The following is a 230686-nucleotide window of genomic DNA, read 5'->3' on the forward strand; positions in this document are numbered from 1 at the left end:
CACCTGCGTCAACTACTTCCAGACCTGCCAGGAGTCGTGGCACCCGAACGCCACCGGGCACCAGGTGCTCGGCCAGTGCCTGGCCGGCGCCGCCGTCACCGCCGCCCGCGCGGTCTCGTGTGTCCGCGCCGGCAATGGGACGATCTCCGTCTCCTGACCGGCCGCGCCACCGGAGGCCCCGCCAGCCGGCGGGGCCTCCGTCGTGTCCAGCCGGATGACTACCCGTCGGTAACGTCGGGCCGTACGCTGAGCCGGTGAACGGGGAACCGGAGTACGCGCAGGAGTTCGTCGACGTCGACGGCGCCCGACTCGGTGTGCAGGTGTACCCCGAGCCGGCCGGACCGCCCGGCGCGCCGGTGGTGCTCATCTGGCCGGCGATGGGGGTACGCGCCCGCTACTACCGTCCGTTCGCCGCCGCGCTGCGCGCCGCGGGGCTGGCCGTGATCGTCGCCGACCTGCGCGGCACCGGGACGAGCACCCCCGCGCCGAGTCGCGCCGACCGGCACGGCTACACCGAGCTGGCCGGCGACATCGGTGCCGTCCTGGCCGCCCTCAAGCCACGGTTGGACGGCCGCACCCGACTGCTGCTCGGCCACTCACTGGGCGGGCAGGCCGCCCTGCTGCACCTCGCCGTGCACGGCGGTGACGACGTGGACGGGCTGGTCCTGGTCGCGGTCGGCATCCCCTACTGGCGCGCGTATCCGGGCCTGCGCGGCGTCGGCGTCCTGCCGTACACCCAGGGAATCGCCGCCACCGCGGCGCTGCTCGGCGTCTGGCCGGGCTGGGGCTTCGGCGGCCGGCAGGCGCGCGGGGTCATCCGGGACTGGGCGCACACCGCCCGAACCGGCCGATTCCCCCAGCTCGACGGCACGGACACCGAAGCGGCGGTGCGGGCGGTACGGACGCCGATGCTGGCGGTCAGCGTCGACGACGACCAGTACACACCGCACGAGACCATGGATCACCTCTGCGCGAAGCTCACCGGGGCGGCGGTGGCCCGGGAGCGGTACACGGTGGCGCAGGCCGGTGGGGCACTTGACCACTTCACGTGGGTCCGGGCCAGTGCGCCCCTGGCGGGGCGGATCGCCCGTTTCGCCGCCAGCCTGCCACCCCGCTGATCCGGACCGGCCGGGCCGCACGCCCGGCCGGTCCGCTCACTCGTCCTGCTCCAACGGCACCAGTTCGTCGTCGCGCTCCACCTGAATCTCCGCGTGGTCCTTACGCGGCGCGACCTCCGCGGTGTTCCGGTGCGGATCGTTGCCCGGGTGCATGAGCACCGCGTCGGTCTTGGGGGTCTTCTCGCGTACCTCATCCGGCTGCGACATTCCGTTCCCCTCTCCGTCAGCGTCCGACGGATCTACCCGCCACCGGGCGGACGACTCCTCCCGGCGGCGATCCGGGACCGCGATGCCCGGATGTCCCCGTCGTGCCGGTGCGACGCGGATCGGCAGACGGGCGACGGGGTTAGCCACCCGGGCGGCGGGTAAGCCGCATCGCCCGACACGGCGGAAGGGGATCACATGTCCGAACGACACACCGCACTGCGCTCGATGCACGATCTGGGTCTGGCGGCCTGGTTCGGCGGCTCCCTCATGGGTGCCTTCGGCGTCAACGGCGCAGCGGCGAAAATCAACGACTCGACCCAGCGACTCCCGATCGCGTCGGCCGGATGGTCGAAGTGGACCCCGGTCAACGCGGCCGCGATCGGCGCGCACCTGGCCGGTGCGGTCGGCGAACTGGTGACGGAGAGCCCTCGGATGGCGGCCCAACGTGGGGTCGGTAAGGCCAGTGCCCTCAAGACGGCGTTGACGATCGGCGCGCTCGCCGTCACCGGTTACAGCCGGTTGGTCGGCATGCGCCTGGAGAAGGCGGGCAGCCCGCCGGTGAACGGAGCCACCGAGCCCAATCACCAGACCCCCGCCAGCGTCGCCTCCTCGCAACGACAGATGAAGTTGCTCCAGTGGGCGATTCCGGCGCTGACCGGGTCGCTGGTCGTGGTCACCGCATACATGGGTGAGCAGCAGAAGCCCGGGCAGGTGCTGCGGGGGATCCTCAGCCGCACCGGCGGGATGCGCAGCGCGCCGATGGGCATGGCCAAGATGGGCATGAGCGTCGGCAAGCGGCAGATGGCGATGGCCGGGCGCTGAGCGTCGGGCCGGCCGGAGTCCCGCCGGACCGTCGACGGCGGGGCACCGGCCGGCCCTGCGCGCCACGGCGTACCGCGTACCGAGCGGGCGGGACCGGCCCGGGACGGGCAATCCGTCCGCCGGCAGCGGCGGACCGACGAGCGAGGTGGCCATGACGGCACACGAGGGACGCAGCAGTGGCGGCGGTGACCGGCCGGAACCGGAGGCGGTCAACCCGTGGGGCACCGGCGACGATTTCGACGCCGACGCACCCTGGGGCGCCGGCGACGACTCACCGATGGACGAGGGCAGCGAAGAGACGGCGGTACCCGAGGGACGGCGCGGTGAGCGGCGCGCGGGCGCCCCGGCCAGGGACTACGGTTCAGCCGGTCGGCACGGCTTCGGTTCGGTCGAGCCGACCCGGACCACGATGGCCGGACCGGGCGCGCCACCGGATCCGGCGCCCAGCGGCCGGACCTTTCCCGACGAGGCGGACGTCGACGATCGGACCCAGGACGCGCTGCGCAGCCGGGGCCGACGCTCCTGAACACCGCGCTGCCCGCGTGCCCCGGCTCGACGGATGGCACGTGGGGCAGCACGCCGTCAGCTCCTCGACGTGGCCCGCGCCGGTACGGCCTGGCCGTCGACCGGTCCACGCGGCCCGGCGGGCACCCGCGAATCGGCGAGCATGGTCTCGGCGAGCAGCTGCGCCAGCCGGGTGGCGTCGCGCTGAGCCTGCCCGGCGCAGCAGTTGTTGAACAGCACGTGCAGGTCGTCGACCCGGTCGGCCATCTCGGCCAACCGCCCGGCCCAGTCCCGCAGCTCCGAATCGGCGTACGCGTAGCGGAACTTGTCCTGCTTGTCGCCGTCGCGCCACGCGTCGCTGTGACCGTGGAACCGGACGATCGCCGGCTCCGCGGTCATCGTCAGGATCGGCGGCACCGACGACGGATGCCCCTGCGGCATGTCGACGCAGACCAGTGAGAGGTCGTGCGCGCGCAGCAGGTCCAGGGTCTCGGCTGCGGAGGCACCGTCGAACCAGGACCCGTGCCGCAACTCCACCGCCACCCGCCACGGCCGGCAGCGCTGCGCCAACTCCACGATGCGGCGCTCGGCGGCGGCACCGCGGACCAGCCATGGCGGGAACTGCAACAGCACCGCGCCCAGCTTGCCGGCGGCCGCGATCGGGTCCAGCGCCGCCCGGAAACGGGCCCACAACCCGTCGTACGCCTGCTCTGCCAGATCGCGGCGGCGGATCCGGCTGGGGCCGGCGGCCGGCCGCAGGTCCCGGGGCAGCGCGGCGACCGGCGTCGGGTGACCGGTGAAGAGGCTGAACGCCTTGACGTCGAAGGTGAAATCGTCGGGCGTCGCGTCGACCCAGCCCTGGGTGGTCTCCGGCACCGGGACGGCGTAGTAGGAGGTGTCCACCTCCACCAGTGGGAACCGGCCAGCGTAGAAGGCCAGCCGGCCGGCCGGCGTGTTGGCCGAGCGCGGGTACCAGCCGGAGCGCAGCAACGACTGGTCGGCCCAGGACGACGTGCCCACCTTGATCACACCCATGTCATTCAGTGGACAGTCCCGCGCGCCGATCGGCAACCGCTGGCGGCCCGCGCCGCCGTCGTGTCGGACCGGGAAGTGTCGGTGCCCGGTCCTAGGCTGGCGCCGACCGGTCTTCGACGGAGGGGCGACACCATGACCAGCACCGAGCAGCTCACCGGGGAGCGGGCCGACCTGCTGCAGACGCTGCGCCGGCACCGGGGCTTCCTCCTGCAGACCGTCGACGGGCTCACCGACGAGCAGGCCGCCACCCGCAGCACCGTCAGCGAGCTCTGCCTCGGCGGCCTCATCAAGCACGTCGCCGGCACCGAGCAGCGGTGGATGCTCTTCGCCGTCGGCGGCGCCGAGGCGATGCAACGCGACGAGATCGACTGGGTCGGCCAGTTCCGGATGGCGCCGGGCGAGACCCTGGCCGGCCTGGTCGAGCGTTTCCAGGAGGTGGCGGCGCACACCGACGAGCTGATCGGCACCCTCGATCTGGACGCGGCGCACCCGCTGCCGGTGGCGCCCTGGTTCGAGCCGGGGGCGAGCTGGACGGTCCGCCGGGTGCTGCTGCACCTCATCGCCGAGACGTCCCAGCACGCCGGCCACGCCGACATCCTGCGTGAGGCGGTCGACGGCGCCAAGACCATGGGCTGAGCCGGCCCGCGTTCGCCGGGTGCCCCGGCCCCTCGCCCGCCTCCCGCCCTCGCCAGGGCGGATGTGACATCGCGCAGGTGGGTGGCGCTGAGGGACACGAGATGAACGCAGACCGGATGGATCAGGAGACCGCCGAGCGGCTGCTCGGCGGCGGCATCGTCGACCCGTCGACCGGCCCGCGCCCGGTCGTGCTGCTGCTGAGCGCGGTGCGTGCCGCGCCGCGCCCCGACGAGTTGGCTGGCGAGGGCCTCGCCGTGCAGGGCTTCCGCCGCGCCCAGGTCACGCCGGCAGCGCCTCGGCGGGCCGTGCGCCGGTCCCACACGCTCGCCCGGTTCGGTGGCCGGACCACCGTGGCCGCCCTGGCGCTCACCGCCGTCGGCGGGGTGGCGTTGGCCGCCGCGACCGGCACGGCACCCCGGCCGCCGCATCGGCCCGCGCCCACCGCACCGGCGTCCACCGACGCGTCCGCCGCGAACCCACCGGTCACCGACAACCGGCCCACCCCCGGCACGGCCGCGCCGTCGAGGCCGCTGCCGCCGGCCCCGGAGTCCCAAGCTCTGCCGGGCCTGTGCCGCGCGTACCAGGCCACCAGCAGGGAAAACCCCGGCCGCGCCCTGGACAGCCCGGGCTTGTCCGCCCTGATCACCGCGGCCGGCGGTCGTCAGCACGTGACCGCCTTCTGCACCAAACTCCTGACCGACAATCCCCCACCCCACCCAACCCCCCAACCCACCCGACCCCACCCTCCAAGCCCGCCCCGCCCTCCCGCGCCGGCTTACCCGCCCCACCCTCCCCGGCCGCCCGCACCGCCCCCACCTCCCCGGCCGCCCGCACCGCCCCGCCCTCCCGCGCCGGTGATCATGACGTTAGCGAGGCGACACGCCGACACCAGTAACGCCAACCTCATGATCACCGCCCATTCCCGTCGATCATGGAGTTGTGGTGCCTCACGAAACGGGTTTGCGGGGCTAAAGCGCCCACCACAACTCCATGATCGACGGGGCGGGGCGAGGGCGGGGCAAGGCGACGGCGGGGGGCGACGGCAGGGCGGGGGCGGGGTGGGGTGGGCGGGGTGGGGTGGGCGGGGTGGGTTAGTGGAGGCGGGGGCGGGGGCGGGGGTTGGTGGAGCGGTCGCCGGCGTAGGCGTCGGAACGACCCCAGCGGCCCGGGATGTCGAGCAGCTCCAGACGGCCGAAGCCCCGGGGTAGGGCCGGGTTCACCAGCAGGTTGTCTCCGGTGGGTCGCAACCCGAGCATGGTGCCCAGCAGCATCAGCAGCGCGCCCGAGGACCACGACTGGGGGCGGCCGGCCGACGGCAGTTGGACGGGGTACTTCGTGATGCTGCGGTCGTAACCGGCGATCAGCTCCGGCACCGCCCCGCCGAGGGTCTGGGCCATGTCGAAGATGCCGGCAGCGATCCGCGCCGCGTGGGTGTCGAATCGGTAGTGCCGCAGCCCCGCCGCGATAAGCGCGTTGTCCGACGGCCACACCGCCCCCAGGTGTGAGCCCACCGGGTTGTACGGACGCTGTCCGGTCGCGTAGGTGCGCACACCCCAGCCGCTGAACAGCCGCGGCCCGAGCAGGTGCTCGGCGATCGCCTCCGCGCGGTCGTCCGGCACGATCCCGCTCCACAGCAGGTGCCCGATGTTGGAGGACAGGGCGTCGACGGGTTCGCCGTACGGGTCGAGGGCCAACGCGTAGTACTCGTGCTGCGGCAGCCAGAAGTCCCGGTTGAACCGCTCCTTGAGCGCCGCCGCCTCCCGTTCCAGCCGGTCGGCGTACCCGGGATCGTCCCAGAACTGGCGGGCCAGGCGGGCGCCGCGTCGTTTCGCGTCGTACGCGTAGCCCTGCAATTCGCAGGTGGCCCGCGGGAATGCCGGTTGCTGCCCGTTCGCGGCGGCGATCGCGTCGCTGGAGTCCTTCCAGGACTGGTTGATCGTGCCGTGCCGCTCGTTGCGCCGCTGGTAGCGCAGGTACCCGTCACCGGTCAGGTCGCCGTACTCGTCGATCCAGTCCAGCGCCATCCGGGCCGGGTGGCGTAACTCGCGGACCAGGTCGGCGTCGCCGGACCAGCGTTCGTACTCGTCGAGCAGGACGACGAAGAGCGGGGTGGTGTCGGCCGCGCCGAAGTAGATGGCGCTCGGCCGTTCGGCGAAGGCCGCCGACTCGCCGTAGCGGAGCTGGGCCAGGATCTTGCCCGGCTCCTCCTCGCGGTCGTCGTCGAGCTGGCCGCCCTGCAACAGCGCCAGCATCCGCAGCGTGGCGGGGGTCAGCTCGGGGGTGAACGCCACCGACTGCAGGCAGGTGATGATGCTGTCGCGCCCGCAGAACGCCATGGCCCACGGCAGGCCACCGACCGGCACCCGCTCGCTGTAGGACAGAGGCCGGTACCGCAGCGCGGCCAGGGTGGCGAGGCTGCCCTGGTACGTCTCCTCCAGACCGGCCCGTTCGGACACCAACTGCGGTGCCCGGTCCAGCCAGGCCGCGAGGTCCTCACGCATCCCACCGCGGACGGCCTTCTGGTGCGATTCCAGGCTGGCGCGCATGTCCTGCCCGCCCTCGCCCCGGATGATCATCGCCAGGTGCAGGTCGGTCTCCCACTGCCCTTCGGGTGGGATGCGGATCCGGAACGTCATCCCCTTCTCGTCCACCTCGACCGGAGCGGTGCTGCTCACGGTGGTCTCGCGGACGAACCGCTGCCGCTCGTAGCGCAGGACGAGTTGGTGGCGTGCGGAGTCGGCCTCGATCTGCACGTCCCGACGTCGGGGGTCCCCGACCTCGACGATGTCGGCGAAGTCGCTGCCCATCTCCACTCGTACGCTGAACTCGGCGTGCTCCGACGAGTGGTTGAGCACGGTGATCTTCTCGTGGAAGCAGTCGTGGACCGAGCGGTGCCGGATGATCGACACGTCCGCGTCGACGTAGTGGCTCGCGGCGCCCGGCACCAGGAAGAACCGGGTCTCGAAGTACGTCATGTCGTCGCGGGAGAGCGCGTTGAGCCGTTCACCGTCGATGCTCAGCACCCAGTGCGACAGGAAGCGCGTGTCGAACGAGAAGAGACCGACGGGAGCGTGCGGGTCGACCTCGATGTCACCCTGGGCGTCGCTGATGGCGAACGCGTTGCCGGCGATGACGTGCACGAGTTCCTGCCTCATGGCCGCCGCCCCTCCCGTGCGGCCAGGGCGGCCCGCCCCAACTCGCGCGGATGACGGGCGCCGCGCGGCCCCGGGAAGATCCGCCTCAGCAGCATCAGCAGCCGGATGTCGCCCTGCACGGTCAGGTCGTTGCGCAGCATCGCGGTACCGGGAGGCAGCTCACCGTTGGCCAACTGGTCGAAGACCGCCCGGTCGGCGCGGACCACCAGGTCGGCGTCGTCGGCCGATCGGGTCACCCGGACGTGCTGGTCGGCGATCGTCAGGTACCAGTGATCGGTGCATCCGTTCCCGCGGATGTCCAGCCGCATCGTCCCGGTGGTCGTCTCCGGCAGGTCGGGACGCCGACCGGTGTCCAGCTCCTGCAGGTACCGCGCCGTCGACGTGCCCATCGCGTCGCCCCTCCCCCCGGTTCTCCGCAGGATCCCCCGGGCCGGGGTGAGCCCGGTTCACCCGGATGAGGTGACCCGGCGGAGGCGGGCCGCGCGGTCGTGCCCGTTTGCCGGCCGGCGAGATGGGCAGCCACGGGCAGGGGCAGCCACGGGCAGGTGGAGACGGACGGAGGAACCGGATGCGGGCGCTGCGGTTGCGGGAGTGGATGTCGAAGCCGGAACTGGTCGAGGTCGACGAACCGACGGCCGGGCCGGGACAGGTCGTGGTCCGCATCGGCGGCGCCGGCGCCTGCCACTCCGACCTGCACCTGATGGACGAGTTCGAGCCGGGAACCCTGCCCTGGAACCCGCCCTTCACGCTGGGGCACGAGAACGCGGGGTGGGTGCACGCGCTCGGTGACGGGGTGACCGGGCTGTCCGTCGGGCAGCCCGTCGCCGTCTTCGGCGCGTGGGGCTGCGGCACCTGCGCCCGCTGCCGGGTCGGCGTCGACCCCTACTGCGAGAACCCGGCCGGCGCCCCGGTGCCGAGCGGGGGTGGCGGGCTCGGCTTGGACGGCGGCATGGCCGAGTACGAGCTCGTCCCGGACGCCCGGCACGTCGTGCCGCTGCCCGACGGGTTGGACCCGGTGCACGCCGCGCCGCTCACCGACGCCGGGCTCACCCCGTACCACGCCATCCGGCGCTCCTGGCCCAAGCTGCCGCCGGGCAGCACCGCCGTGGTGATCGGTGTCGGCGGCCTCGGGCACGTCGGGATCCAGATCCTCAAGGCCACCACGGCGGCCCGGGTGATCGCGGTGGACACCCGGCCCGAGGCGCTGCGGCTGGCCGAGGAGTGCGGCGCCGACCGCGGCGTGACCGCCGGCCCGCACGCCGCCGAGGAGATCCGGCAGGCCACCGGGGGCCGGGGCGCGGACGTGGTGCTCGACTTCGTGGGCGCCGACGCCACCCTCGCGCTCGGTGTGGCGGTGGCCCGCACCGTGGGAGACCTGACCATCGTGGGGATCGGTGGCGGCACCCTGCCGGTGTCGTTCTTCGGCGTGCCGTACGAGGTGAGCATCGCGACGACCTACTGGGGGAGCCGCCCCGAGCTGGTGGAGGTGTTGGACCTCGGCGTCCGGGGCCTGATCCGGCCGGCCATCACCACATTCGCCCTTGAGGACGCGCTCGACGCGTACCGCCAGATGCGCGACGGCACGCTGGAGGGCCGCGCGGTGATCGTGCCCTGAGCCCGGCGGACGCCGCCGTCAGTCGGTCTCGACGAGACCGCGGAGGTAGGCGGCCTGGCCGACGTGCTGCAGGTCGTCCTCGGCGACGCTGACCAGCCGCACGCCGAGGGTGACCGGCGGATCCCACGACTCGTCCACGACGCGGTCCAGGTCCGCCGGGCCCAATCCGGTCACCAACGATCGGGTACGCGCCGACACCGCGCCGTAGTAGTCGATCAGCGCCTGGGCACTCTCCGGGCGTACGGCCGCGACCTGCGCGGGCGAGTGCCCGAAGCCGGTGTCGTCGGGGTCCGGGGTGAGGCCGAAGCGGCCCGCCCAGTCGCCGCTCACCCAGATCTGCTCGGCGTCGAGCAGGTCGGCGACGTGGTGATCCTGCACGCGGGTGAGGTGCCAGACCAGCCAGCCGATCGAGTTGGCACCCGGTCCGGGCCGGTGGAGCAGCTGGTCGGGGCTGAGGCCGTCGACCGCGGCGCGGACGAGGTCGGGCAGCCGGTCGTACATCTCGGTCAGCAGGTCACTCACATCCACGAGCCACGCCTCCAGATCGGTGTTCGATCAACGTACCGCCGACACGGGCGGTCATACCCCTGCCGCTACGGTGATCACGTGGTCGCGGCACTGGAGTTGTATCTGGACCTGGACGCCACCCGTCGGATCCGGGTGCTGTGGGACGCGCTGGAGGCCGAGGGCGTGCAGAGCATGCGCTCGCTGCTGGAGCAGCGCCACCGCCCGCACGTCTCGCTCGCGGTGGCGCCCCGCTTCGACCCGGGGCAGGTCGCCGCGGCGCTGCGGGGGACGGTCGTGGCGGCCCCGCTGCGGCTCGACTTCCAGCACGCCGGGCAGTTCGTCGGCCGGGTGTTGTGGCTCGGCCCGGCGCCCACCCCGGAACTGCTGGCGCATCAGCGGCTGGTGTACGACCGCCTCACCGCCGCCGGCATCCCCCTCGCGGAGCACTACCAGCCGGGCCGCTGGGTGCCGCACTGCACGCTCTCGATGCGGGTGCCGAACGCGCTGATGGCCGCCGCGGTGCGCCGCTGCCTGGAGGTGCTGCCGGTGGCCGCGACGGTGGTCGGTGCAGCGCTCACCGACCATGCGCGCGGCATCGCCCACCCGCTGCCCTGACGGTCTAGGAGACCTTCGGCGTCCTCAGTGCACGAGCACGTCGGCGCGGGCGCCCCGGGCGGCCAGGCGTGCGGAGCGCGTCATCCCACGCGTCGCCGTCGCGCCACCGTCGCCCCCAGCACTCCCGTGAACGTGAGCACTCCACCGGCCACCAGCAGCAGGCGCGGGCCCAGCGGGGCGAGCACCCCGGCCAGGCCGGTGCCGAGCGAGGCGGCGGCCACCTTGAGCGCCGCCGTCGACACGAACACCTGTGCCCGCACGGCGTCCGGCGCGTACGCCGACCGGGCGGCCAGGGTGGCCGTGAAGAACGGCGCGGTCGCCGCTCCGGCCAGCGCGAAGGCGGCGACCGCCACCGGGAAGCCCGGCACGGCGGCACAGAGCGCGACCGCCACCGCGCCGATCGCCGCCCATCGGACGGTGAGCTGCTCCGGCTCGCCGGTCAGCGGGAACACCGTGACCAGGAGCGCGGCGGCCAGGTTTCCGGCACCGTAGGCGGCGGCCAGCAGCGCACCGGAGACCGCCTCCCGGCCGAGGTCCGCCGCCAGCGCGACGGCGAGCACCGACATCGCCCCGCCGGTGACCGCGGCGACCGTGGTGACCCCCGTGACGCGGCGCAGCGGCCCCCGACCCAGCAGCGCCCGGAGTGCCCCGCGCGCGGCGTGCGCGCGGCCCGGCGGCCCCTGCCGTCTCGGCCCCGCCGTCGGGAGCGTGCCCACCAGAGCTGCCGCGACCAGGGTCGCCGCACCCAACCCGACCAGGCACATCCGAGGCCCGGCAACGGCGGCGAGCACCGCCACGGCGGCCGGGCCGGCGCTGCCACCCACCCCGTACGTCACCGCGTCCCAGCCCTGACCCCGGCGTTGCGCCCGCTCGTCCGCGTCGAGCAGCGCCGCCAGCCGGCTGCTCAGTCCCCCCGTCAGCAGCGGCCCGCAGGCTCCGGCCACGATCAGCAGCGCGGCCGGCACACCAACCGGCACCCGTCCGAGCAGCAACGCGGCCGCCGCGACCGCGACGGCGTACGTGGCGAAGGCGGCAGCCAGCAGGCCCCGGCCGTCCGCGGCCCGGTCCAGCCGCCGGGCGAGCACCGGCCCGAGCAGGTGTGGTGCGGTCAGGCAGGTGGCCAGCAACCCGCCGAGCAGCGCCGGACGGCTGGACCCGACCTCCGGGAGGGTGGCCAGCAGGATCACCCCCACCGCGGCACCTGCGTCGGCACCCCGTGCGAGCGTCGCCGCGACGAGGTAGTGGGGTAACGCTCGGCGTCCGCGAACGGCCGGCGCGACCGTGTCGAGAGAGCTGCTCACCCCTGCGCTGCTACCCGGCCCGGCCCGCGAACCAACATCGGGGCGTGATGTCCGGTTTGGCGGGCGACAGTCGGGAAACCGAAAACAAGCGGTGCGGATGCGGCCGCGCGTGGGATGGTTCGACATGGATGCCGTACCGGTGGTGGCCTGCTCGCGCGTGGGGTGACCCGGCCGGTGGCGCGGGCGCACACCGCGCCGCCCGCGGCGGCTTCGACGACGAGAGGCAGTGCCCATGCAGGCTCAGCGCAGGCCACCGCGCACGGAGCGGAGCCAGACCCGGGACGACCGGACCGGGGGCGGCATGACCGGGGCGGCCACGCCACTGACGATCTGGGCCGCTGCCGTGCTGCTCGGCCGGATCGGGGCGGGCGACGACGACAGTGAGGACGAGCGGCACATCCTGCGCGGCATCGAGTGAGCACCGCCTCCCGGGGTCAGAGCCAGCCGCGCCGCTTGAAGACCAGGTAGAGGGTGCCGCAGACCAGCACCATGAGCAGCAGCGCGAACAGGTACCCGAAGCGCCAGTTCAGCTCCGGCATGTGGACGAAGTTCATCCCGTACACGGTGCCGATGAGGGTGGGGGCGAACAGGATCGCGGCCCAGGAGGAGACCTTCTTCAGCTCCTCGTTCTGCGCGTAGCTGGCCGCGGTGAGGCTGCGCATCTCCTCGTTCTGCTGCTGTGAGACGAGGGTGGCGTTGACGGTAAGGATGTTCTGCAACAGGTGCCGGAAACCGTCCACCCGTTCCACCACCTGGGTGAGGTGATCGGTCACGTCCCGCAGGTAGCGGCGCAGTTCCTCGTCGGAACTGCCGGCGCCGTCGGCCAGTGCGCCGAGCACGGTGAGCAGCGGGCGGGCGGCACGCTGGAACTGGATGACCTCCCGGCTGAGCCCGTAGATGCGCCGGCTGGCGTTCGGGTCACCGCCGAACACCTGGGTCTCGATCTCGTCGATGTCGTTCTCCAGACCGGCCACCACCGGCGCGTACCCGTCGACCACCTGGTCGAGGATCGCGTACAGGACGGCCTCCGGTCCGCGGGCGAGCATCGGCGCGTCGGTTTCCATCCGCCGCCGCACGGCGGCCAGGTCCGGGGCCTCGCCGTGCCGGACGGTGACCACCAATCCCGGCCCGATGAACAGGTGCAGCTCGGAGAATTCGACCTCCTCCCGCAGGTCGTCGTAGCGGGCGGCGCGCAGCACCACGAACAGGGTGTCGCCGTACCGTTCCAGCTTGGGCCGCTGATGGGCGTTGATCGCGTCCTCGACCGCCAGGTCGTGCAGCCGGAACTCCCGGGCCAGTGAGGTGATCTGGTCGATGTCCGGCCGGTACAGCCCGATCCACGCCATCGCACCGTCGTGCTCCTGCTCCTGCAGGCAGCGGTACGTCTCGGCGAGGCCGGACGGCGACGCGAACCGGTGCCCTCGGATGTAGACGGCGCTGTCCGCCATGCCACCGGAGGGTGGGGCGGCCGGCTCGGCCGGTGGCGGTACGCCGACGCGGGTCTCGTGGACGTCGAGCTGGCGGCCGAAACCACCACCGGGGCGGAAGCGACGGTTGCCGGCCATGACCCGCCCCTCCCCGGTGACGTCCCGCCCGGCGGCCTGCCGACCCGACCGGACAGGTCGGTGCGGGGCACCGGAGGCGCTGCATCCCCCCTGCCCCCGAGGCGAAACCCGACCTGGCGGTCCGCCCGTCGCGGACGGTGAGCGTGGTCATAACGACTGGACGATGCACCGGTCTCGGCTGCTAGCCTCGGCGCAGGTCATGAGCGCCAGCGCGAAGCCCCGGCTCGCTGGCCGGCAACCCTCCTCCGCGGTGGGGTGCCCCGGGTGAAGACCAGGCACCGGCAGGACGTCGGTGCAAGCGTGGCCTGGCACCCAGGTCAGCACAGACCCGGGAGACCGTATGCGCATCCTCAGCTCCACCCCAGCGGACGACCGCGTCGACCGGCGCTCGCCGGCACTGACCCGGCGTCGGCACGTGGACATGATGCGAATGTGCAGCGCGGCGTGTCGTCGCCGCACCGCGCACTAGCGCGTCCCTCTTCCCGCACCCATTTTCCAGCGGTACGCCCACCGGGCGCACCGTCAACGGCGCGTGTCCGTGCCCGCCGTTGCGTACCCCTTCGGAGACACCTGTGCGATTCCTTCCTGCCCTGACCCGTGCCGCCGCCCTGGGCGCGGCCACCATCCTGGCCGCCACGGCGCTGACCGCCTGCGGCGACGACGCCTCGACCGACGAGGCCGCCAACCCGTACGGCCTGGCCCAGCCGGGCGTGCTGCGGGCCGGCACGCTGACCGACGCCCCGCCGAACGTGTACCTCAAGGACGGTAAGTTCACCGGCTTCGACAACGACCTGCTGACCGCGGTGGCCAACAAGCTCGGTCTCAAGGTCGAGTTCGTCGGCACCGACTTCTCCGCGCTGCTGTCCCAGGTCAACAACCACAAGTTCGACGTGGGCAGCTCCTCGATCACCATCACCGAGGCACGCAAGAAGACCGTCGACTTCGGCAACGGCTACGACTTCGGCTACTTCGGCCTGGACGTCCCCGCCGGTTCGCCGATCACCGGCTTCGACCAGCTCGCCGGCAAGCGGGTCGTGGTGGTCCAGGGCACCGTCCAGGACGACTACGCCACCGGCAAGCAGCTCAACCCGGTGCGGGTGCCGGACTACAACGGCGCGATCAACCAGCTCAAGGCGGGCACCGCCGACGCGTGGATCGCCCCCGCGGAGATCGGCGAGAAGTCGGCCGCCGACAGCAGCGGCAAGATCACTGTTGCGGCCAAGCAGCTCAGCCCGGCACCGACCGCGTACGCCGTGGCCAAGGGCAGCGACAAGCTGCGCGAGGCGCTCAACAAGGGCCTCGACGAGGTGATCGCGGACGGCACCTGGAGCCGGTTGCAGGCGCAGTACTACCCGGGTCGGCCGATCCCGGCGGACTTCAAGCCGGGCAGCGGCACCGTTGCGGCGCCCACGACGTCGGCGTCCGCGTCGGCCGCGTCCTGAACCGGTGACGAGCGAGCGGGGCGGTAGGAGAGGCGACCGATGGATCCGTTGAGCACCCTGTGGGAGACGTTCTTCGACGTCGACGCCATGCGTGAGGCGCTGCCCGAGATGCTGACCGTCGGGTTGCCGAACACGCTGATCCTGGCGGTCTCCGCCGCCCTGCTCGGCTCGGTGCTGGGCCTGCTGCTGGCCGTCGCCGGCATCTCCCGCAGCCGGTGGCTGCGCTGGCCGGCCCGGGTCTACACCGACGTGTTCCGGGGCCTGCCGGCCGCGGCGACGATCCTGCTGATCGGCGTCGGGCTGGCACCGCTGGGCATGCAGGTCTGGGGGCCGGACCCGTACCCGCTGGGCATCCTGGCGCTGTCGTTGATCGCGGCCGCGTACATCGGGGAGATCTTCCGCTCCGGCATCCAGTCGGTGGAGGCCGCGCAACTGGAGGGTGCCCGCGCCCTCGGTTTCTCCTGGTCCGACGCGATGCGGCTGGTGATCATCCCGCAGGGTGTCCGGCGGGTGCTGCCGGCCTGGGTGAACCAGCTCATCGCATTGATCAAGGACTCCAGCCTGGTCTACTTCCTCGGCCTGGTGGCCAGCCAGCGGGAGCTGTTCCGGATCGGGCAGGACTACGCGGCCACCACCGGCAACGAGTCCGCGCTGCTGCTGGCCGGGCTCTTCTACCTGGCCCTGACCGTGCCGCTGACGCACGTCGTCAACTGGATCGACGGGCGGCTGCGCCACGGCCGGCCGGCCACCGCGCCCGCCGACGAGGACGAGGACGACACCGACCCGGCGCTGGCCGGCGCCCCGGAAGGAGACCGGCGATGACCACCTCCGTCAGCCTGGAGGCTCGGGACGTACACCTCGCCTTCGGGCCGAACCGGGTGCTGCGCGGCGTCGACCTCACCGTGCGGCGCGGTGCGACGGCCTGCGTGATCGGGCCGTCCGGGTCGGGCAAGTCCACTCTGCTGCGTACCCTCAACCGCCTGATCGAGCCCGATCGCGGCGACGTGCTGCTGGACGGGCGCAGCGTGCTGGGCGACGACCCGGACGCGCTGCGGCAGCGGATCGGCATGGTGTTCCAGCAGTTCAACCTGTTTCCGCACATGACCGTGCTGCGCAACGTCACCCTGGCGCTGCGCCGGCTGCGCAAGCTCGGCGAGGACGAGGCGGACGCCCTCGCCCGCGCCCAGTTGGAGCTGGTGGGGCTGGCCGGCAAGGCGAACTCCCGGCCGGCCCAGCTCTCCGGCGGCCAGCAGCAGCGCGTGGCGATCGCCCGTGCGTTGGCGCTGAAGCCCGAGGTGATGCTCTTCGACGAGGCCACCTCGGCGCTCGACCCCGAGCTGGTCAAGGGGGTGCTCGCGGTGATGGCCGACCTGTCCGCCGCCGGGATGACCATGGTGGTGGTGACCCACGAGATGGGGTTCGCCCGGCGGGTCGCCGACACCGTGGCCTTCATGGACCGGGGTGTGGTCCTGGAGGCCGGCCCGCCCGAGGCGATCTTTGAGCGGGCCGAGCATCCCCGGTTGCGTCGGTTCCTCGCGCAGGTGCTCTGAGCGCGGCGGCTCAGCCGGCCTGGCGGCGCAGGTGCGCGGCGAACGCCGTCGGATCGCCGAGCAGCACGAGGATGGCGTTGCGGTAGGCGACCGACGCCCACAGGTGCAGTTCCTCGTCGTCCAGCCCGCCGAACGCCGTCGACAGGGCCTTGCGTCGCCGCCGGTCGAGCACCTTGTGCGGACGCGCCAGCAGGTCACCCTCCCGGCGCAGCGCCTGCACGTAGGCGGCCACCGCGTCCTGGTAGTGCCGACCGGCGACCCGTTCCAGCAGGGTGAACTCGAAGACGTGCAACGCCGCCTCGGACTCCCAGTAGGCGCTGTCGCGCTCCGGTGCGGCCGCGACGTGCCGGCCCATCGCGTGCCGCGCCTCGTACAGCAGCAGCACGCCCCGGCCGGTGGCGCTCAACGGGCGGCGCGGCGCCGGCAGCCGTAGCGTCCGCACCGGCGCCGCGCCGACCAGGTCCACCGCCCCGGCGTACGACGGCATCCGCTGCGAGCCCGCGCCCAGCTCCGGCACCAGGCACGCCCGTTGCGCGTAGGCCAGCGGACCGCCGGTGGGCAGCGACCGCACCGCCGCGGCGTGCAGCTCGGTCAGCGGCCGGTCGTCCGCGGCCCGATCCGGAGCGACGGTGAGGACGAGACCACCGGCGCCGGGCACCGGCACGCCCAAGACGCAGGACGTGCGCAGGAACGCCCACGTCGCCGCCGCCTCACGGACCCCGCTCGCCACGGCCTGCGCGTCGGCCCGCCAGTCCCGGGCGATGCGCAGCCGCTGCCGCAGGTCCGCCGTCGCGGCGGCGTCGTGCGGGTACAACTCGCGCAGCGCCCGGGGCAGTGCTCCGGGGCGCAGATCCAGCAGGTCGCCCGTGGGTGCGGGCACCGCGTGCCGCGCGCAGTCGGCATCGGTGTGCGGGTCACCGTCGACGGCGTGGCAGTCACCGAGCCAGCTCTCCCCCGCCGAGCCCGCCCGTCGGGCGAACGCCAGATGAGGCAGTCGGCCGGTCCGCAGCACCGTCTCGTACTGCGGGCGGGCACGCCCGGCGCGCATGACGTCCAGCGGGAGCACCGGCGCGAGCGCCAGCACCGCCTCGAGGACCACGCAGTGCGGGCAGGAGTCGCGTACGCGGTAGCGGCGCGGATGGTCGACGCCGGGCTGCTCCCACTGGACGCCGATGACGCCGTCGCCCTGCGCCATCAGGTACAGGAACTCCGTCGCGGTACGCGCACGGGTGACCGAGGTCAGCTCGTCGAGGAACTCCCGTTCGGTCACCACCCGCGGGTCGGCCTCGCTCGCCCCGGTGGTCATGGGCACCCCCTCGCGGACCGTACGCATCGACCGGCGCCGAACTGTCCCCCACCGTACCCGCCGGGGCGACGCCTGAGCGTCCCTACCCGCGCCGGCCGCTGTCACCAATCCGTCAGGCACCCGGCCGGGGCCGTACCTCCTGCCAGGTGCTCAGCCAGCTGCCCCGGATCGCGCGGGTGTTGCGCAGCACGTCGGTGGCCAGCACCACACCACCGCGCAGCAGGTGCTCGGTGACGAGCCACCGGGTCCGTCCGGCGGACGGCCCGGACATCGTGAGATCGACCCGGCGGTGCCGCCGGCATCCGGTCAGTCGCTGGGTCCGCGTCCCAGCAGCCGGATCTCCTCGTTGTCCAGAGCGGCCTGCAACTCCAGGAGCACGAGGTCGTCGATCTCGCGGTTGTCGCGAAGGCGGGTGACCTCCCGCCGTTTGTGGGCGAGGACACCGAGGCGCAGTTTGCGTTCCAACCGGCGTTCCTCGGCGGTGCGGCCGCCGGTCTCGTTGACGTCCTCCAGGTGCCGCTGGTATTCGGCCTGCAGCCGGCGTACCGACTCCTCTCCGGCACCGACCTCGGCGGCCACGTGCGGCACCGCGGCCAACCCCACCTGGGTGGCGCGCAGGCGGGCCTGCCGGGCCTCGTCGACGCGTTCGGGGTCGCCGGCCAACCCGGCCCAGCGCACCACCAGCGGCAGGGTGGTGCCCTGAAGGATCATGATCAACACGATCACGAGTGCGGTGACGAAGATGATGAGGTCGCGTTCGACCACCGGTCGACCGGCGACCGTCATCGTCGGCACGGCCAGCGCGGCGGCGAGCGACACCGCGCCTCGGAATCCGGACCAGCCGGCCACGATTCCCACCCGCCAGTTGGGCGGGCCCTGGCTCGGGTCCATGATGCGGTGCCGCCGCAGCCTCGCCACCTGCGACGTCAGGTAGACGAAGGCCAGGCGGGTGCTGAGGACGACCAGCGTGACCACCAGCACGATCAGCAGAGCCCGCCGCGGCGAGGTGCTGGTGATGCCCCGCACCGCGCGCGGTATCTGGGTGCCGAGCAGGACGAACAGCCCGCCGTTGATGAGGAACGTGGACAGGTCCCAGAACGCGTACGCCAGCACCCGGGACCGGGCGCGGATCACCCGCGGGCCGGCGTAGGCCAGCATCAGGCCGGCGACCACGACCGCCAGCACTCCGCTCGCGTGCACCGATTCGGCGAGCAGGAAGGCGCCGAACGGTGTCAGCACACTGAGCGCCCCCTCGCGCAGCGGATCGTCGAGCCGCTTGCGGATGAGCACCACGACGACGCCGACCAGCAGACCGGCGATCACGCCGCCGACACTGGCCCCGACGAACTCCTCGCCGATGCCGAGCGCCCCGGGCCTCGCGCTCTGGGTGAGCAGACCCACGGTCACCGCGAAGACCACGAGGGCGGTGCCGTCGTTGATCAGGCTCTCCGCGTGCAGGGTGGTGAGCAGCTTGCGGGGCAGTCGTTTGGCCAGACCGGTGACCGCGGCGGCGTCGGTCGGCGCGAGGACCGCGCCGAGCACCCAGGCGGCGGCGGGATTCACCCCGAACGCCTGCGCGGTGAACGACACCGTCACCATGGTGAGCACCACCAGCACCACGGCGAGCAGCCCGATCACCGGCAGGTTGGCCCGGATCTCGCGCAGGCTGATGGTGAGGCTCTCCCGGTACAGGATCGCCGGCAGGAAGATCAGCAGCACCAGGTCCGGTTCCAGGGTCAGCGCGGACAGCGGCGGCGCCAACCCGAGCAGCACCCCGAAGGAGATGAGCAGCACCGGCGGCGCGACCCGGTACCGGCCGCCGAGCGTGGTGCCGACCAGGACGGTGCCGCCCAGCACCACGATCAGGACGAGCACCTCCACGGCGTACCCCCTCGATCCCCGGCCGACGGCCGACGCGTCGGTGGTTCCATCTGACCGCAACCGGCGGACCGTTCCGAGGGAAACCGGCAAGTCGCCGGGTGGCCCGAGCGCGGGGGGGCGTGTGTGGAAGGGGCCGTCGCGGGGGCAGGGCGTCGAGATTGCCCGGATGCCTGTTGGGTCCGCAGCCGGGGGGCTACGTCCCGCCCGGTCAGTCCGCCAGGTCGGGGCGGTTCTTGGCGATCCAAGCCCGCACGGGTTTGCCATCCCAGACGCGGCCCATCTTCAACGTGGCGAGAGGGTCGGGGAAGCCCTTGCGGCCAACGATGATCGTGGCGCGCTGCTTGCTGATCCCGCCAAGCAAATCACGGATCTCATCCAACCCCAGCAGCTCCACGAGTCAACGCTATGGCCCATAGTGATTGCACCAGACAGTTTAGGGTGAGGCAACCCATAAGGGGGTTGCACGTGTACAACCCCTGTGATGGCATTGACGAATGACACGTCGGGTTACCTATGCGGAGTATCTACTCGCCGCTGCCCTGACCTTGGCTCGCCGTCATCGGCCGGTGTGGTCGTGGGTTAGGTGGCGCAACGTCTGCACGTTCGGCTGGGTGCCGTGAAGGTCGGAGACGTCGTGTTCATCGGCCCGGACTGCTCGGTGCAGTTCACGGGGCACCGGGCGCTGCTGTTGCGGGTGGGTTCCATAGGCGCGGTGGATCCCTACAACGGGTGGGTGTGGATCACGGGGTACGTCCTCGACGCGCGCGGGATGGCCACGGCCAAGCGGGAGCTGTACGTGATCAACGGCGGGGTGCGCGTCGCCCCGGAACCGACAGCGGTCAGGTTGGGTCGTCGGCGCGGACGCGGGCGGTGAGCGCGCGGGCGGCACGGCGGTGCCCGGCGGCTTCCTCGTCGCGGCCCAGCGCGGCGGCCAGATCGGCGAGGTGCGCCGCCACCGGGCCAACGGTGACCACTCCGCTGCCGGCAGCCAGTTCGCCGGCGGCCGGGCGGAGCGCGGCGGCGACGCGCTCCATCGTGGGCCGGTCGCCGATGGCCAGCGCCGCCCGAGCGGTGAGGCACAACCGCACCTCCCGCAGCAGGTCGTGCGGCCCGTCCGGCAGTGCCCGCAACGCCGCCCGGGCGGCACTGCGATCGTCGCCGGCAGCGAGCAGCAGGGGCCGGATCCAGGGTTCGTGCGGTCCCCAGTCCAGCCGCGCCCAGTCCTCGTCGTCCGGGCCGGGAATCGCCCGCCGCACGGGGACCGGCCGGGCGTCACCTGCCGGCGGGCCCTCGCTCGCGGCGTCGGTCAGGCGCAGGCCGAGCAGGGCGAGCGGGAGCAGCCCCCGGGTCAGGCCCGGCATGCCGTCGCCGGGCAGCCGGTCGGCAGCCGCCCGGTAGGCGTCGGCCGCCGCGGCCGGCTCGCCGTCCAACGCCAGCCGTAGCGCCGCGTACCACCGGGTGAAGACGCCGACCAACGGCAGCTCGTACCGGTCGGCGAGGCGGTCGGCGGCACGGGCGTGCGCGTCGGCGCCGACCCGGTCGGCCAGCGCGCAGGCGGCCTGGACCCCGATGAGGTGGCCCAGCACCTCGAAGGTCACCAGCTGGTGCCGGGCGGCCAGGTCGACCAGCTCGGCGCCGATCCGGGCCCGCTCGGCGGCCAGACCGACGCGGTGGAAGGCGTGCATGAAGCGGCCGTTCAGCGCGAAGGCCAGCAGCCCGGGGTCGCCCACGGTTCGGGCGATCGCCTCGGCCTCGTCCGCCGCACGGCGGCCCCGGTCGGTGGTGGTGCCGCGCAGCTCCAACGCGAGGGTGCTCAGCAGCCGGCTGCGCTGCGCCGAGCCGGTCGAGCCGAGGGCGGTCAGGGCGTGCTCGGCGGCTGCCACGATCCGCCCCGAGAGCACGTCGTCGTCGTTGCGCGTCCAGATCGCCGGCACGTCGAAGCCGGCCAGCACCTCGCCGATCAGGCGGGGATCGCCGACGGACTCCGCGGCGGCGATCGTCTCGGCCCGTCGCCGCCGCGCCTCGGCCAGCCGGCCCGTCACCGCCAACGCGCGTCCCAGACCCAGCAGCGCGGTCAACCGCTCGCGCGGCGCGACCCCACCGGCACGGTCGTACGCGTCGATCGTCTGCTCCCACAGGCGGGCCGCCTGGTGCGGGTTACCACTCCGTTCGGCCTGCTCGGCGGCCGTTCGGGCGTACGCCGCGGCGCGACCGGCGGCGACCGGCCCGCCGGCGAGCAGCAGGTGGTGGGCGAGCGCGGCGGGTTCGACGGGATCCCGCTGTCGCAGCACCTCGGCGACGCCCGCGTGCCAGGCGGCACGGCGCGGCGCGGACAGGTCGGCGTAGAGCGTGTCGCGGACCAGGATGTGGGTGAAGCGCAGTCGCCCGTCGGTTTCCCGCTCGGTGAGGAAGCCGGCGTGCAGGGCCCGGTCCACGGCGTCCAACACGGTCGACGGGTCGTCCGCCAGCGCGCTGAGCACCTGCGGGTCGAGGTCCCGACCGAGCACGGCCGCCTGCCGCAGCACGGTCCGGGTCGACTCGGGCAGCTGCGCCAACCGATGCCGGATCACGTCGCGCACCCCGGGCGGCACCGCCGCCAGCGCGGCCTCGCCCTCGCCCGCGTACAACTGGGCCAGCTCGCGTACGAAAAAGGGGTTGCCGCCGCTGCGGTGGTGGATCAGCTGCGCGGTGGCCATGTCCAGCTCCATCCCGGCGACGGCGGCGGCCAGCGCACCGGTCGCCGGTGCCGGGAGACCGGCGAGATACTCCCGGACCGGTTCCAGCGCGGCGGCCCGGGCCAGGGCGGCGGTCAGCGCGGGGCTGATCTCGGTGGCCCGGTAGGTGCCGAGGATCAGGACCGGCCCGCTGGTCGGTCGCGGGCCGGTGAGCAGGGCGGTCATCAGGTTCAGGGTGTCGCCGTCGGCGCGGTGCAGGTCGTCGAGGACGAGCAGCACCGGCGCTCGCTCGGCGACCGAGGAGATCAGCGAGGCGACCGCCCGGTGCCGGCGGAACCGCGCGCGCGTGGGGTCGTCGGACCCGTCGGCGGCCTCCGGGTCGGCCGAGGCGCCAGCCGGCCCGGTCAGCGCCTCGGTGACCTGCGTCCAGGGCCAGGCCGCCGGGGCGCCCTCGTACTCCGGGCTGCGTCCCCACGCCGTGACCCAGCCCTCGGCGGCCAGCCGCCGCGTCAGCGTCTCGGCCAGCGCGGTCTTGCCGGCGCCCGGGTCGCCGCTGAGCAGGGCGAGCGCGGGCTGCCGGCGATCGGCTGCGGTGTCGGCGGCCCGCCGCAGCCGGTTCAGCTCCGCGTCCCGGCCGACGAACGGCCGCTTTCGCGCCGACGCGGCGGCCCGAGCGTCGGCCGCGACGGGTCGAGGCTCGGCCGCGACGGGCCGAGCGTCGGCCGCAACGGGTCGAGGCTCGGCCACGGCGACGGGCGGGCTGAGGTGGGGCGCCTGGGCCAGGATGTCGGCCTCCAGCCGCCGCAGCTCGGGCCCCGGGTCCACCCCCAACTCGGTCACCAGGGCCTCCCGGGCCTCGCGCAGCGCGGCCAGCGCGTCGCCCTGCCGGCCGGCGCGGTAGCGGGCCACCGCGAGCAGCCGCCAGGCGTCCTCCCGCAGCGGATGGGCGGCGAGGTGGGCCGGCAGGTCGGTGGCGGCCTCGTCCGGGCGACCCAACGCCAACAGTGCCTCCGCCCGCCGCTCGACGGCGAGCATCCGCAGCTCATCGAGTCGGTTGATCTCCGCGAGGGCCCACGTCTCGTTCGCGCAGTCGGCGTACGCCGGACCGCGCCAGAGCCCGAGCGCCGCGTCCAGTGCGGCCAGGGCCGGGGCGGGACGTCCCGCCGCCAGCAGCGGGCCGGTGTCGGCGACGGCCGACGCGAACCGATCGGCGTCCACCGCCCCCGGGGCGGTCCGCAGCACGTAGCCGGGTGCCTCGGTGAGCAGGATCCGGGGCGGCTGCCGGGGCGGCCGGTCCGGCTCCAGTGCCCGCCGCAGGTCCGCGACGAAGGTGCGGATCGCGCCCACCGCGCCGTCCGGCGCGACGTCCCACAGGTCGTCAACGAGACGATCCACCGGCACCACCCGACCGTGGGCGATCAGCAGCCGGGCCAGCACGAGGCGCTGCCGGTGCCCCCGGAGCGGGACCGGCCCACCGTCGGTGTCGGCGGTCACCGGCCCGAGCACGCCGAAGGTCACCGGCAGCGATGCCCCCGGCTGCCTGGTCATGGCACCAATCTAGGCGGGTGGGCCGGCCGGCACTGATTCGACGCTGACCGTCCGCTGATCACCACGGGGCAGGCTCGACGGGTACGACGGCGACGGGTTACCGCCCGGCCGGCCCTGCTCACCAGGAAGGTTCCCCGTGGACCCCAGGATCAACGGATTCGACTACCGGCGCGTCACCGTCGCCGACGGTGTGACGCTCACCGCCGCCGTGGGCGGTTCCGGACCGGCGATCGTGCTGCTGCACGGCTTTCCGCAGACGCACCTGATGTGGCGGCACGTCGCGGCCGACCTGGCCGCCGACCACACGGTCATCTGCCCCGACCTGCGGGGCTACGGCGACAGCGACAAGCCCGTCGACGGCGACGGCACCGCGTACGCGAAGCGGACCATGGCCGCCGACGTGGTGGCGCTGGCCGCGGCGCTCGGCCACGAACGGTTCGCGCTGGCCGGGCACGACCGGGGTGCCCTGGTCGCGTTCCGCGCCGGTCTCGACCATCCGGAGGCGATCAGCCATCTCGCACTGCTCGACGTGCTGCCCACCCTGGACATGTGGGACGTGCTGCACGGCACCAGCGCCGCGGTCGCCTTTCACCTGTACCTGATGGCGCAGCCGCCCGGCCTGCCCGAGGAGATGATCGGTGCCAGTCCGGACGCGTTCTTCGGTCATTTCCTGGACGTCTGGACCCGTGATCCGGAGGCCCTGCCGGCGGATGTGCGGGCCGCGTACCTGCGCGCGTCCCGCGACGCGGTCACCTCGATCGTCGCCGACTACCGGGCGTCCGCCGGGGTCGACGTCGCCCACGACGCCGCCGACCGGGCCGCCGTCCGTCGGCTGACGATGCCGGTCGCGGTGTTGCAGCAGGACTGGGGGGCGGCGCTCGGCTACGACGCGGCCGGGGTCTGGCGGGCCTGGGCTCCGGACCTGGCGCACCAGACGGTCACCTGTGGGCACTTCATGGCCGAGGAGGCACCGGCCGAGGTGGTCCGGGCGCTGCGCGCCCTGCTCGCCCGCTGATCGACCGGTGGCCCGGCCACACCACTGATGACCGTGAGTAATAAAGCTGACACTAGTCGTCAGGGTGATCCGGTATGGCCGGGCCGCCGCGCTCCGTCCGGGCGGCCCGCCCCCGCAACGCCCAACAAAGGCCCTGACCTGCTGGTATGTGACGTTACACCAGGTGGACGACAACCGGTCATCGGTGATACACAGGCAGATAGCGACATGCCAACGGCGGCGAGTCGGTCACCTCCTCGACCATCGACCGATCACCCGCAACGCCGCCGACGGGCTCCGCCGCAGGACCGCACACCCGGTCACGACTCTCCACACGGCACCGGCCCCATCGGCCGCTGGCGGACGACGGTCCTCGACCAGGGAGTTGCCGTGATTAATATCCGAGTCCGGGCCAAGTACCAGCCGTTCGAGGTGGCCGCGCTGGTCACCACGCCCATCTGCGGCATCCTGCTGCTCGTGCTCGACGTCCGGCCGCCGTCGGTGCAGATGTCGATGCCCGAACCCATCCAGGTCGGTTGGGAGGTCGCCCTGATCGTGGTCGGTCTCGGCGGGCTGCTCGGCATCCTGTGGCCGGGCCAGCTCTCCACCGGCCTGGGCGTCGAACTCGCGTCCGTCCTGGTGCTCGGCACCATCACCGGCATGTACGCGGTCGCGTTGGTGGCGGTCGCGGGCCCGCAGGGCGTCGTCGCCGCGTCGCTGATCGCCGCGGTGCCGGCCGGGTCCTTCTGGCGGGCCGCCCAGATCGCCATCGACCTGCGCTGCCTGGCCAAGGGCCACCAGTGCGCGACTCATCGACGGGTCGTGGGAGGGGTGACATGATCACCGCACCGGCGCCCGAGGCCCCGCACTGGGTACAGCTGCTGCTCAGCCTGCTCGGCATCCTCGGAGGCACCACCGGTCTGGCCGCCATCGCCACCGTGCTGTCGCAGCGGGGCAAGTTCAAGGCCGACGCCGCCGACACCCTGACCGAGGCCGCCCTGACCCTGGTCCAACCGCTGCAGACGCGGATCACCGAGTTGGAGGGCGAGGCGCTGCACGCCCGATCGGAGCTGGGGACGCTGCGGGAGCAGGTCAACCAGTTGCAGTTCGTCGTCCGGGTGCTGACCCGGACGCTCGACCGCTGGCGTACCGCGGTGCACGCCCCCGACGCCACCCTGCGCAAGGTCCGCGCGGTGGTCGCGGATTCCGAGCGCCTGTCGGAGGACCGGTGACGGTCGCCCGGATCCGTCGACGGCTCAGACGCCATTCGCCGCACGGAGCCGTTGCACGAGTTCGTGTACCGCCGCCCGGAACTCGGGGTCCGACTCGCCCGGGTGGTGACCGCGTACCGGCGACGACAGATCCCGTGGGTCTCGTAGCCGCCGGTCGACCTGGCCGGCCGGGTCGCCGGCGTCCGGCGGCGGATCGCCGGGCCGGTGGGCGAAGAAGATCCAGCCGCCGACCGGATCGGTGTCGCGCCACAGGTTGAGCCACCGCCACCCGACCCGGTCCCCCACCTGACGCAGCACCTCCTCGGTGATGTACGCCGGGAAGAGTCGGGCGTACAGGCGGTCCACCGGTGACCCGTAGGTGAGCAGGGCGACCCGCGCACGCACCTGCGGCGGCAGCCGCAGCACCGCGAGAGCCAGCAACGCCGAGCCGTGGCTGTGCCCGGACAGCAGCACCCCGTCGTGCCGCTCGGCCAGGTGGGTGATCCGGTCGGCCAGCTCCGGCACCGCGCGGTCGGCGTAGCTCGGGGGTGCGAACGGGTGGGCGGCCCGGGGCCAGAAGGTGCCCAGGTCCCACAGGATGCCGACGTGCCGGCGGAACCACGCCGTCCGGTAGGCGAACACACCGCCCGACAGCAGTGCGAGGAGCACCGCGGCGACGAGGTAGGTGCCGCCGGTGAGCGTCATCTCGAGGGTGCCGGCCGGCAGTCCGAGAAGCTGCCACACCGGCTCATCGGGTCCGCGCCCGGTCAGTCCGAGCAGGCTCGTGGCCAGTCCGATCAGCGCGAGCGCCGCGTACGCGGCGGCCAGCAGGCCCAGCCACTCGGTGAACCGGGCCCGGGTGATGGCCCGCACCGCCCGCCGTAGCCGCCCGGCCGCTTCCGGCGGAGCGGCCGGGAAGTCGCGGGCGATGATCGCCGCCGCCGCACGGCATCGGCGGGGCCGCGACCGGAGGGTCAGCGCGCCGCACAGCAGCACCGCCGCGACCACGTGCAGGAAGAAGGCGAGAAGCGTCCAGCGGTACGGCAGGGGTGGCCCACCGTCACCGCGGTAACCGCCGAGCAGGTCGCCCGTCTGGTAGACCAGGCCGGCGGAGAGCGCGCCGGCCAGGCCGACCGCGATGGCCGCGACGACCGCCGCGGCCAGCCCCTGCGGCAGCACGTACCGGCTGCCGCCACGACCGTGCTGCCACAGCACCAACCCGCTGAGTGCCACCAGCAGGGCCATCTGGCCGAGCAGCGCCCCACCGGCGACCCCGTCGTAGCCGGGCAGCCCGGTCGACGACGGCCAGCCCTCCTGGTCCAGCGCCACGGTGACGAGGGTCGCCACGCTCAGGCCGGCCGCCACCACGCCCGTCGCGCGGGCGGTCCAGGTGGCCGCCCGCGCGGTCGCCGCCCGGTCGATCAGCCCCGGGGCGGCGAGCAGGCCGACGCAGGCCAGCAGCACCGCCGCGCTGAGCGTCAGCAGCAGCGTCGTCCAGAACGTCGCGCCGCCGGCGCGACGGGCCGTGAGCAGCAGGAGATCGAGTACGGCGAGAGCGGCGGCGACGTGGATCGCCCGCAGCCGCACCACCAGCGGCTCCACGGCCCACAGCGGGTTGCCGACCGGACGGGAGCGGCGGGTGCCGAGCAGCCGGAGGAACGCGACGGCGGCGATCGGCACCAGCGCCAGTACGGCCAGCCGCTGCCCGACGTGCCGGCCGTCGAGCCCGACCATCGTGTCGAAGGGCGCCCGGCAGCGGGCCGTGCCGAGACACCGCCGCACGGTGACGCCGGTGGCGCTGCGGCGGCCCGCCGGCCGCATCCACACCGCCACGTTGCTGAGCATGAACGGCGTCAGGAAGACCATGGCGACGGTCCGGGCCACGGTGCCGGCGGGCAGATCCCCCCAGCGGTACGCCTCGAGCGTCACCCCGTCCGCGTCGGTGCTGTCCGATCCCTCCGGGCGGTGGAAGCCACCGCTGTCGTCGCCGGCGACCTGCCGGACCCGTGTCCGGTCGAGGACGACCGCCGGCTGCGCCCCCGACACGCCGTGCACCCGCAACTCCACCACGTCGTGCCGTCGTGGTGGGTCGCCGTGGCGCGGTGTCCGTGACGGCATCCGGGACGGCTACCCCTGCCGCCACCGACCGGGCTCGCCGCTCGCCCCGGTCGGCCGAACGAACCGCCACAGTCCGGGCATCGCGTCGACCAGGACGACCAGCAGCAACACCCCGGCGACGACGGCGCTGTTGGCGAGCTGCGAAAGCCTCTCGGTCGCCAGTCCGGACACGATGATGGCCGGCACACCGACCAGGCGCGCCCAGGGCAGGCTTGCGTCCACCACCGCCGAGAGCAGGACCCGGGCGGTCAGGAACAGCGCCGGGCCGAGGACACCCACGGCCAACTGTGTGACGTCGCGTCCGCCCGGATTCTCGATCGTCATCTCCATGGCGACGGAGGTGGCGAGCACACCGGCAATCATGACGAGGTGCAGGTAGCCGGCCAGGAGCGCCAGCTTGCTGCCGGGCGGTCCAGCCGCCACGATCGCCGCGCCCAGCCGCGAGCCGGCGGGCACCAGGTAGAGCCGGGCGAGGGCCACCGCGGTCACGAACGCCAGGGCGAAGGCCGCCGTGCTCTCCCGGTCCATTCCGGAGTCGCCATAGGCGACGCCGGAGATCAGGATCAGCTCACCCAGCGCGATGATGAAGATCTGCTGGTAGCGCTCGGAGAGGTGTTCGCCGTTCACCTGAAGGTCGGGCCAGGAGCTGCGCCCGAGCCGCGGAAACGGCCAGCGCAGCCGAGCCAGGGAGTACTCCAGCAGCAGAGCGAGGGCCCAGAGCACCCCCCGGACCGGGGCGACGAACGCCCCGACCACCCAGAGCGCGCCGGAGATCGCGAACCAGACCGCCACCCGCAGGCTCCGTAGCTGCAGCGGGTGCCCCCGCAGGGCGGGGATCAGGATCGCTCCCCTACCCAGGTGGATGGCCACGTAGGCGATGCCGAACACCGTGGCGTGCGAGTCGAACGCGGTGGGCACGGCCGCGGCCATCAGCAGGCCGCCGAACATCACCCAGAGCAGGAGTACGACGATCAGCGGGGCGCGCGGGTCGAACCAGTCCGCCGACCAGGCGGTGACGAACCACACCCACCAGAGCGCCGCCAGCATCACCAGCACCTGGAAGCCGCCGTTGAGGCTGGGGTCGTCGAGCAGCGCCCGGGACAGCCGGGTCAGCGCGAAGATGAACGCCAGGTCGAAGAACAGCTCCAGGAACGATGTCCGGCGCGGGTTCTCCCGCCGCTGGAGCAGCCGTGCGGGGAGCCCGTTCGCCATCGCCCCCCTTCCCGGACGTCACCTGCCGCCCCAGTCGTACCATCCGGGCGGCGCGGCCCGGGCGGGTTCCGCCGAGCCCGGCCACGCTCGCGCGGCCCGCTGTCAGCCCGCGATCAGGTCCGCCGCCACGCTCCAGAGCCGTTCGGCGTTGCCGGGATCGACCGCGTACGCCGCCACACCGCTGTAGTCGGCGGGCCGCTCGGTCACCACCGGGGCCTCGGCGCAGTCCTCGAAGTAGCGGCCACCCACGCCCGCAAGCAGTGGGGACGCGGCGAGCAGCACCGAGGTGGCGGCACCCTGCTGCGGGGTCTTCTGCCGCTCCTTCGGGGTACGCAGCCCGCCGGTGTGCTTCTGCAGCCCGGTGGCGATGGCGCCTGGGTTCAACGCGTTGGCGTGGATGCCCTCGCCGGACCAGCGGCGGGTGGCCTCGACGGCGAGCAACGCCTCGGCGCTCTTGGACTGCCCGTACGCCAGCAGCGGGTCGTACGGCCGGAACGCGAAGTGCAGGTCGTCGAAGATCACCGGGGAGAAGAGGTTGCCGCTGGAGCTGACCGACACGACCCGGGCGCCACCGGCGGCGGCGAGCGCGTCGTGCAGGCCGACGGTCAACGCGTAGTGCCCCATGAAGTTGGTGGCGAACTGCATCTCCCAACCCTCGGCGGTCCGCTCCAGCTCGGGCAGCGCCATGATCCCGGCGTTGTTCACCAGGATGTGCAGCGGCTGGTCCCAGGCGGCGACGAATCGGCGTACCGAATCCTGGCTGGCCAGGTCCAGTTCGCGGACGGTGACCCGGTCCGCGCCGATGCCGGCCGCGATGTCGGACGCGGCCTGCTCGCCCGCGCTGATCCGGCGTACCGCGAGCACCACCTCGGCACCGGCGGCGGCCAACGAACGGGCGGTCTCGACGCCGATACCGGCGGCGCCTCCGGTGATGACGGCCCGCTTGCCGCTCAGGTCGACTCCGGCGAGGACCTCGTCGGCGGTCGAGGCGAAACCGAACGGGGTCGCGATTCGCTCAGGCATCTCAGTCCCATCTTCCGATCACGCTTACGCCAATCACTCTCGCCCGAGTGGCGGCCGATATCCGGGTTCCTGGTTTTCCTGGTACTGGCAGGACCAGGATGGGCGGCCGGTGGCCGCTCCTACGATGAGCGGGTGAGCACGGCCGGGCCGCTCGGCGAGTACCTGCGTGCCCGGCGCGAGCTGATCGGGCCGGGCGACGTCGGGCTGCCCCCGCACGGCCGTCGGCGGGTGCCCGGCCTGCGGCGCGAGGAGTTGGCCCTGCTGGCCGGCATCAGCGCCGACTACTACCTGCGGCTGGAGCAGGGGCGGGACCGGCGCCCGTCGACGCAGGTGCTCGACGCGCTGGCCCGGGCGTTGCGGCTCGACGCGGAGGCCACGGCGCACCTGCACCGCCTCGGCCGGCAGCCGTCGTCGCGCCGTCCGACGCGACGGCCGGAACGCGTGCCGGTGGGCATCCGACAGTTGGTCGGCTCCTGGACGCAGCAACCCGCCTTCGTGCACGGCCGGCACCTGGACGTCCTCTTCGCCAACCCGCTGGCGACCGCGCTGGCGCCGATCTACGCGGTCGGGGTGAACCTGCTGCGCGCCGTGTTCCTGGATCCGAGCGTGCCGTCGCTCTACCCGGCCTCGGAGGCGGTCGCGGCCAACGCCGTGGCCGGCCTGCGCGCGCAGGTCGGGGCCGAGGTGGACGACCCCCGGCTCACCGAGCTGGTCGAGGAGTTGTCCGCCGGCAGCGAACGGTTCCGGCGGTTGTGGGCCCGGCACGACGTGGTCGCCCGCGCCGGTGGCGGGACACGGGTGTTCCACCACCCCCGGGTGGGTGAGCTGGAGCTGCGCTACGAGAAGCTCACGATCAACGGCACGACCCAGTCGCTGGTCGTCTACCACGCCGAACCGGGAAGCCCGTCCGCCCGCTCGCTGGCCCGGCTCGGTGCCGGCCGGACAGCCGTCCCGGCACCGGAATCGGGCCGGTGACGCGGACCGGCGTTCGACTATCCGCTGGTCGCCCGCTCCGCGACCACCACCGAGATCCCGTCGAGGACGCGTTGCAGGCCGAACTCGAAGGCGTACTCCGGCCCGTACGCGGCGCCGTGCTGCTGCCCGGCCGCCGTGCCGACCCGGGAGGCGGTCGGGTAGCTGTCGGGCGTCAGGAACGTCTCCAGCCAGGGCGCGTGCGACTGCCACCACTGGCCGTCGGTCATGCCGGTCTCCCGCTCCAGGTCGACCACCTCGGACGCGGCGCGCGCGGAACTCTTCACGTGCCCGAGGACGAGGGTGAGCACCGCGTCCATCTCGACGTCGGTGAGCCCGATGTCGGCGACCGCGCCGAGCTCGTAGTCGTACTTGGCCACCAGGTGCGGCCCGAGCACCGGACGGGTCGTCTCGGCCCGCAGCATCCACCGGTGACGCTGGTAGAGCGCCAGATTGTCGCGGGCGATCCGCTCCAGCCGTACCCGCCAGTCCCCCTCGACGACGGGACGCGGCATCTCGCCGTACACGGTGTCGATCATGACGTCGACGAGTTCGGCCTTGCCCGGCACGTAGGTGTAGACCGACATCGTGCCCACACCCAGCGCCTCACCGACCCGGCGCATGGTCAGCGCGTCGAGGCCCTCGGCGTCAGCGACGTCGATCGCGGCGCGGACGATCCGCTCGACGCTGAGCCCCTGCCCGGCACTGCGGCTGGTCGGCTCCCGGGTGCGCCACAGGATGGCCAGGCTGCGGGCCGGGTCCGCGGTCGCCTTGCGCTCACTCGCCATGGTGCGGCCATCCTACCAACGCGGGCGTACGACGTACGCCGCGCGCCGGCCGGGCCCCCCGGTCACTCGGTCGGCGGGGCGAGCGACCGCAGCCAGCGGTAACCGGCCCCGAGCGTGGCCGCGAAGGCGATCACCACGGCGTACGACCAGGCGTCCGTGCCGGCGGTCAGGTCACCGAAGCGGTGCGCGAGGAAGCCGACGAAGGTGGCCATGCCCAGCCCCGTCACCGCGGCGACCGCCCGCAGATCGGCCACCACCGCCGCGTACGCCCCGGCGGCGACGGACATGACCAGCGTCCGGGCCGGCAACTCCGCCGGGGCGAAGAGCACGCCCGCGAGCAGCGCGGCGCCGATCATCACCGCCCATCCGATCGCCACGCTCACCCCGGTGGGCGTCGGCTCCCCGACCACCGCGGTCCTCTGCTCCCGATCGACCACCACAGCACGCCTCCGGCGAGGGCGACGGCCCGTACCTCGGACCCGCCGACGGCCATACCAACGCGGGGACGCCGGCTCCGGCGAGGGTTTTCACGCGTCCACTACGCCGATCGACGCGATTGTGACGCCACGTTCACGCACCCGGGTGGGGTCAGAGCCCCTCGCGGTCGTCGGACAGCGCCGGGCCGGCGGCAGCGGGCACCAGGTGCCGCACCTCGGGTTCGCCGTCGGTGCACTCCCGGGCCCGTTCCTCGGCGGCGCGGTCCTCGCCGGTGAGCCGGCCGCCGTGCTGGCGCAGGTGCTCGTCCCAGGACGGCACCAGGTACACCTCGACGAACCGGTCCGTGGTCTCGGCCGGGCGGAACAGGCCCCAGCGCATCGCGCCGGTCCGCTGACGGGCGCCGCGGACCAGGTCCATGGCCGCCAGGAACGACTGTGTGCGCTCCGGTCGGACGGTGTACTGCACCGTCACCAGCACCGGCCCCACCCCCGGGTCCGGTTCGTGCGCCAGGTGCAGTTGCGGCCAGTAGGCGGCCGGTTCCCGGTTCACCGACCGCAGGTCCGGCAGCGGCCAGATCCGGCTCGTCACGGTGCCGATCAGCATCACCCCGGCCGCCGCGAGGTACGCGAGGACCAGCCCGGCCATGTCGGCCGCCAGACCCCACAGCAGGGCGCCGACGGCCTGCCCACCGGCGAAGCACACCTGGTAGACGGCCAGACCCCGGGCGCGTACCCAGGTCGGGAGGAAGAGCTGCATCTCGGCGTTGACGTTGGCCAGCACGGTCACCCAGGCCATCCCGGCGGGCAGCAGCGCGAGGAGCACCAGCGGCACCGCCCGCACGGTGCCGACCACGGTCAGCGCGACGGTGAACACCGCGCCGGCGGCCAGCAGGAGCTGGTTGGCCGACAGCCGGGTACGGATCACGGCCAGCAGCACGCCACCCGCGATGGCCCCCACCCCGAGGGCGGCCAGCAGCAGCCCGTACCCGCCGGAACCCAGCCCCAGCCGGCGATTCGCCACCAGTGGCAGCAGTGCCCACAGCGCGCTGGCCGGGATCACGAAGACCAGCGCCCGGCGCAGCAACCGACGCACGGTCGGCGAGTGCCGGACGTAGCGGGAACCGGCGCGCAGCGCGGCGGTGAACCGTTCGGGCACGTCGACCGCGCGGGCGTTGGCGGGCCGCCAACGCCACAGCGCGTACGTGAAGATCCCGAACGCGACGGCGTTGAGCGCGAAGACCGGGGCGACACCGGTACGGGCGATCAGCACACCGGCCACCGCCGGCCCGACGGCACGGGCCACGTTCACGCTGATCGAACCGAGTGCCGAGGCCGACCGGAGCTGCTCCTGGGGCACCAGCTCCGGGATCACCGCCGCCCAGGCCGGCAGGGTGAGCGCCTGACCGACGCCGAACGCGAAGGTGAGGGTGAGCAGCAGCGCCGGCGGCATCCGGTTGGTCAGGGTGAGCAGCGTCAACGCGACCGCCACCGCCACCAGGAACAGCTGCACGGCGATCAGCAGGTGCCGGCGGTCGAAACTGTCGGCGAGCACCCCGGCGGGCAGCGCCAGCAGCAGCACCGGCAGCAGACTGGCGGTCTGGACCAGCGCGACCAGCGTGGAGGCGTTGGAATGGTGGATCAGCAGCCACTGCGCGCCGACCGTCTGCATCCAGGTGCCGATGTTGGCGGCGAGCAGGGCCAGCCACAGGTTGCGGTAGACCGCGGTCCGCAGCGGTGCCCAGGCGGAGGCCGGACGGTCGGCGGGTCCGGCTGCGGCCGTCACCACCGCCCGTCCGCGCGCAGCACGCGCTCGCCGGAGACGTAGAGGTCGTCGGGTTCGAGCAGCAGCAGCCGGACGACCTCGGTGGCGACCTGCTCCGGCAGGGCGTACACCTCGTCGAGGAATTCGGCGCCGACCCGTTCCTGCAGGCGGGTCGGCATCGGCCCGGGATGCAGCTGCATCACCTTGACCTGGTTGCTGTGCTGGGCCTCGGCCACCGAGTCGACGAGGCTGCTGCCGTAGCTCTTGGTGGCCCGGTACAACGGGATGCCCGGCCGGGGCGCGGCCAGCGCCATCGCGCCGATGTACACGACGTTGCCGTGGCCCTGCCGGTGCATCTGCTCCAGCGCTTCCCGCAGCAGGTACGTGACGCCCAGAACGTTGATCTCCACGGCCCGCCGGATGTGCTCCACCGGGAGGTCCATCAGGTCGCCGCCCGCCCACATCGACGCGCAGGCCGCCACCCCGTCGATCGTGCCGTGGCGTCCCACCACCTCGGCGAACCCGTCGCGGACCTGCTCGTACGAGGAAATGTCGCAGACCGCCCCGTCACAGCCCAGCTGGTCGGTCGTCGCGGCGACCTCGGCCGGCACGTTGCCGAAGACCACCACCCGGTGCTCGTCCACCAGCAGCCGGGCCACCGCGAGGCCGAGCCCGCTGGTACCGCCGACCACCACGAAGGTTCTGGCACCCATGTCTCTCCCGCCGCCGCGAGCACACCTCACGCCGGACGCGTGATGGCGCGTCGTTCCCGTTTACGTGCCCTCCACACCTGTTGGGCCGGTAGTGCTGGGCCTACCCCAAGAGTGGATCTGGACGGCTGGGGTGGCCGGTCGTCCGCGATTAGCGTCTGCGGCATGACCCCCGAACACCCTTCTCGGCTGGCCGAGGCGCTGCGTCGCCGCGACTGGCTGCTCTCCGCCTGGCCCTGGCGGGCGCTGGCCTACCTGGTCAGCACCGTCCCGATCGCCGGCGTGCTCAGCATCGGGCTGCTCGTCATCGTCGGACCCCTGCTGGCCGCCGTCAACGCGCTCCGGCTGCACGGCCGGCCGCCGAGCCTCGCGCTGATGCTGTTCCTGGCGACCAGCAGCCTCATCCTGCTGGCGTTGGCTCCGATCGTGAGCTTCCCGGTCGCCGCCGTCGAACGATGGCGGCTCAGACTCGTGGACGGCCGGCCGCTGCCCTCGCCGTCGTGGCCGGGCCTGGCCGCGCGCTACCGCAGCGCGGGGACCTGGCGGGAGGTGGCCTACCTGTTCTGGCTGGGCGGTGTGGCACCCATCGCGTACTGGGTGTTCCTCGTGCTGGTGCTGCTCGACCTCGGGATGATCACCAGCCCCTGGCTCGCCGGCGATCCCACCGAACCGGTCGTGATCCTGGGCCGGGTCGAGAGCACCGGCGAAGCCGTTCCGTACGCGATCGTGGGTGTGCTGCTCCTGCCGGTCTTCTGCTACGCGGGCGGCCTGCTCGCGGCCGTGCAGGCCGCCGTGGCCCGGTGGGCACTGGCCTGGCCGGTCGACACCGCGGCGCTGCGTGAGGTCGCCCGCTCCCGCACCCGCCTGGTCGGCGCATACGAGGCCGAACGGCGCCGCATCGAACGGGACCTGCATGACGGCGCGCAGCCACGGCTGACCAGCCTCACCCTCCAGCTGGGCCTGGCCCGGCTGGACGTACCCGAGGACTCCCCCGCCGCCCGACCCCTCGCGGTGGCGCACGACCAGGCCCGGGGCCTGATGGTGATGCTGCGACAGCTGGTGCACGGCATCCGGCCGCAGAGCCTCACCGACCTCGGTCTCGCCGGCGCGGTACGCGAGCTGGCCGACGCGGCCACCGTCGCGGTGACCGTGCACGCGGACGTCGACGGCGAGCTGCCCGAGATCGTGGAGACCACCGCGTACTTCGTGGTGTCCGAGGCCCTGGGCAACGTGGCCCGGCACGCCGGGGCGACCCGCGCCGACGTGCGCCTCACCCGGGTCGGCGGTGACCTCGTGGTCGAGGTGTCCGACGACGGCGGCGGCGGCGCCGACCCGTCCCGGGGCACCGGCCTGACCGGCCTCGCCGACCGGGTCGCTGCCGTGGACGGCCGGCTGCTGCTCTCCAGCCCTCCCGGCGGGCCTACCCTGGTCCGCGTGGAGCTGCCATGTCGCCGGTGACCCGGGTGGTGCTCGCCGAGGACGAGGTGCTGCTGCGGGAGGGCCTGGTCGCGCTGCTGACCCGCTTCGACTTCACGGTGTGCGCCGCCGTCGGCTCCGCGCCCGCCCTGCTGGACGCGGCCCGCGACCACCAGCCGGACCTGGTGCTGACCGACATCCGGATGCCTCCCGGCCGGCGCGACGACGGGCTGGGCGCGGCCGTCGCGCTGCGCGCCGAACGGCCCGGGCTCCCGGTCGTGGTGCTCAGCCAGTACGTGCAGACCGGGTACGCGGCGGCGCTGCTGGACAGCGGCGACGGCCAGCGGGTGGGCTACCTGCTCAAGGACCGGGTCGCCGAGGTCGCCGAGTTCGTCGACACGCTGCGCCGGGTCACCGCGGGCGGCACCGCCATCGACCCGGACGTGGTCCGGCAACTCCTGCACCGCCCGCGTGATCCGCTCGCCGCGCTGTCCGCCCGGGAACGGGAGGTGCTGGCGCTGCTGGCCGAGGGCCGCTCGAACGCGTCGATCGCCGCCCGGCTGCACGTCACCGAGGCGGCGGTCGGCAAGCACGTCGGCAACATTCTGCTGAAGCTCGACCTGCCACCCAGCGACGACACCAATCGGCGGGTGCTCGCGGTGCTCACCTACCTTCGCAGCGACCCGGCGGGCTGACCAGCGCCGGGCTGAGATCGGGGCGTAGATTCGACCAGCGGTACCGGTGCCACCAGGGGCGCGGGCCGGCGAGACGGGGGTGTGGCATGGCGGAGGCGCTGCGGGTTGGCCTGCTGGGGTACGGGCTGGCGGGCCGGGTGTTCCACGCACCGCTGATCGCCGCGACGCCCGGGTTGCGGCTCGACGCCATCGTGACCCGCGATCCGCAGCGACGCGAGCAGGCCCGGCAACACTTCCCGGACGCCCGCCTGGTCGAGGACGCCGACGAGTTGTGGCGTACCCCGGAGGCTCTGGACCTGGTCGTGGTGGCGACGCCGAACCGGCAGCACGTGCCGATGGCGCGGGCGGCGCTCGCCGCCGGCCTGCCGGTCGTCGTGGACAAGCCCCTCGCGGCGACGGCGGCGGAGGGCCGCGCGCTGGTCGACGAGGCGACCGAGCGTGGGGTGCCGCTGACGGTGTTCCAGAACCGGCGCTGGGACGGCGACTTCCTGACCGTCCGCCGCCTCGTGGAGCAGGGCGAGTTGGGGCGGGTGCTGCGCTTCGAGTCCCGTTTCGAACGGTTCCGTCCGACGATCAAGCCGGGCTGGCGGGAGCTCGCCGGTCCCGAGGAGGCCGGCGGTGCCCTCTTCGACCTCGGCGCGCACCTCATCGACCAGGCGGTGCAGCTGTTCGGCCCGGTCGACCGCGTCTACGCGGAGGTGGACCGTCGCCGCGCGGGTGCGGCCGTCGACGACGACGCGTTCGTGGCGTTGACCCACGCGGGCGGGGTGCACTCGCACCTGTGGATGGGCGCGGTGACCGCTCAGCTCGGGCCGCGCCTGCGGGTGCTCGGCGACCGGGCCGGCTACACGACGTACGGGCTGGACGTGCAGGAGGCGGCGCTGCACGACGGCGGCCGACCGGACCAGCCGGGCTGGGGCGAGGTCCCGTCCGAGCGGTACGGCATGCTCGGTGTCGACGGCGACCTGCGACCGGTGCCGACCGTGCCCGGCGCGTACCAGAGCTTCTACCAGCAGGTGGCGGCGGCGCTGCGGGACGGCACGCCCATGCCGGTGGACCCCCGCGACTCGGTCGCCACCGTCGAGCTGATCGAGCTGGCGCACCGGTCCGCCGCCGAGGGCGTGGTGCTGCCGGTCCCGGCCTCCTGAGGCCACACCTCAACCAGTGGGTGCCGTCGCTGACGCCACTCACCACCCTGCCGCGGGAACACGTCGTCTGGGCAACAGCGTGTGCCGGTCCATCTGCCTGTTGAATCGCTGACAGCGTTTCGTCTGTGCTGAATACTGGTGCTGAACTGCACTGGGGAGGCATCTCAGAGGGCGGCGACGACATCCAGCCGGCAGACGCCCGACCGGATGTCGTCGCCGCCTCCGTCAACCGGCTAGGTGGCGTCCCGTTCGGAGGGGGCGTCGTCCGGCACCCGCGCGTCATCGTCGGTCAGCGCGTCATCGGACGAGTTGGCCAGGTTGGCGAGCTGGCGCTCAGCCTCCCGGATCTCCTCGGCGAGCCTCGGGTTCTCCTCGGCGGATCCCTGCGACATGGCGACCTCCATCACGGATTCCGGACGGATACCCGACCTGACGGCGGAGACACGGGGCAGATCCGGACACCGTGGCGGCGGTGGCCGCCGTGGACAGGAACCCGTGTTGATCCATTGGACGGTAAGTTGCCGTCCAGTCCGCTCGGATGTGATCACAATCGTCATGTCGGAGAAGCGATCCCCGTTGATCCGTGCGGCAACAGAGCCCTTACCTGGAGATGGAGCAAGAGATGAGCAAGAGATTCAACGGCAGTTGCGCCTGCGGCGCCGTGACGTACGGGTTCGACAACGAGCCCACCTTCGTGGCGAACTGTCACTGCACGGACTGCAAGCGCGCCTCTGGTGGAGAGATGGCGACCTTCGCGCTGGTGTCCGACTCGGACTTCACCGTGTTCGGTGGCGAAACCAAAGGCTTCCCGTACCCCGCGAACCCGCAGACCTGCGCAGGCAACGGCCTGACCCGGGTATTCTGCGTCAACTGCGGCTCCCGGGTGTTCACCAACGAACTGGCTGACTTCCCGGGCGGGGTATTCGTTCAGGAGGGCACCCTCGACAACCTCACCGACTGGTTTGCGCCACAGGCGGAGATCTACACGTGGAGCCGCCAACCGTGGATGCCGGCTCTCGACGTCCCGCAGCACGATCACGGCGTCAGCTGACGTTTCCGGTGTGACAAACGAGTGAGAGGTTCGGGAACCGGTCTTCCCGAACTGACACGTTCTCCGGCGCCTGAGACGTCACCGCCACTCAGTCGAGCACCGGGACCGGACCGGCGAGCGCGCCAGGCTGAGCCCGGAAGCGTCGCCGGCCCGGCCCGGTGCCGGATCAGCGCTGCTTTAACTCCTGCCAGGATGGGTGGGTGCCGCGCCAGGCGTCGGCGAGGATGGCCGCCGAGGCCCTGCTGGGGCACTGCTGCACCCGCTCACGACCCGACGCCCCACCGATCTGGGCGCGGACCTCCCAACCCTGCCCGTCAGTACGGATATACACGTCCCTGCGCCCGCGCGGGGTCGTGTCTCCGTTCCACCAGTGCTCCTCCACCTTCATTCGCCGACCGTATAGCAATTCCCGCGCCGAGGGTACGGCGCAGGTGTGCCCAGAGTGGGGCAAGAGCCGCAATTCAGACGTATTTCGGGCCAAGCGTTGGCAGTTCAAAACCATATCGGCGGATCTCCCCCTCCTGAGTTGCAGATCAGGAACGTCTCCGAACCCGCGGGAGAAGACACCGAGGGCCGGCGGTCAGGGCTGGGTCGTCAGCAGGTAGTCGTCGGCCCCGGGGCTCCACCGTAGGTCGAGGACGCCGGCGGTCGCGGCGGCCTTGCAGAACTGGAGGAAGCTGCGGTAGCCGAGCTTCTTCTCGCTGAAGTCGGGCCGGGCCCGGCGTACCTGGTTCTTCAGCCCGGACAGCGCCACCGGGTTGCCGCCGCTACCGAGGTCCGCCACGACGCCTCGGAGCAGGCCGAACGCCACCTCCCGGTCGCCGTGCTCGGGCAGGGAGACCTCGGGGTCACCCTTCGCGGGGCCTTCGGCCAGCTCGATCACGTTGCGTTCGGCGAGGTGGCGCAGCAGTTCACCGAAGGTCCGGAAGCCGTAGTCGGATTCACTGAACGTCGGGTCCTTGCGCAGCAGGGTGCGCTTGAGTCGGGAGGCGGTGACCTCGCCGTTGGCGCTGCCCTGCAAGCCGGCCACCGTCTGGGCGACCTGCACGGCGAGCGAGTCCACGTCCCGGCCGGGCTCCTCCCCCGCCGGCCGGTGGTCGATCTCCGCCTCGCGCTCCGGCTCGGGGGGTCGCTGGTCCGGACCGGCCTGTCGGGTGGCGGCGGGACGAGCGCGACGGCCGCGGGCCGGCGGGATGTCCACGCCCTCCAGCCGGTCGTAGTAGAGGAACTCGTCGCAGGCCGGCGGGAGCAGCGCCGACGTCGACCCCTCGACGCCGACTCCGATGACCCGCTTGTTCAGCTCGCGCAGCTTGTGCACCAGCGGCGTGAAGTCACTGTCGCCGCTACAGATGACGAAGGTGGAGATGTAGTCGCGCTCGAACGCCAATTCGATCGCGTCGACGGCCATCTTGATGTCGGCCGCGTTCTTGCGGGAGGCGCCCATCCGCTGGGGAATCTCGATCAGCTCGACGTGCGAGCGGGTGAGCATCCGGCGGTCCTCGTCGAAGTACGACCAGTCGGCGTACGCCCGGCGCACCACCACCCGGCCCCGCTCGGCCAGCGCGTCGGCGATGGGTCGGAAGTCGAAGTCCGCGCCGCCACGGTGGTCGCGCGCCCCCAGCGCGAGGTTCTCGTAGTCGAGGAACAGGGCGATCCGGTCTTCTTGATCCACGCGGCCCAGCGTACGCCCGCCGTGGGCGCCCCGGGCGCAGGTGAAAGCGCGACACCTCCACTCTCCGACCGTCCATTTCTTGCGGCCTGATAGCCGCATCTTTTCGCTATTTCATTGTCGTCTTGCAGCAGGCTGTTCGGTGCTGCATCATGACGATCAATGTCGGGCGTTGGGGGAGCGCCGGGCGGACCTCCACCACCACCCACCCAGGAGGGTCACCGATGTTTCGCAGCCTCATGCCGGCGCGGGGACGCCCAGGCCGGCCGGCCGCCACCGCCGTCGCGCTCGCGACCGGCCTCGCCGTTCTGGTCGCCGGACCCACCGTGGCCGCCGCCGGTCCGTCCACGTCCGCCGGAGCAGAGCCGGTGGTCACCCGCGCCGCCCTCGACCCGGCGCTGGTCGCCGGACGTGGCGCCGACGTCGACTTCGTCGAACAGGAGGCGGAGAACGCGCGCACCAACGGCGAGGTGATCGGCCCGGACCGGTCCGCCTACACGCTGCCCGCGGAGGCGTCCGGCCGCCGGGCGGTCCGGCTCACCCCCGGTGAGTACGTGGAGTTCGTCCTGCCCAGCGCGGCCAACGGGCTCACCGTGCGGTACAGCATCCCGGACGCCCCGCAGGGTGGCGGGATCACCGCGCCGCTGCGGGTCGCGGTCAACGGCAAGCACGTCCGCACCATGACGTTGACCTCGCAGTACTCCTGGCTCTACAACCAGTACCCGTTCACCAACGACCCCCAGGCCGGGCTGCTGCACCCGGACTGGTGGATCACCGAGTGCCAATGCGTGCCGTCGGCCACCACGCCGTACCCGAGCATCAGCACGCCGTTCAGGCCCACCCACTTCTACGACGAGCAGCGACTCCTGCTGGGTCGCACCTACCGGGCCGGTGACACGATCCGGCTCACCGCGCCGCCCGGCAGCGCCGCCGCCTGGACCATCATCGACCTGCTCGACTCCGAGCTGGTCGCGCCGCCGCGCGTCCGTCTGCTCGCGGCGAACGTGCTCGCGTTCGGCGCCGATCCCACCGGCCGGCGGGACTCCGCCGACGCCCTGGACCGGGCCATCACCTTCGCCCGGCGCACCCACCTGAAGGTCTACGTCCCGCCGGGCACCTACCAGGTCAACCGGCACATCATCGTCGACGACGTGACCATCGAGGGCGCCGGCAACTGGTACACCACCTTCAAGGGCCGCGAGGTCGCCCTGCCGACGCCCGCGCCGGACGGCTCGGTGCACACCGGCGTCGGCTTCTACGGCCGCGACGCCGACGACGGCGGGAGCCGCAACGTCCACCTGTCCGGCTTCGCCATCGAGGGTGACGTGCGGGAGCGCATCGACACCGACCAGGTCAACGCGATCGGTGGGGCGATGAGCGACTCCACCGTCGACGGGCTCCACCTGCGGCACACCAAGGCCGGCCTGTGGTTCGACGGTCCGATGCGCAACGTCCGCGTCACCAACACCATCATCGTCGACCAGATCGCGGACGCGCTCAACTTCCACACCGGCGTGACCGACTCCCTCGTCGCGCACAACTTCGTCCGCAACACCGGCGACGACGGCCTGGCGATGTGGTCGGAGAAGACGGCGAACGCGCGCAACACGTTCGACCACAACACCGTGCAGTCACCGACCCTCGCCAACGGCATCGCCATCTACGGCGGCACGGACACCACCGTCTCGCACAACCTCGTCGCCGACCCGGTACGCGAGGGCAGCGGTCTGCACGCCGGATCCCGCTTCGGAGCGGAACCGTTCACCGGGTACCTGCGGTTCACCGGCAACACCACCGCGCGCGCCGGCACGTACGAGCTGAACTGGAACATCGGGCTGGGCGCGATCTGGATCTTCGCCCTGGACCGCAGCATCGACGCGGCCATCGAGGTGACCGGCGACGCGTACCTCGACAACACGTACAACGCGATCATGCTGGTCAGCGACTGGCCGGTGAAGGATCTCTACTCGATCACCGACGTACGCTTCCGCGACGTCCGGGTCGACGGCACCGGCACCTCGGTGGTCAGCGCCCGCTCGGCCGGGTCGGCCTCGTTCGCCAACGTGGGCGCCCGCAACGTGGGTGCCGTGGGCGTCAACAATTGCGGGTCGTTCCACTTCACCCCGGCCGGCTCGGAGTTCACTCTGCACGACCTCGGCGGCAACGACGGCGGCTGGCTCGCCCCGTGGCTGCTGCCCAACACCATCACCTGCGACGACCGGCCCCCGGTGTCGCCGCCCCCGCCTCCGGCGCAGTGGTGAGACGCGGTGGGGAGGTCCGGCTGACCGGGCCTCCCCACCGCTCACTCAGCGCACTCGGGCGTACGCCAGCGGCACGCTCGTCGGCTGCCCGTCCCAGCTGCCACTGAGGCCAGCACCCACTCCCCCGTCGACCCCGACACCGGGCCGGCGGACGACGACGAGCTCGACGGAGTCGGTGCCGATGACCGTGCGGTCATCGTCGGCCACGCTCCGGACGGCACCGACCGGGGGCACGTCGGTGAGCCCGCCGTCGCTGGCGACGACCGTCACGCTCGGCTCGCGCAGCTCACGCCGACCGTCCACCTCGAAGTACTGCTCCGCCTGGCCGGCGCCGGCCAGGATGGCGTGCGCCAGCGCGGCGGCGTACACCGGGTCGGCGCAGCCGTCGTACACCCAGCGGGTGCCGAGCACCGAATGTTCGGTGGTGCCGACCAGCCAGTCCTCGGCACCGTTGAGCGGTGCGTCACGGTAGGTCAGCGGGACGTGGTGGACCGGACCGTCGGCGGCACCGACCAGGATCGTCTCGATGCCGACCGCGCCGGCCGGGTCGTCGAAGCGGTAGGCGCCCCGGCTCACCAGGTCGGCGTCGGCCGACCCCCGGTACCAGGGTCGGCCGGGCAGCCAGGTCGCCAGCAGGTCGATCTTCGTGGGGCGCAGGGTCGCGCGGTGCAGCAGTGCCATGCCGGCAGCCTAGGTCACACGCCCGCGCAGGGTTTCCCGCCGATCACGCAGCTCTCCGGTTCCCGTGCCTTCGGACGGCTGTCGCGCACGTCGAAGCGGAACGTCTGCGACCCTCCGGCCGGCACGGCCGGCCCGGTGAAGGTGATCGCCCGGCCGTCCTGCCGCCAGGTCGCGTCGTCGACGTCGTCGACGGTGGTGCCCTCAGCGAGGGTGACCACCACGGCCCAGTCCGCCACCGGCGCGCCGCCCGGGTTGTCGACCACGATCTCGCCGGTGTAGCCGAACAGCCGGCTGGAGTCGGTCTCGTAGCGGGCCACCACCGGCGGCGGGGGTAGCGGGGCCGGCGTGGGCGTGGGCGGCGGCTTCGCCGACGGGGAGCGGCTCGGTCGGGTGGTCGGCGACGCGGTGGTCCGCGAGGGCCGCACCGAGGCCGTCGTGGTCGGCGCGGTCGTGGTCGCCTCCGTCGTCGGTGTCGGTGTGGCCGCCGGCGCCGGCGTGGCGACGGGATTCGACTCGGGGGGCAGCGCGATCCACGCCGCCGTCCCCACCACCAGCACGGCCCCGCCGACCAGGCCCAGCACCACGCGACGTCGACGGCGGGGCCGGCCGCGTACGCCGATCAGCGGCAGCTCGGCGGTCATCCCGGCCTCACCGCGGCGTAGGTCGACCTGTTGAAAGGCGAGCCAGTCGAGGATGGCCGGCAGTCGCACGGTCAGCGCCTGCCGGAGCTGCTGCGCACGCGGTTCGTGCTGCTCGGCGGACCAGGCACCGTGCGTGGTGACCTCCCGCACCGCGAGCCGGCAGCCCTGCTTCGTGGCGGTGACGGCGCAGGTCAGCTCGGTGAGCCGGCCGGCCTCGTCGCAGCGCAACGCGAGCAGTTCGGGCATCTTTCGCTCGGTCACCTCGACCTCGACGTCGGCGTCGAAGCCCGGCACGCCGGCCGTGTGCAGCAGCAGCCGGTCCGGCACGCCCTCCACCGTCTCGGCCTCGACGAACCAGCGGCCGAGCAGCTCCAGATCCGTCAGGGCGAGCCAGACCCGGTCGGGCGGGTGGGACAGGTCGACCTGCGCGTCGATCTCGATCACGGCGAGACTCTAACGGGTTTCCCACCCGACGCCGCCCGCCCGCCCCCCGATGGTCACCGCGCTGGTCAGCCCCAGCGGGTCGACCGCTCGGCCACCGCCGCCAGCGCCGCGCGGGCATCGGCGCTCAGCTCGGCGAGCAGTTCGGCCGCCGGCACCTCCCGGGCCAGGGGGTGCGCCTGACCGGCCCACAGGTTGGCGACCGACGCGTCCCCGTCGCGGCGGGCGGCGGCGAGCAGCGGCCGGGTCAGGTGCAGCACCTGCGGGTAGCCGGTGGGAGCCGCCGCGTCGTGCCGGCGCAGGAAGTCGTTGACCACGCCCCGGGCCCGCTTGCCGGTGAACGCCCGGGTCAACGCGGTCGGTCCGGTGCCGGCCACCGCGGCCCGGTGCAGGGGCGAGCTGCCCGCCTCCGGGCACCGCAGGAAAGCCGTACCGAGTTGAACGGCGGCGGCGCCGGCGGCCAACGCGGCGGCGATCCCGGGACCGTCGGCGATGCCGCCCGCGGCCACCAGCGGCCGAGCACACCGGGAGGCGGACAACCGGAGCAGCGGTAACAGCGCGTAGTCATCGTCGTCCGGCATGCCGCCGCGATGCCCGCCGGCCTCGGTGCCCTGCACCACGACCGCGTCCACACCCAGCTCGGCGGCGGCCGTGGCCGCGTCCGGCCGGGTGACGGTGGCCCACACCTCGGTGCCCCGCTCGCGCAGGGTGGCCACCGCCGCCCGGTCCGGCAGCCCGAACGCGAAGGACACCACCGGGACCGGGTCCGCGAGCAGCGCGGCCAGCTTCCCGGGGTACGCGTCGTCGCCGCCCACCGGCTCGCCGAGGCGCACCCCGCGCTGGTCGGCCTGCGGGGCGAGCCGCTGCGCGTACGCCTCGATGGCGGCCTCGTCGACCGGGCCGGAGCCGGGCAGGAAGACGTTGACCCCGAACGGCCGGTCGGTGCGGGCGCGGACCTCGGCGACATCGGCGACCAGCCGGCCGGTGTCGATCATCCCGGCGGCCAGGAAGCCCAGGCCACCGGCGGCGGACACGGCCGCCACGAGCGCCGGTGTGGACGGGCCGCCGGCCATCGGGGCGGCGACGATCGGGTGGCGCAACGTGGACAGCACGGACATCCGCCCATCCTGCCGCACCGGGTCCGGGCCGGTCGGTGACCCGTCGGTCACCGGCGGTCGGTGTGCCGCCGCCACAGCACTCCGGCGACCGCGAGGAGCGCCAACAGCGTCCCGGCGCCGGCCGCGAGCGGCCAGATCGGGCCGCCGACGTCGCCGGTGTGCTCGGCCGCGGGAAGGGCCGCCGTGGTCGCGGGCGGGGCCGCGGCGGTGGACTCCGCCGGATGCGAGCCGGTGGCGGTCGCCGTCGGGGCCGCGTACCGCAGGATCGTCGGGCGGGCGCCCGGCGCCTGGTCGGCGGACTCGGAGACGGTGAGCAGCGACTGGCCGTCCCGGCTGTAGGTGATCGACTCGCCCTGCGGCTCGTCCGGCAGCGGGACGGTCCGCGGGGTGCCGCTGGTCAGCGCGGCGACCACGTCACCGTCGGGTACGTCGTACTCGATCGCGTCGGCGTAGGTGCGCAGCACCACGCGGCGCCCGTCCGGTGCGTTCGCCGCGCCGGTGACCACCCGCCGACCGAGGAACGAGTACGGGTTGGCGGTGGTGCTGGGCGGCAGGACCACCTGGCCGACCGAGGCCAGCGGCGTCTTCGCGCCCGGCCGGAGCGCGGCGGTCGGCGCGTAGAGGACGGCGGTGCCGCTGCCGTCCTTGGTGATGACCAGCGGCCGGCCGTCGGCGTCGAGCAGCAGCGCCTCCGCGTCGTGCGGGCGATCCGGGTACGTCATCCGGTGCAGCACGGGCTCGTCCGCGCCCGGTGCGAGCCGCCACAGGGCCACCGTCTCCCGCGTGCGGTCGTTGTCCCCGATGTCGGCGACCCAGAGGGTGCCGTCCCGGCTCATCGCCAGGTCCTCGGTGTCGCGGGGACGGGAGGGGTAGCTGACCGTCCGCGTCACGGCGCAGCCCCGGTCGAGGAAGAAGATCCGGCTTCGGGCCTCGTCGTCGGCGCCGTCGTTGACCACCACGTACCCGTCGTTCGTGGCGACCATCCCGGAGATCTCGGTGAGCCGGTCGTCCCGTACCTGGCAGACCTGCGCCGGGCTCGCCGCGACGGCCACGCCCGGCGTCAGCAGCGCGGCCGGCACGGCACCCACCGCCAGCGCGGTCAGCGCCGCTGTCGCGCGGGCACGCCGCCCCCGGGTCAGCCACCCGCGTACCCGCATCGCCCGCCTCCTCGTCGCGGCCGTGTCCCGGCCGTCCCGACCATCCTGGCGGATCCCACCCACCGGCGGTGGTCATCTCCGGGGGACGCGTCGGCGCGCGTTGCCGATGTCCTGTCCGCTACCGCGTGGACCAGCGTTGTGCGCCGGTGCCGTTGCACGTCCAGAGCTGCACCCTGGTGCCGTCCGCGCTCGCCCCGCCGTTCACGTCCAGGCACCGGTCGCCGTAGACCCGCAGCTCACCGGCGGCGGTGCGGGTCCAGCGCTGGTTGGTGCCACCGTGGCAGTCCCAGATGATCGTGGGGGCGCCGGCGGTGGTGCTGGCGCCGGAGACGTCCAGGCACCGCCCGGAGGCGGGGTTGACCAGGCCGACCGGGGTGCCCACCGGTGGGCCGCCCGCCGGGACGAGACTGCCGGGCACCGAGCGCAGCGCGTCGTACCAGCGGACCGCCGCGACGGGTGGCACAACTACTACGGCTGGCCCACGGATGCCCGTTCCCCGTTCCTGTTCACCGCCACCGGCACCGACGTGGACGGCCTGGTCTACGGCAACCTCGGCTCGGGCGGCCTGTCGGTGTCCCCGTTCGCCGAGCGGTCCCCCGGGTACGGCCGGCACACGATCGAGTACCGGGGCATCGACGCGGTGGGCAACATCGGGGCGGCCGGCGCGTTCGTAGCCACGCTGATCCCGCCGCCACCGGCCTGCACCAGCGTGGTCACCGGCCGGCACGCCGGCCCGCTGGCGCTCACCGGCACCGCGTCGGCGCCGATCCTCGCCGGCGGTCAGGTGGGCGCGCTGGTCTGCTCGGGCGGCCCGGCCCCGGTCGATCTCGGGGCGCCCACGGCGGTACGAACCGGACGACCGGGCGGAGACTGCGGGGCGTGATGCCTGAGTGTGGCGGTACGGGGTAGGCAGCGGCCCGGCGGCCTGTCGACGACCGCCGCGAGGAGGCTGCGATGAGCACGTACCGGGACGACCAGAGCGCTCCGATCCCTCCCCCGGAGGCGGATGCCGTCGAGCAACGGCAGGACGCGTTCGACGTCGGGCCGCCGGACCGGGTGTCGGGTGACGTCGACCCGGAGGCGTCCGAGGCCGACCTCGCCGAGCAGGGGGCGCTGCCGGCGGGCACGCTGGAAGAGGTGACGTCGTTGCCGGCCGACGCCAACCCGGCGGACGCCCTCGAACAGCGTCAGGAGATCCCGGCCCGCGACGAGGGCCGCCGGACCTGACCGCACCGGGCCGGGTCCGGCCTGCCCAGCGTGTCCTGCCGACCCGGCCCGCTCAGCCGATGGCGACCTGCCAGAGCAGGAAGGCGTTGAGCGCGACCACCAGCACCGCCACCAGCGACGCGGCGGCGGTGGTGAGCGGGTGGTTGACCAGGTTTCCCATCAGGTCGCGGCGGCGGGTGAAGGCGACCACCGGGATCAGCGCGAACGGGATACCGAAGCTGAGGATGACCTGGGACAGCACCAGCGCCCGGGTGGGGTCGAGGCCGATGGCGAGCACGGCGAGCGCGGGCAGCAGGGTGACCAGACGGCGCAGCAGCAACGGCACCCGCCGCCGCAGGAAACCCTCCATGATCACCTCGCCGGCGTAGGTGCCGACGCTGGTGGACGCGAGCCCGGAGACCAGCAGCGCGATGGCGAAGGCGAACGCGGCGGCGGTGCCGATGGTCTGTCCGAGGCCGGCGTGCACTCCCTCCAGGCTGTCCGCCCCGGCGGGACCACCACCGCGGAAGCTGGCCGCGGCGATCAGCAGCATGGCGAGATTGACCGCTCCGGCGGCGGTCAGCGCGAGCAGCACGTCGGTGCGCTGGCCGCGAAAGAGCGTACGGCGTTCGCTGTCGTCGGCGGCGGGGATGCGGTCGCGGGTCAGCGCGGAGTGCACGTAGATGACGTGCGGCATGACGGTGGCGCCGAGGATGCCGGCGGCCAGCAGCACGCTGTCGGTGCCCTGGAGTCGGGGCACCAGGCCGGCGACGGCGGAGCCGGGGTCGGAACCGGAGGCGAGCAGGTTGCCCGCGAAGGCCAGCACGATGACGCCGAGCAGCACGGCGATGCCGATCTCGAACGCGCGGAACCCGCGTGAGCGCAGGGCGAGCACGGCGAACGCCGCGGTGCCGATGATGATCCCGCCGGGCAGCAGGGGGATGCCGAGGAGCAGGTAGAGGGCGACCGCGCCGCCGATCACCTCGGCCAGGTCGGTGGCCATGGCGACCAGTTCGGCCTGCACCCACATCATCCGGTTCACCGGCCGTGGCAGGCGCTCCCGGCACAGCTCGGGCAGGCTGCGCCCGGTGGCGAGGCCCAGCTTGGCGGTGAGCGTCTGCACCAGCATGGCCATCAGGTTGGCCACCACCACGACCCAGACCAGCAGGTAGCCGTAGCGGGTGCCGGCCGCCGAGTTGGTCGCGAAGTTGCCGGGGTCGACGTACGCGACGGCGGCCACGAACGCCGGGCCGAGCAGGATCAGCCGTCCGCGTACCCGACCCCGGGCTCGGGCCGTCTGTAGCGGTGTCGCCGTCGACGCCGTGAGCTGCCTGGTGACCATCGACCACCTCCGTTCGCGCGGATCGCCTGCCGGCCCCTTCCCGATCCGCTGGCCCGTCGGTGCCAACCTCTGGCCCGCCGGTGTCACCCACCGCCGCCGCGCCGTGTTTTCCACGGCACGCCGGGTCGTGCTTGACAGCTGAACAAGCGGTGGGACGCGGGGTTGGCCCGCCAGCGACTGGCGCAGCTCGGCATTCCGCCGGACCGCCCGGTCGGCAAGCTCTCCGGCGGGCAACGGGCCCAGGTGGCGCTCGCCCTGGCGCTGGCCAAGCAGCCCCGGCTGCTGCTGCTCGACGAACCGGTCGCCAGCCTCGATCCGCTCGCCCGCCGGGAGTTCCTCCAGTCGCTGATGGGCAGCGTGGCGGAATCCGGCACCACCGTGCTGCTCTCCTCGCACCTGCTGGCCGACCTGGAACGGGTCTGCGACTTCCTGATCGTGCTCAACGCCTCCCAGGTGCAGCTCACCGGGGCCGTCGACGACCTGGTCGCCGAGCACCGCCAACTGGTCGGTCCCCGGCACGACGGCGGCGTGATCGGGGGCGTCGCCGCCGTGGTCCGGGCCAGCCACACCGACCGGCAGTCCACCCTGCTGGTCCGCACCGACGGCCCGGTCACCGACCCGGCCTGGACGGTCCGTGACGTCAGCCTGGAGGACGTCGTACTGGCCTACCTGGCCGACGGCACCACGCAGACCAGTCACAGCGAGTGGGGAGTGGCGGCATGATCTGGTTGACCTGGCGGCAGCACCGCAAGCTGGCGCTCTACACCCTCCTGGGGTTCGCGGTGCTCGCCGCCGTGCTGGTGCCGATCGGCCTGTCGATGCGGCACACCTTCGCCGACCTCGGGCTGGCCGAGTGCCTACGCCCGTCCGCCCTCAGCGAGGCGGCCGCGCAGACCTGCGACGTGGGCCTCCGCCGGTTCAGCGACCGGTACGACAGTCTGAACCTGGTTGCGGTGCTGCTGATCAGCCTGCCGGTGCTGGTCGGCCTGTTCTGGGGCGCACCGCTGGTCGCTCGCGAGGTGGAGCAGGGTACGCACCGGTTCGTCTGGACCCAGGGCGTCGGCCGCACCCGCTGGGCGCTGGTGAAGTTCGGGCTGGTCGGCGGGGCCGTCGTGCTCCTCTCGGTCGGCTATGGACTGGGCATGTCGTGGTGGGTCGCACCGCTCACCCAGGCCGCACACGAGGGCCGACTCGGCGTGATCGTCTTCGATCTGCAGGGCATCGTGCCGATCGGCTACACCCTCTTCGCCGTGGCGCTGGGCATCTTCGCCGGCACCGTGTGGAAGCGGATGCTGCCCGCCATGGGCATCACCCTGGCCGGGTTCATCGGCGTACGGGCAGCCATCGAGATGCTGGCCCGACCGCACTACCAGCCCGCGCGCACCCGGACCTTCCCGATCGAGGGGAACGGGATTCCGGAGGGAGACCGGGGCAACTGGATCCTCGCCGCGGGCATCCGGAACCCCGACGGGACGATGGTCGCGGAGAACGCCCGGATCCAGTGTCCGCCGGGCGGAAAGGGCCCGGACGGCCGGGCCTGCGGTGCCGAGCTGGGCCTTCAACCGGGCGCGTACAACTGGGAGCTGTACCAGCCGGCGGACCGGTTCTGGCTGTTCCAGGGCATCGAGACGGGCATCTTCGTCGCCCTGGCGGTGCTGCTGCTCTACCTCGCGGTGCGTCGGGTCCGCCGGATCGCGTAGGCCGGTCAACGGGTGCTCGTCGGGGTGCGGGGGCCTCGGCGAGCACCCGTCAGCGCAGGCCCTCGACGGTCAGCGTGAGCCAGGACGCCAGGTCGTGCAGCTCGCCGTGCACGGCCCGGGTCAGCTCCGGAGTGAACGGCACATCCTCGTGGACGGCGTGCACGGTGAACGCGCCGCGCCTGCGGTCGGCGGTGGCGTCGACCTTTCCGACCAGCCGGTCGCCGTGCAGGATCGGCAACGCGAAGTAGCCCCACCGCCGGTTGGCCTTCGGCTTGTACATCTCCAGCACGTACTCGTAGTCGAACAGCTCGGCCAGGCGGACCCGGTCGTGCACCAGCCGGTCGAAGGGCGACAACACCGCGGTACGACCGGTGAAGGGCTGCCCGAGCGCGGCCGGGTCCACCCGCCACACGCCTGCGACGCCCTCGACGACCGCGGGCTCACCGGCGTCACCGACCTCGGCCGGTTCGCCGGGGACGACCACCGTCTTCTCCCGGGCGATGCCCAACGCCCGCAGCCGGCGCTCGTTGCGGAGCCGGTGCGCCTGCTCCACAGGGACGACGGGCGTACCGGCCGGGTAGACCCGCTCCGCCACGTCCCAGAGTCGCTGCCGCCCCCGGCGGCCGGCGATCCCGACCTCGCCACGCAGGACCAGGAACTCCAGCATCTGGGTGACGTTGCGGTTGTTGGTCCACCCCGACGACGGCCACGGCACCGCGCAGGTGTCCGGGATGTCGCGGGAGAGCAGCGGACCGTTGGAGCGGAGCAGGTCGAGCACGTCGCGGCGGAACGAGTCGTTGGCACGCAACCACTCGCGCTGCCGCCCGTGGGCGGGCGCCTGCGCCATCGCGGCGAGATGGAGCCCCAGGTCCTCCATCGGACGCACCATCGCGTGGTGCTCGAAGAGCGTCCGGTCCCGTTCCAGCGCCCGCCGCAGGTGCTCCGGCTGGTACGACGAGCCGAGCCGGCTCCAGCACACCAGGTCGGCGCTCGGCGCGACGGCGGCCGTCGGGTCGATCTGCACCAGGGTCAGCTGGCGTACCACCGTCAGCAGGTCGGGCGGGCGCGGAGCGGCCAGCAGTTGCGCACGGACGGCGATCCGCCGCGCCTGGGCCCGATCGATCTGGTGGACGACCACGTCGCCGACCCTAACGGCGAGCACCGACACCGCACCGGTCGGCGGCTCAGCCGGCGAGCCGCCGGTACCGGGCGACCGAGAGCGGCCCGAAGACGGCGACCAGCACGATCGGCCAGGCCACGGCCAGCACTGCCCGACGTCGCGGGCGGGTTACGCCGGGGTGGCGGTCTCGGTCTGGCCCGCCACACCCACGTTGAGCGGATCGGCCAGGAGCTTGTCGAAGGCCAGCTCGGCGGCACCGATCAGGACGGCGTCGCGGCCGAGCGCGGCCGCGCGCAACCGCAGGTGCTCCCGGGCGCCCGGCAGCGGCATGGTGTCCAGCCGACGGCGGACCGTGTCCGCCCCGGCGGTGAAGATGTCGCGCAGCGAGCCACCGAACACCACCGCGTCCGGGTTGACCACGTTGACCAGGTTGGCCACGCCGAAGCCGAGCCACTCGGCGACCTGCTCGACCGCCGCCCGTGCGGTCGAGTCGCCATCCGCGGCGGCGCGCAGCACCTCGGCCACCGCCGCACGGTCGCCGGGGTCCCGGCCGGCATGCCGCAGCAGCGCGGCCTCCCCGATCTCGGTCTCCCAGCAGCCCCGCGAGCCGCAGCCGCAGGGCAGGCCGTTCGGGTTGACGACCATGTGGCCGACCTTGCCGCTGTGGCCACGGTGGCCGACCATCAGCCGGCCGCCGACGATGATGCCGGCGCTGATCCCGACGTCGCCGTGCAGGTAGATGAGGTCGTCGACGCCGGCGGCCACGCCCCGTACGTGCTCGGCCAGGCCGGCGATGTCGGCCAGGTCGCCGGCCACGAAGCCCGGGCAGGCGGTCAGCTCGGCCTCGAGCGCGGCCCCGAGGGTCGCCTCGACGCTCGCGACCCTGATCCTGCCGTCGGGGGTGCGGGTGGTGTCGGTCACCGCGACCGCGCCGCCCACCAGCAGCGCGTCGGGGGCCACCGAGCGTTCCATGTCGCGGACCAGGTCGGCGAGCGGCCGGACGGCGTCGACGGCCGACATGCCGCCGGGCCGGGCGACCTCGCGCAGATCGAGGATGCGTCCGCCGAGGCCGACCCGGGCGGCCCGCAGCCGGTCCGCGTCGATGCTCAGGGCGTGTGCGTAGACCCGGTCGGAGCGCGGGCTGACCACCAGCGAGGGGCGGCCGGCGCGACGGGCGGTGGTGGGTACGTCCTCGGTGACCAGGCCACCGGCGACCAGGTCGGCGGCGAGGGCGCCGATGGTGCTGCGGTTGAGGCCGAGTCGGCTGGTCAGCTCGGCCCGGGACGTCGGCCCGTGCAGGTGCACGTAGCGCAGCACGGCGCCGAGGTTCTGCCGCCGGATCTCCTCCTGGCTCGCGCCGGGGACCGGTGGCAGTGGGGATTCGGGGTTACGGCCGACGCCGGCTGGCCTGGACCGGATGGGTGCCTCCACGGTCAGACCTCCTTCCGGGTCGCTGCCGGGTGGTGCGGGTGCGACAGGACGACGATGGGTCCCGGAAGAGGAGATCCGGGACCCATCGGCGTTGCTGCCTACCGTGCGGTGATTACTTGGTGAGCGGCGCGAGCTTCGGGTCGTTGGCGTACGCCTCAGCCGCGTTCGCCTTGGTGACGGCGACCGGCGGGAGCAGGTACGTGTCGACGACCTTGCTGCCGTTGTTGTAGGACTTGGTGTCGTTGACCTGCGGGGCGTTACCGGCCTGGAGAGCCTTGACCATGTTGATGGTCTCCTTCACCAGGTTGCGGGTGTCCTTGTTGATCGTCATGTACTGCTCGCCAGCGACGATCGACTTGACCGACTCAACCTCGGAGTCCTGACCGGTGACGACCGGGGTCGGCTTGCCAGCACCCTTGACCGAGGTCAGGATGGCGCGGGCCAGCGTGTCGTTCGGGGAGAGGACGCCGTCCAGCTCCTTGCTGCCGTAGGTCGAGGTCAGCAGCTGGTCCATGCGGGCCTGCGCACCCTCGGCCTTCCAGCCCTGGATGGCGGTCTGCTTGACGTCCTTCTGACCCGAGGCGACAACGACGTTGCCCTTGTCGATCTCCGGCTTGAGCACGCTCATCGCGCCGTTGAAGAAGACACCGGCGTTGTTGTCGTCCGGCGAGCCGGAGAACAGCTCGATGTTGTACGGGCCGTTCGGCTTCTTGGCCTTCATGCCGTCCAGCAGGGCCTGGCCCTGGAGCTGGCCGACCTTGAAGTTGTCGAACGCGACGTAGTAGTCGAGGTCCGGCGTGTTGGTGATGAGCCGGTCGTACGCGATCACCTTGACACCGGCGGCGTGCGCGGCGGCGACCTGGGTCGACAGCTGCGCGGCGTCGGTCGCGCCGATGACGATGACCTTGGCGCCCTTGGTGGTCATGGCGGTGATCTGGGCCTGCTGGTCGGCGACCGTGGTCGACGCGCCGGCGTACTGCACGTCAGCCTGGAAACCGGCCTCCTTGAGACCGTTGGTGAACAGGTCACCGGCGAGGACCCAGTTCTCCGAGGTCTTGGCCGGGAGGGCGACACCGATCAGGGAGTTCGCCGCGAAGCCCTTGGCGGCCTCGCCGCCGGAGCCGGAGTCGCCGTCACGGCCGGAGCCGCAGCCGGCGAGGGCCAGCATGGCGGCGGCGCTGATGGCCACCACCGACGTGCCGAAGAATTTACGCATGGTGAGGACTTGCCTTTCTTGATGTGAGACGGGTGGAGAGGTCGGTGGCCGTCAGCCGGACACCGCTGCCTTGGCGGGCTCGCGCTCCGCGTCCGGCGGTGAGGCGGGTGGGGCGGAGTCCTCGCGGCGGAACGGCCGCATCAGGCTCCCGATGATGGAGAAGCGCCCCTGGCTCTTGTTGTAGACGTCGATCGCGACGGCCAGCAGCAGGACCAGACCCTTGATGATTTGGACGCGGTCGGTGCCGACGCCCATCAGCTGCAGGCCGTTGTTGAGCACGGCCATGACGAGACCACCGACGATCGAGCCGCTGATGGTGCCGATACCGCCGGAGACGGCCGCACCACCGATGAAGACCGCGGCGATGGCGTCCAGCTCCCAGCCGTTGCCGTCCTGCGGGCCGGAGGCCGCCGAACGGGCCACGAAGATCATGCCGGCCAGCGCGGCCAGGACGGACATGTTCATCATGACGAAGAAGTTGACCCGCTTGAGCTTCACGCCGGACAGCTCGGCCGCCCGGGAGTTGCCGCCCACCGCGTAGATGTGCCGGCCACCGGCCGTGTTGCGGGTGTAGAAGGAGTACGCGATCACCAGGACCAGCAGGATGATGCCGGAGATCGGGAAGCTGGTGCCGACGCGACCGCTGGCGAAGCGCAGCGAGGCGAAGGCGATGACCCCGACCATGATGGCCATCCGCAGGATCGAGATCCACATGGGTGCCGGGTCGGCGTCCATCGCCCGACGGGTCTTGCGGGCCTGGATCTCGCGCCACACCACCGCCACCGCGGCGGCCAGACCGAGCAGCAGCGTCGCGTTGTTGTAGCCGGTGTTCGGACCGAACTCGGGCAGGAAGCCGGAGCCGATCTCCCGGAAGCCCTCCGGCACCGGGATCGTGTTGGCGTTACCGATGAACTGGTTGCCACCACGGAACAGCAGCATGCCGGCCAGGGTGACGATGAACGCCGGCACCCCGATGTACGCCACCCAGAAGCCCTGCCAGGCGCCGATGATCGCGCCGATCGCGAGGCCGAACAGGATGGCGACGGGCCAGGGCAGGTCCCACTCGGCCATCGACTTGGCCACCAAAATGCCCGCGAAGGCGGCGACGGAGCCGACCGACAGGTCGATGTGCCCGGCGACGATCACCATGAGCATGCCGATGGCCAGAATCAGAATGTACGAATTCTGCTGGAACAGCGCGATCAGGTTGTCCGACCGCAGGGTCAGGCCATCGGTCAGGATCTGGAACAGGACGACGATCGCCACCAGGGTGAAGATCATCCCGAACTGGCGAGCGTTGGAGGTGGTGCCTCCGAACAGGTTCTTCTGAAGGTCCTTCAATCGGCTCATTTTGTCAGCATCTTCTTCGTCGAGGTCATCTGCTTCATGAGGTTTTCCGGGGTCGCGTCCGCCCGGGCGATCTCGCCCGTGATGGCACCTTCGAACACGGTGTAGATGCGGTCGCACAGCCCGATCAGCTCAGGCAGCTCCGAGGAGATGACGATGACGCCCTTCCCCTGATCGGCGAGCCGCTGGATGATGCCGTAGATCTCGTACTTGGCACCCACGTCGATGCCGCGCGTCGGCTCGTCGAGGATCAGCAGGTCCGGGTCGGTGAACATCCACTTCGCCAGGACGACCTTCTGCTGGTTGCCGCCGGAGAGCTTGGAGACGTTCTCGTCGACCGTCGGGGCCTTGGTCCGCAACTCCTTGCGGTACCCCTCGGCCGCCTGGTACTCCTCGACCTCGCTGAGGACGCCGCGGTGCGAGATCTTGGACAACTTGGCCGCCACCGTCGACGACTTGATGTCGTCGAGCAGGTTGAGGCCGATCGCCTTGCGGTCCTCGCTGACGTACGCGAGCCCGTTGTCGATCGCGTCCGCGACCGACTTCAGGACGATCTCCTTGCCGTCCTTGATGATCGTGCCCGACTCGTACACCCCGTAGGAGCGGCCGAAGACACTCATCGCGAGTTCCGTACGGCCCGCGCCCATCAGACCGGCGAAGCCGACGATCTCGCCGCGGCGCACCACGAAGCTCTCGTTCTTGCAGACCTGCCGCTCGGCGGAGATCGGGTGGCGCACGTTCCAGTTGCGGACCTCGAAGAAGACGTCGCCGATCTTCGGGGTGTGGTCCGGGAACCGGCTGCTCAGCTCACGGCCGACCATGCCCCGCACGATCCGGTCCTCGTCGACCCCGTCCGCCTTGACGTCGAGGGTCTCCACGGTCCGGCCGTCGCGCAGGATGGTGATCTGGTCGGCGATCGCCTCGATCTCGTTCAGCTTGTGCGAGATCATGATCGAGGTGATGCCGCGGGAGCGGAAGCCGCGCAGCAGGTCCAGCAGGTGCTTGGAGTCGGCCTCGTTCAGAGCCGCGGTCGGCTCGTCCAGGATGAGCAGCTTCACGTCCTTGGCGAACGCCTTGGCGATCTCCACGAGCTGCTGCTTGCCGACCCCGATGTCCTTGATCAGGGTGTCCGGGTCCTCCTGGAGACCGACCCGGGCCATCAGGTCCAGCGCCATCCGGTTCGCGGCCTTCCAGTCGATCGCGCCCCGCTTGCGCGGTTCGTTGCCGAGGAAGATGTTCTCGGCGATCGACATGCCCGGGATGAGCGCGAGCTCCTGGTGGATGATCACGATTCCGGCGTTCTCGCTGGCCCGGATGTCGGAGAACTTGCTCTCCGACCCCTGGTAGACGATCTGGCCGTCGTAGCTGCCGTACGGGTAGACCCCGCTGAGGACCTTCATCAGCGTGGACTTGCCCGCACCGTTCTCGCCGCAGATGGCATGGATCTCGCCGGCGCGAACCACCAGGTTGACGTCGGAGAGGGCCTTGACTCCGGGGAACTCCTTGGTGATGGAGCGCATCTCAAGGAGGATCGGCACGTCGCTCATAGCTCGTACCACCTCGCCAACGTCATCGGTTGCCTCCGGAAGGTTGAACCTTCACTTGGTTTTGTTGTTGACGGCAACGTATTGCGGTGGAGAGGCCATCCGCAAGGCGAGGGACTGTTGAAAATGTAACAATCCGGCAATATAGACGTAGCGCAGTGTTCGCACGCCACAGCGGCCCCGGCGGCCCCTCCCGGTACCCCGGATCGGCTCGCCACACTCCCGCCGGGCCCGACCGCCCACGTGATCGACATCGGTCGTTGATCGCAGGCCCGCCACCAGGCACGATCTCCGCCGGCCGGTCGCCGGGCAGCATAGCCCGCCGTCCGCCGACATCGAACGGCCTGGTCAGACGCCCACCACACCACCCGTCACGGCCACCGACAAACGCCGATGTGATCAACGCCTCTGACGGAGGCGGACATCGGCGAGGGTCGTTCGGCCACACCGACGCCCCCGGCGTCCCTGCCATGCCCCGCTGTCCCGAAATGAGCGGATCCGCGTGATCCACTCGCTCTCCTTGATATCGCGGTCTCCTCGCGCCCGGGACACACCGGATTCCAGGAACCCACCCACCTCGCTCGCCCACCCCGCTCGCCCGCCGTGCGCGGAGTGCGAGCGGTGGCAGGCACGCGACACCTCAGTCTGCGTACCCCGGTGAAGGCCGGCCGGGTTCGGTCCCGGTCAGCGGGTCAGCCGGCCGCGCAGGGTCGCGACGCCGCCGCCGGAGAGTTCGTCGAGAGCGACGGGGCGGCCGGTCAGCGCGAGCAGCAACGGCTCGGCCGGGCCGGCGACGGTCGGCCCCTCCCCCGACGCCCAGCCCAGATCGGTCGCCTCGAACCGCAGGCCGGTGGGGAGCCCCCGGGGCACGAAGAAGCCGATGGCGCGAGGGCCGGTCAGGAAGTCCAGCGAGGCGCGCAGCCGCTCGGGACGCAGGTCGTGCGCCAGCCCGAGCGGACGGCGGATGTCCTGCCCGTGCACCTGAAGGTCGGTGAGCTGGCCGAGGAAGCCCACCCCGGGTGCGCGGTAGGGCGTCTGGGCGTTCTGCCGCAGCACGGCCGAGATCTGATCGGTGGGACGGCGGGCGACCAGCTCGGCCAACCGGGCGTTGGCGTCGTGCAGGTTGAACCGGCTGCGCACCAGGACCGGCAGGAACCACCGACGGCGGGCCGCGAAGGGTGCGATCAGATGGGCCGCCACCTGTCGGACCGTCCAGGCTCCGCAGAGGCTCGGCGCGTCCAGTTGCTCGGCGGTGAGCGAGTCGATCAGGTCCGCGGCTCGCAGCCGTTCATCGCTGATCATGCTCATCAGCTCGGTTGCCGTCGTGCCGGCGGTGCCGTCGGGTCGTGCGGCCATCGGATCCTCCAGGGGTGGACGACGTGCGGCGCACCGCACGGGGAACATCAGTCGGTGGGTGGGGTGCCCGGGTCGACGTCGGGCACGTGCCTGGCGATGGCGTCGACGAGGATGCGGGCGTGCATCGCGAACAGCCGTTCGAGGTCGACGCTGTCGCCCTGGATCTGCCGAGCGAGGAAGAAACCGTCCGCGGCGGCGACCGCGTAGGTGGCGAACACCGTGACCGTCTCGTCGTCCGCGTCCGGGCGGAGCTCGGCGATGACGGCTGCGATCCGCTGAAAGGCGGCGTCGCGGAGCTGAAGGAACGTGCCCCGGGCGCTGGGCTCCTGCGGACGGCGGTCCAGCACCAGCATCAGGCCGAGACTGAGGAACTCGGGCGACTCCCGAAGTGCCCTCGCGGTGCCCGCTCCCAGTGCCGTGAGCCATTCCAGTGGTGAGCTCGCCGTGTCCTGAGGGACAGCCATCGACCGCAGCCAGACACCGAAGCTCTCCTCGATGACGGCGGCGATGAGGCCGTCCTTGCTCTCGAAGTGCCAGTAGATCGAGCTGGCGGGCAGTCCGCACCGCTCACTGACGGCCGCGATGCTCGTACCCTCGTAGCCGCGGTCGCCGGCGACCTCGACGGCGGCCCGCAGGATCCGTCGTCTCGACTCCTCGCCGTTGGCGCGGCCCGGGCGGCCGGGGCGTCGGTGCGCTACGTGCCGCTGAGCGGCCCGGAGCTGCGCGTCGCCGAGTCCGACCTGGGCACGGTGCTGGAGGCCGCCCGGGGCCGGCGGTGGGGACGGGCCCAGGGCCGAGGGCTGTTCGCGTACCCCGCGCAGAGCAACTTCTCCGGCGTGCAGCACCCGCTGGACTGGGTGGACCTGGCCCACCGGCACGGGTACGACGTGCTGCTCGACGCGGCCGCGTTCACACCCACGAACCGGCTGGACCTCCGCACGGTGCGGCCGGACTTCGTCTGCCTGAGCTGGTACAAGCTGTTCGGATACCCCACCGGCATCGGCGCGTTGCTGGCCCGCCGCGAGGCGCTGGCCCGCCTGCGCCGCCCGTGGTTCGCCGGCGGCACGATCCGCGCGGTCAGTGTGCAGGGCGACTGGCACCGTTCGATGGACGACGAGTCGGCGTTCGAGGACGGCACCCTCAATTTCCTGAGCATCCCGGACGTGTTGTTCGGGCTGCGGTGGCTCGACGGGATCGGCGTGGACCTCGTGCACAGCCGCGTCGGCCTGCTCACCGAGTGGCTGCTGGGCCGCCTGACCGCGCTGCGGCACCGCACCGGTCAACCGGTGTTGCGGGTGTACGGGCCGACGACGGGCGAGGGCCGGGGCGCGACCGTGACGTTCAACGTCCTGCGCCCGGACGGGTCCCTGGTCGACGAGCGGCTCATCGCCCGGGAATCCGCGTCGGCCGGTTTCTCCCTGCGCACCGGCTGTTTCTGCAACCCGGGTGCCGGGGAGGGCGCGTTCGGGATCAGCGGGACCTCGCTGCGGCGGCGCCTGCTGGCCCGGGTCGACACGATCGACCAGTACCTCGGCGCGCTGCGGTTGCCGACCGGTGGCGCGGCCCGGGTCTCGTTCGGTCTGGCCTCCAACGCGGCCGACGCGGAACGCTTCCTCGCCTTCGTCGAGGCGTCCTACCTGGACCGCGACGTCACCGTCGGGCCGCCGTTGCCGCCCCGGCTGCGCTGCTGACCCAGCCGCGGCTGGCTAACCGACCTGGGCCACTGGCGCGGGCCGGTGCTTGATCTCCTCCATGAAGGGGAACCGGGCGGTCAGTTCGGCGATCGTCAGCCCGGCCCGCCAGGCGGCGGCGACCTGGGCGACCCGGAGGAGGTCCATGACGTCGCCGCGCGCCAGCACCTCGCCCGAAACCCGAAGGTCGATCATGAAGTATCGGGCCTGCGAGCCCAACCCGACGCAGGCGACGCCCTGGTCGGAGTGCAGCTCGGCGCAGGTGAATCGGCTTCGCCCCTGCTCGGGGGCGGTCACCCGGCCGATGTCGAGATGGTGGTGTGCGGCGGTCTCGATGAGCGCGGGGGCCAGACCACCCCGCTCGACCAGATCCGGGTAGAGGCGCACACCCAGCGCCGTCGACGCGTCGCTCATGACTGACTCCCACTTCCTTGTGACAGAGACCAGCAGCGCGCAGGTTACGGGGAGGTTTCCTGCGAACCTCGTCATCCTGTCCCGGGTGGACGCTCCACGGCAATAGGATGGATCGATTCGACCGCTATCGAGGGGTGCGATCGGGCGGTAACGGACGGTCGTCGTATTGGAAACACTCTTGACAGAAAGACATGATATCGACAAGCTTCGCTTTAGAGAGCGCTCTCCACCTCTCCGGCGCGCAGCCTCCGCCACCCCCCTCGCTGAGGAGCCTCCCGTGTTCACAGCCCGCCCCGCACTCCGCCTCCGACCCTTCGTCCTCGCGGCGGTCGCCCTCGTCACCACCGCCGCCGCCCTGATCGTCCCGGCGCAGTCCGACCGCGCCGAGGCCGCCATCGGGCCGATCACCTGGCAGGACGAGTTCAACGCCCCAGCCGGCACACCCGTCGATCAGAGCAAGTGGCGCTTCGACATCGGCGGCAGCGGCTGGGGCAACAACGAGCGGCAGTACTACACCAACAGCACGAGCAACGCCGTGCACGACGGCCAGGGCAACCTCGTCATCACCGCCCGCCGGGAAAACCCCGCCAACTACCAGTGCCACTACGGGCGCTGCGAGTACACCTCGGCCCGGCTGCTGACGGCGGCGACCTTCACCCAGACGTACGGTCGCTTCGAGGCCAACATCAAGATTCCACGCGGTCAGGGCATCTGGCCGGCGTTCTGGATGCTCGGCACCGGTGGCGGCTGGCCCGACGCCGGCGAGATCGACGTCATGGAGAACATCGGCCGGGAACCCAACACCGTCTACGGCACGGTGCACGGCCCCGGCTACTCCGGCGGCGGCGGCATCACCGGCAGCCGCACCCTCGGCGGTCCGCTCGCCGACGGTTTCCACACCTACCGGGTGGACTGGGAGCCGAACGCGATCACCTGGTACCTGGACGGGGTGCAGTACCACCGGGTCGACCCCGCCCGACTCGGCGGCAACCGGTGGGTCTTCGACCACCCGTTCTTCATGATCCTCAACGTGGCGGTCGGCGGTAACTGGCCCGGCTACCCGGACGGCTCCACCCAGTTCCCACAGCAGATGCTCGTCAATTACGTGCGGGTGTCCAGTTACACGTCCGGCGGAGGCGACCCGGCCCCCGGCACCAGCAGGATCAGGGGAGCACAGAGCGGGCGCTGCATCGACATCCCGAGCGCCAACCCGGTGGAGGGCGCCAAGCTCCAGATCTGGGACTGCAACACCACCGCGGCGCAGGCGTGGACCTTCGCCTCCGACGGAACCGTGCGGGCGATGGGCAAGTGCATGGATCCGGCCTGGGCCGGCACCGCCAACGGCACCGAGGTCAACCTGGTCAGTTGCAACGGCAATCCGGCCCAGCGCTTCACCCTCAACAGCGCGGGCGATCTGGTCAACCTCAGCGCCAACAAGTGCGTGGACGTGCGGGAGGCCAACCCCAACAACGGCGGCAAGCTGCACCTGTGGGACTGCCTCGGCGCATCCAACCAGAAGTGGTCCCGCTTCTGACGAGGCCAGCGAGCGGTCGGGCCGTCCGAGAAGAAATCGGGCGGCCCGACCGTTTCCCCATGCCGTCCTTCGTCGCGAGGCAGGCGGGTGGATCGGATTCGGGCGATGCGGCAGGCGACGCATTCATGCCCGCTATGTTCGGATTAGTCCAAGTAGTCTAGCTGTCTCGGGAGCACGTCCATGTCGCATCACCTCGACACGCCCCTCGCCGCCCAGAGCGGGCAGCTCTTCATCGACGACCTGTATGTCTTCGACGGCGACCGCGCCACCGTGTTCGTCATGGACGTCAACAGCTCAGTGACGAAGGCCGACATCAAGCGCGGATTCCACGCCGAGGCCCGCTACGAGTTCAAGATTCACTTCAACGGCGCGGGGATGGAGGAGCTGACCTACCGCTTCGCCTTCGGCGAGCCGGACGGCGACGCCAGGCAGACCTTCCATCTGTACGAACTCGCCGGCGCCGACGCCCGTGACGACGCCGCCATGGGCACTCCGATCGCGCAGGGCAGGACCGGCGAGGTGACCACCGGGCAGAACGTCCGGATCTGGGCGGGCCGGATCACCGACCCGTTCTATGTCGATCTCGACCAGCTCGCGACCATCAACGGCGCGGTCACGAACGGCGCGCAGGTGGATCGGTCGAAGTGGCGGATCGACCAGGCCAGCAACAGCTTCGCCGGCACCACCGTCGAGTCCATCGTCTTCGAGGTCTCCCATGACGAGCCGCTGCTGCGCGCCGGTACCGAGATCGGCGTCTGGTGTCGCACCCTGCTGGCCACCGACGCCGGTGGATGGCGGCAGATCAACCGCGCGGGTCACCCCATGATGTGGCCCATTTTCTGGCCCCACGACACGGACTTCTCCAACCCGGCCAATGTCCGGCACCCCGGTCAGGACCTCGCCGAGGACGGCGAGGAGATCGCCAACGCCGTCGCCGGGGTCGTCGCGGCGATGGGCACCGCACCCGACCCCCAGGCGTACGGTCGCAGCGTCGCCCAGCAGCTCTACCCCGACGTGCTGTCGTACACGGTCGGCACCCCCGCGAACTACGGCTTCGCGGTCCGCAACGGCCGCACCATGGCGGACAACGCGCCGGAGGTGATGTTCTCCCTGGTCCTCAACACCGGCACGACCTCCGGCCTCAACCCGCAGGTCACGAAGGCCGCCCGCGCGGACACCTTCCCCTACGTCGTGCCGGCCTGAGTCGTGCCGGACTGATTGGCTCGCGAAACGTGACTGACCTCGCCGGGCACGCCGACGAGGTCAGTCGGAGGGGACCGGGGGCGGTCAGCCCTCGATGTCTCGCGGGTCGCGGCTGCGCGGGTAGGTGTTCTTCTCCCCGATCGTGCCGTCCTGCTTCTTGATCACGTGCTCGACGCCCCGGTCGGCCGCCATCTCGCGACCCTGCGCCTGCGCGTCGGCCTTGGAGTCATGCGTGCTGCTGGCCCGGTCGTTGCCCTCCGGACGGTTCTTCCACTGCCCGTCCTCCTGGTACGTGTCGACGTCACCCTTGACCATCGCCGGCTCCTCCCCTGCGTCTGAACTGTCACAGGTTCAGTGCCCCGAGCGGTGGCGGGCAAACCGCCGTCCTCAGGAGACGGCCGGGCAGTTGTTGCTCACCCGCCGGATGATCTGTTCGCCCTGGGCGACCTTCTGACCGACCTCGACCAGCGGCGGTTCGCGCATGTGCAGGTACTGCGTCTCCCACTTGCCGCCGTGGTCGATCTTCACCCGGTAGCCGCCGCCACGCCCGCGCGGACCTTCCGGGTTCTCCGGGGTACGGCCACCCAGTGAACCGTTGGTGCCCGCCACGGTGACCGTGCCGCCGTACGACGCGAGCAAAGGCCGCCCCCACGCCTCCCTCACCGGCCCGAGCATGGCAGATGCCGACAACGCCTGGGCCACGGGTGGCGGCCACATCCGTTGACATTGCAGTTGCATCGTGAAAGCGCTACGGTGGATGCAATGCAGTCGCATTGCGTTGAGAGGGGCGCCCAGATGCACGTGATCGCGTTGTCCGAGGCGACCACCGACATGATCGACCTGGTTGGCGGCAAGGCGGCCGGCCTGGGCGAGTTGATCCGGCGCGGCGAACGCGTCCCCGAGGGCTTCTGCGTCACCGCCGACGCCCACCGGCTCGGCGTCATCCCCGAGGCGGAGATCCTCGCCGCGTACCAGCGGCTCGGGGCGGGCCCGGTGGCGGTGCGCTCCAGCGCCACCGCCGAGGACCTGCCGGACGCGAGCTTCGCCGGGCAGCAGGACACCGTCCTCAACGTCACGGGCGGCGCGGAGCTGATCGCCGCGATCGGGAAGTGCTGGGCCTCGCTGCGCGCCGACCGCGCGACCGCGTACCGCGACGCCCGTCAGATCGACCAGGACGAGGTGTGGATGGCGGTCGTCGTGCAACGCATGGTCACGCCCACCGTGGCGGGGGTGCTGTTCACCGCCAACCCGGTGACCGGCCGCCGCGACGAGATGGCGGTCGACGCCGCGCCGGGTCTCGGCACCGCCGTGGTGGACGGCGCGACGAGAGTGGACCACTACGTCCTCGACGGCGTCGCGCGCGACGACACGGGATGCCTGAGCGCCGCCCACCTGGCGCGACTGCGTACCACCGGTGAGCGGTTGCAGGATCACTTCGGCTGCCCGCAGGACGTGGAGTGGGCGATCGACGCGGACGACGTGCTCTGGTTGCTGCAGTCGCGGCCGATCACCACTCTGTTCCCCCTCCCGCCGGCCACCGACGGGCCCCTCCCCCGCGTCTACCTGGAGTTCGGCCACGTCCAGGGCATGCTGCAACCGGTCACCCCGATGGGCATGGCGACCCTGCGGGCGCAGATCACGGCGATGCTCGCCTCGCTCGGCGTCCGGGTCGAGATCGTCGACATCGGTGGCCGCCTCTACGGGGACCTGACCGACCTGGCCCGGAGCAGGTCGTCGCGCAGGCGACTGGTCAAGCTCATGGCCGTCGACTTCGGCCCCCGGGCGCAGGCGGTGATGCGGCACGTCCTGGCGGACCCGCGGTTCGCCCCGACCGGCGGCGGCACCGGGCGCGGCGCCGCGCAGGGGGCGGCGTCGCTCCGCACGGCTGGTCGCGCGGTGGTGGGGATCGTGCGCGCACTGGCCCGGCCCGAGACGGCACGGATCTCGATGGTCGAGGCGGTCGAGCAGATCAGGGTACGGTCCATGGCCCCCGACGACCTGCGGACCGCCGCCGACCGTCTGCGCTTCGTGCAGGCGCGCGACGCCGACGACAGCGCCGACGCGATCATGTGGCCGATCGTCGCCGGGATGCTCGCCGCCGCGCTGCCGGCCGCGCTGCTCAAGGGTGTCGCCGGGCCGGACGAGATCCACGCCGTGCTGGCCGGGATGCCGCACAACGTCACCATCGAGATGGATCTGGCCCTGTGGCGGCTCGCCCAGGGCGTGGGTGAACACCGTCAACTCCTGCTCGACACCCCACCGGACGAGCTGACCACGCGGTACCTGGGCGGAACGCTGCCCGACATCGGCCTGGCCGCCTTCCTGGACGCGTACGGCCATCGGGGCGTCGCGGAGGTCGACCTCGGCGTGCCACGGTGGGCCGAGGATCCGACACCGGTCTTCGCGGCGCTCGCCAACTACCTGCGCGTCACCGATCCGGCGCAGGGCCCCGACCAGCGCTTCCACCGTGCCGCCGCGGCGGCGGAGACGGCGCTGGAGGAGCTGGTGACGCGGGTGCGCCGTCGGCGGCCGGTGCGCGGCCGGATCTCCGGGTTCCTGCTGCGCCGGGCCCGCTCGTTGGCCGGCCTTCGCGAGGCCGGCAAGTTCGCCGGGCTGTACCCGCTACGGGAGACGCGTCGGCAGCTGCTGCTCATCGGCGCCGACCTGCACGGCCCCGGGCTGCTGAAGCAGGCCGACGACGTCATGTTCCTGACCCTCGACGAGGTGCACACCGCCGTACACCAAGGGGTTGATCATCGCGACGTGGTCGCCTCCCGGCGGGCCGTGCACCGTCGGGAGCTGCGACGCCGATCGGTGCCGGTGGCCTTGCTGTCCGACGGCACGGACGTCGAGACCATCCTGCCGGCAGCGCCCCCCGGCGACCGGACACGCACCGGCGTGGGCGCGTCCGCGGGCCGGGTCACCGGGCCCGCCCGGGTGGTCCACGACCCGGGCACCGCCCACGTCGAACCCGGTGACGTCCTGATCGCGGCGACCACGGATCCCGGCTGGACTCCGCTCTTCCTCACCGCCGCGGCGCTGGTCACCGAGACCGGCGCGATCATGGCCCACGGCCCGACCGTGGCCCGGGAGTACGGCATTCCCGCCGTCATCTGCGTGCCGGACGCGACCCGGACGATCGTCACGGGACAGCTCGTCACGGTCGACGGCGCCGCCGGAACCGTCACCGTCCACTGACCGCCGATCCCCAACCCCGAGGACGACGATGACCGACACGAAGACGCCGACCAGGGCGACCGTGGGACCGCTGCTGCGCCGGGCGGCCGTTACCGAGGCCGCGATGTGGCGCAGCCTGTACGTGTGGGCGCGGCGTCGCCCCCTGCCGCTCGGGCCCGGCGACGAGCCGTTCGGCTACCTGGGCGTGGTCAAGCCGATCCTCGGCATCTTCATCGGCCTGTCGGTCGTCGAGATCCCGATCTTCGACCTCATCGTCACCCACGTCGTGCCGTGGCGGCCCGCCCGCTGGATCGTGCTCGCCCTGGGCGTCTGGGGTGTGCTCTGGATGGTGGGCCTCTTCGCCAGCATGACCATCCACCCCCACGTCGTGGGTGACCGGGGCCTGCGGGTACGGCTCAACTCGGGCATCGACATCTGGATCCCGTGGACGGACGTCGAGGCGTTGCGCAAGCGCCACCGGTCGCTGCCGTCGAGCCGGTCGGTGCAGGTCGAGCAGGAGGGCGACCGTCGGGTGGTGTCCATCTCGGTCGGCAGCCAGACGAGCATCGACGTCCTGCTGCGCCGGCCGACGACCTTCGACCTGCCGAAGACCGGCTCCATGCCGATGAACGAGCTGCGCCTGTACGCCGACGACCCGGACGGCCTGCTGCGCAGCGCGCGGGGCACCCCCACGAGCACCACCGTCAGCCGGTGACGCCGCCGCTGGCGGAGTGTCCGGGTCACCCACTGTGAAACGATCGAGGCCATGCCCAAGAAGGTCGATCACCAGGAGCGACGCACCCTCATCGCGGACGCGCTGATGCGGGTCGCCGCCGATCAGGGCCTGGAGGCCGTCAGCCTCCGACACGTGGCTGCCGCGGCCGGCGTGTCCGCCGGGATGGTCCAGCACTACTTCCGGACCAAGGACGAGATGATGACGTTCGCGCTGAGCGTGGTCCGCGAGCGCAGCCAGATCCGGGTCACCGAGGCGGTGGCCCGGCTCGGCGAGACCCCGTCGCCTCGGCTGCTGCTGCGGACGATGCTCGCCGCGCTGCTGCCGCTCGACGACCGCACCCGCGACGACGGGCGGGTGGCGCTCGCGTTCCTCGCCTACACGGCGGTACGACCGTCGGCTGCGCCCGGCCTGCACGAGGACACCGCGCGGTTCACCGGCTTCATTGCCAGCGTCCTGCCCGACGGCCACGGTGCCGCCGCCGCAGCCGGCCTGCTGGCGCTGATGGAGGGGCTGGGCGTCTACCTGCTCAGCGGGCAGTACACCGCCGAACAGGCACTGGGCGCGCTGGACGCCCACCTCGACCTGCTCTTCGGCTGATCGGTCGCGGGTAACCGCGTTGCCGCCCGGCCGGGGCGGGAGTCGCAGGGCCCGCTGACCCGGATGGACTGAGCACATCGCGGTTTTGCCGAAGTCGCGGTGTCCCGCTGCCGGGGACACCGCGACTTCACCGAACCGAGTGGATCACGCCCCGCTCAGCGGGTCGTCAAGCCCGCCCGCGCCTTGCGGCGGCGCAGCTCGTCGGCGGAGATGAGCCAGGTGGAGTTCGTCGTCCCGAGGCCGAGGAGCACCTGGTCGAAGGCGTTGCCGTCGTTGTCGTCGGTGTAGCAGAGGCTCACCTCGCCCCACGGGGACGCGGCGACGGCGAAGTGCTCCTGCCGGCCCGTCGTGGTCTGGCTCAGTGCCTGCGCGGCCAGCCGGCCGTCGAACGTGCCGTCGGGGTTGAGGCCCCGCGCCCAGACGTCCGGGTTGGTGCCGGACACCGTCCAGCCCACCACGACGTTGTCCTCGTCGTCGATGCCGACGCTGGGCGCGACGGCCCCGGTGCCGGTCGACACCGGGACCTCGTCGTGCCGGGCGGTACCGGCGGCGGTGAACGACCGGGCCCAGACGCCCCGGGTGCCGGTGTGGTCGGATTCCCAGCCGACGGTGAAGTCACCGGCGAAGGTCGCCGCGACCGAGGCCCGCTGCTGCTGTCCGCCGTTCTGCGCGTTGGCCGTCCGCCGGGACAGCACCACCGCGCCGTTGGACCGGGCCAGCCGGGTCAGACCGATGTTGTACGAGCCGTTCGCGTCGGCGTCCTCGTCCCACGCCACCAGCGCCTCGCCGGACGCCGACACCGCCACGTCGGGGCGGTGGTGCGCGCCGGTCGTCTGCGAGGCCGTCACCTCGTACCCCTTGGTGGTCGCGGCGGTGAAGCCGGCGGCCTTGATGGTGGCGGGAGCGGTGCCCTGCACGTCCTCCCAGACCACGGTGAAGCCGACCGCGGCGGCGTTGGTGGGCGCGCCGTCCGGGTCGACCGCCACCTTCGGCCAGATCTGCTGCCCCGCGTCGGAGGCGTTGGCCTGCCCCGAGCCGAGCACCGTGCCGGTGGGCGACACCACCCGGTACTGGATGTTGTAGACGCCGTTGCCGTCGCCGTCGGCGGCCCAGACCACCACGGCGTTGCCCTTGTCGTCGAGCCCCACGTCGGGGCTGATGTGCCGCCACGCGGCTCCGCTGGTGCCTCCGGTGGACAGCTTCAGCTCGTAGCTGGGCGTGCCGTCGCGGAACAGGCGCAGGTAGACCTCGGTGTGGGTGTCGTCCGCCGGGGCGGTGCTGTCCCGGTCGTCCTCCCAGACCACCGCGACGTGACCGTTGCGGTTCATGGCGATGGCGGGCAGGTCCTGGTCACCGGTGGCGACGCTGTTCGCCGTGGTCCAGGTGATCGCCTCGGCGGTGACGGCGATCGGGGCCGGCACCACGTTCGGGACGAGCAGGGACGCGGCGAGCAGTGACGTGAGTGCGGTCATGGGGGCTCTCCTTCTACCCGGCCTGCAGGCCGGGCTGGCCGTCGAGGATGACGAACGACCGCACCGTGGACGCCGCCGCGCCGTGCTCGGTCACCGTGTTCACCGCGCGGAAGTCCGCGCGGACCTGGCTGCGGCTGATCGTGGTACGGACGTAGCCGCGCCGGTCGGAGTAGAACTTCAGGTGCGGGTTGGCCGCCACGTTCGGGACGGTGGTGCTGCCGCTGCCGTTGCCGGTCGAACTGATCGAGGCTCGACGGTCACGTCGGCGTTGGCCATGCCGCCCTGTCCGTCGGCGTTGAGCGGTGACGGTGCCAGCCGGGTCCAGAGGACCACGCTGTCGGTCGCCGGATCACCGGACGCCACACCGAGTTTGAAGGGGTACGGCACCGCGGCGGCTCGGGCACCCTGGCGGGGTGTCACCGCGACGCCGGTGGCAACCAGTCCGCTGAGGACGAAAATGCGACGGCTCAGCCTTGTCATGGTCAATACCCTCGGGAACGTCGATGAACGGCGATGGGTGCGCCGCGGAATCCGACATGACGGGATGTTGTCCGCGCCAAGGCGGTCAGGTGTCCTGACCCTCAGGTGAGCGGGGACGGGGACTCCGCGCCGGGGATCAGCAGCTTCGGCGCGCCGGACCCGTCGGCCGGGACGCTCCACACGTCCGGCCGGCCGTCGTCCGCGCGCAGCGTGTAGGCAAGCGTCGCGTCGTCGAGCCAGGCGGCCTGGTCGTCGACGCTGGTCGTCTCGGCCGTCGCGGTCACCCGCATGGTCGCCAGGTCGAGGACGGACAACCGCCAGCCCTTCGCCGGGGTCGCGTCGACGGCCTCCTTGAAGGCCAGCCGGGTGCCGTCGGGTGACAGCGACGGGCACTCGACGTTCTCCCGCACCGTCTCGACCGTCCGGGCGGCGAGGTCGCCCCGGACGAGGTACCGCCGGCCCTGCGTCGACATGGTCGCGTAGAAGCGGTTGTCGTCGGCGGTGAAGGTGACGCCCCAGTAGTTGACGTCCGGGCTGCGGTGGCGTCGACCGTCGCGGGTGACCGCGAACTCCTCAAGGGAGGTCACCGTCGCGCCGGTCACGGTGTCGAGGATTCCGGTACGGGTGGAGAAGCCACTCGCGGTGTAGGAGTCGCCGCCGACGAACGTCGTCCAGGAGACCATCTGCCCGGACGCCGAGACACGGGCCCGGTTCGGCAGGCCCGGCACGCTCAGGGTGCGTGTCGGACGCAGCGCGGAGTCGAGCACGACGACCTGGTACGACCAGGCGTTCTCCGGCCGCAGGCAGACACCGGTGCCGGCCGCGGCGTACACCCGTAGGCATTCCAGTCCGGACACGGCGCGCGGCCCGGACGGGTCGGTCGCGGCGACGGCGGAGACGTACCGGTCGGTGATCGCGAGCAGTCGCGGACCCGGCGTGAGGGTGACCGCCCGGTCGCCCGCGGCGGGCGGCGGCGTGCGGGTCGGCTCCGCCGCCGTGGCGGCGTAGCCGGCCGCCACGGCACCCAGCAGCACCGCCGAGGCGGTCACCACGGCGATCTTCGCTCGGGTCGACATCGCGGTCATCGGGACACCCTCCGGGGCACGGAACGGAACGGGGGAGCCAGCAGGAGCAGCGTGCCGACGAGAACGCCGGCGACCGCGAGGGCCGCCGCCCGGGTCGCGTTCTGCGGCCCCCACGCCTGCCAGGCGAGGCCGAACAGGACCGACGAGACGAGGTACGCCAGCGCCTGCCCGGTCTGGACGAGCGCGATCCCGGTGGTCCGCAGCCGTGCCGGCAGCACCGGCCCGGCGAGCGCGATGAGCACTCCGTCGGTGCACACGTAGAACGTGCCGTACAGCGCCAGCGTCAGCGCGAGGACCGGCCAGCCGTGCACCGGGCCGGACAGCAGCAGGTACGTCGCACCGAGGGCCAGGTATCCGCCCACCACGACCGGGAGCCGGCCGATCCGGTCGGCGAGCACACCGAGCGGGGCGGCGAGCAGCAGGTAGGCGAGGCTTGTGCCGACCGCGAGCAGCGGAAACCACCGCAGGCCGAGATCCTCCCGGCGTTGCAGCAGCAGGTAGACGAAGCCGTCGCCGATGGTGCCCAGCCCCAGCAGCGCCGCCGCCAGCACGATCCGCCGGGCCGGCCGGCCGCGCAGCAGCCCGAACGCCTCGCGGACGGAGACCCGGGGCTCGTCCGGCCCGTCGGCCGGCTCGCCGTCGAGGCGTTCCCGGACGAACAGCACGAGCACCACGACAGCCAGGGCGGCGACGCAGAAGCTGGTGACGAAGACCGCGTCGTACGACTGCCCGACGGCCAGCAGCACCGCGAACGCGGCGAGCGGCCCGAGGAACGCGCCGACGCTGTCCATGGCCCGGTGCACCCCGAACGCGCGCCCGAGCGCCTCGGGCGGGGTGGACAGGGTGATCAGCGCGTCGCGGGGCGCGCTGCGGATGCCTTTGCCGAGCCGGTCGACGGCGATGACCGCGCCGATCGCCGGCACCGACCGACCGGCGAGCAGCAGGCCGAGCTTGGCGACCGCCGAGAGCGCGTAGCCGGCGCCGGCGACCAGCTTGCGCCGCCGGAACCGGTCGGCGACGAAACCGCCGACGACCCGCAGTAGCGCCGTCGCGCCGGTGTGGACGCCGTCGAGCACGCCGAAGGCCACCGGGCTGAGTTGCAGACCCAGCACCAGGTAGAGCGGAAGGACGGCCGCCACCATCTCGGCGGAGACGTCGGTGATCAGGCTGACCGTGCCGAGTGCCACCACGTTGCCGCTGACCATGGCGAACCGTCGGCGTCGCGGCCCCGGCGGACCGGTGACCGGTCGGGAGACGGTCGACAGGTACACGCGCATCTCCTCGGATCGACGGCTGACGGTCAGCCATTTCCCCGCCCGTCGGTGACACTGGGGGTGGTCGCGGTGGTGCTCGCCGCGACCGCCGCCGTCGTTGTCACCGGAGCGGGCGCGGCGTCGGCGGCGAGCGTGACGTTCACGCCGGTCGCCGACACCTACGTCCAGAGCGACACCGCGTCCACCAACTACGGCACGTCCACCCAGATCGTGGTCGACAACTCGCCGGTGCGACGCTCGTTCCTGCGCTTCACGGTCAGCGGCGTCAGCGGCACGGTGACCAGCGCCAAGCTGCGGCTGCGCACGATCAGCGGCAACGACGGCAGCGATGCCGGTGGCACGTTCCGGCGGATGTCCAACACGACCTGGTCGGAGACCGGCACCACGTGGAGCAACCAGCCGAGCATCGACGGCGCCACGCTCGGCTCGATCGGCGCGGTCGGCGCCAACAGCTGGTACGAGCTGGACGTCACGGCCGCGGTCACCGGCAACGGCACGTTCAGCTTCGGTGCGACCTCGACCAGCGGTGACGGCGCGTACTTCGACACGCGGGAGAGTGGCGCCGACGCGCCGCAACTGGTGGTCGCCACCGGCACCACGACTCCGCCCCCGTCCGGCGACCCGGTCTTCGTCGGTGCGGGCGACATCGCCGACTCCGGCTCGGGCGACAGCGCCACCGCGGCGCTGCTCGACGGCATCTCCGGCACGGTCTTCACCACCGGCGACAACGTCTACGACAGTGGCACCACGTCGCAGTTCGCCAGCTACTACGAGCCCACCTGGGGTCGGCACAAGTCCCGTACCCGCCCGTCGCCGGGCAACCACGACTACAACACGTCGGGCGCGACCGGCTACTACACCTACTTCGGTACGTCCGCGGGCCCGAGCGGTCGCGGCTACTACTCGTTCGACCTCGGCAACTGGCACATCGTGTCGCTGAACTCGAACATCAGCATGTCGGCCGGCTCGACGCAGGAGCAGTGGCTGCGCGCGGACCTGGCCGCCAGCAGCAAGCCGTGCACGCTGGCGTACTGGCACCACCCGCTGTTCACGTCCAGCTCCAACCACGCGCCGTCGACGTCGACGCGCCCGCTGTACCAGGCGCTCTACGACTACAACGCCGACGTCGTGGTGTGGGGGCACAACCACGTGTACGAGCGGTTCGGGCCGATGAACCCGTCCGGTGGCGCCGACGCCAGCCGGGGGCTGCGGAGCTTCGTCGCCGGGATGGGCGGTGCCGGCCACTACGGCTTCGGCACCATCCAGCCCAACAGCGAGGCGCGCAACAGCTCAGCGTGGGGTGTCCTGAAGTTCACCCTGCACTCCAACAGCTACGACTGGCAGTTCGTGCCGGTAGCCGGCCAAACCTACAACGACAGCGGCACCACCACCTGCCACTAACCCCCACCCCCACCCCGCCGATCGTGCACTTCCTGCCCCGACTTATGCCGCACAAGGTGCGGATCGTCGACACACAGTGCACGATCGCGGAGTCGGGCTCTGAACGGCACGTGGCCCCTGACCGCAGAGCGGGTCAGGGGCCACCTGCGTGAGACGCGGGTCAGCGGGCCGAGCCGGCGCGGCGCTTGTTGTAGACGTCGAAGGCGACGGCGACGAGCAGCACGAGGCCCTTGACCACCGACTGGGTCGACTGGTCGACGCCCATCAGCTGCATGCCGTTGCTCATCACCGCCATGATCAGACCACCGACCATCGCGCCGACCACGGTGCCCACGCCACCGGTGACCGCCGCGCCGCCGATGAACGCCGCGGCGATCGCGTCGAGCTCGAACATGTTGCCAGCGGCCGGCTGCGCGCCGTTGGACCGCGACGAGTAGATGACACCCGCCACCGCCGCCAGGAAGCCCATGTTGACGAACATCCAGAAGTTGACGGTGCGCACCTTCACCCCGGACAGCGCCGCCGCCGACAGATTGCCACCGATCGCGTAGACCTGCCGACCGAAGACGGTCCGCCGGGTGAGCAGGCCGTAGACCAGCACCAGGGCCGCCAGGATGATCAGCACGATCGGCAGACCGCGGGCGTGCGCCAACTGCCAGGCGAAGTACATGATGACCGCGCCGACCGCGACGACCCGGGCGACGAACAGCGGGAACGACTCCACGGGCTGCTGGTAGCGGATGCGCGCGACGCGGGTGCGGAAGCCGCTCACCGCGTAGCCGGCCACCGCGAGGGCGCCGATCAGCAGCGTGAAGGCGTCGAAGCCGTTACCGCCGAGCAGTCCGTTGAGGAAGCCCGCGGCGACCTTCTGGTATTCGGCCGGGAACGGCGACAGCGAGATGTTGTCGAGCACCTGCAGGGTGAGGCCCCGGAACAGCAGCATGCCGGCCAGGGTGACGATGAAGGCCGGGATGCCGGCGTACGCGACCCAGAACCCGTGCCACGCGCCCACCGCCACGCCGACGACCAGGGCGGCGACGACGCCAATCCACCACGGGTGCCCCTGCTGGATCACCAGGACGGCGGAGACCGCCCCGGTCAGCGCGACCACCGATCCCACCGACAGGTCGATGTGCCCGCCGATGATCAGGATGACCATCCCGATCGCGAGGACCAGGATGTACGAGTACTGCAGAACGATGTTGGTGATGTTGCCGGGGCTCAGCAACACACCGTCGGTCAGGAGCGCGAAGAGCGCGACGATGACGACCAGGGCGACGTAGATCCCGCTCTGCCGCAGGTTGTTCAACACCAACGCCCGCAGGTCACTCGTCCCGGTGTGCAGGGCGGCGGCGGGTGTGCTGTCCGAGGGCGTCGGGCGCTCCGTCGAGGGGGTCTTGATGCTGGTCATCCGACGAGCTCCTTGTCCTTGGTCATCAGCTCCATGAGGCTCTCCTGGGTCGCCTCGCCCACCGGCATCTCACCGGTGATCCGGCCGGCGGCGAGGGTGTAGATGCGGTCGCACATCCCGAGCAACTCCGGCAGCTCCGAGGAGATGACGATCACCGCCTTGCCGGCGGCCACCAGCCGATTGATGATGGTGTAAATCTCGTACTTGGCACCGACGTCGATCCCGCGCGTCGGTTCGTCCAGGATCAGCACGTCCGGGTCGGTGAACAGCCATTTCGACAGCACGACCTTCTGCTGGTTGCCGCCGGACAGCTTGCCGACCACCGCCATGACGCTGGTGGTCCTGATGTTCATCTCCCGCCGGCTCGACTCGGCGACCTTGATCTCCTCGTTGCCGTTCACCCAACCGAGCCGGGACAACCGGTCCAACGCGGCGGCCGAGACGTTGCGGCGGACGTCGTCGATGAGGTTGAGGCCGTAGCGCTTGCGGTCCTCGGTGACGTACGCGATGCCGTTGTCGATCGCCTCCGCGACCGTGCGCGCGTGCACCTCCCGCCCGCGTACGAAGAGCCGGCCGCTGATGTCCCGCCCGTACGACCGGCCGAACACGCTCATCGCCAGCTCGGTGCGACCGGCCCCCATCAGACCGGCGATGCCGACGACCTCACCGGCGCGGACGGACAGGCCGACGCCCTCGACGACCATCCGGTCCTGGACGGGGTGGCGTACCGTCCAGTCCTCGATCCGCAGGACCTCCTCGCCGGGGGACGACTCCCGGTCGGGGTAGAAGCTGTCGATGTCCCGTCCGACCATGCCCCGAATGATCCGCTGCTGGGTCACCTCGTCGGCCAACATGTCGAGCGTCTCCACCGTGTGCCCGTCCCGGATGACGGTGGTCGAGTCGGCGATGGCGGTGATCTCGTTGAGCTTGTGCGAGATCATGATGCAGGTGATGCCCTGGTCCCGGAGGGCCCGCAACAGGTCGAGCAGGTGGGCCGAGTCGATGTCGTTGAGGGCGGCGGTGGGCTCGTCCAGGATGAGCAGGCGCACCTTCTTCGACAGCGCCTTGGCGATCTCCACCAGCTGCTGCTTGCCCACGCCGAGCTGGATGACCGGGGTGACCGGGTTCTCGTGCAGCCCGACGGACTCCAGCAGCTGCGCCGCCTCGGCGTTGGCCCGGTTCCAGTCGATGAGCCCGCCGCGACCGCGCCGCTCGTTGCCGAGGAAGATGTTCTCCGCGATCGACAGGTACGGCACCAGGGCCAGCTCCTGGTGGATGATGACGATGCCGTTGGCCTCGCTGTCGCGGATGCCACGGAACTGCACCGGTTTGCCGTCGAACAGGATCTCCCCGTCGTACGAGCCGGTGGGGTGCACGCCGGAGAGCACCTTCATCAGGGTGGACTTGCCGGCGCCGTTCTCACCGCAGATGGCGTGGATCTCTCCCCGGCGTACCGAGAGGGTGACATCCTCCAGCGCGGTCACCCCGGGGAAGGTCTTCGTGATGCGGCGCATCTCGAGGATGGTGTCGTCCATGGTCACTGTCCTCTGTCAGGTCGGACGTGGTACGCCACGGCGTCGGGCTCGGCGGTCACCCGCCGAGCCCGACGGGTGGTCTACTTCTTGGCCTGACCGGCGGCGACCTCTTCCGCCGTCCAGTAGCCGGAGTCGATCAGCGTAGCCTTGATGTCGTCCTTGTAGACGGTCGCGATCGGCAGCAGGTACGCCGGGACGACCTTGACGCCGTTGTTGTACGTCTGCGTGTCGTTGGCCTGCGGCTGCTTCTTCTGCAGGAACGCCTCGGCGGCGTTCACGGCCTGCTCGGCGAGCAGGCGGGTGTCCTTGAAGACCGTGGAGTTCTGCACCCCGTCGTTGATCAGCTTGATCGACGCGATCTCGGCGTCCTGGCCGGTCACCACCGGGAGCTTCTTCGCGCCGCTGCCGTAGCCGGCGTTCTGCAGGGCGGTGATGATGCCGCGGGAGATGCCGTCGTACGGCGACAGCACGCCGTCGACCTTCGAGCCGTCGTTGTAGCTGGAGGTGAGCAGGTTCTCCATCCGCTTCTGCGCGGTCTCCTGCTGCCACCGCAGGATGGCCACCTGCTCGGGGGTGGTCTGCTTGGACTTCACGATCAGCGTGCCGTTGTCGATGAACGGCTTCAGCGTGTCCATCGCGCCGCCGAAGAAGTACTGCGTGTTGTTGTCGTCCAGCGAGCCCGCGAACAGCTCGACGTTGAACGGGCCCTTCGCCGTGCCCTTCGAGCCGTCCTTGTTCAGCAGGCCGAGGCCGACGAGCAGCGCGGTGCCCTGGGCGACGCCGACCTTGTAGTTGTCGAAGCTGACGTAGAAGTCGACGTCCTTGCTGCCGCGGATCAGCCGGTCGTACGAGATGACCGGGATCTTCGCGGCGGCGGCGGCCTGCAACTGGCTGTTGAGGGCGGTGCCGTCGATCGCGGCGATGACCAGGACGTCCGCGCCCTGGGTGATCATCTGGTCGACCTGCTGCGACTGGGTGGGGATGTCGTCGCCGGCGTACTGGAGCTCGACCTTGTAGCCCTTGGCCTCGAGCTTCTGCTTGACCGCGTTGCCGTCGGCGATCCAGCGCTCGGAGGTCTGGGTCGGCATCGAGACGCCGATGGTCAGGTCGCCGGGCTTGTCCCCGCTCTTGTCCCCACTGCCGCCCGCACCCTCGCCACTGCATGCCGCCAGGCTTAGCGCCAGCACCGCGCTGCCGAGAGCAACCAGGAATCTCCTGCCCACGGGCCTCTCCTCTCTGGACTCCCCCGTCGAGTGCCGGGGCCAACTGTCACCTTTCGGGTAGTGTTAGCGCTCACATAGGGCACGTCAACACCTCATCCGAAATACCGGTGTCACGGTCTCGTAACGGAGGCGCCCGCGCACGCGTCGCCAGCGAGCCGATCCGCCCGATGCGCAGGTCGCGGCGCTGCACTGGCGTCGGGCGGGCGTCGGGCGCAGACCGATGCCCGCGGACGACGATCGTCGTCCGCGGGCACCCGCACTGCCGGCGGTTCAGGTGGCCCGCCGCGGCCGGTCGGGCGGCGGAGCCGATCGGCTACCGCTGCGACCACCGCTGGTTCGCCGCCGCGGTGCAGGTCCAGAGGATCACCGTGGTGCCGTTGGCCGTGCCGTTGTTGTTGACGTCCAGGCAGAGCCCGGACTGCGCGCCGCTGATCGTGCCGCTGGCGTTCAGGGTCCACCGCTGGTTGGCCCCACCGTTGCAGTCCCAGAGCTGCACCTTGGCGCCGGCCGTGGCGTTGAGGGGCGCGTCCAGGCACTTGCCGAGGGACTGCAGGGTCTGCCCGTTCACGGTCCAGCTCTGGTTGGGGGCGCCGTTGCAGTCCCAGATCACCGGCTGGGTGCCGTTGCTCGTGTTGCTGTTCGGCACGTCCAGGCAGCGGCCGGAGGCGGCGCTGACGAGCGCGCTCGACGTGGTCGGCGGCGGGGTCGTCGTGCCGCCCCCACTGACCCGGAACACCACCGTGCCGTGCGCGGGGACGCTGGCACTGATGGCCCCGCCGCTGGAGCTGGTGCCACCGGTCCAGGCGTCCACCAGCGTGAACGACGTGCCCGACTTGCCGATGGCGGCGGCCGTCGTCGAGATCGTCGTCGTCGAGCCGCCCTGGTTGAACAGGGCGACCGCGACGTCACCGTTGGCGAGACGCTTGGCCAGCACCCGACGCGTGCCGTCGAACGACACCTGCGTCGCCTGCAACCCGAGCGAGTCCTGGTTGATCGCGATCAGGTTGGCGTTCTTGAGGATGGTCTGCGTCGCGGCGTTCATGTTCCGCACGTCGTTGCCGGCGATCAGCGGCGAGGCCATGATCGCCCACATCGCGAAGTGGCTGCGCATCTCCGTGTCGTTCATGCCACCGCGACCGACCTCCATCATGTCCGGGTCGTTGAACCCACCCGGCCTCGCGTACGACGCCAGCGGAACGGTCACGTTGATGATGTTCTGGATGCCCATCGGATAGCCGTTGGTCTGGCCGGTGTCCCACGCGTTGGTGATGTCCTCGGTGGTACGCCACATGTTCGCCACGTCGCCCCAGTTGCGCTGTGGGCCGGTCTTCGCGTGGATGCTGTTGGGGTTGATGCTGTAGACGATCGGCCGGCCGGTGGCGGCCAGCGCGTCGCGCATCGTGGCGAAGGTGGTCACCTGGTCATTTATGCTGCCCTCCGGCGAGCACCAGTCGTACTTGAGGAAGTCGACACCCCAGGCGGCGAACTGGCGGGCGTCCTGCACCTCGTGACCCCGGCTGCCGGTGGCGCCGGGGTAGGAGCCGAAGTACTGCGCGCAGGTCTTGTCGACCGGCACCTGGTAGAGGCCGAACTTCAGGCCCCGGGCGTGCAGGTAGTCGCCGAGCGCCTTCATCCCGCTGGGGAACCGGCCGGGGTCGCCCTGGATGTTGCCGGACGCGTCCCGGTTCGGGTTGAACCAGCAGTCGTCGACCACCACGTACTGGTAACCCAGGTCGCGCATTCCGCTGCTGACGATCGCGTCCGCTGTCTGCCGGATCAGCCCCTCGTTGATGTTGCAGCCGAACGAGTTCCACGAATTCCAACCCATGGGGGGCGTGCGGGCCACCCCGTTCTCCAACGCCTGCGCCGCGGGGGCGCGGAGGCCGACCAGGGCGCCGGCCAGCAGCAGTCCGGCCGCCAGTACGCTTCCCCAACGACGACCTCGGGCGATGCGGTTCATCGAGCCTCCTTGTCGGTGGCGCCCGCCTCACGACGAGGATCGCTGACCCGTGGACCGATAGCTGGGCACCAATGTTGTTAACGCTAACAGTGACGGCCATCATGTTACGGGGGGATTTCCGCTCGTTCAATAGTTACGCCTGGACGAATCGGCGGACGTCATTCTCTGGGCGCGATCAGTTATCGATCGACGTCACGGCATGATGAATTGACCCGGATCGCTCGGTCAGCGGCGTGGCGGGGCGACGCTGTCCCGGGAGACCAGGGTCGGGGCGACGCTCTGCCGCAACGCGCCGCCGGTGCCCGACTCGATCTGGGCCAGCAGCATTTGCAGACTCGCCCGCGCCACCGCGTCGAAGTCCGGTCGAACGGTGGTCAACGGCGGGATGAAGTACGCGGCCTCGGGCACGTCGTCGAAGCCGACCACGCTGATGTCGTCCGGCACACGTCGGCCGAACTCGTGCAACGCCCGCAGCACGCCCAGCGCGAGGTGGTCGTTGGCGGTGAAGACCGCGGTGACCTCCGGCATCCGCGCCAACATCTGCCCGCACCGGTAACCCGACGCCGCGGACCAGTCCCCCGGCATCAGCGGCGGCGGATCCGTCCCCGCGGCCAGCAGCGCCTCCCGCCAGCCGTCGATGCGGCCGACGCTGTCGAACCAGTCCGACGGCCCGGAGACGTGCCAGACGGTGCGATGCCCCGCGTCGAGCAGATGCCGCGTCGCCGCCCGGGCGCCCGCCACCTGGTCGACCGTCACCAGTGGCACCGGCCGGCTCGGGTCACCGTCGACCGTCACCAGCGGGACGTCCTGCGGCAGGCGTTCCAGCGCCTCACCGGCCGACTCGACCGGCGCGATGACCACGATCCCGGCGACCCGGTGCGACAGGTGCCGCTCGACGGCCGCCGAGATGGAACGGTGGTCCAGGTTACGGACGCTGCCCACGCTGACCGCGAAACCCTCCTCCGCGGCCGTCTGCTCCAACGCGGCCAGCAGTGACGCCGGACCGTAGAGGGTCGTGTTCTGTGCGACCACACCGATGACCTGCGACCGGCCGGTCACCAGCGCGCGTGCCGCGCCGTTCGGGCGGTAGCCGAGCTCGGCGATCGCCGCCCGCACCCGCAGCCGGGTCTGCTCGCGGACGTTGGGGTGCCCGTTGAGCACCCGCGACACCGTCTGATGGGAGACACCGGCGAGACGAGCAACGTCCGTCATCGCGGGACCGTGGACGGCCATTTCACTCCCCCCGCTACATCTCCGGCCCGCGGCCCCGTCGACGTCGACTGGAGCGGCCCGGCCCGATCCCCTCGCTCAGCCACCACGTTGGTGCTGAATCCCAGGTGACCAGCGCTGGATCGCCGACAGTCTACGCCAGCCACGGCCCCCGACACCGGCGCGGCGTGCGGCGCGAAGGGAACATCCGCGACGCTTTCGCGGCGTACTCCTCAAGCGGGCACACGGGATCCGGCGTGCGGCGCCCGCCGCACGCCCCGCCGGCCCGCCGCACGCCCCGGGGACAGGGCATGGAGCAGGCCGGCGGCGGTACGTCGCGGTGACGTGGGCTTCACCTGCCGGGCGGGTACGCGGTCAGGCCCACCACCGGTCCACCGGTCGTCCTGTGACTGGTGTCACGGCGTCGTGAGATCGAAGCGGCGCACCGTGACCGCGCCTCCGAGCGCCTGCGTGGCGTGGTTGAAGATGGCGAACCGGTAGCCCATGAAGAACTGCCAGTTGTTGGCGAGGGTCAGGGCGTTGCCGAACGAGGTGAAGTTCACGCCGTCGGTGCTGTACGAGAAGCGGGCCTGCCGACCGGACCCGGGTCTGATGTCGGCGTTGGCCCGCAACCAGATCCGGCCACCGGAGACGGCGGTGCTCGCCACCTCGCTGCCGGTGCTGGTGGTGTTCCAGTTGCCGTCCATCGTGAGGCCGTTCTGCATGACCAGCCTCGTCGAGCCGTTGTCGCGCCGGACCCCGATCCAGGCGGACGAGTTGCGCAGCACCGCCAGGCCGGTGCGGTCACCGTCGCGCATGGTGGAGTAGTCCAGCTCGATGGTGGCGGTGGAGGTGGGGCCCTGGATCCGGTGCGTCAACGTGTTGCGCGCGGCGTACAGGTCGCCGGTGACGGTGGCGGTCTGCAGGTTCAGCCCGTTGTTGACCGACCACCGGCTGTTGTCCGGGTTGTGGTTCCACTCCCACTGCGGGCCGAGGGTGGTGCCGGCGAACGTGTCGGTGCCGGTGAGCGGTTTCACCGCCCGCGGTGCCGCGGGCAGGTTCGGTCGCGGGTAGGAGCTGCCCCACGCCCCGTTGACGGTTTGCAGCACGGGCCAGCCGTCGCCGGTCCAGGTGATCGGGGCCATGGCCGGCATCCGACCACCGGGGTACGCGTCGACGAAGGCCATGTAGTACCAGTCGCCGTTCTGGGTCTGCACCAGTCCGCCCTGGTGTGGCACGCCGCCACCGGAGATCGGGCCGGGCAGGTTGAGCAGCACCTGACGCTGCTCGTACGGGCCGAAGGGGCCGTTCGTCGACTTCAGCACGTACTGGCCGTTGGCCGGTCGGGTGAGCCAGATGTAGTAGGCGCCGTTGCGCTTGTAGAACCGGGCGCCCTCCAGCGTCCCGATGCTCGACGGCGTCTGGTACACCTGCTGGGCGCGGACCTGCGACTTCCCGTCGGCGGACAGCTGCGCGACGCTGATGGTGCCGTTGCCGTATGCCACGTACATGGTGTCGTTGTCGTCGATCAGCATCCCGGCGTCGTAGTAGCAGTTGGGGATGGTGGTGTGCTTGCTCCACGTGCCGTCGACGGCGGACGCGGTGTAGATGTGGGTCTGCGCGAAGTCGATGCACCCGGCCCAGTAGTACGTCCGGTTGCTCGGCCGGTAGTTCAGCGTCGACGCCCAGATCCCGTCGACGTACGCGTTACCGCCACTCATGTCGTACTTCGACCCGAACTCGAGCCGGGGTACCGAGTGCCCGGCGAACTCCCAGTTCACCAGGTCGTATGAGCGCAGCACCGGCGCGCCCGGCGAGTAGTGCATGGTGGACGCCGACAGGTAGTAGGCGTTGTCCACCCGGATGATGTCGACGTCGGCGAAGTCCTGCCAGACGACCGGATTCGAGTACGGCGTGCCGCCCGACGGCGGCGGGGTGGTCCCACCGACCTGCACGAGTTGCCACTGCTGGTTGGTGCCGCCCCAGTCGTCGTACTGCACGATGTTGCCGCCGTCGGCGGTCGAGGCGCCCTGCACCTCCATCACCCTGTTGCTGTTCCGGTTGATCAACCGGACGTAGCCGCCGGCCGAGTCGGCCAGCCGGAACTGCTGGTTGGTCCCGTTGCCGTCGGCCCACTGCACGATCGACGCGCCGTTGGCGGTCGAGAAGTTGTAGACGTCGAGCACCTTGCCCGAGTGGCGCGACCTGAGCCGGTAGTAGCCCCCACCGGAGTCCACGAACTGCCACTGCTGCCAGGCGCCGTCGTTGCGCTCCCACTGGGTGATGCGCGCGCCGTCGTTCGTCGCCTGGTTGTAGACGTCCAGCGCCTTGCCGCTGTTGCGGTTCACCAGCACGTACCAGGCACTGGTGTCCACCGTCGCGGCCGACGCGGGCGACGGGGCGACGGCCGCGGCCGCGCCGCCGACCACCACCGCCATCGCGGCGACCACGAGTCGCGACATCCACCCGCGGCGGCGTGGCGCGCCCCGGGGAACCCGACCGATGGAAAACATGATCCTCCTTCGCTGGCCTGAGGTGCCGGACGTTTCGGGCCGGCATCCGCATCGCCGGTCGACTCAATGGACCGTCAATGTGATCGCTAACAGCCTTCTCGCCAGGCCGCTGGGGCCAGCCGACCTCGACGGGAAGGCGGGGACCAGACCTGCTTGACGAAAGCATCGAACTCGATAGATGTTTAATGTTATCGATAACATGACCGTAGTCAAGCCGAAACATCCGGCAGCGCCTGGGCTGGCCACACGGGATCGGCGCGACGATCTGTGGCACCTCGGCAGCGCGGTGCGCGGCGTGTCGGGTCGCTCAGCTGCCAACGATCACGAGACACCGGCGACCGCGACAAGCGCGAAGCGCCCGCCCCCGAAACGGGGGCGGGCGCTTCGCTGCAGCTGGAGGCGGGGACTCACACGGGGCGACTCGGCTGTCCGGATGCCAGGGCGTCCAGGGCGGACGGACCCCCAGGGGCCAGCGAGCCGGAGTCGGTCAGGCCGGCGCGTCGCCAGCCGCGCCCTCAGAAACCGCGGGCCAACCGGTAGTAGGCCTGGTTCCAGCGGATCTCGTCGGCGAAGCGGCGGGGCTGCGTGTCGGCGTCGATGACGACGAGTTCGGTCCGGCTCATCTCGGCCAGGTCGTGCAACTCCTCCACACCCACCGCCTGGGACAGCACGGTGTGATGCGGTGCGCCAGCGGTGATCCACGCCTCGGCCGAGCCCGGCAGGTCGGGTCGCGGCCGCCAGACGGCACGGGCCACCGGCAGCCGGCGCAGCGGCTGGGGCGGAGCGACCACGTCGATCTCGTTGGCCACGAGCCGGAAACGCTCCCCCATGTCGGCCAGCCCCAGCACCACCGCCGGACCGGGCGCGGCGTCGAAGACGAGCCGGACCGGGTCCTCCCGCCCGCCGATGCTCAGCGGATGAATCTCCACGTTCGGCACGCCGGACGCGATGGTCGGACAGACCTCCAGCATGTGGGCACCGAGCACCAGTTCCTCGCCCGGGGTGAGGTCGTAGGTGTAGTCCTCCATGAACGACGTGCCGCCCTCGACCCCCACCGACATCGCCTTGAGGGTCCGGACCAGCACAGACGTCTTCCAGTCGCCCTCGCCACCGAAGCCGTAGCCGTCGGCCATCAGCCGCTGCACGGCGATGCCCGGCAGCTGACGCAGACCACCGAGGTCCTCGAAGTTCGTGGTGAAGGCCCGGAAGCCGCCCGCGTCCAGGAAGGCGCGCATGCCGAGTTCCAGGCGCGCCGCGTAGCGCAGGGAGTCGTGCCGCTCACCCGAGGAGAGCAGCTCCGGCACGACGCGGTAGGTGTCCTCGTACTCCTTGACGAGCTCGTCCACCTGCGCGTCGGTGACCTCGCCGACCACCTCCACCAGGTCGTTGACGCCGTAGGTGTTGACCGAGACGCCGAAGCGCAGCTCCGCCTCGACCTTGTCGCCCTCGGTCACCGCCACGTCGCGCATGTTGTCGCCGAAGCGGGCCAGGCGCAACGACCGCATCGCCGACCAGCCGAGCGCGGCGCGGGCCCACGCACCGACCCGGGCGCTGACCCGCGGGTCGCTGACGTGCCCGGCCACCGTCTTGCGGGCGACACCGAGACGGGTCTGGATGTACCCGAACTCGCGGTCGCCGTGCGCGGCCTGGTTCAGGTTCATGAAGTCCATGTCGATGTCGTTCCACGGCAACAGGACGTTGGCCTGGGTGTGCAGGTGCAGCAGCGGCGTCTGCAGCGCGTCCAGACCGGCGATCCACATCTTCGCCGGGGAGAAGGTGTGCATCCACGCGATGACCCCGACAGCGCCCTGGGCGGCGGCGTCCCGGCAGACCTGCAGGATCTCACCACTGTTGGTCAGGACGGGCTTCCAGACCACGCGGGCGGGTATCTGCGGCGAGTCGTCGAGCGCGGCCGCGATCTGGCGGGACTGCTCGGCGACCTGCCGGAGCGTCTCCTCGCCGTACATGCCTTGGCTGCCGGTGAGGAACCAGATCTCGGGTTCGATGTGTGGTGCCATGGGGTTGCCTTCCGCGAGAGGGGCGGTCACTTGTAACGGATTCCGATGAGGCGTTGGAGGAGGATGAACGCGAAGAGCAGGCCGCCGATCACGATCTTGGTCCACCAGGAGTTGAGACTCCCGTCGAAGGTGATGAGCGTTTGGATCACGCCCAGGACCAGGACGCCGAGCACCGTGCCGAAGACGTAACCCGAGCCGCCGGTGAGCACGGTGCCTCCGATGACGACGGCGGCGATGACGTCCAACTCCATGCCGACGGCGATCAGGGGCGCGCCGGACAGGGTGTAGAAGGACAGCAGGATCCCGCCGATCGCGGAACACAGACCGCTGATCGTGTAGACGGCGATCCGGGTACGCCCCACCGGCAGGCCCATCAGCAGGGCCGACTGGGGGTTGCCGCCGATCGCGTACACGTTGCGCCCCAGCCGGGTGTAGGCCAGCGTGTACGCGGCGACGAGGACCACGACGAAGGCGATCAGGACGCTGATCGAGACGAAGTTGCCCCGCGGGTCGCCGATCCGCTCCTGCGACATCCTGGTCCAGAACCCGTCGGTGATCGGGATGGACGAGCCGGAGATGAACGTGCACATCCCGCGGGCGAAGAACATCCCGGCGAGCGTCACGATGAACGGCTGGATCTCGAAGAAGTGGATGGCGCAGCCCATCAGCAGGCCGAGCGTCGGACCGATGAGCAGGGCGATGACGAGCACCAGTGCCGCCGGCAGACCCTCCTGGAGCAGCCAGGCCGACACCATCGCCGTCATGGCGACGACCGACCCGACCGACAGGTCGATGCCGCCGGTCAGGATCACGAAGGTCATCCCGATCGCGACCACGAGCAGGAACCCGTTGTCGATGAAGACGTTGAAGATGACCTGCACGTTGGAGAACGCCGTGTACTGCGACACACCGATGCCGTACATGACCAGCAGCAGGGCGAGCGTGGCCAGGACCGGTATCTGCCGTCTCGGCAGCCGGAACCGGGCACGACCAGCGGTGAGCGATCCAGTGGTCATGCCGGCACCTGCTCCTTCGGCTTGTCGGCGATGGCGTTGGGCGTCGCGACGTTGCGCCGACGGCGGACGAACCGGGCCCGGAAGGCCGGCGCCTGGATGAGGCAGACGGCGATGACGACGACCGCTTTGAACAGCAGCGAGGTCTGCGGTGAGATGTCCATGGCGTACACCGTGGTGGTCAGGGTCTGGATGATCAGCGCGCCGATGATCGTGCCGCTGAGGAAGAACCGGCCGCCCGCGAGGGACGTGCCGCCGATGACGACCGCGAGGATGGCGTCCAGCTCCACCCAGAGGCCGACGGCGTTCCCGTCGGCACTGGACACGTTGGCCGTCATCATGAAGCCCGCGATCGCGGCGCACGCAGCGCTGAGCACGTACGCCAGGAAGATGACCCGGCCGGAGCGGATGCCGGCCAGCCGGCTCGCCTCGGCGTTACCGCCCACCGATTCGACGATCATCCCGAGCGCGGTACGGCGGGTGAACGCGGCGACCAGCAGGGCCGCGGCGAGGGCGATGAAGATGGCCAGTGGCAGGGTCAACAGGTGACCCAGCCCGATCGCCCGAAACGGCTCCGAGTTGATGGTGATGATCTGGCCCTGGGTGATCAGCTGGGCGAGGCCCCGGCCGGCCACCATCAGGATCAGGGTGGCGATGATCGGTTGGATCCCGATCACGGCCACCAGCACCCCGTTCCACGCGCCGAGCACCAGCGCGACCCCCAACGCCATCGCGAGGGCGGTCAGCACCACGGCGAGGCTGTTCTGGTCGGACTGCTTGCTGATGTACATGCAGGCGATCGCACCACTGATCGCGCACACCGAGCCGACCGACAGGTCGATGCCGCCGGTCGAGATGACCAGGGTCATGCCCAGCGCGACGAGGATCAGCGGCGCGCTCAGCCGCAGGATGTCGATCGGCGAGCCGTACAGGTGCCCGTCCTTGAGTTCGATCGACAGGAATCCGGGCCGGTAGATCGTGTTCGCGGCGAGCATGACGACCAGCACGGCCGCGGGCCAGAACAGCCGGTGACCGGTCACCGCCCGGTAGCGGCCCATGGTGGCGTTCATCGGTCTGCCTCCTCCCGGTGGGACCCACTGGCGATGGTCTGCATGATGCGGTCGGCGTCGAGGCTGTCGTCGTTGGCGAGCTGCGCGACCATCTGCCGGTCCCGCATGACGGCCACCTTGTGGCTGAGCCGCAGCACCTCCTCCAGCTCGGCGGAGATGAACAGCACCGCCATGCCGCCGTCGGACAACTGGGTCACGAGCTTCTGGATCTCGGTCTTCGCGCCGATGTCGATGCCCCGGGTCGGTTCGTCGAGGATCAACAGTCGCGGCTCGGTGATCAGCCAGCGGGCCAGGAGCACCTTCTGCTGGTTGCCGCCGGAGAGGTTGCGTACCGGCACCTCCGGGTCCGCGGGCCGGATGTTGAGTGCCTTGACGTACTTGTCGACCAGCTCGTCCTGGCGGCGGCGCGGGATGGGCCGCAGCCAGCCGCGGGCCGCCTGCATGGCGAGGATCATGTTCTCCCGGACCGACAGGTCGGCGACGATGCCCTCCGCGCGGCGGTTCTCCGAACAGAAGCCGACGCCGTGGTCGATGGCCTGGGCGGGGGTACGCAGACTGCTCGCCGTACCGTCCACCGCGACCTGACCGCCGTCGGTCCGGTCCGCGCCGAACAGCAGCCGCGCGACCTCGGTACGCCCCGAGCCCAGCAGGCCGGCCAGGCCCACCACCTCGCCGGCGTGGATGGTGAGGCTGAACGGCTCGACCGCACCGGCCCGACCGACGTTCGACACCGCCACCAGGGGGGTGCCCTCCTCCAGCGCGGCCAGATCCCGGCGGGAGTGCTCCTCGATGCCCTCCAGGACGTCGAGTTCCTTGCCGATCATCTTCTCGACCAGGGAGAGCTGGGGCAGCTCGGTGGTCAGGTACTCGCCGACGAGGCCGCCGTTGCGCAACACGGTGATCCGGTCGGCGATCTCGTAGACCTGGTCGAGGAAGTGGGTCACGAACAGGATGGCGATACCCTCGTCGCGCAGCTGCCGCATGATGCGGAAGAGCTGCGCCACCTCGCCGGCGTCGAGGCTGGACGTCGGCTCGTCGAGGATCAGCACCCGGGCCTGGATGTCGATCGCGCGGGCAATCGCGACCATCTGCTGGATCGCCAGAGAGTAGGAGCCGAGCGGCGCGCTGACGTCGAGGTCGAGGTCGAGGCGGGCCAGCAGGGCGCGGGCCCGACGGCGAACCTCACCCCAGCGGACGGCGCCGAAGACCCGGGGTTCGCGGCCGATGAAGATGTTCTCCGCCACCGAGAGGTTGGTGCAGAGGTTGACCTCCTGGAAGACCGTGCTCACCCCGGCGGCGGTCGCCCGCATCGGCCCGTTGAACGACACCGGCTCGCCGTCGAGGGTGATCGTGCCCTCGTCGGTGTCGTAGACGCCGGTCAGCACCTTGATGAGGGTCGACTTGCCGGCGCCGTTCTCGCCCATCAGGGCGTGCACCTCGCCGGGGAAGAGCCGGAAGTTGACGTCGTGGAGTGCACGCACCCCGGGGAAGGACTTGCTGATCCCGGTCATCGTCAGGACCGGACGGCTATCCGTCATCCCATCAGACCTCTTCTGGGTTGTCGACACGGAAGGGGCCGCTGCGCTCCCGTGCGCCCGCCCGGTCGTCCCAGCGGATCGTCCGGGCGGGCGGGTACGGGGATGGTCGCGGCCATGCCCGGTCCGTTGTGGGCAAGGGCGACGACGCGGCGGGGCCGCCACGCGTGCGCGGCGGCCCCGGCGTCGATCAGTACTTACGGGTGGGCAGCGCTTCCTTGGCCTGCTCCTGGGTGAAGGTGGTCTCCTCGGTCTCGATCCGAGCAGGCACCTCCTCGCCGGCCTTGACCTTCTTGGCCAGGTCCATCAGCTGCGGGCCGAGCAGCGGGCTGCACTCCGCGATGAAGTTGAACTTGCCGTCGGCGAGGGCCTGCATACCGTCCTTGACCGCGTCGACCGTGATGATGGTGATGTCCTTGCCCGGCACCTTGCCGGCGGCGGTGATCGCCTCGAGCGCGCCGAGACCCATGTCGTCGTTGTGTGCGAACAGCACGTCGATCTTCGGGTTCGCCTTGAGGAACTGCTCCATGACCTGCTTGCCACCCGCCCGGGTGAAGTCACCCGGCTGGGAAGCGATGATCTTCAGGTTCGGGTTGACGGCGATCGCCTCGCCGAAGCCCTTCTTGCGGTCGTTCGCCGGCGCCGCGCCGGTGTTGCCCTGCAGCTCCACGATGTTCACCGGGCCCGAGGCGGTCTTCTTCTGCTCGACCAGCCACTCACCGGCGAGCCGGCCCTCCTTGACGAAGTCCGAGCCGAGGAACGTCTTGTAGAGGGTCTTGTCGGCCGAGTCGACCGAGCGGTCGGTCAGGATGACCGGGATGCCGGCGTCCTTGGCCTCTTTGAGCACGGTGTCCCAGCCGGACTCCACGACCGGCGAGAAGGCGATCACGTCGACCTTCTGCTGGATGTAGTTGCGGATCGCCTTGATCTGGTTTTCCTGCTTCTGCTGCGCGTCGTCGAACTTCAGCTCGATCCCCGCGGCGGCGGCCGACTCCTTGATCGAGGTGGTGTTCGCGGTACGCCACCCGCTCTCCGCACCGACCTGGGAGAAGCCCATCGTGATCTTGCCGTCGTCCTTGGACCCGCCGCCGGTGTCGCTGTTGCCGCAGGCCGCCACGCCGCCGACGAGCAACACGCTGGCGAGGATCGCGACAGCGCGCTGCGTTCGCATCTTTCTCATCAGTTCTCCTTGGCTGGGTGTGGTGGGTGACCGCGCCAACCGCCGAGGTGCGCATGCGGCGTACGCGGGTGGTGCGTGCTGGTGCGTCGGTGGTGCAGACCGACCGGTTCCGGGTGTCCGATGGACGTCAGGAACCCGCCGGTGCGACTGGTTGTTGGCCGTAGACGTTCTGGTAGCGGTGGTAGAGGGCGTCGATGTCGGCCTGCGCCATCTGGACGGGCTGCCCGAGGGCACGGGCCAGGTGCGCGGTACGGGCCACGTCCTCGCACATGACCGCGGCCTTGACCGCGGCGCGGGCGTCCCGGCCGATGGTGAAGACACCGTGGTTACGCATCAGCACCGCGGGCGAGCGGTGCCCGGCGAGCGTGGCGACGATGCCCTTGCCGATGTCGTCGCCGCCGATCAGGGCGAACGGGCCGATCGGGATCTCCCCACCGAACTCGTCGGCCTGTGCCGTGAGGTGGCAGGGAATCGACTCCCCGCATGCCGCCCAGGCGGTGGCGTACGAGCTGTGCGTGTGGACGACGCCGCCGACCTCCGGCATGGCCCGGTAGACGTAGGCGTGGGCCGCGGTGTCGCTGGACGGGGCGAAGTCCCCCTCGACGAGGACGCCGTCGAGGTCGCACACCACCATGGTGGCCGCCGTAAGGTCGTCATAGCTGACACCGCTCGGCTTGATCACCATGAGGTCCTGGCCGGGAACCCGCGCGGAGACGTTGCCGGACGTCCAGGCGACCAGGCTGTAGCGGGTCAGCTCGGCGTGCAGGCGTGCCACGGTCTCGCGCAGCTCGCGGATCTGTCGGGTCACCTCGGTGTTCACGCGACGACCTCCAGCGCGGTCTCGTGCCTGGTGGCGGCGGTCTCGACCGCCGCGTTACGGATCGCCCGGAGACGGAGCATGACGTCGTTGCCGCCGCGTCCGAAGTGGTCGTGCAGCGTCCGGTACTCCGCGTACAGGGCGTCGTAGGCACGCGCCCGGTCGGGATCCGGCCGGTAGACGGCCTCGTGCACCCGACCCATCGCCTGCGACGCCTCGTGGATCGAGGGGTACTCGCCGGCGGCGACGGCCGCGTGGATCGCCGAGCCCAGCGCCGGCCCCTGCGCGGAGCCGATGATGTTCAGCGGCCGCCTGGTCACGTCGGCGTAGATCTGCATCAGCAGCGCGTTGTTGGTGAGGCCGCCGGCGATCACCAGGTCGTTCACGGGGACGCCGGCGTCGACGAACGCCTCGATGATCATCCGAGTGCCGTACGCGGTGGACTCCAGCAGCGCCCGGTAGATGTCCTGCGGCCGGGTGGCCAGGGTCATTCCGACGATCATTCCGCTGAGGTCGTGGTTGACCAGCAGGGAACGGTTGCCGTTCCACCAGTCCAGCGCGATCAGGCCGTGCGCGCCGACCGGTTGGTCGGCGGCCAGCTCGGTGAGGCGTTCGTGCGAGGCGACACCGGCCGGGGCCGCCTGCTCGACGAACCAGCCGAAGATGTCGCCGACGCCGCTCTGCCCGGCCTCGTAACCCCACGCGCCCGGGCTGATGCCGCCGTCGACAACCCCGCACATCCCGGCCACCTCGGCGAGATCGGTGCCGTTGACCACGTGACAGGTCGAGGTGCCCATGATGGCGACGAGTCGGCCGGGTTGAACGGCCTGCGCGGACGCGGCGGTGACGTGCGCGTCGACGTTGCCGACGGCCACCGCGATCCCCTCCGGCAGGCCGGTCCACGCGGCCGCCTGGGCGGTGAGCGCGCCGGCTCGGGCACCGAGAGGCAGCAACGGGCCGTCCAGCTTGGACACGAAGTCGCCGAAGTCCGGGTTGAGCGCCGTGAGGAAGCCCTCGGAGGGATAGTGGCCGTCCTGCAGGATGCCCTTGTAGCCGGCCGTGCAGACGTTACGGGTCTCGGCGCCGCAGAGCTGCCACACGATCCAGTCGGCCGCCTCGACGAAGCGCTCGGCCCGGTGGTAGACCTCCGGATCCTCCTCCAGCATCTGCAGGCCCTTGGCGTACTGCCACTCGGCGGAGATCTTGCCGCCGTACCGGCCGATCCACGGCTCGGCCCGCTCGTGGGCGAGCGCGTTGATCCGGTCGGCGTGCGGCTGCGCGGCGTGGTGCTTCCACAGCTTCACCCAGGCGTGCGGCCGGTCGCGCAGCTCGGCGGTCTCGCACAGCGGGGTGCCGTCGGCGAGTGTCGGCAGCACCGTGCAGGCGGTGAAGTCGATGCCGATGCCGACCACCGCGGCGGGGTCCACCCCCGCGGCGGACACCGCCGCCGGGACGGCGTACCGCAGCACGTCGCGGTAGTCCTCCGGGTTCTGCAGGGCCCAGTCCGGGGGTAGTTGTCGACCTCCCGGGAGCGCCGTGCTGATGACTGCGTCGCCGTACTCGTGCACCGCGGTCCCCAACTCGGCACCATCACCGACACGGACCACCAGAGCTCGTCCGGACAGGGTGCCGTAGTCGACACCGACGACGTAGCGGTCGCCAGCTCCGTCCACACGGTTCATGTTCACCTCCACCGTTAACGGGGATAGTGTTAACGCTCACATCCAGACTCGTCAAGACATCTGCCCGCAACAGCTACGTAACGGAACGCCAAAGCAGGACCGACTCGGGCGCGTTGATATCGGACCGGTGCAAAAGCCGCAATCCTCGGAGCCGAGCGCCGATCCGCCGACCGACAAGATCCCCACACGGCCGACGGCCGGCCCGAGACCTCCCGGCAGGCAGGGCGACAGATCCGGGCCTCCGGACGGCTGCGAGCCGACGCTCCACTCACGATCGATCGACGTCCAGCGGCGATGTCAGCGATAACATCGCCGGGCGGCACGGCCCCCTGATCAGATCGACGTCATGGCCCTCGGTCACCGCCGGCCCCACGGTCGAGCGCCCCGGGCGACGACGCGCGCGGCACGCCGCTCGACGCGCACAGCGTGTTATCGATAACATTCGACGTTTCGAGTATCTCGGCGCCGTCTTCCGGGGGTGCGGCGACTCCACGTCGACGGACAGGGCGACAGCCCGGCCCACCGGGGCCGGGCTGTCGTCGGGCGGGATCGCCCGCGAGGGCGTGGCGCGGATCAGGCCCGGGAGCGGTTGTACTGGGCCTTGGCCCAGAGGAAGCAGGCCACGGTGATGACGGCGCACCAGGCGACCGCGAGGATCGCGTTGGAGCCGATCCCGGTGCCGAACAACAGGCCGCGAAGGGTCTCCATGACGGGTGTGAACGGCTGGTAGTCGGCGAACCACCGCACCGGCGTCGGCATGGAGTCGGTGGGGACGAACCCGCTGCCGAGGAACGGCAGGAGCACCAGCGGCATCGGCAGGTTGCTCGCCGTCTCGACACTGTCGCTCACCAGGCCGAGGGCGACGGCCAACCAGGTGACCGCGAAAGTGATCATGGCGAGGACGCCGAACACGGCGAGCCACTCGACCGGGTTGGCGGTGGGGCGGAACCCGACCAGCAGTGCCACGCCGGTGACGGCCGCGAGACTGAGCACCGTCTGGATCACACTGCCCAGCACGTGGGCGGTGAGGACCGAGGGCCGGAAGATCGCCATGGTACGGAAACGCGCGATGATCCCCTCGGTCATGTCCATGGCGACCGAGATGGCGGTGCCCTGCGCCGCGCTGACCACCGTGATGAGCAGGATGCCGGGGGTGACGTAGTTGGCGTAGTCGGCGCGGTCACCGGTCGGCCCGAGGCCCGCGCCGAGCGTTCCACCGAAGACGTAGACGAACAGCAGCAGCAGGATGACCGGGAGACCGACGAGCATGAGCGTCAACGACGGGTACCGCCGCATGTGCAGGAGGTTGCGCCGCAGCATCGTGCTCGAGTCGCGGACGGCGAGGGTGAGGGTGCTCATCGCGCCATGGCCCTTTCGTGGTCGGGTTGGCCGGTCAGGGTGAGGAAGACGTCGTCGAGGTCGGGGGTGTGCACGGCGAGGCCGGCGACGCTGATCGAGGCACGGTCGAGCTGGTCGAGCAGGGATCGCAGCGACCCGACCCCACCGTCGCTCGGCACCTGGAGGGTGAGCGCCGCGTCGTCGCGGGTGGACGCGGTGAGGGCGCGCGCCGCGGCGTCGAGCCCCGCCTGGTCGGCGAACTGGAGCACGACGTGGCCGCCGGGGATGAGCCGCTTGAGCTCACGCGGGGTGCCCTCGGCGATGAGCCGGCCGTGGTCGAGGAACGCGACCCGATCGGCGAGCTGGTCGGCCTCCTCCAGGTACTGGGTCGTGAGCAGGATGGTGACACCGCCGGCGACGAGGTCGCGGATGATCTGCCACATGGCGCGGCGGCTGCGCGGGTCGAGGCCGGTGGTCGGCTCGTCGAGGAAGATGACGCGGGGTTCGCCGACCAGCGTCATCGCGAGGTCGAGCCGTCGACGCATGCCACCGGAGTACGTCGACACCGGCTTGCCCGCCACCTCCACGAGGTCGAACTGGGTGAGCAGGTCGTCGGTGCGCCGCCGTCCGGCCGCCCGGTCCAGGTGACACAGGTCGGCCATGAGCCGCAGATTCTCCCGCCCGGTGAGCAGGTTGTCGACGGCGGAGAACTGGCCGGTGACGCCGATCAGGGCGCGTACCGCGTCGGCCTCCCGGCTCAGGTCGTGACCGGCGATGCGGGCCTCGCCGCCGTCGGCGTTGATCAGGGTGGACAGGATCCGCACGATGGTGGTCTTGCCGGCGCCGTTGGGGCCGAGCAGCGCGAATATCGTTCCCTCGGCGATCTCCAGGTCGATGCCGTCGAGCACCACCTTGTCGCCGTAGGACTTTCGCAGCCCGCTCGCGGTGATCGCGGGTCGTAGGGGTCGGGCCATGATTCCTCGATTCGTGGACGAGCGGAGGGACTGCGGATCAGGCGCGGCGGATCATGATGTCGCCGTAGGAGGTGTTCGCCCGGACCTCGACCGTCTCGTCGGTCTGCGCCGGGCTGTCGGTGGTCTCGAGCGCGTTGTGCACCCGGCCGTGCCGGGAGCTGACGTCGAGCCAGGCCGCGGTGCCGCGCCGGACGCCGACCTCGATCGCGCCGTACGAGGTCTGCAACTCGATCGACCCCCGCACGACCTGACCCAGCCGGACGTTGCCGTAGGCGGTGCGGGCGTTCACCGAGGTCATCGGTGCGTCGACGGTGATGTCGCCGTAGGCGGTGTTGATCCGCACGTCCCCGCCGCTCTGGCCGATCCAGCAGTCACCCGAGGAGTTCTTGATCTCGGCGGTGCCGTCGACGGCACCGATGCGCACCTTGCCGGAGGACGCCTTCACCCGGGCGGAACCGGCGACGCGTTCCACCGCGATCTCGCCGTGGCTGCTGTCGATGTCGAGCGGCCCGGTCTCGTCGAGCCGGATCCCACTGCCGGTCTTGATGCGGCACTCGCCGAGCCGGCCCTCGCAGCGGAACGCGGCCCACGACGCCTCGGCGTGCAGCCGTGACCCGCTGGGCACCTCGATCAGGACGTCGACCGACGGCCCGGCGCCGAAGCCGTAGCGACGCCAACTCTTCGGCACCCTGATCAGCAGTTTGCCGGCGGCGTACTCGACGGTCGTCTGCTCGGCAGCGCCGACGTCGGCCTTGCTCGACGGATCCCGGGGGCGCACCCGCACCACCGTGTCGGTGCGGTCGGTCGCGGCGATCCACGCGTCCCCGACGGGCATCTCGATCTGGACGGAAATCGGCTCTGGCGTGTCGAAAACAGGCATGGTGGTCTCCCGAAAGGTGGTCGGTGGACGTCGCCGCTGGTGGGCGGCGGGTGAAGGGAAGGGGGTACGGGTCAGCGCGCCCAGCCGGTGAAGTGCTGGCCGGACCGTGGCGGCTCCACCCGGCGGGGTGGTTGACGGTCCGTGCCGCCCGCTCCGACGGCGCCGGCGACGGCGCGCACCAGCCACGCGTTGACGGACAGCCCGGCCCGGCTGGCCGCCTCGTCGACGCTGGCCTTCAGATGGTCGGGCAGGCGCAGGTTGATCCGGGACGTGCCGCCGTCGTCACCCTCGGGTGGGAGCAGCGGCGCCGGCATCGGGGCCGGCTCGCTGGCCTCCCCCGGCCGCTCCGTCGGCGGGTTGGCCGGCGTCACCACGAAGTCCGGCTCGCGTCCGCGCAGCCGGACGTGCACGGCGCCCGGAGCAAGCTCACGGGTGATCTCGTCGGCCGCGTCGGAGAGCGCCTCGAGCAGGGTGAGGCGGGTCGCCGCCTCCAACTGGGTGAAGAGCCTCTCGGCCAACTCCCGTGCCTCCGGGTCGACGCCCTCCGCCGCCACGGCGAACTCGTCACGCAGGTTCTCGACATACGACCTCAGCTCCATGGCACCATCATGGCACCACTTTGGCTCAGGATGCAACAGGCTGGCTCAGGCTGATGCCATCAGATGCCACCACGCGTCACCGGAGGCGGGCCGCGCCCGGGGGTCGCAGCTCGCCGAACGCGCGCCGGACCAGGCGGTTCGCGGTCTCCTGGGTCAACCCCGTGCCCACCATCAGGTCGCTGGCGGTCGTCCGGACCTGCGCGATCACGACGGCACCGGAGAAACCGACGCCCTCCCGGTACGCGTCACCGGCCGCGCAGACCGCCCGCAAGGCCTGCTCCCGCGCCCGGAGCGGCTCCTCCCCGGCGGCGAACTGCCGCTTGAGCAGCCGGACCGTCTCGGCCAACTCGGCGACCGCCCTCGGCATCGACTCCGGGACCTGCTCCCGGTCCTCGAGCAGCGTCACCGCCCGGCGGATCAACGTCCCGCTGTTCCGCATCGACCGGTCGATCGGCTCCGCCACGTGTGCGTACCGGCCCACCGGCCCGTGCCGGTGATGCCAGTTGACCGGTGACAGGGTGCTGGCCTCCCGAGCACCCTTCGTCGCCTCGATCAGAGCGTTCACCTCGTCGCTGTTCTGCCGCAGCTCGATCAGCGCGGCACGCGCACGGGCCACATCACCCTCGCGCAGGGCGTGCACGGTGGCGTCGAGCTGGGCGGCGAGCAGATCCAGCGCCGGCCGCGCCGCCCGGTTGAGCACCCGCAACGGGTTCAACGGCAGCAGCACGGCCGTCACCAGCAGCGCCACCGCCCCTCCGATGAGGGCGTCCACGAACCGGGGGAACTCCAGGTCACGCACCGACGGGCTGAGCGTGGCGATGAGCACCGCCGTGGCACCAGCCTGGATCACCACCGCCGCACTGCCCACGAGGAACAACGCCACCATGATGGCCAGCACGACCATCAGGCCGAGCTGCCACCATCCGGTGCCGATCACCAGGATCAGCAGGTCACCGATCAGCACCCCGACGGCGACACCGATGATCAGCTCGACGGTGCGGCGCAGCCGTTGACCGACCGACGCGGCGAGCGTCGACACCGCCGAGATCGGCGCGAACACCGGCTGCGAGATCTGCAGCAGCTGGTGCGCCACCAGCCAGGACAGCGCCGCGGCCAGTCCGGCCTGCACGGCGAGCCCGCCGATGGCACGCACCCGACGCGACCGGTCCCGCAGCGCCTCGACCGAGCGGTCACGGAGGCGGACGACGGTCGCCGACGGTCCCACACGCGCACTGGTGTCGTCCCGGCTCGGCGTGCCCCCGCCCGCGGCGGGCCGATCGGCAGCGACCATGGCGGCACCTACCCGGCCGTGACCAGATCAACCCCGCCGGGACCAGATCAATCCTGTCGGCGCGCGTCCCCGCCGGAGCGGCCGGGCGGCGCGGGACGTCGTCGCGCCGCGCTCAGCGCGTGACCACCGCCTTCTCGGCGTACGTCCAGAGCCGGTCGGCGGCGGCCGGGTCCAGCGCGTGGGCGGCCACCCCGCCGGTGGCCTCGGGGCCGCCGGGCACGGAGCACCCGGCAGCCCCGGCGGGGAAGCTCCCATCCTGCCGGTGACCGGTGACGGCCGCCTGAAGGCCATGACCGGCGCGGGAACGACCATGGTCGCCCTCGGCGGGCTCGCGTTCCTCCTCGCCCGGCGCCGACGCCAGGAGTCCTGACCACCGGCGGCCCGGCCGGTAACCCACCGGCCGGGCCGCCCAGGACCGTGTTCGCGTCCCGGCGTGTGCCCAGCCATAGATCGCGCCGATCTTGCACTTTCGGCTGTCGACATGGGTGGAATGCCCCTTGCGTCGGGACAGAAGTGCACGATCGCGGTATGGGGAGGTCCGGGCGCGGGGGTCTTATGGGGGGTTACGTCGGGGCAGTGTGGTCATCCAGTCGTTGAAGGCTGCTGGTTTGCTGAACAGCAGCACCGGCGGCCCGGACGGGTCAGCCTGCCAGGCGCGCATCCGTCGTCGGGCCCGGCCGAACGCGGTGACGTGCCAGACCAGGATCGAGTCGGGGGACAGCACGCTGCCCAGCGACTCGCGGTTGCCGTTGCAGATCACCTCGCGCGTACGCAGACGGCGCATGGTGCGGCGCAGCAACTGCCAGAACGAGCGCCACCGCGGGTAGTCGAGGCCGATCACCAGGTCGGCGTGGGCCAGGGGCACGTCCCGCCACCCGTGGTACGCCCCGTCGATGATCCAGCGGTCCCGTCGGCAGACCTCCTCGATCCGGCTGCGCTGCTGCGCGACCGGCACCTCGATCCAGCCCGGCTGCCACAGCAGGTCGTCCACCGGATACCAGGGCACCGCAAGGTGTTCGGCCAGGCGTGCCGCGAGGGTGGACTTGCCGGCGCCGTACACCCCGTAGACCAGGATGCGTCGGGGTGCGCTCACCGCGGCAGCGTACGTGGCGAGGGAAACCCGGTTGCCGCGCGCGGCGGGCTCCGCGAGAGTGTCAGCCATGACGTACTGACGGACCACCCCTCGCTCCACGCCCCGGTGACGTTTCCCCGGGGCCGTGCCGTCGTCCGTCCGTTCTCGCCCCGAAAAGTGAGCATCCTTGTCTCAGGACCACTCCTCCACGCCCGCCACCGTCACCGTGTTCGCCTCGCCGGAGAGCTGGATCGAGTCCGCAGCGCTCGCACAGTGTCAGCAGGTGGCCGCCCTCGACGGCATGCTCCACGTTGCCGCGATGCCGGATCTGCACCCCGGCAAGGGCGCTCCCATCGGCGCGGCCATGGCGTCGAGCGTGCTGTACCCACACCTGGTGGGCTCCGACATCGGCTGCGGCATCGCCGTGTTCCCCATCGGACTCAAGCGTGCCGTACCCGAACGGCTCGCCACGCGATTCCCCGACCTCGACCGTGCGCTGGACCCGCAGCGGGACGCCGACGACCCGGCCTGGGCGGTCGTGCAGGGCAGTGTTCCGGCGGGTCACCTGGATGGGCTGGGTACGGTCGGCCGGGGCAACCACTTCGTCGAGCTGGCGCGTGTCGACACGGTGCTCGACTCGGCTCACGCGAGCCGGCTCGGGCTGGAGGCCGGTGCGCTCCTGCTCATCGTCCACAGCGGTTCGCGTGGGCTGGGCGAGCGGATCCTGCGGACGCACACCGAGGTCCACGGCGCGGGCCCGGCGGTCGACACCGACGCCTACCTGGCGCTGCACGACGCCGCGGTGCGCTGGGGATCGCTCAACCGCCGGGTGCTCGCGGCCCGGGTCGCGCACGCGTTGGGAGCCGAGCCGACCGAGCCGATCGTCGACCAGTGCCACAACCTCGTCGAGGTCCGCGACGGGATCTACCTGCACCGTAAGGGAGCGGCGCCGGGCGACGGCCGGGACGTGCTGATCGCCGGTACCCGGGGCACCGACTCCTATCTCGTGGCCGCCCACGCCGGGGCGGAGGCCAACCACTCGGTGGCGCACGGCGCGGGCCGCAAGATGTCGCGCGCCGACGCGCTGCGCCGGGGCCGGGCCAAGCACACGGTCGAAGAGCTGCGTCGTACGCCGGTGGGCTCGCTGGTGGTGTGCGGCGACCGGCAGTTGCTCTTCGAGGAGGCGCCGACGGCGTACAAGCGCATCGAGCGGGTGATCGCCGATCTCGTCGCGCACGACCTGGCCACTCCGGTGCTCAGCACGACGCCCCTGGTGACCTACAAGACGCCCGACCTGGGGTCCGTGCCCCGGCCCGAGCGGCGGGACCGGCGGCGCGGGCGGGGCCGGTCGTGAGCACGTACCTGTTGCTGTCCGCCGGTCGTGGGCCGCAGGAGTGCGCGTGGGCGGTGGCCCGGCTGCTGCACCGTCTGCGTACCGACGCCGACCGTCAGGGGTTGACGGTTCAGCAGGTCGAGGCCGTGCCGGGTGAGCGGCCCGGCACCTACCGGTCGGTGCTGATCCGGATCTCCGGCGCGCACGCCGAGGCGCTCGCCACCTCGTGGACCGGCACCCTGTGCTGGCAGGCGCCCAGCCCGTACCGGGCGAGCACCGGCCGGAAGAACTGGTACGTCACCGCCCGGGCACCCGAGAGCGACGCCCCGCCCACGCCGTTCGCGGAGGCGGACGTCGACATCGTGGCCTGCCGTACCGGTGGGCCCGGCGGTCAGCACCGGAACAAGGCCAGCACCGCGGTACGGGCGACCCACCGACCGTCGGGCATCGTCGTCGTGGTGGACGATGAGCGGCAGTTCAGCCTCAACCGTCGCATCGCGTTGCGCCTTCTGCGCCAGCGCGTCGAGGACGGCGACGAGGCGGCCCGGCGCGCTGTCGTCACCGCCCGCTGGCGCGTCCACGACGAACTGGTCCGGGGCGACCCCGTGCGCGTCGAACGGCCGACGGCTCAGCGCTGAGGTCAGACGTCGAGCACCGCCTCGGCGAACGCCTGGGGCGCCTCCTGCGGAAGGTTGTGCCCGACCCCGCCGCCGACGGTCCGGTGCTCGTACTGCCCGGCGAACTGTTTGCCGTAGACGCCGGGGTCCAGGTGCGGCGCGCCGTTGGCGTCGCCTTCCAGGGAGATGCTGGGCACCGTGATCTTCGGCTTGGCCGCCAGACGCTTCTCCCATTCGTCGTACTGCGGCTCGCCGTCGGCGAGGGCCAGCCGCCACCGGTAGTTGTGGATCACGATGTCGACGTGGTCGGGATTGTCGAAGGCCGCCGCGCTGCGTTCGAACGTCGCGTCGTCGAAGGTCCACTTCGGTGAGGCGGTGTGCCAGATCAGTCTGGCGAAGTCGCGCCGGTTCGTGTCGTAGCCCTTCCGGCCGCGCTCGGTGGCGAAGTAGTACTGGTACCACCAGGAGAGTTCGGCCTTCGGCGGCAGCGGCACCGTGCCCGACTTCTGCCCGTCGATCAGGTAGCCGCTCACCGAGACCAGACCCCGGCAGCGCTCGGGCCACAGCGCGGCCACCACGTCGGCCGTGCGCGCACCCCAGTCGAAGCCGGCGAGTTTCGCGGTGTCGATGCTCAGGGCGTCCATGAGGGCGATCAGGTCGAGGCCCATGGCCGCCGGCTCGCCGTTTCGCATCGTGTCGGCGGAGCGGAACCGTGTCGTGCCGTAGCCGCGCAGGTACGGCACGACCACCCGGTGGCCGGCATCCACCAGCAGGGGTACGACATCGACGAAGCTGTGGATGTCGTACGGCCAGCCGTGCAGGAGGATCACGGCGGGGCCGTCGGACGGCCCGGCCTCCACGTATCCGACGGTCAGGACGCCGGCGTCGACCTGCCTCACCTCGTCGAACAGTGCCATCCCCGCAGTCCCCTTCCGGCGCTCTTCCCGGTGTCTGCCTGCGATTTCGCGGCCCTCGACAAGCCCAGATCGTAGGGGCGTCCGGACGAGCGTGTCGGGCGATCCGACAAGGAGAGGCCGTGTGGGGGACGGCACGCCGAGATCACGGCCCTGGAGCAGCTGGTCGACCGGTTGCGCGGCGCTAACGGGCCGCACCTCGACAGCGACCCGGACGACACCTGACCGCCCCGGTGGTGCTGGCGGCCACCGACCCCCGACCGATCCTCGTAGGCTGACGGCATGGCTGAACAATCCCTGACCCTGATGGCGGTGCACGCCCACCCCGACGACGAGGCGACGAGCACCGGCGGCGTCCTGGCCCGCTACGCGGCGGAGGGGGTCACGACGGTGCTCGTGACCTGCACCGACGGGCGGTGTGGTGACGGCCCGGGCGGTGTGAAGCCCGGCGATCCGGGCCACGATCCGGCCGCCGTCGTGACGATGCGCCAGGCCGAGCTGGAGGCCAGCTGCGCGGCGTTGAAGGTCACGCACCTGGAGACGCTCGGGTACGCCGATTCCGGGATGATGGGTTGGCCGACCAACGACCTGCCCGGCTCGTTCTGGACCACACCGGTGGACGAGGCGGCGGACCGGTTGGCGGAGCTGATCCGGCAGTACCGTCCGGACGTCGTCGTCACCTACGACGAGAACGGCTTCTACGGCCACCCGGACCACATTCAGGCCCACCGGATCACGATGGCCGCCGTCGCGAAGACCGACGTCCCCGCCAAGGTGTACTGGACCACCGTGCCGCGTACGGCGTTCGCGGAGTTCGGCAAGATCATGCAGGAGCTGGGCGTCGAGTGGGCCGAGCCGGACGAGCCGCAGCCGCAGCTCGGTCTGCCCGACGACGAGATCAGCACCTGGGTGGACACACGTGCGTACGGCGCGCAGAAGTTCGAGGCGTTGGCGACGCATGCCAGCCAGACCGAGAACATCTTCTTCCTCCAGCTGGGCCAGGAGCGGTTCACCGAGCTGATGGGCATGGAGACGTTCGTACGGGTCCGGGACACCACCGGCGCACCGGTGCCCGAGGACGATCTCTTCGCCGGCCTCCGCTGACGTCGCGCGGGGGTCGTGGCGGGGGCGTAAGCCCTGTCGTCACGCCCGATCGGGTGACATGATCCTGCCGTGCATTTCCATCGTCGTTCGATGCTCGGCCTCGGGCTGTCCGCCGCCGCCGCGGCGCTCACCGGCTGCCAGGCGAAGTCCCCGGCGGGGCAGGCCGGGTCGTGGCAGGCCCCGTCGACGGACACGGCCGGCCAGGGTGGCGCCGTGCGCGCCGTCCCGCTGGGTCGCACGGTGGGAACGGTCAGCCAGCGACTGACCGGCCTCCTCACCGTCCACCTGCAACCCACCAGCCAGAATCCCTCGCACCCGGCGTACGCGGGCGCGGTGGCGCTGGAGCTCACCGGCGGGCAGACGAGCGCGCAGGCGACCGTCGGTGAGGCACTGCGCTTCGATGCGGGGCCGGTGCTCCTGCCGGCCGCGCAGCGGGTCCGGATGCGCCCCGACTCGATCTTCGACCTGGCGTCGATCACGAAGGTCTACACGTCGATCCTCGTGCTGCAGCAGGTGGAGAAGGGTCGCCTCGACCTGAACGCGCCGGTGGTGAGCTACCTGCCCGAGTTCACCGGCACCGGCAAGTCGGCCGTCACCGTGGCGATGCTCCTGACGCACACGAGCGGTCTGCCGGTGGGCGCCAGCGGCACCAGCTCCGGCAGTCTCGCCGCGAAGTGGAAGGCGGTGCTGGCCACCCCGCTGGTCAGTGGCGCCGTGCCCGGCCGGGTGTTCCGCTACTCCAGCGTCGGCCTGATGGTCGCCGGCAAGCTTGTCGAGAAGGTCACCGGCCAGACCCTCGACCAGGCGCTGAAGTCCAACCTGGCCGACCCGCTCGGCCTGCGGTGGACCGGCTTCACGCCGAACACCTGGATCAGCAGCGCCGAACGAGCCGCCCGGATGGTGGCCACCGACGCCCGCTCGTCGCGCGGGCTGCTGCGCGGGATCGTGCACGACGACGTCGCCAACCACCTCGGTGGCGTCGCCGGGCACGCCGGCGTCTTCAGCACCGCCCAGGAGGTCGCCGTCATCGGTCAGCTCCTGCTCGACGGCGGCGTCTACGGCGGGCAGCGGATCCTCGCCGAGAGCACCGTGCGGCGGATGCTGACCAACGCCAACGTCGGCCTGCCCGCCGTCGACCCCGAGCGACCGGGTCGCAGCAGCGACCACGGTCTCGGCGTGGTGCTCAACCAGCCCTGGTTCATGGGCCGGCTCAGTCGTCCGACCACCTTCGGGCACACCGGCTTCACCGGCACCTCGCTGCTCGTCGACCCGGCCCGCAGACGCGTGCTCGTCCTGCTCACCAACCGGGCGCACCCCAACTGGAGCTGGGCGAACCCGGACCCGGTCCGTGTCGCCGTGGCCAATGAGCTGGCCCGCTGGGATGACCTGACCGGTCCGCGCACGCGGCCACCGGCCCGACCCGGGGCGGCTACGCCTCCGCCGCCGCCCCGCCGTTAGCCGCCCGGCGGCAAATCGCGACATCAGCACGCAACCGGCCGGACACATTGACGGGGATCTCGGCGTTCGATTACCGTGCCCGATGAGAGAGCGCTCTCTCGATAGACCTTCTCCTCAATTCAGACGCAGGCGTCGATCCCGGCCCCCGCCGGCACCGGCGCGCGATGGAGGCACCATGAAACCTCCCGTCCCCCACCGCCGATGGGCACTGGCCGTCACCACCGCCCTGGCCCTGGTCGTCGGCGGCCTCACCATCCCCGTCAGCGGCCCCGCCGAGGCGGCCCCCGTCGGGGCCGGCAGCTACACCACCACGCCGGTCGGCCCGCTCCCCTCCGGCTGCGGGCCGATGTCCACCAACCCCCGGCAGTTCGCCACCGCCAACGCCCCCGCCGGCGCGGTGCCCACCAACGACTGGTGGTCCTCACTGCTCTGGAAGCGCACCGACTGTGCCTTCAGCGAACCCCTGCACGCCCACCCCGTCTCGTACGACACCTTCACCGACGGCCTCGGCTTCTCCGCCAACTCCACACCCGCCATCAGCGGCACCGCCACCGGCGTCGGCGAATACCACTACCCGTACGTCCAGGACATCCGGGTCGGCGTGGCCGGGCTCGCCGCGCCACTGGTCAAGGTCGATGGTTGGACCGACTGGACGGTCAGCCCCTACTGGAGCGACGGCACCCGCACCATGCGCGCCACCATCGGCCACGGGCTGCCCTTCGCGTACTTCCAGACCACCGGTGGGAACGCGCAGATCAGCACCGCCGGCACCCCGGAGGTCTGGTCCACCAGCGGCGCCACCATCGGCTTCCGGGTCAACGGCCACGACTACGTCGGGTACGCGCCCAGCGGCGCCACCTGGACCGTGGCGTCCGGCCGGATCACGTCCACCCTGGCCGGTCGGGGCTACTTCTCCGTCGCCCTCCTGCCCCCGACGTCGAGCGCCACCGAACGCGCCGACCTGGCCACCACCTACGGCCGGTACGCGCACGCCCACGTCACCGGCACCCAGGTGTCCTACGCCTACAACCCGGCGACCAGCGGGCTGACCACCACGTACGCGTTCACCACCACCGCCCGGGAGGGGACCGCCACGCAGACGGTGGTCAGTCTCTACCCGCACCAGTGGAAGTCGCTGAGCGGGTCCACCCCGATCACACCGACCTACCCGTCGGCACGCGGCCGGATGAAGGTGCTCACCGGCATCAACCAGTTCCGTACCGCCATGAAGTTCCAGGGTGTCCTGCCGGAACTGCCGGCCGTCGGTGACGGCAGCGGCGCCGACCTGGCGACCCTCACCGGCCACCTGGCCGCCGCCCGCTCGAACCCGATGGACCAGCGGGGCGGCGACACGTACTGGACGGGCAAGGGCCTGGGCCGGGCCGCCCGCCTCGCCGAGGTGGCCGACCTGGTCAACGACACCACGACCCGCGACAGCGCGCTGAACGCCATCCGCAGCACGCTCACCGACTGGTTCACCGCGTCCAGCGGCAAGACCAGCAAGGTCTTCTACTACGACAACAACTGGGGCACCCTGATCGGCTACCCGGCGTCGTACGGCTCCGACCAGGAACTCAACGACCACCACTTCCACTACGGCTACTACATCGCCGCCGCGGCGACGCTCGCCAAGTTCGATCCGGCGTGGGCCGCCACCAGCCGCTACGGCGGCATGGTCGACCTGCTGATCCGCGACGCCAACAACTACCGGCGCGACGACACCCGCTTCCCCTACCTGCGTGACTTCGACATCTACGCCGGGCACGACTGGGCGTCCGGGCACGGGTCGTTCGGCTCCGGCAACAACCAGGAGTCCTCGTCGGAGGGGATGAACTTCGCCAACGCCCTCATCCAGTGGGGGCAGGTCACCGGCAACACCGCCGTGCGCGACGCCGGCGTCTTCCTCTACACCACGCAGGCCGCCGCCATCCAGGAGTACTGGTTCGACGTCAGCGACCAGAACTTCCCCGCCGCCTTCGGGCACTCGACGGTCGGCATGGTCTGGGGCGACGGCGGCGCGTACGCCACCTGGTTCAGCGGCGAGCCGGAGATGATCCAGGGCATCAACCTGCTGCCCGTCACCGGCGGACACCTGTACCTGGGCAACAACCCGGCGTACGTGCGGACCAACTACGCCGAACTCGTCCGCAACAACGGTGGGCAACCGACGGTGTGGCAGGACATCCTCTGGCAGTTCCAGGCCCTCGGCGACGGCGACGCGGCGCTGGCGAACCTGCGGGCGAACCCCGGCTACACACCCGAGGAGGGGGAGAGCCGGGCACACACCTTCCACTGGATCCGCAACCTCGCGGCGCTGGGCACCGTCGACACGACGGTCACCGGCAACCACCCCCTGTCGGCGGTCTTCGCGCGCAACGGCGCGCGCACCTACGTGGCGTCCAACCCGACCGCGTCGCCGGTCACGGTGACGTTCTCCAACGGCACCACGCTCACCGTGGGTGCCGGAAAGACGGCCACCACCGGGGCGTACACCTGGAGTGGCGGTAACGCGGCCGGCGGCGTCCCTCCGACGACGCCGACGGACCCGCCGCCGACGACCGACCCGCCGCCGTCCTCCGGCGGCCCGACGCGGTACCTACTGCCCGGCGGTGGTCTGGGCACCGCCGGTGGCGCGGCCACGACCACGGTCGCGGCCGCCAACGGAAACCACGACGGTACGCCCACCAACCCGCAGGTCTTCACCGCGACCGGGCTCAACCTCGCCTACTCCGGCGCGCAGACCACGTTCGACCTGTTCGTGGACGCCGGGTCGGCGGTCGGTAACGGCGTGCAGGTGCGGGTCTCCTACGACCTGACCGGCAACGGCAGTTGGGAACGGACCGAGACGTGGCGCTACTTCGCCACCGACCCGGTCCCCGGCTACGAGCACTACACCCAGAACGCCGGCCTCGCCTCGGCCACCGGCTCGTTGGGCACGCTGAGCAACGGCACGGTCCGGGTGGAGGTCTGGTCGGCGATCGGCAACAACCCCAGCACGCTGGGCGTCGGCAACCAGTCGGTGCTCCGGCTCCCGTACTCCTGATCGGTCCCGCCCGCGCCGCCGCCGGTCGAGGTACGGCCGGCGGCGGCGCTCGCTCGCGGCCACCGACACAACCGGGGTGGTGCGTCGCGTCGGACGCGTACGACCCCGGTGGTACGCCCTTCGGCAACTCCGGCCGGACGACCGGTGACCCCGCGGCTCCATACGCTGCACCGGCACCGTCCGTGAGCGAAGGGAAACCCCCATGTACGACTCGCACCTGCTCGCCGCCGCCAGCGTCACGACCATGAGCGCCGGACGTCTCGGCGCCTCCGTGGCCGCCGTGCTGGGCCTGGCCGGCGTGATCATCGGCGGGCTCGCGTTGGCCCGCACCGGCACCGGCAACGCGCGGCTCCGAGCCGTCGTGGCCCTGACGGCGGGGCTGGTCGGCGTCGCCCTCGGTGGCCTCGTCGTGGCGACCTCCGACAGTGGCATCGGCACCGGCAACGGTCGAGGCGGCGCCTTCGTGGCCCTGGGGGTCGGGTCGGTCGGCATCGTGCTCGGCGGGCTGGCGTTGGCCCGCGCCCGCCGCGCCGGCTGACCGCCCCCGCGGCGAGGTCGCGGTCAGTCCCGGGTGAGCCAACCGGGAACGGTCAGCCCCGACTCGTACGCGAGGATCACCAACTGGGCCCGGTCGCGGACCTGTGCCTTGGTCATGATCCGGCTGACGTGCGTCTTCGCGGTGGCCGGGCTCAGCACCAGCCGTGCCGCGATCTCGTCGTTGGACAGACCGGCCGCGACCAGCGCCATGACCTCGCGTTCCCGGTCGGTGAGCGCGCTCAACCGCGGGCCCGGGTCCGGATGCCGGACCCGGGCGGCGAACTCGGAGATCAGCCGGCGGGTGATCGACGGTGCGATCAGCGCGTCGCCCCGGGCCACCACCCGCACCCCGTGGATCAACTCCGCCGGCTCGGTGTCCTTCACCAGAAACCCACTCGCGCCGGCGCGCAGCGCGCCGTAGACGTAGTCGTCCAGGTCGAACGTCGTCAAGATGATCACGCGAATGTCGGAACTCGCGACGATCTCGCGGGTCGCCGCCAGGCCGTCCAGCCCGGGCATCCGGATGTCCATGAGGACGACGTCCGGGCGCACCCACCGGGCCTGCCGCACCGCCTCGGCGCCGTCGGCGGCCTCACCGACCACCTCGATGCCGTCCTCACCCTCCAGGATCGACCGGAACCCGGCGCGCACCAGGGTCTGGTCGTCGGCGAGCAGGACCCGGATCACGCCGGCACCCCCGCCGGTACGGTGCCGCGGCGCAGCGGAAGGCGGGCGCGCACCCGGAAGCCGCCGTCCGGGTCCGGGCACGCGGTCAGCGATCCGCCCAACGACCGGGCCCGCTCACCCATGCCGAGGATCCCGTTGCCGGGCGGCCCGGCTGAGCCGCTGCCGTCGTCGTCGACCTCGACCAGCACGTCGTCCCCATCGGGTCGGACCCGGACCAGCGCGGCGGACGCGTCCGCGTGTCGGGCCACGTTGGTGAGCGCCTCCTGGACGATCCGGTACACCGCCAGGTCGACCTCCGGCGGCAACGGCCGGGTCTCGGTCACCTCGACCTGGATCGTCAACCCGGACCCTGCGGCCACGCTCACCAACTCGTCGAGACGGTTCAGGCCGGGCACCGCGGCGGGTGTCTCGCTCTCCTGCCGCAGGACGTCCAGTGTCGCGCGCAACTCGCGCAGGGTCTCCTTGCTCGTCTGCTTGATCGCGGTGAGCGCCTGCACGGACCGGGCGGGATCCGGACGGTGCAGCGCGGCGCTCGCCTGCACGTTGATCAGCGAGAGGTGGTGGCCGAGCGCGTCGTGCACCTCACGCGCGATGCGCAGCCGCTCCTCGGTGGCCCGGCGACGGGCCTCCTCCCGCATGCCCTGTTCCGCCTCGAACACCCGGGCCCGCGCCTCCGCGACGTACGCCCGGCGGTTGCGGGTGACACCGACGATGACCGCGACGAGCCACCCGGCGTGCAGCAGCGTCGCCCCGTTGGAGGTCGACCCGGCCCGCCCGGCGCCGTCCGCGACGGCGAAGGCGACCACCGAGGCGGACCCGAGCCCGATCGCCACCGCGAGATGACCCTCGTCGACCACGGTGTAGAGCGCCACGACGAAGACCAGCATGATCGGTCCCGGCCGGTGCAGCAACGCACCGTACGCGCCGACGGCCGCCAGCGCCGCCACACCCACCCACACCGGATGGCGGCGGCGCAGGTACAGCGCACCGGACGAGACCAGCACGACCAGCAACGCCAACCGGTCGGCGGTGGTGTCGACGCCCTCCGACTGCACCAGCAGGCCGACGAGCGCGACCAGGCCGACCACGAACACCACGGCCACGTTCGCAGCCCGGCCCTGCCATCGCGAGCTGGACATACGCCGAAGCCTAGCCGTCGACGGCCGGACCCGATAAGGGCCGAACCGAGGTCTCGCCGTCAGGGTGTGATCGCCGGCGGGGCCGACCGGTCCGGGTCGGCGTCCGGGTCGTCCGGCGAGGTGCCCACCGCCGGGTCCGTCGCGCCGAGCAACCGCTGGACGGCCTCGTGTACGGTCCGCTCCGCGACGTTGTCGCCACTGATCTCGATCCGCAACGGGTCCGCACCGGCCCGCCACGCGGTGAGCGTGAGCGACCGGCGCCGGTCACGGCCGAGCCACAGCCGGAAGACCGTCACCGCACCCGCCACCACACTCGGTCCGCCGAGCGCGATCACCAGGTCCGTCCACTGTCCCTTCTGCCCCACCGCCGGGGTGTCCTCCTCGGTCACCCGCAGACCGTCGACCTCGCGCAGGTCGGCGACCAGCTCGGCGGTCGCCGCCTGCAGCGGCTCGTCCGCGGGCGTGAGCGTGGAGAGTGCGGGGAGCAGCATGATCCGGTTAGCTGGCACGAGAGGAGCCTCCAGACTGACGGCGGTGCTCTGCCGGTAGCCGTAGGGTAAGACCTCGTCGGAAAACCGCGAGCCGGGAGCCGCCGATGTACCGGGCACTTCTCGTCTGCAACTCCGTGTACGAGGCCGACCCGAGGCTGCACTCCCTGCACGGCCCACGTACCGATGGCCGACTGCTGGGTGCCGCGTTGACCGACGACGAGATGGGCATGTTCGCCACCGCACAGGTGACGATCCTCTTCGACGCGTCCCGCAGCGAGATCGCGGAGGCCGCCAACCGGTTCTTCAGCGACGCCGAGCCGGACGACGTGGTTCTCTTCTACTTCAGCGGGCACGGCCGCAGCCGCAACCAGAAGCTGTACCTCTGCGCCCGGGACACCGTGGCCGGTCTACTGCCCGGCACCGCGGTCTCCAACGACACGCTCAACGACATCATCGGCGACTCGGTGGCCCGCGCCAAGGTGATCGTCCTGGACTGCTGTCACAGCGGCGCGTTCAAGGGACCGGTCGCGGTTGAGCGGCTGTTGGCGGGCAAGGGCCGGTTCGTCCTCACCGCCACCGCCGCGTTCGAGTCGGCCGCCGACGCCGATGGTGACGACCTGCCGAGCCCGTTCACGAGCGCGTTGGTGAACGGGCTGCTGCACGGCGCCGACGACAAGGACGGCGACGGCGCCGTCGACCTCGCGGACCTGTACGCGTACCTGCAGGGCGCATTGCACGGCTCGTCGGAGCCTCGGCACCGGTTCGACGGGTTCGGCAACGTGCCGATCGCCCGCAGACCCGTGCCGGCGGCCGACGAGATTCCGGAACAGCGACTGTCGTCCGGCAGCCTCTCGGCGTCTGCCGACGAGGCGGATCACCCGTTCCTGGACGGCACAACCTCCGCCACCGTCCTCAGCCCCCGGCGGGTCAGCCGCTTCCGGTCGGCCATGCGTAGGGACGTGGGCCGACCGGTGCCGCGTCGAGGGTCCGCGGCCGACTTCATGCGGGCCGCCCTGTTGATGCGCGAGGGCCGCCTGACCAGGGCCGGCGCGCTGTTGTTCGGCGAGGACCCGACCGCGGTGGTGCCCACCGCCACCGTCCAGTGCACCCATTTCCACGGTCCGGGTAAGGACGCGCCGATGGACAAGCGCACCCTGGGTGGGACGATCCCCGAGCAGATCACGCAGGCACGCGACTTCGTTGCCGACCTCGCCCAACTCGGTGAGGCGCCGACCGCGGACGGGGCGGTCACCGAGCGGGTGTACCGCTACCCGATGATCGCCGTCCGGGAGATCATCGCCAACGCGCTCGTGCACCGCGACTATCAGCATCGTGAGATGTGCGTGCACGTCCGGGTCTTCTCCGACCGCATCGAGGTGACCAGTCCGGGCGTCTGGAGCGGCGCCGACCTGGCCGACGGCGAGCGACAGCCGCTCAGTGAGCTGCGCGGCGAGTCGCGCCAACGCAACTTCTGGCTGGCTCACGTGCTGAGCTGGAACAAGCTGGTGGAGAGCGAGGGCGCCGGAATTCCGCGAGCCGTCCGTGACTGCCACCAGCACGGCTCCGCCGAACCGGTCGTGGTGCGCTCCGGGGAGGCCGTCACCGTCACGATCTTTCCCCGCGCGCCGCTGACACACGACTCCCCGCAGGCGTTGGTGGACAATCTGCCACTCGGCTCGGCCGTGTTCGAGGGCCGCAACGTCGGAGTGCTCGCCGAGGCGTTGCTCCGGGCCGGAGGCAACTCGGTTGTCGGCCGAGCGGCGGTGTACGGACTCGCCGGCATCGGCAAGACCGAACTCGCTCTGCGGTACGCGCACACGTTTCGCGACCGGTACCGGGTGGTCTGGTGGATTACCGCCGACACACCGCAGAACATCGACCTGGGCCTCGCGGCGATGAGCACCCGGCTGCATCCGGTCGGGACACTCGCCGACGCGCAGGTGTGGGCCGTGGACTGGTTGCAGAACAACCGCGACTGGCTGCTGATCCTCGACGACGTCCAGGACGTCACCGATGTGGAGCCGCTGCTCGGCCAGCTCACCGGCCGGGGCGAGGTGGTGATCACCACCCGCCGCAGTCTCGGTGTGGCCCGGTGGGCACGACTCGGCCTGACCTCGGTGCGACTCGACGCGCTGGACCGTGCGGCGAGCGTACGGATGCTCACCCGACTGACCGGCCTGGACGACGAGCACGGCGCCGGACGGCTCGCCGACGAACTGGGCGGGCATCCGTTGGCGCTGGAGCAGGCGGCCGCCTACCTCGGCCAGCACGCCGGCATGAGCTTCGACGACTACCACGACCTGTTGACTCACCGGTTCGGCACGGTGACCGCGGACGCCGGCGAGGGCGGTTCGCGGGGTCGAACCGCCGCCCAGGTGTGGCGGGTCAGCATGGGCGCGGTGACGGTCCGGTCACCGTTGGCCAGCCAGGTGTGGAGCGTGCTCGCCTGGCTGGCGCCCGACGCGTTGCCCGAGGATGTCCTGCTGCCGTTGACGCGATCCGGGCCGGCGCTCGGGGACGCGTTGGCGCTGCTGGCCTCGTACAGCCTGGTGAACCGCGCCGACGGCCTGGTCAGCTCGCATCGCCTCGTGCAGGCTGTCGCCCGCTCGGAGCAGACGTCCGGCGAGGACGATGCCGGGGCGGCCGCGCTCGCCGCGACGGTCCTACGGTCCGCGATCCCGGCCGACCCGATCGCCAACGTGGCCGGATGGCCACGCTGGAACCTCCTGCTGCCGCACATCGACGCGCTGCTCGACAACTCGGGACCTCTGCGCCTCACCCCCAACCTGCTGTACGCGGTGGAGCAGGCGGCCACGTACCGGCTGTTCCAAGGGCAGGTTCCGGCCGCGATCACCCACTTCGAGCAGGTCGTCGCCGGGCGGCGCCGGATGCTCGGCGACGAGCACCCGGACACGCTGACCTCCCGGCACAACCTGGCCTCGGCCTACCAGACGGCGGGGCGGGTCGACGAGGCGATCGTCCTGCACGAGCACGTCCTCTCCGTCTACCGGCGGATGCTCGGCGACGAGCATCCGGACACGCTTGCCTCGCAGAACAACCTGGCCCGCGCGTACCAGTCGGCCGGCCGCGCCGAACAGGCGATCGAGCTGCTGCTACGGGTGTTCACCGCATCCCGCCGGGTGCTCGGCGAGGACCATCCGGACACGCTCGCGTCCCGCAACAACCTGGCCCTCGCGATCGCCGACGAGGGGCGGCTGCCTGAGGCGTTCACCCTGCTCGAGCAGGTCCTCGCCGACCGCCGCCGGGTCCTCGGCGACGACCACCCGGCGACGCTCGCCACGCGACACAACCTCACGTACATCCTGCAGCGGCTGGGGCGGCTCGACGAGGCGGCCACCGAACTTCATCGCGTGCTCGCCGACCGTCGCCGGGTCCTCGGCGACGATCACCCCGACACGCTCGGCACCCGCAGCGCTCTCGCGCTCGTCCTCGCCGCCGCCAACCGCCCGGACGAGGCGATCCGGCTGCTGGAGCAGCTCCTCACCGACCAGGAACGGGTGCTGGGCGAGGACCATCCGGGCACCCGCGGCACCGCTGCCACCCTCTACCAGCTCCGTAGCGATGACTCACCGGATCATCCCCGCGCCGGTCCGACGAAGATCTGGACGATCTGAGCACCGATCGGCCGAGACGGACAGCGAGCACCGCACAGCCCTGCTCGGACCTCGACCGACCAGGGCTGTACGCGAGCTCAGCCCAGGCGGGTACGGACGACCAGGTCGTGCAGCGCGGCCACGGCCGCCGGGTCGGCGTGCTCGGGCAGCGTCGAGGCGTCCCGGGCCGCCTCCAGCTGGGCGCGGAGTCGGGGTACGTCGACAGCGAGTCGCTGCGCGGCGCCCGCGGGGAACGGCCCGTGCTCGGCCTCCCGTTTGGCGGCGATGAGGTCCGGCACGTATGCCAGACCGGTCCCGAGCACGTTGAGGTCCGTCTCCAGGTGGCCGGTGCGCATCAGGTGGATCCCGGTGAGCAGGACCCGCAGCGTGTACAGCAGCAGGGTGGCGAACTTCAGCAGATCGTGACTGACCACGTCCAGTTCCACGCCGTCGCGCACGCCGGCGTGTTGCAGCGTCTGCGGTCCGGTGCGCAGACCGACGACCTCCGCCGGTGCCAGCAGGTGCGCGGCGCGCAGGTCCAGGTCCGAGTCGACGGACGCGAACCCGTACAGGTGCGCGCCGCTGACCGTGGCGAACAGCAGGGGGCGGGGCAGCCCGCAGGCGACCTCCGCGGCCCACGGCGGCACGTCGAGGGTCACCGCAGGTTCCTTTCTCGTACGACGGCGAGCAGCCGATCCACGGCGTCCCGGTCGGGTTGTTCGGGCAGGATGCTGTCGGCGGCGGCGTCGGACAGGTCGGCGAACAGGTCCGCGGCCCAGGCGGTCACCGCCGTCCAGGCCAGGTCGCCCCGCCGCACCGCGAGCAGCTTGTCGCGCAGGTGCCGCACGTCGACCAGGATCTCCCCGGTGCGCAGGGCGTGCGCCCCGGCGGTCAGCAGCCGGAGCATGTGCATGGCCTGCTTGTGATTGGTCTCGCCGGTACGCTCGCGGCGTGCGGTCACCCGGTCGAGCTGGTCCCGGGCGTAACCGCCGTAGGTCTGGGCGAGCCGCTGGGACAGGAACGCCTGCCGCTGCGCGAGCAGCAGGTCCCCGTCCGCGGTGACCGACTCGATCAGCGGGGACCAGAGCGCCTCCAGCACTGTCGGGTTGCCCTGCAACGCCAGCGCGCAGAACCGCTCGAACTCCCAGGAGAACTGTTCCGGCGCCGGCCCGTCCAGGTGGGTGGGCGGCTTGTCGAGGTGCCAGAACGCGCGGGTCGGGGCGACGTACACGCCGCGCCGGTCGACGTCGGAGCCCGGGCCCTCCAGCCCGTACGCCCGCGAACCCACCACGACGGCGAGGACGGTGTGCCGCTCCACAAGATCCATCACGACCGGCAACACTACGCATCCACGGCCCCGCCCGGGTGCGCATTTTCGGCGGGCCGGCCGCCGACGGTCGGCCGGTGATCGATCAGGAATCAAGAAGCGACCGAGAGCCGCCGGGCCTAGCCTTTTCCCAGGTAGCCGGCATCACGCCGAGCCTTGCAGCGAGAGGGAGCCCGAGCATGGCCGCACAGACTTCGACGACCGGGTCCGACGGTTTCACCGCCGAGGAGCGCGCCGCGATGAAGGAGCGCGCCGCCGAGCTGCGCGCCGAGGGCAGGAAGGGCGCCAAGCGGGCCGACGGGCTGCAGGCGGTCCTCGACCGGATCGCGCAGATGGAGCCGGAGGATCGCGCGCTCGCCGAGCGTGTGCACGTGACGGTGACCGCCGCCGCCCCGGACCTGGCACCGAAGACCTGGTACGGGATGCCCGCCTACGCGAACGAGGACGGCAAGATCGTCGTTTTCTTCCAGGACTCCGGCAAGTTCAACTACCGGTACTCGACGCTGGGATTCCAGGACACGGCCAACCTCGACGACGGCGACCTGTGGCCGGTGGCGTACGCGCTGCAGAAGTGGAGCCCCGAGGTGGAGAAGCGGGTCGTCGCACTGGTGCGGGCCGCGATCTCCTGACCGGCGGCGCGTACACCGGCCACCACCGGCGTGCGGTGGTGACCGGCGTACGCCTTGGTCGGCCGGGGTCAGCGATAGCCGGCGCCGACCACGTTGGCCTGCACCGCGTTCTCGGTGGCGTCGGTGGGGTAGCCGGCGACCATGGCCCCCTCGTAGAACGTGCCGGCGCTCAGGTTCGCGCCGCCGTCGGGCTTGCAGCAGTCACCGCCACTGCCCAGGATGATCGCGCCCTGCTTCTTCATCGGGCTGTATCCCGGCGGGAGTGAGCCGTCCCAGAGGGTGTAGAGGCTGCCGGACTGGGCGTTGCTGCCCTTGATGGCGAAGCGGCTCGTGCCGTTGTTCTTCAGCGTCGCGGTCACGAACTTGCTGGTGAAGGCCCGCTGGTTCGGGTTCCAGGAGCTGCTTCCGCCGGGGAATAGGCCCCACTCCAGGTCCGCCTGGACCCAGGGTCCGGTGCCGGAGCAGCCACCGAACCAGCACTGCGTGCCGAAGTTGATGGCGTCCATCGCCCCGGCGGCGTCGGCCTTGCGCGTCGTCTCGCTGTTGCCGTAGTCGAAGCAGCAGCCGCTGTTGACGTGGGTGCCGCTGGTCACCATGTACACGCCCTCGGGTGCCGCGCCGGTCGGCACCCCGGTCAGGTGTCCGTCCCGCCAGTAGCTGTTGCCGGGGTTGATGTAGAGCGAGTACGCCTTGGCGCCGCCCACGGTCAGCGACTCTGAGGTGGCGATCGCCGGCCTGCTCTGCGGTGAGCCGGGCACCACGCTCGACCCCTGGTACCAAAGGTCGTTTCCGCGCCCGGACTGGTCGAAGACGACCGTGACGACGCAGGTCGTGCCGGCGCAGAACGAGTCCTGTGTCGCCGCGTTGGCGGTGCCGCCGGTACCCGTCAGCCCGATGTTGCGGGTCGTGTTGTCCGACGAGCGGCGGACCTGGTACAGGTTGCCCGCGTACGCCTCGTAGAGCGCCCGCGTCGTGCTGTGCGCCGCGATGCACGGGGTGCCGCCGGAGGCGTAGATGTCGCACGGACGCGCACCGGTCGGCGGGTTGGTCGGCGGCGGGGTGGTGGTCGGCGAGGCCCACTGCTGGTTGCTGCCGCCGTTGCAGGCCCAGAGGATGACCTTGGTGCCGTTCGCGGTGGCGGCGCCGTTGGCGTCGAGGCAGAGCCCGGACTGCACGCCGGTGATGGTGCCGTTGCTGTTGACGTTCCACTGCTGGTTGGTCTGGCCGTTGCAGTCCCAGATGATCGCCTGCGTGCCGTTGGTGGTGCCTCGGCCCGAGGCGTCCAGACACTTGTTGCCGTACACCGTGAGCTGCCTGCTCGACGTCCAGGTCCAGGTCTGGCCGGCAGCGCTGTTGCAGTCCCAGAGTTGCGTCTGGGTGCCATTGGTGGAGCTGGAGTTGGGCACTTCGAGGCAGCGGCCGGACGCGGTACCGATGATCGGGGTGCTGCGCCCCGGCTCGATGGCGGCCGCCATCGGCGCGGCCTCGGCGGTCGGCGCCAGGGCACCGGGGGCGGCGCCGATGCCGGCGAGGACGCCGACCAGGGCACCCGCCAGAGCGGTCAGGCGTCGGGCGCGTTGGCGCCTCGGGATGGGTTCGCGGGCCTTTCCTGGCCCGCCGGGGGACGGGGTTCGCACGAGGTTGCTCCTCGGGGTCGTGGAAGCGCGGGGGCTTGTCGACGCGCCACGGGCGGCGGTGGGGGCGACGAATCGATTCGCAGCGATCGTATGTTCACGCTCACATTGAAGTCAACGAATGGCTTAGCCGGTGCCGGCGCTGGTCGTGTGCGGGCTGCCAGCGCCGGCGCCTCCCCTGCGCGGGGCCTATCGGCCCAGGATCCGCCACGTCTGGTTCAACGGGTTGCCCTGGCCGACCGCGTTGCAGGTCCACTGGTGGATCGGCGCGCGTGGCGCGGTGGAGATCGTGCTGACGTCGACGCACTTGCCGCTGTGCCGGGCGACGAGCTGATAGTCGTGCGAGTCGTTGCCGGAGTAGGTCACCCTGCGGAGGGTGAACTGCTGGTTGAGGCCGTTCAGGCAGGTCCACTGGTGCACGGCCGCGCCGTCAGCGGTGGACACGCCGCTGACGTCGAGGCACTTGCCGCTCTGCTGGTTGACCACCGTGTACGTGTTGGCCACGCCGGCGACCGGCCGGAAGTTCCAGAGCTGCTGGTCGCCGCCCTCGCAGTGGTACTGCTGCTGCACGGTGCCGTCGACGGTGCTCAGGCCGGGGTTGTCCAGACACTGCTGCGAGTGCTGGGCCACCGCCACCGACTGGAAGCTCCCGTCCGAGGGCGGCAGCAGGGTGACGGTGTAGGTGTCGGTCTGGTTGGCGTACGGCAGCGTCACGGTGGCGGTGTTGTTCGCGAGCGTGACGACGCTGTTCGAGACCGTGATCGGCCCCTGCACGGCGCCACCGCCATTGTGCGGGATGCGCTGGGTGAGCACCCGGACCTGGTTGTTCTGCACGATGCCGCTCGTGGTGTCCAGGCGCTGCAGGTTGACGGTCAGGTTCCCGGTGGTACGACCACCGCCGACGAGGACCTTCGCTACGCCGGTCGCCTTCGTGGCGTACGCGTCGTACGACTGGCTGGCGGTCACCGACGCGATCTGCCCGGTCTGGGAGGCGTAGTAGCGGTAGGCCCACCACTCCCCCTTCGGCTGGTGCACGCCGGCCGAGTTGCGGACCAGCAGGTTGCCGAGGTCGTTGTGCAGGCTGCCGCCGCTGGCCCAGTTCGCCCGCAGGCCGTCCGCGCGCGCCCGCTCCAGCCGGGCGATGTACCAGGCGCCGTCGGCGGGGTTCTGTTCGTCGGGCGCGCCGTACTCGTTGATCTGGTACGGCCGGGGGTGGGCGATGCCGCGCGGGTCGAGGGTGGCGTTGGCGGCCGCGACGTTGGCGACCGGGTCACCGGGCAGCGAGTGCCAGCTGATGATGTCCGGCACCGTGTTGGTCGAGCGGACGAAGTCCAGGTACTGGTTCCAGAAGGTGTGCGTGGTCGACGGCACGCAGGCGCAGCTCGGCCCGACGATGAGCTGGTTGGGGAACTCCGCCCGGATGCGCTGGTGGGTGCGGCGCCACAGTTCGAGGTACTGCGAGATCGGCCGGTTCCAGAAGATCGTGATGTTGGGTTCGTTCCAGATGTCCCACTGCACGGACAGCCCGGACGCCCGGACGTCGGCGATGAGGCGGGTCAGGAAGTTGTCGTAGTCGGTCCAGTTGCCGTTGTCGCCGGGGAAGCGGGAGATCCCGGCGCCGTCCGCGCCCCACAGGTCGTGCGGCAGGATGATGAACTGGCCGCCCAGGGCGACGGTCCGGCGAGCCTGGGCGAGCGTGGAGTTCCACCGACGGTCGTAGCTCCCGCCGACCCAGCCGCTGCCGGGCAGTTGCGCCCCGCCGGCGCGCATGTACTGGAACTTGACGTCCCGGTAGAAGTGGTCGGCCGGACCGCTGGCGTTCTCGGTCATGCCGTAGATCCAGCCGGACGCGCGATAGGTCGGCGTACCGCTGGTCGTGGAGAAGTTGACGCTGATGGATTCGTCGGCGGCCCGGGCGGCGGGCGCGGCGACGGTTACGGCGCTGGCGGCGGCGAGCAGGCCGACCACGAGTCGGGCGACGAGCGAACGGGCTCGTCCTGACCTGCCGCGGGACGGGGTTTTCACGGGCGGCTCCTTGGTGGGGCGTGGGGGACGCTCTCCGGAGGCTGCGCTTGCGAATCGATTCGCAGGGATCGTAGGGCCGAACACTGAACCATGTCAATGAAGTGACGCCCCGGTAAAGCTGGTGTTTCCCGGCGTTACGTCTCCGCAGCTGATCACCCCTTGACCGCAAACCATAGACGGTCCTATCTTCGGGCGAATCGATTCGTCGAATCGATTCGCCTCATGGCCGTACCTCGTCCGGCCCGCGGTCACCACCCACACACCCACCTGACGATCGACTTGAAGTGAGGCAGCAGATGACCGGAATCAGCCGTCGACGGCGCCTGGCCGCCGTCGCCGTGATAGCTCTCTCCGCGGTGGCCGGGGCCGCCTGCTCGTCGTCCGGCGGCGGGTCCTCCGACGGTGGCGGCGCCTACGTCGTCTGGGATCCGTACCCGCAGTTCGCCGACGACTCCGAATGGGTCGCGCTACTCAAGAGGTGCGGCACCTCGGCGGGAGTGACGGTCGAGCGGACCGGCTACGACACCACCGACCTGACCAACAAGGCGCTGCTCGCCGCCCAGCAGGGAAACTCGCCGGACGTGCTGATCGTGGACAACCCGGTGATCTCGACACTGGCCGAGGCCGGCGCGCTCACCACCACCGATGAGAACAAACTGGACGTGTCGAGCATGGCGACGAACCTGCTCGGCGCCGGCCAGCGCGAGGGTAAGACGTACGGCGTGCCGATCGGAGCGAACACCCTCGCCCTCTACTACAACAAGGACCTGCTGACCGCCGCGGGCGTCGACCCGACGGCGATCACGGACTGGGCAGCGTTGAACGCGGCGCTGACCACGGTCAAGGCCAGGGGCAGGAAGGGCATCACCTTCTCCGCGATCGGCACCGAGGAGGGCAGCTTCCAGTTCCTGCCCTGGTTCTGGGGATCCGGAGCACAGCTCACCGGTCTGGACTCACCGCAGGCGGTGGCCGCCCTGACACTCTGGACCGACTGGCTCAAGCAGGGTCACGCCCCCAACTCGGTCATCAACAACACCCAGACCACGAGTTGGCAGGAGTTCGCCACCGGCGACTACGCGTTCGCCGAGAACGGCACCTGGCAGCTGGCCAACGCGGAGAAGCTCGGCTTCGCGTACGGCACCATCGCGATCCCGGCCAGCGCGGGCGGCCCCGCGCCGGCACCGACCGGCGGCGAGTTCGTCTCCATCCCGGTGCAGGACAAGACCGACCGGTACGCCACGTCGCAGAAGCTGGTCGCCTGCCTGACCAGCGCCGACAACCTGCTCACCACCGACACCACACTCTCCTACGTCGCGCCCGTGGCCGCCGTCCAGGATCGCCAGGCCGCCACCGACCCCAAGCTCAAGGTCTGGGTGGAGGCGGTCCGGGCAGCCAAGGGCCGTACCGGTGACAACCTCGGCACGAAGTATCCGAAGATCTCCGCGGCTCTCTGGACCGCGGTCCAGTCGGCTCTCAGCGGTGGGGCGTCACCGCAGGAGGCGCTGAAGGCCGCGCAGGCCGCGGCCACCACCCGGTAAGCGCGCCGAACCCACACCATGCCCACCACCACACGGACCTCCACCACCGCACGGGACACCGGTGCGGCGGCCGGCGCCGCACCCGCCGGGCCTCCCCGGTCCCGCGCCCGCCGACCCCGCCGATGGGCGGCGTGGGGCTTCCTGACCCCGGTGACCGTCTACCTGCTGGCCTTCTACGCCTACCCGCTCTATCGCAACGTCGAGCTGAGCCTGCGCGAGTACACCGTCCGATCGTTCGTTCAGGGCGGCGCACCCTTCGCCGGCCTGGACAACTACCGCACGGTCCTGGCCGACCCGACCTTCTGGCCGACGGTGACGCACACCGTGGTCTTCACCGCCGCCTCGCTCGCCGCCCAGTTCACCATCGGCATGGCACTGGCGCTCTTCTTCCACCAGCACTTCCCGCTGTCGGGCACCCTGCGCGCGCTGATCCTCGTACCGTGGCTGCTGCCGCTGATCGTCTCGGCGTCGACCTGGTCGTGGCTACTCAACAGCGACTCGGGGCTGGTCAACGCCGCGCTGGGCGTCGTCGGGATCGGCCCGGTCAACTGGCTCACCTCGCCGGGCTGGTCGCTCACCTCGGTCATCATCGCCAACATCTGGATCGGTATCCCGTTCAACCTGGTGGTGCTCTACAGCGGCCTCCAGGCGATCCCGACCGAGGTGTACGAGGCGTCCGCGCTCGACGGAGCGACCGGCTGGCAGCGATTCCGGTCCATCACCTTCCCGTTGCTGCGCCCCGTCTCCGCGATCACGCTGCTGCTGGGGTTGATCTACACGCTGAAGGTCTTCGACATCATCTGGATCATGACCAGGGGCGGCCCGACCGGATCCTCGGCCACGCTCGCCACCTGGTCGTACCGACTCGGCTTCGGCAACCTGCTGCCCGAGTTCGGTCCGGGTGCGGCCATCGGCAACCTGCTCATCGTGCTGGCCCTGATCGCCGGGCTCATCTACATCCGGATCGAGCGGAGGCAGCACCTGCGATGACCACCTCCACACCCCGGGTCTGGTGGAAGACCGCCGTCGGCCTGGTGCTGACCGGGCTGATGCTCTTCCCCGTCTACTGGATGATCAACGTGTCGTTCACCCGGGACCAGGACATGCGGGCCAGCCCTCCGCACCTGGTCCCGACCAACGGCACGCTGGACGGCTACCGGGCCGTGCTCGACCAGCAGCTGCCGTACCTCGGCACCAGCTTCCTGGTCGGCCTCGGCACGGTGGCGTTGACCGTGGCGCTGGCCGCCCCCGCCGGATACGCGCTGGCGAAACTGCGGCCACCCGGCGGCCCGACGCTGAGCTTCGTCCTGCTGATCGCTCAGATGATCCCGGGAATCATCATGGCGATGGGCTTCTACGCCATCTATCTCACCCTCGGCGTCCTCAACACGCTGCCGGGCCTGATCCTGGCCGACACGACACTGGCGGCGCCGTTCGCCGTCCTGATCTTCACGGCCTTCATGTCCGGAATCCCCGACGAACTGCTCCAGGCGGCGGTGGTCGACGGCGCTGGCCGGCTGCGCACCTTCTGGTCGGTCGTGCTGCCGGTCAGCCGCAACTCGATCGTCACGGTGGCCCTGTTCGCGTTCCTGTGGTCCTGGTCGGACTTCATCTTCGCCTCGACCCTGGCCGGTGGTGGTGACCACCAGCCGATCACCCTCGGCATCTACCACTACATCGGCAACAACAACCAGCAGTGGAACGCCATCATGGCCACCGCCGTCGTCGCCTCCATCCCCGCCGCCGTGCTGCTGGTCCTGGCCCAGCGGTACGTCTCGATGGGCGTCACCGCCGGCGCCGTCAAGGACTGACCAACCGCACCAGAAAGGCAACCGCCACCCATGACCGTCGCCCCGTCCGGTCCGGAGTTCTCCATCCAGGACATCCCGTTCAGCTACCGCGGCTCCTGGCTCAACATCTCCCCGGTGGTAGCCGAGAAGACGTACGCCGACGACCTGCACCTGGTCTCCCACCAGACCGGGTTGCACGCCGTCCTGCGCCTCTCCCCCGAGGTCGCCGGCACCACCGTCGTCGCCACACCCGCGCTGCTGACCTGGCGGACCGGTCCCGGCCGGATCGAGGCCGTCTACGACGGACCGGACACCCTGCGGATCCGGGGTCGCCGGCTCGGCCTGCGGGTAGCCGCGGCCGCGAACACCCTCACCCCGTTCAGCGGCACCTACCTCTACCTCGACCCGGTCGACGGCGCGCACGTGTTCACCTCGTACGAGACGGGACGCCGCTACCGGATCACGGTGCTCGACGGCGCTGTGCGTCGAAGCGGGGGCGTGGAGGCGCTCGGCAGCGCGGACCGGTTCCTGGACCTGCCGGGCGACCAGCCCTGGGAGATCGCGATCGAGGAGTACGCCACCGCCCGCCGCCCGTACACCGCGTCGGTCACCTTTGATCAGCTGCGCCACGACCGCAGCAGCGAGTTCACCGCGTTCGTCGACGCGGTCGCGCCGTGGCGCGGCACGGACACCCCGTCGGCCGAACTGGCCGCGTACGTGCTGTGGTCGGCCACCGTCGCCCCGGCGGGCTTCGTCACCCGACCGGCGGTCCTGATGTCGAAGCACTGGATGGACAAGGTGTGGAGCTGGGACCACTGCTTCAACGCGATCGCCCTGGCGGCCGCCGATCCGGAACTGGCCTGGCACCAGTTCCAGCTGCCCTTCGACCACCAGGACGCCTCCGGTGCCCTGCCCGACTCGGTCACCCACTCGGAGGTTCTGCACAACTACGTCAAGCCGCCCATCCACGGCTGGGCGCTACGTCACCTGCGCCGACGCCTCCCCCAGCCGCCGGACCGGGCGGCGCTGGCGCAGACGTACGACCGGCTGGCGCGCTGGACCGGGTTCTGGCTCGACGCGCGCCGAGCCCCCGGCCACGACCTGCCGCACTATCAGCACGGCAACGACAGCGGCTGGGACAACGCGACCACCTTCGACGACGAGCGGGTCCTCGAGACGGCCGACCTCGCCGCGTTCCTGGTCTCGCAGCTCGGCTGCCTGGCCGATCTCGCCACCGAGTTGGGCGAGCCGGCCGACCGGTGGTCCCGGGAGGCGGAGCGGATCCGCACGGCCATGCTCCGGGACCTGTGGGACGGTGAACGCTTCACCGCCCGCAGCCCGCACACCGGCCGGCGGCGAGCGAGCCGCAGCCTGCTCGACCTGATGCCGGTCGCACTCGGGGCGGACCTGCCCGCCCCGGTCGCCGACGCACTGGCCCGGGGCATCGACGCGCACCTGACCACGCACGGGTTGGCCACCGAGCCGACGGACTCGGCACATTACGTCGCCGACGGCTACTGGCGGGGCCCGATCTGGGCGCCCTCGACGGTGCTGGTCGAGGACGGCCTGCGCCGGGCCGGGTACACCGGTATCGCCGACGACATCAGCCAACGGTTCCTCGCGCTGTGCGAGAAGTCCGGCTTCGCGGAGAACTTCGACGCGGAGACCGGTGCCGGGCTCCGTGACCGCGCGTACACCTGGACCGCCAGCAGCTACCTCATCCTCGCCGCTGCTCAGGAGGAGCGGCGGGTCAGGGGTGGGTGACCGGACCGGACCGGCGGGCCCGGACCGGACCGGTGCTGGAGCGCAGGGAGACAGGCGGGCTGTAGAGGCGGTGGCGTGGCACCGCCCCGGGAGCGGCGATGATCTCCAGCAACAGCGCCACCGCCTCGGCGCCCATCTCGCGCATCGGCACGTCCGCGGCGGTCAACGGCGGGCGGAAGTCCTCCGCCCAGTGCTGCGCGGCCACCCCGGTGACGGAGAAGTCCGCAGGTACGGCCAGCCCGGCGCCGGTCAGCGCACGTTGCATGCCGGGCAGCGCGGCCTCGTTGATGGTGGCCACCGCCGTGACGTCCGGGTGCGTCGCGAGCAACTGCTCCACACACGTCTCGCCGGAGGTCGTGTCGTCACCGCAGCAGACGTCGACGCCGGTCAGGCCGCGTTCCAGTACGGCCGCCCGGAAACCGGCCAGCGCGCGATGGCTGGGGCCGTAGCCCGCGGCCACCAGTTCGGCGGAGCGGTTGACCAGGGCCACGTGCCGGTGCCCGAGGTCGGCCAGGTGGTGCACGCACCGGGCGATCAGACCGGCGTAGTCGATGTCGATCCAACTCATTCCGTGCGGGTCGGCGATCCGACCGATCGTGACGAACGGCAGACCCGCCCTGGCCAGCCGGGTCACCCGGTCGTCCTCCAACCGGATCTCCATCAGGACGACACCGTCCACGCGACGGCCGGTGACGATCCGCTCGAACGACCGGTCGTGGTCGCCACCGGACGGGGACAGCAGCACGTCGAGATCATGGCGAGCGGCCGCCTCGACGACGCTGGCGACGAAGCCCAACTGCATGTCGGTCAACCGCTGGCTGGCCGGAGGGATCACCAGCCCGAGGGTGCGGGTGCGCCCCTCCTTCAGAGCGCGGGCGCTCGCGTTCGGCCGGTAGTCCAGCTCGTCGATGACCGCCTGGATCCGTTGCCGCGTCGCCTCCGACACCGTCCGTTTGCCGCTCAGCACGTAGGAGACGGTGCTGCGGGACACTCCCGCCCGGCGGGCGATCTCCCCGATGTTCATCCGTCGCCCTCGAATCGATTCTTGCCCCGAGACGGGGACGCGCCACGCTTCCTCCCGAGCATAACCGTCCTGAATTCGGTCCTCGGACGAGCAATTGGCCCGGCCGGATTTCGGCGATCTCGCCACTCGGCCAGGTCCGCACCCGGGACGGCTAGCCAGCTCCATTGATGGGCATTAATCTCATAGGTATGACGTGTTACGTCGTCGTGACGTCATCACCACCACCGAAAGGATTCGATGACCGTGAAGAGGAGAGTGAGCCGCCTCCTGGCCACCGCGGGGACCATGCTGGGCCTCGTCGTCGGCGCCGGGGCGTACGTGGCCTCGGGCGCGCCGGGAGCCCTGGCCGCCGGCACGGGACCGTGTGACATCTACGCCTCCGGCGGCACCCCGTGCGTGGCCGCGCACAGCACCACCCGCGCGCTCTACGGCGCGTACAACGGCCCGCTGTACCAGGTCCGCCGCTCGTCGGACAACACCACCCGCGACGTCGGCGTGCTCAGCGCGGGCGGCTACGCCAACGCCGCCGCCCAGGACTCGTTCTGCGCCAGCACCACCTGCGTCATCACGATCATCTACGACCAGTCCGGCCGCAACAACCGGCTCACCCAGGCACCGCCCGGTCACTTCCCCGGCCCCGCCGCCGGCGGATACGACAACCTCGCCGATGCCAAGGCGGCCCCGATCACCGTCGGTGGCCAGAAGGCGTACGGCGTCTACATCGCCCCCGGCACCGGCTACCGCAACAACACCACCAACGGTGTCGCGACCGGCGACCAGCCCGAGGGCATCTACGCCGTCGTCGACGGCACGCACTACAACCAGTGGTGCTGCTTCGACTACGGCAACGCCCAGACCGACGGCCAGGCCGACTCGCCCGCGATCATGGAGACCGTCTACTTCGGCGCCAACAAGCAGTGGGGCTACGGCGCCGGCGCCGGCCCGTGGATCATGGCCGACCTGGAATGGGGCCTCTTCTCCGGCGTGAACGCGGGATACAACAACATCGCGCCCATCAATCACCGTTTCGTGACGGCGATGGTCAAGGGCGAGCCGAACCACTGGGCGATCCGGGGCGGAAACGCACAGTCCGGCGGCCTCACGACCTACTTCGACGGGCCACGTCCCAATGGCTACCACCCGATGAAGAAGGAGGGGGCGATCCTGCTCGGCATCGGCGGCGACAACAGCATCACGGGCCGCGGCACCTTCTACGAGGGGGTGCTGACCTCGGGCTACCCGACGGCCGCCACCGAGAACGCCGTACAGGCCAACATCGCCGCCGCCGGATACGCGCCGGCCGGCGGGAACATGCCGCAACAGAACGTGCAGATCGTCGGTGCGCAGTCCAACCGCTGCATCGACGTTCCCAACGGCACCACCACCAACGGCACCCAGGTCCAACTCTGGGACTGCATCACCAGCACCGCCCAACACTGGACCTACACCGCCGCCAAGCAACTCCAGGTCTACGGCAACAAGTGCCTCGACGCCAGCGGACAGGGCACCACCAACGGCACCCAGGCCATCATCTGGGACTGTCACGGCGGCACCAACCAGCAGTGGAACCTCAACTCCAACGGCACCATCTCCGGCGTCCAATCCGGACTCTGTCTCGACGCCAACGGCGCCGCCACCGCCAACGGCACCAAACTCATCCTCTGGTCGTGCAACGGGCAACAGAACCAGCAGTGGGCTCTGCGGAGCTGAGCACGGCGACACCTGGCGCTCGGGCCGCCTTCCGCGCACCTGAACGACGGCGGCCCGAGCGGCGGGAGGCGCGATAGGTTGCGTAATCATGGCCACCACCGCCGACGTCCGCCGGGAGCTCGCCCGCCTCGCCGACCCACTTCGCGCCGAGGCGTCGAGCCGGTTCCTGCAAATGACCCCGGGCGGCTACGGCGAGGGCGACCGGACCATCGGTGTCCGGGTGCCGGACCAACGCAGGGTCGCCGCCCGGTACTGGCGCGACCTCTCCCTGGTCGACACGGCCGACCTGCTCCGCGACGGCGTACACGAGGAGAGGCTGACGTCGCTGCTCATCCTGGTGCGCAAGTACGCCAAGGGCGACGAGGAGGAGCGAGACCGGATCTTCCGCCTCGTGCTGGCCAACACCGCCCACATCAACAACTGGGATCTGGTGGACTCGTCCGCGCCGTACATCGTCGGCCCCTGGCTGCTCGACAAGGACCGGAGTGTCCTGGACCGGCTGGCCGGGTCCGCCCTGGTGTGGGATCGACGCATCGCCATCATGGCGACGTTCGCGTTCATCAGGGCCGGTGACTTCCGGTGGACGTTCCGGCTCGCTGACCAGCTCCTTCACGACCCGCACGACCTCGTTCAGAAGGCGGTGGGCTGGATGCTGCGCGAGGTCGGCAACCGGGACCGGACGGCGGAGGAGGAATTCCTGGCCGGACGGCACCGGGTCATGCCCCGGGTCATGCTGCGCTACGCCATCGAAAAGTTCGAGCCGGAGCGCCGGCGGCATTACCTGTCCGGAAAGAGTTCCTCCACAACTCGGCACTAGCCTCACTCTCGTCACGATCTCCGGCGTGGCCCCTTCTCTCCTCCAGCGGCGGGGGCCACGCCGGTCCCCCGTCCCGGGGCCGAGCGACCGGGACTGGACGGTTCCGCCGCCCGGAGCGAGCGGCCAGGGGGGTGAGTCGCGCAGCACTCGCACTCCGCTCGTTCTCGCTCATCGGAAGGTGTGCCGTGGCGAACGATGCTCGCCGGCCTACCCCGGCCGATCCGATGCCGCACCTGACGCGTCGGAGTGACATACCGAGCGAGACGGTGCGCAACCTGCCACCGGAGTTGGGGCCGGACGCCGTCGGCGTTCTGGACCGCCGGACGTTTCTGTTCTCCAACGCGACCGGGGACGTGCCCGTCGGGTCGATCGGCGGCCTCGTCCCGCTGAGCCAGCTGCAGCGCGTTCCCCGTCCTGTCGCGCAGAAAGGAACCGGACCGGCCCGGTCAGCCTGATCCAGCGACAGTTCCGGTACGGGTTCGGCAACGCCATCTCCCGGGAGGAATCCGACGAACTCCACCGTCGGTGGACGATCCCCGGCCCGGGTCGGCCGTTGTTCGAGGTGGCGTCGGCGAAGAAGGACCCGTCGTCGCCCGCGCAGGTGGACACCGCACGCGGCGACCGGGGACCGCTGCTCATCATCGGGGCGGACAAGGATCACACCGTCCCGGGTTCCGTCGCCCGCAAGGCGTACCGCCTCTACTCCGACTCGCCAGCGGTGACCAACTTCCGCCTGCACGACGACCGTGGGCACAGCCTGGTCTTCGACGAGGGTTGGCGGCAGGTCGCCGAGCGTACCCTTGTCTGGCTGCGGGAAGCGAGGCTTCTAGACTTGCCCGCCGGACGGGCGAGCGCGGCACGACGCGGCAGGGCGCACCAATACCGGAAAAGGACCACGCAATTGCCCAGACCGACCAGCACGCCCCGCACCGACCGGGTGAGCGGGCAGGCCACGAGCGACAATCTGCGCTTCCAGATCCTCGGTCCGCTCCGGTTCTGGCGAGACGGCGTCGAGGTGAACCCCGGCCCGCAGCAGCAGCGCCTGCTGCTGGCACTCCTGCTCGCCAGGGCGGGGCGACCGATCAGCACGGACAGCCTGATCGAACTCATCTGGGGCAACGAGGCTCCGGCCGCCGCCCGCAACGTCATCCACAAGTACGTGGGTGCCCTGCGGCGGCTGATGGAGCCCACGCTCTCCGTCCGGCAGACCGGCTCGTACCTGCGGCGTCACGGCAACGGCTACCTGTTGACCGCAGGCACCGGCATGGTGGATCTGTTGACGTTCCGGGAGTTGGCCGGGGCCGCCAGGGCGAGTCTCGCCGAGGAGCGCCGCGAGGAGGCCCTGGACCTCTACGTCGACGCGCTCTGCCTGTGGCGTGGCTCCTCGAGTGACGCGCTGGCGTACGGGCCGGCCGCGACGTCGATCTTCGCTGCCCTCGACGAGGAGCTCCTCGACGTGTGCGGTGTGGCGGCCGATCTCGCGGTGACGCTCGGTCAGCCGGCCCGGGTGCTGCCACCCCTGCGGCTGGCCGCGTCCATCGCGCCGTTGAACGAGCAGGTGCAGGCGAGCCTGATCTACACGCTGGCCGCCGCCGGGCAGCAGGCGGAGGCCCTGTCGGTGTTCGAGACGGTCCGTGCCCGCCTCGCCGAGGACCTGGGCCTCGACCCCGGCGAATGCCTGCAGAGGGTGCAACGGCAGGTGCTGAGTCAGACGGTGACGCCGGCCGTCACGGCCGGCGTCACCGGCGTCGCACCCGCGGACACCGCGGCCGGCACCCCCGCACCGCTGACACGGCCGGCGCAGCTGCCACCCGACCTCCCGATCTTCGTCGGCCGCACCGAGGAACTCGCGACGCTCAACGAGTGGCTCACGACGTGTGACAGTGCTCGGACCGGCCCACTGATCGTGGCCCTGGACGGCATGGGCGGCGTCGGCAAGTCGACGCTGGCCACGCACTTCGCCCACCGGGTCGCCTCCGAGTTCGTCGACGGCCAGTTCTGCCTGGATCTCCGCGGTCACGACGCCGAGGACGGCGCGATGTCGGCCGGGGAGGCCCTGCGCTCGCTGCTGTCGTCCCAGGGTGTCCGGGTGTCGAGCATGCCGGAGACGCTTGAGGCACTCGTCGGGACGTGGCGCAGTCTGACCGCGCGGCAGCGCATCCTGATCCTCCTGGACAACGTTCAGGACTTCGCCCAGGTGCGCCCCCTGCTGCCGAACTCGGCGGAGAGTCTGGTGCTGGTAACCAGCCGCAAGCCCCTCGTCGGGCTCGCCGCTCTCGACGGGGCCTACCTGCTGCACCTCGACCCGCCGGACATGCCGACCGCCCGTGCGCTGCTCAGGCGCCGGATCGAGCGCATGCCGGGCCGATCCGCCGCGGGCGTCGCCGCGCCCGGCGACGCCCTGGACGAGATCATCGAGCTGTGTGGGCGTCTGCCGCTGGCTCTGGCGATTCTGGGCGGCCGGTTGAGTGCCCGCCCCCGCCTGTCCCTCGCGGCCCTGGCCAGCGAGCTGCGCGACGGCACACAGCGGCTCGCGTCCTTCCCCGGCGGCCGTGGAGTCCGCGATCCCCGGGCCGCCTTCGGCTGGTCGTACCGCCAGCTCAGCCCGGACGCGGCCCGGCTCTTCCGCCTGTTCTCCGCCGCCCTCTCCCCCGGCATCACCGCCGAGGCATGTGCCAGCCTGGCCGGCACTCCGCCGATGGTCGTTCGTGCCCTGCTCGCGGAACTCGCCGACGCGGCACTGCTCGACGAGGACGACCGGGGGCGCTTCACCTCGCACGTCCTCGTCAAGGCGTACGCGCAGGAGCTGTTCCTGGCCGAGGAGTCCGAGGCGGACCGGGGCGCCGCCGTCACCCGGCTGCTCCAGCACTACCTGCACAGCAGCCTGCACGCCATGGCGGTGCTCAGGCCGAAAGGCTCCCTGGCCGCGCCACCCCCGGCCGGCGTCGGTGTCGTTCCGGAACGGCCCGGCACGTTCGACGAGGCCGTCCGGTGGTTCGACGACAACCACGAGATGCTCCACGAAGCGGTACGCGTCGCGGGAGACCTCGACTCGGCCATCGTCCCCTGGCAGCTGGCCCTCAGCATGCAGTCGTGGCTTCAGCGCAGCGGGCGGTTCCATGACTGGCAGGACGTCATGCGCCTGTCCCTGCGCTCGGCCCGCAGGACCGGGGACCGGGTCGGCGAGGCACACGCTTTGCGGAGCCTGGGCTGCGCCCGGCACTTCTTCGGCGCCCACCAGGAAGCCCGTGAGCTGCTGTCGGACGCGCTGAAGATCTTCGCGGACAACGACATGCCCCTGGAGCAGGCCGTCGTGCACCTGAACCTGCACCGCACCTACGGCGAACTCGGCCAGCACGAATCCGCGATCGAGCACAGCGAACGGGCCCGGGCGCTGTACCGGACCGTCGGCGTCGAGGACGCGGAGATCTGGACGGCGGAGGCTCGGGGACGGTCACTGGTGCTGCTCGGCGACACCGACCAGGCCCGGGAGTGCCTGGAGAAGGCGCTCGTGCTCGCCGAGAAGACCGGGCGGACGACCGACGAACCCGAGATCCGGATGTCTCTCGCGCGGTATCTCGTCGAGATCGGCCGCCCGGACGACGCCGTGGGGCAGCTCGACCAGGCCGTCCGCGTCGCAGCCGAGACGCGGAACCGGATCGACGTCTTCCAGGCCGAGATCCTGCTGCACGACACCCGGCTGTCCCTCGATGACGAGGCGGGCGCCCGTCGCGCGTGGCGCAACGCCCACGACACCATGGACGCCATGCAGAACGGCGGAACCCCGAGCATGCGGGAGATGATCACCGGCCGGGCGGGACACTGAACCAGGTCCGATCTCCACCCACGATCCCGCCACCCCTTCAGCGCGAGCGCGGTCCGACGCACTAGCATTGCCGCGGTCCGGGACGGCGATGCTGAAACGAGGCGCAATGGGTTGGCTCCAGCGGTTGCTGGGTGGCGGGCGGGTCCAGCTCGATCCGGAACGGCAGCAGGCGTTGCTACGGGACGTCCACCACGGGTACGGCGCTCATGCGCGGGTCCGGTTTCCCGAGCAGGTGGAGGCGGTCACCGCGCTCCTGAACAGCGATGACGGCCTGGTGGTGGCGACCGGGATCGTGAGCCAGGTCGCCGATGAGGCGCACGCCGACCTCCAGGCCCAGGCCCAGGACATTCACCGGCGGACGGGCCGACGGCTGCTGGTGAACCGCCGCAACTACCGGCCGCTGTGGAAAGAGGTGGGCCCGGCGCTGCGGTGGCCGCTGTTCGCTCTGCCCTGCGGCTTCCACCCGTACGCGCAACTGGCCGCCGCCGTCACCGTGATCGGCGGCCAGGCGGGCCGTCTCGATCGGGTGACCGACCCGAGCCCGCTCGTGACCCGCGTGTTCGAGGTGCTGGACCTCACCACCGCCGGCTGGGAGTACGGCCGGGTACGGGTGGACACCGACGCCGCGGCCCTGGCCGATCGACTGATCTCGAGCGCGGCGCAGATCCTCGCCGCCATGGACGACCCGCCCCGGCTGCCTCCCGCGGTCCGGGAGCTGATGCGCCGCAACAACACCCTGGGTGTGCACGATCCGGCCGGACCCTGGGCGGTGGGTGGCTTCAACCTGGGCGCACGGCTGCGGGAACAGCTACTGGCCTGAGGCGGCGCCACGCCCGACGGGGTCAGACGTCGGCTTCGAGGGCGAAGGTGTTGCCGTCCGGGTCCTGGAACCACGCGATGCGTCCGCCTCCGGCCCGCGCGGTGATGCCCCGGGCGTCGTGTTCGAGGTGGTCGTAGCGGACGAACTCGACACCGGACGAGGTCAGCTCGTCGACGATCTGGTCGATGTCGTCGACGTACCACGTCGCCAGCGTCGCCGGGGTCTTCCCGGCGGTGATCGACTGGTACACGTTCAGCGCCGGCCCGCCACCGGAGGCGTAGATGCGGCTGCCGTCGGCGATGGTGGCGCTGGGACCGGACCGCAGTGCCTCCAGGCCCAGCCTGCCCTCGTAGAAGGCGACCGCCACCTGTATGTCGGACACGGCGACCGAGGCTCTGAGGTGATACGCGCTCAAGGGCATGGACCACTCTGGCACACGTGGGCGTCGATCCGGTTGCGCCGCCCGGAGCCCTGATCGACTCCCCGCACGCGACGACAGGGCGGGCCCGGTGGTGTGCCGGGCCCGCCCTGTCGTGGTGGTGTCAGCGTTGCAGGGTGAGGAGGCCGGGTCGGTAGGGCAGGAGGCCGTAGTCTCCGCCGGAGTTGGGGGATCGGCCTTGGTAGAGCAGTTGGAGGTTGCAGGGGTCGACGGTGAAGGTTTGGTCGGCGTTGGTGCGGATGAGTTCGCCGTGGCTGATGTCGTTGGTCCAGGTGGCGCCGCTGTTGGCTTTGCCGGCGAAGGGGTTGTTTTCGGTGGCGGCTTGGGGGGTCCAGGTGCCGCCGAGGCTGGTGGCGGTGAAGGAGCGGAAGTAGCGGCCTTGGGAGCCGATGGCTTCGACGAGCATGAGGTAGCGGGTTTGGCCTTGGAGTTTGTAGACCTGGACGGCTTCGAAGAGGTTGTTGGTGGTGTCGCTCATGATGGTGGTGTAGGTGGAGCCGAAGTTGCCGGGGAAGTTGCCGATGGGCATGCTGGCGCGGTAGATCTTGCCGTTGTCGCCGGCGAAGAAGAGGTACATGGTGGTGCTGTCGGCGATGAGGGTCTGGTCGATGGGGCCGGTGCCGGAGCCGGTGATGCTGCCGGTGAAGAGGGTTTGGGCGGCGGACCAGCCGTTGGGGTTGGTGGGGTCGGTGGAGGTGCGGTAGGAGAAGGCGGTGCCGCCCCACTGGTAGGCCAGGACCCAGATGTTGCGGGGGGCGAAGTAGAACAGGGTGGGTGCGACGGTGGCGGAGTTCATGGTGTTCTGGCTGGCGGAGGCCATCTCGGACCAGTTCGTGAACAGCCCGAAGTTCATCGATCCCCATCGGGTGCCGGTGTCGTGGGTGGTGGCGTAGACGAGTTGTCGGCCGTTGTAGGGCGCGACGGTGAAGTCCTTGAGTGACACCCAGCCGGACTTCGGGTTGGCCAGCACACCGGTCGAGGACCAGCGGTACGTCGACGGCAGGTCACACGTGCCGCTCGGTGGTGGCGTGGTCGGGTTGCCTCCGCCGTCGACGCGGACGAGTTGCCACTGCTGATTGCTGCCGTTCCAGTCGTCGTACTGCACGATGTTCCCGCCGTCCGCGGTCGAGGCACCCTGCACCTCCACGACCTTGTTGCTGTTCCGGTTGATCAAGCGGATGTAGCCGCTGTCGGAGTCGGCCAACCGGAACTGCTGGTTGGTCCCGTTGCCGTCGGTCCACTGCACGATGCTGGCACCGTTGGCCGTGGAGAAGTTGTAGACGTCCAGCACCTTGCCGGACAGTCGCGACTTCAACCGGTAGTAGCCGCCGCCGGAGTCCACGAACTGCCACTGCTGCTGGTTGCCGTTGTTGCGCGCCCACTGCGTGATCCGGGCGCCGTCGTTCGTGGCCAGGTTGTACACGTCCAGGGCCTTGCCGCTGTTGCGGTTGACCAGGACGTACCACGCGTTCGTGTCGACCGTCGCCGCGGCGGCGGGCGTCGACACCGCCACCGCGGCGGCACCACCGACCACCAACGCGGCCACGCCAGCGCTGACGAGTCGCAGCAACCATCCGCGACGCCGCCCCGAGGGCGGTGTGATCGATGGAGACCTATCCAAGGCAGACATGATCCTCCTCCAGTGACCAGGAGCCGAACGGTTCACCCGAGGCGGGCGCACCGTGTCGCGCGGCCGGACTCATGCACCGAGAATGTTCGCGTTAACACGACCCCCTGCACGTCCAGACGCACGTCTGAATCGGGGTTGACGAAGCAGGCTTGCCCGGTAAGCCGCGGGTGTCGTCGCCCTTGTCCATCGACTGTGAGCGATAACATGCTGTTCGTCAAGTCGTAATCCGCACGGAACACCGCCCGTTCGCACACCACACCGACGGCGGCGGGCTACGGCGCCCGGGGTCGCCGAGGTTCCCGCCGCGACCCGGACCCGGGCGAGGAATTCGGTGATCGTGGTTAGTCGGCCGGTGCCTGGCTGTTAACCTGCGGCAATGTCAGCGGCTTCGGGAAACGTCCCACCCGGCCGACCCGGACCCGATCTGGCCGACACCGGCCGGGTGGCGGCGTTCAGCGACGGCGTCTTCGCCATCGTCATCACACTGCTGGTGCTGGACCTGCGGGTGCCCGACTTCCACGAGGGCGACCTGGCCGAGTCACTCGTCGACGAGGCCCCGTCGTTCCTGGCCTTCATCGTCTCGTTCATCTACATCGGCGTTCTCTGGCTCAACCATCACGCGGTGCTCCGGCTGGTCCGTGGCAGCACCCTCGCGCTCGGCTGGATCAACCTCGCCATCCTGTTCGGCGTGGTTGTCATACCGTTCCCGACCGCGGTCCTGGCCGCGGCCCTCACCGACGGTGATCGGGATGACCAACGGGTGGCCGTTGTCATGTACTCGGTCGCGGCGGCACTGATGTCGGCGCCCTGGCTGGTGTTCTTCGCGTATCTCCGCCGCCATCCGGCGCTGCACGGAGATCATGTCGACCGGGAGCAGGTCCGCGCGCAGGAGGCGCGACCGATCACCGGGCTCGTCCTCTACGGCCTGGCCGGGCTCCTCGGCTGGTTCGTGAATCCCGTGCTCGGACTGATCGGCATCGTCGTGATGATCGTCTACCACGGCGTCACGAGTGAAGGGATCCGTCCCGGGTTGCTCCATCGGCCGCGGATCCGCCACCAGGACTGACCGGTCCACGACCGATGGTCCGGGTCGCTGGTGGCGGAGCCGCGCCGATCGGCGGTGCGTCCCGCCCGGATCAGGCGGTCTCGGTGATCGGCCGGTCGACCCAGCTCATCATCGCTCGCAGGGCACGGCCGGTCTCCTCGATCGGCTGGGCCGCCGCCTGCTCCCGGTACCTGCGGAAGTTGGGACGGCCGGCATCGTCCTCGGCGATCCACTCACGGGCGAACTCACCCGACCGGATCTCCGCCAGGATGCGGACCATCTCCTCCTTCACGCGAGCGTCGATGACTCGCGGACCCCGGCTGTAGTCGCCGTACTCGGCGGTGTCGGAGATGCTGTACCGCATCCGCGCGATGCCGCCCTCGTACATCAGGTCGACGATGAGCTTCAGCTCGTGCAGGCACTCGAAGTACGCGATCTCCGGCTGGTACCCGGCCTCGGTGAGCACCTCGAACCCGGTGTTCACCAGCGCCGTCACCCCGCCCGCGAGCACCGCCTGCTCACCGAACAGGTCGGTCTCGGTCTCGTCGGCGAACGTCGTGCGGATGGCGCCGGCCCGGGTGCCGCCGATGGCGGCCGCGTAGGACAGGGCCAGCGGGAAGGCCCCTCCGGTCGCGTCCTGCTCCACCGCGACGAGGACCGGCACCCCCTTGCCGTCGACGAACTGTCGGCGTACGAGGTGCCCCGGCCCCTTGGGCGCGATCATCGCGACGTCCACGTCGGCGGGCACCTTGATGAATCCGTATCGGATGTTGAAGCCGTGGGCGAACAGAAGTGCGTCACCGGCGCGCAGATGCGGTGCGATCTCGTCCGCGAACAGCGTCCGCTGCACGGTGTCCGGCGCAAGGACCATGATGGTGTCGGCCCATTCGGCCGCCTCCTGCGGCGTCCGCACGTCCAGACCCTGTTCCTGCGCCTTCGGGCGACTCCGAGACCCCGTCGGCAGACCGACCACGACCTCAACGCCCGAGTCGCGCAGCGACAATGCGTGCGCGTGCCCCTGACTGCCGTACCCGATGACGGCGACCTTGCGCCCTTGGATGATCGACAGATCGGCGTCCGCGTCGTAATACATGTCGACTGTCATTCTTTCCCTCTCCAGACCACCACTTCCGACCCTCACGGCCTGGATGTCGGACATCCAGCGCACGGCCGGCCGTCAATTACCGACGGTAGCCGGGGCGAATGTAAGAGGACTTGACGCCGAGTGGCATAACGGCTCGGTGCAGGGCCAGTGCCGGTCCAGTACGCGTCCACTCGTGTTCCAGTCGGCCGGCCTAATCTTTCCCGAATATGCGAGCCTGGCCGTACTCAGGATTCCGTTCCGGGCCGCTCAGAGGCGCTCCAGACGCGTGCACCTCACCCCTTCGGTTCACCATCTTAGGAGTCTCCGAGCAATGAGCAACCTCGATGAGGGCGTCCACAGCTTCACGGTCGACGGCACCCGCCAGGTCTACCACGTCGCGGGCACCGGACCGGTGATGATCACCCATTCCGGCGGCCCCGGGGTTGACTCGTCCTACCTGCGATCCGCTCGTTTGGAAGAGCACTTCACGATGGTCTACCCCGAGCCCGTCGGCACCGGCGACTCGGGCCCACTTCCCGCCGGCGCGACCTACGTCGACACCTACGTCGACTTCCTGCACGCCCTTGTCGACCATCTCGGCGTGCCTCAGGTGCACCTGCTCGGCCACTCCCACGGTGGCTTCGTCGCCCAGCGGTTCGCCCTGCTGCACCCCGAGCGCGTCGCCGGTCTCGCCCTCTACAGCACCTCCCCGACCACGACCCCGGACTTCTGGGAGGCGGAGCGGGCCGCTGCGGCCGCCTACCCGCAGCGTCATCCCGACGTCCCGGAGGCCGCGCAGGTACTCGAGGCGATCGGGCGGTCCAAGCCGGCGCAGACCGACGAGGAGGCGACCAAGAACCTCAGCGCGATCCTGCCGGTGTACTTCGCCGACTGGTGGGGGCGCCGTGCCGAGTTCAAGCACCTCCAGGACAACATCAGGAGCTGGATCACCCGGTTCGACTCGTACGAGATCGACTACCGGGCGGAGTTGCCGAAGATCGCCGCCCGCACGGTGATCGTGACCGGTCGGCACGACTTCATCTGCGGTCCGGTCTGGGCGGAGATGCTCCACGAGGGCATCGCCGGTTCGCGACTGGTGATCCTGGAGAACAGCGGTCACTTCGGCCAGATCGAGGAGCCCGACGAGTTCCTCGAGGCGGTGACCTGGTTGTTGCGTGGGCCGGCGCCGCAGAGCGGCGAATAGGTTCCCGGACCCGCCTTTCCATCGCCCGCCGGGCGCACGGCGCACCGCCAGCGTACGCCGATCCGGCCGCGCCGTGGCAATTCACCGAAGGAAAGATCATGCAGGAGAATCTGGCAAGTCTCGTTCGGCTCCTGGAGCGCAACGCCAGGGAGCACGGCGACCGGCCGGCGATACGCGTCGGGCGGCAGGTGCTCACCTGGGCCGAGGTGGACCATCGGGCCCGTGCCGTGGCCGGCCTGCTCAGCAGGTCCGTCGCTCCGGGAGACCGGGTCGTGTTGTCGTTCCCGACCGACGTGGACTTCCTGCCGGCCCTGTTCGGCTGCTGGTACGCCGGGGCGATTGCCGTTCCGGTACCACCTGGCCGGGCCGGGGAACGCGCGGCCGCGCACGCGCAGGCGTCGATGGTCGTCACCACCGACGAATTCGCCGAGGTGTTCCCCGGCCGACACGTGACGGTGGACCAGGCGCTGGCGGCGAACCGGACGGCGGAGGGGGCCTCTCACGAGGTGGCGCTGCTGCAGTACACGTCGGGCTCGACGGGGTCACCCAAGGGCGTGCTGGTGACGCACCGCAACTATCTCGAGAACCTGCGGATGCTCGACGAGTTCACCCGGTCCGTCGCCCCGCAGATCCGTGATCTGCAGATGGTCTGCTGGCTGCCGCACTTCCACGACATGGGCCTGGCGTTGATGATGTTCACGGCGCTGCGGGCCGGAACGGCGACCATGATTCCGCCGATCAGCTTCCTCAAGGACCCCGCGGGTTGGCTGCGTGCCATCGGCGAGGTCGGCGGGAACCTCACGGCGGCGCCGAACTTCGCCTTCGACCTCTGCGTACGGCGGGTTCCCGCCGAGGAGGCGGCCCGCCTCGACCTCAGTTCGATGCGGCTCGTCCTGAACGCCGCCGAACCCGTGCGGGCGGACACCCTGCACCGGTTCGCCGAGCACTTCGGTACGGCCGGCTTCCGCCCGGAGGCGATGGCGCCGTGTTTCGGGCTGGCTGAGGGCACCGTGTTCGTCAGCGGTGTGCGCTACGGCGGCACGCCCCGGACGGTCCGCTTCGACCGGCAGGCCCTGCAGACCGGCTTCGCCATCGAGGAACCCCTGGCGGGGCGGCCGCTGGTCGGCTGCGGTCGGCGCGCGGAAGGGCTCACGGTGCGGATCGTCGACCCGGACACCCTGGTCGAGCGACCGCCGGGCGTGCTCGGCGAGATCTGGGTGCACGGGCCGAGTGTGGGCCGCGGCTACTGGCGCAGCGAGAACAGCTCCGCCGTCTTCGAGGCCCGGATGGCCGGTTTCGACGAGCAGCCGTACCTGCGCACGAGCGACCGGGGCTTCCTCTGGGAGGGAGAGCTGTTCGTCACCGGCCGGCTCGCCGACGTGATCGACCTGGACGGGCGGCTCCTGCACCCCGAGGACGTCGAGCACACCGTCGAGCGCAGCAACACCGCGCTGCACGGGCGCCGGTGCGCGGTGGTGCCGTACGGCGAGAAGGGCGACCGACTCGCGGTCGCCGCGGAGGTACGGCTACCGCTTCCGCTGGACGCCCCGCGACAGGCCGAGTTCGAGTCGGTGATCCGCGAGGCGGTACGCGCCGAGCACGGCGTCGAGGTCGACGTGATCGTGCTGGTGCCCACCGGCGCCCTCCCGGTGACCACCAGCGGCAAGGTCCGGCGCGTGAAGGCCCGCGCGCTGGTCGCCGAGCTGCTGCCGGCACCCGCCGACGACGTCAACCGCTAGCGAGACGGCACCTCGAATGAATTCCGTCCTCGACCCGACCGCCATGGAGCAGGTTCCGCTCTCCGCGCGGGACCTGCCCCCGAGCACCTACGCCCTGTTGGAACGGACGGCCAAGAGCTACGGCGACCGTACGGCGCTGGTCCTGCTGAGCGGGATCGACGACGCGCCCCGGACGGTCAGCTACGAGCAGTTGCTACGCCGGGTGACCGGAACTGCCAACGCGCTGTCCAGGATCGGCGTCGGGCGCGGTGACGCCGTCGCTTTGCTCGGCCCGAACAGCGGTGAGCTGCTCACCGCGATCCTGGCCGCCGAGGCGGTGGGCATCGCACAACCGATCAACCCGGTCCTGGCGCCGGACGCCATCGCGGCGATGCTCCAGCTCGCCCGGACCAAGGTGCTGATCGCCGCCGGACCGGAGATCAGCGTTCCGCTGTGGAACCTCGCCGTGCATCTGGGCGAGCGGTTCGGCCTGGACGCCGTCCTGGCGTTGCGCCCGGAGGGTCAGCACGGGGAACGGCCGCACCTCGACGATGCCGCGGTCACGGTCGGCTACCTGGAGGACCACGCGGCCGAGGAGAGCGCCGACGCCCTCGCCGCCGCGCCGGCGGCACCCGGGGACATCGCGGCCTACTTCCACACCGGCGGCACCACCGGTACGCCGAGGCTGGCCGCGCACACCCACGCGGGCCAGGTGTTCGTCGCCTGGAGCGGCGCGGCCAGCATCGACGGCCTCGACGCGACCGTGCTCGGTGGCCTGCCGATGTTCCACGTGAACGCGGTCATGGTGACCGTGCTGGCGCCGATGGTCACCGGGGCCCGGGTGGTCTGGCCCGGTCCGCTGGGATACCGGGATCCTGCGCTCTACCCCGCGTTCTGGCGGCTCATCGAGCGGTACCGGGTCACCACGATGTCCGCCGTGCCGACCGTCTACGCGCGGCTGGCCCAGGTGCCGATCGGCGGTGCGGACATCTCGTCGCTGACGTTCGCGATCAGCGGTGCCGCCGCCATGCCGTCGACGGTTCGACGGGCGTTCGAGGACCACACGTCGGTGGCGATCTGCGACGGGTACGGGCTGACCGAGGCCACCTGCGCCTCGGCGCGGATCATGCCCGGGCACCCACGCGAGGGCTCGGTGGGTCTGCGGATGCCGTACCAGCAGATCCGCGCGGTCCGGCCGGGCGACGGCAGCCCGCTGCCGCCGGGCGAGACCGGCGTGATCACGATCAGCGGCCCGGCGGTGTTTCCCGGCTACGTCACGACCGGGCCGGACGGCGACATCGTGGTGGATCCGCTGGGCAAGGTCGTCGACGGCTGGCTCGACACCGGCGACCTCGGCCATGTCGACGCCGATGGTTACGTGTTCATCACCGGCCGGCTCAAGGACGTGATCATTCGGGGTGGCCACAACATCGACCCGGCCCTCGTCGAGGAGGCCGTGCTCAGCCATCCCGCGGTCGCGGCCGCGTCGGCGGTGGGCCAACCCGACCGGCACGCCGGTGAGGTGCCGGTCTGTTACGTCACGCTGCGGCCCGGCGCCCAGGCGAGCGAGGACGAGCTGACGCGCTGGGCGGCGGGGCGTGTCGCCGAACGGGCGGTGGCGCCGAAGGCCGTCCACGTGCTCGACGAGTTGCCGGTCACGGCCGTCGGTAAGGACTTCAAGCCGGCGCTGCGCGCCGACGCGGTCCGCCGGGTGCTCTTGGCCGAGATCCCGGGCGTCGAGGTGGTCGTCGCGATCGAGGACGGGGTACCCGTGGCCGAGGTGAGCGCCGGCACCGATGAGGCGGACCGGATCCGGGAGGTGCTCGGGCGCTATTCGTTCCGGTCGCGACTCCGCAGCACGTAGACGTGCCCCGCGCCGGGCAGGCCGACCTGCCCGGCGCGGGCTGTCACGCGGCCGGAGCGTCGTGCGCGGTGGCGGCGCGCATTTCCTGAAGCACATAGCTGGCGGCCTTCTCGACGACGCGGAGGCCATCCTTCTGGCTCACGTGATGGTCGGAGAGCACGGCGATCAGCCAGTCATGGCCGGGCTCGACGATCCGCCCGATGCTGTTCACCAGCCAGCGGCCGCCATCGGCGTCAACGTTGTCCCAGCCGTTCTTGACGTAGGTGTCGCGACTGCCCAACAACATCGCTGCTCGGGGATCACCTTCCCATCAGGTTCATGACGAAGGCGCGGTCCTGCGGAGCGGATACCTCGCCAGATCGTCCTCGAACAGCCGACGGACATCGTTCATGTCCTACTCCTCCTCGGTCGGCCACCGCCGCGGCGACCCCGTCACCTGACCTGACGTCCTGGCCGGTCGGTTTGGTTACCGCCAACCCGGCCACAATTCGGCGAGAACGCCGGCCGGCCCTCCTCGGCCACGACGCGACGCCCCGGCTGACGGGTCCGCCGGGCGGTGCGGTGCCTGACGGACCTCCGAGCGCTACTGCGGGAGGGCGAACAGGCGGTAGCGGGTGACGACCTCGAAGCCCATACGCCGGTACACCGGCTCGCCGTCGCTGCTGGCCTGCAGGGTGGCGATGCGCCGCCCGGACTCGCGGGTGATGCGCAGCGCCTCGGCGGTGAGAGCAGTGGCGATGCCACGCCGGCGATAATCACTGTGAGTGGCGACGCAGTAGATGCCGCCGACCTCGGTGCCCAGCGACACCGTGCAGGTGGCGACCGTCCTGCCGTCGACGATGCCGGCGAGCCGGACCACGTCGGGGTAGCCGAAACCCAACTCCCGGTCGACCACGGAGTCGATGCTGCCCGGCTCGAACCCCAGCGGCCCGGCGTACGCCTCGACGTACTCCCGCATCTCCGCCGGCTCGGTCACCGTGCTGATCTTCAGCTCGGCGGGCGTGTCCACGTCGTCGACGGTCGTGACGTCGATCGCCATCACCGGCATGTCGCCGACCTGCTGGGCGCCGCGGGCGAGCAGGCCCTCGGCGGTGCCCTCGTCGCTGTCGGCGCCGACCCACCAGGCCCACCGTGTACCCGCCAACTGCCGCTCCGCCTCCGCGACCGCCGCGTCGAGCGGCACGTCCCGCACCCGGAGGACCCCATTGAGCAGGATGTGCGCGATGTCGGAGCGGTAGACGGTCAGATCCGCCCCAGGATCGGCGTTCGAGTCGGTGCCGGCCCAGCCGGTCCAGTAACGCCGGTTCGCCGCGAGTTGCGGCTCGAGATCGCGCAGGGAACGCGTCGCGTCCATCAGATCCTCTATTTCTGAATTCTCGAACATACTGGTGCCGCGTTCGGGTGCCTCGTACGCGCCTGACCCGGCACTGCGCAGTCGACGGCCGCATTGCCGGACAGCATGGCGGCAACTCTAGCGACGCATTGTGAAGAGCTTCTGCAGCCGAAAACGAGGGCCGCACCGATTCCGGAAAGGGGGCACCACGGGTGATGTCGGTTGCGACGATGCGGAAACGGACGCACTGGCTCGCCCCGTCGACCTCGCCGCAATGGTCACGCCGGTCAGCACGGGTAAGAGCCTGTCAAGTCGTCCGGGCTAGCGTCGTCCCGGCCGAGGGTCGACGAGAGGGCGGTCGGCGGGTACGCGGTGCGGGGGCATACCGCCGGCGAGTGACGGATTTGAGGAACGACTCGTGAGCTTCAGTGACGATGTCCGCTCGGCCTTCCGGCGGGGTGAGACCGACGCCGTGGTGCGCATGAGCGAGACCGAGATCGAGCGTGCCCGCAAAGCCGGCGACCCGGCGGGCGAGGTGGAGGCCCGGTACAGCCTCGCCAGGGTCGCCCTCCGCGGCGGCGACCTGTCCGGCGGGGAGGCCCGAGCCCGGGAAGCACTCGGAGTCGCCCTGCGCTCCGGCGACCGGAGCCTGGAGGAACGGCCGAGGCACGTGTTGGCCGCGGTGGCGCGCATGTCCGGTGACCTCGGCCGTGCCCGCGTGCTGTACCAGGAGAGCATCGCGCTCAACGAGGTTCTGGACCAGCCCAGGATGGTCGCCACCGAGATGCACAACCTCGCGCTCTGCGAGTTGGGGTTGGGCAACCTCGACGTGGCGAGGAAACTGCTGGCCGAGAGCCGCGAGCGGATCTTCCGCAACGACTGGACCGACTTCGTGCCGTACGTCTGCCTGGCCGGTGCCGTCCTCGCCTCCACCGAGGGTGACCACGCACGCGCGGCACGGCTGAGCGGCGTCGCGGAGGCCGCGTTCGCGGCGCTCGGTCAGGTGCCGGACCCCGACGACGCTGCCGACCTCGCCGCCGTGCGTACCGTCGGGGTCAAGGCGCTCGGCGTGAACGCCTTCGCCTTGGAGCGTGCGCGGGGCAAGCACCTGGACCCGCGTACCGTGCTCGACGACGATCACCACTGAACGCAGGAGAAACCGCGTGCTGCATCCGTCTCACCCACCGCGTGCTGGCCACCTCCGACGGTCGCTCACCGCGATCACCGTGGCGATGATCGCCGGCAGCGTGTTGACGGCCTGTTCGGACGACACCGGCCCCGAGGGCAGCGTGGACGCCTTCGCGGCCGGTTGGCGCAGCGGTGACCTGCGGGCGGTCACCTTCGTCGACCCGGCGGGTGCCGCGCTGCCGGCGGCCGAGGTGACCCGGCAACTCAAGGAACTGTCCGGTGAGCTGGCCCCGACCCCACCTACCGTCAGCCGGCAGGGCGACCCGAAGGTGGACGACGACACGGCGACCGCCGCCATCCGGGTGGACTGGACGCTGCCCGGCGACACCCACTGGACGTACGACCGGCCGGTGCGGCTGACCCGCGACGGCGACGACACGTGGCGGGTGATCTGGGAACCGCAGCTGGTACAGGAGAAGCTCGCCACGGGAGACCGGCTGGGGCTGCGCCGCGACGCTGCCCCCCGCGGCGGAGTGCTGGACGCCGCCGGCAAGCCCATCGTGGCACCCCGGCCGGTGGTGCGGGTGGGCGTGCAGCCGAACCAGGTGACAGACGTGCAGAAGCTGGTCGGTGAGCTGGACGCCGCCTTCGGCGCGATCCGTCCGACGTTGGTACCCGCCGTCGACGTCGCCGACCTGCCGAAGCGGCTCGCGCAGGCGAACCCGGACGCGTTCGTCGAGGTGGTGACGCTGCGCGACGAGGCGTACCAGCAGGTCAAAACCCGCCTCCAGGCCCTGCCGGGCACCACGTTCCGGACCGAGAAGCTCGATCTGGCGCCCACGCGGGAGTTCGCCCGCGCGCTGCTCGGCTCGGTGGACTCGGTGCAGGCCGACGACCTGGCCGCCCATCCCGACAAGTACGTCGTCGGTGATCTGGTCGGTCATGGCGGTCTCCAGGAGCGCTACGACGACCGGCTGCGCGGCAGGTCCGGGTTGACCGTGACCGTCCAGCGGCCGGGCCAGGACGGCAAGCCGACGCCGACCGGCACCGAGGTGTTCCACCGGGAGCCCGAGCCGGGGCAGGCGGTGACGACCACCCTCGACGTCGCCACCCAGAACGCGGCGGACGCGGCGTTGCGTGCCGAGCAGCGGCGGGCCGCCGTTGTGGCGGTACGGATCAGCGACGGCGCGGTGCTCGCCACCGCCAACGGTCCCGGCGCGGCCGGTGCGAATCTGGCCTTCGACGCTCAGGTGCCACCTGGTTCGACGTTCAAGATGGTCAGCGCGCTCGGCCTGCTGGACAGGGGCGCGGTGACCCCGGACGCGATGGTCGACTGCCCGAAGTCCCTCTCGGTGGGCGGCCGCTCGTTCAAGAACTCCCACGACTTCGTGCTCGGCCGGGTGCCGTTCCGCACCGACTTCGCCAAGTCCTGCAACACCGCCTTCGCATCCCTGGCACCCAAGCTCGGTGGTGACGGGCTGGCTCTCGCCGGTCGATCCCTGGGGCTGGAGGGGAAGTGGGACCTCGGCGTCGACGTGTTCACCGGCAAGGTCTCGGCGAACGGGTCGCCCGCCGAACAGGCCGCCGCCGCGTTCGGGCAGGGCACCACCCTGGTCAGCCCACTGGCCATGGCCGCCGCTACCGCGGCCGTCGCCCGTGGGCACTTCGAGCAGCCGAAGCTGCTGCTGGACCCGGCACCGGCCGCACCGGCCGCGCGCATCGAGCTGAAGCCGGATTCGGTCAAGGCGGTCCGGGCCATGATGCGCGAGGTGATCACCGACGGCACCGCCAACGCGCTCAAGGACGTGCCCGGCAAGGCGGTGTACGGCAAGAGCGGCACCGCCGAGTACGACAACAACCCGGCCCACGCCCACTCCTGGATCGTCGGCTGGCAGGGCGACGTGGCGTTCGCGGTCTTCGTGGAGGGGGGCGGATCCAGCGCCACGTCCGCCATCCCGATCGCGGAACGGTTCCTCCGCGCGCTCCCCCGCTGACGCGAGGCGTACCCGGCCCGAGCCTGAACCGATCGCGGACCTGCGCCGTGTGGATGGCGAACGGCTTCCGGACATCCTGGGAGCCCGGGTAACCACTGGAGAACCCCGGATGATGCGCAAGCACTTGACTCCCTTCGTCGCCCTGCTGGCCGCCGGCGCGGCGACGCTGACGGCGTGCGGCTCGAACCAGGTGCCGCCCGGCCCGGCCCGTGCCGCCGACCTCGGCGCCAGCCAGGCGGCGTCCCCGAATGGCGGGGCCGGCGTCGGCGGCCTCGCGCTCGTTCCCGGCACGGCGAAGTCCAACAACTCGCAGCCGGGTACCGGCGACTGGGCGGTGCCCAACGGAGGTGTCGCGACCGGGGCCACTCAGGAATCCGCCCAGCGCTGGGTCCAGCTGACGGCGAGCAAGGCGGGAAAGCTCGACCCCGTCGTGGTCAACGGCGCCGGGCTGACCCTCTACCGGTTCGACAAGGACAGCAACAAGCCGCCGGTCTCGAACTGCGACGGTGACTGCGCCGTCACCTGGCCGCCGGTCACCGTCTCCCCGGGCGGCAAGATCTTCGTCGCCGGGGTCCGGAAGGAGGCCGTCGGTACGGTCGCGCGCGCGGACGGCAGCCGTCAGGTCACCATCAACGGTTGGCCGATCTACCGGTTCGCCAAGGACACCAAGCCGGGTGACACCAACGGCCAGGGCGTCGGCGGCACCTGGTTCGGGGTGACCCCGACCGGTGGGAAGGCCGGCGTGGCCGGCGGCGACGAGCCCGCACCCGACACCGCGCCGGCCCAGCCGGCCACCAGCGCCGTGTTCTTCGACGACCCGGCCTTCGGCGACGGCGCCGGCTCGCAGGGTGTGGCAGGCACCGGCTGCAAGAACCTGAGCCGTCCGGGTGTCGCCTCCTCCGTGGCGGCGCCCGGCTCGCTCAAGATCTGGACGGGCCAGGACTGCACCGGTCGCTCGAAGGTGATCAACGGCGACGTCGCGGATCTGGCGACGGTCGACTTCGACAACGCGGTCGTCTCGGTCCGTCTGGGCTGACCTGTGCGGCGGCGTGGACGCCGGCCCGGCCAACTGGCCGGGCCGGCGTCATGCTGTCCGGGGGCGTTCGGGCTAGAGCTTCACGCTGACGTACGCCGTGCCGTCGGTGGTCTCCACCCGGACGCTGTCGACCTCGGTCGGGTCGATCAGGGCACTGCCGTCAAGCGTGGTGCCCTCGCCGGCGCCCCGCTCCGACACCAGCCAGCTGCCCGCCAGGACCGTGCTGCCGTCCCTGCCGACAACCAGGAGCCGACACCGCTGGCCCTGCGGGATGCCGGAGACTGTCGCGTGAAGGCGTACCCAGCCGGGAGCCGGTTGCACGGCCACCGCGAGACGAGCGCCGGTGGTCGCATCGGCGGCGCTGGCCGTCCGGCTCCCCCGGTCGGCCGTCACGCTCGGCTGCGGCTGCGCGGTCGCGTCCTGCGCCTCGTCGCCCGCCGGGCCGAGGAGGACTCCGCCGAGGACCGCGGACGCGACGACCGCCGCGGCGACACCGGTCATCGCGTGGCGGCGCCGCCGCTGGTCGGCCGCCTCGCTGCGGATCTGCCGCAGGGTGCGCTGCCACAGAAGATCGCCGTCCTCCGGCGGACCGTCGAGCAGCATCACGTCGGGTACGTTCTCGAGCGCGCCCGACCACGTCCGCAACGACTCGACCTCGGCCCGGCACTCCGCACAACCTGTCAGGTGCTCCTCGGCCCGGCGGGTCTCCTCCGGGTCGAGCGCCCCGAGCAGGTACCCGCCGATGTCCAGCTGGTCGGCGTGGGGCGATGAACTGTCGGACGTCATGAGGCAGGCCGTTCCACCCCGGCTGGACGCTCGGCGAGATCGCGGAGCGCCCGGAGTGCGTAGTAGGAGCGAGACTTCACGGTGCCCGGGGGGATACCGAGCGCCTGGGCGGCTTCCGCGACTGTACTCCCGAGCAGGTACACCTGCTCCAGCACCTGTCGATGCTCGCGGGAGAGATGGTTGAGCGCGTCCGTCACCACGATCGAGTTCACCACCTGCTCAGCGAGGTCACGTTCGGTCGCCGCCTCGGTCGGGCTTTCCGGCACTTCGGGTGGCCGCGCCCTTCGCGCGCGTACAGTGTCGGTCACGATGTTGCGGACGACCGTCAGCAGCCACCCTCGCACCGAGCCTTTGCCGTTGACGAGGCTGTCGGGGTGACGCCAGGCGCGCACCAGCGCCTCCTGCACCACGTCCTCCGCGGCTGCGCGATCTCGGGTCAACTGTGTCGCGTAAGCGAGCATCGCGCGTCCGTGCTCCTCGAATATGGACCGGACCAATGCTTCGCCTGCCACTTCGCGCCGACGAACAGGTCCCGATCCCGCCATAGCTACCACCCTTTTGCTGACCCTCACGTCGCCGGCGTTCCCGCCGAATGCTCACGGGTCCTCAGGATGCGCTCCCCGTTCTCAGGGCCTGTTGATCACCCGAGAAATTGTCTACCGACCCACGTTGAGGCCGATTCGAGACGTCAGCGGTGACCGATACGTCCCGCGGCCCTTCCCCGCTGGGCTCGGACGATCGATCCGAGCCCAGCGGGAAGCGGTTCCACGACGCCCTACTCGACGAACGGCCACGGCTCGCCGCCCTGAGGCACACCCTCGGCGGCGATGTCGCGCAACGCGTCGGCGAACAACCGCATCGCGCGGTGCCCGCCCGGATTCAGCAGGACGTCGACGCCGTCCGGCAGCAGCGCCAGCAACTCGTCCAGGTCGACCTGCCGCCAGTCGGCCGCGTCGACCCGAGCCTGGTCGGTAGCGCTGGTCGCGACCAGCACGCAGGGAACGCCGTCCGGTGCCGGCGTCACGATGGCGTGACCCTCGCTGTCCAGTGCCACCTCGACAAGGCTGTCGCGCAGTGCCAGCAGCACCGCGTCGACGCCAACGCGACCGGTGGCGACCAGTCTCGCCGTGGCGTCCACCGGGCTCGTGGGCGCCTCCGGATCCTTCGGCCGGTACAGCGGGTTGGCCGTGAAACGGCCGACGGTGCCGTCCGACTCCACCAGCCAACCACCGACGATGTACTCCACCGGTGGCATCTGCGCCGCGTCGGCGTCCGCGCCGTCGGGCCCGGCCAACTCCTCGTCCAGCAGCAGCATCCAGTTCCGCTGCTGTTCGCCCTCGACCTGCTCCGTCATTTCGTCACATCCCTCGTCACGCCCGGCTTCATCTCCTGGAAACTGCCCATGCTCTCCACCGTCAGGTTGGCAATGCTCTTGCCGGGTTCGGTAAACAGGCCGTCAACGTCGACGCCGCGGCTCGCCTGCACGACTTCCGTCGACGCGAAGACTTTCCGGTTGTTGCCGAGATCCCGCATCACGTCGGCGAAATCCTGACCGGCGCTTCCCGCAGGATTGGCGAAGTTGCAGGAGACCAGAACGATGGATCCCTTCTTGTTCGATCCTGCGGCAGCCTGGAAAACCTCGTCGAAGTGCACAAGCTTGCCGAACTGCCTGCCCGGCACCGACAACACCCTGCCGTCGTTGAGGGTGATGTCGACGGAGTGCGGATCACCGTGGGCGAGGATGAAGATGGGCGGACTCTTCAGTCGGGCCCAGGGTGCAAGATCAAATTGGTCGGTGCTCAACGGGGCACTCTTGCCTTCGATCGTTCGAACCAGCTTGGCCCCTCCAACGTTCAAAGAGCCGCCGAGGTTGCTGCCGAGAGGAACGTTCGCCTCCATCCTCGCCCAGTCGGTGAAAGTCTCCGTGTCGTTGGCCGTACTGGGAAAGAGGACGCCAATCTGCTTGCCGTCGCTGTTCGTCAGTGGCACGGACCGGACGTCCGAGGCATGAAAGGTCGTCAGGCGGCCCTTACTGCTCTGCCCGATGATGAGGGTGGGATCCTGTGCGGCCTTCTTCTGAGCTGCCTTGAGGTCACGATCAAAGCGTAGATCCGAAATCTTCTGACCGACCCGGTTGAACACGCCTTTGATCGTCTTGCCAACACCGAGACGGGTGACGTTCGCGTCGATCCCGCGACCCGGTGTGGCGGCGGCGCCGCTGACGTCCGCGACACCGCGGTTGCCGGTGACTTCCTTGGTGCTGTTCTTGATGCCGTCCGCGACGCTGCCGGGGCGTACCTTGCCCAACTTGCCGGCGACCTTGATGACCCGGCTGATGATCCGCCCACCCGGCACCAGACCAAGCGCCAACCCACCGGCGGCGAGGGCGATCTCGGCCGGATCGCCTCCGACGGCGGCCGCGGCGAGGTCGATCGCGCCGGAGAGGAAGCCGATCGCCGAACCCAGAGGCGGAAAGATGAACGACGCCACCACCGAGAGCACGTCCAGGATCGTGGTGATCCACTCGATCACCGTGCTCCGCAGAAAATCAACGAACGCGTGAAACGCCTCAACGATCTTGTCCCACAGCGACCGCTGCGGCGCGTCCTTCGCCAACTGGTCCAGCGCCACCGCCGCCGTCCGCGCCGCCTGATCACGCAACGCCGTCGCCTGACCGAGCAACGCCTTCGCCCCGTCCAACGCCTGCTGAGCATCGGCGGCACGGTTGCGGGCGGCGGTGGCGTCATCGGTGGCCTGCTCCTTCGCGTCCGGGGCGGCATCGGCGTTCAACGCGGCGAGCGCCACCACCGCCGAGGCGGCCGCCGCCTGCGCCGCACTCTGATCCCCCGCCGCCTGCCGCGCCTGATCCAGAGCACGCAGCGACATCGCCTGCGCCTCCTCCAGCGACGGCAGATAGCGCAGGTAGGCGTCCGCCGCAGCGGCGTACGAATTCGCCATCCCGTCCAACCGCCCGGGCAGCTTGCCGATCAGATCCCGAAACGCCTCCATCGCCTTGCCCTGACCAACATCGACCTGACTCCCCGACGCCAACAGGTCATGCGCCTCCTGAGTGGTCCTCGCCAGCTCCTGATACGCCCTCGTGATCTCCTGAAAAGACTCCGAATCACCCGGCACCGGATCCGAATCGAGCTGCAACACCGACCACTCGACGTCACCCGGACGCGTCATGACGAACCTCCCCATCGCATCGTCAGGCCGGCGCCCGAGCCATCCGACGGGAGCCGACTCGCACACGTAGCCGGCCGAAGATCGGTTCAGCACCGCCGCTGAACCGCTCCGCCTGCCGATCCGTGTACGGCGAAGGTGCCGTGACGTCAGAGGGGTGCGGAGATGAGCGAACGGGATGGCATGCCGGCCGGGGGGGTTGGGGCGATGAGCGTGATCCACGTACCCGGTGCGGAACTGGAGCGGGTCCACGAGCTGCTACAGCGCACGAAGGAACTGATGGACAGCGCGTCGGTCAGGTCGATGGGCGCGGTGGTGGACACGCTCGGGCAGCGCGACCTGGAGAATGCCGCCCGTCACTTCGAGAAGCGGTGGGGTGACGGTCGGCATGTGGTGGCGAAGGACCTCGAAGGGGTGCGTGATGCCGCGAAGGCTGTCGCCGACGCGTTCCGGGAAGCCGATCAGCAGACGGTCAACGCGTTGACGGCGCCGGACGAGAAGGCGGCGCAGTGAGCGGCGACGAGGGTGGCGTGGCAACGGACACCCACGCTCCCGCTTCCATCCCGACCGGCTTCCACCTGCGTACCCCCGAGGCGTGGGTCGATTTCTCGACGGCCGACGAGGCGAGTGAGAACCGCCTGGCCGACCGGGCGCGCGCGGACGCCGTCGCCGGCGGTTTCACCGCCGACCAGGCGGGACGGTACGCCGAGCAGGTGCGCCGATCGGTACGCGAGGCCCGGCGGTCCGGTGCCGTCCACGCGGCTGGTGTCTTCCAGCTGTACGAGGACGGCCCGCTCACCGCGACGGTGCTGGTCGCGGTGGCGACTCCGCCGGCCAGCGGCGACATCCTCGGTGCCCTGACCGCGGTGGGGCAGCCGGCCCGGGCCGACGGCACCTGGCGGCGGGTGAGCACCGCCGAGATTCCGGGGATCGGCACGGTGGGCCGGGTGTACGGCATCCAGAACGTCACCCAGGACGGCGCGACGATGCGCTGCGCGGTGATGCACACCGTCGTGCCCATGCCGGGTTCGGCGGACGTCGTGGTGGTCACCGGATCGAGCCCGAACCTCGCGGAGGCGGAGGACATCTTCGAACTCTTCGGCGCGATCACCGAGACGTTGAAGTTCACCTGGGATGACGACCTCCCGGCGCTGACCGCCGTCACGGAGTCCGTCGGGGAGGCCGCGGCCGGCAGTTGATCCGGGAGGACACGTCAGGGGGACACCGCGATCCGGTGTCCCCCTGACCATGTCCGCCGCGGCCCGCCTACCTCACTCCTGGGCCGCCGCGACGTGCGGCTCCGCGCTGGTGGGCGTCAGCAGCGCCCGTAGCGCGGCCGGGTCGGTCCGGGGAATCTGCACCAGGCGGACGGTGCCGTCACCCAGGTGGAGCAGCGCCCGGCCCAGGCGCCCCACACCGAGCTGACCGCGGGACAGCTTGGCACCGATGAGTTCCCCGTCGCCGAGGCCCTGAGGGCTGAGCAGCGCACCCTGCCGGTTGCGCCGGGCGTCGACGTGCCAGCCGCCGAAGCCGCCGGACAGACCGTCGATGGTGCCGGCCATGATCAGCCCGAGGCCGTGTTCCGCACCGGACCGCGCGATCTCCCCCAGGTCGCTTCCCGCATCGCACTTGAGCAGCAACTCGGCGTCGTCCAGCACGACCACGGCCGGGCCGTTCCGCTCCGCCAGCGCCGCCGCCAACCCCTTGGAGGTGAGGTTCTCGCTCGCGACGAGGTCGAGAACCCCGGGCAGGCCGGCCAGCTCGCGCAGCGGCGACCGGCGTGGTGCCGCCACGACCACCGGTGTCCCCTTGCGCAGCAGACCCGCGACCATCGTCAGCAGCGCGGTGCTCCGTCCCGAGCGCGGCGGACCGGCCAGGACCAGGCTCGGAATGATCGTCAGGTCCGGGCCGATCGCGGCGAGTTCGTCGCCGCCGACACCCACCATCGTCCAGAGCGGGTCGCTCGGCCGGGCGAGCGCCTCGGTGTCCGCCAGGGTCAGCTCGTCGGGCAGCACGTCGATCCGGAACGGGCGGCCGGCGGCCGGCAGGTCCGCGTCGCGTTGCCGGGCCGCCTCGGCGATCTCGGCGAGTACGCGCGCCTGTCCCTGGCCGGACACGTCGTCGCCGAGCAGCGCGATCTGCGCCTCGGCACCGTCGGCCGCACGGATCGCACGACCCGACTCGATCTCGTCCGGCAGTTGCCGATGATTGATGCCGACCATGCTGTAGTCACCGCGTTCGGTGAGCCGCAGCACCAGTTTGTCGTCCGACGTGGAGGAGATCCGGCTGGAGAACATCGCCCGGTCACCGGCGAGCACGACGTGGATGCCCGCCCCGGCGCCCTCGCGCAGCAGCGTCAGCAGGCCGGCCATGATCGTGCCGTTGTCGTAGTCGGCGAAGGTCTTGTCGAAGACCTCGAACCGGTCGAGGAGCACCAGGATGTGTGGCGGTCGTGCACCCTCGGCCGCGCCGGCCCGGTACTCGACCATGCTCGCCGAGCCGCTGGAGGCGAGCAGTTGCTGCCGCCGGGCCAGCTCCGCGACGAGGCGGGCGAACAGCCGGCCGAGCCGTTCCGCCTCGGTACGCTGCACCACCGCCCCGCAGTGCGGCAGGCCGTTGAGGGCCAGCAGCGCCCCGTTGCCGCAGTCGACCCCGTAGAGATGGACGTCCGCCGCGGAGTGGACGCGGGCGAGCGCCCCGGCGATCGTCCGGAGCGTCTGTGAACGGCCACTGCGCGAGGAGCCGATGATGTGCAGATGCCCCAGCGTGCCCAGGTCCACCACCAACGGCACCTGGTCCTGCTGGGCGGGAAGGTCGACCAGTCCGTACGCGACCGCCGGGAGGTGGTAGCCGCCGGCACGGGCCGGAGGCAGCGCGTCCACCGACAGCTTCGTCGGCAGCGCGGGCAACCAGGGGCTGTGCTGCGCGGGAATGGCGAGCCGTTCGCTGGCGTCCCGGATCGCCGCCACGAGCACGGCGAGGTCGGTCAGCTCGGCGGAGGGCTCCGCCTTGCCGCCGGGACGGCGAGGCGCCGGGCGGCCGAGATCCGGCCAGGAGAGCGGCGCCAGCCACGGCGCTGGTCGGGCGGTGGTGCGCGCGCCGGGCCGGAACCCGCCGACGCGACCCGCCTGGAACGGCACCAGTGACGACTGGGCGAGACGGACGAAGGCGCGGCCCGGCGTCGATTTCGAGATCGTCGCCGCGTCCGGGGCGTTCAGAACATCCTGGCTCTCGCTGCTGTCGGTGACCCGCAGCGCGATACGGAGATTGGTGTTGGCCCGGATCTCCGGTGAGACCACGCCGCCCGGCCGCTGGGTCGCGAGCACGAGATGGATGCCGAGCGACCGGCCGCGCTGCGCGATGTTGACCAGACCGGTCACGAAGTCGGGCAGGTCACGCACCATCGACGCGAACTCGTCGATCACGATGAGCAGCCGCGGCATCGGGACGCGGGACGGTTCACGACGCAGCAGTTCGACGTAGTCGTCGATGTCCTTCGCACCGGCCTCGGCGAGGATGTGCTCGCGTCGCCGCAGCTCCGCCGACAGCGAGGTCAGCGCCCGGCTCACCAGGTGGGTGTCCAGGTCGGTCACCATACCGACGGTGTGCGGCAGGAGGACGCAGTCCTTGAACGCGCTGCCGCCCTTGTAGTCGACCAGCACGAACGTCATCGCGTCCGGGCGGTTGGCGACGGCGAGCGAGGCCACCAGCGTCTGCAACAGCTCCGACTTGCCGGAACCGGTGGTGCCGGCGACCAGGCCGTGTGGCCCGTCCCGCTTGAGGTCGAGGGCGAACGGCCCGTCCAGCGAGACACCGAGCACCGCCTCGGTGGTCCGACCCCCGGAGGTCCACCGGGCCGTCACCGCATCCGGCTCCGGCGGCTCCATTCCGAGTACGTCGAGCAGCCGGCTCGCACCGGGCAGGGCGCTCTCCTCGTCGGTGCCGCCGATGTCCCGCAGCGGCGCGAGTGCGCGCGCCACCCGGTGCAGCCATTCGAGCGGGACGACGTCCGGGTGGATGTCGTCGATCGGGGCGGCGAGGGTCTGGGTCACCAGCAGCGACCCGTCGGGCTGCTGGGCGATGACCGCCTGGCACTCCTCGGGCAGCAGCCTCTCCTCGGCGTCCACGCAGATCGCGTACACCCCGACCGACGGTCCCTCCCGCAGGATCTGCGTGACACTGGGAAGGGACCGCAGCTTCCGTGCCCCGTCGAGCACCACGAGGATGTCGCGGTACGTCCCGTTGGCCCGCTCGCCGGACCGGGCCGAGATGATGGTCACCAGCTCGCCCACCCGGCGGGCCAGGCTTTGCGTGTCGGTGCCGACGGTGGCGAGGGTGTCCTGACCGTCGCGGGGCCGCACGTGTGGCAGCCAGCCGGCCCAGGACCAGCCCTCCTCGTCGTCGGCACCGGCGAGCAGGTAGATCTGCAGGTCCTCCGGGCTGTGCAGGGCGCTGGCCTGGGCCAGCATCCAGCGGGCCGTCGTGCGGGCGACGGCACCGCCGGCCACCCCGACGACGCCGTGCTTGCGGACCGGCACGGTCGCCGGCACGTCGAGGGCGCTCCACCGGACCTCGCGTCGGTTCTCGTCCTGGCTCAGGTCCCGCAGCACCACCTCGGACGGCAGGTCGGCGCTGCCGACGCGTAGTTCGAGGAAGTCGGGGTCGGTACGGCGTCGCTCCCAGAGCCGACGCTGCGGCTCGACGGCGATCAGTCCGGTCGCGGCCGGGTCGGGGAAGTTGTCCCGCCGAGCCAACCGTTCGACGGTCAACGCCTCCTGCGCCTCGCTGCTGATGCGCCCCTTCTTCGCCTCGTAGTCGGCGAGTCGGGATCGGTACGTGGCCCGGCCCTGGCGGCGGGCGCCGATCTGGCCCGCGATCAGCACCAGCGGCGACAGGATGGCGAAGAGCAACGTGAGCGGGTTGCGGGTGATCAGGAACGCGGCGCCGGAGAGCACGACCGGCGCCAGCACGGTGATCAGCGTGAGCGGCCGCCGCTCGGGCGGCGCCGGCGGCCCGGGCAGGGTGAACTGGGTGGTCCGCGCCGCGGGCAGCAGCCGCGGCGGGCGGTTGTAGTCCAGGCCGGTGCGGTCCTCCGAGATCTGCAGAGCCGCCTCGTCGTGCACGGGGCGACGCAACTCCAGCAGGGAGGAACCGGCGGCCAGTTGCGCTCCGGGAGCCCAGACCTGCTCGTCCTCGATCTCCACCCGGTCGAGCAACAACCCGGGTCCGCTCGGATACAGCCGGCACTCGCCGTCCTCGCCGACCCGGACCCGCGCGATCACGGGACCGAGCGAGACGTCGTCCAGGCGTACCTGGTTGTCCTCGGCGGAGCCGATGGTGTGCTCACCGATGTCGAGCTGGTACCGGCTGCCGGCACCCAGACCGCTGACCACCCGGATCTCCAGTGTGCCCGGCGGCCGTGGCGACGACCCGGGTGTGGGGTGGTCCAGTTCGAGCACGCTGCCCTGCCACAGCGGCGCGTCGGCGAGGGTGAGCCCCGGGTCCAGTGGCGCGCCGGCGACGAAGATCGTCGGCGGTCGGGGGCCGGGTTCCGGACGGCGCTCCGCCAACACCTCGGCGAGCTCCGCGACAGTGGAGTCGAGGGCGGCCTCGATCTGGTAGTCGGTGGCAGGGGTGGACTGGTCCGTGACGGTGAGCAACAGGCGCACGCGTATCTCCTGGTCGGATGAACCGTCGGGAACACGGCCGGGGCCGCGTGGTGATCACTCACCACGCGGCCCCGACCGTTCGTTCGTCAGCGGCTGAGGCTGGCGGCGGTCTGCGTGTCGGTCTCGGAGAAGGCGTCGCTGACCTGCGTGAGGTACTGGCTGATGCCCTCCATGCCGTGCAGGGTCTGGTCGACGCTGCCCTTGTACTCCTCGAAGTACGGACCGAACTGCTGCTGGGCGCCCGGGGTGTTGTAGCCACCCTGGATCAGAGTGTCGATCTTGCTCTTCGCCTGGGTCATCCCGTCCAACAGGGTCTGCATGTTCTGCTGGAGCCAGCTCGCGGACTCCTGGATGTCCTCGCTGACGATGTGGTAGGTGGCCATGTCGCCCTCCCTCGTGTCTGGGTCTCCGGCTCGGACAGCCGATCCCTGGTGGACCGTCTTCCGCCGATGCCGCCACCCACACGGATGCCGGCACGATCCGGTTCAGGGCAGTTCCACCTTCGTCGCGGGCATCCCGTGCGGTGGTGACGGTGAACCGTTTCGCGGGGTCGTCCGTGTGGGTGCCGGACCCGTTGCACAAGCCCGGTCCACAGCGAGCACGAGGTGGAGCAAACATGGTGGGGCAAGCGCGGATCGCGCGGCACGCGATCGCACTGATCAGTCTGGCGGCGCTGGCCGCCTGCGGCGACACCGCTGGCGCGGGTGCGGGCGCCACCGCCGCCTCGCCGTCCAACGGACCGGCACCGGCCACGTCGACGGCGGGCACCGATCCGACGCCGGAGGTGGTCGAGGTGACTCCGGTCCCGGCGCCGACGGTGGCGAAGACGCAGCGTCGGGTCCAGATCTACAGCGGGCCGTCCGACGTTCCCGTCCGGGACGCCGCGGACAGCGGTCGGGGTAGTTCGGTGGTGCAACTGCGGGCCATGGAGCAGAACGACATCGGCACCTACGTCGCCGACGGCCGGGGCATGACGCTCTACCGTTTCGACAAGGACACGGCGAAGCCGTCGAAGGCGACCTGCGCTGGCGACTGCGCCAAGACCTGGCCTCCGGTGCTCATCTCGTCACCCGGCCGGATCTACCCGGACGGGGTCGACCCACAGCTCGTCGGGTACGTCGAACGGGCCGACGGGACCTGCCAGGTGACCATCGGGGGTTGGCCGGTCTACCGGTTCGCCAAGGACGCCGCCCCCGGCGACATCAAGGGCCAGGGAGTCGGTGGCACCTGGTTCGCGGTCAGCCCGACGGGCGCGCGCACGAAGCCGCTTCCGGAGGTGGTCACCGTGCCGACCGCCGCCACCCGCTGAGCCCGAGGAGTTGACCATGAGCAGCCCACACGGGAGTCCCGGCAGTTCCGACACCGCCGGTGTCAGCGGAGCGACCCTGCTGGCACCGCGCTGGAAGCCGGCGCCCCCGCCGCAGTGGGGGCCGACGACGGCCGCCTCGGGGTCGGGTGGCCGGCGGCGACCGTCCGCCAGGCTCGTGGTGGCCGTCGCCGTCCCGGTCGTACTCCTGATCGTGGTGGGGACGGTCCTGGCCGTGCTCCGGCCCGGCCGGTCGGACCGGAAGGTCCTCGACACCGCGGCTCTGCAGCGCCAGGTGCTGACCGTGCTGCGCAACGACTACAAGCTCGACGCGGACGGGGTCGCCTGCCCGGTCGACCAGCCGGTGATTGACGGACACCGGTTCACCTGCACCGCCGAGGTCGCCGGCACGACGGTCACGACCTGGGTGACGGTCCGAGGGACCGGCCAGCTGGAGGTCGCGCGCCCGAGATGAGTGGTCAGCCCGCCGGACGCAGGGCCACCTTGAGCCAGCCGGGGCTGCGCAGGTCGAACTCGGTGTAGGCGGCCACCGCGTCGGCGAGCGGCTCGTGCTGGGTCAGGACGGTCTCCGGGTTGATCTGGCCGGTCTCGACCATGGCCATCAGCCGGGGGATGTAGCGGGGGTGATTGCCGTTGCCGGCCTTCACGGTGAGGTTGCGCCCGAGCACCGTGCCGATCGGGAAGAACCGGTCGGTCATCGGGTAGACGCCGACGATGCCGAGGGTGCCCATCTTGGCGAGGCTCTCGATGGCCCAGGTCTGAGCCTGGCTCGGCGCGTCGCCTGGCTTCCAGTGCTCGCCCTGCGGGTTGGTCTCGGGCGCGATCTGCGCGCGCTCGTCGCGATACTGCTGGTCGGCCTGGCGGGCCTTGCCGCTCGCCGGGCCGGACTTCGGGCTCTCGGAATCCACCCCCACCGCGTCGATGGCACAGTCGGCACCGATCCCGTTGGTCAGATCCATGATCGCTTCGACCGGGTCGGTCTCATTGAAGTTGATCACCTCGGCGCCCGCGGCCCGGGCGTGCTCGAGGCGATCGGAATGGCCGTCGACGGCGATCACCCGGGCCGCGCCCCGCTGGAACGCCGAGCGGACGGCGAACTGCCCGACCGGCCCGCAGCCCCAGACGGTCGCGATCTTTCCGTCGGAGACATCGGCCACGACGGCGCCGAAGTAGCCGGTGGGGTAGATGTCCGACAACGTGATCGCCTGCGCGTCGGAGATCGAGTCCGGTATCCGGAACAGGTTCGTGTGCGCGAACGGCACCCGCGCGTACTCGGCCTGCAGTCCGTTGAACGGGCCCTGCATCTCCGGGGAGCCAGGGGATCCGGTGCCGGACCGAGGGCCGTAGGGATTGACGTTGTCGCACTGGGCGAAGTGCCCGACCCGGCAGTAGGCGCAGGACCCGCAGGCCCACACCGCTGAGATCACCACCCGGTCGCCGGGCTTGAGGTTCCGAACGTCCGAGCCGACCTCCTCGACCACGCCCACACCCTCGTGACCGAGGATTTTTCCCGGCTTCATCCCGGGCACCGTGCCGCGGACGAAGTGCAGATCCGTACCGCAGATCGCCGCGGTGGTCACCCGCACGACGGCGTCCGTCGACTGTTCGAGGCCCGGATCCGCGACGGTGTCCACACGGATGTCTCCCAAGCCGTGAAAGACCACAGCCTTCATCGCACAACTCCGATCAGTGTGGGGATGCCTACGGCCGGTTGCCTGGAGCGTGATTCGCGCCGGTCTACCCGCCGTGGCCGGCACGAAACGTGGCAGATCAGCGCCAACTGCCACACACAGCGCGCTGCCCACCGACCGGGCTCACGGCGCCGACTTGACGAGGACTTCCCCGAACCGGCGACGGTGGGCGTCCCACCAAGAGTTCTTCACGAGGCTGGATGGTGGCGGTCCGTAGCGTCGGGCGCGGACCAACCGCTGGTACCGCGGGGTGGGGGCACTCCCCGCCCACATCTCGGGAGGCCAGGCACCAGAGATGGCGAACACTGATCAACACTGTGCGGACGCCGGCCGAACGCAATCGCTGAACGAGCTGATGTCCGATCACGCAGAGTCGCTGTTCACCTATGTCAGAGCGCTGGTGCGGGACCACCATCTCGCCGAGGACATCGTCCAGGAGACCTTCCTGCGGGCGTGGCGGCACACCCACCGCCTCCCCTGCGGCGGGAGCCCGCTTCGGGACTGGTTGACATCCGTCGCGCGGGACCTGGCAGTCACGTCTCTTCGGGAGTGCGCCGCCCAGCGCGAGAGCATCGAGCCCGAGTTCGACGTCTCACAGCCGGATCACGCGGATGCCGCCGTCGCCACGGCGGAGGCGATCACGCTGCTGCGGCGGCTTCCCGAGGAACATCGCGCGGTGCTCCTGCACACCTACCTGGCGGGTCGGACGACGCACCAGACGGCCCGCGCACTCGGGGTGCCGGTCCGTACGGTCAGGTCCTGGCAGCGCTGGGCACTGTCCACGCTGCGGGCGAGTTGCCGGACACCATGAGTCGTCGGCGTCGGACCGGTCCGGTGGGGTGTGGCGCGGATCAGGCGGAGGAGCGCGTTCCGGTGGCCTCGATGGTCCGCCGTACGCCGTGCGCGGTGACACCGGCCAGCCGGATGCTCCCCAACGCGTCGGGGATGTGCGGGTCGATGGCGACGGTCCCGTCGCGGACGTCGAGCCCGAGCATCGTGCGCAGGAGCAGCAGGGGCGCCCCGCTGGCCCAGGCCTGGGGATTGCAGGCGGTGGGGTACGGCACCGGTCGCCGGCCGAGCCCTCGGTCGTACCCGGAGAACGCCTCGGGCAGGCGGTAATCGAAGTGGGCGGCCGCCTCCATCATCGCCGTCGCGATCCGATTCGCCTCGTCGCGGTAGCCGTAGCGGGCGAGGCCGGCGGCGATGATCGAGTTGTCGTGCGGCCAGACGGTGCCGAGGTGGTAGCCGATGGGGTTGTATCCCACATCCGCGCTGGACAGGGTCCGGACGCCCCAGCCGGAGAACATCTCATCCGACATCAACTGCCGGGCGACCGCTTCGGCGCGGTCGGGCGGGACGATCCCGCTCCACAGCAGGTGGCCCATGTTCGAGGTGATCGAGTCGATGGGACGCTTGTCGGCGTCAAGGCCGATCGCGTAGTAGCCGCCGCGCGCGGGCAGCCAGTAGTCACGGTTGAACCGTTCCCGCAGATCGGCGGCTTCGGCGCGCAGCCGGCGAGCCAACGCGGGGTCGGCCCAGGGCCCGTCGGCAAGTTGGGCGGCGCGGACCTTCGCGTCGTAGGTGTAGCCCTGGATCTCGCAGGTGGCGACCGGCAGGGCGGGCAGCGTGCTGTCGGCGAACTGCACGCCGTCCGGCGAGTCGCGCCAGCACTGGTTGCGCATGCCCTCGTGCGAGCGCGTGCCGTACTCGACGTAGCCGTCGCCGTCGCGGTCCCCGAAGTGGTCGATCCACCGCAGGGCCGCGTCGGCGTTGGGACGCAACTGCTGGACCAACGCGTCGTCGCCCGTCCACCGCCAGTACTCGGAGAGCAGGATGAGCCACAGCTGGGTCGTGTCGGCGGCACCGAAACACGGACCGTACGGCATGACGCCGAGCTGCGTCAGCTCACCGGATCGGAACTCGTGCAGGATCTTTCCGGGCTCCTCGTCGCTGAAGTCGTCCACGACGGTGCCCTGGTGTTTGGCGAGGGTGACCAGCGCGCCCCGGGCCACGTCCGCTCCACAGCTGATGCTCTGGTAAGCGGTGATCAGGGTGTCCCGCCCGAACACCGCCAGGAACCAGGGCATGCCGGCGGCCAGCAGGACGACCTGCTCGCCATTGATCTCCTTGACGATCCGCATCGACACCAGGTCGACTGCCGACTTGTGGTAGACGTTGTACAACAGGTCCGATTCCGCACTGAGGTGCGGCTTGTTGGCCAGCCACCGCGACGTCGCGTCGTCCGGGCCGGGGTCGTGCGGCTCCCCGAAGCCACGGCCGCTCGGCCGGTACTCCTTGCCTCGGCAGTTCAGCAGCACCCGCAGCTCGCCATGCCAGGTCTCGCCTCGCCGAAGGTGCACCTCCCAGACCAGTGAATCGCCCTCCAGCCGGTCGGCACGCGGCTCGGCCTCGACCGTGGTGACGGCCGACCAGTTCGACTTCTGGTACGAGAAGCACAGGGTGGAATCGTCGGGCCGGTGGGTGCGCCGGACGTCGGACTGCCGGCTCCGGCTGCCCTGCCGCTTGATCTCGAAGAGATCGGCGAAGTCCGCGTCGACAGCCAACCGCAGGCACACCGAGACCGGTTCGACGCCGAAATACTGCACCGCGATCCGCTCGTACATGCCGTCTCCGACAAAACGCTCCCGCCGCACGCCGATCCGGTTCGTCGGCAGGCCCGGGATCTCCGGGTTCGCGAGAAAGAACGCCGCCGAGTACGCGTCGACCGTGCTCGCACTGAGTACCAGCGGAGCGTGCCCGTCGACGGTCATCTCCCACCGGCTGATGAAACGGGTGTCGTCGTGCACCAGGCCGGCAATGGAGTTCGCCGGCACGTCACCGATCGAATTGGACAACATGAACGTGCGGCCCTCAAATACGCCGATCGCGTCCGAGCCCAATTCCGGCGGCAGCTCGCGGTTGGCCCCACCGGCGGTGGGCCCGGTTCGTTCGCCGGATCGTGGTCCGGCCCGCGTCGACCGAGATTGCATGACACCCGTCCCCTCGCCGCCGGCAACGAGCAGCGCCGCCGGACACGCTCGCAGTCTAGGACCGCCGGGGACGGCCTCGTCGCGATATCGCCGGGTCGACCCCGACCGACCTGACACCCCACCGCGTCACGCAGCGGGTCGGCTCTTAACCGGGCAGTGGACGGGAAATGAACTGGAAATCAACTTTATTGCGGCAGTATCGACGGCCAGGGGGCGACTGGGGACGTTTTCAACTCGGATCTTCGAGGAGCTTTGCACGCCATGAGTCGTACGCCTGAGGGCCGCCACACTGTTCGAGCGGGCGAAGTGTCCCTGGTCTGTCATATTCGCGGCCACGGTCCACTGTGCGTGGTGCATCCGGGTGGTCCCGGAATGCACTGGGAATATCTGAGGATGCCGTTGGTCGAACGGGACCACACGGTGATCTACCTCGAACCGGCCGGAACGGGCGGTTCGAGTGGGCTGTCCGGCGATCATCGGTACGACATCGCCACCTACGTGGAGCACCTGGACGCCGTTGCCGGATTCTTCGCCGAGGGGCCGATCGTCGTTCTCGGGCACGGGCACGGTGGTTTCGTCGCGCAGAGTTACGCGTTGCGCCGGCCGGACAAGACCGCCGGTCTGATCCTCTACGCCACGGCACCGGCCGCGCTGGCACGCCGGACCCTGGGCAGCTTCGCCGTGGAGAGCGCCCTGAGGCAGGACATGCCCTCGGCCACCCAACGCCTGCGGGAGATCGTCCCGGCACACTTCGCGCACTACTCGCGGCGGGAGGTGGAGTTCGTGGGCATGCGCGGCATGCTCCGGTGCTGGCCGCGACCGGCGGTGGAGTTCGACGAGGTCTTCGACGTGCGGGACGAGCTGCACCTGATCACGGTGCCGACCATGGTCATCGCCGGGGCGCACGACGTCAGCTTCGGACCGGAGTGCGCCGCGATCCTGCAGGCGGGCATTCCCGATGCCGGACTCCGCGTGTTCGAGAACAGCGGCCACTTCGCCCACCTGGAGGAGGCGGAACGCTTCGCCCACGTGGTGCGGGAGTTCACGCGGCGCGCGTCGACGCCGCGGTCGACTCCACCCTCCGAGGCACCGGAGACGCGAAACCCGCATGACCACCCGGAGTCGGCCGGCCTGCCGGTACGTCCTCTGTGCTGGTGACGCACGCCCGTGCCGGTGGACGGTCGGGCCCTCGCGGGTCCGGCCGCCCACCGCACGACGTGCGCGTCAGCTGGGCGTACCGGCTGACCTGACCCGACCCACGGTGGTGAGGTAGAGGACCAGACCCGCGGCGGTGAGGGCGAATCCCGCCCAGACGGTGGAGAGGGTTCCCCATCCGAGGCCGAGGGTCACGGCGCCACCGATCGCGCCGAGCGAGTTGGCGAGGTTGAGAGCGGCCAGGTTGAGCGCCCCCATCAGGGTCGGCGCGTCGGGCGCGAACCCGGTCAGCCGCACCTGGATCGTGGGGATCGCGAACATCATGGTCGCGCCGACGCCGAACAGTGCCGGCAGGAGGATCAGGATGTCGCTGCCGGCGACGCCGATCGCCACGAGCACCACGAGCACGTAGCTGAAGCCGTAGATCAGCGGGCGGCTGCCGTACCTGTCGGCCGCCCGGCCGCCGTAGTAGTTGCCGAACGCCATGCCGAGGCCGAAGACGGCGAGGGCGACGGGGATGAGTGCCGGGCTCTCCCGCGCCGCATCGGTGACGAACGGCCCGATGAACGTGTAGACGGCGAAGATGCTGGAGATGCCGAGCGCCGCGACCGCCACCATGAGCCAGACGTTGAGCCGCCGAAGAGCGCCGAGTTCGCGTGCCACCGAGCTACCGCGCAGGTCGTCGGTGCGTGGCAGCCAGGCCAGCAGCGCCGCGCCGGCCAGCAGACCCACCCCGACCACGGTCCAGTAGGTGGTGCGCCACCCGGCGTGCTGACCGACGAAGGTGCCCAACGGCGATCCGACGACCGTGGCCACGGTCAGGCCGCCCATCACGGTGGCGAAGGCCTTTCCGCCCTTGCCGGGCCCGTAGACGTAGGCGGCGACGACCGCCCCGGCGCCGAAGAACGCGCCCTGCACGCTGCCCGTGATGAACCGGAAGACGATGAGGGTCACGATGTTCGGGGCCAGGGCGGAGAGCACGTTGCCGACCAGGAAGAGCGCGATCAGGCCGAGCAGAAGGGTACGACGGTTGGCTCGGGCCGCCAGGAGTGTGATCGCCGGTGAGCCGATCATGACGCCGAACGCGTAGGCGCTGATCGCGTACGTCGCGACCGGGATGGACGCGCCCATGTCGGCGGCGAAGAGCTGAATGATCCCGTTGCTGCCGAACTCACCGGTGCCGATGGCGAAGGTCCCCAGGGCCAGGGCGAACAGGGTCAGTCCGCCCCGGCGGCTCGACGTCGCCTCGCCGGTGTGCCGGTCCTCCTCGGCGGCGCACTGGGGTTCGTACGCCTTGTTGTGCATTCCGGCGTGAGCCGGGGCGCGCAGGGTCCTGCTTCCTGACGCAGTCATGGGGGGCCGTCCTTGCTGGGAGGTACATGTCCGGGCACATCCTGGCGACGGTCAGTTGACATCTTCTGGTTTCCGTCCGGAGGCGCGGGGAGGGTTTCGACCCGGCCTCGCCCGTCCGACGGCGGGTGTCCGTTTCGATTTGGCGCGACGAGGCTGGTCAGCGCGACGGACGTAGACTTGGCGGCACCGCTGGCAACGACACATTCGCGATCCGTTGGGATCGGAGCGGCTGTCTGCCCGACGGGCCCCGAAACAGAAGCAGGAGATTGACATGTCGAACTCGGCCGGCGCACTTGCCGTCCGCGCCGACGAGGGACCAGGCCCGGCCGGTGGCACGCTGCACTTCGAGATCCTGGGGCCCCTGCGGCTGTGGCGCGACGGCGTCGAGGTGAACGCCGGGCCCCGGCAGCAGTGCTACCTGCTGGCCCTGCTGCTCGCTCGACCCGGACGGCCGATCAGCATGAGTGAGCTGATCGAGCTGATCTGGGGTGAGGATGCTCCGGCCAGCGCCGCCAATGTGATCCACAAGTACGTCGGCACGTTGCGGCGCCTGATGGAACCCGCGCTCCCGCTGCGCGGCACCGGTTCATATCTGCGGCGGCACGGCGACGGCTACCTGTTCGCTCCGTCCCCCGGCATGCTGGACCTGATCACCTTCCGTGAGTTCGTCAGCGCCGCGAGGGCCAGTCTCGTCCTGCGGCACCGGGACGAGGCACTGGACCGCTACGTCGAGGCGCTGGGGCTCTGGCGCGGGCCCGCGGGCGACACGTACGCCTACGGGACACCCGCAATGTCGATCTTCATTGCCCTCGACCGTGAGTTCCTCGACGTGTGCGTGTCCGCCGCCGAGCTGGCGGTGTCGCTGGGTCGTCCGGCACGGGTGCTGCGACCCCTGCGACTGGCCGCCTTGATGGCGCCGTTGCACGAACCCGTCCAGGCAGGTCTCATCTCCGCCCTCGCCGCGGCCGGCCACCAGGCCGAGGCACTGGAGGTGTTCCGGACCGTACGCAACCGCCTCGTCGAGGACCTGGGCATCGAACCCGGCGAGGCACTTCAGGCCGCGCACCGGCAGGTGCTGAGCCAGGCGCCGATCGCGCCGGCCACCGACGGGGCGGGCGACCGCGAGGCGCAGACGTTCGACCGCTTCCCGGCGGCACCGCTGGTGCGGCCGGCACAGCTGCCACCCGACCTGCCCACCTTCGTCGGCCGTGTCGACGAACTCGCGACTCTCCGTCGCCTCCGCGACGGCCTGGACGACGCCGAGCGGACCGGTCCGCTGATCGTGGCTCTCGACGGGATGGGCGGGGTCGGCAAATCCACGCTGGCCGCCCACTTCGCCCACCTGGTCGCCGGTGACTTCGCCGACGGCCAGCTGTACCTGGACCTGCGCGGAGACCAGACCGAGGTCGAGAGCATGTCCGCCGGGGATGCCCTGGGGTCGCTGTTGTCCTCCCAGGGTGTCCACGTGTCCAGCGTCCCGGAGACCCTCGCCGCGCGTGCCGGCATCTACCGCAGCCTCACCGCCCGCAAGCGCGTCCTGGTGCTTCTCGACAACGCACGCGACTCGGCGCAGCTACGCCCGCTGCTGCCGAATTCGACGGAGAGCCTGGTTCTCGTGACGAGCCGCAAGCCGCTCGTCGAGCTTTCCGCCCTCGACGGTGCCCACCTGCTGCACCTCGACCCTCCGGACATGACGACCGCCCGCAAGCTGGTCCGGCGCCGGCTCGACCGCGCGCCGAACCGTCCTGTGGCGGACACCGCCGCTCCGGCCGACATCCTGGACGAGATCATCGAATTGTGCGGTCGCCTCCCACTGGCGCTGGCGATCCTGGCCGGGCGCCTGAGCGCTCGTCCCCACCTCTCCCTCGCGAACGTGGCTGCCGAGCTCCGCGACGGGACCGAACGGCTCGCGGCCTTCTCCAGCGGCCGAGGCGTACGCGATCCACGTGCCGCCTTCGCCTGGTCGTACCGCCAGCTCAGCTCGGAGGCCGCCCGCCTCTTCCGGCTGTCCTCCGCCGCCATGGCGTCGGGCATCTCGGCCGCGGCGTTCGCCAGCCTGTCCGAGACTCAGCCCCGGGTCGCCCGCGCCATCCTGCGGGACCTCGCCGACGCGGCACTGCTGGACGAGGACGACAGGGGCCGGTTCACATCCCATGTCCTGGTCAAGGCGTACGCACAGGAGCTGTTCCTGGAGGAGGAGTCCGCGTCGGACCGGGAGGCGGCGACCACCCGGCTCCTGCAGCACTATCTGCAGAGCAGCTACCACGCGGCGACCGCGCTGGTGCCGCAGAGTTCGATGATCGCCCCGCCACCGGCGCCGGCCACGATCGTTCCGGAGCGGCCCACCGGCTACGGCGAGGCGATGCGGTGGTTCGACGACCACCGCGAGGTGTTGCCGGAAGCGGTGCGGCACGCGGCCGAGGGCAACGTCGCCACCGTCCCGTGGCAGCTGGCCCTCACCATGCAGCCGTGGTTGCAGCGCAGCGGGCGGTTCCACGACTGGCAGGACGTCACGCGGCTCGCACTGAAATCCGCCCGGGACCGGGGGGATCGGGTCGGTGCGGCACAGGCCATGCGAAGCCTCGCCGACTCCTGCTACTACTTCGCCGCCTACGACGAGGCCCTCGACCTGCTCTCGGATGCGCAGGAGGTCTTCGCGGAGGACGGCATGCTCCTGGAACAGGGGATCGTCCACGCGACCCTGCACCGGATCAACACCGAGCTCGGCCGACACGAGTCTGCGCTCGAGGAGAGCGACAGGGCACTGGCGCTGTACCGCGCCGCCGGTGTCGAACAGGGTGCGATCCGGGCCTTGGCGGCCCGGGGACACTCACTCGCCCGGCTGGGCGCTCTCGATGAGGCCCTGTCGTGCCTGCAGGACGCGCTCGCCCGCAGTGTGCAGGCCGAGTGGAGGACGGACGAGGCCGACATCCGCCTGGCCCTCGCCGAGTGTCTTGGTGAGATGGGTCGTCAGCACCAGGCCGTCCGGCAGCTTGAGCAGGCGGTGGAGGCGGCCGTCGAGGCGCAGAACAGCACCGGTGTCTTCCAGGCGTCGATCCTGCTCTGCGAGGCGCACCTCGATCTCGATGATGTGCCGGCGGCCTGCCAGGAGTGGCGCAACGCCTGCGACGCCATGCACACCATGCAGAACGGCGGCACCCGGACGATGCGCGACAAGGTCTGCGACATCGGCGACAGGCTGCACTATGTCACCGAGTTCCCGCCGCGCTCACAGGACACGCAACGGTAACCGGGCTGCCCACGCTCCGGCGTCGTCCGCCGGAGCGGACGCTCACCGCGCCGTGAACATGGTCCAGTTGTCCACGAGCCGGAAGCCCATCGACTCGTAGAGCGGCTGGCCCATCACGCTGGGCAGCAGAAAGGCCCATCGGGCGCCGGCTGCGACGCCGTCGCGCAGCGCCGCCTCGGTGAGCGCCCGGCCCAGGCCCCGACCTCGTGCGGACGGGACGACGGCGATGTTGTAGACACCGATCGCGTCGGGGGTCCGGATTCCGAAGCCGGTACCGACGGGCTGGCCGTCGTCGGCCAGGTATCCGGTCATGGAGGCGGCATCGAGCACGCCGCCGCCCATGAGTGGTCCGAAGACGCTCTCGGGCGTTTCGAAGCCCTGGGCGAGGATCTCCGTGTAGAGGTCGCTCCTCGCCGCGCCGACGTGGTGCACCAGCTCGCGCTGTGCCGCGCTCGCCCGGAACACGAGGTCGTCCACGGCGCAGCCCAGTATCGGCACCTCCTGGCGCTCGACCAGCCCGTGCCGGGCCGCGAGATCGACGACCTCGTCGCCCACGCCACGCCGTACCATGATCGACCACCGTGCGCCCTGCCTGCCCACCTCGGTCGCCACCTCGTCGAGCGACCCGAGATCCGGCTCCGGCGTCATGTCGTAGGCCACGTTCAACAGCGGCACGCCGCAGTGGGTCAGCGAACCCCGGGCGGTGCCCCGCTCGGTGTGCCAGCCCTTCGGTGTCACCGCCACGAGCGCCTCGAAGGCGTCGAAATAGGCCGCCGTCATCCGGTCAGCGGTGCTGGTCATAACCGTCCCCTCGACAGTGCGCGGTTACCTGGATCCGGGTGGCCGGGCGGCAGGTTACCGCTGGTCATCGCGGTGGTCCGTCGGTATCTTCTGCGCCAGCCAGGCGAAACGATCCCGTAGCCGTTCCGGCCCGCCGTCCGGAAAGCTGGCGAGGACCTCGCCGGCTCGTTTGAACACCACAGCCGCCCCGCCGACGTCACCGACGGACATCAACAGTTCGGCGAGCCGGTGCAGGGCCTCGAACTCGTTCGGCCGGTGGCTCACCCGCCGCGAGGTCTCGGCCGATAACTCCAACTGCTCCACCGCCTCGCGGACGCGGCCCGTCTCGGCGAGGTTCGAGGCGATGGCCATCCGCGTCTCGCCCTCCATCGCGATCAGCGTCGCGTCCCAGCCGGCCTCAAGGTCGCCACGGATCTGCTCGTGCAGGTCGAGGGCCTGCTCCAGCATGGCGGCCGACTCGTCGAGCCGGCCGAGACGGGCAAGCGAACTGCCCGTCAACATGAGGCTCAGGGTCACCGCACGGCGGTAGCCGATCTCGCGATAGAGGGCCAACGCCGTCTCGCCGTGCACGAGCGCCTGCCCGTGCCGGCCGAGCGCTTCGTGCACCCAGTGGAGGTTGGTGTGCACCAGGGCCTGCTCCAGACGCATGCCCCGCTCCTCGAAGATCCGCAGGGCGGCCGCCAGCAGGTCGAGCGTCTCCTCGCTGGCCCCGAACGACCACCGGGCGCCAGCCAGGCTGCGCAGGGTGTGCGCCTCGCCGACCTCGTCGCCGCCCTCCCGGGCCGCCTGCAGGGCCGCGCGCATCACGTCCTCCCAGTCCTGAAAGTACCCGGCCCACTGCAGGTACTGCTGCATGGTGATGGCGAGCTGCCAGGGCACGATGCCGTACCCGAGGTGCTCCGCCAGCCGGACAGCCTCCTTGAGCACCTCACGCTGGGCGGCGAACCAGGCGATGGCCTCCTCGTAGGTCGCCGGCTGTTCGGGCACGACACCGGGCGGCGCCGGCGAGGGCTCGATCGGAACCCGGTGAGGTGCGAGCAGCACCTGCGCGTTGTAGCTGCTGTGCAGGTAGTACTGCAGCAGGCGGCAGACCGCGGCCTGGCGTTCCTCCGCCGACTCGACGTCCTGGAGGCACTCCTGCGCGTACGCCTTGACCAGCACGTGCGACGTGAACCGTCCGTCCTCGTGTTCGGTCACCAACGCCGCCTCGGTAAGCTCGGCAAGTTCGGCGTGCGTCCTGGCCGACTCCCGGCCCGACAGGCTGACACAGGCCTGCGCCGTGATTCCGGGGGTCAGGGAGACGGCCAGTAGCCGGAAGAGCCGGGCCGCGCCGGGGCTGAGCTGCCGGTACGACCAGGAGAACGCGGTGCGCGGATCGTGCGCGCCCACACCCCCGGGGAACGCCTCCAGACGGCGCGCACCGTCACGAAGGTCGGCAAGGACGGACGCCAGTGACAGGGTGGGACGCGCGGTGAGGCGAGCGGCCAGGATCGCCAGCGCCAGCGGCAGCCGCCCGCACAGCTCGGTGATCTCGTCCACGATCGCGATGTCCGGTTGACCGATCCTGCGTTTCGTCCAGCGCTCGAGGCGGTGCACCAGGAGTTCCCGGGCCGACGGGAGATCCGGTACGTCGAGACGCAGCAGGTACGCGCCGTCGAAGGCGGCGAGTCCGAGTAGCGGACGCCGGCTGGTGAGCAGCACCAGGCTGTCGGCGGAGTTCGGCAGCAGCGGACGTACCTGCGCGGCATCGCGCACGTTGTCCACCAGCAGCAGAACGCGTTTCCCCGCCGTCAAACTGCGGTACGTCCCGACGCGCGCGTCGAACGTGTCGGGGACCTGCGACGCGGGGACGCCCAACGCGTACAGGATGGAGCGCAGGGCGTCGCCGGCACGGACGGCATCGTCGTCGTCCTGCTCGCCCTGGAGGTCGAGGTAGAGCTGACCGTCGGTGAACTCGTCGGCGACGAGACGGGCGAAGTGAGCGGCCAGAGTGGACTTGCCCACGCCACCCATGCCGTCCATCGCCACCACCAGTGGGCTGGTCCTCCCGTCGTCGCGCATACCGGCCACGAGGTCGCTCAGGAGGGCGAGTTCGCTCGACCGCCCGACGAACTGCGACAGGTCCGGAGGCAGTTGCGCCGGGCGGACCAGCGGCGCGACGGGGACGTCGTCGGACCGGACGCCGGGTACGACGGAGTCCGCCTCGGCGGCCTGCGGCAGGGCGCTCTGGGTCAGGACCTGACGGTGGGCGTCCTGGAGACTGTGCCCGGGATCGATGCCCAGCTCCTCGACGAGGCGCTCGCGGATCTTCCGGTACACCGCCAACGCCTCGGCCTGCTGGCCGGCTGCGGCGAGGGTCGTCACCAGGCTCGCGTGAACGACCTCGTGCAGCGGATCCATCTCGGCCGCGAGCCGCAGCGGTGTCAGAACCCGCGACGGTTGGCGCACCCGGACGGCGATCCTGGCCGCGTCGACCACCGCGTCGAAGAATTCGCCCACGATGCCCGCGAAGGTCGCCGCGGCCCGGTTGCTGTCCGCCAGGGAGTCTCCGGCGAAGCCGCGGCAGAGTTGCAGGGCTTCGGCGTAGTGGTCCAGCGCCTCGTCCGGGCGGTCCTTGGCCACGCTCGCCTGTGCCGAGGCGACGCGCCAGCGGAACGCCACCAGGTCGAGCATCTCCGGGCCCGCGGTGAATCGGTATCCGTTGCCGCTGCGCAACAGGTAGGACCCGGAGGCACGCGGCGGCAGGTCGGGTTCGAGAAGGCGGCGCAACGCACCGATGTATTTGTGGATCACATTTACCGCGCTGGGCGGTGAGTCCGCGCCCCAGATCAGCGCGGTCAGATCGGTCATGCTGATCGGGTGGCCCACGCGAGCCAGCAGGAGCGCGAGCAGGCACCGTTGCTGCCGTGGGCCCGCGTCGAGTTCGGTGGCACCCCGCCAGACCCGCAATGGACCCATGATTTGCAGGCGAAGCGGTCCCCCTTCACCGTCGTGGATCCGGCCGGCCTCTGCACCTGCCGGCCGGGTATTGCTGTCGAATGGACGGCGATGGGCTGGGATCACGCACTGGTCCCTGGCACCGATGTATCAGCCGAACTGTGGCGGGCCAAAACGCACTCGCCCCCCGTTTTCTGCATGAATTCCCCCCCCGCGTCGCGTTTCTGGTTTGCGGGAACCCCCGTTGCCGCCACCCAGAGCCCTGACACGATTCAAAGCCAGGAATCAAGCTAGTCACGCTCAGTGAAGATTCTCTTGACAACGACTAGACCGGCTGCCGCGGCAATCAATTCGGCGTCGAGCGGGCGAGCGCGGAAGGCACCCGTACCCCTGGCTGGCCTGCCTTTTCATCCCGTCACGCGGAGGAGGAGGATGACGAGGGTCGCGCTCCCGCAGTCCAGTCCTCAATACTCACCGTTACCACCTGGTCGGCGGGGAAGCGTCTACGGCGGGTCGCCTCACACCTGTTCGGCGGAGTCGTCGAGATCCAGACCGAAGCGGCGGGCCAGACGGATGGCGCGGATGTTCTCCGGCTGCACGCAGGCCCGCAGGACCGGATGACCGTGCGCGGCAGCAAGCTCGCGCAGCCTCTCGCCGACGGCCCTGCCGACGCCCAGTCCCTGCCAGGCGTCGGCGATCAGCAGAGCGACCTCCGGTGGTGCCGACGCCTGCCACAACAGATGCGCCAACCCGACCAGATCGTTCTCCCCGGGGCGGGAAATCAGGACGGTGTAACCTCCCTCGACCCTGGTCAGCATGCGCCACTCGGCCACGCGGATCCGATCGCGGGGGCCGTGGTAACGGGCGGCTCGGCTCTGCAGGGAGCAATCCTGACGGTGGAAACGGTTGACCAGATCCAGGCAGTCCGCGGTGGCGCGCCGGAGAAGAAATCGCAGTCCGGAGGCGTTCGTCACGGAGCCCAGAGAGCCGCCGATCAACCCGGTCGCGGATTCCTGCTGTCGGTCGAGAATCGTGTTGTGCACCTATTGGCTCCAGGAGAGTGGCGGAGTGAGGCAGGTGCCATGCTGGCAGCGCCGACTTCCGCACAACTTGACGGTGAGCAACCCGCACCGATGGCAGCGATATGCATTTTCTCCAGAGTTTGCCCAGTGGGTGGGGGGCAGAATGGCGGCGTCGACTCGCACAAATGGAGGGACGCGGTGGACAGTGAGCTGGCCGGAGGTCTCCCCCGTCCCGTCCGTGCCCGTCGCCGCACCCGCGTCGCGCTCGTACTGACCGGCTTCCTCGCCCTGGTCGTCGTGGCCGTCGCCACGGTGTACGGGTGGCCGCTGCGCACCGACGCCCTGCAGCGCGCGACGCCGGAGACCCTGAGCTTCGAGTCGGCGAGCGATCGGGCGGCGCGGACCGTCGCGGCCGAGACGGCCGACCCGCAGGTGCTCCCCGAGTGCCGGAGTCAGTTCCTCACGCACGGACGGGTGAGCGCGAAGGCCGTCCTGCTGCTTCACGGCCACACGGAGTGCCCCGACCAGTACCGCGGACTGGCCAAGCTGTTCTTCGACCGGGGCTACAACGTCTGGGTGCCACGAGCGCCCCGACACGGTGTCGCCGACAGGTTGGCGCACGCGAAGGTCGACGCCGACGAACTGGTCGACTCCGCGAACGACGCGCTGAACGTCGCGGCTGGCCTGGGCGACACGGTCGGCGTCGTGGGCATCTCCGGTGGAGGCGTGTTGGCCACCTGGCTGATCGGCCACCGTCCCGACGTGGTGCATCGTGCTCTCCTGCTGTCGCCCCTCTACGCACCCAACCCCGACCGGGTGCCCGACGTCGCCGTCAAGCCCCTCACCGTCCTGTTCGGCTTCGGTCTCGTCCCCGACCGGGTCGACTCCGAGGGCTTCTCGTCCGCGGCGCTGTCGCAGTACCTGCGCGTCGTCCGCAACTTCAAGGCCGACCCGAGGTGCCCGCATCTACGCGAGCTGGCGATCGTCACCTCGGACAACGACGACGTCATCGACCGTCAGGCGGCGACCGACATCCCGAGAGGCATCGCCGACCGGAACGACCTCGCGTTCTCGACACACGAGTTGCCGCGTGAGTTCGGCATCGGGCACGACATCGTCGACCCCGACGGGTTGGGGAGCAGGGCCGACGAGATCGAGCAGTTCTATCTCGACCTCTACGAGGGCACCGAGCGGACCTAGGCGGCACCCCACTGCGGCACGCCGCCGCCTGCTCGCGTGCCTCGTATGATCTCCACCGTGACCCCTGGGCTCGGGAAGCTCTCGGCGCGCCAGCGCGCACTCGTGGACCAGTGGCTCCCGGGCGCGCCCGTCGACCGCGACCACAGCTGGGGCCTGACGACGACCACCGTTCTCGAGGTGACCCGCGCCGGATCACGGTTCGTCGTCAAGGCCGGCGGCGACGACGACCATCACATCCGGCGAGAACTTGACGCCCATCGCACCTGGTTGGGCCCCTGGACCGGCAAAGGTCGCGCGCCGACGCTGGTGCACGGCGACGCCGACGCGAAGATCCTCATCACCCGGTACCTGCCCGGCGAGCTGGTGCTCGGCAGCGAACACGCCGACGACCCCGCCACCTACCGGCAGGCCGGCGAGCTGCTGGCCCTGCTGCACACGCAGACCGCCGTCGCGGATGACGACTACGAACGGCGTGAGAACGAGAAGTCGCTGGCGTGGCTCGGCCAACCGCACCGGATCGCGGCGCCCACCGTGGCGCGACTGCGATCCGAGATCAGCGTCTGGCCGACGCCGCCCGCGACCCTCGTACCCACGCACGGGGACTGGCAGCCCCGCAACTGGCTCGTGCACGACGGCCTGGTGGGTGTCATCGACTTCGGCCGTGCGGCGATGCGACCCGCGTCCACGGACTTCTCCCGTCTGGCCGCCCAGGACTTCCGCCGCGACCCGGCCCTCGAGGTGGCCTTCCTCGACGGGTACGGCGCCGATCCCCGCGAGGCCGGCGACTGGCATCGCCACCGGGTCCGCGCGGCGATCGGCACCGCGGCCTGGGCCTACCAGGTCGGTGACGAGCCGTTCGAGGCCCAGGGCCATCGGATGATCACCGAGGCGCTCTCGTCTGCCCACCCCTGAACGAGGTGACCAGCGCGGCGCGTCTCGTCGTACCGCACGGCTACCATCCGCTCGTGATCGAGGAACTGATCAGGAGAGCGGCCGCCGAGGACGACGACGCGATGGAAAAGTTGTGCGAGACCGCCGCCGCCGACCCGCGACGTCTGGTCCCGCACCATCAGCTTCTGCTCGATCTCGACATGTGGTGGCCGGCGACGTTGTACCGGGCGGCAGACGCCGGCGTGGTCCGCCGGGTCATCGAGCGGATCGACGACGGGCAGAGCACGGATGACCTCAACAATTTGCTGCTGATCCTGGCCCACACCGCGCACCCGCTCGCCGAGAGCGCCCTGCGTCGCTGGTCGACGCACCCGCCGGCCGGCGCGGACCAGCTGCACGTCGGTGCGCTGAGCTACGCGCTCGAAGGTGGTTGGACGCTCGACCCCACCGGCGACCAGCGGGATCTCTGCGGGGACACCGCATACCGCCTGGTCCTGCGCGATGAACCCCGACGTGTGGGCGGGCCGACCTGCCCGTGGTGTGCCGCACCGCTCTGGGTCGCCGCCGACCTCGACACCACCGAACCAGCCATCGGCGCCGCGCTGGCACACACGCGTTGGTCCGGCCGGCTGGTGTTCGAGACCTGCCACAACTGCGCCTGCTACACGACCCTCTACAACCAGGTCACGCCGGGCGGTGGCGCCACCTGGTGGGCGGGCAACACCCGTCCGAGCTGCCTGCCGCCGGAGACGGCCGTGCCGGAGGACCCGCCGACGCAGACCTCGGTCCCGGGGCCGGCCCTGGCGAGCCCCTACCAGTCCAGTGCCTGGGACCGGGGCGGCTCGACGCTGGGCGGCCGGCCGGACTGGATCCAGGACGCCGAGCACCCCGACTGCCCCGATTGCGGACAACCGATGGACTATGTCGGTCTGATCGGCGGCGCGGACCTGGACGATCTCGGCGAGGGCGCCTACTACCTGCACCTGCACCAGCCGTGCGGGTTCACCGCGGTGAACTACCAACAGAGCTGAGACCTCCGGTCAGTGCGAGTGCCGGGGTACGCCGCTGCCGCTGCCGCCGACGAGGAAGTCGAGGTCCGCTCCCCGGTCGGCCTGTAGGACGTGCTCGCTGTAGAGGCGCGCCCAGCCGCGGTCGGCCGTCGGCCGTGGTGGCTGCCAGGCGGACCGGCGTTGGGCGAGTTCCTCGTTGTCGACCAGGAGGTCCAACCGCCGCGTCGGAACGTCGACGCGGACCAGGTCGCCGGTGCGCACCAGCGCCAGAGGGCCACCCACGGACGCCTCCGGTGCCACGTGCAGGATGCAGGTGCCGTACCCGGTGCCGCTCATCCGGGCGTCGGAGATCCGCACCATGTCGGTGATGCCGTCGGCGAGCAGCCGTCGCGGCATCGGCACGTTGCCCACCTCCGGGAAGCCGGGGTAGCCGCGCGGTCCGGCGTTCCGCACCACGATCACCGTCTCGGGGGTGACGGCAAGGTCCGGATCGTCGGCGGCGACGACGTAGTCCTCGATCCGGTCGAAGACGAGCGCCGGCCCGGTGTGCGCGAGGAGGTGGGCGGAGGCGGCGGAGACCTTCAGCACAGCCCCGGACGGCGCGAGCGACCCGCGCAGCACCACGGTGCCCGAGCCGGTCGGCTGGAACGGCTCCGCCATGGTGCCGATGACGTCCCGGTTCCAGCACTGGGCGCCGCTGATGTTGTCGGCCACGCTCTTCCCGCTGACGGTGACGTGGTCGAGGTGCAGCAGCCCGGCGATCTCCGCCATCACGGCCGGGACGCCGCCGGCGTAGGCGAAGTCCTCCATGAGGTACGCCCCGGACGGCATCAGGTTGACGAGCATGGGCACGTCGGCGGTGAGGGTGTCGAAGTCCTCCAGGGACAGCGGGACGCCGAGGCGTCCGGCGATCGCGAGCAGGTGGACGACGGCGTTGGTGGAACCGCCGATCGCGGCGTTCACCCGGATCGCGTTCTCGAAGGCGCGTCGGTCCAACACCGAGGACAGCCGTTGGTCCTGCTCGACCATGTCGACAATCCGGCGTCCGGCGGCGTGCGCGAGCGCGTACCTCCGGGAGTCGACCGCCGGCACGGCGGCGGCCCCCGGCAGTTGCACGCCCAGCGCCTCGGTCACGCAGGCCATCGTGGAGGCGGTACCCATGGTCATGCAGTGACCTCGGCTGCGGGACATGCCGACCTCCGCCTCCGCGCAGTCGGCGGCGCTCATCCGGCCGGCCCGCATCTCCTCGGTGAAGCGCCACACGACGGTGCCCGAACCGATGTCCTGACCGCGGAACTTGCCGTTGAGCATCGGGCCGCCGGTCATCATGAGGGTCGGCAGGTCGACGCTCGCCGCGCCCATCAACAGGCCGGGGGTGGTCTTGTCGCAGCCGGAGAGCAGGACGACCGCGTCGAGCGGGTTGGCCCGGACCAGCTCCTCCAGCTCCATCGCCAACAGGTTGCGGTAGAGCATGGTCGTGGGTCGCATGAGGGGCTCACCCAGGCTCATCGCGGGGAACTCCAACGGCAGACCACCGCGCTCCCACACGCCGCGCTTCACCGATTCGGCCAGGTCACGCAGGTGGGCGTTGCAGGGTGTCAGCTCCGACCAGGTGGTGGCGATGCCAATCACCGGGCGACCGTCGAACACGTCGTCCGCGAACCCCTCGTTGCGCATCCAGGAGCGGTGGATGAACCCGTTGCGGCCTTCCGCACCGAACCACTGTCCGCTGCGCAGCGGACGATCCGTCGTCGACATCAGCGCTCCTCCCTGTTCATCCGTGCTTCCCAGCGTCCATCGACGCGACGGGGAATGGCGGTGTACCCGTCCCGCAGTTCCTCGGGCAGGACCCAGTCCGGGGCGTCCTGCCAGGCCAGCGGGCGAAGGAACCGGCGGATCGACGTGGCGCCCACCGAGGTGTGCACGGCGTTGGTCGATGGCCACGGCCCACCGTGGTGCTGTGCCCACGACACGCGGACACCGGTGGGATAGCCGTCGAAGACGATGCGCCCCGCGCGGGCGGCGAGCACGTCGACCAGTCGGCGTACGACAGCGGTGTCGTCGTCCGGACCACGATGGACCGAGCCGGTCAGCGACGGTGGGACGGTCGTCAGCACCGCGTCGAGGTCGGCGACGTCGTGATACCGGACCACGACCATGAGCGGGCCGAAGCACTCGTCGGCGATCTCGGCGGTCAGGCCCGGCAGACCGATCTCCAGCAGCGCCGGCGCGACGGTGAACCCCTCCCCCGGTGCGACGTGGGGCCGCGCCGAGACGCGGGCGCCGGCCCGTTCGAGCGTCGCGGCCCGACTCTCGTACGCGTCCCGGATCCGCTCGTTGAGCAGGACGGCACCGTCCGAGGCGCCGACCCTCGCCCGCAGCCCGTCGACGAGATGGTCACCGTCGCGGTCCGCCGGGATGAACGCCAGTCCGGGCTTGGTGCACAGCTGACCGCCCGAGGCCGTGAAGGAGGCGAACAGCCCCTCGGCGATCTGGTCTGCCCGGTCGGCGGCCGCACCGGGCAGGACGACGATCGGGTTCACGCTGCTCAGTTCGGCGTACAGGGGAATGGGATCGGGTCGTTCGTCGATGGCCGCCTGGATGGCGCGGGCCGCGCTCACGGAGCCCGTCAGTGCGACCGCCCGGATCGCGGGATGCCGTACCAGCGAACGGCCGGGCTGCTCCCCGTACACGATGGTCATGACGCCCTCGGGACCGCCCGCGTCGCGAATGGCCGACTCGATCGCGTCGGCGGACGCGTGTGACGTCAGCGGGTGGGACGGGTGGGCCTTCAGGACCGTGGGGCAACCCGCGGCGAGTGCGGCGGCGGTGTCGCCCCCGGCGACCGAGAAGGCGAACGGGAAGTTGCTGGCCCCGAAGACGGCTACCGGCCCGAGGGGTACGAGCATCCGGCGCAGATCGGGGCCGCGCCCGATCGGTGTGTCGGCGGCGTGGTCGATGGCCGCCTCGACGTACCCGCCGTCGCGCAGCACGTCGCCGAACATCCGGAACTGGAGCGACGCCCGGGTGAGCTCCTGGTCCAGACGCGCGTGGCCCAGCCCGGTCTCCGCCACCGCGGCGGCGACCAGGTCCGCGCGACGGGTCTCCAGGGCGGCGGCCGTCGCGTCCAGCAGCTCCGCCCTGCCGAGTCTCCCCAGGTCGGACAGCCACCGCGCCGCCCGGGCCGCCTGGGCGGTGATCGCCTCCAGCCGGATCTCGTCGGTCTCGACGAGATCCGTCGCGCGGCGTCGACCATCGCGTGGATCGACCGTGCTGACCAGGTTCACAGCAGTCCCCTCTTTGCCAGGTTGCCCATGAGATCGCGGACGCCGAACTGCCACGGCTCGCACTCCTCCGCGTGCCGCACGCGGTTGATGAGGGTGCCGAGCGCCGGGCAGCCGATCCGCACCACGTCGTCGACCTTGTGGGTGAAGCCCTCACCGGGGCGGTCCCGGTCCTCGATGGGCGCGAACATGGTGCCGAGCATCAGCACGGCGCCGTCGGGATACTGGTGGTGCGGGCCGACCAGCTGCCGCACCAGGGCCGCCGGGTCGCGCGACATCCGCGTCATCTCCGAGACCGCCTCCAGGTGGAAGCCGTCCGCGCCGCGGATCGTCAGACCGACCTCGGCTTCGCGCACCCGGTCCAGGCCGAACCGGTCGTCGAACAACCGGATCAGGGGACCGAGGGCGCACGAGGCGTTGTTGTCCTTGGCCAGGGGCAGCAGGAGCGCCGAACGGCCCTCGACGTCGCGCAGGTTCACGTCGTTGCCCAGGGTGGCACCGATGATCCGGCCGCTGGACTGGACGATGAGCGCGACCTCGGGCTCCGGGTTGTTCCAGCTGGACGCCGCGAGCACGCCGACCGGAACGGCGGTGCCGACGGCGGAGAGGACCTGGCCCTTCGTGAAGATCTCCGCGTCCGGCCCGATCCCCACCTCCAGGTACTGACTCCACATGCCCTCGGCGACCAGCAGACCCTTGAGCCGCTCCGCCTCGGCCGACCCCGGCGCCAGGCTGGACAGGTCGGCGCCGATGTCGGCGAGCATCCGGCCACGGAGGTCCGCCGCGAGTGCCAGGTCTCCCCGTGCCCGCTCCTCGATGACGCGTTCGAGCATCGAGACGGGAAAGGTGACGCCGGCCGCCTTGAGCGCCTGGAGGTCGACCGGCGCGAGCAGCCAGGGTCGGGTGCGGTCACGGGTCGCGGCACCGGTGTTGGCCAGTACGTCCTCGAAGCTGGCCACCCGCCGTCCGTCGAGCGCAGCCACCGTCGCGGCGGGATCGGGCAGCTCGCAGATGTCCCGAACGGTCGCGAACCGGGAACTGACGTCGATGACCTCGCCGTCTCGGACCGTCACGGGTGATGGGCCGTCGACGCGGGGATCCCAGATCCGGCCGATGAGGACGCCACGGTCGGCGTCGTCCGGTAACGCCTCGGCGGCGGTCCCGAACCAGTCCGTGCCGGCGGCCCGCCCTCGGGGTTCTGGCACCGTCATGAGCCACTCCCCAGGGATCAATTTGCAACGATCGTAGCGCCATATGCAACGGCGTCAAGGAGTGGTTGCGTATCACATCCACTACATTGCACATGACGCAACGACACGACGGCGCGACAGCCGCGCGAGGGGGAACTGGCCCGTGGCCCAATCGATTCGCCGCGCGATCGACCTCATCCGTCGATCGGCGGAGCGCCCGCTGTCACTCACGGAGGCGGCGGACGTGCTCGGCGTCCACAAGTCCACGGCCCTGCGGATCCTGCGGACGCTGGAGGCCGAACGCTTCGTCCGCCGGACCGGCGCGGGCACCTACGTGCTCGGCAGCGGGCTGATCGAGTTGTCCGAGCTCGCGCTCGGCGCGATGGACCTGCGCCAGCTCGCCGCCGCACCACTACGGGCGCTGCAACGCGAGACCGGCCACACCGTGCACCTGGCCCAGCTGACCGGCAACGAGATCATCTACATCGACAAGGTCGACAGCCCGGCGTTCGACGCCGTCAAGCTGCCCTCGCGGGTAGGCCGGGCGGTGTCGATCCACGCGAGCGCCGTCGGCAAGACGATCCTCGCCTACCTGCCCCCCGAGGAACGCGAGCGCCTGCTCTCGCACGTCGTCCTCGAGAGGTTCACCGCCACCACCGTCGCCGACCACGACTCCCTCGACGCCGAACTCGCCCGCATCCGCGATCGCGGCTGGGCCGCCGACAACGGGGAGCACGACGCGTACGTGATGTGCGTCGCCGCGCCGATCCGGGATTCACGCGGGCAGGTCACCGCCGCCGCCTCGCTCACGGCGATCGAGGTCATCGCGAGCCTGGATCAGCTGAAGAGCAACCTTCCGCTCCTCCTGGACACCGCGAACCGGATCTCGTCCGAGCTCGGCCACACGCCACCGTCCACCGAGAATCCGGACGGCCCGCGGCGGGGTGTCCGGGACTAGGCGGCCCCGACGCCCCGTGCCGCCTCGATGATGGACTCGGCGACCTCGCCGGGCCGGGACACCGCCATCGCGTGGGAGGCGCCGGCGATCTCCCGAACTCCGCGTGCGCCGGCACGTTCGGCCATGAAGCGGTGTACGGCGACCGGGATGTTGCGGTCCGCGTCACCGAGCACGAACCAGCTGGGCAACGACTGCCACGCCGGGGTGTCCGTCGCCAGCGCCTCGCCGAGCGCCTGCTCGGTCGCCGGCCGTTGCGTCCGGGCCATCAACGCCGCCTGGTCGTCGGACACGTCCGCGGCGAACTGCGCGTGGTAGGCGTCCTGGCCGATCGCCACCTCGTTGCCGCCGGTCGACACCGGATAGGAGACCAGGGTGTCGGCGAGCGTGCTGCCCGGGAACTTGCCGGACAGCGCCAGCGCGGACTCACCTGTCTGCGGGGCGAACGCGTTCACGTAGACCAGGCCACGCACCGTCGGGTCACCCGCCGCCGCCTCCGTGATGACCATGCCGCCGTACGAGTGAGCGACGAGCAGGACGGGACCGCCGATCCCCCGCACCACGTCGCGCAGGTACGCGGCGTCGCCCGCGACGCTGCGCAGCGGGTTGGCGGCGGCCACCACGGAGTAGGCGGGGCCGAGCCGCTCGATCACACCGTTCCAACTCGCCGACTCGGCGAACGCGCCGTGCACGAGGACAACGGTGAGCTGTTGGTCTGACACGGCCATCCGCTCCTTGGCCTCCGGGACGGGTCGCGTGCGCAGCCCGTCCGTCTGCGTGGGCGCGGCTGATTACCCGCCGTACGACCGGGAAACGTCGAACCGTCGGCAGACTTCGACGCCTGGGGCTCAGACGGGGTCGGCGCGGCCGAGTCGCCAGTAGCCCATGAAGGCCACCGCCCGGCGATCGAGGCCACGCTCGACGACGAGATGTCGACGCAGGGTCCGGATGACGCCCGCCTCCCCCGCCAGCCACGCGTACAGCCGCGACGGGGACACCTCCTCGGGCACCTCCCAGAGGATCTCGCTGTCCACGTCCACGTCACTGATGGGCTGGGCGGGCACCGGCGTTCCACCGGCCAGCAGCTCGCCCGCCGCGGCCGCCACGGCCGGCACCAGTCGACAGCCGTGCGCGCCCTCGCCCCGGGGCAGCCACCGCACCTCGATCCCGGGGGGCGCCGCCAGCGGCAACACGTCGCCGGCGTCGGGCACCTCCAGCAGGACCATGCCGTACGCGTCGAGGGGCAGGCGTTCACAGATGCCGCTGATCGCCGGGACGGCCGTCTCGTCACCGGCCAGCAGCAGGGCTCCGGTCGACGGGGGGCGGAACTCGACCCCGCCGTGGTCACCGTCGTAGCCGGCGTCCGGCCCGAGCAGGGCGATCTCGTCGCCGGGGCGCACCCGCCGCGCCCAGCGGGTGGCTGGGCCGCCGTCGCCGTGCAGGACAAGGTCGACGTCGACCTCGGACGCGTGCGGGCGAACCGCGCGGACAGTGTAGGTACGCACCGGGTTGCGCTCGTGCTCCGGCAGGGCTCGCCACTTCGCGTACCAGTCCGGCCCCTCGGGCAGGTGCACCCCGCGCTGGCCGGGCAGCGGCAGGGCCAGCTTGATCCGCTGGTCGTAGCCGTTGTCGGCGAATCGGATGAGGTCGGGCCCGGTGAAGGTCACCCGCGTGAAGGAGGGACTGAGCTGGCGTACCGCCCGGACCTCGACGGCGAACAGACGCCACGGGGCGATGGGCAGGGTCTCGGTCATGCTGCCTCTCGGGTCGACGAGCACGCGGGCCAGGTGCGGCGCCACCAGACCGACGAAGCCGATCACGCCGACGGCGCAGACCCGATAGAGGTTAGGCTAACCTAACCAGCACGGACGCTGTCAAGGCGGGTACGCGGCACGCGGCACCGTGAACACGGAAAGGCCGGCGGGACGTCGACAGTCGCGACGTCCCGCCGGCCCGCACCCGGCTCGTCAGCTCCAGGGCAGCGAGAAGTCCTCGGTCGGCGACGTGTCCGTCGCGCCGTCCGTGCTCGCGTGGAAGCCCATGCCGCGTGCGGCGAAGACCCGCCAGATGTCCCGCTGCCCCCGGCCGTGGTTGACGACCCGGTCGGCCAGCAGGATCGCGTCACGCATGTCGAGATAGGACGGATCCGCGGGCGAGAGTTCCATCGCCCGGGTGATCAGCGAGCGGGCCGTGTGGCTGCCGATCGCGCCACGCAGGTCCCAGAGTGTCTGCGCCCAGATCTCGCCGTCGGCGTGGATCTCCGGTTCGGTGGTCCTCGGCACGGTCCGCGAATTGCGAATCTTGCCGTAGTCACCATACGTGTAACCGCCGACGCCGGCGGCGGGGTTGCCGGCACAGATCGCCTCGGCGCTGTGCACCGGACAGTCGATCGCCTCACTACGCACCGAGCGGCCGGCCAGGATGTAGTCGCCCTCGCGGACGTCACCGTCGACGGCGTCGTCGCGCTCGAGACCGCTGTCGACCAGATAGTCCAGGCCGAACCAGTCGCTCCAGGCCTCGTACATCGCCAGCGCCTGCGCGCTGATCAGCGTGGAGTTGCCGTTGGCGTCGACCACCAGGCGATCGGACAGGCCATGGGTGTACTCGTGGAAGACGATGTCCGCCGTGTCACCGGAGTTGCCGGCGAGCACACTGGCGGACTTGAGGAACAGGTACATCTGCATGCGCGGCGCCATGCCGTCCGGCGGCGTCGTCATGTTGGCGTTGTTGGCGTGGCGGTCGTCCGGCAGGCCGTTCGCCGTGTCGACGCCGTCCATCGACTCGGCGACGACCGCGTCGCCGTCGACGGCCTCGAAGTTGCCGGCCGCCCGGGTGAACCCGATCGGGCTGGCGGCGAGATGGTCGTGCCAGGTCCCCAGGTAGGAGAACAGTTGCGCGGCGTTCTGCTCCCGGTTGCTCTGCCAGGAGTACGGCACCGCCGGATCCCACGAGCATTGCCGCTGCGCGGAACACGGGGCGCCGACCTGGCCCGAGAAGTCGGTGAACGGGAAGTCGAAGCTGCGCCGGGCGTCCGGGAGGATCTCCTCCGACGGCTGCGCCACGTTGTCGGCGTTGACGTCGGAGTAGACGTGCCCGACGTTGCCCGCCAAGGTCCCCGCGTTCGGCGGCAACCACCTGTTCAGGTTGACCGTGTGCTGCCTGCCGCCGACCGGGGCACCCGGATAGTTCTCCCACGTCGTCGCGTGGTGGTTGGCGACCAGGTTCCGCCGGAAGAGGACCGCGCCGTCGGCGGCGTCCACCACGCTGAACTGGCCCTGGTCCATGGCGATCACCTCCCACGCCAACCTCGGGCCCGCCTGGGTGTTAAAGACGACCTGGCGGGCCCGGCCACCGTCGGAGAACGTCGCGGACGTCGAGCTTCCGGAGCGTACGGAGTGGTTGTCCGCCTGGAAAGGAGCCCTCAGGACGCTTCGCGGACACGCAGGTCGGCCAGCCACACGTCGGCCAGGTCGCTGAGCGGGACGCCGAGCACCTCGCTGAGGCAGACGACGGTGCCGAACGCGGGTGCCGGGAGCCGACCTACTTCGATCTTGCGCAGCGTCTCCGGTGAGATGCCGGCCGCCAGGGCCACCTCGACGGGGCTGCGGCTGCCGCGCGCGACCCGAAGCGCCGCTCCGAGGCGTTGCCCCGCGGCGATCTGTTCGGGTGTGAGCGGTGGGCGGACCATGTGAGCAGGATAGATCCGCCCTCGCGGACCGGCAATGCCAACCCGCCGGCAACCCCGAACAGTGTGGTATAAATATACCGCAACGGCGAGGGAGGGTTGATCATGATCGAACTGAAGTCCATCGAGGAGATCGCTCGGATGGCCGTGACCGGCCAGTTCGTCGGCGAGTTGCTGGCGGAGCTGCGCGCCGTCGCCGCCGTCGGGGTCAACCTGATGGACCTCGAACACCACGCCCGCCGACGGATCAAGGAGCGCGGAGCCGAGTCCTGCTACTGGGACTACACGCCGTCGTTCGGCCGTGGACCGTTCCGCAACGTCCTGTGCCTCTCGGTGAACGACGCCGTGCTGCACGGCCTGCCGCACCGGTACGCCCTGCGCGACGGCGACCTGCTGAGCATCGACATGGCGGTCGGGATCGACGGCTGGGTCGCCGACTCCGCGCTGTCCGTCATCGTCGGCACCCCCGCCCCGGAGGACCTGAAGCTGATCGAGGCCACCGAGGTCGCGCTGGAGGCCGGGATCGCCGCCGCACGACCGGGCAATCAGCTCGGTGACGTCTCCGCCGCCATCGGCGAGGTCGCCCGCCGCTACGGCTACCGGGTCAACAACGAGTTCGGCGGGCACGGCATCGGCCGGACCATGCACGAGGCCCCGCACGTGTCCAACGACGGCCGGCCCGGCCGGGGCATGAAGCTCAAGCCCGGCCTGGCGCTCGCGATCGAGCCGTGGCTCTGCCGCAGCACCGACAAGATCAAATACGATGCGGACGGGTGGACGATCCGATCCGCGGACGGCTCGCGGACGGCCCACTCCGAGCACACCGTCGCGGTGACCGCCGACGGCCCGCAGGTGCTGACCCGCCGGCCCGGGCACGACACCAGGCCGGGCGATCGCAGTGGACAGTCCGCCACAGCGTCCTGACCGGCGGACACGCCCAATGTCGTGGCGTCAGGCCCGCTGTACCGTCCGCTGCCGGCGGCGCGCTCCTGACGGCGGCGGCGACCCCGAATCTCGATGGCGGTGCCGGCGCGGCCGGTGCGATGATCGACATCTGGGTCGCTGGCTCGACTGGCTAGAGCATTCGACCACTCGTGACCTGACACCGGCCGCACTCCGCCGTCGGAGCAGAATGTCGCGGCGGCTGTCGATCTGCCGCCGTCCAGGCTCGTCGTAATGTAGAGGCCCACCACCGAGGGGCCGGCAGACGATGGGATATGAGACATGGCCAAGTACATGGTCCTCATCTACGGCGACGCTCAGCAGTGGGACGCCATGACCGACGAGCAGTGGAAGGCCCACGACGCCGCCCACGCGGCGTTCGCGGCCAAGGCCGGCTCGCAGATCATCGACGGGCAGCAGCTGGAGCTGGCGCCCACGGCCACCTCGCTGCGGCTGGGCGCACTCGGCCAGGTCACGACGACGGACGGGCCGTTTCTGGAGACCAAGGAAGCACTCGGCGGCTACTACCTGCTCGAGGCGGCCGATCTTGACGAGGTCCTGTCGTTGGCGACGCTGCTTCCCGAGGTGCATGCGTCGCACAGCGGCGTGGAGATCCGTCCGGTGGTCGACCACGGATGAACGATGAGGTCGTCGCGGCGGTCGCCCGGGCGCACCGCCGCGACTGGGCCCAGGTGTTCAGCACCACCGCCCATCTGACCCGAGACCTTGACCTCGCCGAGGAGTGCACCCAGGACGCGTTCGCACAGGCCCTGGAGACCTGGGCGGAGACCGGCATCCCCGACCGGCCGGGCGCCTGGCTCACCACCATCGCGCGCAACCGGGCCCGGGACGTGCTGCGCCGTGAGTCGGTGTTCCGGCGCAAGATGCCGCTGCTCGTCGCGGACGATACGGTGCCCGGCCCGGAGGACGGCCTCGTCGACGATCGACTACGACTCATCTTCACCTGCTCCCACCCCGCGTTGTCCAGGGAGACGCAGGTCGCGCTGACCCTGCGCCTGGTGTGTGGGCTGTCCACGCCCGAGGTGGCGCGCGCGTTCCTGGTGCAGCCGGCCACCATGGCCGCCCGGATCACCCGGGCCAAGAAGAAGATCGCCGCGGCACGGATCCCCTACCGGGTGCCGGGCCCGGACCAACTCGAGGAGCGGGTCGGCGCGGTACTCGACGTCGTCCATCTCATCTTCACCACCGGCCACACCGCACCGATCGGCGCGCACCTGGTCCGCCAGGACATGGTCGACAGCGCGATCAGTCTGGCCCGCATGCTGCACCTGCTCATGCCGACCGACGCCGAGATCAGCGCCCTGCTGGCGCTGCTCCTCCTCAACGCGTCACGTCAGGCCACCCGGATGTCCGCCGACGGGCGCCTCGTGCTCCTGTCCGAGCAGGACCGCTCACGCTGGGACAGGCAGCTCATCGTCGAGGGCAGGCGTTGCTGACCGACGCGCTGCGCCGACGGCCACCGACGCGGTACGCCCTGGAGGCCGCGATAGCCGCGGTGCACGCCGAGGCGCCGACCTGGCAGGACACCGACTGGTCCGAGATCATCGGGCTCTACGACGCCCTGTTCCGGCTGTGGCCCTCACCCGTGGTCGACCTCAACCGTGCCGTCGCCATCGGGCTGCGCGACGGCCCCCGCGCCGGGCTCGACGCGCTGACACCCTTGCTCGACGATCCGGCCCTGGCCACGTACGGCTATCTCAGCGCCGCCCGGGGCGACTTCCTGCGCCAGTTGAGGCAGTGGCCGCAGGCCGTGACGGCCTACGAGGAGGCCCTGACCCTCACCGACAACGACGTCGAACGTGCCTTCCTCAGCGAGCGGTTGACGGACGTGCGGCGGCACCTGCGCTGATCGCCCACTGGTCGTTCGCGCGGGTGGCGCCGGCCGGGCCGTCTCGGGTGCGTCAGAGGGTGATGACGACCTTCGCCCGCGCGTGCTCGCCTTCGAGGTAGCGGATGGCCTCGGGGACCTCGTGGAGTGGATAGGTACGGTCGATGACCGGTGTGAGGCGGCCGGCCTCGACGTGGGCGCGGAGCGTGTCGAGGTGGTGCCGGTCGGGTGCGGTCGTGAGCGTGACGATGCGGTGTCGGACCAGTGGCGCCAGCAGCCGTCCGCGCGCGATGAGCCAGACCGGTCCGATGAGGCTGCCCCCGCGGTACACGCCGCCGCCGGAGAGCACCAGCGTCCCGGTCGGTGTCAGCGCCCGCCGCAGCTCGCCGAGGGTGCGGTTGCCGACCAGGTCGAACACGACGTCGTGGCGGCGCGTGCCGTCGGCGAAGTCGTCCCGGGTGTAGTCGACGATGTGGTCGGCACCGAGGGAGCGGACCAGGTCGACGTTGCGACCGCTGCACACCCCCGTCACGGTCGCCCCGAACGCCTTGGCCAGTTGCACCGCGAGGGTGCCGACCCCGCCGGAGGCGCCGTTGATGAGGACGGAGTGGCCGGGCCCGACCCGCCCGACGTCGCGCAGCCCCAGCAGCGCGGTGACGCCCGCCAGGGGCAGGGCCGCCGCCTGGTGCGGCGTCAGGTTCGCCGGCATCGCCGCGACCAGGGCCTCGGGTACGCACACGTACTCGGCGAACGCGCCGTTGGCGTCGCCCAGGTCGCCGAAGACGGCGTCGCCCGGACGTACCTCTCGGACCTGGGCGCCGACGGCCTCGACCCGGCCGGCGAAGTCGCGGCCGCGGATGCGGGCCCGGGGACGTGACCGGCCCATCGCCAACCGTGCCATCCGGGGATCACCTCGCATGGCATGCCAGTCGTACGCGTTGAGGGCCGCGGCCTCCACCCGGACGAGCACCTCGTCGGGTGCCGGCACGGGGGTGGGGACGTCGGCGAGCGCGAGCGTTTCGGGTGGGCCGTACCGGTCCTGGACGATCGCCTTCATGGTCCCTCCTCAGGGGTGTACGCCGTACACCAACGGTAGGTGTACGCCGTACACCTGTCAAGGCGGTTATGGTTCAACGACCGCCGGACAAGACGAGGACGACATGGCTGAGCAGGCTGGGACGCTGCGCCGGACGCCCCTGAGCAGGGACCGCATCCTGCGTGCCGCCGTCGCGCTCGCCGACGAGACGGGGATCGAATCCCTCAGCATGCGCAACCTCGCCCAGGATCTGGGCGTCGTGCCGATGGCCCTCTACAAGCACGTGGCCAACAAGGACGAACTGCTCGACGGCATGATCGACGTCGTCGTCGGCCAGATCGACGCGCCCGAGCCGGACGCCCACTGGAAGGACGCGATTCGTCGACGCGTCCTCTCGGCGCGCGAGGCGCTACGCCGGCACCCCTGGGCACCGCTCGCGATCGAGTCCCGGACGATGGCGACCCCGGCCGTCCTCGCCTACCTCGACTCGGTCGTCGGGACCTTCCAGGCCGGGGGATTCTCCGCGGACCTCGCCCACCACGTGATGCACACGATGGGCAGCCGGATCCTGGGCTTCAGTCAGGAGTTGTTCGACGCCTCCCGCCGCGCCGGACGGTCCGGCACCACCAATCCCGAACCGCCGGCCGCACTGCCACCGGAATTCGCCGCCCGGTTTCCCCACCTGGCGGAGATCGCCAGGGCGGCCGCCCACGACGACCAGTCGGTCGTCGGGCCGGGCTGCGATGACCAGTTCGAGTTCGAGTTCGCACTGGACCTGCTACTCGACGGCATCGAACGGCTGCACCAGCAGGGCTGGACATCGGCGCACCGACACCGGTGAGCGATCGGCAGGCAGCCGCTGACCGCGATCCGTCCACCCGGACAGACGGAGGAGGCTGGGCCCGTGCGTCTGCACGCGGTGCCGGCAGCAACGTGGGTACGTGGCTGCCGGCCCCGACGATTCCCTCAGTGCGAGGTCAGTTGGTGATCACCGGCCAGGCGTACGCGAGCAGGGCGCAGGCGGCACCCAGAAGCGCGAGTGACACACCACGGGTGGGCAGTGGCAGGGCGGCGAGCACGATCAGAATGACGGCGATGACGTAGAGAAATGCCTGAACCGACATGGGGCTCTCCTTGTTCACGGGGTTGATGGCGGTTGACCCTGTCCATCGGGGTGCTCCCGTCGGGACGTGGTCGCCGCTGCCTGCCAATGCCCCCTCGACGGCCGGCCCAATCAGCAGCCGATCCGGCTGGCCCCGAGCGCGACGTCGTCGTACCAGAGAGTGTCGGCCCCGCCGCCGTAGCTCTCCCAGCCCAGCTTCAGGTCCGTGAGCTGCGGCCGCCAGGTGCGGTTGTACCACTGGCCGTCGATGTCGTGCGTCGGTACACCGTCCGCGGTCAGCCCGGTGACGGCGGTGCCGTCCAACCAGGTACGGAGCTGGCCGGCCGCACCGTCCACCAGAAACTCCACGCACGCCCACCGGTTGGTGGGCAGTGACACGCTCTGCGCCACCCCGGCCGGGCTCTGCTCGGGCAGGGTCGCGTCGTCGGAGGCGCGGTTCCACTGCAGGGCACCGTTCTGACCGCCCAACCGCAGATCCTTGTCGCCGTCGGCCGCGTCGACCATGGCCATCATCGTGGTGTGCTCGGTGGGCTGGGCGGTGGTGTGCCGTACCCAGATCCGGCCGTACCGGACACTGCCCACGCCGCCGAGGTTCTTCGTGGACCTGATGAAGACGTGATTGCAGTACCCGGCCGCGCCGTTGATCCGGACCGCCCGACTACCGCTGTGCGTGGTGGTCGTGTCGATGGTGGCCGTGCCGGCGCCGGAGCAGTCCGGGTTGACCACGGCCCAGTCGCCGGACGGCGTCGAGCCGGTCTGGGTCTCGAACCCGTCGCAGAGCACCGCCCCGGCACAGCCGACCGGTGGTTCGCTGGTCGGCGGGGTCGTCGTCGGTGGCGCGCTCGTCGGCGGGGTCGTCGTGGGTGGCACGGTGGTGGGCGGCGCCGTTGTCGGGGTTGGCCCGGCACCGTTGCACGGTACGTCGTTCAGGCTGAACCCGGTCGGCGCGCCGCCGCTGGAGCCGAACGTGCCCTGCACGCCGAACTCGGTGGAGCCGCCGGCCGCGATGCTGCCGTTGTACGACATGTTGCGGGCGGTCACCGTCGATCCGGACTGGCTGACCGTGGCGTTCCAGCCGTTCGTGACGCGCTCGTCTCCCGCGTACGTCCAGGTGACGGTCCAGCTGGAGACGGCGGTGTCGCCGGGTGAGACCTTGACGGCGGCGGTGAACCCGCCGGGCCACTGGTTGGGCGTGTAGTCGACCCGGCAGCCCTGGGCGGCCGTGGCCGGGCTGGTCAGCAGGGCCGTTCCGGTCACGGTACCGGCGGCGGCCAGCGCGGCGACGACCGCCAGGGTCGGGGCGGGGCGGGCGCGGAGAATCGTCATGAGAGGTCCTTCTGTCATCGAGCGGGACGGTGGCGGCGCGGCGGCGCGTCCTGGACGGACGCGGCGCGACAACGCGCCCGGGGTGTAGCGCGACAACGCGCCCTGGTGCGGCGCGGCGGCGCGCCACGGCGGCTGGTCGGTGCGTACGACCGATGTGTGCCCGGCTCGGGGTGGACCTGTCAGTCGCCGACGGCCCGGTCACCCGGACCCCGGCGGCGCCCAACCTCAATCTATTGACGAATGCCTATCTAATCAAGCGCCGGCGTCCCCCACGACGATCACCAGGTGAGCGACGCGCCTCAGGCGCCGGCTTGACCGGCCGCCCTGGCGGCCAGCTCGATGTGCGCGCGCCTGGCTTGCCAGAAGGCCGCGTCGCGCTGGGCCTCGGTGTCCCAGCCCGCCACCCCGATCGAGCCGTCGAGTTGTTCGCGCAGGATGTCCGCGTGTCCGGCGTGCCGGCTCGTCTCGGTGAGCAGGTGGGCCAGGATGGTGAACAGCGTGACCTGCGGACGCGGCCACCACGGCACGTACCCGGGTGCGTCGACGGCCAGGGCGGTGATCGTCGCGTCCGAGTGCTGCCACACGCGCCGGTAACGGTCGACGACGTCCTCGCGCGTCTCGCGCTCGGTCGCCCACATGTCGCTGCCCTGCGCCTCGGCGTCGTCCCAGCGGGCCAGCGGTTCGGGGAACGGCCGCCCGAAGACCTCACCGAAGTACCTGGCCTCCCACGCCGACAGGTGCTTCACCAGGCCGAGAAGGTTGGTGCCGGTCGTGGTCAGGGGCGGCGGATGTCGTACTCGCCGAGCCCGTCGAGCTTCCACAGAATCGCCTCGCGCAACTCCCGCAGCTCGCCGTGCAGGTACGTCTTCGCGACCTCATCGATCATGGGCCATGAGCCTGCCACGAGTCCACTCGCCGTCCCGGGACTGTCACGCGCGACCGACCGCACCATCGGCGCGGCTCACGCCCTGTTCGTTGACAACATCACTCGTGCCCCAATACGCTTAACATGTTGGTTAAATGAGGGGGCTTCCGATGGCTGGCACCGACCAGCTCAGCGCCGTGTTCTCGGCGCTCGCCGACCCGACCAGACGGGCGATCATCGCCGAGCTGGCCGAACGCGACGCCACGGTCACCGAGCTCACCGCTCCGCTGTCCATCTCGATGCCGGCGGTGTCACGGCACCTCAAGGTGCTCGAGCGCGCCGCGCTCATCTCGCGGTCCCGGTCGGGCAAGTGGCGCGCGAGCCGCCTCGAGGCTGCCCCGTTGCGCGAGGCGGCCGACTGGATCGAGCGCTACCGGCGGTTCTGGGACTCGTCCCTCACCCGCCTCGATGCCCACCTCGCCGCGGTGCAGGCCGCCGGACGGGCATCGGACCGGATGGTCGACGATCCCAGGGAGCTCGAATGACAGCGGAAACTGCGCAGCTCGTGATCTCGCGTGTGTTCGACGCGCCGCGGGAGCTCGTCTACCGAGCCTTCACCGACCCCGACCACCTGGCGGCGTGGTGGGGCCCCGTCGGCAACTCACTGCCGCGCGACGAGATCGAGTTCGACGTACGCCCCGGCGGCTATCAACGGTGGACGGAGGTCAACGCCGCCGACCCCGGCCTTCGCGTGCGCATCCACGTCGACCTCACCGACGTCGCCGACGGTGAACTGCTCGCAGGCGTCATGCATGTCGGTGGTCGGCTGCAGGATGGCATCGAGCCGTTCGAGACGAGGCTGCGGCTCGAGTTCCACGACGAGGCGGACGGACGGACGCGACTGGTGATCCGCCAGTGGCTCCCCGACCATCTGGCGCACCCCAGCGAGGAGGGTTGGCGCCAGGCGTTCACCAAGCTGGACGCAACGCTGACAGAGGTCCAGGCACGCAGCTGATCACCGAGAGGGAGAGGCATGGCCAACCTGATCTACGTGACGAACATGTCGCTTGACGGCTACATCGAGGACGAACGCGGCGCGTTCGCCTGGATGCCGATGGACGACGAGGTGTTTGTGCTCTGCACCGACCTCCTTCGGCCGGTGGGCACGTTTCTCTACGGGCGGCGACTCTACGAGGCGATGGCCGTCTGGGAGACCGACGCAGCTCTGGCCGCGCAGTCCGACCTCATGGCCGACTTCGCGAGCACCTGGCAGGCGGCGAGCAAGGTCGTGTACTCCACGACCCTCAGCGCGGTGTCAACCGCCGACACCCGACTCGAACGCCGCTTCGACCCCGCCGCGGTCAAGGAATTGAAGGCCACGGCCAGCAGCGATCTCACCGTGGGAGGTGCGGACCTCGCGACGCAGGCATTCACGGCCGGGCTGGTCGACGAGTGCCACCTGCTCGTCTGGCCCGTGGTCGTCGGCGGCGGCAAGCCTGGGCTGCCCACCGGCACGCGCACCGACCTTGAGCTTCTCGCAGAGCGCCGATTCCGCAACGGCGTCGTACACCTCCACTACCGCGTTCTCGACAGTGCACGACAGCCCACGGCATAGACAGCGTGTGCGCGAGGCCCTGCGGAACGACGCCGACCAGGTGGGGACGAGGAGGCGGCGCTGGTGCGACAGGACATCGCCCGCGCGGTCCACGACGCGCGGTGAGACGGATGCCGCTCCACGTGAACGGCTGGCACCACGGCTCGTGTCGGCATGATCCGCCTTCCTGCGGCGGGCGGTAGCGTCTCGCCCGCCGGGGGAAGGTGTCTATCCCTCGGCAGTGGATCGACTGTGCACCACCAGCTCATCGATCTCCAACCGGCCGACGCGCAGCTCCCGCACCACCGCCCGGCGGATAGCCAGCCGCCCGATGGCCAGCGCCCCGACGGCCACAGCCCCGACGGCGAGCGCCCCCAGGGCGAGGGAGCCGAGCGACGCCGCCCCCACAGCCCGCGCGCCCGTCGCCACCGCGCCGTTGGCGCGCGTCCCGCTCAACCGCATCCGACGTACCTCTCGCATCATCACCCCATTGTCCGCGTACCGGCGGCTGCGGCGGCGCGCGCGACGCGCACCGGCAGCGCTACGGCGCCGACCTGGACCTGCCCGCGTACAACTTCACCGCCGCCGACCTCGGGGCGCGGCGCGCCGACCGGGACCCGGCGATGGCCTGGGCGGCGCGGGCACTGCTCGCGTCGATCCTGCTGCTGGTGCTGCTCGGCCTCTACGGGCGCGGGTTCGGCGCGGCCGCCGCGCGCGGGTTGCTGCTCGGCGCGCTCCGGCCGTGGCGGGTCGCCGCGCTGCCGGTGCCCGTGACGCGAGCGGACCGGGTGCTGGTGTGGCTGGTCCCGGCCGTGCTGCTGGTGGCGAGTCGGCTCGTGTTGACCTGGTTCGCCGCGCCGGCGCACCTGCTGGTCACCCTGGGTGGGTGGGCGATGTTCGCCCTCGTCGTACGCCTCGTCGTCGGCCGCCGGGATCCGTTCCACCTCTGGGCCGTCATCGGCGGCGTCGCGCTGCTGCGCAGCGTGCTGCTGCTGGCGGCGCTCGCCGGGCGCGGGCCGGGCGGTTACTGGTTCGCCTTCTGGACCGCGCCGGGTCTGCGCGCGGCCTACGTCACCGTGGCGTTCGCGGCGTTCTGCTGGCTGTTCGTGGTCGTCGCCGTGGTCCTGCGGGACCGGTACGGTCTGCGGCGCGCAAGCGCCGTCGGGCTGACCCTCACCGCCGTGGGTGTGCCCCTCGGCGTGCTGTCCGCCCTGGTCTCAATTGTGGGCCTGGAACGCGCGCTGACGGTGTGGAATACCAGCTCGCGCTGCTGCCCTGGGGCCTGTCCCGCATCCTCGGCATCACCGTCCACCTCGGCATCCCCGCTCAACTCCCCGCGTACGCCGCCGCGGCCGGGATCGCCGTGGCCGCAGCCGGCCTGCTCCTGTCGCTCGGCCGCCACCGGCAATCCGCCTGACCGCCCGATCCCCGGCACCCCTGACCTTCGACGGCCCACCCGATGACCGGAGCCGCGCGGACCCGTGACGAGATCTCCGAGGCCGGGCAGCCGTGCGTCGCCACGAGGTAGGCGGCACCGCATGAGCATCAGTGAATTCGGTCCCGGCCGAGGAAGCACGACAGCAGTTGCCTGAACTCGTGCGGGTGCTCGATCGCCGGCACGTGCCCGCACCGGCCGAACACGTGGAGACGGACATCGGCCAGGTGTTCGAGCAGGGGCTGGGCTGCCGTGCCGAGTGGGGTGACGCGGTCCTCGGCGCCGTGCACGAGCAGCACGGGCGTGCGGACGGCGGCCAGCGTCCGCGCCGAGAGGGTGAGCTCCTCGACCCATCGTGCCCTGGGTGGAGGGAACAACGACGCGTAGGTGGCCGCCCCCGCTCGCATCGCGGCTGCCCGGGCGTCGACGGCCGGATCGGTCACGAGCGCCTGGTCGAAGACGAGGCGACTCAACATGTCTCGGGCCCCGTGCGAGCCGGCGGGGGCGGCCCAGACCGCGTCGAGCGCGGCGGACAGCGGCGCCCCGGGGGCGCCCATCGTGGAGACCGCCACGACACGGGTGACCTGCCGGGGGCACGCGGCCGCCAACGCCAGCGCCACGGCACCGCCCATGGAGTGACCCACCACGGCGTAGGACCCGATACCGAGAGCGTCCATCAGGCCCGCGGCCTGCTCCGTCCACAGCCGGAGCCCGCCCCTGGAGCCCGCCGGGAGGGGGGTACGGCCGAACCCGGCCTGGTCCGGAGCCACCAGGTGCCAGGACGGGCCCAGCGCCTGCGCCGTCGTTGCCCAGGCGCCGGACCCGGTCGTGCCGGGTCCGGAGCCGTGCAGCATCAGCACCGCAGGACCGGTGCCGCTCTCCAGGACGTGGACGGGAGAGCCGTCGACGGTGACGGTCCGACGTGCCGTCACCGGGGCAGGTCGGGTGTGCTCATGCCGCTGCGGGGTCGATGGACTTGGAGAAGACGTCCATCATCGCCCGGCCGAACTGCGGCATGTCGGGCCATCCCCGGCAGGAGACGAGGTTGCCGTCCACGACGTCGGGCGCGTCGATGACCGTCGCGCCCGCGTTCTCCATGTCACCGGTGATGGGGGGAAAGCACGCCGTCTTGCGGCCCTTCAGCAGCCCGTACACCGCCGGTACCTGTGCGCCGTGGCAGACCAGCGCGATGGGGAGGTTGCGCGCGAAGAAGTGCTCGGTGATGCGCCTGACGTCGGCGTCGACCCGGATCCATTCGGGGGCACGGCCCCCGGGGATGATGAGAGCGTCGTAGCGCTCCACGTCGACCTCGGCCCACGGCACGTCGACCGGCAACTTCCGGCCGTTCTTCTCCACGTAGGCATCGGAGTTGGGGTCGAACTCGTGGATGACCAGTTGCACGTCACGCAACGTCCGTGACGAGACGTCGACGTCCCAGCCGCCCTCCTGCACGCGATAGTAGGGATACATGGTGTCGAGTTCCTCGGCGGCGTCGCCGGTCAGGAGCAGCGCTCTGGGCACCTGCTTCTCCTCGCATCTGGGACGGGTGAGGTAGATCCAATCCGATCCGATCCGGGTAGGGGTTAGCATTCCTCGGCCCCGCTCGCCCGTCAAGCCTCCACCGCCATCCCACCCGCGTCCCTGGCCTCGTCGAACAATCGCCGGAAACGCTCGCCGGACCGCAGGATGTGCCGACGCATCGCGTAGGCGGCGGCGTCGGGGTCGCGCGCGGCGATGGCGGCCACGACGTCCTCGTGCTCGGCCATGGCCAGGTGAGTGACCTGCGTGTCGTGGTGAAGCCGGAAGAGGTGCACGTGACTGTGCAGGCGAGCGAGCGCCTCACGGATGACCTGGTTCTCCGCGCTCAGCGCGACGAGATCGTGGAAAGCGGCGTCGCGCAGCCCGAAGGCGCCATAGGCCGTGGGGCCGTCGCCCCCCTCCAGTTCCGCCATCTCCTCCAGCATCCGTCGCAGGCCGGCCACCTGCTCAGAGGATGCGCGCTCGGCGGATCGGCGCGCCGCCGCCGGCTCAAGGAGCAGGCGAACCTCGAGCATGTCCTCGAATCGGTGACGGGTTATCTGGGGAGGAATGCGGTAGCCGGCGTGCGGCACCCGCACGACCAGACCCTCGGCCTCCATGCGGTTCAGAGCGTCCCGGATCGGCGTCTGCGAGACCCCCAGCTCGCGCGCCAGGACGTCGATCGTGACGCGGGAGCCAGGCTCGATCCGTAGCGACATCAGCTGTCCGAGCAGCGCGTCGTACACCTCGTCGGCAAGCCGGCCGCCGGATCTTCCCGGCGGCGTCTTGCCCGTCACGGCCCTGCGGCCCCGCGCGATCATCGCTTCGTCGTCCATCGTGACGTGAGGTCCTTTCTTGCGCCTTCGGGAACCTGTTGACATCGGTCACAACGCTGCGACATGCTGGCGCCCCACCGGATCGTATAGGAAAAGTGACGGACGCCCGCCGTCCGGCACCATCGCGGAACCGCCCGCGATCACTGCACTCCGATCGACGGCATGAGGACCGAGTACATCGCGGCGTACTCGGGACGGTGATCCGCGGGCCGGCCCCGCGACAGCCCGGCAACACGCCTGAACATCCCAGCACCTGCTCGGCGAAGCACATAGCGAGGCTCTAGAAGTCCCCATCCAGAAGGCAGGCGAGAAGATGCGGTATCCGAAGCGAAGAGGACGATCGTCCGTTCCCGGTCGCAAGGTACGGCTGGCGACGGCGGCCGTGCTGCTGGTGGCCACGACCGTGGCGGCGTGCGGCGATGGCAAGGACGACGGCACCAAGGCGAGCGCCCCCAAGGCGCCGGCGACCATCCCGGAACTCACCAAGGACCCGTTGACCCTCAGCTTCATCTGGTTCGACTGGCCCCCCGCCCACGCACTGGAAGCCTTCGCGAACGCGGAGTACAAGAAGGAGCGCCCGAGCGCGACCATCAAGGTCAACACCGTGCCGAACGCCAACTGGCACGATGCCATGTTCACGCAGTTCGCCGCGCGCAAGACCGACTTCGACATCGCGATCCTCGACTCGCAACACATCGGCGAGGCCGTGACGAACGGCAACATCCTCGACATCACCGACTTCGTCAAGAACAACATCGACGTCACGGCCTACAACCCGTACCTCCTGGCGGCCTACGGCCAGTTCCCCCAGGCGGAGACCGGCAAACGCGACGAAAACGCCAGCCTGTACGGGCTGCCGCTGCTCGGCGACACCTGGACGATGATCTACCGCAAGGACCTGATCGGCGACAAGGCACCGCAGACCTGGGACGAGATGATCTCGGTCGCGCAGAAGTGTCAGGCGGAGCACCCCGGCGTCAGCGGGCTGGCCTTCCACCAGGCCAACGGCTCCGACGCCGCAGCCGTCACCTACAACACGGTCAACGGCGTCTACGGCGGCAACCTCTGGGACTCCAAGGCCCGCAAGATCGAGGACGTCCTCAACGACGCCGCGGGCCAGGAGGCGATGGACGTCCTGGTCAACAAGATGAAGCCGTTGACAGCCAAGGGCTCCGGCAACTGGTTCATCGACGAGGTGAACGCGGCGGTCGCCCAGGGCAAGGCATGCATCGCGTTCAACTGGATCGCCGCGAGTGGCGGCCTGCTCGATCCGAAGCAGTCGACGCTGGGCACCACGCGGAAGCAGATTCTCGACAAGCTCGGCTTTGCCACCCTGCCCAGGCAGAAGACCGACCTGGTCCCGCTCGGCGGTATGGGAATGCACGTGTCGGCCTACTCCGCCGCGGCGAACCAGGCGGAGGCCCTGAACTTCATGAAGTGGTTCGAGCGGGCGGACATCCAGAAGAAGTGGGCCGCGGCCGGTGGCGTGCCGTCGCGTACGGACGCCCTGCAGTCACCCGAGTTCCTCACCGCAGGGCCGTTCAACCAGGTGTACACCGACTCGGTTCCGCGGATGCGGGACATGTGGAACGTGCCCGAGTACGCGCGCCTCGTCGACATCGAGAACACCAACGTCAACGCGGCTCTCAACGGCGCGAAGAAGCCGAAGGACGCGCTCGACGACATCGCCAAGGAGCAGCAGGGCGTCATCGACTCCAGTGGCCGCAAGGGCGGCGGCGGACTGTGAGCGACCCCGTCCCTCTGACGACCGATCACCCCGGGCAGGTGGCGTCCGCGCCGCCACCTGCACCGGGTCGGTCCCGCCGGCTGAGTGACCGCGTACTCGCCGTGGCCTTCACCTCCCCCGCGCTGCTGCTGTTGCTCGCGATGTCGGTGTTCCCGTTGCTGTGGGCGTTGTACCTGTCCTTCACCGACTACTCGGCCACCCGCGGAGGGCCCGCTGATTTCATCGGGTTCGGGAACTACACCGCCATCCTGACGTCGGCGCAGGTCCACCAGCGGGCCCTGACGACATTGATCTACGTGGTCGGCGCGGTCGCCCTGCAGACCGTGCTCGGTTTCGGCATCGCCTACCTGATCTCCCGGCGTACGCACGGGCGAGGGCTGCTGACCACGCTGTTCCTGGTGCCGATGATGCTGTCGCCGGTCGTGGTCGGGCTGTTCTGGCGATTCATGCTCGACGCGCAGTTCGGCGTGGTCAACAGCATGCTCGGCTCGCTCGGCCTGGGTCAGGTGGAGTGGCTCACCCGGCAGCGCACGGCACTGCTCTCCCTGGTCGTGGTCGACACCTGGCAGTGGACGCCGTTCATCATGCTCATCGCGCTCGCCGGCCTGACCGCGGTCCCCAAGTACCTGTACGAGGCCGCCTCCATCGACCGGGCGTCCGAGTGGTTCCGGTTCCGCACCATCACCCTTCCGCTGGTGTGGCCGCTGCTCCTCATCGCCGTGATGTTCAGGGCGATCGAGGCCTTCCGACTGTTCGACCTCGTCTACATCCTCACCAACGGAGGTCCGGGTGTCTCCACCGAGACGTTGTCGTTCCACGTCTACAAGGTGGCGTTCCTGGGCTTCAACACCGGAACCGCCTCGGCGTACGGGATCCTCATGGTCCTCGTCGTCATCGTCCTCACGCAGCTCTACCTGCGTTACCTGAACAAGCTCAAGGAGGGCTGATGGCCGTCTCCGTCGACGAGGCCGTGTCCACCGGCCCTGCCCGTGATCGGACGCCCCCCGGGCGCCGCCTCGGCGGCCGGGGCCGTTCCGTGCTGGAGGTCGCGCTGCTGACCGGGCTGGCCGTCGTGATGCTCTTTCCGGTGCTGTGGATGATCGAGACGTCCATCAAGGACAACCGGGACGTCTACGCCATCCCGGCCAAGTTCGTCGGGTTCCGGGTCACCCTGGAGCATTTCAGGGACGTGTTCGTCGCTCCCGGCGGCGGTCGCTCGGCCCTGTCCGTCGCGTTCCTCAACTCCGCCCTGGTCGCCGGGGCCTCCACGGTGCTGGCCACCGTGCTGGGTGTTCCGGCGGCCTGGGCCTACTCACGCTTCGCGGTGAAGGCCAAGAAGGACCAACTGTTCTTCATCCTGTCCACCCGCTTCATGCCGCCCGTGGTGGTCGTGATCCCGATCTTCCTCATGTACCGCCAGGTCGGGCTCATCGACAGCAAGATAGGTCTGATCCTCATCTACGCCGCGTTCAACGTCCCGTTCACGATCTGGATGATGAAGGGGTTCGTCGACGAGGTGCCCGCGGAGTACGAGGATGCCGCCATGCTCGACGGCTACACCCGTTTGCAGGCGTTCTGGAGGTACACCCTCCCCCTGCTCGTACCCGGCATCGCCGCGACGGCGGTCTTCGCACTCATCTTCTCCTGGAACGAGTTCGTGTTCGCCATCTTCCTCACCTCCAGCGACGATGTGCGGACGGCGCCGCCCGCCATCGCCGGTCTCATCGGTGGCACCACCACGGACTGGGGTCTCGTGGCCGCCGCCTCCGTGGTGTTCGCCCTACCGGTGCTCGTCTTCGCCTACCTGGTGCGCAGGCACCTCATCGCCGGTGTGACGCTCGGGGCGGTGCGGCGCTGATGGCGGACATCGAGGTGAAAGCCCTGCACAAGCGCTACCCGGACGGGACGGTCGCCGTCGATCAGGTGGACCTGTCCATCGGCGACGGCGAGCTGTTCGTGATGCTCGGCCCCTCGGGGTGCGGCAAGACGACCACACTGCGGGCCATAGCCGGCCTGGAGAGGCAGACGACGGGCGACATCCGCATCGGCGACACACTGGTCAACGACCTGCCGCCCGCCGAACGCGACATCGCCATGGTGTTCCAGTTCTACGCCCTCTATCCGCATCTGAAGACCCGCGACAACCTGGCGTTCCCCCTGCGGGCCGAAGGGCTGCCCAAGGCGGAGGTGCGCAGGCGGGTCGACGAGGTCGCCCGGCTGATGCGGCTCGGTCCGCTCCTGGACCGGCGACCGCGCCAACTGTCCGGCGGGGAGCAGCAGCGCGTCGCGCTCGCTCGCGCCCTGGTGCGACGCCCGCGCGCATTCCTCATGGACGAGCCCCTCACCAATCTGGACGCCGAGCTGAGGGCGGACATGCGCACGGAGATCAAACACCTACAGGGGGAACTGGGGGCGACGATGGTCTACGTCACCCACGACCAGGTCGAGGCGATGTCGCTCGGTCACCGGATCGCCATCCTCAACAAGGGCCGCGTCGAGCAGATCGGCACACCGCTGGAGGTCTACGACCGTCCGGCGAGTCTCTTCTGCGCCGCGTTCATCGGCTCCCCGCCGATGAACCTGATCGAGGTGGAGGTGGCCGACGGGCAGCTACGCGGTCAGGGCGGACTGGTCCTCACGCCACCGCCGGGCGTACCGCGCGACCGTCGCCTGGTCGCGGGCGTCCGGCCGGAGGCGCTTGCCGTCACCGAAGCAGGGGCGGAACGGTCGGTCCCGGCCCGTGTGGTCTCGGCGGAGTGGCTGGGCGACGAAATCATCTACGTCGTCGACCACGGTGGCCAGCGCGACGTCCGGGTTCGGATGCCACCGACTGTCCGCCACGCCGCCGGCGCGGCGGTCGGACTGCGGCACACCGGCGGAACCCCGGTGGTGTACGACGTGCGCACGGAAGAGCTGGTGGCCTGATGGGATCCGTGGCAGTGCGCGGGCTGTGCAAGTCCTTCGGCAAGGTCCAAGCCCTGGACGGGGTGACGCTGGATGTGCCCGACGGCTCGTTCTTCGTCGTACTCGGTCCCTCCGGGGCGGGCAAGACGACGACCCTGCGAGCGATCGCCGGCCTGGAGACGCTCGACGCCGGGTCGGTGCATCTGGACGGGAGGGACGCGACCGGTGACGCCCCGGCCGCACGCGACCTGGCCATGGTCTTCCAGAGCTACGCCCTCTACCCGCGACACACGGTGTACGAGAACATCGCTTCGCCGCTGCGGGCACGCCGACGGTCGTCGAGCGAGATCGCCGCCGCCGTCGAGCAGATGTCGAGCATGCTGCACATCGAACGTCTGCTGCAGCGTCGCCCCGCGCAGTTGTCGGGCGGTGAGATGCAGCGCGTCGCCCTGGCCCGGGCGCTGGTCCGTCGCCCGCGCGCGTTTCTCATGGACGAGCCGCTGACGAACCTCGACCTCAAGCTCCGCGTCGAGATGCGCACCGAGCTCACCCGCATCCACAAGAGCCTCGGTGCGACCTTCGTCTACGTGACCAACGACCAGGTCGAGGCCCTGTCCATGGCCGACCAGGTCGCGGTCCTCAAGGAGGGGAAGGTGCAACAGGTCGGCACACCGACCGAGGTGTACGAGCGTCCCGCCAACCAGTGGGTCGCCGGATTCGTCGGAAGTCCACCGATCAGCCTGCTCGCCTGCCACGCCGAGGGGGATCGTCTGGTCGACGCGGCGGGCTGGACGCTGCCTCGGCCCCGCTGGAGCACGGCCGAGGACGGTCGTGCGCTGCTCCTGGGCCTGCGCGCGGAGGACCTGTCCGTCGAGCAGCGTGGGGACGCGTCGTTGTCGGGGGAGCTCTACGGGCTCGAGCCGCTCGGAGACCGGACGGTGGTCGACGTCCGGGTGGGGACGGAGATCCTCAAGGTGAAGGCACGACCCACCGTCACCGGCACGCCGGGCGAGCGGCTGCGCGTCACGGTCGACCTGGACCGTGCGCACCTTTTCGATGCCGGCACCGGGCTGTCGCTGTCCGAGGCCGGGCGGTAACCGGGCACGGGCGGCGACGGCACCACGACGAGGGCGTGTGACCCCTCCGGCTGGGCGGACAGCGCAACCGCTGAGGCATGCCCGACAGCACCAGGAAGAGCACAGGAGGCGACGCGATGAGTGACCCGATGAACGTCCTGGCCCCCGAGCACCGGCGGCTCCGGATCGGCGACGCCTGGCGCGACGCCGCAGGCGGAGCCACCTTCGCCGTCGAGGATCCGGCCACCGGCAAGACCATCGCCGAGGTGGCGGACGCCGACGTCGTTGACGGGCTCGCCGCTCTGGACGCGGCGAGCAGGGCGATGTCGGAGTGGGCGGCGACCCCGGCGCGGAAACGGTCAGAGATGTTGACCGCGACGTACCGGGCGCTGACCGAGCGGTCCGAGGAGGTCGCCCGGCTGATAACGCTCGAGATGGGCAAGCCGCTCGCCGAGGCTCGGGCAGAGGTGGCGTACGGCGCCGAGTTCTTCCGGTGGTTCGCCGAGGAGGCGGTACGCGTCGAGGGGCGGTACAGCATCGCTCCCGCCGGTGGATATCGCATCCTCACCGTGCCGAAACCGGTCGGACCGTGCGTCTTCGTGACGCCCTGGAACTTCCCGTTGGCCATGGGCGCCCGCAAGATCGCTCCTGCGCTGGCTGCGGGTTGCACGACGATCACCAAGCCGGCGGCCCAGACGCCACTCACCATGCTGCTGCTGGCCCGCATCATGGAGCAGGTCGGCGTTCCCCCGGGGGTCGTCAACGTGGTGACCACCAAGCGTGCCGGCGACGTGGTCTCCGCACTGCTGGCCGACAGTCGGACCCGCAAGCTCTCGTTCACCGGGTCGACCGAGGTCGGGCGCGTGCTGCTCCGACAGGCCGCGGACAACGTGCTGCGTACCTCCATGGAACTGGGCGGCAACGCGGCCCTGATCGTGTGTGCCGACGCCGACCTGGACGTCGCGCTCGACGGCGCCATGGTGGCCAAGATGCGCAACATCGGGGAGTCCTGCGTCGCGGCCAACCGCATCTACGTCGAGGAGCCGGTGCGCGAGGAGTTCACGGCGCGCTTCGCCGAACGGATGGGTGCCCTGTCGGTGGGCCATGGTCTCGACGACGGCGTGGACGTCGGGGCGTTGATCGACGAGGTCTCGGTCACCAGGATCGACGAGCTCGTCGCCGACGCGGTCGATCGCGGCGCCCGGGTCCTGGTGGGCGGCGAGCGTCCGGCCGGACCGGGCCACTTCTACCCGCCGACGGTCCTCGTCGACGTACCCGACGATGCGCGGATGCTGAAGGCGGAGATCTTCGGCCCGGTGGCACCGATCATCTCGTTCACGTCCGACGACGAGGTGCTGGCGAAGGCCAACGACACCGAGCACGGCCTGGTCGGATACGTCTTCACCCGTGACCTCCAGCGGGCGCTCCGGTTCACCGAGGGGCTGGATACGGGGATGCTCGGCATCAACCGCGGTCTGATATCGGATCCGTCGGCTCCGTTCGGAGGCGTGAAGCAGTCCGGGATCGGCAGGGAGGGGTCGCACGAGGGCATCCTCGAGTACCTCGACCTCACCTACGCGGCGATCGACCTGCCGTGACCGGCCTGCTGCTCCGGGCACCCGCCCAGCTCATCGCCGCCGACGTTCCGGAGAGGCACCGACATGCTTGAGACCGTCCGCGGACCACGCCAGCTGATCGTGGGCGAAGGGGTCGCGCAGAACATCCCACGAGTGGTGGCCGAGAGCGGCTCGCGAGTCCTCATCGTGACCGACCAGGTTCTTCTCAGGCAGCCGGGCGTGGCCGAGATCGTGGCCGCCGTGCGGGAGAAGGTCGACGTCGTCGAGGTGTTCTCCGACGCGACTCCGGACGTGCCACTCACCGATGTCGCCCTGGCCGTCTCGGTCGCCGCCGAGGTGGACGCCGACGTGATCCTCGCCATCGGCGGTGGCACGGTCATCGACCTCGCCAAAATCGTCGGCGTGATCCGGCGCCACGGTGGGACGCCGCGCGACTTCTACGGCGAGTCGCGGGTGCCGGGGCCGACCATGCCCCTCGTCGCGGTCCCGACGACGTCCGGCACCGGCTCCGAGCTCACACCCGTCTCCGTGTTGACCGACCCGGACCGCGAGCTGAAGGTGGGGGTCTCCAGCGTCCACCTCGTGCCCGACTTCGCCATCGTCGACCCCGAACTCACCTACACCTGCCCGGCGACCGTCACCGCCCACTCCGGCATCGACGCGTTCTGTCACGCGGTGGAGAGCTACACCGCGCGACCCCGGGCCCACGGACCGCGCGACCCGGTGGAGCAGGTGTTCCTCGGCCGCAACCCGATCACCGACCACTACGCGCTCCTGGCCGCGCAGCGGATCGCCCGCAGCTTGCCGCGTGCGGTCAGGGACGGAGGCGACACGGACGCGCGCGCCGACATGTCCTACGGGTCGATGCTCGCCGGGCTGGCCTTTTCCCACGCGGGCAACGCGGCTCCGCACGCTCTCCAGTACCCCATCGGCGCCGCCACGCACACGCCGCACGGCGTGGGCGTCGGGCTGCTACTCCCCTACGCGCTGGACGCGGCCAGGGAAGCCGTCGGCGACCGCCTGGCCATCCTCGCCGGGGTGTGCGGGCTCGACGTGACCGGCGCCTCCGATGCCGAGGCCGCAGACACGTTCCTCACCTGGCTCGACGTGCTCCTAGCCGACATCGGCATCCCGCCCACCTTGGCGGACATCGGCGTGGCACGCGCCGACCTCCCGCGCTTCGCGGAGATGGCCAGCGGCGTCACCCGTCTGATCCAGAACCATCCAGGCCCGACCGACACCGCCAGCCTGACCGCGATCCTCGAAGCCGCCTGGACCGGGGACCGGATCAGGCAGTGATGCTGATCCGCCCCGGTTGATCGTTCGCCGGAACATGCCGCGCTCCGCCGGCTCAACACGGCACCTGCTCCGGTGACAGCAGGACCGGCCAACCCCGGCGGCCGCGCGGGTCTCAGCGATCGATCACACCTCCGAGCGGGAACGGACGATCCGGCGCACCATCGCGGACTACTGGTGGCGCTCCTCCACGACGACACCGAACGGAACCGACCGTCGGTCGCCCTTACCCACACTTCATGGGTACGACTGCACCCCGGCCTGCTCTGCCAGGAGCCGGTCTGGTCGGGGACGTGTGCTCGTCCGCAAATAACTGATCCCACCCGTTCGACCGGGGCTGATAGCGTGCGCCGCACATCAAGATCATGGGGGAAACATCAATGAACCGAACTCGACTCGTCCTAACTGGCTTGGCCGTTGTGGCGGCGGTAGCGATGGCCGGCTGCGATCCGCAGGCCGAATCTGATGGCACCGCCACCTCGCCGTCCCCGGCGGCCTCGAGCGCTGCTCCGACCGGCGGTGCGGCCACCACCGCGACCAGCACCGCGGCCAACGACGCGGCCACCGTGAAGGCCTGCGCCGACATCCAGAAGGACATCAAGGACAACGCGGCTAAGGTCACCAATGCCGAGAGGATCGGGCCGCCAGCCGGGCACTTCGCGGTCAGTGCCCAGTGGGCCGCCGGCTCGGTCGCGATCCTGGAACACTCGACGGGCGCCAACCAGGCAGTCGCCGCCGCCTCCGAAAAGATCCAGAACGAGATGATGGGCCTGAGCGACGCGTACAGCAAGTCCGCCGACGCCAAGCCCAGCAAGAAGGCCCTGGAAGCCGCCATCAAGGAGCTGGACACCGCCTGCTCGGCCGCCTGACCGGTTCAACCACGCAATCGGCGGTGACCCTCACTCTGACGGTCACCGCCGATTGCCATGTCCGCGCGGCCTACGGCACCGCCCCGCATCCTGCGCGCCGCATTCCCACGGCCGGCGGTGACTCGCCCTACGGTGCGGCGGTGCGACGGCCGCCGCGCCCCGGGCCGGCTGCCGGCCGTTCAGGGCATCCCGTTGCTCCCAACCTGCCCCCCGAACCGGGCTCGCGGTAGCCGGCGGCGCATGCGGCTCGGGTAGGTGGTCCCCCGACTTCTTGAGCGCCGTCGGCGCCGGCATCGGCGGTCGGGCTGGTGTCGCGCTCGACCGCCGACGGATCTATGCCGGCTCGCGCACACCGCCGGCGTTGCCACCATCGTCCGGCATCGGTTCGGCCGGGGCTTCCGGAAGTTCGTCCGGCGCGCCGGGTAGAAGGACGCTCGCGTCGTCGGGCACCGGTTCGCGCGGGTCGATGGGCGGATACTGTTCGGGGTCGAGATCCGGTCCAGTCATCAGGCGAGTATCCGTCGTCTTCCGGACTACCGCTCGTCGGGCCCGCGAGCCGGGGGGCCTTCCCTCGCCTTAGGCGACTGGCGGCAGTGCTCCCTCGGCAGAGCCCACTCGCCCCGATAGCCACGGCGGCGCGGCGCGGGCCGGGCTGTGCGGCTACCGGGGTGTTGATCGGATCATCACCACTTGTTGAATAGATGCTGACAAATTTCACCCAGGCTTGGCGGCATGGCTATCACTCACCGACGCCTCCTCGCCGCCGCCCTCGTGGCCGGGCTGGCTCTGCTCGCCGCGTGGACACCGGCACGCGGCGCGGAGCCCGCTCCCCCGGCGTCCACCGCGACCGCACCCAACATCGTCTTCGTCCTCGTTGATGACCTCGCGTGGAACCTCGTGCAATATCTGCCGCAGGTGCAGCAACTACAGAGCGAGGGGGTCACCTTCACCAACTACACGGTGACCGACTCGCTGTGCTGCCCGTCCCGCTCGTCGATCCTCACCGGTCAGTTCCCGCACGACACCGGTGTCTTCACCAACGGCGGGACCGACGGCGGGTTCGCGGTCTTCAAGGGCCGCGGCAACGAGAACCGCACGTTCGCCACGGTGTTGCAGGGCAAGGGCTACCGGACCGGCTTCATGGGCAAGTACGTCAACGGCTACCTGCCGGCGGACACGCAGGGCGGCGCGCTGCCGTACGTCCCGCCCGGCTGGTCGGAGTGGTACGTGGCGGGCAACGGCTACTCCGAGTACAACTACGACCTCAACGAGAACCACACGGTCGTGCACTACGGCAACCAACCGGCCGACTATCTGACCAACGTGCTGTCGCGCAAGGGCAAAGACTTCATCCAGCGCTCGGCGGCGGCGAACACGCCCTTCCTGCTGGAGGTCTCGACCTTCGCCCCGCACAGCCCGTTCACCCCGGCCAACCAAGACCTCGACGACTTCCCCGGACTCACCGCCCCGCGCACCGCCGCGTACGACCGACTGCCCACCAACCCGCCGTCCTGGCTGGCCGGCAACGGACCGTTGAGCGCGCAGGAGAAGAGCACCCTGGACACGAACTTCCGCAAGCGTGCCCAATCCGTGCAGGCGGTCGATCGACTGATTGGCAACCTGCGCGGCCAACTCAACGCCAGCGGCATCGCCGACAACACCTACGTGGTGTTCAGCTCCGACAACGGCTTCCACATGGGCGAGTACCGGCTGACCGGAGGCAAGCAAACCGCCTTCGACACCGACGTGCGGGTCCCGCTCGTCGTCGCCGGGCCGGGCGTCGTCCCCGGATCACAGCGTGCCGAGATCGTGCAGAACATCGACCTGGCACCGACCTTCCAACGCATCGGCGCCGCCGACGTCGGCGCGCACGTCGACGGGCGCAGCCTGCTCCCCCTCGCGCAGGGCGACCCGGCACCGAACTGGCGTACCGGGGCGCTGATCGAGCACCACGGCCCCAACCAAGCATCCGACGACCCCGACGCCCAGGACCGGCGCAACGGCAGCCCAGTCACCTACGAGGCCCTGCGAACAGCGACCTACACCTACGTCGAGTACTCAAACGGCGAACGGGAGTACTACAACCGGACCGCCGATCCCCACCAGCTCAACAACATCGCCGCCGGGCTCTCGGCAACGCGACTGGCGGCGCTACACGACGCTCTCACGGCGTACGTCGCCTGCCACAGCCACTCGGCGTGCTGGACGGCAGGTCACGTGCCGGCCTGACGGCGCATCAACCGTATCGGCCCTGACCTGCGGCCTCGCCCGTCGCAGGCCAGGGCGGATCGCCGTCCCTCGCCGGCCACAGACATTGGGCCGCACGAGCACGACGGGACGGAGAGGCTCGTCATTAGTTGAGGAGTCGATCGCGCGGTCCTGATGCCTCTCGACGCCCAGGGCGGCGGACACACCGCCCAACCCTCTTGGACGCTGCGGAACGACTACGCCGGCGTACCAACCACGAGCACGTAGCAAGCGGTCGTGTGGCGTATACGTGCTCCCCCGAGGGATGCCTGCTCGGGGCGGACGGGATGCGAGGCTGGACGCGTGGGTTACGGATCGACGTACACGTGGACAACCCCGGCTGCCCGGCGGCTGGGTACGCACCTTGGACGCGTCGGCGTCATTGAAGGCCGGATCGTCGCCGGGTTTCTCGACTCGTACGCCCCGGAAGCCCGCCAGTCCCTGAGCCGGCGCGACGCCCACCCGCCGGTGACGCCCGTATGACCTTGGTGTCGGCGTTCGTACCGATCTGGATCCTCACCGCGGTCGGCTACGCGGCCTGTCGTTCGGGCCTGCTGGGCGAGGCAGCGGCGGCGGTGCTCGGCCGATTCGTGTTCCACCTTGCGATGCCGTCCGCCCTGTTCCTAGCCCTGTCCCGAATGCCGCTTTCCGGGATCGCCGCCCGCCCACTGCTCGCCTTTGGAGTGAGCACGGCCGCGGTCATCGGATTCGGGTGGATCGGCGCGAGCTGGCTGTTCGGTCGCAAGCCCGGCGAACGGCCGATCTGGGGCATGGCCGCCGGGTACGTCAACTCGGCAAACCTCGGCATCCCGATCGCAACGCAGGTTCTCGGCAACGTGTCGTTCCTGGCGGAGGTGGTGCTGGTGGTGACGCCCGTGATCCTGATCGCCCTGGACCGGCACCGGGACCCGGCCGGGCGGGTACGGGTCCGCCGGATCGCCTCCCTGCCGGTACGCAACCCTGTGATCCTGGCGTCGCTGCTCGGGGTCGCATGCTCGGCTGCCGCCCTGCATCTGCCGTCGACGGTAGGCGCGTCGCTCACCCTGCTGTCCGGCGCGGCGGTTCCGGCTGCCCTGGTCGCGCTCGGCGCCTCGCTGCACCGCACGGCGCCGACGCCTGCCGAGCCGGCCGAGATGGCCGAGCTGGCCGAGATGGCCGAGCTGGCCGAGATGGCCGAGCTGGCCGAGCTGGCCGTGATCACCGCGCTGAAGCTCGTCGCACAGCCGGTCATCGCGTACGCGGCCGGGTTAGCCTTGCACCTATCCGCGCCGCAGTTGCTCGCCGTGGTGGTGTGCGCGGGCCTGCCGACAGCGCAGAACACGTTCATCTTCAGCCAGGAGTACGGCGTCGGCGAGGCGGTGGCCAACCGGGCGGTGGTGGTCACCACGACGCTGTCGCTGGCCACCCTGGCCGCGGCGGCGACGCTGCTCGGGTAGGTCCGTCAGCTGACTCGTCCAGCAATCCTGGTGAGTCACGCCGACCGTGGCGCTGGCGGCCGGCCTGCAGCCACGATCATCGCCTCGTGGGCAGATCCCAGATCTCCGGTCCGCGCAGTCGATCAGCGAAGGCAAGGCGCTTGCCGTCCTCCGACCTTTGGCGGGCCGGTGCGACGATGCGCGGTCTGGGTCAGTCGTGGCGTCGAGGTGCGGGCGGGTGACCGCGGTCCGATGGTCCGGCGGCCCAACGCCGCAGTTGGACTACGCGCCGCTAGCAAGACGGGCGGCTCCTCCGTAGCATGTTCCGCCATGCACCGCGTCGTCATCAGGCCACCCATCCAGATTCCGACCCTAGTCGTGATCTTCGCTGTATGGGCCCTGCTGGGCGTCACGTACTTCACCTCCGGGGACGTACTGGCCGAGCGCGACTGGTTCGGCATCGTGCTGGGATGCCTACTCGTCACGAGCGGCATGGCCGGGATCTGGCGGGCTCTTCGACTCGGCGTGGTAATCGGCGCAGAGGGTGTCCGTGTCCGCGGCTTCGACAGCCGTGACCAGGTCACACCGTGGAGCGCGATCCAGTCCGTCGACTGCGTGCAGATCGACGTACGGGGGGGCTTACCGCTCTACGCTCCCGTCCTCCGTCTCGGTGACGACACCGACGCCATGCCGCTCTCGGCGCTCGGCTCGTACTCACGGCAGGACGCTGAGCGCAAGGTCGAACAGCTGCGGAGCCGCCAGGCCAGCGCTGCACGTTCCTGACCGGGATGCAGAGGCGGGCACCCGACCAGCGGCATGTGAGTCAACCCAACAGGCAGGACGGTCGATGCGTCGTCACGCTTTCGAGTTATGCAACGAAGCCGGACGACCGTGCGGCGGCAGCGGCAACGAACTCGAACGCCTGTGAAGTCGAATCAGCCCTCGCGGGCGATGTCGATGCGCAGGGCGACTGGTAAGCCATCGACATCCACGTCCAAGTGGACAGGAAAGAAGCCGTCACCGACTGAGGTCATCGCCATCAGGATGTCCGCTCCGGCGACCTGGATCACGCCGGCCTCGTGTTCAGAGGCTCTGACCAGACCCATCACCTGCCAGTGATGCGAGTGCGGGCGGAAGTCGAACGCGAATTTCGGTCCGCCGGGTTCGTTTCTCCGCGTCTCGATGGCCAGCCCTCGCTGGTATGCCTCCGTGATGGGCAGGTCCACCCACCCGTACTCGACATCGGCAGCCTCACCGAGCGGAGGCACGCCGAACTCGGCGGCGACCTGTTCCTGGTCGCGACCCCAGAGGACCAGGTCGGCCAGCCCGTCCAACGGCCGCACGTGCTCCCACGAGCTCAGCGCGTCCGCGTCGGCGAAGACAAACCGCGCGTGGTCGACCCCCAGCTCCCCGAACACCCACGAGTCGGCCACCGGCGCAACACTGAACTCGATCCGCATGGACTGCCAGCCGTACCCGCCGGGGACGGCAGTGACACGCAGCGGCCGATCAGCTGGCACCTCGATCGGCAGCACCGGAACGCCCATGACGATGAATCCGGGTTCCCGGGCCGCGACCGCGCGCCGGACGCGTTCCCGGTGCGGGACCTGCTGCTCGAACGCGCGCAAGCTTGCACCGTGCCCATGCTCGCGGCAGTGCTCGTCGAACGCGGCGGTGAACTCGGCGACGGCGTGGGCGGGAATGTCATACAGCCGTGTTCCGGTCTGCCGGCCAAAGGAGTCCGCCGCGGCCTCGGCGTCCGGCCCCACGATCGCGAAGTCGGTTGCCGGGCGCTCCTCGTCGTCCGGCACCCGGTCGCCGGACCACAGCTCGAGGTAACCACCATCCATCATCACCAACTGCCCGGATGGACACGTCACCGCACCGAGCACCACTTCGACCGCCATGATCATGAAGTGTAGGGGCGGCAACGTCGTTCAGGTACGCGAGGCGAAGAGCCTCTACTGCTAAGCGCCTTACGGCCCTACCGCCTCCGCTGGGTGCCGACGCTGACGCCTTCGGTATCTACTGGGAGGTCACACCGCACCGATCGACCGCATCAGCGCAGGTCGAAGCCCTCATCTATGCCCGGCGTCGGTGAGCACTTCGTGCGCGGTGACCTCTTCGCCAACCTGCACCAATCCGCTCCCAGATGCAAGGCAAGGGCAACCAACGGCTCCTTACCGCCTCGACCTGCGCACACTTCCCCACCAGTCGACATAGATGGCCGCCGACTGCCGCGTAGAACCGGAGACCGCTCCGCGGGAAACAGGACGCCGCACCCGCTCTGACCTGGTAAACGTGGAGCCGCAGGCAGGGGTGGGTGCAGTTAGGCGCCGTTCGATGCCGTTGGGCACAGTTCAGGGCCGTTCAGGGCACCCCGCTGCTCCCAGCTTGCTCCCCCCCTTTCCGTGCCCGGCACCGCCCGGTGGTAGGTCACAGGCAGCACCAGCAATACAGGTCCTCGCCCGCGTCTCGGGCGCGCTGAGCAAGGGCGGCAACCTTCTCGATCACAGGCAGCATCTCGTCGTCAGACAGTGGCCCACTCCACGCCAGTTCCTCGATCCGCCCCCATTGCGCCGACAACTCCAGCACCTGGGCGTTGCTGATAGAGGCGAGGGTGTCCCGCGTAGCCCGGTCCAGCGACATCAGCCATGGCCCGTCCTGCTCGTCCTCGCTCCACAACAACTCAAGGTCGACCAGGCTCACCTCCCAGTCGACCTGTCGAACGAAGCTCACAAGCTTGCCGAGCGTCACTGTCGGCTCGATGCCCTTCAGATCAACCGCATCCACAGCTATGCCGCCGCGGCTGACAGCGAACGGCCCGCCCTCGAAATCCTTCATCAACCTGACAGCCGCAGCGTCGTCCTTGGCCCGGAAATAGTCGTACAGCACACCCATGGCACGCACTCCACCACAGGGATACGACAGCGGATGCCCCCACATTCGGGGGGCACGTCAGAATGCAGGTCCAGCGCTGCGACACGCGCGGGTGGATGTCCACCTGATCGGGTAATTACAGTTGTGCGCCAGTACCGGCGTGTTGCCGGCTATCACATAGTACGTGTGGGATTTTCACCCCGTCACGCAGTGTGACTTACGTGTTTATGGCGCTTCACCTGACCTTTCGTGGGTGGCGCCTACTCGCCGCATCGAAATCTATCGGTGTTGACGGCGACGGTGACGGCAACCTGGAGAGATCGCCACAGGCGACCCAGGTCCGTCCGGCCCTCCCACGTCGATGCATCGAGCTCGCACCAACGCCCCCGGTATAGCGGATGCTATACTCCGCTGGTGGCTGCTGGCGAGTGGGAGATCTACCTCGTCAACGAGGTAGAGGAGTGGATGGACGACCTCGATCCACTCATTCACGCCCGCGTCGTGCAAGCCATCGATTTGCTCGCTGAAGCTGGCCCCGGGCTCGGCCGGCCGCTGGTCGACACGATCCACGGCTCGTCGATCGCGAATCTCAAAGAGCTGCGCCCCGGCACCGTACGCATCCTGTTCGCTTTCGACCCATGGCGCTCCAGCATCCTGCTTGTCGCCGGAGACAAGGCAGGACGATGGCAGCAGTGGTACACCGAAGCGATCCCCCTGGCCGAGCAACGCTACGAGATCTACCTGAAGGAACGCGCCGAGGAGGAGGGCCGACAGCCATGAGCAGCTACGCACGCTGGAGCGACATCCGCGCCGCCCACGTCAAGCGCGCCGGCGGCGAACAGGCCGTCGAGGAAGGCAAGCAAGAACTTCTCGCCACCGTGGTCGGACACCGTCTCGCCGAGGTACGCCGCGCGCGGGGTCTGACGCAGCAGCAGGTGGCCGACCGCATGGGCGTCACGAAGGGCCGCGTGTCCCAGATCGAACAGGGCAAGATCTCCGGCCAAGATGTCGTCGCCCGCTACGCCGACGCCCTCGGCGGACGTCTGCACCAAGCCATCTACTTCGACGACGGCGACATCGCCGCCATTGCATAGCTCAATCAGTACGCAGTACGCCAAGATCCGAATGGCTCAAAACTGCTCTACGGGATCAAGAGCGCCCGGCCACGCCGTACGCACGCGCACGCGCTAGAGCCGTCCCGGCCCCGCGCACGCGCCCACGCAACAGACCACCCGAACCCGCCAGATACAGCCAGCCACCGGCGCGGCAGCGAGCAGTCATCGGGACACCAGGCCGCGACGATCCCTTCACCGAGCAAACACCGCTGCGGCTTCCGGGGATCGACGCCACGACGCTACGCGACGCGCCACCGGTGGACCCCAACGTCGGGACCACCGTCACCAACCGACAGGACAGCACATCCCCTGATGTCGATGCCTTGTTGCCCCTGACGGCAACCGTGACGGCAACGCAGACGAATACAGATCTTGAAAGGTCAGGTTTGTCCACTGTGGGTCGGCGTGTCGGCGTGATCTTCGCGGGTCGGGGGCGTAGGCCGGAGGGATGAGGTATCCCGACGGAGGTGGGCTGTCCGAGCGAGGGCGGGTGAAGCGTGAGGTGGTGCGGCGGCAAGCGGCCGGGTGGTTCGCGCAGGACGTGCCGGTTGCGGAGGTCGCCCGGCGGTTGCGGGTGTCGCAGACAGCGGTGTACGGCTGGCGGAAGCGGTGGCGTGCCGAAGGTGAGGCCGGGTTGGCGTCGAAAGGGCCGAGTGGTTCCCGCTGCCGCCTGGACGCCGGCCGGCTGCGGCGCCTGGCCGATGCCCTGGATGAGGGGCCAGCCGCGCACGGGTTCGGCGAGGACCAGCGGTGGACCCTGGCGCGGGTGTCGGTTCTGATCGCTCGGATGTTCCGCACCCGGTACACGCTGCGCGGCACCTCGTATTTGCTGCATCGCATCGGCTGGTCGGTGCAGGTTCCGTCGCACCGGCCCGTCGAGCGTGACGAGGAGGCGGTCGCGACGTGGCGGCGGGAGGTGTGGCCGGCGGGAAAACGGTAGCGGCGCAGCGCGACGCGTGGATCTGCTTCGAGGACGAGGCCGGTCAGACGCTGCGCCCACCGAAGGCCCGCACCTGGGGCCGACGCGGCGAAACTCCGGTGATTCCGGTGTCAGGTAAGGGTTCTGGCCGGGTCTCGATCGCGGGGCTGGTCTGCGTGAAACCGGGCCGACGCAGCCGGTTGATCTACCGAACGATCACCCACCGCGGCCGCAAGAACGAACGACGCAGCTTCACCGAAACCGATTACATCGCCCTGCTCGACGCAGCCCACCAGCAGCTCGGCGGTCCGATCGTGCTCGTCTGGGACAACCTCAATACCCACATCAGCGCCGCGATGCGGCAGATGATCAACGGCCGGGACTGGCTACACGTGATTCGTCTGCCGGCCTACGCCCCCGACCTCAACCCCACCGAGCAGGTGTGGTCACACCTCAAACGCAGCATCGGCAACCTCGCCGTTCGCGGCGTCGATCATCTCCAGGCGATCGTCAAGAACCGACTCAAACGCATCCAGTACCGGGCCGACCTGCTCGACAGCTTCCTCGCCCACACCGGCCTGACCCTCGAACCCGACTCAACCTAACCATTCAAGATCTGTAGCAGACCCGCTCGTGCGCCGCCGTCGATAAACTTCCCGGTGGCGAATCACTCCGCCTGCTCGTGGCCACCGACCAACCGGCGGCAACACCATCACCGCCGGCAGGGCATCCCACTCAACCAGCGGCGGCTTGATCCCGAATCCGGCGCGACGCGTACCGGCAGGCAGGGCGGAATCTTACGACCGTGCATGCGGCAGAACCGGCCGGTTCGAACCAGTTCCGTGCCCAGATGCGAGGCCTGCGGACCTTCGCACCCCTGCCGGCCGTGCCGTGTCACCTGAACTTCATGCCTCACATCCACGGTCTACGGCGATGACGGAACCGTCCGGCTGATCGACACCGAGCGCAGCCGATGACCTTGCCGCCCGCCATCTCATACGACTCGCCACCCGGATTTGGCCGCTGCGCCCGGATCTACGTACGAGTTTTCTCGAAGGCTACGGCGAGCTCACAGCCACAGCTCAGAGTGCAATGCGCCACTGTGTCCACATCGACGTCCTGGCGAAGCTGCCGCTCCAGCACGCTTGCGCACCGGACTGGTCCTAGACGAGTAGTTCCGAAGTCAGGGGTCGATGTCTGGGCATGAAGAGAGGGCATCCAAGATCATGTTGTGACGCAAGACCTGGATACCCTCTTGACCGCACTGTACGTGAAGATCGACGACAGCATCCGCACGCCCCGGTGGCGGGGCCGGCCGCCGCTGTTGACCGACTCCGAACTGGTATGCCTCGCGGTGGCGCAGGTCCTGCTCGGCGCCCGCTCAGAAGCGCATTGGATCCGCTACGCCCGTATTCATCTCGCCGGCATGTTTCCCTACCTGCCGCAGCGGCCGGGCTACAACAAGCGGCTCCGTGCGGCGCTTCCGCTGGTCAAGAAGGTGATCCGGGACCTGGCGCGCGACAGTGACTTCTGGTTCGACAACCACTGGATCGTCGATTCCACCCCGATACCCTGCGGCATGTCGCGCCCGACGGCGCAGCGTTCGGACCTGGCCGGCTGGGCCGGATACGGCTACTGCGCCTCCCATTCCCGCTTCTTCTGGGGCCTCCGGCTCTACCTGGTCTGCACCCCGACCGGGATGCCGATCCTGTGGGCCCTGGCGAACCCGAAGATCGGCGAGCGAGAGGTCCTCGCCGCGATGCTCGACGTCGAGGCCGCCGTGGTGGCCGAGCACGACGGGATCCTGCTGATCAGCGACAAGGGATTCGCCTCCACGCCGTTCGAGCGGCAGTTGGCCGAACAGGGCATCGAACTACTGCGCCCGTCCCGCAAGAAGGAGAAGACCCGCTACGGCGAGCCGATGCTCAAGAAGGTCCGACAACTGATCGAGTCGGTGAACGACACCCTCAAGGGCCAGCTTGACCTGGAACAACACGGCGGACGGACCTTCGCCGGTGTGGCCGTCCGTGTCGCCCAACGCCTGCTCGCCATGACAGCGGCGATCTGGCACAACAACAAGACCAGCGCGCCCGTCACCCGGTCACTGATCGCCTACGACCACTAACCGGAATTCGGAACAACTCGTCTAACTTGATCTTTAACCCTCTGAGGTCCTGCGGGGACCCCGAACGATCACGGAAACAGCCCTTGGTTGATGATCTTCTTGTCTAGGGAAGAACATCAATAACCAAGGGCTGTTCTGGTGATCAGTGTGCATGACCGTGGTTCGGCTGATGCCGTCGGGGACCTGGACCGGTTCCGGCGGGAGTTCTACGACTGCTTGACCGCTCGGGCTGACGCGTTGTTCGACCTGACCGACGCGGTGTTGTGCGCCGACGGGCCGGTCCGGTCGCTGGTGGAGTTGTCGCTGGTGGGTGAGCACCGCCGGGGTCACGGGGCGTTGTATGACGCCCTCGCCTGCGGGAAGTTGGACATTGACCGGTTGCGCACCGCTCTCGCTGGGGTGCCGCTGCCCCGGGCAGCCGACGGCCGTCTCGTCCTGGCGGTGGACATCACCTGCTGGCTGCGGCCGGACGCGCACACCTCACCACAGCGGATCCTGTGTCACACCTACGGACGCGGCAAGGATCAGACCATCATGATCCCGGGCTGGCCGTATTCGATGGTCGTGGCCCTGGAGTCGGGCCGTAGTTCGTGGACCGCACCGTTGGACGCGGTGCGGCTGGCGCCTGGCGACGACGCGGCCACGGTCACCGCTGGGCAGCTGCGAGACATCGTGGGGCGTCTGATCGCGGCCGGGCAGTGGCAGGCTGGGGACGCGGAGATCCTGGTCGTGGCCGACGCCGGCTACGACGCGCCCCGACTGGCGTTCCTCCTGCGTGACCTGCCCGTGCAGGTCCTCGCGCGAATGCGATCGGATCGGGTGCTGCGTCGGGCAGTGCCGCCTCGGCGGCCGGGAACGGTCGGCCGTCCGCCCCGCCACGGCGGCGAGTTCGTCTTCGGTGATCCCGCCACCTGGGGTGAGCCGGACGCGGCCACTGTCGCCGACACCCGTCTCTACGGCACGGCGTGGGCCCGCGCCTGGGACCGGTTGCACCCTCGGTTGACCCACCGATCCGCCTGGACCGCCGCGGCTAAAGTACTGCCGGTCATCGAGGGGACCGTCATCCGCCTGGAAGTCGACCACCTACCCAGCGGCGCTACACCGAAGCCGGTGTGGCTGTGGTGGTCCGGCGTCGACGCCACCTCGGATGACGTGAACCTGCTCTGGCAGACGTTCCTACGCCGCTTCGACATCGAACACACGTTCCGCCTGTTCAAACAGACCCTCGGCTGGACCTGCCCGAAGATCCGCACCCCGCAAGCCGCCGACCTATGGACCTGGCTGATCCTCGCCGCCTACACCCAGCTCCGTCTGGCCCGCGCCCTCGCCGCCGACCTGCGCCGCCCCTGGGAGCAACCCGCACCACCGCAGCGTCTGTCACCCGCCCGCGTCCGCCGAGGGTTTCGGCACCTCCGCGCGAAGGCGACCTGCCCGGCCGGTGCACCCAAACCCGCCCGGCCAGGCCCGGGGCGACCACCCGGCCGCCGCAACACCCACCCCACCCCGCGACACGACGTCCACATCGCGACCACCACGAACGCCAAAACATCGGCCACAAAGAAGACGAAGACTGTCAATCCCCGGCCACGCCGCACAGGTTAAAGATCAAGCTAAGGGATGTCTCGTAACCCTGGTGTCTGTCCGTTGGGGATGGTCGGGCAGGATGCCGGGGTGCAGGTGATCACGGCAGCTCGCCCGGAGTGGATCTTCCCGTTCACCGGGCTGCAGCCACCGCAGTTCCGCACGCTGGTCCGGTTGGTTGCCGAGCGTGGCGGTGACGGCATAGCTGACGGTCGGCCGGGCCGGCAGTGGGCTCTTGACCTCGCCGATCGGGTTTTGCTGGTGGCCGCGTACTGGCGGACGAACCTGACGATGCGCCAGATCGGTCCGCTGTTCGGGGTGTCGCACTCCGCGGCGCACCGGGTCATCGACACCCTCGCACCGCTGTTGGCCCTGGCGCCGGTGCGTAAACGGCCGGTCGCGCAGATCGCGATCGTTGACGGGACGCTGGTCCCGACCCGCGATCACCGGCTGGCCGCCCGGAGCAAGAACTACCGCTACTCCACAAACCTGCAGGTCGCCATCGACGCCTCCACCCGCCTGGTCATCGCCGTCGGCGACCCACAGCCCGGCAACCGCAACGACACCATCGTCTACCGCACCAGCGGCATCCAGGAGAAGCTCGACGGGCGGCCGGTGATGGCCGACGGCGGCTACCGGGGCAACCCTGAGGTGATCATGCCGTACCGCAAACCCGCCGACGGCAGCTCGCTGCCGGACTGGAAACAAGCCCTCAACGTCGAGCACCGCACCGTTCGAGCAGGGGTAGAACACGCCCTGGCCAGGATGAAGAACTTCAAGATCCTGCGCGACTACCGCCGCGCCGGCCACACATTGACCGACGCCGCTTCCGGCATCGCCAACCTCCACAACATCATCCTCACCGGCTGACCACCGGCCCGGCCCAGGGCAACGCCTTCACCCAGTTACGAGACATCCTTTAGGCCCCGGGCACGTCGGTCCTGAGCATCTGAGCTGTTTCCGCTCGGCACCAGCCGTGCTTGGTACTCGACTTCAGAGGGTGACATGAGCCGGGCGATGCCACTCCGGCTTGGCGTCGGTACGCAAGGAGCTACCTGCTCCCAGTCTGCTCCCAATTTAAGGGGCAACAGCGGAGAAGCCCGTTACCGGTGGTTCCGGTAACGGGCTTCTGACCTGCAAAAACTGAGAGTGGGCGATGCTGGTATCGAACCAGCGACCTCTTCGGTGTGAACAAGGTCAACATCCGGCCCAGGCGTCGGCGTTTGACTATCGACCCTGGCCCAACCCTTGATGTCCGTTGGTCTGGCGAGGTGAGCGAGGCGGCCGAGAGTAAGATCATCTCCCCGTTTTCTCCCAAGCATCGGCATCCGCCGTCAACGCCTTGCGAACGTTGATCTACTGCTCGTCGGTCCGCTGGGTCCGTCGGTTCTCGGCGATCCACGCCATTACCGCATCCCGCTCCCAGACCCTCCCGGTTGCCAAGGTGTCCAGCGGTGCTGGGAACCCAGGCCGCGCCACGATCTCCGACGCACGCTGCCGGCTGACACCGCCCAACATCTGCTGAATCTCCGACATGCCTGCGAGCCGCATAACCCGACCGTACGGACCTGTCGAGTAGCAACTCCGTCAAGTTGACGGGGTTGACACCTGTAAGGTGACGGTGGGCGCTGTGCCGGTGGTGGAGAACCGAGCCCGCCACCGACGCGGCGGACGCTCTGCCCGGTGGGTGACCTCCGAACCCGCCGGGCAGGGCACACCCTCCGGACAAAGGAGCCGCATGTCTGCCGAGCAGCACAGCCGTACGCGGGCCAGGCCGCAACCTTCCCCGCCCACGCCTGGCACCGAGCTGTGGATCGACCGGGAAGCTTCAGTGCAGTTTCTGAGGCAACGGTTCAGGTTCCGGGTGATTTCGGCATGTTCGAAGCCGACCTATCGGGGCTGGGCCTGGATAACGGGCTACCAACTCGACGACCGGGGCAACGCCGTCGAAAAGCGGGAGATCTTCGTTCAGCTCGCCGGCCTGCGCCCCGTCGGGCGATCGACGTAGCACGCTGTGCGAATGACTGGCGCGGAAAACGCCAGTGCGGCGACCGATGCGTGGGGGAGGTGGTGGCCCTGAACTACGGACGTGTCTATCGATGGCTCCACGCCTGTTTCCACCACCCCGCCCGACTCGCCGCCTTCGTCCGTGTCGCTCCAATAAAACCCTTATGCGTTGCTGAGATTACCTCGGTCCCCGGCCCTGGCCACCTGGCCGATGGCCAGCGAAATTCATCGCAGCGGTCGACGCTGAAAGAATGGCATTCGACGAAAGCCGGTAAGCGCTGTTGAACTTAATTTTGACACTGTCAGGCAAAGAGTTAAAAATGTGTGGCCTTTTTTCCGCAATTACTATTTGCCTCGCCTCTCTGTACTCAACATCGACACCTTCCGCGAAGGCACGTAGGCTCATATTTGAGTGTGCGAATCTGATCACCTGCGTTCTCCACCAGGCGTCACTTCCGCGCTCCTCCGACGCCTGGGGTGTGACCTCCCGCTGCCGCCCGTGGTACTGACTCGAACTGCTACTGGCTATCTGTGCCATCTGTGCGGGCGCTTGCGGCAAGTGGCCCGGTGGGGAGTAAACGGCTGCTCGGCGGGCCTCAAGAAATTCATTGAACTGCGAAGGGCGATCGTTTCGAGCGTTGTAGATATAGTCAATCAACATTGCTACATTTACATTGTTTTGCCATTCCGGGCAGGGCTTCTCCAGTTCCTCGGTCTGCTCCCGGTAGGCGGAGTACCTTGGGTCAGTCGCAGTCATTCTCACCAAATTTACCCATGCGGCCATCTGTGAGTCTTTGGTCGCGAGAAGGCCCCTCGCGGTGGTTTTGGCGGCCGCTTCAAGTTGAGTGATGTTAGAACGCATGCCGTGCCCTGACGAACCAGTGTGGGCGGGATCCACTTCAAACCGTCCAATCATCTAGGATACTTTGCCACTCATAGAGGTAACGTAGGGCGACTGCCCGCTGGTTCATGGAGTGCCTGAATCCCTTACACCACAACGGTTTCCGTGATTGTGGGTGGTCAGGTTGACCGCCATGCCGGGCGGCGAGACCGACCGGGGACACGGTCAGGTCGGCGGCCAGGGCGAGCAGCCCGAGCGCTACCATCTGGGTCGCGCCGTAGGTGGCCACGTGCCGAACGCAGGCCAACCGGCCCCGCCACCCGGGCTACCCCTTGGTGTCGGCCTGGTGCTGGGTCTGGATCCAGTGGTCTGCGAACAGGGCGGCGTACACCGCGGCGACGGTGCCGGGGTCGGTCATCGGGTGTTCAGGGGCCGGCCCTTCAGTCTGTGTCGGGTCAGCACTCGGATAACTTTGCGCTCACCGACAGGCATCGGCGCGGACGTGACCACCGCACCACGGGTACGGGTCGACGCTCCAGACCCGCCACCCTCCACCGTCGCGGCGTGTCTGGAACTGCCATGGATGCGGGGTGCCGGTCATCGACATGCCGCCATCGCCCCACCAGACCACTTGATGGAGGAGCTAGGCACGCCTGGAAAGCTCGCGGACGAACGGATGGGGCACACAGACGGGTCGGTGCAGGCCCGGTACACCCACGTCACGCCCGTGATGCGGGCAAAGCTGCTCGACGGACTGACGGAACTATGGGAGGCAGCTTTACAGGTCCGGCTGTCGATGACGCCTGGCTCTCCCGTGGCTGTACTTGATCGGTTGCTGACCGGTCGCTGAAGTCGCCGCAAAGATCATCTCCCAGGTTTCTCCCAACGAGGATGGCAGAAGCATCAAAGGCCAGGTCCCAAACCTGGGATCTGGCCTTTGACCTCGTGCTATTCATGGTGGGCGATGCTGGTATCGAACCAGCGACCTCTTCGGTGTGAACGAAGCGCTCTCCCACTGAGCTAATCGCCCTCAGCGCCGTTGACTCTACCCGATCGTGGAACCAGACCGGAAATCCGGGGTCAGTGCGTCGCGAGGTAGTGCATCGCCGCGGCCACCACGTCGATGCCGAGGCTGTACTTGAGGGAGAGCCACACCACGGTGCCGACGAAGACCAGCCCGACGGCGCCGAGCAGGACTCGCGCCAGAAGTGACTGCCTCGTCACCCATCGCGTCCAGCCGTGGACGTGCCGGCGGGTGAAGCCGAGCAGTCGGCGGGCCCAGTGGAATTCGACGGCCCAGATGCCGAGGCCGGCGATGACCAGCAGCCAGCCCGGCCCGGGTAGCGGGATGAGGGCGATGCCGATGGTCACGACGAGCGCCCCGGCGATCGCGATGAAGATCTTGAGGGCGATCCGGCCGGTGGGGTTGGCCCGGATCACGTCGAGGGTCATCGAGATCCGTCGCCGCCAGTGGGGGCGCTGCGGCGGGTCTCCGACGACGAGGACTCCGCCGGGGCGGCCGGCGTCGGGCGTCGACCGTCCGGGTCGCTCGGGCTGCTCCATCGGCACTGCGTACCCCCGCTGTTCGGCTTTTCGGGCCGCGACGTTCGGCGGGCCGGACGTCGCGGGCGGATCCACTGAGGATCGGTTCGTGACCATTTCACCCCCCAGTGTCGCGCGGGCCCGTCACTGCAACGGCCGACTGGACGTTACCGGAGTAAGTCGACGACTGAGCCACCCGATGCCGGGCGGTATCACGCACTGGGCAGAACCGGAAATCCTACATGAATCCTCACATTCACGCGGCCTTTCCGTCCCCCTTCCCACCACTGGGTGAAGTCAGCGTATGGCGGAGCGTAGCCAGGAGTAGCACCTGAGTATGGAAAAGCGGGACACGCGCGTTCCGCAGCGGTGCCGGGGGGAGAACGTCCATGAGTGTCATTCGACCGACGACCGTAGAGGTCGAGACGTCGCTAAGGCTCGTCGCACCTGACGCCACCGCCTTGCCGGTGCGTGCCAGTCTGCGTTACGACCCTGCTGACCCGTATGCGGTCCATGTCCTGTTCCATGCCGAATCGGCCGGGGGTGAGGCGGTGAGTTGGTCGTTCGCTCGCGAACTCCTGGTCACCGGCCTGGACGAGCCGGCTGGCATCGGGGATGTGCGGGTCTGGCCCTGGGCCACCCCGCGCGGCGACTTCGTCGCGCTGGCCCTGTCGTCACCGGACGGCAACGCCCTCTTCGAGGTGCCGCGCAGCGTCCTGGTGCGATTCCTTCGACGGACGTACGTCGTCGTCCCGCGCGGCCGCGAGGCCGAGCACCTGGACGTCGACACGGCGGTGAACCGGCTGCTCGCCGGTCGCTGATCACCGCCCGAAAGGGCAACACCGGCCAACCGGGGCCGCGCGGATCTGCCGAGTCCGCGCGGCTCCGGCACACCCAGGGGGTACGCGGACAGTCCGCCCCGGGTCGGCCGGTGCTCAGCCGTGCGTGGTGATGCCGCCGTCGACGGGGATGACCGCGCCGGTGAGGTACGCGCCGGCCCGCGACGAGAGGTAGATGGCCGTGCCGGCCATGTCGTCGGGGCGGCCGATGCGGCCCAGTGGCACCTGCTGCTCGATGCTGGCGCGGCTCGCCGGGTCGTTCAGCGCGAACGCCATCATCTTGCTCTCGAACGGGCCGGGTGCGATGGCGTTGACGGTGATCTGTTCGCCGGCGAGTTGGTGGGCGAGGCTGCGGGTGAGCATGTGCACGGCGGCCTTGGTGGCCGAGTACGCGTACACCTCCATGAACGGCACCCGGATGCCGTCGATCGACCCGATGTTGATCACGCGGGCCGGGTCGTCGGCGCTGGCGGCGGCGCGCAGCGCCGGCAGCAGCGCCGTGGTCAGCCGGAAGACGGCCTTGACGTTGACCGCCCAGAGCTTGTCGAACGCGGCCTCCGGGTAGTCCTCCAGCGGCGCGCCCCAGGTGGCGCCGGCGTTGTTGACCAGCACGTCGAGGCGTCCGAAGCGGTCCCGCACGGCGGCGGCCAGCGCCTCGGCCGCGGCGTCGTCGCTCAGGTCGGCGGGGATGGCCTCGCAGCGACCCTCGGCGGAGAGTTCCTTGGCGACCGCCTCGCAGACCTCCGCCTTGCGGGACGAGATGATCACGTGGGCGCCGGCCCGGACGAAGCCCTGGGCGATCATCAGACCGATCCCCCGCGAGCCGCCGGTGACCAGAACCGTCTTGCCTTCGACCGAGAACAGCTGCGTCATGCCCATCCCATCGCGAGTCGGAGGGGTCCGCCGGTCAGTCGGGCGGCCGGCGGGGCGCCGGCGGACCGCGGACCGGACGGCGCTACCGCCGGGTAACGTAGCCCGGTCGCCGGGATCGGGACAAGCCCGTGCCGCCGTGGCCGGGCCACCGCGCACCCCGACCGGGATGCGGTGACCTGCGGTTCGGGCTACCGTCGCAGGCGATGGTCTCCACCGGTCCCTCCCCCGCGCCACCGATCGGAACGGTGTCACCCGTACCCGACGAGATCGCCACGTTCGCGTTGGCCGACCTGGCCCCCGACCGCGGCTGGCGTCGGCCGGTGCTCGTCGACCGGGAGTTGTTGATCCTCACCACCCGGCGGCACGGCGACGCCGAGCTGGACTTCCACCTGTTGCCGTGCCGACCCGGCACGCTGCTGCGGATCCGTGCCGGTCAGGTGTTGCGCTGTCCCGGCCCGCAGTTCGACGGCACCGTGGTCGCCTGGGACGCGGAGGCGCTGCGCGGATTCGACGTCGACCCGGACGCCCCGGCGAGCTGGCGGCAGTTGGCCGGCGAGGACGAGGACGCGGTGATCACCGAGGTCAGCCAGTTGGCGGTGGACTGTCAGCGGCACGGCGACAGTCCGGCCGGCCGCGCCCTGCTGCGCCACCAGCTCGCCGTGCTGCTGTTGCGGCTGACCCTGCCCGACGCAGACCAGGTGCCACCCCGGCCCGAGGTGGAGACGTTCCGCCGGTTCCGCCGCGAGGTGGAGCACGGCTACCAGGTCACCCGGCGGGTGGAGGACTACGCCGCCGGGCTCGGCTGCTCGGTACGGACCCTGACCCGGGCGTGCCTGGCCGTCACCGGCAGCAGCGCCAAGCAGGTCATCGACGAGCGGGTCGCGTTGCAGGCCGCCCGCCTGCTCGCCGCGACCGACGAGCCGATCGCCCAGATCGGCCGGCAACTCGGGTTCTCCGAGCCCACCAACTTCGGCCGTTTCTTCACCCGGGAGGTCGGGCTCAGCCCCGGCGCGTTCCGCGCGGCCCGGGAGCAGCCGGCCGCCGGCCGAGTGGTGCGCCCCCGACCGCCGGCCGAGGCCGCCGGCGTCAACGGGGGCCGCTTCCGCCCGGGCAGCCCCGGCGAGCCGGCCAACGGCGGTCACGGCACCCGGACCGGGTCGCCCACCGGGCCGGGTGGCGGCACCGGCCGGGCATGATGGCAGGGTGCAGATCTCCGCGCGCGGCGACTACGCGGTACGGGCGGCGCTGAGCCTCGCCACCGCGTACCCCTCGCTGCTGTCCACCCAGGCCATCGCCGCGGAGCAGGACATGCCGCGCAAGTTCCTGGAGGCCGTCCTGGCGGATCTGCGCCGGGCCGGCATCGTCCGCGCCCAGCGCGGCGCCGAGGGTGGCTACACCCTCGCGCGTCCGCCGCGCGAGGTGACCGTCGGCGCGGTGCTGCGCGCCGTGGAGGGCCCCCTCGCCGGGGTACGCGGCCTGCGCCCGGAGGAGACCCGGTACGAGGGTTCGGCGGAGAACCTGCCCGGCCTGTGGGTGGCGGTGCGCGCCGCCGTGCGGCGGGTCGTCGACGAGGTGAGCCTCGCCGAGATCGTCAGTGGCCGGCTGCCCGCCCACGTCCGCAAGCTCACCGCTCTACCCGACGCGTGGGAGCCCCGCTGACCCGGTCACGCGTCACAGGCTCCACACCACCTCCTCGGTGCTGAGCCGGGGCAGCCGCTCCGACCAGGCGTCCGGGCCGGGGTGGCCCACGTTCATCAACAGCAGCGCCTCGTGCCGGCCGTCGGGAAAGAACTCCCGGGTCACGCCGGCCGCGTCGAACCCGGCCATCGGGCCGGCGGCCAGCCCGGCGGCGCGTACGCCCACCAGCAGGTAGCCGATCTGCAGGGTCGCGCTGAAGCGGGCCTGCTCGGCGCGTGCCACCCGGTCGGCCAGCCAGTCGCGGGCCTGCGGGCGGTGCGGGTACAGCTCGGGCAACCGCTGGTGGAAGTCCACGTCGGCGGCGAGCAGCGCCACCAGCGGCGCGGTGGCGGTCTTCGCCCGGTTGCTCGACGAGACGTACGGCAGCAGCCGCGCCCGGGCCGCCGCCGACCGGAGCAGCAGCATCCGCAGCGGTTGGCCGTTGTACGCGGTCGGCCCGTACCGGATCAGGTCGTGGATCGCCGCGACCTGCGCGTCGGTGACCGGCTCGGCGGTGAACGTGTCGGCCGTACGGGCCGCCCGGAACAGCAGGTCCTGGGCGGCCCGGTCCAGCGCGAGCAGGTCCGGCGTGGCCGGCGCGGTCATTCCGGTACCGACGGGACCGCGGTCGTGTAGCCGCCCTTGTGGTGCACCAGCGGGGCGCCGTCGCCCCCGTCACCGAGCGCCAGCGGCTCGGCGATCACCAGTGTGTGGTCGCCGGCGGGAACCCGGTGCACCACCCGGCAGAGCAGCCGGGCCAGCACCCCGCCGAGCAACGGCACCCCGAACGGGCCCGCCGCCCAGTCGGGGTAGGCGGCGAAGCGGTCGATGCCGCTGGTGGCGAAGATCCTCGCCGCGTCCCGCTGATCGTGCGCCAGCAGGTGCACCGCGACGTGTTCGGCGCGGGCCAGCACCGGCCAGCTCGACGACGCCACCCCGAGGCAGAACGAGACGAGCGGCGGATCCAGGGACACCGAGGTGAACGACGTGGCGGTGAACCCGGCCCGGATGGGCGCGCCGATCCCGCCCAGGCAGGCCGGGTCGGTGGCCCGGGCCACGGCGGTGACCACGGTGACGGTGGTGGCCTGCCGGCGCAGCAGCGCGCGGAACAGGTCCCGGTCCACCGGCAGCAGCTCGGTGGCGTCCGTCGCCGGACGTTGCACGGTGGTCACGCCGACACCAGGGCCGGCGCGGCGTACGCGCTGGCCGGCCGGGGCAGGCCGTAGTGCTCGCGCAGCGTCGCACCGGTGTACTCGGTGCGGAACAGCCCACGGGCACGCAGCACCGGCACCACGTGGTCGACGAAGTCGGCCAGGCCGCCGGGCAGGTGCGGCGGCATAATGTTGAAGCCGTCGGCGGCGCCCTGGGTGAACCACAGCTCGATCTGGTCGGCGATCTGCTCGGGGGTGCCGGCCACGACCCGGTGGCCCCGGCCGCCGCCGAGTCGACCGATCAGCTGCCGGACGGTGAGCCGTTCCCGGCGGGCCAGCTCGGTGACGAGCTGGTAGCGGCTCTGGTGGGCCTGCACGGTGCCGGACTCCGGCAGCTCCGGCAGCGGCCCGTCCAGCGGCAGGCCGGTGAGGTCGATGCCGAGCATCCCGGACAGCTGGGCGAGGGCGTACTCGGGGACGATCAGCTCCTCCAGCTCGGCGGCCAACGCCCGCGCCTCGGCCTCGGTGCCGCCGATCACCGGGGCGATGCCGGGTAGGACCTTCACCAGGTCGGGGTCCCGGCCGGCGGCGGTGACCTGCCGGCGCAGCTCGGCGTAGAAGCCCTGCCCGTCGGCGAGGGTCTGCTGGGCGGTGAAGACCGCCTCGGCGTAGCGGGCGGCGAAGGCGATCCCGTCCGGCGACGAGCCGGCCTGCACCAGCAGTGGTCGACCCTGCGGGCCGCGGGGGATGTTCAGCGGGCCGCGCACCTGGAACTCCGGCCCGCGGTGCGCCACCTCGTGCACCCGGTCGGTGTCGGCGAACACCCCGGCGGAGGTGTCGAAGACCAGCGCGTCGTCCTCCCAGCTGTCCCAGAGCTTGATCGCCACGTCGACGAACTCGGCGGCCCGCCGGTACCGGTCGGCGTGCGCGGGATGGCTGTCCCGGTTGAAGTTGACCGCCTCCCGCTCCTGGGCGGAGGTGACGATGTTCCAGCCGGCCCGGCCGCCGCTCAGGTGATCCAGCGAGGCGAACTTGCGGGCGACGTGGAACGGCTCGTTGTAGGTGGTGGAGACCGTCGCGATGAGGCCGATGTGGTCGGTCACCGCGGCGAGCGACGCGAGCAGGGTCAACGGTTCGAAGACGGCCTGGA

General features: G+C 70.9%; 207 protein-coding genes, 1 tRNA gene, 5 pseudogenes and 1 riboswitch (2 of these 214 only partly in view). Of the genes and pseudogenes, 98 read left to right on the top strand and 115 right to left on the bottom strand.

Annotated features, from left to right (window positions below):
• Positions 1–157, top strand: the final stretch of a protein-coding gene (locus tag O7620_RS13810) for a hypothetical protein (protein WP_278123327.1). Its footprint begins 1100 nt before the window's first position; the window shows 157 of its 1257 coding nt (coding positions 1101–1257); the start codon falls outside the window, past its left edge; it ends in the stop codon at positions 155–157.
• Between the two features lie 97 nt (positions 158–254).
• Complete coding sequence (locus O7620_RS13815; RefSeq protein WP_278123328.1) at positions 255–1118, top strand: alpha/beta fold hydrolase; 864 nt, start codon at positions 255–257, stop codon at positions 1116–1118.
• A 36-nt stretch (positions 1119–1154) separates the two neighbouring features.
• Here O7620_RS13815 and O7620_RS13820 read toward each other — a convergent pair whose 3' ends face one another.
• Positions 1155–1325 carry a hypothetical protein gene (locus O7620_RS13820; protein ID WP_278123329.1) on the bottom strand — a complete coding sequence of 57 codons (171 nt, stop codon included), beginning with the start codon at positions 1323–1325 and terminating at the stop codon, positions 1155–1157.
• A 195-nt stretch (positions 1326–1520) separates the two neighbouring features.
• On the opposite strand from O7620_RS13820, the gene O7620_RS13825 reads away from it, so the two are divergent.
• Complete coding sequence (locus O7620_RS13825; protein ID WP_278123330.1) at positions 1521–2147, top strand: hypothetical protein; 627 nt, start codon at positions 1521–1523, stop codon at positions 2145–2147.
• 151 nt (positions 2148–2298) lie between these two features.
• Complete coding sequence (locus O7620_RS13830; RefSeq protein ID WP_278123331.1) at positions 2299–2673, top strand: hypothetical protein; 375 nt, start codon at positions 2299–2301, stop codon at positions 2671–2673.
• A gap of 56 nt (positions 2674–2729) precedes the next feature.
• On the opposite strand, the gene O7620_RS13835 is transcribed toward O7620_RS13830, so the two are convergent.
• On the bottom strand, positions 2730–3686 hold the full coding sequence (locus O7620_RS13835) for a DUF72 domain-containing protein (RefSeq protein WP_278123332.1): 957 nt from the start codon (positions 3684–3686) through the stop codon (positions 2730–2732).
• A 132-nt stretch (positions 3687–3818) separates the two neighbouring features.
• Here O7620_RS13835 and O7620_RS13840 point away from each other — a divergent pair, with 132 nt between their 5' ends.
• Positions 3819–4322 (top strand): DinB family protein, encoded by a 504-nt coding sequence (locus tag O7620_RS13840; protein ID WP_151489960.1) that lies wholly within the window; start codon positions 3819–3821, stop codon positions 4320–4322.
• 121 nt (positions 4323–4443) lie between these two features.
• Here O7620_RS13840 and O7620_RS13845 read toward each other — a convergent pair whose 3' ends face one another.
• The 3 genes from O7620_RS13845 to O7620_RS13855 all read right to left on the bottom strand — a co-directional run bounded on the left by O7620_RS13845 (position 4444) and on the right by O7620_RS13855 (position 7866).
• A complete protein-coding gene (locus O7620_RS13845) occupies positions 4444–4968 on the bottom strand; it encodes a hypothetical protein (protein WP_278123333.1) in 525 nt (174 codons plus the stop codon).
• Positions 4969–5413: 445 nt separating this feature from the next.
• Positions 5414–7477 carry a glycogen debranching N-terminal domain-containing protein gene (locus tag O7620_RS13850; RefSeq protein WP_278123334.1) on the bottom strand — a complete coding sequence of 688 codons (2064 nt, stop codon included), beginning with the start codon at positions 7475–7477 and terminating at the stop codon, positions 5414–5416.
• Positions 7474–7866 carry an SCP2 sterol-binding domain-containing protein gene (locus O7620_RS13855; protein WP_278123335.1) on the bottom strand — a complete coding sequence of 131 codons (393 nt, stop codon included), beginning with the start codon at positions 7864–7866 and terminating at the stop codon, positions 7474–7476. The genes O7620_RS13850 and O7620_RS13855 overlap by 4 nt, the downstream gene beginning before the upstream one ends.
• Before the next feature lie 179 nt (positions 7867–8045).
• Between O7620_RS13855 and O7620_RS13860 the strand changes: the two genes are divergently transcribed.
• Positions 8046–9092, top strand: a complete 1047-nt coding sequence (locus O7620_RS13860; RefSeq protein WP_278123336.1) for an NAD(P)-dependent alcohol dehydrogenase — start codon at positions 8046–8048, stop codon at positions 9090–9092.
• A gap of 18 nt (positions 9093–9110) precedes the next feature.
• Here O7620_RS13860 and O7620_RS13865 read toward each other — a convergent pair whose 3' ends face one another.
• Positions 9111–9620, bottom strand: coding sequence for a DUF664 domain-containing protein (locus tag O7620_RS13865; RefSeq protein ID WP_278123337.1), 510 nt, complete (start codon positions 9618–9620; stop codon positions 9111–9113).
• A gap of 78 nt (positions 9621–9698) precedes the next feature.
• On the opposite strand from O7620_RS13865, the gene O7620_RS13870 reads away from it, so the two are divergent.
• Positions 9699–10214 carry a 2'-5' RNA ligase family protein gene (locus tag O7620_RS13870; protein WP_278123338.1) on the top strand — a complete coding sequence of 172 codons (516 nt, stop codon included), beginning with the start codon at positions 9699–9701 and terminating at the stop codon, positions 10212–10214.
• 80 nt (positions 10215–10294) lie between these two features.
• Here the strand turns inward: O7620_RS13870 and O7620_RS13875 are convergent, their stop codons facing one another.
• A complete protein-coding gene (locus tag O7620_RS13875; RefSeq protein ID WP_278123339.1) occupies positions 10295–11515 on the bottom strand; it encodes an MFS transporter in 1221 nt (406 codons plus the stop codon).
• A gap of 226 nt (positions 11516–11741) precedes the next feature.
• Between O7620_RS13875 and O7620_RS13880 the strand changes: the two genes are divergently transcribed.
• Positions 11742–11933: a hypothetical protein gene (locus tag O7620_RS13880; protein WP_146218288.1), complete on the top strand. Its 192-nt coding sequence runs from the start codon at positions 11742–11744 to the stop codon at positions 11931–11933.
• A gap of 16 nt (positions 11934–11949) precedes the next feature.
• Here O7620_RS13880 and corA read toward each other — a convergent pair whose 3' ends face one another.
• Positions 11950–13080 (bottom strand): magnesium/cobalt transporter CorA, encoded by a 1131-nt coding sequence (gene corA, locus O7620_RS13885; protein WP_278123340.1) that lies wholly within the window; start codon positions 13078–13080, stop codon positions 11950–11952.
• A gap of 195 nt (positions 13081–13275) precedes the next feature.
• A riboswitch (SAM riboswitch) is annotated at positions 13276–13387 on the top strand.
• 265 nt (positions 13388–13652) lie between these two features.
• Between corA and O7620_RS13890 the strand changes: the two genes are divergently transcribed.
• Genes O7620_RS13890 through O7620_RS13900 form a run of 3 tightly spaced genes read left to right on the top strand, consistent with a single transcriptional unit; the run spans position 13653 to position 16072 of the window.
• Positions 13653–14522 carry an ABC transporter substrate-binding protein gene (locus tag O7620_RS13890; protein ID WP_151488778.1) on the top strand — a complete coding sequence of 290 codons (870 nt, stop codon included), beginning with the start codon at positions 13653–13655 and terminating at the stop codon, positions 14520–14522.
• 39 nt (positions 14523–14561) lie between these two features.
• Positions 14562–15344: an amino acid ABC transporter permease gene (locus tag O7620_RS13895; RefSeq protein ID WP_151488779.1), complete on the top strand. Its 783-nt coding sequence runs from the start codon at positions 14562–14564 to the stop codon at positions 15342–15344.
• Complete coding sequence (locus O7620_RS13900) at positions 15341–16072, top strand: amino acid ABC transporter ATP-binding protein (RefSeq protein WP_151488780.1); 732 nt, start codon at positions 15341–15343, stop codon at positions 16070–16072. The genes O7620_RS13895 and O7620_RS13900 overlap by 4 nt, the downstream gene beginning before the upstream one ends.
• Positions 16073–16082: 10 nt before the next feature.
• Here O7620_RS13900 and O7620_RS13905 read toward each other — a convergent pair whose 3' ends face one another.
• The 4 genes from O7620_RS13905 to O7620_RS13920 form a co-directional block, all read right to left on the bottom strand.
• Complete coding sequence (locus O7620_RS13905; RefSeq protein WP_278123341.1) at positions 16083–17378, bottom strand: hypothetical protein; 1296 nt, start codon at positions 17376–17378, stop codon at positions 16083–16085.
• A gap of 112 nt (positions 17379–17490) precedes the next feature.
• A complete protein-coding gene (locus O7620_RS13910) occupies positions 17491–17649 on the bottom strand; it encodes a hypothetical protein (protein ID WP_278123342.1) in 159 nt (52 codons plus the stop codon).
• 35 nt (positions 17650–17684) lie between these two features.
• Positions 17685–19259: a Na+/H+ antiporter gene (locus O7620_RS13915; RefSeq protein ID WP_278123343.1), complete on the bottom strand. Its 1575-nt coding sequence runs from the start codon at positions 19257–19259 to the stop codon at positions 17685–17687.
• A 208-nt stretch (positions 19260–19467) separates the two neighbouring features.
• Positions 19468–19653 carry a hypothetical protein gene (locus O7620_RS13920; protein WP_278123344.1) on the bottom strand — a complete coding sequence of 62 codons (186 nt, stop codon included), beginning with the start codon at positions 19651–19653 and terminating at the stop codon, positions 19468–19470.
• Between the two features lie 222 nt (positions 19654–19875).
• Between O7620_RS13920 and O7620_RS13925 the strand changes: the two genes are divergently transcribed.
• Positions 19876–20133 carry a hypothetical protein gene (locus O7620_RS13925; RefSeq protein WP_278123345.1) on the top strand — a complete coding sequence of 86 codons (258 nt, stop codon included), beginning with the start codon at positions 19876–19878 and terminating at the stop codon, positions 20131–20133.
• On the opposite strand, the gene O7620_RS13930 is transcribed toward O7620_RS13925, so the two are convergent.
• The gene (locus O7620_RS13930; RefSeq protein WP_278123346.1) at positions 20099–23482 is read right to left on the bottom strand and encodes a BTAD domain-containing putative transcriptional regulator; all 3384 of its coding nucleotides are present in this window, start codon (positions 23480–23482) and stop codon (positions 20099–20101) included. The genes O7620_RS13925 and O7620_RS13930 overlap by 35 nt on opposite strands.
• Before the next feature lie 136 nt (positions 23483–23618).
• On the opposite strand from O7620_RS13930, the gene O7620_RS13935 reads away from it, so the two are divergent.
• The 3 genes from O7620_RS13935 (at position 23619) to O7620_RS13945 (ending at position 25708) form a co-directional block, all read left to right on the top strand.
• Complete coding sequence (locus O7620_RS13935) at positions 23619–24497, top strand: alpha/beta fold hydrolase (RefSeq protein WP_278123347.1); 879 nt, start codon at positions 23619–23621, stop codon at positions 24495–24497.
• Positions 24498–24866: 369 nt separating this feature from the next.
• The gene (locus tag O7620_RS13940; protein ID WP_278123348.1) at positions 24867–25316 is read left to right on the top strand and encodes a hypothetical protein; all 450 of its coding nucleotides are present in this window, start codon (positions 24867–24869) and stop codon (positions 25314–25316) included.
• Positions 25313–25708, top strand: a complete 396-nt coding sequence (locus O7620_RS13945; RefSeq protein ID WP_278123349.1) for a hypothetical protein — start codon at positions 25313–25315, stop codon at positions 25706–25708. Before O7620_RS13940 ends, O7620_RS13945 begins: the two co-directional genes overlap by 4 nt.
• Positions 25709–25732: 24 nt before the next feature.
• On the opposite strand, the gene O7620_RS13950 is transcribed toward O7620_RS13945, so the two are convergent.
• The 3 genes from O7620_RS13950 to O7620_RS13960 form a co-directional block, all read right to left on the bottom strand.
• On the bottom strand, positions 25733–27805 hold the full coding sequence (locus tag O7620_RS13950) for a hypothetical protein (RefSeq protein ID WP_278123350.1): 2073 nt from the start codon (positions 27803–27805) through the stop codon (positions 25733–25735).
• A 9-nt stretch (positions 27806–27814) separates the two neighbouring features.
• Positions 27815–29017 carry a low temperature requirement protein A gene (locus O7620_RS13955; protein WP_278123351.1) on the bottom strand — a complete coding sequence of 401 codons (1203 nt, stop codon included), beginning with the start codon at positions 29015–29017 and terminating at the stop codon, positions 27815–27817.
• A 102-nt stretch (positions 29018–29119) separates the two neighbouring features.
• Entirely contained in the window at positions 29120–30040 is a 921-nt protein-coding gene (locus O7620_RS13960) for an SDR family NAD(P)-dependent oxidoreductase (RefSeq protein ID WP_278123352.1), read from the bottom strand.
• Positions 30041–30172: 132 nt separating this feature from the next.
• Between O7620_RS13960 and O7620_RS13965 the strand changes: the two genes are divergently transcribed.
• Positions 30173–31015, top strand: coding sequence for a helix-turn-helix transcriptional regulator (locus O7620_RS13965; protein WP_278123353.1), 843 nt, complete (start codon positions 30173–30175; stop codon positions 31013–31015).
• A gap of 17 nt (positions 31016–31032) precedes the next feature.
• Here the strand turns inward: O7620_RS13965 and O7620_RS13970 are convergent, their stop codons facing one another.
• The 4 genes from O7620_RS13970 to O7620_RS13985 form a co-directional block, all read right to left on the bottom strand.
• Positions 31033–31800, bottom strand: coding sequence for a TetR/AcrR family transcriptional regulator (locus tag O7620_RS13970; protein WP_278123354.1), 768 nt, complete (start codon positions 31798–31800; stop codon positions 31033–31035).
• A gap of 62 nt (positions 31801–31862) precedes the next feature.
• On the bottom strand, positions 31863–32237 hold the full coding sequence (locus O7620_RS13975; protein WP_225854199.1) for a hypothetical protein: 375 nt from the start codon (positions 32235–32237) through the stop codon (positions 31863–31865).
• Between the two features lie 151 nt (positions 32238–32388).
• A complete protein-coding gene (locus O7620_RS13980) occupies positions 32389–34020 on the bottom strand; it encodes an MFS transporter (protein WP_347403764.1) in 1632 nt (543 codons plus the stop codon).
• The gene (locus O7620_RS13985) at positions 34017–34712 is read right to left on the bottom strand and encodes an SDR family oxidoreductase (RefSeq protein ID WP_278123356.1); all 696 of its coding nucleotides are present in this window, start codon (positions 34710–34712) and stop codon (positions 34017–34019) included. The genes O7620_RS13980 and O7620_RS13985 overlap by 4 nt, the downstream gene beginning before the upstream one ends.
• A gap of 162 nt (positions 34713–34874) precedes the next feature.
• On the opposite strand from O7620_RS13985, the gene O7620_RS13990 reads away from it, so the two are divergent.
• The 3 genes from O7620_RS13990 to O7620_RS14000 all read left to right on the top strand — a co-directional run bounded on the left by O7620_RS13990 (position 34875) and on the right by O7620_RS14000 (position 37968).
• The gene (locus O7620_RS13990; protein WP_278123357.1) at positions 34875–36167 is read left to right on the top strand and encodes a sensor domain-containing protein; all 1293 of its coding nucleotides are present in this window, start codon (positions 34875–34877) and stop codon (positions 36165–36167) included.
• Positions 36155–36820: a response regulator transcription factor gene (locus tag O7620_RS13995; protein ID WP_278123358.1), complete on the top strand. Its 666-nt coding sequence runs from the start codon at positions 36155–36157 to the stop codon at positions 36818–36820. The genes O7620_RS13990 and O7620_RS13995 overlap by 13 nt, the downstream gene beginning before the upstream one ends.
• Positions 36821–36906: 86 nt before the next feature.
• Positions 36907–37968: a Gfo/Idh/MocA family oxidoreductase gene (locus tag O7620_RS14000; protein ID WP_151488788.1), complete on the top strand. Its 1062-nt coding sequence runs from the start codon at positions 36907–36909 to the stop codon at positions 37966–37968.
• A gap of 233 nt (positions 37969–38201) precedes the next feature.
• Here the strand turns inward: O7620_RS14000 and O7620_RS14005 are convergent, their stop codons facing one another.
• A complete protein-coding gene (locus O7620_RS14005; RefSeq protein WP_192580170.1) occupies positions 38202–38360 on the bottom strand; it encodes a hypothetical protein in 159 nt (52 codons plus the stop codon).
• Positions 38361–38551: 191 nt separating this feature from the next.
• Between O7620_RS14005 and O7620_RS14010 the strand changes: the two genes are divergently transcribed.
• The gene (locus O7620_RS14010; RefSeq protein WP_278123359.1) at positions 38552–39019 is read left to right on the top strand and encodes a GFA family protein; all 468 of its coding nucleotides are present in this window, start codon (positions 38552–38554) and stop codon (positions 39017–39019) included.
• A 166-nt stretch (positions 39020–39185) separates the two neighbouring features.
• On the opposite strand, the gene O7620_RS14015 is transcribed toward O7620_RS14010, so the two are convergent.
• Positions 39186–39407: a hypothetical protein gene (locus O7620_RS14015; protein WP_151488790.1), complete on the bottom strand. Its 222-nt coding sequence runs from the start codon at positions 39405–39407 to the stop codon at positions 39186–39188.
• Positions 39408–39599: 192 nt separating this feature from the next.
• Positions 39600–40691 (bottom strand): PIN domain-containing protein, encoded by a 1092-nt coding sequence (locus O7620_RS14020; protein WP_278123360.1) that lies wholly within the window; start codon positions 40689–40691, stop codon positions 39600–39602.
• A 221-nt stretch (positions 40692–40912) separates the two neighbouring features.
• Between O7620_RS14020 and O7620_RS14025 the strand changes: the two genes are divergently transcribed.
• A complete protein-coding gene (locus O7620_RS14025) occupies positions 40913–42949 on the top strand; it encodes a glycosyl hydrolase family 28-related protein (RefSeq protein ID WP_278123361.1) in 2037 nt (678 codons plus the stop codon).
• A gap of 45 nt (positions 42950–42994) precedes the next feature.
• Here O7620_RS14025 and O7620_RS14030 read toward each other — a convergent pair whose 3' ends face one another.
• The 5 genes from O7620_RS14030 to O7620_RS14050 all read right to left on the bottom strand — a co-directional run bounded on the left by O7620_RS14030 (position 42995) and on the right by O7620_RS14050 (position 47450).
• A complete protein-coding gene (locus tag O7620_RS14030; RefSeq protein ID WP_278123362.1) occupies positions 42995–43630 on the bottom strand; it encodes a hypothetical protein in 636 nt (211 codons plus the stop codon).
• A gap of 14 nt (positions 43631–43644) precedes the next feature.
• Complete coding sequence (locus O7620_RS14035; RefSeq protein WP_278123363.1) at positions 43645–44715, bottom strand: SRPBCC family protein; 1071 nt, start codon at positions 44713–44715, stop codon at positions 43645–43647.
• A gap of 65 nt (positions 44716–44780) precedes the next feature.
• A complete protein-coding gene (locus tag O7620_RS14040; RefSeq protein ID WP_278123364.1) occupies positions 44781–45830 on the bottom strand; it encodes a nitronate monooxygenase in 1050 nt (349 codons plus the stop codon).
• A 47-nt stretch (positions 45831–45877) separates the two neighbouring features.
• Positions 45878–46987: a hypothetical protein gene (locus tag O7620_RS14045; RefSeq protein ID WP_278123365.1), complete on the bottom strand. Its 1110-nt coding sequence runs from the start codon at positions 46985–46987 to the stop codon at positions 45878–45880.
• Between the two features lie 118 nt (positions 46988–47105).
• On the bottom strand, positions 47106–47450 hold the full coding sequence (locus O7620_RS14050; protein WP_278123366.1) for an RICIN domain-containing protein: 345 nt from the start codon (positions 47448–47450) through the stop codon (positions 47106–47108).
• A 63-nt stretch (positions 47451–47513) separates the two neighbouring features.
• On the opposite strand from O7620_RS14050, the gene O7620_RS14055 reads away from it, so the two are divergent.
• Together O7620_RS14055 and O7620_RS14060 are read left to right on the top strand one after the other, a co-directional pair.
• The gene (locus O7620_RS14055; protein ID WP_278123367.1) at positions 47514–47870 is read left to right on the top strand and encodes a hypothetical protein; all 357 of its coding nucleotides are present in this window, start codon (positions 47514–47516) and stop codon (positions 47868–47870) included.
• A 71-nt stretch (positions 47871–47941) separates the two neighbouring features.
• Entirely contained in the window at positions 47942–48214 is a 273-nt protein-coding gene (locus tag O7620_RS14060) for a hypothetical protein (RefSeq protein ID WP_278123368.1), read from the top strand.
• A gap of 52 nt (positions 48215–48266) precedes the next feature.
• On the opposite strand, the gene O7620_RS14065 is transcribed toward O7620_RS14060, so the two are convergent.
• The gene (locus tag O7620_RS14065) at positions 48267–49535 is read right to left on the bottom strand and encodes an Nramp family divalent metal transporter (protein WP_278123369.1); all 1269 of its coding nucleotides are present in this window, start codon (positions 49533–49535) and stop codon (positions 48267–48269) included.
• Between the two features lie 162 nt (positions 49536–49697).
• On the opposite strand from O7620_RS14065, the gene O7620_RS14070 reads away from it, so the two are divergent.
• Complete coding sequence (locus tag O7620_RS14070) at positions 49698–50258, top strand: AAA family ATPase (protein WP_347403765.1); 561 nt, start codon at positions 49698–49700, stop codon at positions 50256–50258.
• On the top strand, positions 50255–51235 hold the full coding sequence (locus tag O7620_RS14075) for a transporter (RefSeq protein WP_278123370.1): 981 nt from the start codon (positions 50255–50257) through the stop codon (positions 51233–51235). Before O7620_RS14070 ends, O7620_RS14075 begins: the two co-directional genes overlap by 4 nt.
• Positions 51236–51284: 49 nt before the next feature.
• Here O7620_RS14075 and O7620_RS14080 read toward each other — a convergent pair whose 3' ends face one another.
• The 7 genes from O7620_RS14080 to O7620_RS14110 all read right to left on the bottom strand — a co-directional run bounded on the left by O7620_RS14080 (position 51285) and on the right by O7620_RS14110 (position 59713).
• Positions 51285–52373 carry a crosslink repair DNA glycosylase YcaQ family protein gene (locus tag O7620_RS14080; RefSeq protein ID WP_278123371.1) on the bottom strand — a complete coding sequence of 363 codons (1089 nt, stop codon included), beginning with the start codon at positions 52371–52373 and terminating at the stop codon, positions 51285–51287.
• 150 nt (positions 52374–52523) lie between these two features.
• Positions 52524–53729, bottom strand: coding sequence for an ROK family transcriptional regulator (locus tag O7620_RS14085; protein WP_278127004.1), 1206 nt, complete (start codon positions 53727–53729; stop codon positions 52524–52526).
• A 169-nt stretch (positions 53730–53898) separates the two neighbouring features.
• A complete protein-coding gene (locus tag O7620_RS14090; RefSeq protein WP_151488803.1) occupies positions 53899–55002 on the bottom strand; it encodes a sugar-binding protein in 1104 nt (367 codons plus the stop codon).
• 51 nt (positions 55003–55053) lie between these two features.
• Positions 55054–56352, bottom strand: coding sequence for a multiple monosaccharide ABC transporter permease (gene mmsB, locus O7620_RS14095; protein WP_278123372.1), 1299 nt, complete (start codon positions 56350–56352; stop codon positions 55054–55056).
• Positions 56349–57896: a multiple monosaccharide ABC transporter ATP-binding protein gene (gene mmsA / locus O7620_RS14100; protein ID WP_278123373.1), complete on the bottom strand. Its 1548-nt coding sequence runs from the start codon at positions 57894–57896 to the stop codon at positions 56349–56351. Before mmsA (O7620_RS14100) ends, mmsB (O7620_RS14095) begins: the two co-directional genes overlap by 4 nt.
• A gap of 681 nt (positions 57897–58577) precedes the next feature.
• A complete protein-coding gene (locus O7620_RS14105) occupies positions 58578–59249 on the bottom strand; it encodes a maleylpyruvate isomerase family mycothiol-dependent enzyme (RefSeq protein ID WP_278123374.1) in 672 nt (223 codons plus the stop codon).
• Positions 59250–59296: 47 nt separating this feature from the next.
• On the bottom strand, positions 59297–59713 hold the full coding sequence (locus O7620_RS14110) for a hypothetical protein (protein WP_278123375.1): 417 nt from the start codon (positions 59711–59713) through the stop codon (positions 59297–59299).
• Between the two features lie 66 nt (positions 59714–59779).
• Between O7620_RS14110 and O7620_RS14115 the strand changes: the two genes are divergently transcribed.
• The gene (locus O7620_RS14115; protein WP_278123376.1) at positions 59780–60940 is read left to right on the top strand and encodes an aminotransferase class V-fold PLP-dependent enzyme; all 1161 of its coding nucleotides are present in this window, start codon (positions 59780–59782) and stop codon (positions 60938–60940) included.
• Positions 60941–60955: 15 nt separating this feature from the next.
• Here the strand turns inward: O7620_RS14115 and O7620_RS14120 are convergent, their stop codons facing one another.
• Positions 60956–61354, bottom strand: a complete 399-nt coding sequence (locus tag O7620_RS14120; protein ID WP_278123377.1) for a hypothetical protein — start codon at positions 61352–61354, stop codon at positions 60956–60958.
• Between the two features lie 277 nt (positions 61355–61631).
• On the opposite strand from O7620_RS14120, the gene O7620_RS14125 reads away from it, so the two are divergent.
• Positions 61632–62888: a family 16 glycosylhydrolase gene (locus O7620_RS14125; protein ID WP_278123378.1), complete on the top strand. Its 1257-nt coding sequence runs from the start codon at positions 61632–61634 to the stop codon at positions 62886–62888.
• Positions 62889–63068: 180 nt separating this feature from the next.
• Positions 63069–64091 carry a DUF4331 family protein gene (locus O7620_RS14130; RefSeq protein ID WP_278123379.1) on the top strand — a complete coding sequence of 341 codons (1023 nt, stop codon included), beginning with the start codon at positions 63069–63071 and terminating at the stop codon, positions 64089–64091.
• 84 nt (positions 64092–64175) lie between these two features.
• Here the strand turns inward: O7620_RS14130 and O7620_RS14135 are convergent, their stop codons facing one another.
• Both O7620_RS14135 and O7620_RS14140 read right to left on the bottom strand, forming a co-directional pair.
• Complete coding sequence (locus O7620_RS14135; RefSeq protein ID WP_278123380.1) at positions 64176–64406, bottom strand: DUF2188 domain-containing protein; 231 nt, start codon at positions 64404–64406, stop codon at positions 64176–64178.
• A 72-nt stretch (positions 64407–64478) separates the two neighbouring features.
• Positions 64479–64748 (bottom strand): annotated as a pseudogene (locus tag O7620_RS14140) (M23 family metallopeptidase); the annotation flags it as partial.
• Positions 64749–64886: 138 nt separating this feature from the next.
• Between O7620_RS14140 and O7620_RS14145 the strand changes: the two are divergent.
• Genes O7620_RS14145 through O7620_RS14155 form a run of 3 tightly spaced genes read left to right on the top strand, consistent with a single transcriptional unit; the run spans position 64887 to position 68601 of the window.
• Positions 64887–67289 (top strand): PEP/pyruvate-binding domain-containing protein, encoded by a 2403-nt coding sequence (locus O7620_RS14145; protein WP_278123381.1) that lies wholly within the window; start codon positions 64887–64889, stop codon positions 67287–67289.
• A 28-nt stretch (positions 67290–67317) separates the two neighbouring features.
• On the top strand, positions 67318–67983 hold the full coding sequence (locus O7620_RS14150; RefSeq protein WP_278123382.1) for a hypothetical protein: 666 nt from the start codon (positions 67318–67320) through the stop codon (positions 67981–67983).
• A 51-nt stretch (positions 67984–68034) separates the two neighbouring features.
• A complete protein-coding gene (locus O7620_RS14155; protein ID WP_278123383.1) occupies positions 68035–68601 on the top strand; it encodes a TetR family transcriptional regulator C-terminal domain-containing protein in 567 nt (188 codons plus the stop codon).
• 155 nt (positions 68602–68756) lie between these two features.
• Here O7620_RS14155 and O7620_RS14160 read toward each other — a convergent pair whose 3' ends face one another.
• The 5 genes and pseudogenes from O7620_RS14160 to O7620_RS14180 form a co-directional block, all read right to left on the bottom strand.
• On the bottom strand, positions 68757–70073 hold the full coding sequence (locus tag O7620_RS14160; RefSeq protein WP_278123384.1) for a hypothetical protein: 1317 nt from the start codon (positions 70071–70073) through the stop codon (positions 68757–68759).
• Between the two features lie 13 nt (positions 70074–70086).
• Entirely contained in the window at positions 70087–70272 is a 186-nt protein-coding gene (locus O7620_RS14165) for a hypothetical protein (RefSeq protein ID WP_278123385.1), read from the bottom strand.
• 95 nt (positions 70273–70367) lie between these two features.
• Positions 70368–70553 (bottom strand): annotated as a pseudogene (locus O7620_RS32080) (PhoD-like phosphatase N-terminal domain-containing protein); the annotation flags it as partial.
• Positions 70554–70654: 101 nt separating this feature from the next.
• Positions 70655–71638 carry a hypothetical protein gene (locus O7620_RS14175; protein ID WP_278123386.1) on the bottom strand — a complete coding sequence of 328 codons (984 nt, stop codon included), beginning with the start codon at positions 71636–71638 and terminating at the stop codon, positions 70655–70657.
• Complete coding sequence (locus O7620_RS14180) at positions 71635–72909, bottom strand: MFS transporter (RefSeq protein ID WP_278123387.1); 1275 nt, start codon at positions 72907–72909, stop codon at positions 71635–71637. Before O7620_RS14180 ends, O7620_RS14175 begins: the two co-directional genes overlap by 4 nt.
• A gap of 51 nt (positions 72910–72960) precedes the next feature.
• Between O7620_RS14180 and O7620_RS14185 the strand changes: the two genes are divergently transcribed.
• Positions 72961–74313 (top strand): DNRLRE domain-containing protein, encoded by a 1353-nt coding sequence (locus O7620_RS14185; RefSeq protein ID WP_278123388.1) that lies wholly within the window; start codon positions 72961–72963, stop codon positions 74311–74313.
• 160 nt (positions 74314–74473) lie between these two features.
• Here the strand turns inward: O7620_RS14185 and mmsB (O7620_RS14190) are convergent, their stop codons facing one another.
• The 18 genes from mmsB (O7620_RS14190) to O7620_RS14275 form a co-directional block, all read right to left on the bottom strand.
• The gene (gene mmsB, locus O7620_RS14190) at positions 74474–75724 is read right to left on the bottom strand and encodes a multiple monosaccharide ABC transporter permease (RefSeq protein WP_151487944.1); all 1251 of its coding nucleotides are present in this window, start codon (positions 75722–75724) and stop codon (positions 74474–74476) included.
• A complete protein-coding gene (gene mmsA, locus O7620_RS14195; protein ID WP_151487943.1) occupies positions 75721–77259 on the bottom strand; it encodes a multiple monosaccharide ABC transporter ATP-binding protein in 1539 nt (512 codons plus the stop codon). The genes mmsB (O7620_RS14190) and mmsA (O7620_RS14195) overlap by 4 nt, the downstream gene beginning before the upstream one ends.
• Positions 77260–77339: 80 nt before the next feature.
• Positions 77340–78482, bottom strand: coding sequence for a multiple monosaccharide ABC transporter substrate-binding protein (gene chvE / locus O7620_RS14200; protein WP_151487942.1), 1143 nt, complete (start codon positions 78480–78482; stop codon positions 77340–77342).
• Positions 78483–78795: 313 nt separating this feature from the next.
• Positions 78796–80442: a ricin-type beta-trefoil lectin domain protein gene (locus O7620_RS14205; RefSeq protein ID WP_278123389.1), complete on the bottom strand. Its 1647-nt coding sequence runs from the start codon at positions 80440–80442 to the stop codon at positions 78796–78798.
• Positions 80443–80667: 225 nt separating this feature from the next.
• Positions 80668–81654, bottom strand: a complete 987-nt coding sequence (locus O7620_RS14210; protein WP_278123390.1) for a LacI family DNA-binding transcriptional regulator — start codon at positions 81652–81654, stop codon at positions 80668–80670.
• A 413-nt stretch (positions 81655–82067) separates the two neighbouring features.
• The gene (locus tag O7620_RS14215; RefSeq protein ID WP_278123391.1) at positions 82068–84164 is read right to left on the bottom strand and encodes an RICIN domain-containing protein; all 2097 of its coding nucleotides are present in this window, start codon (positions 84162–84164) and stop codon (positions 82068–82070) included.
• Between the two features lie 515 nt (positions 84165–84679).
• Positions 84680–86182, bottom strand: a complete 1503-nt coding sequence (gene araA, locus O7620_RS14220; RefSeq protein WP_151487938.1) for an L-arabinose isomerase — start codon at positions 86180–86182, stop codon at positions 84680–84682.
• Positions 86183–86208: 26 nt separating this feature from the next.
• On the bottom strand, positions 86209–87198 hold the full coding sequence (gene yjfF / locus O7620_RS14225; protein ID WP_151487937.1) for a galactofuranose ABC transporter, permease protein YjfF: 990 nt from the start codon (positions 87196–87198) through the stop codon (positions 86209–86211).
• On the bottom strand, positions 87195–88265 hold the full coding sequence (locus O7620_RS14230; RefSeq protein ID WP_151487936.1) for an ABC transporter permease: 1071 nt from the start codon (positions 88263–88265) through the stop codon (positions 87195–87197). Before O7620_RS14230 ends, yjfF begins: the two co-directional genes overlap by 4 nt.
• A complete protein-coding gene (locus tag O7620_RS14235) occupies positions 88262–89803 on the bottom strand; it encodes a sugar ABC transporter ATP-binding protein (RefSeq protein ID WP_278123392.1) in 1542 nt (513 codons plus the stop codon). Before O7620_RS14235 ends, O7620_RS14230 begins: the two co-directional genes overlap by 4 nt.
• 187 nt (positions 89804–89990) lie before the next feature.
• Positions 89991–90971, bottom strand: a complete 981-nt coding sequence (locus O7620_RS14240) for an ABC transporter substrate-binding protein (protein WP_225854124.1) — start codon at positions 90969–90971, stop codon at positions 89991–89993.
• A gap of 136 nt (positions 90972–91107) precedes the next feature.
• On the bottom strand, positions 91108–91800 hold the full coding sequence (locus O7620_RS14245) for an L-ribulose-5-phosphate 4-epimerase (protein ID WP_278123393.1): 693 nt from the start codon (positions 91798–91800) through the stop codon (positions 91108–91110).
• Positions 91797–93479 carry a ribulokinase gene (araB, locus tag O7620_RS14250; protein ID WP_151487933.1) on the bottom strand — a complete coding sequence of 561 codons (1683 nt, stop codon included), beginning with the start codon at positions 93477–93479 and terminating at the stop codon, positions 91797–91799. The genes O7620_RS14245 and araB overlap by 4 nt, the downstream gene beginning before the upstream one ends.
• A gap of 573 nt (positions 93480–94052) precedes the next feature.
• Complete coding sequence (locus tag O7620_RS14255; RefSeq protein WP_278123394.1) at positions 94053–94838, bottom strand: ABC transporter permease; 786 nt, start codon at positions 94836–94838, stop codon at positions 94053–94055.
• A complete protein-coding gene (locus tag O7620_RS14260) occupies positions 94835–95791 on the bottom strand; it encodes an ATP-binding cassette domain-containing protein (protein WP_278123395.1) in 957 nt (318 codons plus the stop codon). Before O7620_RS14260 ends, O7620_RS14255 begins: the two co-directional genes overlap by 4 nt.
• A gap of 37 nt (positions 95792–95828) precedes the next feature.
• Complete coding sequence (locus O7620_RS14265; protein ID WP_151487930.1) at positions 95829–96671, bottom strand: DUF4097 family beta strand repeat-containing protein; 843 nt, start codon at positions 96669–96671, stop codon at positions 95829–95831.
• Between the two features lie 71 nt (positions 96672–96742).
• The gene (locus O7620_RS14270; protein WP_278123396.1) at positions 96743–97270 is read right to left on the bottom strand and encodes a hypothetical protein; all 528 of its coding nucleotides are present in this window, start codon (positions 97268–97270) and stop codon (positions 96743–96745) included.
• A 76-nt stretch (positions 97271–97346) separates the two neighbouring features.
• Positions 97347–98561 (bottom strand): FUSC family protein, encoded by a 1215-nt coding sequence (locus O7620_RS14275; RefSeq protein WP_278123397.1) that lies wholly within the window; start codon positions 98559–98561, stop codon positions 97347–97349.
• Between the two features lie 262 nt (positions 98562–98823).
• Here O7620_RS14275 and O7620_RS14280 point away from each other — a divergent pair, with 262 nt between their 5' ends.
• A complete protein-coding gene (locus O7620_RS14280; protein WP_278123398.1) occupies positions 98824–98931 on the top strand; it encodes an LPXTG cell wall anchor domain-containing protein in 108 nt (35 codons plus the stop codon).
• Positions 98932–99114: 183 nt separating this feature from the next.
• On the opposite strand, the gene O7620_RS14285 is transcribed toward O7620_RS14280, so the two are convergent.
• A complete protein-coding gene (locus tag O7620_RS14285; protein WP_278123399.1) occupies positions 99115–99654 on the bottom strand; it encodes an adenylate kinase in 540 nt (179 codons plus the stop codon).
• A 166-nt stretch (positions 99655–99820) separates the two neighbouring features.
• On the opposite strand from O7620_RS14285, the gene O7620_RS14290 reads away from it, so the two are divergent.
• Together O7620_RS14290 and prfH are read left to right on the top strand one after the other, a co-directional pair.
• Positions 99821–100987, top strand: coding sequence for an RNA ligase RtcB family protein (locus O7620_RS14290; RefSeq protein WP_278123400.1), 1167 nt, complete (start codon positions 99821–99823; stop codon positions 100985–100987).
• Positions 100984–101604 carry a peptide chain release factor H gene (gene prfH, locus O7620_RS14295; protein WP_278123402.1) on the top strand — a complete coding sequence of 207 codons (621 nt, stop codon included), beginning with the start codon at positions 100984–100986 and terminating at the stop codon, positions 101602–101604. The genes O7620_RS14290 and prfH overlap by 4 nt, the downstream gene beginning before the upstream one ends.
• Before the next feature lie 2 nt (positions 101605–101606).
• On the opposite strand, the gene O7620_RS14300 is transcribed toward prfH, so the two are convergent.
• On the bottom strand, positions 101607–102500 hold the full coding sequence (locus O7620_RS14300) for an alpha/beta hydrolase (protein ID WP_278123403.1): 894 nt from the start codon (positions 102498–102500) through the stop codon (positions 101607–101609).
• A 279-nt stretch (positions 102501–102779) separates the two neighbouring features.
• Here O7620_RS14300 and O7620_RS14305 point away from each other — a divergent pair, with 279 nt between their 5' ends.
• From O7620_RS14305 to O7620_RS14320, 4 genes are all read left to right on the top strand, one after another.
• On the top strand, positions 102780–103601 hold the full coding sequence (locus tag O7620_RS14305) for a PIG-L family deacetylase (RefSeq protein WP_151487918.1): 822 nt from the start codon (positions 102780–102782) through the stop codon (positions 103599–103601).
• Between the two features lie 69 nt (positions 103602–103670).
• A complete protein-coding gene (locus tag O7620_RS14310) occupies positions 103671–105059 on the top strand; it encodes a serine hydrolase domain-containing protein (RefSeq protein WP_278123404.1) in 1389 nt (462 codons plus the stop codon).
• 175 nt (positions 105060–105234) lie between these two features.
• Positions 105235–108102: a glycosyl hydrolase gene (locus tag O7620_RS14315; protein WP_278123405.1), complete on the top strand. Its 2868-nt coding sequence runs from the start codon at positions 105235–105237 to the stop codon at positions 108100–108102.
• Positions 108103–108304: 202 nt separating this feature from the next.
• A complete protein-coding gene (locus O7620_RS14320) occupies positions 108305–108640 on the top strand; it encodes a DUF6223 family protein (protein ID WP_151487916.1) in 336 nt (111 codons plus the stop codon).
• A gap of 23 nt (positions 108641–108663) precedes the next feature.
• Here O7620_RS14320 and O7620_RS14325 read toward each other — a convergent pair whose 3' ends face one another.
• The 3 genes from O7620_RS14325 to O7620_RS14335 are packed head-to-tail and all read right to left on the bottom strand — an operon-like array spanning position 108664 to position 110974.
• Complete coding sequence (locus O7620_RS14325; RefSeq protein WP_151487915.1) at positions 108664–109326, bottom strand: response regulator transcription factor; 663 nt, start codon at positions 109324–109326, stop codon at positions 108664–108666.
• Positions 109323–110465, bottom strand: coding sequence for a histidine kinase (locus O7620_RS14330; protein WP_278123406.1), 1143 nt, complete (start codon positions 110463–110465; stop codon positions 109323–109325). Before O7620_RS14330 ends, O7620_RS14325 begins: the two co-directional genes overlap by 4 nt.
• A gap of 59 nt (positions 110466–110524) precedes the next feature.
• On the bottom strand, positions 110525–110974 hold the full coding sequence (locus tag O7620_RS14335; RefSeq protein ID WP_151487913.1) for a hypothetical protein: 450 nt from the start codon (positions 110972–110974) through the stop codon (positions 110525–110527).
• 86 nt (positions 110975–111060) lie between these two features.
• On the opposite strand from O7620_RS14335, the gene O7620_RS14340 reads away from it, so the two are divergent.
• Positions 111061–114591: a tetratricopeptide repeat protein gene (locus tag O7620_RS14340; protein WP_278123407.1), complete on the top strand. Its 3531-nt coding sequence runs from the start codon at positions 111061–111063 to the stop codon at positions 114589–114591.
• A 77-nt stretch (positions 114592–114668) separates the two neighbouring features.
• Here the strand turns inward: O7620_RS14340 and O7620_RS14345 are convergent, their stop codons facing one another.
• Both O7620_RS14345 and O7620_RS14350 read right to left on the bottom strand, forming a co-directional pair.
• A complete protein-coding gene (locus O7620_RS14345) occupies positions 114669–115229 on the bottom strand; it encodes a nucleotidyltransferase domain-containing protein (RefSeq protein WP_278123408.1) in 561 nt (186 codons plus the stop codon).
• Positions 115226–115900: a nucleotidyltransferase domain-containing protein gene (locus tag O7620_RS14350; protein WP_278123409.1), complete on the bottom strand. Its 675-nt coding sequence runs from the start codon at positions 115898–115900 to the stop codon at positions 115226–115228. The genes O7620_RS14345 and O7620_RS14350 overlap by 4 nt, the downstream gene beginning before the upstream one ends.
• A gap of 176 nt (positions 115901–116076) precedes the next feature.
• Here O7620_RS14350 and O7620_RS14355 point away from each other — a divergent pair, with 176 nt between their 5' ends.
• On the top strand, positions 116077–116526 hold the full coding sequence (locus tag O7620_RS14355; RefSeq protein WP_151487910.1) for a hypothetical protein: 450 nt from the start codon (positions 116077–116079) through the stop codon (positions 116524–116526).
• A gap of 68 nt (positions 116527–116594) precedes the next feature.
• On the opposite strand, the gene O7620_RS14360 is transcribed toward O7620_RS14355, so the two are convergent.
• The gene (locus O7620_RS14360; RefSeq protein ID WP_278123410.1) at positions 116595–118163 is read right to left on the bottom strand and encodes an arabinofuranosidase catalytic domain-containing protein; all 1569 of its coding nucleotides are present in this window, start codon (positions 118161–118163) and stop codon (positions 116595–116597) included.
• A gap of 186 nt (positions 118164–118349) precedes the next feature.
• Positions 118350–120185: an RICIN domain-containing protein gene (locus O7620_RS14365; protein ID WP_278123411.1), complete on the bottom strand. Its 1836-nt coding sequence runs from the start codon at positions 120183–120185 to the stop codon at positions 118350–118352.
• Positions 120186–120481: 296 nt separating this feature from the next.
• Here O7620_RS14365 and O7620_RS14370 point away from each other — a divergent pair, with 296 nt between their 5' ends.
• Genes O7620_RS14370 through O7620_RS14385 form a run of 4 tightly spaced genes read left to right on the top strand, consistent with a single transcriptional unit; the run spans position 120482 to position 125277 of the window.
• Positions 120482–121723 (top strand): extracellular solute-binding protein, encoded by a 1242-nt coding sequence (locus O7620_RS14370; RefSeq protein WP_278123412.1) that lies wholly within the window; start codon positions 120482–120484, stop codon positions 121721–121723.
• Positions 121724–121741: 18 nt separating this feature from the next.
• Positions 121742–122713, top strand: coding sequence for a sugar ABC transporter permease (locus O7620_RS14375; RefSeq protein WP_278123413.1), 972 nt, complete (start codon positions 121742–121744; stop codon positions 122711–122713).
• A complete protein-coding gene (locus tag O7620_RS14380; RefSeq protein ID WP_278123414.1) occupies positions 122710–123534 on the top strand; it encodes a carbohydrate ABC transporter permease in 825 nt (274 codons plus the stop codon). Before O7620_RS14375 ends, O7620_RS14380 begins: the two co-directional genes overlap by 4 nt.
• A gap of 30 nt (positions 123535–123564) precedes the next feature.
• Positions 123565–125277, top strand: coding sequence for a trehalase family glycosidase (locus O7620_RS14385; RefSeq protein WP_278123415.1), 1713 nt, complete (start codon positions 123565–123567; stop codon positions 125275–125277).
• On the opposite strand, the gene O7620_RS14390 is transcribed toward O7620_RS14385, so the two are convergent.
• A complete protein-coding gene (locus O7620_RS14390; protein ID WP_278123416.1) occupies positions 125264–126301 on the bottom strand; it encodes a LacI family DNA-binding transcriptional regulator in 1038 nt (345 codons plus the stop codon). The two genes, O7620_RS14385 and O7620_RS14390, sit on opposite strands and share 14 nt — an antisense overlap.
• A 237-nt stretch (positions 126302–126538) precedes the next feature.
• On the opposite strand from O7620_RS14390, the gene O7620_RS14395 reads away from it, so the two are divergent.
• The 5 genes from O7620_RS14395 (at position 126539) to O7620_RS14415 (ending at position 133474) form a co-directional block, all read left to right on the top strand.
• Entirely contained in the window at positions 126539–128011 is a 1473-nt protein-coding gene (locus O7620_RS14395) for an arabinofuranosidase catalytic domain-containing protein (protein WP_278123417.1), read from the top strand.
• 88 nt (positions 128012–128099) lie between these two features.
• A complete protein-coding gene (locus O7620_RS14400) occupies positions 128100–128828 on the top strand; it encodes a DNA alkylation repair protein (protein ID WP_278123418.1) in 729 nt (242 codons plus the stop codon).
• A gap of 185 nt (positions 128829–129013) precedes the next feature.
• Complete coding sequence (locus tag O7620_RS14405; protein ID WP_278123419.1) at positions 129014–129283, top strand: hypothetical protein; 270 nt, start codon at positions 129014–129016, stop codon at positions 129281–129283.
• 107 nt (positions 129284–129390) lie between these two features.
• Entirely contained in the window at positions 129391–132654 is a 3264-nt protein-coding gene (locus tag O7620_RS14410) for a BTAD domain-containing putative transcriptional regulator (RefSeq protein ID WP_278127005.1), read from the top strand.
• A 106-nt stretch (positions 132655–132760) separates the two neighbouring features.
• Positions 132761–133474: a hypothetical protein gene (locus O7620_RS14415; protein WP_278123420.1), complete on the top strand. Its 714-nt coding sequence runs from the start codon at positions 132761–132763 to the stop codon at positions 133472–133474.
• Between the two features lie 22 nt (positions 133475–133496).
• Here the strand turns inward: O7620_RS14415 and O7620_RS14420 are convergent, their stop codons facing one another.
• Together O7620_RS14420 and O7620_RS14425 are read right to left on the bottom strand one after the other, a co-directional pair.
• Entirely contained in the window at positions 133497–133856 is a 360-nt protein-coding gene (locus tag O7620_RS14420) for a VOC family protein (protein ID WP_278123421.1), read from the bottom strand.
• A gap of 160 nt (positions 133857–134016) precedes the next feature.
• Positions 134017–135543, bottom strand: a complete 1527-nt coding sequence (locus tag O7620_RS14425; protein ID WP_278123422.1) for a non-reducing end alpha-L-arabinofuranosidase family hydrolase — start codon at positions 135541–135543, stop codon at positions 134017–134019.
• A 376-nt stretch (positions 135544–135919) separates the two neighbouring features.
• On the opposite strand from O7620_RS14425, the gene O7620_RS14430 reads away from it, so the two are divergent.
• Positions 135920–136609: a TMEM175 family protein gene (locus O7620_RS14430; protein WP_278123423.1), complete on the top strand. Its 690-nt coding sequence runs from the start codon at positions 135920–135922 to the stop codon at positions 136607–136609.
• A gap of 70 nt (positions 136610–136679) precedes the next feature.
• Here O7620_RS14430 and ilvC read toward each other — a convergent pair whose 3' ends face one another.
• Complete coding sequence (ilvC, locus tag O7620_RS14435) at positions 136680–137693, bottom strand: ketol-acid reductoisomerase (protein ID WP_151493064.1); 1014 nt, start codon at positions 137691–137693, stop codon at positions 136680–136682.
• 310 nt (positions 137694–138003) lie between these two features.
• Here ilvC and O7620_RS14440 point away from each other — a divergent pair, with 310 nt between their 5' ends.
• The 3 genes from O7620_RS14440 (at position 138004) to O7620_RS14450 (ending at position 142458) form a co-directional block, all read left to right on the top strand.
• The gene (locus O7620_RS14440; protein WP_278123425.1) at positions 138004–138876 is read left to right on the top strand and encodes an alpha/beta hydrolase; all 873 of its coding nucleotides are present in this window, start codon (positions 138004–138006) and stop codon (positions 138874–138876) included.
• A 98-nt stretch (positions 138877–138974) separates the two neighbouring features.
• The gene (locus O7620_RS14445) at positions 138975–140615 is read left to right on the top strand and encodes a fatty acyl-AMP ligase (protein WP_151493066.1); all 1641 of its coding nucleotides are present in this window, start codon (positions 138975–138977) and stop codon (positions 140613–140615) included.
• 16 nt (positions 140616–140631) lie between these two features.
• A complete protein-coding gene (locus O7620_RS14450; protein ID WP_278123428.1) occupies positions 140632–142458 on the top strand; it encodes an acyl-CoA synthetase in 1827 nt (608 codons plus the stop codon).
• A 43-nt stretch (positions 142459–142501) separates the two neighbouring features.
• Here O7620_RS14450 and O7620_RS14455 read toward each other — a convergent pair whose 3' ends face one another.
• Complete coding sequence (locus tag O7620_RS14455; RefSeq protein ID WP_278123429.1) at positions 142502–142738, bottom strand: hypothetical protein; 237 nt, start codon at positions 142736–142738, stop codon at positions 142502–142504.
• 303 nt (positions 142739–143041) lie between these two features.
• Positions 143042–143812 (bottom strand): GNAT family N-acetyltransferase, encoded by a 771-nt coding sequence (locus O7620_RS14460; RefSeq protein ID WP_278123430.1) that lies wholly within the window; start codon positions 143810–143812, stop codon positions 143042–143044.
• Positions 143813–144209: 397 nt separating this feature from the next.
• On the opposite strand from O7620_RS14460, the gene O7620_RS14465 reads away from it, so the two are divergent.
• From O7620_RS14465 to O7620_RS14475, 3 genes are all read left to right on the top strand, one after another.
• A complete protein-coding gene (locus O7620_RS14465; protein ID WP_151488204.1) occupies positions 144210–144938 on the top strand; it encodes a tetratricopeptide repeat protein in 729 nt (242 codons plus the stop codon).
• 85 nt (positions 144939–145023) lie between these two features.
• Positions 145024–146913, top strand: coding sequence for a penicillin-binding transpeptidase domain-containing protein (locus O7620_RS14470; protein WP_278127006.1), 1890 nt, complete (start codon positions 145024–145026; stop codon positions 146911–146913).
• A gap of 109 nt (positions 146914–147022) precedes the next feature.
• Positions 147023–147949 (top strand): hypothetical protein, encoded by a 927-nt coding sequence (locus O7620_RS14475; RefSeq protein WP_278123432.1) that lies wholly within the window; start codon positions 147023–147025, stop codon positions 147947–147949.
• 72 nt (positions 147950–148021) lie between these two features.
• Here O7620_RS14475 and O7620_RS14480 read toward each other — a convergent pair whose 3' ends face one another.
• The 4 genes from O7620_RS14480 to O7620_RS14495 form a co-directional block, all read right to left on the bottom strand.
• Positions 148022–148735 carry a zf-HC2 domain-containing protein gene (locus tag O7620_RS14480; protein WP_278123433.1) on the bottom strand — a complete coding sequence of 238 codons (714 nt, stop codon included), beginning with the start codon at positions 148733–148735 and terminating at the stop codon, positions 148022–148024.
• Positions 148732–149232 carry a sigma-70 family RNA polymerase sigma factor gene (locus O7620_RS14485; RefSeq protein ID WP_225854151.1) on the bottom strand — a complete coding sequence of 167 codons (501 nt, stop codon included), beginning with the start codon at positions 149230–149232 and terminating at the stop codon, positions 148732–148734. The genes O7620_RS14480 and O7620_RS14485 overlap by 4 nt, the downstream gene beginning before the upstream one ends.
• 278 nt (positions 149233–149510) lie before the next feature.
• Positions 149511–150089 (bottom strand): type VII secretion system-associated protein, encoded by a 579-nt coding sequence (locus tag O7620_RS14490; protein ID WP_278123434.1) that lies wholly within the window; start codon positions 150087–150089, stop codon positions 149511–149513.
• A complete protein-coding gene (locus O7620_RS14495) occupies positions 150086–151924 on the bottom strand; it encodes a hypothetical protein (RefSeq protein WP_278123436.1) in 1839 nt (612 codons plus the stop codon). Before O7620_RS14495 ends, O7620_RS14490 begins: the two co-directional genes overlap by 4 nt.
• A gap of 204 nt (positions 151925–152128) precedes the next feature.
• On the opposite strand from O7620_RS14495, the gene O7620_RS14500 reads away from it, so the two are divergent.
• Both O7620_RS14500 and O7620_RS14505 read left to right on the top strand, forming a co-directional pair.
• Positions 152129–152434: a hypothetical protein gene (locus O7620_RS14500; RefSeq protein ID WP_278123438.1), complete on the top strand. Its 306-nt coding sequence runs from the start codon at positions 152129–152131 to the stop codon at positions 152432–152434.
• The gene (locus O7620_RS14505) at positions 152431–153120 is read left to right on the top strand and encodes a hypothetical protein (protein ID WP_151488211.1); all 690 of its coding nucleotides are present in this window, start codon (positions 152431–152433) and stop codon (positions 153118–153120) included. Before O7620_RS14500 ends, O7620_RS14505 begins: the two co-directional genes overlap by 4 nt.
• 72 nt (positions 153121–153192) lie before the next feature.
• On the opposite strand, the gene O7620_RS14510 is transcribed toward O7620_RS14505, so the two are convergent.
• Positions 153193–157590 (bottom strand): FtsK/SpoIIIE domain-containing protein, encoded by a 4398-nt coding sequence (locus O7620_RS14510; RefSeq protein WP_278123440.1) that lies wholly within the window; start codon positions 157588–157590, stop codon positions 153193–153195.
• 86 nt (positions 157591–157676) lie between these two features.
• Positions 157677–157973 (bottom strand): WXG100 family type VII secretion target, encoded by a 297-nt coding sequence (locus O7620_RS14515; protein WP_007457407.1) that lies wholly within the window; start codon positions 157971–157973, stop codon positions 157677–157679.
• 233 nt (positions 157974–158206) lie between these two features.
• Here O7620_RS14515 and O7620_RS14520 point away from each other — a divergent pair, with 233 nt between their 5' ends.
• Together O7620_RS14520 and O7620_RS14525 are read left to right on the top strand one after the other, a co-directional pair.
• The gene (locus O7620_RS14520; RefSeq protein WP_278123443.1) at positions 158207–158899 is read left to right on the top strand and encodes a hypothetical protein; all 693 of its coding nucleotides are present in this window, start codon (positions 158207–158209) and stop codon (positions 158897–158899) included.
• A 16-nt stretch (positions 158900–158915) separates the two neighbouring features.
• Positions 158916–159371 carry a DUF4333 domain-containing protein gene (locus O7620_RS14525; RefSeq protein WP_278123445.1) on the top strand — a complete coding sequence of 152 codons (456 nt, stop codon included), beginning with the start codon at positions 158916–158918 and terminating at the stop codon, positions 159369–159371.
• 4 nt (positions 159372–159375) lie between these two features.
• Here the strand turns inward: O7620_RS14525 and O7620_RS14530 are convergent, their stop codons facing one another.
• Positions 159376–160551: an alcohol dehydrogenase catalytic domain-containing protein gene (locus tag O7620_RS14530; protein ID WP_255473638.1), complete on the bottom strand. Its 1176-nt coding sequence runs from the start codon at positions 160549–160551 to the stop codon at positions 159376–159378.
• A gap of 352 nt (positions 160552–160903) precedes the next feature.
• On the opposite strand from O7620_RS14530, the gene O7620_RS14535 reads away from it, so the two are divergent.
• Positions 160904–161419 carry a sigma-70 family RNA polymerase sigma factor gene (locus tag O7620_RS14535; RefSeq protein WP_278123446.1) on the top strand — a complete coding sequence of 172 codons (516 nt, stop codon included), beginning with the start codon at positions 160904–160906 and terminating at the stop codon, positions 161417–161419.
• 40 nt (positions 161420–161459) lie between these two features.
• Here the strand turns inward: O7620_RS14535 and O7620_RS14540 are convergent, their stop codons facing one another.
• Positions 161460–163598: a glycogen debranching N-terminal domain-containing protein gene (locus O7620_RS14540; RefSeq protein WP_278123447.1), complete on the bottom strand. Its 2139-nt coding sequence runs from the start codon at positions 163596–163598 to the stop codon at positions 161460–161462.
• Between the two features lie 261 nt (positions 163599–163859).
• On the opposite strand from O7620_RS14540, the gene O7620_RS14545 reads away from it, so the two are divergent.
• A complete protein-coding gene (locus tag O7620_RS14545; RefSeq protein ID WP_278123448.1) occupies positions 163860–164756 on the top strand; it encodes an alpha/beta hydrolase in 897 nt (298 codons plus the stop codon).
• A gap of 66 nt (positions 164757–164822) precedes the next feature.
• On the opposite strand, the gene O7620_RS14550 is transcribed toward O7620_RS14545, so the two are convergent.
• Positions 164823–166106: an MFS transporter gene (locus O7620_RS14550; protein WP_225854146.1), complete on the bottom strand. Its 1284-nt coding sequence runs from the start codon at positions 166104–166106 to the stop codon at positions 164823–164825.
• Between the two features lie 271 nt (positions 166107–166377).
• On the opposite strand from O7620_RS14550, the gene O7620_RS14555 reads away from it, so the two are divergent.
• The gene (locus O7620_RS14555; RefSeq protein WP_278123449.1) at positions 166378–169356 is read left to right on the top strand and encodes an AfsR/SARP family transcriptional regulator; all 2979 of its coding nucleotides are present in this window, start codon (positions 166378–166380) and stop codon (positions 169354–169356) included.
• Positions 169357–169398: 42 nt separating this feature from the next.
• On the opposite strand, the gene O7620_RS14560 is transcribed toward O7620_RS14555, so the two are convergent.
• The 3 genes from O7620_RS14560 to O7620_RS14570 all read right to left on the bottom strand — a co-directional run bounded on the left by O7620_RS14560 (position 169399) and on the right by O7620_RS14570 (position 174068).
• Positions 169399–170157: a GNAT family N-acetyltransferase gene (locus O7620_RS14560; protein ID WP_278123450.1), complete on the bottom strand. Its 759-nt coding sequence runs from the start codon at positions 170155–170157 to the stop codon at positions 169399–169401.
• A 54-nt stretch (positions 170158–170211) separates the two neighbouring features.
• On the bottom strand, positions 170212–173115 hold the full coding sequence (locus O7620_RS14565) for a BTAD domain-containing putative transcriptional regulator (protein ID WP_278123451.1): 2904 nt from the start codon (positions 173113–173115) through the stop codon (positions 170212–170214).
• 497 nt (positions 173116–173612) lie between these two features.
• Positions 173613–174068: a GNAT family N-acetyltransferase gene (locus O7620_RS14570; protein ID WP_278123452.1), complete on the bottom strand. Its 456-nt coding sequence runs from the start codon at positions 174066–174068 to the stop codon at positions 173613–173615.
• A gap of 246 nt (positions 174069–174314) precedes the next feature.
• Between O7620_RS14570 and O7620_RS14575 the strand changes: the two genes are divergently transcribed.
• From O7620_RS14575 to O7620_RS14585, 3 genes are read left to right on the top strand one after another with little or no spacing between them, the layout of a single operon-like run.
• Positions 174315–175316 (top strand): alpha/beta fold hydrolase, encoded by a 1002-nt coding sequence (locus tag O7620_RS14575; protein WP_278123453.1) that lies wholly within the window; start codon positions 174315–174317, stop codon positions 175314–175316.
• Between the two features lie 57 nt (positions 175317–175373).
• Positions 175374–176228 (top strand): phosphotransferase, encoded by an 855-nt coding sequence (locus O7620_RS14580; protein WP_278123454.1) that lies wholly within the window; start codon positions 175374–175376, stop codon positions 176226–176228.
• Between the two features lie 53 nt (positions 176229–176281).
• A complete protein-coding gene (locus O7620_RS14585; RefSeq protein WP_278123455.1) occupies positions 176282–177238 on the top strand; it encodes a hypothetical protein in 957 nt (318 codons plus the stop codon).
• Between the two features lie 9 nt (positions 177239–177247).
• On the opposite strand, the gene O7620_RS14590 is transcribed toward O7620_RS14585, so the two are convergent.
• The 3 genes from O7620_RS14590 to O7620_RS14600 are packed head-to-tail and all read right to left on the bottom strand — an operon-like array spanning position 177248 to position 181712.
• The gene (locus O7620_RS14590; protein ID WP_278123456.1) at positions 177248–178975 is read right to left on the bottom strand and encodes an IlvD/Edd family dehydratase; all 1728 of its coding nucleotides are present in this window, start codon (positions 178973–178975) and stop codon (positions 177248–177250) included.
• The gene (locus O7620_RS14595) at positions 178975–180504 is read right to left on the bottom strand and encodes an aldehyde dehydrogenase (NADP(+)) (protein WP_278123457.1); all 1530 of its coding nucleotides are present in this window, start codon (positions 180502–180504) and stop codon (positions 178975–178977) included. The genes O7620_RS14590 and O7620_RS14595 overlap by 1 nt, the downstream gene beginning before the upstream one ends.
• Positions 180501–181712: a fumarylacetoacetate hydrolase family protein gene (locus tag O7620_RS14600; RefSeq protein WP_278123458.1), complete on the bottom strand. Its 1212-nt coding sequence runs from the start codon at positions 181710–181712 to the stop codon at positions 180501–180503. The genes O7620_RS14595 and O7620_RS14600 overlap by 4 nt, the downstream gene beginning before the upstream one ends.
• Positions 181713–181854: 142 nt before the next feature.
• Here O7620_RS14600 and O7620_RS14605 point away from each other — a divergent pair, with 142 nt between their 5' ends.
• Complete coding sequence (locus O7620_RS14605; RefSeq protein ID WP_278123459.1) at positions 181855–182649, top strand: IclR family transcriptional regulator; 795 nt, start codon at positions 181855–181857, stop codon at positions 182647–182649.
• On the opposite strand, the gene O7620_RS14610 is transcribed toward O7620_RS14605, so the two are convergent.
• From O7620_RS14610 to O7620_RS14625, 4 genes are all read right to left on the bottom strand, one after another.
• Positions 182646–183374 carry an alpha/beta hydrolase gene (locus tag O7620_RS14610; RefSeq protein ID WP_347403766.1) on the bottom strand — a complete coding sequence of 243 codons (729 nt, stop codon included), beginning with the start codon at positions 183372–183374 and terminating at the stop codon, positions 182646–182648. The two genes, O7620_RS14605 and O7620_RS14610, sit on opposite strands and share 4 nt — an antisense overlap.
• Before the next feature lie 120 nt (positions 183375–183494).
• On the bottom strand, positions 183495–184400 hold the full coding sequence (locus O7620_RS14615; RefSeq protein WP_151488258.1) for a siderophore-interacting protein: 906 nt from the start codon (positions 184398–184400) through the stop codon (positions 183495–183497).
• Between the two features lie 213 nt (positions 184401–184613).
• Positions 184614–185930 (bottom strand): M36 family metallopeptidase, encoded by a 1317-nt coding sequence (locus tag O7620_RS14620; RefSeq protein WP_278123460.1) that lies wholly within the window; start codon positions 185928–185930, stop codon positions 184614–184616.
• A 137-nt stretch (positions 185931–186067) separates the two neighbouring features.
• Positions 186068–186334, bottom strand: a complete 267-nt coding sequence (locus O7620_RS14625; protein ID WP_151488232.1) for a helix-turn-helix transcriptional regulator — start codon at positions 186332–186334, stop codon at positions 186068–186070.
• Positions 186335–186436: 102 nt separating this feature from the next.
• Here O7620_RS14625 and map point away from each other — a divergent pair, with 102 nt between their 5' ends.
• The 3 genes and pseudogenes from map to O7620_RS14640 all read left to right on the top strand — a co-directional run bounded on the left by map (position 186437) and on the right by O7620_RS14640 (position 189143).
• A complete protein-coding gene (gene map, locus O7620_RS14630) occupies positions 186437–187255 on the top strand; it encodes a type I methionyl aminopeptidase (protein ID WP_278123461.1) in 819 nt (272 codons plus the stop codon).
• A 300-nt stretch (positions 187256–187555) separates the two neighbouring features.
• Positions 187556–187912 carry a YciI family protein gene (locus O7620_RS14635; RefSeq protein ID WP_151488234.1) on the top strand — a complete coding sequence of 119 codons (357 nt, stop codon included), beginning with the start codon at positions 187556–187558 and terminating at the stop codon, positions 187910–187912.
• A pseudogene (locus tag O7620_RS14640) lies at positions 187909–189143 on the top strand (sigma-70 family RNA polymerase sigma factor). Before O7620_RS14635 ends, O7620_RS14640 begins: the two are co-directional and overlap by 4 nt.
• 52 nt (positions 189144–189195) lie before the next feature.
• Here O7620_RS14640 and O7620_RS14645 read toward each other — a convergent pair.
• Complete coding sequence (locus tag O7620_RS14645) at positions 189196–190179, bottom strand: NAD(P)-dependent alcohol dehydrogenase (protein ID WP_278123462.1); 984 nt, start codon at positions 190177–190179, stop codon at positions 189196–189198.
• A gap of 103 nt (positions 190180–190282) precedes the next feature.
• Here O7620_RS14645 and O7620_RS14650 point away from each other — a divergent pair, with 103 nt between their 5' ends.
• Entirely contained in the window at positions 190283–190999 is a 717-nt protein-coding gene (locus O7620_RS14650; protein ID WP_278123463.1) for a TetR/AcrR family transcriptional regulator C-terminal domain-containing protein, read from the top strand.
• Positions 191000–191135: 136 nt separating this feature from the next.
• Here the strand turns inward: O7620_RS14650 and O7620_RS14655 are convergent, their stop codons facing one another.
• The 3 genes and pseudogenes from O7620_RS14655 to O7620_RS14665 all read right to left on the bottom strand — a co-directional run bounded on the left by O7620_RS14655 (position 191136) and on the right by O7620_RS14665 (position 193493).
• The gene (locus O7620_RS14655) at positions 191136–191282 is read right to left on the bottom strand and encodes a hypothetical protein (protein WP_192580129.1); all 147 of its coding nucleotides are present in this window, start codon (positions 191280–191282) and stop codon (positions 191136–191138) included.
• A gap of 110 nt (positions 191283–191392) precedes the next feature.
• Complete coding sequence (locus tag O7620_RS14660) at positions 191393–192607, bottom strand: cellulose-binding domain-containing protein (RefSeq protein ID WP_278123464.1); 1215 nt, start codon at positions 192605–192607, stop codon at positions 191393–191395.
• Between the two features lie 299 nt (positions 192608–192906).
• Positions 192907–193493 (bottom strand): annotated as a pseudogene (locus O7620_RS14665) (DinB family protein).
• Positions 193494–193642: 149 nt separating this feature from the next.
• Between O7620_RS14665 and O7620_RS14670 the strand changes: the two are divergent.
• From O7620_RS14670 to O7620_RS14680, 3 genes are read left to right on the top strand one after another with little or no spacing between them, the layout of a single operon-like run.
• The gene (locus tag O7620_RS14670; RefSeq protein WP_151488241.1) at positions 193643–194017 is read left to right on the top strand and encodes a metalloregulator ArsR/SmtB family transcription factor; all 375 of its coding nucleotides are present in this window, start codon (positions 193643–193645) and stop codon (positions 194015–194017) included.
• A gap of 32 nt (positions 194018–194049) precedes the next feature.
• On the top strand, positions 194050–194487 hold the full coding sequence (locus O7620_RS14675; RefSeq protein WP_278123465.1) for an SRPBCC domain-containing protein: 438 nt from the start codon (positions 194050–194052) through the stop codon (positions 194485–194487).
• A gap of 18 nt (positions 194488–194505) precedes the next feature.
• Positions 194506–195087 (top strand): dihydrofolate reductase family protein, encoded by a 582-nt coding sequence (locus O7620_RS14680; protein WP_278123466.1) that lies wholly within the window; start codon positions 194506–194508, stop codon positions 195085–195087.
• A 207-nt stretch (positions 195088–195294) separates the two neighbouring features.
• On the opposite strand, the gene O7620_RS14685 is transcribed toward O7620_RS14680, so the two are convergent.
• Positions 195295–195549: a hypothetical protein gene (locus O7620_RS14685; protein ID WP_278123467.1), complete on the bottom strand. Its 255-nt coding sequence runs from the start codon at positions 195547–195549 to the stop codon at positions 195295–195297.
• Positions 195550–195689: 140 nt separating this feature from the next.
• Here O7620_RS14685 and O7620_RS14690 point away from each other — a divergent pair, with 140 nt between their 5' ends.
• A complete protein-coding gene (locus O7620_RS14690) occupies positions 195690–196529 on the top strand; it encodes a hypothetical protein (protein WP_278123468.1) in 840 nt (279 codons plus the stop codon).
• An 82-nt stretch (positions 196530–196611) separates the two neighbouring features.
• Here O7620_RS14690 and O7620_RS14695 read toward each other — a convergent pair whose 3' ends face one another.
• From O7620_RS14695 to O7620_RS14705, 3 genes are all read right to left on the bottom strand, one after another.
• Positions 196612–197433, bottom strand: a complete 822-nt coding sequence (locus O7620_RS14695; protein WP_278123469.1) for an alpha/beta hydrolase — start codon at positions 197431–197433, stop codon at positions 196612–196614.
• Positions 197434–197452: 19 nt separating this feature from the next.
• Positions 197453–198022, bottom strand: coding sequence for a DJ-1/PfpI family protein (locus tag O7620_RS14700; RefSeq protein WP_151488246.1), 570 nt, complete (start codon positions 198020–198022; stop codon positions 197453–197455).
• Positions 198023–198111: 89 nt separating this feature from the next.
• A complete protein-coding gene (locus O7620_RS14705; protein WP_278123470.1) occupies positions 198112–198855 on the bottom strand; it encodes a GntR family transcriptional regulator in 744 nt (247 codons plus the stop codon).
• Between the two features lie 313 nt (positions 198856–199168).
• Between O7620_RS14705 and O7620_RS14710 the strand changes: the two genes are divergently transcribed.
• The 8 genes from O7620_RS14710 (at position 199169) to O7620_RS14745 (ending at position 208324) form a co-directional block, all read left to right on the top strand.
• Positions 199169–200602, top strand: a complete 1434-nt coding sequence (locus tag O7620_RS14710; protein ID WP_278123471.1) for an extracellular solute-binding protein — start codon at positions 199169–199171, stop codon at positions 200600–200602.
• A gap of 101 nt (positions 200603–200703) precedes the next feature.
• Positions 200704–201549, top strand: a complete 846-nt coding sequence (locus tag O7620_RS14715; protein ID WP_278123472.1) for a sugar ABC transporter permease — start codon at positions 200704–200706, stop codon at positions 201547–201549.
• Positions 201549–202460 (top strand): carbohydrate ABC transporter permease, encoded by a 912-nt coding sequence (locus O7620_RS14720; protein ID WP_151488250.1) that lies wholly within the window; start codon positions 201549–201551, stop codon positions 202458–202460. Before O7620_RS14715 ends, O7620_RS14720 begins: the two co-directional genes overlap by 1 nt.
• Positions 202460–203527 carry an ABC transporter ATP-binding protein gene (locus O7620_RS14725; protein ID WP_278123473.1) on the top strand — a complete coding sequence of 356 codons (1068 nt, stop codon included), beginning with the start codon at positions 202460–202462 and terminating at the stop codon, positions 203525–203527. The genes O7620_RS14720 and O7620_RS14725 overlap by 1 nt, the downstream gene beginning before the upstream one ends.
• The gene (locus O7620_RS14730; protein WP_278123474.1) at positions 203527–204603 is read left to right on the top strand and encodes an ABC transporter ATP-binding protein; all 1077 of its coding nucleotides are present in this window, start codon (positions 203527–203529) and stop codon (positions 204601–204603) included. Before O7620_RS14725 ends, O7620_RS14730 begins: the two co-directional genes overlap by 1 nt.
• 116 nt (positions 204604–204719) lie before the next feature.
• Complete coding sequence (locus O7620_RS14735) at positions 204720–206180, top strand: NAD-dependent succinate-semialdehyde dehydrogenase (RefSeq protein ID WP_278123475.1); 1461 nt, start codon at positions 204720–204722, stop codon at positions 206178–206180.
• Between the two features lie 63 nt (positions 206181–206243).
• Positions 206244–207458: an iron-containing alcohol dehydrogenase gene (locus O7620_RS14740; RefSeq protein WP_278123476.1), complete on the top strand. Its 1215-nt coding sequence runs from the start codon at positions 206244–206246 to the stop codon at positions 207456–207458.
• Between the two features lie 407 nt (positions 207459–207865).
• Positions 207866–208324 (top strand): hypothetical protein, encoded by a 459-nt coding sequence (locus O7620_RS14745; protein WP_278123477.1) that lies wholly within the window; start codon positions 207866–207868, stop codon positions 208322–208324.
• Between the two features lie 333 nt (positions 208325–208657).
• On the opposite strand, the gene O7620_RS14750 is transcribed toward O7620_RS14745, so the two are convergent.
• Positions 208658–208831: a hypothetical protein gene (locus tag O7620_RS14750; RefSeq protein WP_278123478.1), complete on the bottom strand. Its 174-nt coding sequence runs from the start codon at positions 208829–208831 to the stop codon at positions 208658–208660.
• A gap of 225 nt (positions 208832–209056) precedes the next feature.
• Here O7620_RS14750 and O7620_RS14755 point away from each other — a divergent pair, with 225 nt between their 5' ends.
• The 3 genes from O7620_RS14755 (at position 209057) to O7620_RS14765 (ending at position 212769) form a co-directional block, all read left to right on the top strand.
• On the top strand, positions 209057–210553 hold the full coding sequence (locus O7620_RS14755; protein ID WP_278123479.1) for a sulfatase: 1497 nt from the start codon (positions 209057–209059) through the stop codon (positions 210551–210553).
• Positions 210554–211050: 497 nt separating this feature from the next.
• Positions 211051–212007 (top strand): AEC family transporter, encoded by a 957-nt coding sequence (locus tag O7620_RS14760; protein WP_278123480.1) that lies wholly within the window; start codon positions 211051–211053, stop codon positions 212005–212007.
• Between the two features lie 309 nt (positions 212008–212316).
• Positions 212317–212769, top strand: coding sequence for a PH domain-containing protein (locus tag O7620_RS14765; RefSeq protein WP_278123481.1), 453 nt, complete (start codon positions 212317–212319; stop codon positions 212767–212769).
• Between the two features lie 152 nt (positions 212770–212921).
• On the opposite strand, the gene O7620_RS14770 is transcribed toward O7620_RS14765, so the two are convergent.
• The gene (locus tag O7620_RS14770) at positions 212922–213893 is read right to left on the bottom strand and encodes a hypothetical protein (RefSeq protein ID WP_278123482.1); all 972 of its coding nucleotides are present in this window, start codon (positions 213891–213893) and stop codon (positions 212922–212924) included.
• Between the two features lie 529 nt (positions 213894–214422).
• Positions 214423–214887 (bottom strand): hypothetical protein, encoded by a 465-nt coding sequence (locus O7620_RS14775; RefSeq protein ID WP_278123483.1) that lies wholly within the window; start codon positions 214885–214887, stop codon positions 214423–214425.
• A 393-nt stretch (positions 214888–215280) separates the two neighbouring features.
• Between O7620_RS14775 and O7620_RS14780 the strand changes: the two genes are divergently transcribed.
• The 7 genes from O7620_RS14780 (at position 215281) to O7620_RS14810 (ending at position 221476) form a co-directional block, all read left to right on the top strand.
• On the top strand, positions 215281–215646 hold the full coding sequence (locus O7620_RS14780; protein WP_278123484.1) for a type II toxin-antitoxin system RelE/ParE family toxin: 366 nt from the start codon (positions 215281–215283) through the stop codon (positions 215644–215646).
• The gene (locus O7620_RS14785) at positions 215643–215960 is read left to right on the top strand and encodes a helix-turn-helix transcriptional regulator (RefSeq protein WP_278123485.1); all 318 of its coding nucleotides are present in this window, start codon (positions 215643–215645) and stop codon (positions 215958–215960) included. The genes O7620_RS14780 and O7620_RS14785 overlap by 4 nt, the downstream gene beginning before the upstream one ends.
• Before the next feature lie 469 nt (positions 215961–216429).
• Complete coding sequence (locus tag O7620_RS14790; protein ID WP_278123486.1) at positions 216430–216921, top strand: winged helix-turn-helix domain-containing protein; 492 nt, start codon at positions 216430–216432, stop codon at positions 216919–216921.
• The gene (locus O7620_RS14795) at positions 216885–217505 is read left to right on the top strand and encodes an IS630 family transposase (RefSeq protein WP_278123487.1); all 621 of its coding nucleotides are present in this window, start codon (positions 216885–216887) and stop codon (positions 217503–217505) included. The genes O7620_RS14790 and O7620_RS14795 overlap by 37 nt, the downstream gene beginning before the upstream one ends.
• Positions 217506–218131: 626 nt before the next feature.
• Positions 218132–219025: an IS982 family transposase gene (locus O7620_RS14800; RefSeq protein WP_278123488.1), complete on the top strand. Its 894-nt coding sequence runs from the start codon at positions 218132–218134 to the stop codon at positions 219023–219025.
• Positions 219026–219163: 138 nt separating this feature from the next.
• Entirely contained in the window at positions 219164–220627 is a 1464-nt protein-coding gene (locus tag O7620_RS14805; RefSeq protein WP_278123489.1) for an NF041680 family putative transposase, read from the top strand.
• 69 nt (positions 220628–220696) lie between these two features.
• Entirely contained in the window at positions 220697–221476 is a 780-nt protein-coding gene (locus O7620_RS14810; protein ID WP_278122885.1) for a transposase family protein, read from the top strand.
• A 486-nt stretch (positions 221477–221962) separates the two neighbouring features.
• Here O7620_RS14810 and O7620_RS14815 read toward each other — a convergent pair whose 3' ends face one another.
• Positions 221963–222157 carry a hypothetical protein gene (locus O7620_RS14815; protein WP_278123490.1) on the bottom strand — a complete coding sequence of 65 codons (195 nt, stop codon included), beginning with the start codon at positions 222155–222157 and terminating at the stop codon, positions 221963–221965.
• A gap of 187 nt (positions 222158–222344) precedes the next feature.
• Between O7620_RS14815 and O7620_RS14820 the strand changes: the two genes are divergently transcribed.
• On the top strand, positions 222345–222614 hold the full coding sequence (locus tag O7620_RS14820; protein WP_278123491.1) for a hypothetical protein: 270 nt from the start codon (positions 222345–222347) through the stop codon (positions 222612–222614).
• A 1093-nt stretch (positions 222615–223707) separates the two neighbouring features.
• Here the strand turns inward: O7620_RS14820 and O7620_RS14825 are convergent.
• The 3 genes and pseudogenes from O7620_RS14825 to O7620_RS14835 all read right to left on the bottom strand — a co-directional run.
• Positions 223708–223872: pseudogene (locus O7620_RS14825) on the bottom strand (transcriptional regulator); the annotation flags it as partial.
• A 537-nt stretch (positions 223873–224409) separates the two neighbouring features.
• Positions 224410–224484 (bottom strand) — tRNA-Val (locus O7620_RS14830).
• A gap of 50 nt (positions 224485–224534) precedes the next feature.
• Positions 224535–225017 (bottom strand): TIGR02611 family protein, encoded by a 483-nt coding sequence (locus tag O7620_RS14835; protein WP_278123492.1) that lies wholly within the window; start codon positions 225015–225017, stop codon positions 224535–224537.
• Positions 225018–225385: 368 nt separating this feature from the next.
• Here O7620_RS14835 and O7620_RS14840 point away from each other — a divergent pair, with 368 nt between their 5' ends.
• Positions 225386–225817 (top strand): SsgA family sporulation/cell division regulator, encoded by a 432-nt coding sequence (locus O7620_RS14840; RefSeq protein WP_007457244.1) that lies wholly within the window; start codon positions 225386–225388, stop codon positions 225815–225817.
• 114 nt (positions 225818–225931) lie between these two features.
• Here O7620_RS14840 and O7620_RS14845 read toward each other — a convergent pair whose 3' ends face one another.
• Positions 225932–226708, bottom strand: coding sequence for a glucose 1-dehydrogenase (locus O7620_RS14845; RefSeq protein WP_278123493.1), 777 nt, complete (start codon positions 226706–226708; stop codon positions 225932–225934).
• Between the two features lie 203 nt (positions 226709–226911).
• Between O7620_RS14845 and O7620_RS14850 the strand changes: the two genes are divergently transcribed.
• Together O7620_RS14850 and O7620_RS14855 are read left to right on the top strand one after the other, a co-directional pair.
• Complete coding sequence (locus O7620_RS14850; protein ID WP_151492681.1) at positions 226912–227904, top strand: AraC family transcriptional regulator; 993 nt, start codon at positions 226912–226914, stop codon at positions 227902–227904.
• A gap of 7 nt (positions 227905–227911) precedes the next feature.
• Positions 227912–228367 (top strand): Rrf2 family transcriptional regulator, encoded by a 456-nt coding sequence (locus O7620_RS14855; RefSeq protein WP_030333674.1) that lies wholly within the window; start codon positions 227912–227914, stop codon positions 228365–228367.
• Between the two features lie 12 nt (positions 228368–228379).
• Here O7620_RS14855 and O7620_RS14860 read toward each other — a convergent pair whose 3' ends face one another.
• The 3 genes in view from O7620_RS14860 to O7620_RS14870 are tightly spaced (each overlapping or abutting the next) and all read right to left on the bottom strand, a layout consistent with a single transcriptional unit that may run on beyond the window.
• Entirely contained in the window at positions 228380–228991 is a 612-nt protein-coding gene (locus O7620_RS14860; protein ID WP_151492680.1) for a malonic semialdehyde reductase, read from the bottom strand.
• Positions 228988–229557 (bottom strand): flavin reductase family protein, encoded by a 570-nt coding sequence (locus tag O7620_RS14865; RefSeq protein ID WP_278123494.1) that lies wholly within the window; start codon positions 229555–229557, stop codon positions 228988–228990. The genes O7620_RS14860 and O7620_RS14865 overlap by 4 nt, the downstream gene beginning before the upstream one ends.
• A protein-coding gene (locus O7620_RS14870) for an LLM class flavin-dependent oxidoreductase (RefSeq protein WP_278123495.1) crosses the window boundary here: on the bottom strand, positions 229554–230686 show its 3' portion. 202 nt of this gene lie beyond the right edge of the window; only the last 1133 of its 1335 coding nucleotides appear in the window; the start codon falls outside the window, past its right edge; the stop codon is at positions 229554–229556. Before O7620_RS14870 ends, O7620_RS14865 begins: the two co-directional genes overlap by 4 nt.

The organism is Micromonospora sp. WMMD710 (assembly GCF_029626045.1).
Lineage (GTDB): Bacteria > Actinomycetota > Actinomycetes > Mycobacteriales > Micromonosporaceae > Micromonospora.

What these genes read in the sequence shown, in the direction of transcription:
- O7620_RS14770 (WP_278123482.1), bottom strand. Translation starts at nt 213,893, where the DNA reads ATGGCGGTCGAAGTGGTGCTCGGTGCGGTGACGTGTCCATCCGGGCAG.
- O7620_RS14370 (WP_278123412.1), top strand. Translation starts at nt 120,482, where the DNA reads ATGACCGGAATCAGCCGTCGACGGCGCCTGGCCGCCGTCGCCGTGATA.
- O7620_RS14650 (WP_278123463.1), top strand. Translation starts at nt 190,283, where the DNA reads ATGGCTGAGCAGGCTGGGACGCTGCGCCGGACGCCCCTGAGCAGGGAC.
- O7620_RS14215 (WP_278123391.1), bottom strand. Translation starts at nt 84,164, where the DNA reads ATGTTTTCCATCGGTCGGGTTCCCCGGGGCGCGCCACGCCGCCGCGGG.
- O7620_RS14635 (WP_151488234.1), top strand. Translation starts at nt 187,556, where the DNA reads ATGGCCAAGTACATGGTCCTCATCTACGGCGACGCTCAGCAGTGGGAC.
- O7620_RS14820 (WP_278123491.1), top strand. Translation starts at nt 222,345, where the DNA reads ATGTCTGCCGAGCAGCACAGCCGTACGCGGGCCAGGCCGCAACCTTCC.
- O7620_RS14040 (WP_278123364.1), bottom strand. Translation starts at nt 45,830, where the DNA reads ATGTCCGTGCTGTCCACGTTGCGCCACCCGATCGTCGCCGCCCCGATG.
- O7620_RS14755 (WP_278123479.1), top strand. Translation starts at nt 209,057, where the DNA reads ATGGCTATCACTCACCGACGCCTCCTCGCCGCCGCCCTCGTGGCCGGG.
- O7620_RS14610 (WP_347403766.1), bottom strand. Translation starts at nt 183,374, where the DNA reads ATGGCCGTGTCAGACCAACAGCTCACCGTTGTCCTCGTGCACGGCGCG.
- O7620_RS13905 (WP_278123341.1), bottom strand. Translation starts at nt 17,378, where the DNA reads ATGACCACCGGGGCGAGCGAGGCCGACCCGCGGGTGGTGACCGAACGG.
- O7620_RS14260 (WP_278123395.1), bottom strand. Translation starts at nt 95,791, where the DNA reads ATGGCCCGACCCCTACGACCCGCGATCACCGCGAGCGGGCTGCGAAAG.
- O7620_RS14540 (WP_278123447.1), bottom strand. Translation starts at nt 163,598, where the DNA reads ATGCAATCTCGGTCGACGCGGGCCGGACCACGATCCGGCGAACGAACC.
- O7620_RS14790 (WP_278123486.1), top strand. Translation starts at nt 216,430, where the DNA reads ATGAGGTATCCCGACGGAGGTGGGCTGTCCGAGCGAGGGCGGGTGAAG.
- O7620_RS14390 (WP_278123416.1), bottom strand. Translation starts at nt 126,301, where the DNA reads ATGAACATCGGGGAGATCGCCCGCCGGGCGGGAGTGTCCCGCAGCACC.
- araA (WP_151487938.1), bottom strand. Translation starts at nt 86,182, where the DNA reads ATGGCACCACACATCGAACCCGAGATCTGGTTCCTCACCGGCAGCCAA.
- O7620_RS13990 (WP_278123357.1), top strand. Translation starts at nt 34,875, where the DNA reads ATGACCCCCGAACACCCTTCTCGGCTGGCCGAGGCGCTGCGTCGCCGC.
- O7620_RS14060 (WP_278123368.1), top strand. Translation starts at nt 47,942, where the DNA reads ATGAGCACGTACCGGGACGACCAGAGCGCTCCGATCCCTCCCCCGGAG.
- O7620_RS13955 (WP_278123351.1), bottom strand. Translation starts at nt 29,017, where the DNA reads ATGGCGAACGGGCTCCCCGCACGGCTGCTCCAGCGGCGGGAGAACCCG.
- O7620_RS13840 (WP_151489960.1), top strand. Translation starts at nt 3,819, where the DNA reads ATGACCAGCACCGAGCAGCTCACCGGGGAGCGGGCCGACCTGCTGCAG.
- O7620_RS14270 (WP_278123396.1), bottom strand. Translation starts at nt 97,270, where the DNA reads ATGGAGCTGAGGTCGTATGTCGAGAACCTGCGTGACGAGTTCGCCGTG.
- O7620_RS14045 (WP_278123365.1), bottom strand. Translation starts at nt 46,987, where the DNA reads ATGCGGGTACGCGGGTGGCTGACCCGGGGGCGGCGTGCCCGCGCGACA.
- O7620_RS14315 (WP_278123405.1), top strand. Translation starts at nt 105,235, where the DNA reads ATGAAACCTCCCGTCCCCCACCGCCGATGGGCACTGGCCGTCACCACC.
- O7620_RS14850 (WP_151492681.1), top strand. Translation starts at nt 226,912, where the DNA reads ATGGTCTCCACCGGTCCCTCCCCCGCGCCACCGATCGGAACGGTGTCA.
- O7620_RS14380 (WP_278123414.1), top strand. Translation starts at nt 122,710, where the DNA reads ATGACCACCTCCACACCCCGGGTCTGGTGGAAGACCGCCGTCGGCCTG.
- O7620_RS14400 (WP_278123418.1), top strand. Translation starts at nt 128,100, where the DNA reads ATGGCCACCACCGCCGACGTCCGCCGGGAGCTCGCCCGCCTCGCCGAC.
- O7620_RS14385 (WP_278123415.1), top strand. Translation starts at nt 123,565, where the DNA reads ATGACCGTCGCCCCGTCCGGTCCGGAGTTCTCCATCCAGGACATCCCG.
- O7620_RS14320 (WP_151487916.1), top strand. Translation starts at nt 108,305, where the DNA reads ATGTACGACTCGCACCTGCTCGCCGCCGCCAGCGTCACGACCATGAGC.
- O7620_RS14025 (WP_278123361.1), top strand. Translation starts at nt 40,913, where the DNA reads ATGTTTCGCAGCCTCATGCCGGCGCGGGGACGCCCAGGCCGGCCGGCC.
- O7620_RS14750 (WP_278123478.1), bottom strand. Translation starts at nt 208,831, where the DNA reads ATGACTGGACCGGATCTCGACCCCGAACAGTATCCGCCCATCGACCCG.
- O7620_RS14860 (WP_151492680.1), bottom strand. Translation starts at nt 228,991, where the DNA reads ATGACCGCGCCGGCCACGCCGGACCTGCTCGCGCTGGACCGGGCCGCC.
- O7620_RS14655 (WP_192580129.1), bottom strand. Translation starts at nt 191,282, where the DNA reads ATGTCGGTTCAGGCATTTCTCTACGTCATCGCCGTCATTCTGATCGTG.
- mmsA (WP_151487943.1), bottom strand. Translation starts at nt 77,259, where the DNA reads ATGGACGACACCATCCTCGAGATGCGCCGCATCACGAAGACCTTCCCC.
- O7620_RS14600 (WP_278123458.1), bottom strand. Translation starts at nt 181,712, where the DNA reads ATGACGGTGCCAGAACCCCGAGGGCGGGCCGCCGGCACGGACTGGTTC.
- O7620_RS14550 (WP_225854146.1), bottom strand. Translation starts at nt 166,106, where the DNA reads ATGACTGCGTCAGGAAGCAGGACCCTGCGCGCCCCGGCTCACGCCGGA.
- O7620_RS14375 (WP_278123413.1), top strand. Translation starts at nt 121,742, where the DNA reads ATGCCCACCACCACACGGACCTCCACCACCGCACGGGACACCGGTGCG.
- O7620_RS13945 (WP_278123349.1), top strand. Translation starts at nt 25,313, where the DNA reads ATGATCACCGCACCGGCGCCCGAGGCCCCGCACTGGGTACAGCTGCTG.
- O7620_RS13895 (WP_151488779.1), top strand. Translation starts at nt 14,562, where the DNA reads ATGGATCCGTTGAGCACCCTGTGGGAGACGTTCTTCGACGTCGACGCC.
- O7620_RS14625 (WP_151488232.1), bottom strand. Translation starts at nt 186,334, where the DNA reads ATGGTCCGCCCACCGCTCACACCCGAACAGATCGCCGCGGGGCAACGC.
- ilvC (WP_151493064.1), bottom strand. Translation starts at nt 137,693, where the DNA reads ATGACAGTCGACATGTATTACGACGCGGACGCCGATCTGTCGATCATC.
- O7620_RS14210 (WP_278123390.1), bottom strand. Translation starts at nt 81,654, where the DNA reads ATGACGGACGTTGCTCGTCTCGCCGGTGTCTCCCATCAGACGGTGTCG.
- O7620_RS14425 (WP_278123422.1), bottom strand. Translation starts at nt 135,543, where the DNA reads ATGTCTGCCTTGGATAGGTCTCCATCGATCACACCGCCCTCGGGGCGG.
- O7620_RS14395 (WP_278123417.1), top strand. Translation starts at nt 126,539, where the DNA reads ATGACCGTGAAGAGGAGAGTGAGCCGCCTCCTGGCCACCGCGGGGACC.
- O7620_RS13835 (WP_278123332.1), bottom strand. Translation starts at nt 3,686, where the DNA reads ATGGGTGTGATCAAGGTGGGCACGTCGTCCTGGGCCGACCAGTCGTTG.
- O7620_RS14515 (WP_007457407.1), bottom strand. Translation starts at nt 157,973, where the DNA reads ATGGCCACCTACCACATCGTCAGCGAGGACATCCAGGAGTCCGCGAGC.
- O7620_RS14255 (WP_278123394.1), bottom strand. Translation starts at nt 94,838, where the DNA reads ATGAGCACCCTCACCCTCGCCGTCCGCGACTCGAGCACGATGCTGCGG.
- O7620_RS14355 (WP_151487910.1), top strand. Translation starts at nt 116,077, where the DNA reads ATGGCCGCACAGACTTCGACGACCGGGTCCGACGGTTTCACCGCCGAG.
- O7620_RS14135 (WP_278123380.1), bottom strand. Translation starts at nt 64,406, where the DNA reads ATGGTCAAGGGTGACGTCGACACGTACCAGGAGGACGGGCAGTGGAAG.
- O7620_RS14740 (WP_278123476.1), top strand. Translation starts at nt 206,244, where the DNA reads ATGCTTGAGACCGTCCGCGGACCACGCCAGCTGATCGTGGGCGAAGGG.
- O7620_RS14145 (WP_278123381.1), top strand. Translation starts at nt 64,887, where the DNA reads ATGCACGTGATCGCGTTGTCCGAGGCGACCACCGACATGATCGACCTG.
- O7620_RS14500 (WP_278123438.1), top strand. Translation starts at nt 152,129, where the DNA reads ATGAGCGTGATCCACGTACCCGGTGCGGAACTGGAGCGGGTCCACGAG.
- O7620_RS14160 (WP_278123384.1), bottom strand. Translation starts at nt 70,073, where the DNA reads ATGACCGCACTCACGTCACTGCTCGCCGCGTCCCTGCTCGTCCCGAAC.
- araB (WP_151487933.1), bottom strand. Translation starts at nt 93,479, where the DNA reads ATGAACCGTGTGGACGGAGCTGGCGACCGCTACGTCGTCGGTGTCGAC.
- O7620_RS14445 (WP_151493066.1), top strand. Translation starts at nt 138,975, where the DNA reads ATGCAGGAGAATCTGGCAAGTCTCGTTCGGCTCCTGGAGCGCAACGCC.
- O7620_RS13985 (WP_278123356.1), bottom strand. Translation starts at nt 34,712, where the DNA reads ATGGGTGCCAGAACCTTCGTGGTGGTCGGCGGTACCAGCGGGCTCGGC.
- O7620_RS14150 (WP_278123382.1), top strand. Translation starts at nt 67,318, where the DNA reads ATGACCGACACGAAGACGCCGACCAGGGCGACCGTGGGACCGCTGCTG.
- O7620_RS13930 (WP_278123346.1), bottom strand. Translation starts at nt 23,482, where the DNA reads ATGACCAGGCAGCCGGGGGCATCGCTGCCGGTGACCTTCGGCGTGCTC.
- O7620_RS14565 (WP_278123451.1), bottom strand. Translation starts at nt 173,115, where the DNA reads ATGGGTCCATTGCGGGTCTGGCGGGGTGCCACCGAACTCGACGCGGGC.
- O7620_RS14300 (WP_278123403.1), bottom strand. Translation starts at nt 102,500, where the DNA reads ATGGCACTGTTCGACGAGGTGAGGCAGGTCGACGCCGGCGTCCTGACC.
- O7620_RS14560 (WP_278123450.1), bottom strand. Translation starts at nt 170,157, where the DNA reads ATGACCAGCACCGCTGACCGGATGACGGCGGCCTATTTCGACGCCTTC.
- O7620_RS14120 (WP_278123377.1), bottom strand. Translation starts at nt 61,354, where the DNA reads ATGAGCGACGCGTCGACGGCGCTGGGTGTGCGCCTCTACCCGGATCTG.
- O7620_RS14840 (WP_007457244.1), top strand. Translation starts at nt 225,386, where the DNA reads ATGAGTGTCATTCGACCGACGACCGTAGAGGTCGAGACGTCGCTAAGG.
- O7620_RS13960 (WP_278123352.1), bottom strand. Translation starts at nt 30,040, where the DNA reads ATGCCTGAGCGAATCGCGACCCCGTTCGGTTTCGCCTCGACCGCCGAC.
- O7620_RS14460 (WP_278123430.1), bottom strand. Translation starts at nt 143,812, where the DNA reads ATGGACGCGACGCGTTCCCTGCGCGATCTCGAGCCGCAACTCGCGGCG.
- O7620_RS14075 (WP_278123370.1), top strand. Translation starts at nt 50,255, where the DNA reads ATGATCTGGTTGACCTGGCGGCAGCACCGCAAGCTGGCGCTCTACACC.
- O7620_RS14760 (WP_278123480.1), top strand. Translation starts at nt 211,051, where the DNA reads ATGACCTTGGTGTCGGCGTTCGTACCGATCTGGATCCTCACCGCGGTC.
- O7620_RS14685 (WP_278123467.1), bottom strand. Translation starts at nt 195,549, where the DNA reads ATGATGCGAGAGGTACGTCGGATGCGGTTGAGCGGGACGCGCGCCAAC.
- O7620_RS14705 (WP_278123470.1), bottom strand. Translation starts at nt 198,855, where the DNA reads ATGGACGACGAAGCGATGATCGCGCGGGGCCGCAGGGCCGTGACGGGC.
- O7620_RS14720 (WP_151488250.1), top strand. Translation starts at nt 201,549, where the DNA reads ATGGCCGTCTCCGTCGACGAGGCCGTGTCCACCGGCCCTGCCCGTGAT.
- O7620_RS14230 (WP_151487936.1), bottom strand. Translation starts at nt 88,265, where the DNA reads ATGAACGCCACCATGGGCCGCTACCGGGCGGTGACCGGTCACCGGCTG.
- O7620_RS13860 (WP_278123336.1), top strand. Translation starts at nt 8,046, where the DNA reads ATGCGGGCGCTGCGGTTGCGGGAGTGGATGTCGAAGCCGGAACTGGTC.
- mmsB (WP_278123372.1), bottom strand. Translation starts at nt 56,352, where the DNA reads ATGAGCCGATTGAAGGACCTTCAGAAGAACCTGTTCGGAGGCACCACC.
- O7620_RS14765 (WP_278123481.1), top strand. Translation starts at nt 212,317, where the DNA reads ATGCACCGCGTCGTCATCAGGCCACCCATCCAGATTCCGACCCTAGTC.
- O7620_RS14090 (WP_151488803.1), bottom strand. Translation starts at nt 55,002, where the DNA reads ATGCGTAAATTCTTCGGCACGTCGGTGGTGGCCATCAGCGCCGCCGCC.
- O7620_RS14450 (WP_278123428.1), top strand. Translation starts at nt 140,632, where the DNA reads ATGAATTCCGTCCTCGACCCGACCGCCATGGAGCAGGTTCCGCTCTCC.
- O7620_RS14490 (WP_278123434.1), bottom strand. Translation starts at nt 150,089, where the DNA reads ATGACGGAGCAGGTCGAGGGCGAACAGCAGCGGAACTGGATGCTGCTG.
- map (WP_278123461.1), top strand. Translation starts at nt 186,437, where the DNA reads ATGATCGAACTGAAGTCCATCGAGGAGATCGCTCGGATGGCCGTGACC.
- O7620_RS14110 (WP_278123375.1), bottom strand. Translation starts at nt 59,713, where the DNA reads ATGGCTGTCCCTCAGGACACGGCGAGCTCACCACTGGAATGGCTCACG.
- O7620_RS14725 (WP_278123473.1), top strand. Translation starts at nt 202,460, where the DNA reads ATGGCGGACATCGAGGTGAAAGCCCTGCACAAGCGCTACCCGGACGGG.
- O7620_RS13995 (WP_278123358.1), top strand. Translation starts at nt 36,155, where the DNA reads ATGTCGCCGGTGACCCGGGTGGTGCTCGCCGAGGACGAGGTGCTGCTG.
- O7620_RS13850 (WP_278123334.1), bottom strand. Translation starts at nt 7,477, where the DNA reads ATGAGGCAGGAACTCGTGCACGTCATCGCCGGCAACGCGTTCGCCATC.
- mmsB (WP_151487944.1), bottom strand. Translation starts at nt 75,724, where the DNA reads ATGACCAGCATCAAGACCCCCTCGACGGAGCGCCCGACGCCCTCGGAC.
- O7620_RS14620 (WP_278123460.1), bottom strand. Translation starts at nt 185,930, where the DNA reads ATGGACCAGGGCCAGTTCAGCGTGGTGGACGCCGCCGACGGCGCGGTC.
- O7620_RS13900 (WP_151488780.1), top strand. Translation starts at nt 15,341, where the DNA reads ATGACCACCTCCGTCAGCCTGGAGGCTCGGGACGTACACCTCGCCTTC.
- O7620_RS14430 (WP_278123423.1), top strand. Translation starts at nt 135,920, where the DNA reads ATGTCAGCGGCTTCGGGAAACGTCCCACCCGGCCGACCCGGACCCGAT.
- mmsA (WP_278123373.1), bottom strand. Translation starts at nt 57,896, where the DNA reads ATGAGCGACGTGCCGATCCTCCTTGAGATGCGCTCCATCACCAAGGAG.
- O7620_RS13970 (WP_278123354.1), bottom strand. Translation starts at nt 31,800, where the DNA reads ATGGCGAGTGAGCGCAAGGCGACCGCGGACCCGGCCCGCAGCCTGGCC.
- O7620_RS14775 (WP_278123483.1), bottom strand. Translation starts at nt 214,887, where the DNA reads ATGGGTGTGCTGTACGACTATTTCCGGGCCAAGGACGACGCTGCGGCT.
- O7620_RS13820 (WP_278123329.1), bottom strand. Translation starts at nt 1,325, where the DNA reads ATGTCGCAGCCGGATGAGGTACGCGAGAAGACCCCCAAGACCGACGCG.
- O7620_RS14545 (WP_278123448.1), top strand. Translation starts at nt 163,860, where the DNA reads ATGAGTCGTACGCCTGAGGGCCGCCACACTGTTCGAGCGGGCGAAGTG.
- O7620_RS14555 (WP_278123449.1), top strand. Translation starts at nt 166,378, where the DNA reads ATGTCGAACTCGGCCGGCGCACTTGCCGTCCGCGCCGACGAGGGACCA.
- O7620_RS14690 (WP_278123468.1), top strand. Translation starts at nt 195,690, where the DNA reads ATGGCCTGGGCGGCGCGGGCACTGCTCGCGTCGATCCTGCTGCTGGTG.
- O7620_RS13910 (WP_278123342.1), bottom strand. Translation starts at nt 17,649, where the DNA reads ATGTCCGGGCCGTCCGCCGGACGGACCCGGTGGCTCGTCACCGAGCAC.
- O7620_RS14000 (WP_151488788.1), top strand. Translation starts at nt 36,907, where the DNA reads ATGGCGGAGGCGCTGCGGGTTGGCCTGCTGGGGTACGGGCTGGCGGGC.
- O7620_RS13855 (WP_278123335.1), bottom strand. Translation starts at nt 7,866, where the DNA reads ATGGGCACGTCGACGGCGCGGTACCTGCAGGAGCTGGACACCGGTCGG.
- O7620_RS14730 (WP_278123474.1), top strand. Translation starts at nt 203,527, where the DNA reads ATGGGATCCGTGGCAGTGCGCGGGCTGTGCAAGTCCTTCGGCAAGGTC.
- O7620_RS14030 (WP_278123362.1), bottom strand. Translation starts at nt 43,630, where the DNA reads ATGGCACTGCTGCACCGCGCGACCCTGCGCCCCACGAAGATCGACCTG.
- O7620_RS14105 (WP_278123374.1), bottom strand. Translation starts at nt 59,249, where the DNA reads ATGGCCGCACGACCCGACGGCACCGCCGGCACGACGGCAACCGAGCTG.
- corA (WP_278123340.1), bottom strand. Translation starts at nt 13,080, where the DNA reads ATGGCCGGCAACCGTCGCTTCCGCCCCGGTGGTGGTTTCGGCCGCCAG.
- O7620_RS14205 (WP_278123389.1), bottom strand. Translation starts at nt 80,442, where the DNA reads ATGAACCGCATCGCCCGAGGTCGTCGTTGGGGAAGCGTACTGGCGGCC.
- O7620_RS14660 (WP_278123464.1), bottom strand. Translation starts at nt 192,607, where the DNA reads ATGACGATTCTCCGCGCCCGCCCCGCCCCGACCCTGGCGGTCGTCGCC.
- O7620_RS14590 (WP_278123456.1), bottom strand. Translation starts at nt 178,975, where the DNA reads ATGTCGACGACGGATCGTCCGCTGCGCAGCGGACAGTGGTTCGGTGCG.
- O7620_RS14480 (WP_278123433.1), bottom strand. Translation starts at nt 148,735, where the DNA reads ATGACGTCCGACAGTTCATCGCCCCACGCCGACCAGCTGGACATCGGC.
- O7620_RS14535 (WP_278123446.1), top strand. Translation starts at nt 160,904, where the DNA reads ATGGCGAACACTGATCAACACTGTGCGGACGCCGGCCGAACGCAATCG.
- O7620_RS14735 (WP_278123475.1), top strand. Translation starts at nt 204,720, where the DNA reads ATGAGTGACCCGATGAACGTCCTGGCCCCCGAGCACCGGCGGCTCCGG.
- O7620_RS14440 (WP_278123425.1), top strand. Translation starts at nt 138,004, where the DNA reads ATGAGCAACCTCGATGAGGGCGTCCACAGCTTCACGGTCGACGGCACC.
- O7620_RS14470 (WP_278127006.1), top strand. Translation starts at nt 145,024, where the DNA reads ATGATCGCCGGCAGCGTGTTGACGGCCTGTTCGGACGACACCGGCCCC.
- O7620_RS14265 (WP_151487930.1), bottom strand. Translation starts at nt 96,671, where the DNA reads ATGCCTGTTTTCGACACGCCAGAGCCGATTTCCGTCCAGATCGAGATG.
- O7620_RS14475 (WP_278123432.1), top strand. Translation starts at nt 147,023, where the DNA reads ATGATGCGCAAGCACTTGACTCCCTTCGTCGCCCTGCTGGCCGCCGGC.
- O7620_RS14710 (WP_278123471.1), top strand. Translation starts at nt 199,169, where the DNA reads ATGCGGTATCCGAAGCGAAGAGGACGATCGTCCGTTCCCGGTCGCAAG.
- O7620_RS14615 (WP_151488258.1), bottom strand. Translation starts at nt 184,400, where the DNA reads ATGACCGAGACCCTGCCCATCGCCCCGTGGCGTCTGTTCGCCGTCGAG.
- O7620_RS13950 (WP_278123350.1), bottom strand. Translation starts at nt 27,805, where the DNA reads ATGCCGTCACGGACACCGCGCCACGGCGACCCACCACGACGGCACGAC.
- O7620_RS14275 (WP_278123397.1), bottom strand. Translation starts at nt 98,561, where the DNA reads ATGGTCGCTGCCGATCGGCCCGCCGCGGGCGGGGGCACGCCGAGCCGG.
- O7620_RS14645 (WP_278123462.1), bottom strand. Translation starts at nt 190,179, where the DNA reads ATGAAGGCGATCGTCCAGGACCGGTACGGCCCACCCGAAACGCTCGCG.
- O7620_RS14525 (WP_278123445.1), top strand. Translation starts at nt 158,916, where the DNA reads ATGAGCAGCCCACACGGGAGTCCCGGCAGTTCCGACACCGCCGGTGTC.
- O7620_RS14175 (WP_278123386.1), bottom strand. Translation starts at nt 71,638, where the DNA reads ATGACCGCGATGTCGACCCGAGCGAAGATCGCCGTGGTGACCGCCTCG.
- O7620_RS13825 (WP_278123330.1), top strand. Translation starts at nt 1,521, where the DNA reads ATGTCCGAACGACACACCGCACTGCGCTCGATGCACGATCTGGGTCTG.
- O7620_RS14305 (WP_151487918.1), top strand. Translation starts at nt 102,780, where the DNA reads ATGGCTGAACAATCCCTGACCCTGATGGCGGTGCACGCCCACCCCGAC.
- O7620_RS14015 (WP_151488790.1), bottom strand. Translation starts at nt 39,407, where the DNA reads ATGAAGGTGGAGGAGCACTGGTGGAACGGAGACACGACCCCGCGCGGG.
- O7620_RS14845 (WP_278123493.1), bottom strand. Translation starts at nt 226,708, where the DNA reads ATGACGCAGCTGTTCTCGGTCGAAGGCAAGACGGTTCTGGTCACCGGC.
- O7620_RS13830 (WP_278123331.1), top strand. Translation starts at nt 2,299, where the DNA reads ATGACGGCACACGAGGGACGCAGCAGTGGCGGCGGTGACCGGCCGGAA.
- O7620_RS14835 (WP_278123492.1), bottom strand. Translation starts at nt 225,017, where the DNA reads ATGGAGCAGCCCGAGCGACCCGGACGGTCGACGCCCGACGCCGGCCGC.
- O7620_RS14520 (WP_278123443.1), top strand. Translation starts at nt 158,207, where the DNA reads ATGGTGGGGCAAGCGCGGATCGCGCGGCACGCGATCGCACTGATCAGT.
- O7620_RS14340 (WP_278123407.1), top strand. Translation starts at nt 111,061, where the DNA reads ATGTACCGGGCACTTCTCGTCTGCAACTCCGTGTACGAGGCCGACCCG.
- O7620_RS14680 (WP_278123466.1), top strand. Translation starts at nt 194,506, where the DNA reads ATGGCCAACCTGATCTACGTGACGAACATGTCGCTTGACGGCTACATC.
- O7620_RS14785 (WP_278123485.1), top strand. Translation starts at nt 215,643, where the DNA reads ATGAGCAGCTACGCACGCTGGAGCGACATCCGCGCCGCCCACGTCAAG.
- O7620_RS14235 (WP_278123392.1), bottom strand. Translation starts at nt 89,803, where the DNA reads ATGACGGATAGCCGTCCGGTCCTGACGATGACCGGGATCAGCAAGTCC.
- O7620_RS14130 (WP_278123379.1), top strand. Translation starts at nt 63,069, where the DNA reads ATGTCGCATCACCTCGACACGCCCCTCGCCGCCCAGAGCGGGCAGCTC.
- O7620_RS14065 (WP_278123369.1), bottom strand. Translation starts at nt 49,535, where the DNA reads ATGGTCACCAGGCAGCTCACGGCGTCGACGGCGACACCGCTACAGACG.
- O7620_RS14495 (WP_278123436.1), bottom strand. Translation starts at nt 151,924, where the DNA reads ATGACGCGTCCGGGTGACGTCGAGTGGTCGGTGTTGCAGCTCGATTCG.
- O7620_RS14005 (WP_192580170.1), bottom strand. Translation starts at nt 38,360, where the DNA reads ATGTCGCAGGGATCCGCCGAGGAGAACCCGAGGCTCGCCGAGGAGATC.
- yjfF (WP_151487937.1), bottom strand. Translation starts at nt 87,198, where the DNA reads ATGACCACTGGATCGCTCACCGCTGGTCGTGCCCGGTTCCGGCTGCCG.
- O7620_RS14815 (WP_278123490.1), bottom strand. Translation starts at nt 222,157, where the DNA reads ATGCGGCTCGCAGGCATGTCGGAGATTCAGCAGATGTTGGGCGGTGTC.
- O7620_RS14415 (WP_278123420.1), top strand. Translation starts at nt 132,761, where the DNA reads ATGGGTTGGCTCCAGCGGTTGCTGGGTGGCGGGCGGGTCCAGCTCGAT.
- O7620_RS14330 (WP_278123406.1), bottom strand. Translation starts at nt 110,465, where the DNA reads ATGTCCAGCTCGCGATGGCAGGGCCGGGCTGCGAACGTGGCCGTGGTG.
- O7620_RS14240 (WP_225854124.1), bottom strand. Translation starts at nt 90,971, where the DNA reads ATGCGAACGCAGCGCGCTGTCGCGATCCTCGCCAGCGTGTTGCTCGTC.
- O7620_RS14155 (WP_278123383.1), top strand. Translation starts at nt 68,035, where the DNA reads ATGCCCAAGAAGGTCGATCACCAGGAGCGACGCACCCTCATCGCGGAC.
- O7620_RS14670 (WP_151488241.1), top strand. Translation starts at nt 193,643, where the DNA reads ATGGCTGGCACCGACCAGCTCAGCGCCGTGTTCTCGGCGCTCGCCGAC.